Here is a 230,686-nt window from a genome sequence, read left to right as displayed (position 1 = left end):
AGCCTTAACCCCCCTTCGATCGGTTATGCTTGCGCATTGCCCTCCACGAGGTGGGCAGCGCCGGCCGCCTTTGGATTCTCGCGGCTTCGGACACCTTCTCTAACGCCCCCGGCGTTTCTTGCGATACGGTGATTGCATGGCATTCGATGCTTACGACGACTACGAACAGAGCGAACGCGTACAAAAATGGCTGAGGCAGAACGGCCTGTCGATCGCTGTGGGTATCGTCATCGGCCTGATCGCCATTTTCGGTTACCAGCAATGGCGCAATCACCGCGTCTCGCACCAGATGCAGGCGTCGGGTCTGTATCAGGAACTGCAGGGCGTCGTCGACACCGGCAACACCAATGCGGTCGACGTCATCATCCAGCAGTTGATGAAGGACTACGCCGATACGCCTTACGCTCTGTTTGCCATCAGCGACCGTGCACGCAGGCAGGTGCAAGACAAGCAATTTGACAAGGCGCTCGACTCACTCACCTGGGCCGAGCAGCACGCCCCCAGTCCAGAGCTCAAGGCGCTGGTGGAGCTTCGCATCGCTCATGTGCAATTGGCCAAGGGCAACGCCCAGGAAGCGCTGAGCGCGCTGGACCGCATGCCAGCCAATAGCTATGCCATCGAGAGCCAGGAACTACGTGGCGATGCGCTGGTCAAGCTTGGACGGCGCGATGACGCACTCAAGGCCTATCAGGCCGCGGTGAGCGCGATGGGTCCGCACGTATCGCAGGACAACGAAGTGCAAATGAAAATCGACGATCTGGCCACGGCCGGGAAGCAGGGTGCATGAAACGTTTTTGGCTGATCGTAGTGACCGGTTCGCTGGTGGCCCTCGGGGGCTGCCATTCCTTCAAGAAAGAAAATATTCAGCCGCCCACGCCGCTGGCCAAGGATTTCAAGCCGACTGTGCACGTCGCGCAGGTCTGGAAAACGCGTGTTGGCCATGGCGCCGGCATGAGCGGTGTGCGCATGCAGCCCACCATCGTCGACGGCGTGCTCTATGCCGCCAGCACCGATGGTGCCATCGGTGCGTATGATGCCAACACAGGCAAGACATTGTGGGAAAAGAAGACCCGCACACATGGCTGGTTCGGCTTGGGTGACAAGAAGCGTCCTGACGCCTTTTATTCAGGTGGTCCGGCGGTCGCGGGTGATTTGCTCGTGATCGGCACGCTCGACGGCCATGTCTATGGCCTCAGCGCTAAAGACGGTAGCCAGCGCTGGGTCGCCACGTTGCCTTCCGAAGTCATTGACTCGCCGGCCGTTGCTGGCGCACTCGTCATCGTGCGCACGCAGGATGGCCGTGTGTATGGCCTGGACACCGGTACTGGCGATCGCCGCTGGGTCAATGACCAGGGCAATGTGCCGCTGTTGAGCCTGCGTGGTAACGGTCCGCTGCTGGTCACCAACGGTGTCGTGTTCTTCGGTAGCGATGACGGCAAGCTGATCGCGCTGCGTGAAGACAATGGCGACAAGCTTTGGGAACAGCATCTGGCCAGTGGCGAAGGCCGCACCGACATCGAGCGCATGAACGATGCCGATGGTGGCGTTGTGCTCGACGGCAGCACGCTCTATGCGTCGGCCTATCACGGCAATCTCAGCGCTGTGGATGGCCCCAGCGGCCGCCCGCTCTGGTCGCGTCCGTTCTCCACGTACACCTCGTTGGTCGTCAATGGCAACGCCCTGTACGGTGTCAACACCGATTCGCAAGTCTGGGCGTTCGACAAGAGCAGCGGCGCTGACATGTGGAAGAACGACAACCTCAAATACCGCTGGCTGACCGCCCCGGCCGTGCAGGGCGACTATGTCGTCGTGGGTGATATCGAAGGTTACGTACATTGGCTGCAAACCGGGGATGGCGCGCTGGCGGCCCGCGAGCGGCTGTCGAAGAAAGCGATTCGTGCGCAGCCGGTAGTGGCCGGTGACCTGGTGTATGTCGAAGACATCCAGGGTCATCTCGTCGCGTATCGTCTGGGTGCGAAGTAATTTCTGGAATCATGTTCCGTGCTGCCCGTCATCGCCTTGGTCGGTCGTCCAAACGTCGGTAAATCGACCCTGTTCAACGCGTTGACGCGCAGCCGTGACGCCCTGGTAGCCGACATGCCGGGCGTGACGCGCGATCGGCACTATGGCATTTCCCGCACCGGTGTACGGCCATTTGTCGTGGTCGACACCGGTGGTTTGTCCGGTGTCGAAGAAGGTCTTGACGCACTCACCGCGCAACAGGTGCGCGTGGCCATCGACGAAGCGCAGGTGTTGGTGTTCGTGGTCGACGCACGCGATGGCTTGTTGCCGCAAGACCGCAGCATCCTCGATGAATTGCGCCGCAGCGGCAAACCCATCATCGCCGCCGTCAACAAGACCGATGGCCTGGATGAAGAGCACGCGCTGGCGGAGTTCGCCGTATTCGGCATCGCCCAAACCTTGCCACTATCGGCGGCACATAATCGCGGTACCGAGGAGTTGGTTGCCGCGGTGCTGCCGTTGCTGCCGGAAGATGCGCATGAGGAACTCGCCCCCGGGGACGAAGACAGCATCCGGGTTGCGATCGTCGGCCGTCCGAACGCCGGCAAATCCACGCTGATCAATCGCCTGCTCGGCGAAAACCGGCTCATCGTATCGGACGTCGCAGGCACCACGCGTGATCCTATTCGCGTGCCGGTGGAGCGCGACGGCAAACGCTACACACTTATCGATACCGCTGGCGTGCGCCGGAAGGCGCGCGTCGAAGAAGCGGTGGAGAAGTTCAGCGTCATCAAGACGCTGCAGTCAATGGCTGCAGCGCAAGTCGTGGTGGTCATGATCGACGCGCGCGAAAACCTCGCCGACCAGGATCTCACATTGATTGGCCACGTGCTCGACGAGGGCAGGGCGCTAGTCATTGCCGTCAACAAATGGGACGACATGGATACCTATGCGCGCGAGCAGTGTCAACGCGCGCTGGAGCGCCGGCTCGCGTTTGCCGACTGGGCCAAGCGCGTGTTCATCTCGGCATTGCATGGCTCGGGTTTGCGTGAGCTGATGCGCGCGGTCGTGCGTGCGCATACGTCGGCCACGCGTGAGCTGACCTCGTCAGATCTCACGCGCACGCTGGAACGCGCTTACGAAAGCTACCAGCCACCGTTGGTGCGGGGACACGCGCCGAAGCTTCGCTTCGCACATCCGGGTGGCAGCAATCCGCCTACCGTCATCATTCACGGCAGCCGCACCAAGCATATCGCGCCCGCCTACCGCCGCTATTTGGAAAACTTCTTCCGCCAACGTTACAAGCTCGAAGGCACACCCATCCGTATCGACTTTCGCGATGGCGAGAACCCGTTTGCTGGCAAGAAGAACGTGCTTACCGAAGCCCAGCAGCGCAAGCGCCAGCGCATGATCCGCGAGATAAAGCGCCGCAAGCGCTGAGCTCGCGCTTCCTCCTCTTCCAGAAAGGGATGGGATGACGCTGACGCCGTCCAAGGACGAAGGGGACAATCACCCCCAGCGCGCTAGACTATGCGGGATGAACACCCCTCTCGACCGTGATTCCTGGCTGTCCGCGTTGCGCCAGCAGATACCGGAGATAGCCCCCGCTGAGGCGCTGCGCAGGCAGGCCCGCGGCGCATTGCTGATCGATGTGCGCGAGGATATCGAGCGCGCTTCGGGTATGCCGACGGGCGCATTAGGCCTGTCGCGCGGTTTTCTGGAGTTACGGATCGAGGCCCAGGAACCCGACCGCGAGCGTGAGCTGCTTACGCTATGCGGGAGTGGCGTGCGTTCGCTGCTCGCCGCCGAGGCACTTCAGCGAATGGGCTATCGCCACGTGGCATCCATTGCCGGCGGTTTCGAACGCTGGAAAGCCGAAGCGCTTCCGATCAGTACTGCCCAACTCGACACGGATTCCGCCGAACGTTACGCACGCCAGTTGCGACTGCCGCAGGTGGGCGAGGCGGGGCAACTCAAACTTGCTCAGGCCAGTGTCGTGCTGTTGGGTGCAGGCGGACTTGGCGCTCCAGCTGCGCTCTATCTCGCCGCAGCGGGTGTGGGGCGGCTCACGCTGATCGACGATGATCGCGTGGAGCGCTCCAACTTGCACCGCCAAGTCATCCATGCCGATGCGCGCGTTGGCATGGCAAAAACCGAATCGGCGCGTATGACGCTCGGTGCACTCAATCCGCGCGTAAACGTTGCGGTCCATAATGAACGCCTGCGTGCCGACAACGTCGAGCGTCTACTCCACGGACATGATCTGGTCGTCGATGGCGCTGACAATTTCCCTGCGCGTTATCTGCTTGCCGCCGCCACGCGCCGCTTGAACATGCCGATGGTCTACGGCGCCGTCGAACGCTTTACCGGCCAGGTAGGTGTATTTGATCCGCGACGCAGCGAATCCCCCTGTTATCGCTGCCTCTTCCCCGAACCGCCCGATGTCGCCGATGCGCCCAATTGCAGCGAAGCGGGTGTATTGGGCGTCCTGCCGGGCATCGTCGGCTTGTTGCAAGCGACGGAAGCGTTGAAGCTGATCCTTGCCATCGGCGAGCCTTTGGTCGGCCGCCTGCTGTCCTTTGATGCGCTAGGTATGCGCTTTCGCGAAACGCGCTTGCCACGCGATCCGGCTTGTCCGGGATGCGGGCCTGGGGCGACATTTCAGGGGTATGAGGATATCGAGCGTTTCTGCGCTTTGGGGTCGTGAGGCGTGTCGACGACGGGAAATAGGAAGCGACCGTCGTGTGTTATATCGCCATTGGGCGATAATACGTGCCTCGCAAGCCAGGGCCCAATATGAGCGCACGCATACTCGACGGCAAACGCATTGCACAGGAAGTGCTCGACCGCATCGCCAAGCGCGTCAGCGAACGCAAGGCGCAGGGCAAGGGCGAGCCTGGTTTGGCCGTGGTTCTGGTAGGAAGCGATGCCGCCTCGTCAGTGTACGTGCGCAACAAGCGCAAGGCGTGTCATCAGGTGGGGTTCCGCTCCTTCGATTTCGACCTGCCGGCCAGCGCCACGCAAGATGAGCTGTTCGCGCTGATCGACAGACTCAACGCCGACCCGGTCGTACACGGCATCCTGGTCCAATCGCCGCTGCCCGAGCACATCGACGAAGATGCTCTGGTCGACCGCATCGATCCCAGTAAGGATGTCGATGGGTTCCAGGCTATCAACGTAGGGCGTCTGGCGCTGCGCCGTTTCGGCCTGCGCCCCTGCACGCCACGCGGTGTGATGACGCTGCTTGGTCACACCGACCGGCCTGTACGCGGCCAGCATGCCGTGGTCGTGGGCGTTTCCAATCACGTTGGGCGCCCGCTGGCACTGGAGCTGTTGATCGCCGGCTGCACCACTACCTGCTGCCATCGTTTTACCCGGGACCTGGAAAACTATGTGCGACAGGCCGACATCCTGATCGTTGCAGTCGGCAAGCCCGGGCTCGTGAGAGGGGAATGGGTGAAGCCGGGCGCGGTTGTGGTGGACGTAGGCATCAACCGTCTGGACGACGGGCGCCTTGTCGGCGATGTGGAATTCGAACCCGCCGCGCAACGTGCCAGTTGGATCACGCCGGTGCCCGGCGGCGTGGGGCCGATGACCGTGGCTACGCTGATGGAAAACACGCTGGAAGCGGCTGAAGCGCGCGATCCTTGATCAGCATTCCGGCGAAAGCCTCGGCCCTTACTAAGTCGCCAACCCGCGGCCTCCGCCGAGGCCATCGTGAGGTTTTGGCGGACGTTCGACGGCCGTCTAAAGCAAAACTCGCGCCGCGCCCAGCTCCCGCGTATAATCCTCTCTTTGCAGCGGGACTTTTCGCATGCGCATCCTTGCCGAGGCCCTTACATACGACGACGTTTACCTCGTCCCGGCCCACTCCCAGATACTGCCGCGCGATGTGGATACCTCCACGCGGCTCACGCGCAACCTCCGACTGAACATCCCCATCGTGTCCGCTGCCATGGACACGGTTACCGAAGCCCGGCTCGCCATCACCATGGCGCAAAACGGCGGCATCGGCATCATCCATAAGAACATGACCGCCGAACAGCAGGCCGCCGAAGTGCGGCTGGTGAAGAAGTTCGAGGCCGGCGTCATCCGCGCGCCCATCACTGTTACGCCGCACACATCCATCCGTGATGTGCTCAAGCTCACTCGCGCGCACAACATTTCCGGCGTGCCGGTGGTTGAAGGGGAGCAGTTGGTCGGTATCGTCACCAGTCGTGACTTGCGCTTCGAACGCAAGCATGACGATCCGGTGCGCAACATCATGACGCGCCAGGACAAACTGGTCACCGTCAGAGAAGGTGCCAGCCAGGATGATGTGCTGCAACTGTTGCACAAGCATCGCATCGAAAAAGTGCTGGTGGTGAACGACGCGTTTCAGTTGCGCGGGCTCATCACCGTCAAGGACATCCAGAAAGCCCGCGACAACCCCAACGCTGCCAAGGACGCCCATGAGCGCCTGCTGGTAGGCGCCGCCGTCGGCGTGGGTGGTGACACCGAACAGCGTGTGGAAGCCCTGGTCGAAGCCGGTGTGGACGTGATCGTGGTGGATACCGCGCATGGTCATTCGCAAGGCGTGATCGAACGTACTGCATGGGTGAAGAAACAGTACCCGCAGGTGCAGGTGATTGCCGGCAACATCGTCACTGGCGATGCGGCGCTGGCACTGCGCGATGCCGGCGCGGATGCGGTGAAAGTAGGTGTCGGCCCTGGGTCGATCTGCACCACACGTGTCGTTGCCGGCGTGGGCGTGCCGCAGATCACGGCCATCGACATGGTGGCCAGCGCGCTGAAGGATGACATCCCGCTGATCGGCGACGGTGGCATCCGTTACTCGGGCGACATTCCCAAGGCGCTGGCCGCTGGTGCGTCCACCGTGATGCTCGGCTCCATGTTTGCCGGCACGGAAGAATCGCCCGGTGAAGTGGAGCTGTTCCAGGGGCGCTCCTACAAGAGTTATCGCGGCATGGGCTCGCTCGGTGCCATGGCGCTGGGTTCCAAGGACCGCTACTTCCAGGAAGAGGCCGACGCGGACAAGCTTGTGCCCGAGGGCATCGAAGGTCGGGTGCCGTACCGTGGCCCGCTGCGCAACATCATTCATCAGTTGATCGGTGGTTTGCGCGCTTCCATGGGTTATCTGGGTGCCGCTTCGATCGAAGATGTGCGCAACAAAGCACAGTTCGTGAAAGTAACCTCGGCCGGCGTGACCGAAGCGCATCCGCACGACATCCAGATTACGAAAGAAGCGCCCAATTACCGGCTGAATTCGTAATGGCGGCTTGTGATTCCGGCGCATGCCGGCATCCAACCGCGCGCGTACGAAGCGCATACGTTCGGTTTTGAGTGTTTTGCACAACGTACTTTTGCTGGATCCCGGCCTTTGCCGGGATGACGCTGAGTTACTTCCAGCTACTCCTTAGTTTCCTGACTGCGCCGCCATGACCAACATCCATAGCGACAAGATCCTCATCCTCGATTTCGGTGCGCAGTACACGCAGCTCATCGCGCGACGCATCCGCGAGATTGGCGTGTATTGCGAAATCTGGGCATGGGATCACAACCCGGCCGAGATCGCGGCGTTTGGTGCCAAAGGCATCATTCTTTCCGGCGGTCCGGAATCGACCACCGTGCACGGTGCGCCCAAAGCACCGCAGCAGGTATTCGATTCGGGTCTGCCGATTCTCGGTATCTGCTACGGCATGCAGACACTGGCCGCACAACTCGGTGGCGCCACGGAAGCGGCGGACGCGCGCGAATTCGGTCATGCGCGCGTGGACATCGTCGCATCGGACACATTGCTTGGTGGTCTAAGCGATCACGATTCGTGCCAAGCGATGGATGTGTGGATGAGCCACGGCGATCACGTCGCCAAGGCGCCTCCTGGTTTCACCGTCACGGCTGTCACGGATCGCATTCCCGTTGCGGCCATGTCGAACGAAGCCAAGGGTTGGTATGGTGTGCAGTTCCATCCGGAAGTAACACACACCAAACAGGGCACTGCGTTGCTCAAGCGTTTCGTCGCTGACATCTGCGGCTGCCAGACGCTCTGGACGGCCGCGCACATCATCGACGACCAGATTGCGCGCGTGCGCGAACAGGTGGGTAAAGACCACGTGCTGCTGGGGCTCTCCGGTGGCGTGGATTCGTCCGTGGTCGCCGCGCTTCTCCATCGTGCGATCGGCGATCAGCTCACCTGTGTGTTTGTCGACACCGGTCTCCTGCGCTGGCGGGAGGGCGACCAGGTGATGGCCGCCATGGCCGAACACATGGGCGTGAAGGTGATCCGCGTCAATGCCGCGGAGCGTTACTTCAAGGCGCTGGAAGGCGTGGCCGATCCTGAAGCCAAGCGCAAGATCATCGGCCGCCTGTTCGTGGAAATCTTCGACGAAGAATCGGCCAAGGTCACCGCTGCCGGCAACGGTCATGTGAAGTGGCTGGCGCAAGGCACCATTTACCCTGATGTGATCGAGTCGGCCGGCAGCAAGACCGGCAAGGCACACGTGATCAAGAGTCACCACAACGTGGGTGGCCTGCCGGAGCACATGAAGCTCAAGCTGGTCGAGCCGTTGCGTGAGCTGTTCAAGGATGAAGTGCGGCGTATCGGCGTCGAGCTTGGTTTGCCGCGCGAAATGGTCTATCGCCATCCGTTTCCCGGCCCGGGCCTGGGTGTGCGCATCCTGGGCGAGGTCAAGGCCGAGTACGCAGAGTTGCTGGCGCGTGCGGATGCTATCTTTATCGAAGAACTGCGCAAGGCTGATCTGTACGACCAAGTCAGTCAGGCCTTCGCCGTCTTCCTGCCGGTGAAATCAGTGGGCGTGGTGGGTGACGCCCGTGCTTACGAGTGGGTGGTTGCACTACGGGCGGTGGAAACCATCGACTTCATGACTGCTCATTGGGCGGAGCTGCCGTATGCGTTTCTCGGCAGTGTCTCCAATCGAATTATCAATGAAATACGCGGTATTTCTCGTGTCGTTTACGATATAAGCGGTAAGCCGCCCGCCACCATTGAGTGGGAATAATTAAATCAATGGGTTGCGCCTGGCTTCCGATATTACTTCTTCTCAAGAAAGCCATATAACTATTTGAAATGGCTGATGAATTAACCGTCGATAATTTACCACCGGCATTCAGCGTCGAGGACGAAGCCTATATGGGCCGCGCGCTGCAGCTCGCTCGCCATGCCCGCGATGCGGAGGACGAGGTGCCGGTCGGTGCGGTACTGGTGCAGGACGGCCAAATCGTCGGCCTGGGCTGGAACCGCAACATCACCTTGCACGATCCTACCGCTCATGCCGAGATCATGGCCTTGCGCGCGGCCGGCGAGAAACTGGCCAATTACCGGATCGTCGGCGCCACCCTCTACGTAACCCTCGAGCCCTGCGCGATGTGCGCCATGGCGCTAGTGCACGCGCGCGTGGGGCGGGTCGTGTATGGCACCACCGATCCGAAGACGGGGGCAGCCGGCAGCGTGTTCGATACGCTCATATCCGATCGCCATAACCATCGCATCACCGTGCAGGGCGGCCTGCTTGCCGAGGAATCGGCGCTGCTGTTACGCGACTTCTTCCGCGCGCGTCGTTGATGCGCTTGAGTGGAGAAGAAAAGCCAGCGCCTGCGCGCAGGGTTGTTCCACTTTCAGGCTCAGCAGTGAATCGGCGCGTGTACGTCCCAGGTTGACCGCAGCGATCGGCTTGCCCGCTTTGGCGGCGGCATGGGCAAAGCGATAACCCGAAAACACCATCAATGACGATCCCACCACCAGCACGGCGTCGGCCGCATCCAATGCCTGCATGGCCGTGCCAACGCGTTCGCGCGGCACGTTCTCTCCGAAGAACACCACATCCGGCTTCATCAGGGCGCCGCAATGCGGGCAGGGTGGAACGGTAAAACGGTTGAAGTCATGGCCATCCAGATCGGCATCGCCATCGGGCGCATCTGTAGCATCCAGTGCGGCCCATTCGGGATTGAGTGCCAGCAAAGCCTCTTGCCATGCCGCGCGTGGTGAGCGGTGTTCACATCCCATGCAACGGACCGTATCCAGCCGCCCGTGCATGTCCACCACATTCCGGCTTCCTGCCCGTTGGTGCAGACCGTCCACGTTTTGCGTGAGCAGCAATGTCATTTTGCCGAGCTGTTCGAGCTGGACCAAGGCGTGATGCGTGGCGTTCGGCGACGCTTTCCCGAAGCGGCGCCAGCCAACTAGGCTGCGCGCCCAATAGCGCTTGCGGGTCGACTCCTCGCCCATGAATGCCTGATATGTCACGGGCTGAGTGCGTTTCCAGCCGCCGTCGGCGTCGCGGTAATCGGGTATGCCCGAATCGGTACTGCAACCGGCGCCGGTAAGCACGAACAGGCGATCGTGCCTGGCGACGAATGCTTGCAGAGCGTTGTTCGTATCCGTGATTGCCACGTTCGTCATGGTCATCTCAATAATTTGTCGACGGAGTCGTGATGGAGCAGGCTTAACGCGGGTGAAAACGCCTGCGTGCAAGACGATAGCGCTTCCTGCCCAGGTGTAAAATCCTCACCGATCCGAGCAGGAAGGCGATTCGTCGTCGCAACCATGGCGGATACATGAATGAATGCGATGCATTCGGGTGACCACCCAAAGGAGGCATCATGTTCTCGCATATTTTGATTCCGACGGATGGTTCCGACGACACCATGCATGCCGCGCAGATCGGCATCGATCTGGCACAGCGGCTGGGGGCTCGTATTTACGCGTTCCATGTGCTGACGCCGCTTGCTGCCGTCGCGTATTTCGCCGACGCCATTCGACACGCGCAAGATTCTCATACCGAACGCGCGATCGCGCGCGCGCAGCACCGGTTGGCAGAAATTGAGGATTTGGCCAGACATGCCGGCGTCGATTGTCACGGTGGATACGTGTTCGATCATCGGCCTTACGTAGCCATTGTAGGTGCAGCCAAGCAGCAGCATTGCGATCTCATCGTCATGAGCGTGCACGGTTATGCCACGCTCGATCGCATGTTGCTGGGCAGCGAGACAAACAAGGTTCTCGGTTGCTGTTCCATTCCTGTTCTGGTGTGCCACTGATCAGTTCTGCGATGCGTGCGGTTCGGATGCCGACAAGCTTGCGGATTTTGCTTTCAGCGTGCTGCGTGCCGCCAGTACGTCATCGGAATCGGGAAGCCCCTCGATGGCGTGTAGAAATACTTGAAAATCCTGCCGCCATCCGAGTTGGTCGGTGAGCGTCGAAAGGTGCTTGGCTTGATGGTCATAGCGTTTTGTGCGATTTTTTTTCATGCCTGCCAGATGACGCGCCTTGCGAAGCCAATCCAGTTGATAACGAAGCTTGCGTGCCCGACGCCGCCACCGGTGCGAGGTGGCAGGCGTGCGTTGTCGCTGCGCTTTGGCATGCGCTTTCTTCATCTTTTTCTTGGTTCGTTTCAGGGTTTTCTTTGCGGTCTGCGAACGAATATCCCGCCACGGCAATGCCGCCAGGGAGGTGGTCATGCGCCGTGCCTGAGCGCGTCGCCGACGCCAATGAGGATCCTTTCCAACCGCCTGATTGAGTCGTTGCTTACAGCGAATGCGCAATGCGTCGACAACTCCAGGCGCGATCGGTGCTTCATGCACAGAGCCTAATAATCGAGCCGTGCGTGTAGCGATATAAGCATCGCGCTGTGGAGAAAAGCTGTGTATAAGCTGCCGCAGCGTCTCATCGAGCGCATCCACAGTGGCGCTGGGCGGTAAAAAGGCAAGGGCGCTTCGCAGGCGACGGCACGCTTTGCGTGATTCGTGAATGCCCTTGTGAAGCTCCTTGCGTATGGCCAGCGCCCGATGCAGCGAACGGCATTCCCGCAAAACCAGCTTCTCCAGCGCCGATCCCAGGGTCTGCGGGCCGTTTTGTCTGGTCTTGGTGATCATCCCGGACAGCCTCCCGAAGCGGGCGGGCTCGTCGGGCGTACGCCCGGATTGCAACTACACGTTGACGCTGCCGGCCGAGGTGGGCGGCGGCAGGTTGCTGCAACCTGGATGAGTAGGATTAGGCCATACATCCCGATTGGATTTGGTGACGGGTGCATCGCAGGTCAAGCGATGCACAGCAAGAAAATCCTGGTGAACGGATTGGCCTTTACTCCAGCGCTCGATCGCGTAAACGTCCACCTGATACGCAGGTTTGGGGACGTTTTCATACGTAGTCAGGTGCTGGACGACGACCTGATCGCCCACAGCAAGGCCCTTTTGCTTGCTTGGGCGTATGGGCCGGCATGGCCGGTGGTTCGAGGCCATCCTCCAGCGAAGCCTGGGGGATGGCCAGATAAACATGACCCTCCGACAAGTGTTCCCACTTCACGCCTCGGGGTTCGTTTGGAACCCGATTATTTCCCGACCTGAAACAACTGAAATTCGCGAATGCGTGCCGTGCAGACGCTGGAAAGTATGTTCAGCCGCACCTTCGAGGTGGTGGTGGGCGCGAAGTGGTCGATCTTCATATGGCCGATGGCTTGCGCCTTGGCTACGGGCTGCCAGGCCTGATTGACCCACGCTTCGATGGCATATTTCTGGACGCATTGACCATCGTTGAGCCATTCCATCGAAAGCGCATGATCGAACGTGATGGGCGTTGGGAAATCCACTTCGAGCGTGGCATGAGTGGAGCCTTCCGGTGCCGACCAGAACGTATCCGGATTGCCATCCAGCGCTGCTTCAACGTTTGCATCGTCGGAGTGCGCATGTTCGCGCACCAGATTCTTGTCCGCGCCATAACGCGCCTGCAGTGCCTGGCCGAATTCCTTGAGCCGTTGCACGTCGGCAGCGGGCAGCAGGCCATGGCGATTCGGTGCCAGGCCCAGCATCAACTGGCCACCGAGACCGACACTGTTTTCCCAGATATCCATCAGTTCATCGACGCTCTTGAGTGTCGAGTCGCTGTTGGGGTGCCAGAACCATTGCAGTTTGTGCAGCGGCGTATCCACTTCCACCGGACGCCAGCGCAAATCGCCGTGCCGGTCGATCACGTTCCAGTTTTCGCCGTGGATATGTCCGTCTTCTTGGCCTACCCAACGGATGTCGCCGTAACCAAACAATGCGACATCCGCGAACACCATGGTGTTGGGCTGATAGGTGCGCAACTCTTCCATGTATTTCTTGAAATCGTAGACATGGCCTGCGCTACCGGCGCCGTCCAGCCACCATTCCACCAGCGGACCGTAGTTGATAACGAGTTCGTCCATCTGCGCCATGTAATATTTGTCGTAGGCAGCCGGGTCTTTGTAGCGCGGCTCGTGACGATCCCACGGCGAGAGATAGACGCCAAATTCCATGCCTTCTTTGTGTGCGGCTTCTTCGGTCATGCGCACCAGGTCGCCCTTGCCGCCCATCCAGGGGCTGCTTTTCACCGAATAGTTGCTTTGGTCGGTAGGCCACAACGCGAAACCGTCGTGATGCTTGGCCACCAGCAGCATGTAGGTTGCACCAGCGGATTTTGCCGCGCGCGCCCATTGATCCGGATCCACATGATCGGGATTGAACACCTTCGGATCGGCCGTGCCGTCACCCCATTCGCGGTCGAGGAAGGTATTGGTGCCGAAGTGCACGATCACGCCGAATTGAAGATCCTGCCAGTGTGTCTGCTGCGGCGACGGTTTGATATCGGCGAAGTTCTGTGCGGCGACGGAACCTGCAAGGAAGGTGGCAGCGATGGCGGCAGCCATCATGGCGCATCGGCGAATCAGCATCGTTCACTACTCGGTGGGGAAGGGGGAATGCATATCCCGCGGGGGGGGGCGGTATGCGTTTCAGGCATTGCGGTTGGAGCTGCCAAATTGCAGCGCTTCGGAAATGTCGGCGGTGGCCTGGAGCAGGGCGGCGATCACGTCGTCCATCGTCTGCGTGGCCGTCTCCTGCTCGAGGTAGGGGATGGTGAGTGCGCACATGGCATTGCCGTGCAGCAGCACCGGCGCGGAAAGATCGGTCACCGCATCCACCACGTGGCTGCGTTCGCACGCGTAACCGCGCGTGCGCAGCGGCGCCAGCAGCTTCATCAGTTTCTTGCGGTCGAGCGCCGGTTCGTAGCGAACGATGAGATCCATCCAGCGCTCGCGCACTTGTTCCTCCTGGAACGCGAGCAGCACATGGCCGGAGGTGGATTGCGACATGGGCCGGCGATGACCCACGCGAACCACCAGCGCCACTTCACCGGGAGGATCCACCCGTGCCACCACCACGATCTGCTCGCCGGACGGCACCACCAGGTGACAGGCCTGGCCGCAGGCATCGGCCAGCCGATGCATGATCGGCATCGCGGTCTCGATGGTGCTTTTCACCGGTGGCTGTTCCATGCCGAGCCGGAACAAGCGGGGCGTCACCGAATACCCGACGTCCCCTTCGCCGCGCGCGATATAGTCGCGCTCTTCCAGCACCTGCAGCATGCGGAAGATTTCGCCGCGGGAACGGCCGACCCCTTCGGAAATCTCCGCAATGCTCAGCGGTCGGCGCGAGCCGGCCAGCAGCTCAAGAATATCCAGGCCCTTGTCCAGCGCGGGCGCGCGGTATTTGGGTGTCGGATTCGGCATAAGCTTCCCTCTCCCTCGATACATCGCGCCAACGTGTCCAAACTCCCCGACGACATGTTGCGGCGCAACTTGTGTTATCAATGAATAACGGTTTCATATTTGCACAAATGGTTGGCGTCGTCACGTGCCGCCACGGGGTCCAACTACCGGCGCGGCCGTCGAGTTGGCAGGTTGAAGGTGGGAGAAGCGGGTGGACGTACAAACTGTGACGGATGATTCCTCAACGCCGGCGGCCGGCGCCACCTCCGCGGGTCGCTACGCATTGCCGCTGGTCTTGATCGTCAGCCTGTTTTTTCTGTGGGGCACGGCCAACAACCTCAACGACGTGCTGATCGCGCAGTTCAAGAAGGCGTTCGTGCTGAGCGATTTCGGCGCGGGTCTGGTGCAAAGCGCGTTCTATCTCGGGTATTTCCTGATTGCGATGCCTGCCGGCATCTATATGCGCCGTTTCGGTTACAAGAGCGCGGTGATCTTCGGGCTGGTGCTGTATGGCATCGGTGCGTTGCTGTTCTGGCCCGCAGCGCAGAATGCTACTTACGGCATGTTCCTGTTCGCCTTGTTTGTGATCGCCAGCGGCTTGGCCTTTCTGGAAACCTCGGCCAATCCGTTCGTCACTTTGCTCGGGCCGCCGGAAACGGCAACCCGACGGCTCAATCTGGCGCAAGCGTTCAACCCGCTTGGCTCGCTCGCCGGCATACAGATCGGCCAGCATTTCATTTTGTCGAGCATCGATCGGACGCCGGACCAGCTGGCCGCGATGACCGCGTCGGCGAGAACGGCCTATCTGCTCGGTGAAACCCGTGCCGTGCAGTGGCCGTACCTGTTTATCGGTTTGGCCGTGCTTGGCTGGGCCGTGCTGATCTTGATGACGAGCTTTCCGAAGATCGCGGTACCCACGGAGGCTCCCTCCAAGGCGAGCGAGGGTGGAGCGCTGCGTCACCTGCTGGGAGACAAATCGTTTGTCGGGGCACTCTTCGCGCAGTTTTTTTACGTAGGTGCGCAGGTAGGCGTGTGGAGCTACACCATTCGCTACGTGCAGGCGAACATGCATGGCACCTCGGCCAGAGATGCGGCCAATTTTCTTACCGCCGAATTGGTGTGCTTCATGGTCGGCCGCTTCGCCGGCGCCGGCTTGATGAAGTACATCGCACCGGTGCGATTGCTTGCGCTGTTTGCGGTCATCAACGTTGGTTTGACCCTGTATGCGGTGCTGCTGCCCGGGCTCAGCGGCGCCTATGCTTTGGCGGCCTGCAGCTTCTTCATGTCCGTGATGTACCCAACCATATTCGCCCTGGGCGTGCAGGGGCGCAGCGATGACCAGCGCAAGCTCGGTTCAGCCCTGCTGGTGATGACCATCATCGGCGGCGCCGTACTCACCGCGCTGATGGGCGCGGTGTCCGATCACTCCACAATGGCCACGGCAATGCTCGTGCCGATGGGCTGCTTTGCTGTGATCGCCTGCTTCGCCTGGCAGCAACGTCGCCTGAAAGGAAGCGCAGCCTGATGCAACGTCTTTACTACGCGCTGGACCTCAAGGACGACGCCCAGGCCATCGCCGAATACGAACGCTGGCATCGTCCTGGCGTCGTCTGGCCGGAAATCGTCGCCTCCATCCGCGCCTCGGGTATCGAAGACATGGAAATCTTCCGCACCGGCAATCGGCTGGTGATGGTGGTGCAGGTCGGTGATCGGTACGACGCTTCGGTCAAGCGCGAAAGCGACACGCCCGATGAAAAGACACAAGCGTGGGAGCACTTGATGGACCGCTACCAGCAACGCTTGCCGTGGGCCGAAGCAGGGCAGAAGTGGGTGCCGATGACGCGGATCTTTTCGCTGGCAGACGCACTAAAAGCGCGTTGACTTGGTTTACGCGCCACTGCTTCATTCCGTCTACGACATCCCGCTAATCAGCTTTGGGACGAGGGCCGAAACCGCCTGATTTCCTTCCGTCATCTTCGATGATCGGAAGGCTTCGGTCAGCGAAACCGTACAGGTTTCAGAACAAGAAGCCCACAATGCGGCACGCTCGAACCGGCTAAAAATTAAAAAACGTCTCCCTGAATATATCGAGTCGCTCTCGTCCAACTGATTGGGCGAGGCACTACTCCGTTCGTGGGGACATCGTTATGCCGTTTTCACTGCGCGTCCATGCAGGCGCGTTACTGGCCTGTTTTGCTTCCGCAGCAGCTATTGCGCAATCCGCCACGCCGCAAAGCGAACTGCGCGCGTACGTCGGTATGAAAGGCACGGTGCCGCTACCCGATGCTGGCGCCTTTGGCGAGCAGATCAATCCAATCAGTGGCGAACTCGCGCTAGTGCAGACGGACGTATGGCTGAATACCAACGGTTTCCCGCTATCCATGACGCGCAGCTTTACGCCCGGCAACTATTCGTCTGGCGCGGTGCATTCGGGTGCATTCGGCGATTGGCAGCTGGAGCTGCCGCGCATGACCACCTTGACGGTGCGTGGCAAGGATGGTCACGGCTGGCAAGTTGCAGGTACCCATCCCTATGCGCGCTGCAGCGCATTTGCCGCACCACCGACGCAAAGTGCGGCTGAGCTGAAGGAACACATCCAAAGCCTGGGAATGATCGGCATCGACCCTGTTCGCGATCCAGGCGGCAATCCGATTCGCAGTCCAGGTATCACACCTGGCGAAGGCACCGCACTCGATCCTGATGCGGTGGATCCTAATGTCTGGTGGCAGGGCTACCAATTAATCGTACCAGGCCAGGGCGAGCAGGAAATTCTCCGGCGCGATGCGGCCAATGCCTTGGCTGCCGAAGATTCGCCACAGCGCTACCCGCTTCTCACTGCCCAGCAATGGCAAATCGGTTGCCTGGACCAAACCGACAACGATGAACCGGGCGAAGCCTTTATCGCCATGGCGCCCGATGGCACGAAGTACACCTTCAATCACTTGGTGTATGAGTCCGTGCCGTCATTGGATCTGGCCAATCTCGGTACCGTGGCGCGTGAGCGCGCCACACTGTTGGTCACGCGCATTGAAGACCGCTTCGGCAACGCGCAGGAGTTCGTTTACGACGGCGATCGCCTGGTGACCGTAGTCAATCCCACTGAAGTGCAACTCGATCTGCATTATCGCACCGATGTTCCAAGCCTCGTCGATCAGGTCATTCTGAGGCCTTATACGAGTAAACCACGCAAATGGTCATACCAGTACGCCAACCTGGGTACCGGTCGTGAAACGCTCACCGGTGTTACGCGTCCCGATGGCACGGCGTGGGGTTATAAGTTGCAAGACCTGGCTGACGCCACACTTACCTACAACGGAACGACTACCTGTAGCGCACTCGCACCCTTTGATGCTGCCCAAACATTCACCGGTACGCTAAGTGATCCCAATGGCCTGACTGAACAGCTCGTTCTGGCGGGTGTGCGCCATGGCCGCACCCACGTTGCCAATGCTTGTGGTGTTTCCGGGGATTTCCCCTGGAAACCTTCGCAATACGACACGTTGTCGCTCGTTCAACGAAGCGAGAGCGGCGCCAACATGGGCACGCCGACATGGACGTATCGCTATGCAAAATCCTCCGAGTCGTCGCTCTGGATGGAGGTCGTCGATCCAAGTCAGCGCGTTACACGTTTTACCTTCAGTAACGTGGCGGATGAAACCGAAGGCCATCTGCTTGCACTCGATACCGACCGCCATGCAGAGGGTTCCGCGTCGCGCAGCCTGCGCTTCGATTACGCCGCGTCGAATGCTGGGCCGTATCCGAGCCTGCTGGGGAACGCGGTCGGCTCGCGTGTCAACAACGCAGCGTTCAGCAGCGTCATGCCGCTTGCCAAGCAAACGCTCACACAAGATGGTGACAGCTATGTCACCGAGAACCTGTCGTTTAACGCCTTCGGGCAACCCACGCAGGTTCGGCGCAGCAACACCATAGCCGGCCAACCCACGCTCGAGACGCACATCGACTATCTCAATGATCTCCCCCATTGGGTGTTGGGTTTGCCGCAATCGATCACGAATACGGCCGACAATACGGTCATCAGCCAGAACGTCTACGACCTTGCCAAGGTCACGCTGAAAGAACACCACCGCTTCGGTCTCAGGCAAGCGTCCTACACCTATGATGCTCAGGGCCACGTCGCTAGCGTCACCGACGGTAACGGCCTCGCCACCCAGTACAAGACTTATGTGATGGGCAGTCCCGCCACCACCGTCTATCCCGACGGAACAAGCGAAAACAACTGGCCTGATGACTTCGGAAATGTCACCACGCATATTGACCGCGCAGGTGTCACCACTACCGCCGAATACGATGTCATGGGACGCATCACGCACCTGCATGAGCCCCAGGGCGATAGCACCGTCTGGAACGACACCGATTACAGCTACGTTTACGCAGAACAGCCTGGAACAGGCATTTCAGGCGCGCATTGGCGGTATACGGAAAATCGTGGGAGTGCAGGAAGCTATGTTGACTACGATGCCCTGATGCGCCCGATCCTGCGTGCCTCCCGCGCGGGTCCTGCCGGTGCCGCAGCATGGATCACCCAGGCACAGGCCTACGATTGGCGTGGTCGCGCGGTGTTTGCCTCTTATCGTTCACTCAACGTGGCGCGCATCGACCAGCTCACCCAAGGCATCCGCACCGACTACGATGCCTTGGATCGTCCCGTAGCCAGCCATCAAGATTCCGAACAAGGCGTGCTCACCACCGCGCTCGCCTACCTCAGCGGTGCACGCACTCAACAGACCGATCCCAAAGGCGGCGTCACCACCACGCAATACCATGTGCTTGATGCTCCAGGCACCGCTAACGTACTGCGCATTGATGCGCCAGAAGGTATTACGCAAACCGTTACGCGTGATGTGTACGGGGCGCCGCTCACGCTCACCCAATCGGGTCTCTATCAAAACGCCCAGGTCTCGCTGACCCGAGTCAACTACTACGACAGCGCCAAGCGGTTATGCCGTACGTGGAACCCTGAAACCGGCAGCACAGTCTTTGACTACGATGCGGGAAGCCGTGAAACCTGGCGTGCTCAGGTCGACATCGCCAGCAGCGACTGTGGCCGCGAGCTGATCGCCAATGGCACGAAAACTCAGCGTAGCTACGACGCCATGGATCGCGTTACTGCGATTAGCTATCCCGGCGACAGCTCCTCCGCACAATTCACCTACGACCTCATGGGCCGACTCACCAGCGCCGACACCGGCCTGAGTCGCTGGACTTACGCCTACAACCATCTAGGTCTGCCCGTCGGCGAGACGCTTGTTGTCGATGGTTTGCCCTTCAATCTCGCCTACACCTACGACGGCAACGGTGGCCTTGCCAGCGTTACCTATCCCGACGGCCGTCTCATTACCTATGCGCCCGATGCGTGGGGACGCCCTACTCAAGCTGGCATCTATGCCAATAGCGCGCGCTACCTGCCCAACGGTAAATTGGAATACTTCAAATATGGCAACGGCATCGAATACGTCACCGAACAAAACGCACGCCAATTACCAAGCAACTTGAGCTATGCATTGCCCAGCGGCAACTTACTCTTCAGCCAAGACTTCGGCTACGACCAAACTGGCAACCTCACTCAAGCCAATGATCTGCTGCAAGGTGTTGGCAGCCAGCGCACCTTTCAATACGACACACTCAATCGCCTTACTAACACCATCTTGCCTGGCGCGACAAACAGCGAAAGCTACAGCTACGACCCACTCAACAATCTACGTCGCATCGTCAACGGCAATGGTTTGGTACGCGACTACACCTACGATCCGGACAATCGCCTGAGCCGCGCGATGGGTTCCGACGCTCAGATGCATAGCTTCGACTACGACTGGCGGGGCAATATCACGCGGCGCGATGACACGCCATTTACCTTCGACTTCGCCAACCGCCTTATCGAAGTCAGCGGCAAAGAACGTTATGTCTACGATGCCTTCGGGCGGCGTGTGCTCAAAACACGCCTGGGCGTTGGCGGTAACAAAAGCTACTACGTCTACAGCAATCAGAATGGTCAGCTGATGCTCCAGCGCGATAACAATGTTGCCTCCAGCGAAACCGACTACATCTACCTCGGTGGCATGCTGGTGGCGCAAGCCACCACGCGTAAGCATGATTTGCCAGGCGCCATCAGCTTTGTGCCCGCAAGTCCATCCAATGGCAACTACAACATCGCATGGGGTGTCTCGCAAGGTGCAACCCGGTACGAACTACAAGAGCAATACAACGGCGACGCGTGGGACACGATCTACAGCGGCGCGCAATCCAGCCTCGACCTAAATGGCCGTCAAGGCGGCACGTATCTTTATCAAATACGTGCCTGTGCCACTACCTGTGGCGGCTGGGTGGTTTCCAGCCCCATGGGCGTTACGCCCGCACGCGTGCAAACCATTCATGTGCCAGGTAGTGCACAGCGTGGCTCTTATTCCATCAGTTGGGATCCGACTATCGGCGCTACGAGTTACGACGTCGACGAACTCGACAATGGCAGCTTGATGCCGATTCCGCGCCGTGTGGCCAGCGACACCACGAGCACATCATTGCAGCTTCCCGGTAACACTAGTGGCTTCTACAGCTATCGCGTGCTAGCCAAGAGTGGCTACGGCAATCGTGGCTGGAGCGATGCTTCTGCTGCGGTGCAAGTAGAGGTGTCGCCATCCGACCCGCCACCCACACTGCCAGCGAGCCCGACCTTCGTTACACCACCCCCGCCTTTCGATTATCCCGTTGCCAGGTTCCCCGCCAACGTGGTCGTGGAATGGAATCCGGTGGCGCGTGCGAGTCGGTACGAGATAACCATCGTCGAGCCCAACGTGCTCTACACCACTACGGACATTCGCCAATTGGTGGGCATTACTCAAGCTGGCAGCTACTACGTCAGCGTCCGTGCCTGCAACGATGTGGGCTGCTCAGGTTGGAGTCGTTGGGGTCCGTTTTCCATGCATCTGTCTGGCGGTGGACCGGGCGGCGGTCCGGCCAAGCAATCGACAAAAGATAAAGGCGCGCAGGCACATCGAACGCGTGAGCGATGACACCACAACGGATGGGAGCAAAGGTCATGAAGACCTCGCAAACGAAACTGTGCGCATGGGCGCTCGCGCTGTGCACTTGGGTGGCGGCACCGGCTTACGCGCAAACCACCCCAACGATCGGAAATGTGGATGGCGAGATTGGTGATGGCAACGGAGCCGTCACATTGCGAGGCTGGGCCTGTTGGCAAGGCTACGTGCTTCATCGCTACTCACCACAAATAAAGCTTTATGCCGGCGGCGAGGCAAGTAAGGGTGGCGTGCAGTTGGGCGTCTACCAGGTTGATCAACCTAGTGAACAAGCCATTCAAGACAGTTGCCGCAATCAAAATTCGAACAACCGGTTCGCCATTGGCATCAGCATTGCGGTACGCCAGCGATACGGTGGGCAGCCGCTTTATGTTTATGCCGAAACGCTAGACGTTCCTAATGGCGGCTACGTCCTGCTGCCGGGTTCCGGGCAATTCACGATACCCACAGCCCCCGCCGTCACGGATTCGGTGTATTACATTCATACCGATCGCCTGGGTAGCAATGTAATCATGACGGACGCCAACGCCAACGTTGTCGCCAAGACTGACTACAAGGCGTACGGCGGAGTGGCCAATAACCAGCAGAAGAACGAAGCACCCGGTTACACCGGGCAATACGAAGACCCGCTTACGGGTCTGACCTACATGCAGCAGCGATACTACGATTCGGATCTCGGGCGATTTATCTCTGCTGATTTGATCGCAGCGAGAGCGGGCGATGTGTTCAACTTCAATCGGTATGCGTATGCCGCCAACAGTCCGCTGAACTTCATCGATCCGACCGGCATGGATTACTGTGCTGCGTACGTAAATGGAGTGGCCGCAGGCATAGGGTACTGCGGAGACAGCTCGGATTCGTTGGGCCAAGGCGGTTCAAGAAACAGCAATGCGGGAGGAGGATCTGCAGGTGGGCCTGGCGGAGGGGGAGGGAGTATTCCGACGGAGAAGCCGGTGAATGTGACGGCAACTTCTCAGGGAATGTATTGCTTAAAGGAGTGGCAGATACGTGGGATAGCTGGGGCTGTGGTTGGTGCTGGTGCGGGGGCGGTTCTGGGAAGTGAAAGCGGGCCAGGGGCATTTGGCTCGGCGGCTTTAGGAGGGCTAGTTAATGGCGGACTAAGTGTAGCGGATGGGCTGATGAATACGACGCAATGGAATGGTGGTGCGCTAGGTGCGCTGGGAGCCGCTTCTACTGCGGGAAATAAATTTGAACTTGGAGCGAGTGCTTTTGGAGGGCTTTTTGGCGGTGCTGTATCCAGCGAGTTGTCGAATCAAGGTTATTCGCGCCCTGTCGCTAACGGCACGGGGGCGACATTAGGGGCTAGTGTGGGGTCTGTGATTTACACGTGGTTCAAGGGCGGAACGGCAAGCGGTATGTTTAAGGCGGGTTTAAGGGGTGGGGGTATGGGTCTTGCTATCAGTGTCACGCAATCAAGTCTGGAAGCAGCGTTGCGAGCGGAAAATAGGTCCTTCTGCGCGAACTAACGAGAAAATTAATGAGCAATAAAGTAAGAATGTCTTATCGGAAGGCAGGTCTATTTCTGTTTTCCTTTGGTCTTATTAGTATTTTCATCGGGCTGCTCATTCCAATTCATATTCATATGAAGCCCAATGTATTTTGCTTTGGTATATCTGGATTTGGAGTTCCATTCTTTGTATTTGGGATGTCCTATGTAATTTGGGGAGAGCGAGCAGCTAAGAGAATAGGTGAGCCGCAAAATTTTAAAAGCTGGCGTATCTTATACTGGCTGCCTCTTGCTTTTATTGGTCTATTGACGGCTTTTTTCGTCCGCTGGTATATGCCATGAGCTATCACGGATTCGGTGTATTACATTCACACCGATCGCCTGGGTAGCAATGTAATCATGACGGACGCCAACGCCAACGTTGTAGCCAAGACTGACTACAAGGCGTACGGCGGAGTGGCCGATAACCAGCAGAAGAGCGAAGCACCCGGTTACACCGGGCAATACGAAGACCCGCTTACGGGTCTGACCCACATGCAGCAGCGATACTACGATTCGGACCTCGGGCGATTTATCTCTGCTGATTTGATCGCTGCGAGAGCGGGCGATGTGTTCAACTTCAATCGGTATGCGTATGCCGCCAACAGTCCGCTGAACTTCATCGATCCGACCGGCATGGATTACTGTGCTGCGTACGTAAATGGAGTGGCTGCAGGCATAGGGTATTGCGGAGACAGCTCCGATTCGTTGGGCCAAGGCGGTTCAAGAAACAGCAATGCGGGAGGAGGATCTGCAGGTGGGCCTGGCGGAGGGGGAGGGAGTATTCCGACGGAGAAGCCGGTGAATGTAACCGCAAATGTTCCTGCAAAAAGTTGGTATTGCAGCAGAGGCGCGGCTGACGTGGCAGGATCAGTCGCAGGCGGAAGCGTTGGCGGTGCATTAACCGCAATGGTGGATCTGAGAGGAAATCCCTATGGAATTGTCATTGGTGCATTAGCCGGCGGTGTGGCGGCTGGTGCCGTAACAGGTTTCAATAATCAAATAGTTCCCTATGTGGGAGGCCCTGCAGGAGGGATGATCTCGAACATGTTAGCTTCGGCAATAAGCGATCGTAATTCAGCTAGCGTAGCTATAAACGGAATTGCTTCCTATGCTGGATCGGTAATTGGAATTAATCCAAATGTTACAACTCAGATGATTAGTCGCTCTGCTCCATACGCCATGGTGACAACATTGGCAACCGCGCCCACTCTTGGCAAAGGAGCGCTTGTGGCTGGTCCGATGATAGGCTTGGCCAGCGGCATCACGGACTATGCAACAGAAGTGGGCTGGAATAATGCTTGTGGAAATTGAGTCATGAAAAAACTGCCGAGACTGAAAGCAGTCATCATCGCACTAACGAAAGTTCTTTTGATATCGCTCCTAACAGACATAATTTTGTTGTGTGCGTATTTTATTGCTTTTAAAGTGGTGCCGGGTGAAGCGGATGTATCAGTTATTAAAATAATTGGCTTTGGGTCAGGTTTTATTTATTATTTTTGGTTCGAGCAAGGGAGGCTTTTTCCAAAGAGCGGAGTAAGGAAGTGATTTGCTTGCGTGATGTATAACGCGAGGGAATTTCAAACTGCCATAGCTCTGCTGGCTAGCGCCAGATAATGTCGGACGAGATCTTGCGCACATCCGTCTGCCCGGTAAGCGCCATGCTCACACTGAGTTCGCGGCGAATCAGCTCGATGGTTTTGCTTACGCCGGCTTCGCCCAGCGCGCCCAGTCCGTAGAGGAAGGCTTTGCCGATCAATCCGGCGCGTGCGCCGTAGGCGAGTGCCTTGAGCAAGTCCTGGCCGCTTTGGATGCCGCTGTCGAACAACACCTCGGTGCGATCTCCCACGGCTTCTACGACGGACGGCAGCAGATCGATGGTGGCGGGTGCGCCATCCAGCTGGCGACCGCCGTGATTGGAAACGACGATGGCATCGACGCCGTGTTCGGCGGCAATGCGTGCATCACGCGGGTCGGTAATGCCTTTGATGATCAGCTTGCCTGGCCATAGCTCGCGAATCCATTCCAGATCCTTCCATTCCAGCGTGGGATCGAACTGGTTGGCGATCCATTGGGCGAGGGTGGTGAGGCTGCCGGTGTTTTCGATGCGGCCTTGCAGATTGCCGAACGAGCGACTGGGCGCGCGCAGCATGCTCCATGCCCAGCGGGGTTTGCTCGCCATATCCAGGATATTGCGCAGCGTGATTTTGGGTGGCACGGAAAGGCCATTCTTGATCTCGCGATGGCGTTGGCCTTGCACGGTGAGATCGGCGGTGAGCATGAGCGCGGAGCATTCCGCAGCCTTCGCACGGCGGATCAAGTCTCGCGTGAAGCCGCGATCGCGCATCACATAGACCTGGAACCAGAATGGCTTTTCCGTCGCGGCGCGCACCTGCTCGATCGAACAGATCGACATCGTGCTCAAACAAAACGGAATGCCGGCTTTTTCCGCGGCACGCGCGGCGAGAATTTCACCGCCCCCGTGTTGCAGGCCGGTGAGCCCCGTCGGCGCGAGCGCAAGCGGCATCGATACGGGCTGGCCGACGATATCGGTGGCCAGTGAACGGTTGTCGACGTTGCTCATCACCCGTTGGCGCAACGCGATGCGCTCGAACGCGCTGCGGTTGGCGCGCAGCGTGACTTCGTCGTAAGAGCCGCGATCGGCGTATTCGAAGAAGGCGCGTGGCACGCGGCGTTTGGCCAGCGCGCGCAAGTCTGCAACGTTCGTGATGGGCTGCATGGCTTTTGAACCTCAATCGGAGCCTGTCGTCATCCGGCGGAGACCGGGACCCAGTTTACGTATGCGTCCGAGGAACACAGACATGTTTATGTTGAGTGCTTCGCACGACGTATTTGAACTGGATCCCGGCCTTCGCCGGGATGACGGTGAGGCAAAGCGGATGACGGTGAGGCAAGATTTCGCTAGGTCAGAACCCTAACTTAGTGCGCATTGACGATATCGACCGGCTCCATCCACACGGGGCCGTCCGGATAACGATACTGCGTGAGCGTATCGGCGTGCATCTGGGCGGAGAAACCCGGCGTCTGCGGCGCGATGTAGCGGCCGTTGCGGATCACGACCGGCTCCACGAAATGCTGATGCAGATGGTCGACGAACTCGATCGCGCGGTCTTCCTTCTTGCCGGTGATTGCGATGAAATCGGCCATCGCCAAATGCTGCACCAGCTCGCACAAACCCACGCCACCGGCATGCGGATACACGCGCACGCCGTACTTGGCTGCCATCAACAAAATGGCAAGGTTTTCATTGACGCCACCCACGCGCGCCGCATCGATCTGCACCAGATCGACCGCGCCGGCCTGGAACAGCTGCTTGAACATCACGCGGTTATGCGTGTGTTCGCCGGTGGAAATCGGCACCGGCGCCACGGCGCGGCGAATCGCGGCATGGCCGAGGATATCGTCCGGGCTGGTGGGTTCTTCCACCCATTCCAGTTTCACGTCGACCAGATGGCGCAGCCACGCGATCGCATCGGGCACGTTCCAGCGCTGGTTGGCATCCACGGCGATGGCGATATTCGGCCCTACCGTTTCGCGCGCCAGACGGCAGCGGCGGATGTCGTCTTCCACGTTCATGCCGACTTTGAGCTTGATCGTGCGGAAGCCATCGGCGATCGCTTCGCGCGCAAGCCGCTGCATTTTTTCGTCGGAATAACCCAGCCAGCCGGGGGAGGTGGTGTAGGCGGGATAACCTTCGGCGAGCAGCTGCTCGATGCGCTTGGGCTTGCCGGGCGCGGCAGCGTGCAGCATCGTCAGTGCCTCTTCCGGCGTGAGCGCGTCGGTGAGGTAACGGAAATCGATGGTGGCGACCAGTTCTTCCGGCGTCATGTCGGCAATGAAACGCCACAGCGGCTTGCCGGCCAGGCGTGCGGCCAGATCCCACGCGGCGTTGATCACCGCGCCGATCGCCATGTGCATCACGCCTTTTTCAGGGCCGAGCCAGCGCAACTGCGAGTCGTTGATCAAGCGCTTGGAAAAGCCGCCCAGATCGCCGGCCACTTCCCGCAGGTCGAGCCCCAGGATGTGATGGGCGAGCGCATCGATGGCAGCCTTCTGCACATCGTTGCCGCGTCCGATGGTGAAGGCGAGGCTGTAGCCGGCCAGGCCCGGCTGATCCGTGCGCATGATCACGTAGGCGGCCGAGTAATCCGGATCGGGGTTCATGGCATCGGAGCCGTCGAGTTCGCGCGACGTAGGGAAGCGAACGTCGAACGTGTCCAGGGCCGTAATCATCGTCATGTAGCAGCCGTCCTTGAATCCAGGCGGAGAGAAAGAAAAATCATGTTTGGTTGGGATGCGCGCGCAGGAGCTGGCGTTGCGTACCCAGTCCGTCGATACCCAGTTCGACGATGTCGCCGGCGCGCAGGTACACCGGCGGCTTCTGGCCGAGGCCGACGCCGGACGGTGTGCCGGTGCTGATCACATCGCCGGGCAACAGCGTCATGTAGCGGCTGATGTAGCTCACCAGCTGCGCCACGCCGAAAATCATCGTGCGCGTGTTGCCGTTCTGATAACGATGACCGTTCACCGTCAGCCACAAACCCAGCTGCTGCGGATCGGGAACGTCGTCGGCGGTGACCAGCCACGGGCCGATCGGGCCGAAGGTATCGCAGCTCTTGCCCTTCACCCATTGGCCGCCGTGTTCGAGCTGAAACTCGCGCTCGGAAAGATCGTTCACCACCACGTAGCCGGCTACGTACGAAAGCGCATCTTCCACGCTGACACTGCGTGCGGTTTCGCCGATCACTACGCCCAGTTCCACTTCCCAATCGGTTTTCACCGAATCTTTGGGCACGATCACGTCGTCGTTCGGGCCGATGATGGCCGAGGTGGCCTTCATGAAAAGAATGGGTTGCTCGGGCGTGGGCGCGCCGGTTTCCGCGGCATGTTCGCTGTAATTCAAGCCCACGCAAATGAACTTGCCCACGTGCGCCACCGGCGCGCCGTAGCGTGGCTCGCCTGAAACGCGCGGCAAGGTATCGGGATCGATCGCGGCAAGATGCGCCTGACCTTTGCGGCCAAGCGTCTGCGCATCGATGTCCGGTATGACGGAAGAAAGATCGCGCAGTGCGCCGTTCTGATCGATAAGGCCGGGCTTTTCCTTGCCCACTTGGCCGTAGCGTACGAGTTTCATACGTTCTCTCTCGTTTTAATTGGACCAGCCGCCGTCCACCACATGAACGGTGCCGGTGGTGAAAGACGATTCGTCGGAAGCCAGATACACCGCGAGCGCGGCGATTTCTTCCGGGTCGCCCAGGCGACCCATCGGTTGGCGTTCGACGAAGCTGCGCCAGTGCGCTTCTTCATCGCCCCCCAGTGCGCGCACGCGTTCGCCGAGCGAGGGCGTTTTCACGGTGCCGGGGCAGATCGCGTTGCAACGGATGCCGCGCGTGACGAAGTCCGCCGCGATCGAGCGCGTGAGGCCGATGACGGCAGCCTTCGTCGCCGTATAGGCGAAGCGATTGGGCACGCCCTTGATGCTGGATGCCACCGAGGACATGTTGATGATGCTGCCGCGCCCGCGTTCGAGCATGGGCGGCAGCACGGCTTTGCACAGATGGAACATGCTGTCCACGTTGATCGAGAAGGAGCGGCGCCAGCTCACGTCGTCCGTATCCAGAACGGTGCCGGCGTGCACGTAGCCGGCGCAGTTGAACAGCACGTCGAAGGGCCCGCGTTCGCGCACCAGCGCGTGAATCTGCTCAGCGTGGGTGACATCCAGCGGACACGTCGTGATGGCTGGGTCTTCCGCCTTGAGGCTTGCCAGTGCATCGGCGTTGATATCCGTTGCCAGCACCCGGGCGCCTTCCTTCGCAAACCGGATGGCCGTAGCGCGGCCGATGCCGGCACCGGCCGCGGTGATCAGCGCGTATTTTCCCGACAGTCGTCCGCTCATGCCTGCGTCTCCCGATGACAGGGTGCGATGGGTAAGGTCATGACGTACTCCTTAGATTTTGGTGAGGCATGAGGTTCTGATCAGGCAGGTCCACGTCCAGTGCATAGAAGCGCACCGCATTGGCGCCAAACACCTCGGCCAGCGATCCTGCCGCGTAGCGTTCGGTCAGCTTCATGGCGATGCGCAGCCACTGCGCGAAATCGGCGTGGGTGGTGAGTACCGGCCAGTCGCTGCCCCACATCAGGCGCTCAGGTCCGAAGTGCGAAAACAGATCCGCCACGTAAGGTTCGATCGCATCCTCATCCACTTGCTCGCCAAGCAGCGTAAGCAGGCCGGACAGCTTGCAATGAAGTTGTGGATGCTGCGCCAGTTCGTCGATCCAGCTCGTCCATTGATCGAAGCGTCCATCGGCAATGGCGGGTTTGCCGGCGTGATCGAGCACGACGTTCAAGTGCGGATGCCGGTGCAGGCGGCGCAAAAGCGCGGGAAGATGGCGCATGTCTACCAAGGCATCGAAGGCGAGGCCGCAATCGTGGATGCAATCGAATGCGCGGTCGAGCGAGGGGCGTGCCAGCCAATCCGGATCGGCGATGTCCTGCGCCATCGGGCGCAGGCCGCGCAGCAGGCCGTTACCGTCGCGGACCAGCGCCTCGATATGCGCACCTACGTCATCGGTTTCCATGTCCACCCATCCGACCACGCCGACTACGGCAGCATCTTCATGGGCGAGCTCGAACAAATAGCGTGTTTCCGCCTCGGTCGGTGCAGCCTGCACCAGCACGCTGTACTGCACGCCCGCTGCTTGCCGCTGTGCACGGAGATCGTTCGGCAGAAACGCGCGGCGCAATGCTGCCGGCGCTTGTGCAAGCCAACCGTAATCCCCGCGCGAAGGCTCCCAATAATGCTGGTGCGCGTCGACGATGATCATGGCGTGGGAACGCCCTCCTGCAACAATCCGGCCTCGCGCAGGGCGTGCCATGCCTGGGCTGGAATATCGGCATGGATGCGCGCCACGGCCTGATCCACCTCGGTGACCGAGCGCAACCCGCATACCACGCTGGCAACGGCCGGATGCGCCAGCGGAAACTGCAATGCTGCGGCACCGACGTCGGTGCGTGTGCGCGCAAGGACGTCGTAGAACTGCTGCGCACGCGCCACCGCCGCATCGTCGGCAGGTGCGTAGTTGTAGAAACGACCGGGGCCGCTGGCGTCGCCAAGCAGGCCGGAACTGTACGGGCCCGCCGCGAGCACCGCCGTACCGCTGGTGCGTGCCAGCGCCATCACGGCGTGGCTGTGCTGCTGTTCGAACAGCGTGTAGCGACCCGCCAGCATAATCACGTCGAGCGGGAAGCGCGGCATTACATCCAGGCACACCGCCTCTTCGTTCACGCCGATGCCGATCGCCTTGCACGCGCCTTGTGCGCGCAGCTCCGCCATCGCGGGCAGTGCTTCTTCCAATGCCTGGCGCAATATCGTCGGATGATGGTCGCCATGTGTAAGCGCACCGATGTCATGCAGCAGCAGCACGTCGATGTGATCGACGCGCAAGCGTTTAAGGCTGGCTTCGAAGGAGCGCAATACACCCTCGCGGCTGTAGTCGAAGCGCGCGCGATGGCCGTCGACGATGAAGCCGTCGCCGTGACGGGTTTGCCCGGCATCGGCTTCGATCAGGCGCCCGACCTTGGTCGATAACGTGAAGCTTGCGCGCGGCATGTCGGCCAACGCCGTACCCAGGCGCGTTTCGCTCAGGCCGTAGCCGTAGTAGGGGGCGGTATCGAAATGCCGGATGCCGTTTTGCCACGCATGGTTGATGGTGGCGATCGCCGAGACGTCGTCCATCGACGCATAGAGATTGCCGACCGGCGCACCGCCAAAGGACAGTCGCGACGCGAGCCACGCATAGCGCCGAGCGCTGGTGGTTGCTGGATCCGGCGTGGTCGTCAGTAGCGCCATTCGTCCTCGCGATGACTTGTTCGGCTGCTTATGGCAGGGCGATCCCGCGCCCTGTCCTCCCCATGCCCCGCATCATCGCGCAAACTTCGCTCTGTGTATATATGAACATGTTATTTATAGGTGCCGAAAAGCGGCGAGGGCGCCTGATTGGAAAAAAGTTGTTGCATTTCCATTTGGCTCGATCTAAAACATATATGAAATTTCATTTTGCTAATGAACATTGGCGGCCGATCCAAACGGCGGCACCAACCCAGGGGGCGAGCGGGGTATGCGGTTTTCACCGATAAGCGCCGGCAAAAAGGCTATGGCCTTGCGCCTCTTGCGCGTCTGCGAGGGTTGATCGATGGCCACGGGCATGCCGTTGCTGGCTTCACAGTGTCGCGAGCGGGCGGCTCCTATCGGCATGGCCAGCCCCGTGGATGGCGGTGACCGCTTCCTGGCCGCTGACATCGGCGGCACGCATGCGCGCATCGCGCTGATGGAGCGGGGCAGCGCCGGCCAGCCGACGACGACGGTGGCGTATCGCGTCTACCGCTGCGCCGACCATCCCCATCTGGAAGACATCCTTCGCAGCTTCTGCCTCGAGTTCGATGCGCATCCGCGTGCGCTGGTGCTTGCCTGCGCGGGCTATCTGCATGCTGGCGCGGTGATCACCAAGAACCTGGTGTGGCCCGTGCTGCTGCAGCGCCTGAAGGAAACACTGGCGCTTGAAGAGGTGTGGTTTCTCAACGATCTGCAGGCGCTTGCCTACGCCGTTGGGCATGGCGCCACCGATGGCGCGGCGATGCTCAAGCCAGCCATGTCCAACGATGCCGGCGCAGGTCCCGTGGTGGTGATCGGGCCCGGTACCGGGCTGGGCGCTGCGGTGTGGCTGCCGGGACAACCTGCGCGGGTGATGGCCACCGAAGCGGGCCACACGCAGTTGTCTGCGCGCATCGGCATCGAGCAACACGTGCTGGCGCGCCTGGCGCAGCCGGGCAATCACGTTTCTCATGAAACGGTGCTATCGGGTCCTGGCCTGCATCGCATCTACGTGGCGTTGTGCGCCATCCACGATCGCTATCCGTCCTTGCTCGAGCCATCGGCCATCACCGAGCGCGCCCTTGAAGGGCGCGACGAGATGGCCCGTGAAGCGCTGTCGCTGTTCTGCGGCTGGCTTGGCTCGTATGCCGGCGACCTGGCCATGCTGTATGGCGCATCGGGCGGTGTTTGCCTGGCTGGCGGCTTTCTTTTTCAGATGATCGATTTCATGCGCGACAGCACGCTGGTCGAGCGCTTTCTCGACAAGGGCGTGATGCGTCCGTTTTTGCAGAAGGTACCGATCCGCGTGATCGACCATGGCGCGCATGGCGTGGTGGGCGCGGCGAACTGGCACGTCGATATGCACACCGATATCGGTGTGCGTTCGGGTGGCGAGCGCCATCGCTGCATCGATCTCTGAGGTATCGCCGAGCGCTCCACAAACCTGCATAGGCCATCGCAAATACGTATTTTGGAGAGTGTTGACCCAACGTTTTTCCAACCCCGATCGCGGCGCCGCGTCTCTTCCCCTTGCTTTTCGCGATCGGTTTTTTTCTTTGCAGTGCCGTGGAAAAGGATCGAGCCATGAAACGGTTTTTCTTGTTGCTTGGTGCCGCACTGCTGTGCGGCACGTGTGGCGCCGTCGCGGCACAATCCTCCACGGCACCGACCTACAAGACGCTGTCTCCTGAAGCGGCGGACCTTGCCTGGCAGAAGGCGACCGCCAAGTTCGAGCCTCAGCGCAAGGCGATTATTGCCCGCGTCGACCAGCACATGAACGATGGACAGTTCCATCCGGATTGGGCATCGCTGCAGCACTACCGTTCGCCGGCGTGGTACGACGACGCGAAGTTCGGCATCTTCATTCACTGGGGCGTGTATTCGGTACCGGCGTTTGGCAGCGAATGGTATTCGCGCAACATGTATCAGCAGGGTACGCCGGAATTCGCGCATCACGTGGCCACATACGGGCCGCAGTCGAAGTTCGGCTACAAGGATTTCATTCCCATGTTCAAGGCGGAGCATTTCGATCCGCAGGCCTGGGCCGCCTTGTTCAAGGAGGCCGGTGCGCGTTACGTGGTGCCGGTTGCCGAGCACCACGATGGTTTTGCGATGTACGACTCGTCGCTGTCGGATTGGACGGCGGCCAAGATGGGGCCGCATCGCGATGTGATCGGCGAGCTTGAGAAGGCAGTGCGCGGGGAAGGCCTGCATTTTGGCGTTTCATCGCATCGCGCTGAACACGATTGGTTTTTCGCTGGCGGTCGTACGTTCGATTCCGATGTGAACGATCCGCGCTACGCCGGCTTGTACGGTCCGGCCGAAGCGCATCTGACGAAAAACGACGAAGACCTCGCCAACGACTGGACCTACGTTTCGCAGGCCTGGCTGGATGACTGGCTCGCGCGCACGGCCGAGCTGATCGATCGCTACCATCCCGACCTCATCTATTTCGACTGGTGGATCGGCCACCCCACCTTCCGCAATACGTTGCCGAAGATGCTGGCCTACTACTACAACGAAGGTGCGCATCGCGGTGGTGTGGTCGTCAATTACAAGATGCACGATTTCGCGCCAGGCGCGGGTACGCTCGATATCGAGCGTGGACAGCTCGTTGGTATCCAGCAGGATCATTGGCAGACCGATACGTCCATCAGCAATGCATCATGGGGATACATCCAGCACGACACGTACAAGTCGCCGCGGGAGATCATCCATCTGCTGGTGGATGTCGTCAGCAAGAATGGCAACCTGATGCTCAATATCGGCCCGCGTGCGGACGGCACCATCCCCGAGGATGCGCAAACGATCTTGCGTGCCATCGGCGGCTGGCTCAAAACCAATGTCTGTCGGCTTGATCGAATGAATCACGACCTGGCCGTCTTGCGGCCACGCCAGTTCGATGGCGTAAAGCGCGCCATCGCGGGTCGTGAAACGGAAATCCTGTGGCGTATAGGGCTTGGTCTTGGTGTCCTGGAACGAGCCTCCGACCACTTCGGTAGGCCCTTCGCCAAACACGCGCCACGGCTTGGTGGCATAGATCGCGTCACCATTGTGCGTGCCGTAAGCCTGCTGGCCAATGGCCAGCGCGTCGAGTGGAAGCAACAGCCCGACGGCTTGCATCTGTCGCTATCCAAGCAGCCGGTAGGCCATTACGCCTACGTCTATCGCATAGAAATGGGAACGTGAGGAAAGCCCGATGAAAAAGTTCGTATGCTTCCTGCTCGCAGCGCTGGTCTGCGGCGCAGCCTGCGCAAAACAGCCCGACGCGCTGTTCTATTTGATGGGTACGCGCAAATCGATCAACTCGTTCACCGCACATATCGACAAGATCGGCACGCTCGTTCCGACCTGGTATGGGGTGGATAAGCAGGGTTTGGTGAACGGTGCGCCAGACCCTTACGTGCTCGAGCTGTCCAAACAGCATCGCCTGCCGGTCATGCCTATCATTTCCATGACGGACGGGCGCGACGGGTTCCACCAATTTATGCACGACGAGACCGCCAAACAGCACATGATCGAGTCCATGCTGCAGCAGGCGGAGGAATACGGCTACGTCGGTTACCAGTTCGATTTCGAAAGCATCTCCTGGACAGACCGTGACGCCTTTACGTTGCTGGCCAAGCAGACGGCCGAAGCCTTGCATAAGCATGGCCTGAAGCTTTCGATCGCCGTGGTGCCTAACGCACCAGGGCATGCCGGCGGCGGGCAATTCGCCAAATGGATGTGGCAGTACTGGCGCGGTGTCTATGATATTGCCGCACTCAGCAAATACGCCGACCTGATCTGCTTGATGACCTACGACCAGCACACGCGCTGGACCGTGCCGGGGCCGGTGGATGGCATGCCGTGGATGCTCGAGCAATTGAAATACGCGCTGAAGTACGTGCCCAAAGAAAAGCTTTCCCTGGGTATCGCGCTTTACGGTTATCACTGGTTTACGGGCAATCCCGTGCGCGCCGATGGTACGGAGTCATCCAACATCGAAGGCGCCTATATGGATGCGGACGAATCGATACCGCTGGCCCGTGAGCGCCATATAACCGTGCAGTGGGATCCGGTGGAACACGAGTCCTGGTATTACTTCTACCGCGACGATATGCGCGAATGGGTGTTCATGCCCGATGCGCACAGCTTCCGCGATCGCTACGACCTCGTGAAGCAATATGGGCTGGAGGGTTTCTGCTCGTGGGTGCTCGGCTCGGAAGATCCGAAAGTATGGGACGAGCTGCCCGTGGTATCCCGCTAATGCATCGATCGCGCGAGAGGGGCGGCATGACACGGTGGAACCTTATATGAAAACGCGTGCCACCCCTTTGCGTCTGGCGCCGCTGTTCGGCCTGTTGCTCTTTACGATGAGCGCGGCCTGCGCGCAAGACGCCGCACCTGAAGCGAAGGCCGCGGCGCTTGTCGCCAAGATGAGCTTGAGCGAAAAGATCGGGCAATTGCAAAGCGGCGCGCCGGCGATCCCGCACTTAGGTATCGCCGCCTATGACTGGTGGAGCGAAGGCCTGCATGGCAACGCGCGCAACGGCTACGCCACCGTGTTCCCGCAGGCGATCGGCCTGGCGGCGAGTTGGGATACGTCGTTGCTGCAAGACGTCGGCACCACGGTATCCACCGAGGCGCGCGCCAAATTCAATGCCTCCGGCAGCGGGCACGATCATGTGCGTTATCAAGGGCTCACCATCTGGTCGCCCAATATCAATATTTTCCGCGATCCCCGTTGGGGCAGGGGACAGGAGACCTACGGCGAAGATCCGTATCTCACCGGCCAGCTCGCGGTGCATTTCATTCGCGGTATTCAAGGCGACGATCCCGATCATCCGCGCGCGATCGCCACGCCCAAGCATTTTGTCGTGCACAGCGGGCCCGAAGCGGGGCGCCACGGTTTCGATGTGGATGTATCCCCGCACGATCTGGCCGACACCTATCTACCTGCATTTCGCGCCGCCGTGACGCAAGGGCATGCCGGTTCGGTGATGTGTGCTTACAACGCCCTTCACGGCACCCCGGTGTGTGCGCGGGGCGATCTGCTTACCACGCTGCTGCGTCAGGACTGGGGTTTCAAGGGCTATGTCGTTTCCGATTGCGATGCGATCGACGACATGACCAAGTTCCACTACTTCAAGCCTGACAATGCGCAATCGTCCGCCGCGTCGATCCGTGCGGGTACCGATCTGGATTGCGGTACGGCGTATGCAGATCTGCTCAGCGCGGTGCAGAAGGGTTATGTAACCCCATCCATCATCGACGCATCGCTGACGCGATTGTTCGCCGCACGGTATCGCTTGGGTGAGTGGGGTGATGGCAGTTATCCTTATGCCGGCATCGGCATGGATCAGGTCGACAGTGCCGCGCATCAGCGCCTGGCCTTGCAGGCCGCGCTCGAATCGATCGTATTGCTGAAGAACGAGCACAACACACTGCCGTTGCATCCAGGCACACGTATTGCCGTGATCGGCCCCAATGCCGATACGCTCGAAACGCTGGAAGCCAACTATCACGGCACCGCACGCGCACCGGTTACGCCCTTGGAAGGACTGCGCGAGCGCTTTGGTGCGGATCACATCGACTACGCGCAAGGTGCGCCGGTGGCCGACGGTGTCCCCATTCCGATTCCGGAAACGGCGCTGCGCACGGCCGGAGCGGCGGGGCTCAAGGGTGAGTATTTCGACAACACCGATTTCAGCGGCACGCCACGCCTGACACGCACCGATCGCCGCATCGACTTCGATTGGGATCACGTTACGCCGATCGATGGCGCCAAGACACGCCAGTACGCCGTGCGATGGACGGGGCAATGGCTTCCTCCAGGACCGGGCGATTACACGCTGGCCATCCATGTCGATCGTTGCTTCGATTGCAAAGGCCATGATCCCGTGCGGCTGTTCATCGATGACAAGCCAGTGATCGTGGACGACGGCGATGACATGCACATGCAGGCGCACCTGCATATCGACGACGATCGCCCGCATACACTGCGCCTGGATTATGTGCACAGCGGTGAAGACCAGGGCGTGCGCCTGCAATGGCTTGCCCCGGCGCAAGCGCAGCTGGTGCATGTGACAACGACGATCCGCCGTGCCGATGCCGTCGTCGCATTCGTCGGTCTGTCGCCGGACGTGGAAGGTGAAGAGCTGAAGATCGAAGTGCCCGGTTTTGACGGCGGCGATCGCACGGATATCGCATTGCCCTCCGCGCAGCGTGCGTTGCTCGAAGCCGCCGCCGCCAGCGGCAAACCGCTGGTGGTCGTGCTGATGTCAGGCAGTGCCGTGGCGATGAATTGGGCCAAGGCGCATGCCGACGCGATTATCGCGGCCTGGTATCCAGGGCAAGCGGGTGGCGAGGCGGTGGCGAAGGTGCTGGCGGGCGATTACAACCCGGCCGGGCGTCTGCCCGTGACGTTTTATGCATCCACGCGCGATCTACCGCCCTATGTCAGCTATGCGATGAAGGGTCGTACGTACCGCTACTTCACCGGAACGCCGCTTTATCCATTCGGTTATGGATTGAGCTACACGCACTTTGATTACACCGACCCCACGTTGTCGACATCGGAACTCGCTGCGGGTAACCCGCTGACGGTGAGCGCCGTCGTGCGCAATGACGGTGATCGCGACGGCGATGAAGTCGTGCAGCTTTATCTGCAATCGCTGGATGATCCGCATGCGCCGCGTCGTGCATTGGTGGGTTTCCAGCGCGTGCATCTTGTAGCGAAGACGAGCCGCACGGTGCGCTTCGAGCTCGATTCCAGGCAACTGAGCGATGTGGATGCCGCAGGGCTGCGCGCCGTCGAGGCGGGGCATTACCGCGTGTATATCGGCGGCGGCCAGCCGGATTACAGCGAAGGGGTTAGCGAAGAGTTCCGCATCAACGGAAGCGAGGCATTACCGCGATGAAAACACCGCTGCTTCACGGCCTCAATCTGCTCGGCGCGTGCATGATCGGTGCGGCCCTTCTGCTGAGCATGCCCATATATGCCGCGACCCCTGTCACCATCGAAGGCGACCACTTCGTGCGCGGCGGCAAAGTACATCAAATCATCTCCGGTTCGATGGATTTTCAACGCATCCCGCGCGCGTATTGGCAAGACCGCCTGCGCAAGGCGCGCGCCATGGGTCTAAACGCCATTACTACTTATGTGTACTGGAATTTGATCGAGCCCAAGCCCGGTCAATTCGATTTCAGCGGCAACAACGACGTCGCCGCGTTTCTGCGCGAAGCACAGCAGCAGGGGCTCGATGTCATTGTCCGACCGGGTCCGTACGTATGTGCGGAGTGGGAAGCGGGCGGATTTCCGGCCTGGCTATTCGCCGATCCGCATTCGCACGTACGCACGCAAGATCCAACGTATCTGCACGCGGTCGATCATTACTTCCAGCGATTGGGTAAAGAGCTAGCGCCATTCATGGCCGCGCACGGTGGCCCGATCATTGCCGTGCAGGTGGAAAACGAATACGGCTCTTATGGTGATGATCGCACCTACATGGAGGATATCCATCAGTTACTGATCCGCGCGGGCCTCGGGACTGACTTGATGTTTACATCCGATGGTGCCATTGAGCTGCGCAACGACACGCTGCCGGGTGTGCTCGCGGTCGTCAATTTCGGAACAGGCGAAGCAAAGCAGGCGTTCGGCGCATTGAAAGCATTCCGCCCTGGGCAACCGCAGATGGCGGGTGAATACTGGGCCGGCTGGTTCGATCAATGGGGCGGCCCGCATGCGCATACCGATGCCGATGCCCAGACGAAGGAGCTGGCGTGGATGCTCGCCCAGGGTTATTCGTTCAACATTTTCATGTTCGAAGGTGGCACGACCTTCGGATTCATGAATGGCGCGAATTTCCAGAGTGGGCCGGCCGATCATTACGCGCCACAAACCACCAGCTACGACTATGACGCGCCGCTGGACGAAGCCGGACGACCGAGGCCAAAGTTCGCGATGTTTCGTGATGTCATAGCCAAAGCCACTGGCGTGACGCCGCCGCCATTGCCGCCGGCTACGCGCTTTACGAATATTCCGCCTTTCACGCTCAATGAATCGGCATCGTTGTGGGATAACTTGCCTGCGTCCATCGCGGTCGATCAGCCGCAGCCGATGGAGGTCTTCGGCCAGGCTTACGGGTACATCCTTTATCGCACACACGCATCAGGTCCATTGAAAGGCACGCTGTATCTGGGCGATGTGCGTGATTACGCGTCGGTCTATGTTGATCACGCGCTCATCGGTACGGTGGACCGGCGCCTCAAGCAAGTGAGTTTGCCTATCGCGCTCGATAGCGGCTCGCACACCATCGATGTGCTCGTGGAAAACACCGGGCGCATCAATTACGGGCCACACCTGGCAGATGGCCGGGCGGGGCTGGTGGATCCGGTGCTGCTGGACGGCAAGGCGCTGCATGGCTGGCAGGTTTATCCGCTACCGATGCAATCGCCCGATGATATTCACGGCTGGACAACCGGTCCGGTGGCGGGTCCCGCGTTTCACCGTGGCCACTTTCACGCCGGCACACCCTTGGACACGTTTCTTGACGTGCAAGCATTCGGCAAAGGTTTTGCGTGGGTGGATGGGCACAATCTCGGGCGCATCTGGAATATCGGCCCGCAACGTTCGCTCTATCTTCCCGCACCGTGGCAACAACGCGGCGACAACACGGTGGTGGTGTTTGATCTGCAGACGACCGCGCAACCCGTGCTGCGCGGTGTGACGCAACCGATCTGGATCAAGCCAGACAGCCAGACGTCCGAATGACATGACGATGCTCACGGCGTTGCGCCGGCTTTTGTACGGCGGAATCATTCTGGCCCTTACGCCTGTCACCGTCATGGGGCATCCGATCGTGCTGCGGGAGTTCGTCGCCGTTTCGCCGCCCACCCGGCAGAGTCATGCATCCACACTGGTGGAAACGCCGTCAGGACTTGTTGCTGCGTGGTTCGGCGGAAAACAGGAACGCGACCCGAGCGTCGGTATATGGGTGTCGCGCCAGCTGCAGGGGCATTGGAGCGTGCCCGTGGAGGTGGCAAACGGCGAGCAGCCTGATGGACGCCGGGAGCCAACCTGGAATCCCGTGCTGTTTCTTCCGCGCGGTGGCCCGCTGATGCTTTTTTATAAGGTGGGGCCCGATCCGCAACACTGGCGCGGGATGTTCAAGACCTCCACGGACGATGGCGCGCATTGGTCTGCCCCGCAGTCGCTTGCGGCCGGGCTATTGGGGCCGATCAAGGACAAGCCGGTGCAGCTCGCCGACGCCGAGATAGTCAGTCCTTCGAGTAATGAGTTGGGACACTGGACCATTCATTTCGAGCTTTCCGGCGATGGCGGCAAGACCTGGCGGCTCAGTCAGGCGGTGCCCAACCCGGAGGCCATCGAAGCCATTCAACCAAGCCTGCTGCCGTGGCGCGGCGGGAAGCTGCAAGCCATCGGCCGCACCAGGCAGGATCGCCTGTTCAGTACCTGGTCCACCGACGGCGGGCATAGCTGGTCGCCGATGCGGTTACTGGATGTGCCCAATCCCAATTCCGGGATCGATGCGGTCATGCTGGCCGACGGACGTGCCTGCCTGGTCTATAACCCGACCACTCATGGGAAGGATTGGTGGAATGGCCGTGGAACGCTGGCCGTTGCCGTCTCCAGTGATGGTGAGCACTGGAAGCGTGTACTCACCTTGGAACAGCAGCCTGGCGCCGAATTTTCCTACCCGGCCGTCATCCAGGCCGCCGATGGCAGGCTGCACGTGACCTACACGTGGCAGCGGCGCCGGATTGCCCATTTAGTGATCGACCCGCGGCAAATCTGAGGGGGAATGGCCGCCTATGTTTTCCGAGATATGCAAAAAAAGCAGCCGCCTGTTGCGCTGCAACTTGCCTCGATCTAAACCGCCACATAAGCTTGTAATACATAAATATGAAATGGGTTTTCGTATATGAATGGGGCTGGAATGGAATCGGGCTTCGCGACACCGGAGGGGATATGAGGGATTCCATGCAATTGCCTAAACCTCTCATGGCTTGGCCGTGCGCGGAGTTTCATCGTGCGTGACGACGGTGGCTACCATGTTTCCATTCCAGCCGATCCATGCCATGTCGATGCAGCGCAAGAAGGCGCGTCCATGGCAGCTGTAATGTCTCTGCCTGGCGCGCAAGAACTGTTTCTCGCGGCCGATGTTGGCGGTACGCATGCGCGTATCGGCCTGATTAGATCCCAGCCTGCGCATGGTGTACCGACCATGCTGGCGTATCGCGTCTACAAGTGCGCCGATTTTGCCGGCTTCGACGCTATTGTCCGCACGTTTTGTGAAGCCTTTGCGGTAAAGCCACAGCGCCTCGTGCTTGCCTGCGCCGGCTTTCTGCATGAAGGCGCGGTAGTAAACAACAACCTTCGCTGGCCTGTTGCACCGGCAGAGTTGGAAAAGACGTTGGCATTGAGCCGCGTGGAAGTGCTCAACGATTTTCAGGCACTCGCCTACGGCACCGCGTATTTGAACCCTGATAGCGTCACAAGCTTGCACGATCCTCGACGCGCAACCAGCGATGAAGGTCCCGTGGTCGTAGTGGGTCCTGGCACTGGGCTTGGCGTGGCGGTGCGTCTGCCGGGCAATCCGCCAAATGTGCTCGCTACCGAAGCCGGGCATATCCAATTGGCGGCGCGTGTGGGTCGCGAGCAGGCTGTGCTTGGTGAGCTGACCCAAGCGGACACGCACATTCCTTACGATTACGTGCTCTCAGGTCCCGGACTGCTGCGCCTGTATCAGGCAGTGTGTCGGCTCGACAACGTACACGCAGAATTGCACGAGCCTTCCGCCGTAACGGCGGCGGCATGTACGGGCGCAAACACGCAGGCCGTCGAGACTTTGCAATTGTTCTGTGGCTGGCTAGGTTCTTTTGCCGGCGATCTTGCGATGCTTTATGGCGCAACGGGCGGCATCTATGTAGCCGGCGGGTTCCTCTCGCGCATGACCGATTTCATGGCGCGCAGCAGTTTCGTCAGCCGCTTTCTCGATAAAGGCGTGATGCGCCCATTCCAGCAGACCGTGCCCGTGCATGTGGTGGATCACGCGCAGCTTGGCGTGATCGGCGCGGCAAGCTGGTTGATGGATCACGCCCGGCAGGGTGCGCAGGACGTTCGCTCATGAGCACGCCTGCGTTTACGTCGTTATCTATTTGGTCTGCATGCTCGGGAGACACGCAGGCCTCCGGACATTGCATCGGCACGGACGATGATGCTGCGAAAACCTCGACGGAGGGCCGCGCACACCCTCTATGACCCCCACGCTGCCCACAGTTAGAGAACAACACTAAGACTTAGAAAATCGTCATTACACAATCCATGTATGCCGGTTCGGACTTATAGGGGGTCTGGACGGCAAGAAACTCGATTTTTCACCGGGAGGGGAGAAACAATGAAGAGCACTCACTTACGGCGAGGCGTGTTGGCCAGTTCGCTGTCGCTTGCGCTTTTTGCACCATTTGCTTTCGCACAGACATCGACAACGTCTACCAGTAATTCGCAGACGAATCAGCAGAGCACGTCATCCAGCCAGCCGCCAGCCAACCAGAAAAGTGCGCAGCAGCTGCAGACAGTCACCGTCACCGGTTCGATGATCCCGCGCACGGAGATCGAGGGACCCACCCCCGTGGTCTCCATCACTGGCCAGCAGATCAAAGACGAGGGCTTCACCACGCTATGGGAATTCCTCGATTCGTTGCCGCAGGTTGGCCAGCAGACATCGGATCCGTCCTCGTGGGGTTCCAGCTCGGTCAATGCGCGCTCGGTCAACCTGCGTAACGTCGGCCCTGGCTTCAGCCTGTTGTTGATCGACGGCCATCGTGTGGTGGATTACCCGCAGCCGTTGAACAAGCAGAGCAACTTCCAGAACTACAACAACATCCCCACCGGCATGATCGACCATATCGAAGTGCTGGCCTCCGGTGCCTCGTCGATCTACGGCTCGGACGCGGTGGCAGGTGTCATCAACGTGATCCTGAAGAAGAACTACCAGGGTGACGAACTGCAAGTCACTGGCGGCGGTGCCACCCGTGGCGGCCGCGCTTATGGCGACATCAACTTCTTCGGCGGCAAGTCCGGCGACAACTGGCACATCCTCTACAACGCGGAGAAGTCCAACCGTACGGCGTTGTGGGGCATGGATCGTCCGTATCAGGACTCGGTGTCCTCTGCCGGCTACGGCTCCTGGAGCCCGGCTTCGCGCATGTTCGGCTACCAGTACGACGCGCAAGGCGCGATCGCCCTCTCCGCGCAGAACGGCTCGGGCCAGTACATCACGCCGCCGGCGGGTACCTGCGGGAAGTTCACCAACTCGCAGCTGAGCCAATCGCATAGCGTCACCACCAACGGCACCCAGATCGCCAGCGTGACGAATAACGGTTACTACTGTTCGCAGCCCGCCCTGTTCCAGAACTGGGTGCTGACACCCGGCAGTCGCAGCAATAACGCTTACCTGGCCGGCGAGTACGATTTCAAGGGCACCAGCCTGCAGGCGTATGGCTCGGTGGCCTTGTATGACACGGTGGGTATTTCCAACACCCAGTTGCCCGAATTCGCCACCGGTCCGTTCTATGACCAAAGTACGGGCCAGGTCATCAGCCAGGCCGTGCGCCAGTTGACGGCGCAGGAAATGGGCACGTCGGCCAACACCCACGACCGCGAGCAAAACTGGAATATCCAGACCGGCCTGCGAGGTAGCTTCGATGACAGCCAGTTCAACTGGGACTTGAACCTCAACAGCCAGAAGTACACCGTGCGCGAGGACTACACGGGCATCGACATCAATGCGATGACCAACTTCTTCCAAGGCAAGCAGCTGGGCACCACTACCGTCTCGGGCAACAGCGCCATCAATGGCGGCGGCAGCACCACGATCCCCATCTATGCCATGAACTGGCAGCAGTGGTGGAATCCCATCACGCCGCAGCAATACAGCCAGTTCGCGGTCAATGGTGAGAACACTTCCTCGTCGTGGCTGGACCAGGTGCAGTTCCGCATCAACGGTGACCTTTTCAAGCTGCCGTGGGTGAGTGAGGATCCGATCGGCTGGGCGGCGGTGGTGGAAGCGGCGCACAACGGCTTCCTGCTGTCGCCCGATGCGCGCGGCGATAACGACAACTTCCAGAATCCGTTCGGTGCATATCTCACCGGTGGTGGCACTCGCCAGCGCTATTCGGTGGGCAACGAGTTCCGCGTACCGGTGCTGGATTCGGTGACCTGGACCATCTCCGGCCGCCTGGACAAGTACAACGACGCCAGCAGCGCCGACATCGCCCGTACCTGGAATACGGGTCTGGAATGGCGTCCGTATGATGGTCTGTTGATCCGCGGCAGCTACGGCACCAACTTCAAGGCGCCGGACATGCAGGCCATCTACCTGACCGGCTCGACCTCGCCGATCGGTGATTACGTCGATCCCTTGCAATGCATCAACGCCATCAAGGCGGGCCAGGCCAACAGCACATGGTGCAGCCAGGTGCAGCGCCCAACCTCGCAGTACTACAACTTGACCACCGAGGGCAGCCGCTTGTTGCTGCCGCAGACCGGCCACTCCTGGACCTATGGTTTCGTGTGGCAGATTCCGGGTGTGCAGGGCCTGTCGTTCTCCACCGACTACTGGCACATGGGCGTGGACAACTCCATCGAGTACCTCGACCCGATCACCGTGCTGGCTGACGAGGCCGGTTGCCTTACCGGCTTGCAGGTAAACGGTTCATCGGCTTTGTCGCCATATACGGCGCATGTGCAGGGCTCGGCGTATTGCAAGATGGTGACCCAGATGGTTCAGCGCAATGCGGCTGGCCAGATCGTTTCGGAGGAATCGGGCCCGATCAATGAGGCTTCGCTGTACGTGAGCGGCATCGATTCCACGCTGGACTACAAGCTGCACACCGACGATTACGGTGACTTCCGCGCCAGCATCAACTACACCGACAACCTCTCGTACAAGCAGCGCGTGCTGGCTTCTGATGCCTTGCAAAACACCCGCTATAACAACGTGGCGAGCAGGATCACGTGGATTGGCGATTGGCACAAGGGCGCCTGGGACGTGTCGATCTCCGGTCTGCGTGACGGCGGTATGCGTGCCCCGAACTATGGCAGTTGCAATACGCTGCCCAATGGTATCCAGCCGAGCATGATTACGGTGCAAAGTGGCACGGAATCGGTGAGCACTGGTGTTTGCCAGGTGAACGTCAATGGCACCCCGGTAACCGTTGCCGACACCGAGTATCAGGGTCATACGCCGGTGTGGATCACCTGGAACACCGCGGTCGGCTACAACATCAACGACAGGGCCAGCCTGAAGCTCACCGTGTCCAACATCTTCGACAAGGTCGCCGAGATCCCGTATTACGCCGGTGGTTTCGAGTTCGTCACGACGGGCCAGACCGGTAGTGAATACAACGGCCGCGAGATGTTCCTCACGTTCAACTACAAGATTGATTGATCCCCACTTGCGAGCCCGGCGTGATGCCGGGCTCGCTTTTTTTCGGGGTAACGATTTGGTTTTTTTGCAAGGAATTCATCTGATGTTGAAATCCCTCTTGACCTGGTGTCTTGGCGTGTTGGCCGTTCTCGCAAGTACGCAGGCAATGGCGGAAATCAGCATCATTCCCAAGCCGCAGCACATGGAGGTGAGGCAGGGCAGTTATCGACTTGATGCACATACCGGCATCGATGCACCGGAAGGTGCGCGTGCACAGGAAATCGTCGCCTTTCTGCGCGAATCGGTTTATCAGCAGACCGGGATCAGACTGTCGCGCAGCCCGCACGCGCATGGCGTTGTGCTGGCGATCGATCCGACGGTTCAGGGCGAGGAGGCTTATCGCCTTTCGGTTACGCCGCGTGGCGTGATCATTCAGGCGTCGAGCGACAAAGGGCTATTCTGGGGCGTGCAGACGTTACGTCAGTTGCTGCCGATCCAGCACGCATCGTCCACGGTGATACCGGCTCTTCGCATCGAAGATCGGCCCACTTTCGCCTATCGCGGTTTCATGCTCGACGTAGGTCGCCATTTTTATCCAGTTTCCTTCATCAAGAAACAGCTTGACTTGATGAGCTACTACAAGCTCAACACCTTCCACTGGCATCTCACCGAAGACCAGGGTTGGCGTATTCAGATCAGCCGTTACCCTAAGCTCACGTCAGTGGGCGCGTGGCGCACCGAGGCCGACGGCAGTCGTTACGGTGGCTTCTATACGCAGCAGGACGTGCGCGAATTAGTGGATTACGCGCGTACGCGCAACATCACGGTGATCCCCGAGATCGAGATGCCGGGTCACAGCGTGGCGGCGCTGGCGGCGTACCCCGAATACTCCTGCACGCAACAACCCTTGACGGTGCCTACCACCTGGGGCGTGTTCAAGGATATCTACTGCGTGGGTAATCCTGAGACGTTCGTGTTCCTGCAACACGTATTGGACGAAGTCATGGGCTTGTTCCCCTCGCAATACGTGCACATTGGCGGCGATGAAACGCCCAAGGATCGCTGGAAGGATTGCGCCTCCTGTCAGGCGTTGATGCACGAGCAAGGCCTGAAGGATGAAGAAGGGCTGCAGAGCTACTTCATCAAGCACATCCAAAGCTATCTCAACAGCAAGGGCAAAACCCTGATCGGCTGGGATGAAATACTCGAAGGCGGCGCGGACAAGAACGCCATCATCGAAATCTGGCGAGGCGATGACGAGGCGCGCAAAGCGCTGTTGAATGGCAACCGCGTCATCATTGCCGGTCCGTTCTATCTGGATGCTCCGCTGGACCGCCTCACCGTAAAGAATGTCTACAGCACCGACATCACGGGACACACGTCACCCGACACACCGGGCGATGACGCTGTGTTCAAGCAACACCGCGCGCAGATCCTTGGCGCCGAAGCGCCGTTGTGGAGCGAGCGCGCCAATCCGTTCAACGCCGAATCCAAGATGTACCCGCGTTTGATCGCCTTTGCCGAAAATCTGTGGACGGGAACGCATGACGATGCCGCCTATGCGGATTTCGAACAGCGCCTGCATGCGCAGGAAGACTGGCTGAACAGCCAGAACGTGGCTTACGGGCCGGAAGATCAGCCCGTCGTGAGTTACTCCATTGCATTGGACGCACAGCAGCATAGGTGGCAGCTGCATGCCAAACGTGGCTTCAGCGACTTGCAAAATCACTACACCATCAATGGTGCGGACCCGACGGAGCGCTCTCCTTCCTTCAGCGATGAGGTAAACATCGAACGGGCAGGGACGCTGAAAGTGGTGCCCTACAGGCGCGGCTTGCGCTACGACAACGCCACCCTCTTCACCTTGGCGAACAATCTCGCTTCTGGCCACTCCATTTCTTTTGCACAGCCGGCCGACGCGTCGTATGCGCCGGGTGACGCGCTGATTGATGGTGTGAGGGGGAGCGCGGATTTGCATGACGGTCGTTGGGCGGCCTGGCACGACAGCGACATGATCGCCACGATCGATCTGCAAAAGGAAACGGCCGTTCACGCTATCGACGTAGGCTTTCTGTTCTCCACGCAGTCCAGGATTCTGCTGCCGGAACGGGTGGTCTTTTCTGTCTCGACTGACGGCCAGCATTGGACGTCGCTCTATAGCGATACGCCCGCCGATGATCAGTCATCCGCGGGCGGTACGCATCAATTCCGGTTTCATTCGGATAAGGCCATTACCACGCGCTACCTGCGCGTGGAAGCCGATCAGCGCAAGACCATGCCGGCTTCGTTTACGGGCGGAGCCAACGATATTTGGCTGTTCTCTGACGAGATTCTTGTCCAGTAAATAGCGTGATGACACGCTGACATCCCTGCTCGCAAGGAGTGGGGTTTAACGATACGCGTGCGACCAGCTTCAAATGTTGGCCGTTTTGCTTTGCTGCTATGTCCGTTTCCCGAGTCATGTCAGGGAAGGTGCGCTGTTGTCTGAGCAAATTGCTGCAGCGAAACCGTTCTGCTTTGTCATGTCGTCATTTCGGCGTTCGCCCGAATGACTGTAAAGCTGGGATCACCCTTTTTAGCGCCGCCCTTGGCTTGCAGCGAATGCAGCTATTTTTTTTGTTGCATTTTACGTAACGTTACAATAAATTGCGCCAAGTTCAACACAAAAGGAGTGCCGCCATGGTGGATCCTCGCGATCCAGGAACCATTGCCATGCTGCTTTCCCACAAAAAGCGACGAGGACGGCCGCCCACCGGCAACGCCAAAACCGCTGCCGAACGCATGCGGGCCTATCGCGCGCGCCACGTCACGGTGAAAAGCGACGTGCTTCGTTCAGTGATTTCGCAATGCCAGGAAATTCAGCAGTTGCTGGAGAGCAATCAGGCATTGCGCAATGAGCTGGATGCGGCCTACGCCGAAATCGAGCGGCTTCGTTCAGGCCCTGGCAAATAAAAAAAGGCGCCGTTTTACCGGCGCCCATCTGCGGAACCCAAACGACGCCATCGTTATGGTGTCGCGTTGATCTGCTCCTTGGCGAAGGCTGCATTGCCAACCAGGCTGGAAAGCGGCACCAACTGGCTGAGGAAGCGGCCCCATTGCGTGATCGCTGCCGCGCCGACCCACACCACGTCACCGGCCCTCACACGGAAATCGTCAGCCAGCGCAAATGCCGCGGGTGAGCGTGCGTTGAGGTGAAATACCGTGGCGGGTTCGGCGGCCAGATTCTTTACACCGCGAATCACATAAACCGACTTGCCGCTGGACGTCACCGGATCCAATCCGCCGGCGCGCCCTAATGCCTGAGTCAGCGTCAAATCATCGGTTCTGAACGGAATCGCCTGCGGGCGCATCACTTCGCCCATCACATAGATCTCCTTGTCGTCGTTGTATCCGAGAAACAGACGATCACCGGGTTTCAGAAAAATGGACTGCTCGGTGGCCTTGCTGATGGTGTTCAGATCGATATGGTAATCCTGCCCATCGCGCGTCAACACGAGATTGGATAAATCTGCATGCCCAAGATCGATGCTTGCCGTACCAATCGCCTGCGCAAGTGTCAGGGGAACAGTGGTCGCCTGCTGCGGGTCGGTCCTGTTGAAAGCACCTTGCAGCGTAATCAGCTGACTACCGTAGCTCGTAACAGCAACGTCCACCTGGGGGTTGGGTACAAATTTGGTGAGCTTGCTGGTGATCGCATCGCGCAACTCGTCAACGGTCATGCCCTGCGCGTGGATGATGCCGGCGTAGGGATAGAACAGCGTGCCATCTGAACGCACCAGGCGACTGTTGGCGCTTGTCTGTTGCTGCGAGCCGGCCGGTGCCGTCAGTTCAGGGTGGTCCCACACCGTGATGTAAAGCATGTCACCGGGGCCGATCCGATAGGACTCGGGCCGATAGCTCAGCAGTTCCGGTGCAATCGGTGATGGTCGGACTTCCTGTTGGCTCTGGATCCATTCAGGTGTGATCTGCACGAGCTGAACACGACCTTTATCAGGATTGGACAATGCGCTTTCGGACATGTGTTGTCCGGGAACGACGGCGCACCCAGCCAGGACTGATGTTGCTAATAACGCTGCCAAAACAAACGATACTTTCATGTGCACTCCACATGTTTCGATGTTTGTGCCACTCGGCTGAAGCACTGGGCGTCAAGTGCGGAATTATGAATAACAAACCCTCTCATATCGGCTACGTTTGCTTAATTAATTAAGCTCGCGACAGTGTCGCGGTGTCGTAAATGAACTGTGGTCGAGCGCGACTTTTTTTCGTCACGTGTGTGTAGAAAACGTCTTGTGATGCCAAATGTTTTGAAAAATCCATGTGGCCTTGACGAATGCAGGGCTATAACTTCATCTGAACTTTAGACGATGAGACCTGATTGCGCGTGCGTACGCGGCACATGTAAGGGCAGAAAACGTTGAAATATACAGCTAACAATGGGATATGGCTTACGGTGTCTTGTGCCAGCACAAGCGATGGGAGTGTTTCCATACGTGTTCAAACGTATTTTGATCGTCTGCATAGGCAACATCTGCCGCAGCCCTACGGCCGAATTTCTGTTTCGCGAGAGGTTGGCTCATCGCGGCATTCACATCAGCAGTGCGGGTCTTAAGGCATTGGTGGGACGACCTATGGACGACAACGCGATGCAAATATTGAAAGAACATGGCATCGATGCAGCCGAACACCGGGCGCGACAGCTCGATCCCACCATGCTGCGCGACGCTGATCTCATACTGACGATGGAGCGCAATCACTTGACCGCTGTGTCGAGGGTAGCGCCCGAAGCCAGTGGTAAGTTGTTTCTTTTGGATAAGTGGCACACCGCCAGTGATGTACCCGACCCCTTTCGCCAGCCACGACACGTATTCGAGCATGTCCACGCCATGATCGAGAGCGGCGTCGACAGCTGGCTTCGTTATCTCTAACTATGAGTGATCCCTTGAGGAGCGGCTTATGACCACCAAGCAGACCTTCGCAACACGCGATGATGATATCGACTTGCGTGCCTTGCTAGGGACGCTGGCTGATAACAAATGGAAGATCATTACGATCACGATCGTGTTCTTCCTGATCAGCGTGCTCTACGCGATACTTGCCACTCCGATCTATCAAGCCAGTGCATCGGTGCAGGTCGAGCAAAAAGCGCCCACCTTGCCAGGTATGGACGATCTTTCGCAGTCGCTCGGCATTTCAACATCCCAGGCGATTACGGAAATCCAGCTCCTCACGTCGCGCAAGGTGATCGGCCAGGCAGTGGAAAACCTCAAGCTCGATATCGAGGCGACGCCAAAGCGCTTTCCGCTCATCGGCTCTTATATATCGCGCCAGTTCGTAGCCGATCATCCGGGTGAAATAGCCTCGCCCGTATTCGGTCTGAGCCGTTATGACTGGGGTGGTTCGCAACTCGATATTTTCCGGCTCGACGTGCCGGCTGATCTTTTGGACGAAAAGCTGTCCCTGATCGCCGGTGATCATGGCGCCTATACGCTGCAGGACCCGGACGGCAACGTGCTGGTGAACGGCCGCGTGGGCCAAGTGGCCACGGGCAACGGTGTGACGATCCAGGTGCAAAGCCTGCAAGCTAATCCAGGCATGCGTTTCCGCGTGGTTCGGCACTCGCATATGGATACCATTGCGAAGCTGCAGAAGGATGTCGAGGCCGAAGAGCAGGGTAAGGATTCAGGCATCATCGCGCTGACCTACAACAATCGCGATCCGATCGTGGCGACCAATCTGCTTGACCAGGTGACGTCGCTCTACGTGCGGCAGAACATCGATCGAAGCGCGGCGGAAGCGGCTAACAGCCTGCAGTTCGTGCGCGAAGAACTGCCCAAGGTGAAGCAGGAATTGGATCACGCCACCCAGGCGTTGAATGCGTATCAGCTCAAGGAGCATTCGGTCGACCTGACGATGCAGACGCAATCGTTGCTGGATCAGAACGTATCGATCGATACCAGCCTGGATCAGTTGAAGATGCAGATGGCCGAAGTGCAGCGTCATTACACGCCAGAGCATCCTGAATACCGTTCGCTGCAACAGCAGATCAGTCAGTTGCAAGGTGAGAAGGGCGCGCTGCAGCACAAGATCGGCATGCTGCCCAATACTCAGCAGGCATTGCTGAAGCTGACACGTGATGTCACCGTCACCGGCCAGACCTACACCAATCTGCTTAACCAGGCACAGCAACTGGATATCGCGCGCGCCGGCACCGTCGGCAACGTGCGCGTCATCGACCAGTCCGCCGTGAACCTCGCCAAGCCGTGGTGGCCGCGTGCGTTGTGGGTGATCCCAGGCGGCGCAGTGCTCGGCCTGCTGGCGGCACTCGCATATATCTTTCTGCGCCAGTTGCTCTCGCGTGGTGTCGAAGATCCGGTGGCGATCGAGCGCCTTGGTTTGCCGGTTTACGTCTCCATTCCGCTCAGCGACACGCAGCGCAAGAGCGCGTTGCGGATTGGACATCGTTCCAACAGCCATCAGCATCTGTTGTCCTTGAATGCACCGGCTGATATGGCTACGGAAGCCTTGCGAAGCTTGCGCACCAGCTTGCATTTTGCGCGCCTGGAAACACGCAACAACGTGTTGATGATCTCCAGCGCCAGCCCGGGCGCAGGCAAGAGCTTCGTGGCGGCCAATCTTGCAGTGGTAATGGCGCAAGCTGGTCAGCGCGTGCTCCTGATCGATGCAGACATGCGCAAGGGATTGCTGCACAGGATGATCGGTGGCCGGCCTGAAAACGGCCTGTCCGAACTCATCTCCGGACAGGTCGAACCCAGCCAGGCCATTCGCACCGTCAACGGCGTAAGCAATCTCTTGTATATATCGCGCGGCAAGATTCCGCCCAATCCGTCGGAATTGCTGATGCACGCCAATTTCAACACGCTGCTTGAAATGCTTCGCCCGCGCTATGACCTGATCATCGTCGATACGCCGCCGGTGCTGGCGGTGACCGACGCGGCGGTCATCGGTCATCATGCGGGCACAAGCTTGCTAGTGGTGCGTTTTGGCATCAACCAGGTGCGCGAGATCGCCCTGGCCAAACAGCGCCTCGAACAGAACGGCGTACCGATCAAGGGAGCTATCTTCAACCTTGTGGAGAAGCGTGCAGCCGGCTACTACGCCTATGCCTACTACGCCTACGAACCCTCCAAGGTATAAAGGGTTCATCGGCAGATTGCGCCGGTCGGTGGCGATACCTTCGCCACCGGCTGCAGTCATGACGCACGAACGCACGCTTGTGTGGGTGTTTGCGTGAACTCCTCCATCTCCGACATTCCCTGGCTGGGGCGATTGCCGCAGAGTTGGCGACGCGCGCTCGGCGCCATCTCGATGCTGTGGGTTTCCACCGCCTTCGGCGCGGGCCTGACGTTCATCACCCAGGCGCTGCTGGCGCGCGAACTTGGGCCATCCCAGTACGGCCTGCTCGCGTCATCGCTGGCCACCATCACCATGGTGGCGCCGCTGGCTGGCTTCGGATTGCCGCAATATTGGCTGCAGGTCTATGGCGTAGAAGGCTGGGAGGGCAACCGCTGGTTGCGGCCTTCCTTGCGCTTCATCACGGGCAGTACGCTGCTGACGCTTGGTGTGGTGGTGGTGTGGTCATTGACCGGCGCGCCGCTGGATGCGCGGCCGATGCTGTTGCTGCTGTTGCCGGTGGTGCTGGGCATTCTTGCGGTCAGTTTGATCAGCAGTCAGTTGCGCCTGGAAGAACGCCACTTTGCGCTGGCGTGGTGGCAGTTGACCACGCCGGGCAGCCGCTTGCTCGTGGCCGCCATGCTGTTATTGATGGTGGCGCCCGATGGGCGCTTCGTCGCCGCTGGTTTCAGCTTCATTTCACTGTGTGTCGCCGCCATGGCGTTGCCGCGCCTGGTGGCGATGATGCGCGGCGGCATACGTTTGCACGGTCATGGTCCCGCGCCAGCGGCGTCGACCACGGCAGACGCACCGTTACCGACTGTTGCGCGCCTGTGGTCGCAAGCCTGGGCATACGGCTTGGAGGCGACGCTCTATCCCATCTTCTTTCAGATCAGCACCGTGCTGTTGAAGTACCTCAACGGGAATGCACAAGCCGGTATTTTCGGCATCGCGCTAGGCGTGATGACCGCGATCTACCTTATTCCCGCCACGGTCTACCAGAAATTCCTGCTTTCGAAATTTCATCGCTGGGCCGTGCATGACAGGCACAAATTCTGGATGGTCTATCGCCACGCGGCGGTCGCCATGCTGGCGTCCGGCATTGTGCTTGCGGTGGCGCTGATCGGCGTTGCGCCTTGGGTAGTGCCGATTATCTTTGGCGAAAAGTATCGGCCGGTGGTGCATGTATTGACCGTGCTGGCTCTGTGCGTGCCCATCCGTTTTCTTTCCACCGCGATCAGCGCGGCGTTGCTCAACGAGATTCACATGCGCTATCGCGTGGTCGCGATGGGACTGAGCGCCGGGGTCGTGGTGATATTCAATGTACTGCTGATTCCCACGCACCATGAAATGGGCGCAGCCTTCGCTACCGTTGCGGGCGAAACCTCGCTGCTGATTGCCATGTGCTTGGGTGTGCGCTGGTTCCATACGCGCGCACGGCGTACCTGATGGCCATCAAAGCTAAGGAAAGGGTAGGGCAATAAAAAAACCGTACGGATCGTCTCCCGACAATCCGTACGGCCACTTCGTTACTTCTATGCGTTGATTACTTCTCGGGAGAGATAACGTTGTTGGACTGGGAGACACCCTTCGCCGTGCTGGCGATTTCGATGTCGCGCGGCGACCAGCCTTCCGTAAAGATCGACTCACCGTGAGCGTAGAACCACGCATCACCGTTCCATTCGATGGTGTTGCCGGAAATCGTTACGCTGTTGGTGCCAGCGGCGATGTCCACACCGAACAGATAGTTCTCGCTGAGGTTGCTGCCGGTGATGGACACATTGGTCGGACCGCCGGTGTAAACGCCGAAGCCCTTGTTGCCTTCCGAGGTGACCTTGTACAACGTCAGGCCGCTCACATTGGTGTGAACTTCAAGACCGTTGCCGACATTGTTCGACAGCGTGTCGCTTTCCAGGCGAACCTGCGTCACCGTGCCCTGCGTTGCCGGCTCGATGTCGATACCAGCCTGCGGAGCCGTACCGTTCGAATCGGTGAAGGTGCTGTTGACCACATACACCTGGTTGGACGGAGTGATCGTCAAACCCTGGCGACGGTTGTTCTTGGACGTGACACGATTGATCGTGACGCCGGTGGAACGCACCAGGCTGCTGCCAGATCCCGTGGCCCCGACGAGCAGGCCGTCGCCCCAGCAATTGGAGACACCAAGATCATGCACGTAAACGCTGCTTGAGCCCGAGATATTGATGCCGTAACCCCATTCGCCGCCCGAACCCGTGTGCTGGGTACGTTCACCGATAAAGTTGCCGCCCTCGATCTCGACGTTGTTAACGTTCCAGACCTTGATCATGTTGTAGCGCTGTTGGTTGTTGGGAATGGCCTTGATGTAGGCCGAACCCGCCAACGACAGACGCACGTGAGAACGCATACTCACGCCCGTGACAGCATTGATCATGTAAGTGCCATTGGGCACCACGATCGTGCCGCCACTGGCCGGCAGCGCGTTAATAGCGGCCTGGAAGGCCTTGGTATCATCCATTGAACCGTTGCCCGAGGCACCCATGCTCGTCACATTGATGACTGCGGAGCCAATCGACACCGAAGGTGTCTGAGTCCACCAGTTGGTTGCAAACGCCGGTAGAGTCGCCAAAGAAAGAGCTAGAGCCGCTGTAATGGCGGTCAAGCGTTTTTGACGCGACGTGAAGTTAAGATTGCGTAGAACGGATACGCTCGAGTTTTTGTGGGAATTCCCCTGCGCGCCTTTCAGCACTGACTTACTTTTCACCTTTGAAATAGCCTCTTTTTTGTCAACGGCCGGCGTAAGGTGCGTCATGTGCGCGTGAAATTGCAAATGTGAAATTGTGCCTCTGTTCACATTAGACGGAATAACGACATTTGTACGACGCGTCCGTTACGCTGCACGGCCCGCAGAGGTTTTCGTGCATTTTTTGTTAAATACGCAGACGACAATAATCCATATAGACGTCTAGACGTCCATACGGATAATTTCAATCGATTTAAGGATGGATCAGGGCGATGGCCGCAAAGCGGCAGCCGTTCCATCCAGCGGGTGCAGGAGTTCCGTGTAGACGTCTACGGTTCTCTGAATAACCAGCCGCTCGTCGAAATCCTTCAGTGCCCTCTGCCGCGCCCGGTCGCCCAATCGGGACAAGAGCTCACGATTATCGTCAAGCTTTGCTATGCAAGCGGCGAGCGCTTGCGCATTGCGTGGTTCTACCCGCAAACCATCGACACCATCGCGCGTCACGACTTCGCGGCAACCAGGCATGTCGGTGGTGATGAGTGCAAGCCCGCACGCGGCGCCCTCAATCAGCGACTTTGGAACGCCTTCGCGGTAGTAACTCGGAAGTGCCATCACATGAACGGTAGTGAGAAGTCCGGCCATGTCGTCGACATGACCAAGCCAGCGTACGACGCCGTCGTCCGCCCATGCTTGGACCTGTTCGGGCGATATCGAATGCGGATTGCCAGGGTCGGGCGTGCCAGCGAGGAGAAATTCGATATCGCGGCCTTGCTTGCGTAGCAACGCGGCAGCATCGACAAATTCCTGCACGCCTTTTTCGCGCAGGAGGCGCGCCGCAAGCAATACGCGAAGGCGTTCATGGGGGTGGTGGGGCTGCCGTGGCTGGAAGCGCGTCGTGTTTACGCCGGAGCTTCGGATGACGCGTATGTTCTCTTGCGAGATCAATCCGGCAGCGACGAACGCGGTGGCATCGTCGGGATTTTGCAATATCAGCAGCGATCGTTTGCTATCGAGCGTCGCGTGCAGAAGCAACTTCACCAGCGGACGCAGCATGCGTGCCTTGGCCGTTTCGCTGGTAAAGACGAAACCAAGCCCGGCAACGGCGTTGACGATGGCGGCGACACGCGCGACGCGCCCAGCCAATGCACCGTAGATCGCGCACTTCACCGTAAAGTTGTGCAAGAGATCCGGCCGCTCGCGCCGTAGCACGCGGACGACGCGATAAAGCGTCACGACTTCACGCAACGGGTTGAGACTGGCCCGATCCATGGTCAACGGTATCCATCGGCATCCGTGCTCCGCAAAGCGCGCACCGAATGTGCCAGGTGGCGATAGCATGACCACCTCATGCCCGTCGGCCTTCAGGCGCAGGGCGGTCGACAAGCGAAAGTTATACAGATACCAGTCGGTATTGGCGAAGAAGACAAATTTCATTCCGTTGCGTCCGCAAGAGAGTGGGGCGGTTCTTCACTGCGAAAACTTGGTGCCCGATACGGTGATGTCGCTGGTGTTGGGGTCCACGCGCAACTCACGCTTTTGCTCGGGCGCTCCAGGCGATTCGAGCGTCGAGACCAGCCGGCGTGCGTAGCGCGCACTGTTGCCGGCAAGGGTGTTGTCGATGGCTTTCACATGGCTCGACGCGCCGGCGATCACTAATCCGACCAGGCCGTTGCCGGTGATGACGTTATTGATGAAGGTAAGCTGCGAAGGGCTATCCACGGACAGCAGCCCGTAACCGTTGTTACCTTCGAAGGTGCAATTTTTCACCGTCACGTCGAACACGTTGTAGTGAATCTCCATGCCGGTACCGTGATTGCCGCTGATGGTGCAATGGTCGATGGTGATGTTTTGCGCGTAGCCTTGCGCTTGAGGCTCGATGTCGATGCCAGATTCCGGCTTGGTTCCATGACTGCCACTGAAGGTGGAGTTGGTGACCAGCACACCATCGACCGGGCAGATGGAAAGGCCCTGTCTACGATTATTGGTAGAGATGACCCGATCGATGGTGACACCTCTGGACGGCGTGGCATGGCCATCCGGGCCGAGTGCGCCAACAAGGATGCCGTCCCCCCAGCAATCGGAAATGTGCATGTCCGACACATGCACATTGTTGGACGAGGAGATGTTGAGGCCGTAACCCCACTCGCCGCCCGTACCCGTATGCCCGCTGCGCTCGCCGACGATGCGCCCGCCGGTGATGCGTACGTTATTGGCGTTCCACACCTTGATCACATGCGAGCGGGGGGAATCGTTCGCAATGGCCGTAAGCGTGGCCGTGGGCGCCATCTGAAACAGCATGTTCGAGTGTAGATTGATCGCGCGCATCGCGTCGATCACGTAATTGCCCGGCGGCACCATCACCGTGCCGCCACTGGAAGGAAGGCTGTCGACGGCATCCTGGAAGGCTGACGTATCGTCGTGCACGCCATCGCCTTTGGCACCCTTGTCGCGCACGTTGACGGTAGGCCCGTCACTTTTTTGCCAGGCCCATGCTGAATGTGGAAACCCCCAGGCGGACAAGGCGAGGGGTGGCAAGGTCAGCAGTGAGCGGCGAATGAAGTCACGCCGCCTGGCAGAAGCGAGATCAACCGGTATCCCGTCCTTCACGATACCCGTTCCTTGATGGCGGTTACCGGCGGCCGATGCGTATCGTGCATGCGGCTCAATAGCCATGGCAGCGTTATGGCAAGCAGATAGAACTTCGATGCGAAATACTTGTTGTCCAAACGATTGCGATGAGCGAGTAGCCACTGTGGCGCACCAGGCAGCAAGGCGCTTGTCTGTTCGGCAAACGCATAGACCTGGTCGAAGCGTTGCTTTGCGAGGCCGCGAAGATCGAAGCGGAAGCAACCTTTTGCCTTGACATACGGCAATTCGTTGAAGTGCTTGGCAATGTATTGGCGCATCAGCACCTTGTTCACGCCACGTGGGCCGATCAGGTGATCATCGGGAACGTGATTGAAGATCCAATCGCGAAACTGGTCGTCGCAGTAAGGGTAGGCAAGCCGCAGCGACATGGCCTTGGAGGCGTACATGCCTTTGGCAATGTGCGCCGACTCGACCACGATCAGCGAAATACGCCGAACGGCCTCGCTCGAATCGGCGGCATCGAGATCGGCGTGGAAGGTGTCCATACGTTGGCGTGAACACGTGGAAATGTTCCAGCCAAATAGACCATCCACCTCGGAATCGCTAAAGCGCGAGCCAGGAAAATAACGTTCGAAACGATCCATTTGTAGCGTGGACAGCGCAAAGCAAAGCGGAAAGCTGTGGCTGATAAACCGCGAGCTGAACATGGTTTGCGGCAAGCGCAGATCGCGCGCGAGCAGGGCAAGCAAGCGTTCCTTGTTATGGACCGGCGTGCCGAAGTATTGATCAGCGCCAAGCGCATCGATAATGCCGTCGCCATGATGCGCTTTTACTTCGGTCGCAAGATCGACGTAGGAGAGCGCGGCGAAATCGGCCGTCAGCAACGGCATGCGCGGTAGCGCCGCAAGATAACGGTCGTATGCTCTGCCTACATCACAGACGAGTGCCTCGTGGCGCAAGCCCAGCTTTCGGGCAACGAAGCGTGCGGACGCGATCTCGTTCTCTTCCCGGCCGCCAAGATAGGTAATGCAAGTGGTGTCGGGGCGTACCTCGGCGACGGCGATGGCCATCGACGTGGAATCCTTGCCTCCGCTTTGCATAAACCATGGCGAGCGCATATCGCTGGTGGCGCGATCGGCCGCCTCGCATAACAGGCGATGGTAGGTTTGCACGAGTTCTTCGTCATCCGTGGCATCCGCTGCGGGGCGGGGCGATGCCAAGGCCGACTGGAACAGGTAGTGAAACCGCGGATTGTCGTGCATGTCCTGCGCAGGGTCGAAACCCGAGCCGGCAACCTTCACATTCCGATAGATGGAGTGGGGAGGGTAGACAAACGTATTTCGCAGAAGATCGGCGATAGATACGAGGTCGAGCGGTGCGTCGCCGTGTTCGAGACCGTCAAGTGGAGAAAAATCCACTTCGTCCTGATAAGGCGAAAGATTGACCTGAATACGCGATCGAGCGAAGGCGGTATGCTTTTTTTTTGGAAGCATGGCGGATGTCATAAGATCACCGGGTGCGTGGCGCAGAAATAAGTGCCTGCGTAGACGGCCGTGAAGCTTTTTTCGCTTCAACCATGAATGGCGCAAAAGCGCAGAACGGAGCTTTGTAAACGGCAGCGTCCAGGCAGCGTCGGGGCGAACCCCACGGCAGTTGCCTGGTGACGCGTGTACCTGCCGGAGTCTTGCCTTCCCTGTCATCACGCAACCTTCTCGTGGACGGTGGCGTCTTCGTATGCCGTGGTTGGGCGCATGCGGCTCAAAATCCACGGCAAAATCATGGCGAGCAGATAGAACTTCGAGGCGAAGTATTTGTTGCCCATGTGATGGCGATGCGCTTCGAGCCAGCGCGGCGCCCCTGGAAGCAACGATTGCATCTGCTGTGCGAAAGCATAAACCTGATCGAAGCGCTGCTTGGCCAGTCCACGCAAATCGAAACGGAAGCAGCCCTTTGTTTGTACGTACGGCAATTGCTCAAAGCGCTGGGCGATATATTGGCGCATCAGCACTTTATTCACGCCACCGGGACCGATCAGGCGATCGTCGGGAACGTGATGGAAAATCCAGTCGCGGAAGCGGGCATCTGCATACGGATAAGCCAGGTGCAATGACAACGCCTGGCTGGCTAGCATGCCTTTGGCCAGATGCGCCGACTCGCCCACCACCAGTGAAATTCTGCGCACGGCTTCGGCCGACGCTGCGGCATGGATATCGGCGTGAAACGTGTCCATGCGTTGTCGCGACGAGGCCGATATGTTCCAGCCAAACAGCTCGTCCACTTCCTTGTCGCTGAAGCGCGACCCAGGAAAGTAGCGCTCGAACTCGTTCATTTGCAGCGTTGCCAGCGCAAAGCAGAGTTTGAAGCTGCCGCTTACGAAGCGCGACTGGAACAGGCTCTGTGGCACAGGCAGGCCGCGTGCCATCAAAGCCAGTACGCGATCTTGCCGATGCAGCGGAACGCCGAAGTACTGATCCGAACCCAGCGCATCGATAATGCCGTCGCCCTCGTCAAGATGTATTTCGGTCGCCAGGTCGATGTACGAAAGCGCGGCAAAATCCGCTGAAAGCAGCGGCATGCGCGGAAGCAGCGAAAGGTAGCGATCGTAGGCCCTGGAAGGGTTGCACACGAGAGTTTCATGGCGCAGACCGAGTTGTTCGGCGACGAAGCAGGCCGAGGCGACTTCGTTCTCCTCGTTGCCGCCAAGATAGGTCAGGCATGTGGTATCCGGGCGAGCGTCGGCCACCGCGATGGCCATCGAGGTGGAGTCCTTGCCGCCACTTTGCAGGAACCACGGTGAGCGCATGTCGGCTGTGGAGCGTTCGACTGCCTCGCATAGAAGCTGGTGATAGGTCTGCAGAAGCGTGTGGTCGTCCACCGTGTTCGGCAGCGGGCGCGACGGGGCCAGTTCCCCCTGGAACGCAAAGTGGAAACGGGGGTTCGCATGCATGTCCTGTTCCGGGTCAAACCCCGTCGCAGCGATCTTCACGTCACGGTAGATGGTGTGTGGCGGATAGACAAACGCATTGCGGAGAATGTCGGCGAGCGATACAAGGTCGAGCGATGCGATTTCCCGGTTTTTCTCCAGCAATGGCGATAAGTCCACCTCCCCTGAGTTAGGTGAGGTGTTGATTTGAACCCGCCGGATCGCGTCAACGGGAACGTCCCGGTAATCGGTGAGCGACGCACTCATACCATCACCTGATTGGCTACGTAGTAGTAAAAAACTGCGCATGAAACCAATAAGCCGCCACGCAGCAATATGGGATTGCGCAGCACCGAAAGACGGCTATGGAAAAACACCGCGGCGACCATAAAAGACACCGCCATATAGGCCGATAGCAGGTAACGGTTGGAGAAGTTTCCCCAACCAAGAGTGAAGAATGGCAGCAACATCACCAGGTACACCGCCGTACTGTCCTTGAGGCGCGTGGCGTAGGGTTTCCGCACCATGCCTGACAGCACGAACGGTAGCAGATACCAGAAGATGGAGAACACGGCAAAATCGATTCGCACACCGGATTTGTATTGAGAGATAAGACTGTAATCCATCACCTGGTTATAGATATAAGGCACCGCGGCGCGGACGACGGTCATGGTCAACCCGGTGCAATACGCAACGAAACCGACAATGGCAGCGACGCGAAGCAGTTTGATATTGAGCAGGAGCAGCGGTGCGAACGCCATGTAAAGCAGCGCCGAATAGTGGAAGCACGCACCAATCACGCCATAGATGAAGAACGTTCGCCACTGGCGTTGATGAAACGCGAGCAAGGCGATGAATACCGGCAACGATGACAGCCCTTGCCGAACCGCGTTGATCGAGGCGTTCACGAACATCGGCGATAGCAGCAGGAACATAAGCCCAGCTGTGAGGTAGGTCAGATAGCCTTGGGTGCTCCCCAGATACTCAAAAAAATGGCGTGCCGCGATAACGGCAAACACCAGCAGCAGGCCGAACAGAATGCATTGGTAGGCCTGAACGCTGAAGCCGAGCATGCTGACCAGCTTGGTGATAATCAGGAAGCCTGGCTCAAAGCGCGTTTCCACCGGGCCGCCGCGAAACTCATGGAAAACCTCGGCGTACACATAAGTATCGGTGCCCACATCGATGCTGCGTGTGCCGACCAGGATGTCGACGAACAGGCAGACCGCCAACACCAGCATGATGCTAAGGATCACGCGCGCATTGATGGTGATGTTGGACGTCTTGGAATATTCGACGTATGGCGTCATGGTAGAAGACATTGTGATGGCTCAGGCATTCCGGCTGGCGATGGAGAGCTCGTCATAGCGGCGCTTGAAGGTGATCACGCGCCGCCGCGCATATCTGATGAGGCTGAAGGCGTCGGTAATCTGCCACTGCCACCAGCCAAGCAGGCCTTGCTCGTGCAGACTCTTGCGAACATCGAGGGCCGCTTCGTACATGGCCACCATGTCGCCGCTGAGTCCGCCTGCACCAAACGGTGGCTTGTGCCACGACGCCAGCACCTGGTTGATCCTGGCGCAGCGATAGCCGGACAGAAGGATCTGCGCCCACAGCATGAAGTCTTCGGCGCGCCAGCGTGTTTCGTCGAAGCGGAAGGGAAGGTTCCGTCGCACGATGATCGACGCGGTGGGGAAGGGGCTGCGCATCATGAAAAGGTGCCGCGCAAAGATATGCACGTCCACCGGATATGACAGTGCCGGCGACGGCGCGGATCGCGATTGCACATTCATCGCATGGGAGATCAGCGCAATGTTCGGATCCTTCGCGAGCACGTCCATTTGCAGCTTCAGCTTTTGCGGATGCCAGCTGTCATCTGCATCGAGAAAGGCGATCCACGGTTGCGTGGCGTGTTCCCAGCCACGGTTGCGTGCCGCCGAAGGCCCGCCATTGCGCGGCATGGCGATGACCTTGACCCACCCTGCCGGGTACGAACGGGCGACGTCCCGCAGTCGTGCCAGTGTGCCGTCGCCGCTGCCGTCGTCCACCAGCAACACTTCCGCGGGAAGCACCACCTGCGATGCAACCGAGGCCACGGTGTGTTCGATAACGTGCGCGCATCGGAAGCACGGCACCACCACGCTGACGGGTGCGTGACTCTCGCTGCTGAGGGCGGCTGGGCGCACGCTGTCGATCGCCTGCGATGCGTTGAGCTCCTGCGGTGCGTTGAGCTTCGGTCGTTGCGTCACTGTGTTGTCTGTATTACCCATGGCAACCACGTTGGTGTTTTCCTGATGGGTTGTTGGTGTGAGGCTTCGTCCAGCCGTTCATCGTTTTGACGATTCCGCGGCTTTTTGTTCGTTCTCCTCGTCGTGTTCCTCATAGTTGTTCATGGCAGGTGCGAGGAAATGCGCAACGGCAGGCGACTTTCTGGCAATAGGCACCAGCCATTGCGCCGTTGCAAGGGGCGATGTTTTGCGTGCGCGTTGAGCGCGATAAACGCGACCCACCAATGCGACATAGATGACCGACAGAGCGCCGAAGGTGAGCAGGTTGCTGCCAGGTGCCAGATGGCGCGTGAGCATACCCATGAAAACCAGCGCCATGGCCAGCCCGATCAGCGCGACCAGCGTGGTGTGCGCGCTGAGCCCCGCATCCATCATGATGTGATGGATATGGCCGCGATCAGGCTTGAACGGCGATTTGCCTTCGCGCAAACGGCGTACCGTTACTTGCAGCGTGTCCAGCAAAGGGAGTGCAACGCACCACAGCACATCGACTGTCGACAGATAAGGATGCGACTGCTGACTGAGCTGGATCAGCGTCCACGCCAGGAAGTATCCGATCATGATGCTGCCGGCATCGCCAAGGAAAACCTTGCGCCCGATGAGGTCGAGGTTGGCGGCCAGGTCGGGTAGCAACGAGGCGGCCAGAAGCAGCAACAGGATGATGCTATGCCAGTGCGAAAAGCCCTGAAGCATGCTGATGCCGCCGATGCTCACCAAGGTAAGCATGCCGGCCAGCCCATCGATGCCGTCCATCATGTTGAAGGCATTGAGCAGCCCAACCACTGCGACCAACGTCAGCGGGATGCCCAAAGCGCCCAGCTCAAGGTTGTAGCCGAACAGATGGCCCAACGTATGAATGTATATGCCAGTGCAATAGATCATGGTGAGCACGGCTGCGGTCTGTATGAGTAGACGCAGGCGCACGCTCAAGTCGAAACGATCATCCAGCGCGCCGGTGAGTGCCAATACGGCGCCGGTGCCGAGCAGGACATTCGTGAACAGCAGCGATTGCCCTTCGAAACACATGCTGACGATGACGCCGAAAAATGCAGCCAGGCCACCGATCAGCGGAATGTTGCCTACGTGCCGCTTGCGTTCATCAGGTCGATCCACCAGCCCTATCGACTCTGCGTGGTGATAGAGAAGGACCATTGCAGCTGCAGAAGACGATACAGCGATAGCACATGAAATTAGCATCCGGTATTGCATGGATTCTCCCGACTACACGACTGCGTACATGTAGCGATGGCCCCTGAATCCTTCGCGGGCACTGCGTACCAGGTGCAGTGCTTGGGGGCGATCCTATGAGTTGGGTGGTGTATGCGACGTTAAAAAACGTGCGATTTATCGCATATTTTCGTTCAAGATTGTGATAGCAAAAATTAATAGGCACGTGACACGCGTGTGAAAAAATGCAACAGCGCGGTGCACGCGTTGACCGTGCGTGAGGGTGCAAAGAAGAGTGTGTCGCTCGCGTCAATATCGATTGTGCGCATGTTGCGTGCGTTCATGAATGCATACGTTTATCTATATGCATCGAGAGCGAGTGATACGTGCGCGCGACAATGATCAGCATCGAGGTGATCGATGTCATCGGTGCATGCGTTGTACGGTGACGTCGTCATGCGTGGTCGTATCAATGCGCTGATCGCGTGTTATCCATCGAACGCAGAAGGCTTATCGCTCAGGCAGGCGTTTGCATCGCCATGCCTTCGCCTGGTCTTCACATCTCCTAGGCCGAAGGCGGATTAGGTTTGCAGCGGCGCCAGGAGTGGCTTAACGTGTTTGTCCGTGGGGCAATGGGACGTCGGATTTGTCGGCGACTCGCTATTGCTAGGGTGGCAAGGCCTGGCTGGCCTCTGAATCAGGGTTGCGAAAACTAAATGCTTAAGGAAGGTCGCTGTACATTGCTGCGCTCTCAGATGCTTGCGGCTGCCTTACTAATGGTTGTCCTCGTCGGTGGCTGTGCAAAAGTAAACATCAAGCCAACGGGGTCAAACGACCATCCAGGGCAAAAGCCGGAGCCGGTTGCCGCGCCATCTGCGCCCGATGAGGAGCCCGCGCCAAGGCTGTCGATATCGACTATCGTGCACCGGGACCTGCAGAACGGTCGGTATGCCGACGGCGAGACGGCGCTGCGGCGTTATCTGCAAGAGCACCCCAAAGACCGCGCGGCGCAATTCTTTCTTCGCCAGCTGACGGAAAATCCCAAGCACGTACTTGGCGCCACATACAGCCCGCATGTGGTGCAGCCGGGCGAGTCGTACAGCACGTTGGCGGCCAAATACCTCGGCGATCCCAACTTGTTCGTGGTGTTGGCCCGGTACAACGATTCGACCAACCCTTCATTGATCAGGGTGGGCTCTACGCTCCGTATACCGGGTTCCCGCGTCGATAGCGTCGATACTACGGCAACTGCCTCGGCAGCCAACGTCAGGGATGATTCAGCGGCACCGCAGCCGGCGAGCGCTGAGGTAGCGCCGCACGATGATGTACCAGCAGTCTCGCCAGCATCGCCGCAGCGTGCCAGACAGCTCGGAGATGAGAGCCTTGCGCTATATAGGCAAGGCCATCACGAGAAGGCGGTTGCGATGCTCGATCAGGCATTCGCCCTGGATCCGCAACTGAAATCATCGGACCCCGACTTTGTGGCGCTCAGCAGGGAGTGGGTAGCCAACTCGCATCAGCAAGCGATGGTGCTGTATCTGGATCAGCATCTGGATCAGGCGATCGCGCTGTGGAACCGCATCCTGGTGGTCGATCCCAGTTATGAACCGGCAGTGGTCTACAGAACGCGGGCGCTAGAGCTCAAGCAACGGCTACAACAATACTGAGCGGGGTTGTCAGGTGTCCGAGCGCGGTACGGGGATCAGTTCCGTGCGCTCCATCGATGCGTCACGTTCAAGGGGTGCAACGGGATTCTCGGGTGCGCCTTCGCCATGCGCCGTCAGTGCTTCGCCCATCAGGTTGAATGCAGCGAACAAGCGGCCGAGCTCATCATGACGAACCAGACGGATGCGGTGGTAATGATCGCCGCGTGCGATACGCAGTAGTGCGGCCACCAGAAGATCGAGGGCACCGCGCAATCGCCTGAACAGCCAGTAGGCGGTCAAAAGCACGGCTGCCAGTGTGGTGAGCAGCACAAGGCCAAGCACCCACAGGGCGGTATCTTGCGCCGCCTGCAACGGCGCTTCGCTTACGCCAAGGCGCAAGGCGCCTACGGTTTTGGTTTGATAGCGGATCGGCACATCGAAGATGCGCGTGTTTTGCGCGCCATGCATGCTGCCCATGCGAAGGCGGTAGCTGGTAACGTCGTTGGCCAGTACATCCGGCGCGCTGCCTGAGGGTGCGGGCAGCGGTTGATCCTCTTCACCAGGTTGCGTGCTGGCGATGATTTTTCCATCGCGATCGGCAATCGCCAGGTAGTCGATCTGCTGATTGCGCGCCATGTCCTCAACCAACGCGCGCGTGGCCGCGTGATCGCCCATCACTATGTTTTCGGCCGCATCCCTGGCGATGATTTGCCCCAGCGTGCTACCAAAATCCAGCGCCAGGCCTGTCACCGCCACGCGCTGTTTCATGTAGATGGCGAGCATGCCGGACAACAATACGATGACGACGGCGGCCCCCAGCACGCTGGCCCAGCGTATGCCCAGCGATTGCAGGCGAGGGTGGGGAAGTTCTTCACGCGATCGCTCGTAACTGCGGCGAGCCAGGCGCAGGTCTTCGACAATTTCATCACCCGATTGATAACGCGACTCGACCGAGGCCGCCAGCATCGTGCGGATGATGTCGATCAATACCGGCGGCGTGGCAGGGTCGTGCGGCTTGATGGGCGGCTCGGGCAGGCGCTTGCGTTGCCGCATGAGTCGCGCAAGATCACCCGAATAAGTCCATGGCAGGCGTCCGGCCACCAGCCAGAACAACACCACGCCGAGCGAGAACAAATCGCTGCGCGCATCGGCCGGCTGGCCTTGTAGGCGTTCGGGCGACATATAGTTCGGCGTGCCGCCGATCATGTCCTGCGCGGATGAGCGAGAGCGTTTCGCCCCCCGTTCGGCGATGCCGAAATCGGCGATCTTCGCGTGCCGCAAGCCATCGACCAGCATGATGTTGTCGGGCTTGATGTCGTGATGGATCACACCTTGCGCGTGCGCGTAATGCAGCGCACCGGCAAGTTGGCTGGCCAATTCAATCACCGCGGAGGCTGGAGGCGGCCCGTAGGTTGCAACATAAGCGGCGAGGGTTTCGCCGGGCAGCCGCTCCATCGCAATATAGGGACGGCCGTCGTCTGTTTCGCCGGTCTCGAAGATCGTGACGATGTGCGGATGGGTCAGGTGTCCGGCCGCGCGCGCTTCCACCAGAAAGCGTTGGCGATAACCGACGTCGTCGACAACGCTTTCATGCAGGCATTTGATGGCGACCTGCCGCTGTATTTCCGGATCGAACCCGGCATAGATGATCGACATGGCACCCTCACCGAGAATGCCATCGATGCGGTAACGTCCAATCCTCGTCGGCGTTGCCCGGTTCATGTGCGCAACGTCAGTACAGCCACCACGCCAAGCTGGCAAGCACCAGCAGTACCAGCAATGCCGTCACGGCATACGCGTAACGACGCCATGCGGTTCGCTCCGGCTCACGCGTCAGAAACGTGAACTCGGCTTGGCCGAAGCGCACTTTGTCGCCGTGCGCGAGCACGGTTTCATGGATGCGCTTGTCGTTCACGAAGGTCCCGTTGGTCGACAGCGTATTCATCAGCACGTAATGCCCATGCTGATTGATGATCCAGGCGTGAGTGGCCGACACGCTGGGGTCGTCGATCACGATGTGATTGTCGCCGCGACGCCCGATGGTCTGCCGCCCTTGGTGCAGGCGATGACGCTGGCCTTTGTGCATGCCGCGCACGCCCTCCAGCAAGGGTTCGTGCGTGGACGCGCCATGGTCCTGCTCGAGCAGGTTGCCGAGGGCCAGTTTTTGGATTTCCGCAGCAGATAGCACCTGCGTACCCTGCGGCCCCGCGCGAGATGTGGCGGCCTCCTGCGGATGTGGCCGGCCGGTATTCGTGGACATGTCCGATCCCCTGTTACGCATGACTGTCCGGAACCAGCATGTAGCGGGTTCGAGAAGTCCCTTCCCCCGGGCAGCAGTGCCTATAGCGACAAACTATAACGAAATTGCACGCGATTGGAATAACCGGGCAAATCCGTCACATGGCGTTGATATTTGATACTTCGCAGCAGGTGCTATCGAAAGAAATAACCCACGATCACACCCATCGCCATCGGCAGTAGCGCCCGTGAGCCGCAACGCAGTAACGTAGCGGTTCCATGAAAGCTTCTCGCAACGGGAGCGTTTATGCCTATACGCATCAAACCCACCACGACGGTTTATCCGTGCAAGCACCGTTCGCATGCACGGGAATCAGGCACAGATTGTGTATGGGTCACCTGGGAAGCGATCGAGCGGGAGCATTTCAATCCCGATGGGTCGCTGGTTGCCGATTTTTCGCGGCCGCTGGAGGTCGACCCGTCGAGGGTGAAGAATCATCGCTACGAACCCGAACCGTAGGCCGCCCTTTGTGCCGGTGAATGTGCGGGGGCACCTGGCGCTGATACGCGTTCTGCTGGAGCACGCGAAAGCCGGACCAGTCCCACTAGAGGTCGGGTTTCTGGATCAAGCCTTCGTTCGTGGGTTCCATGACCTCGGCAAGATCCATTTGCTTGCCTTGGCTAGTGTCATGCGGGTAGTCCCAGATCAGGCGATCGTTCCGGTGCCGACATCCGCTGATGACGTTCGAGCGGGGTCTACACATATATATGTGTGAGCAGCGTGGTGTCAGGGATGGTTTGATTGGTTTTAAAAAATATAACAACGAATTTCAAATAGTTAACGTATATTTTTAATGTAAAATGCGATGCGATGGGTGGTTGCTTAGAGGAAGGGCAGAATCGTCCAGCCCCTTGACGTAACCCCGTGAAACCGGCCAGCGAAAATAAGGCACACACCACTTGGCGGTTTTGATCGAGAGCCGGCGACGCAACGGCGTCGGCTCCGCGTCTACGCTTCACCCGACTTTTTCCAAAGAGGAATGCAGGCATGAAGAAGTATCTGGCACGGTCGTTGGCAGCCGGCGTGGCCGTCATGGGTTTGTCTCTCGCAGTGCCGGCGCTGGCCGCACTGGCGCCCGGCGCGGTGGCACCGGATTTCACGGCGCAGGCCAGCCTGGCGGGCAAGGCGTTCACCTTTTCCCTCAAGCACGCGCTAAAGAAAGGCCCGGTGGTGGTTTATTTCTATCCGTCGGCCTATACAGGCGGCTGTGATATCGAAGCACATACCTTCGCGACCGAGAAAGCAAAGTTTGATGCCGCCGGCGCCACCATCATCGGCGTATCGGCCGACAGCTTGAAGCGACTCAATGCGTTTTCATCCGATCCGAAGTATTGCGCTGGCAAGTTCCCGGTGGCGTCAGACGCCAGCGGCAAAATCGCCGCGTCGTACGAGTTGAAGGTGCAGGCCGGGCAGCCTGGCCTGACCGACGTGCGTGGCGTTGCGATCGATCACAACTTCATCGAACGCACCACCTTCGTTATCGGTCGCGACGGCAAGATCGTGGCGACGCTGTCCTCCGCTACCGATCATCTGCATCCGCAAGATCACGTGCAGAAGTCGCTGGATATCGTGCAGCACCTGCAAGCAGGCAACGCGCCTTAAGCGATAAGCATGGCAACACGGGTGGCGTTGGATCAGCGCCGCCCGTTCTCATGCTCAGCCCGATTTCTTCGGCGTGCCGGGGGACGTTTTGGAGCGGCCGGCCTGCGCCCTTTTGCCAGTACCGGTCGCAGGTTCGCGTGGCCTGGATGGCGTGGCCCCCAGATACCCGACGAGCTGCTGGCGCAATTGATTGATGTCGCCCACACGGCCCATCACGTCGCCGGTTTCCTGCACGACCGAGGTGGCCAGCAAGCTGAAAAGCGTCATGTAGGCGCTGTAGCTGTGCCAAACCCAACTGGCCTGGATCATCAGCACGTGTGGCGTGAGTTCGCGCGCCCAGTAGCAATCGGTATCGGTGATCAATACCAGTGGAATACCGCGTGCGGCGACTTCTTCGGCCAATGCGCGAAACTGCTTGAAGTAGCGGCGCATGTCGATCAGCACCACGCAGCTGTTGGGCGTGGAGTCCAGCAGCATGTCCACATAGGCGCCGTCGCTGCCACCGTTGAACGACACGCGCGGCCTGAGCCACTCCAGTGTCTTGGCCAGCGCCTGGCCGAGAAACGTGGCGTGCTGAAAGCTGGCTACCGATACGCGGTCTGCTGTTACCAGCAGCTTCACCACTGATTTCCATTCCTTGGTGCCGATCAGCGCATGCACATCGGTCAGCGCGCGGATTTCCGACTGTAAGTGCGCGGCGAAGGCGTCGGTGTCTTTGGGTTGCTCCGGTTCCTTGTAGAGATGGCGCCACGTACCGTCGCCGCGCAATTCTTCTTTCAGCTCGTTGAGGCCGTCGTAACCGAGCGTGCGCAGGAAGCGCCCCACTGTCATGGGGCTTACGCCGACACGCTTGCTTAGCGATGCCGCCGTTTCGAACGGCAGATCGCGGAAGTTGTGCAACAAATGCGTGGCAATCTTTTGCTCGGACGCGGTGAGTTCGTCCCAGTGATCCTTGAGCTTTTGTTGCAGATCCTTGGTCATCATCGTCGGCTTATCTGGAAAGCATGGTGGCCAGGCCCGCATTTTCGCTCTTTTCCACGTGTCCCATGCGCAGGCCCACCACGTATAGCAGCGTAGCGGCCACACCCGCCACCGCGCCAATCAGCATGAAGAACCATCCGTGCGGCAGGGGGCTCCACAGCGTGCCCAGTGCGCCTGCAAGCAGGTTGCCGAAGAACCCGGCGAAAAACCAGATGGCAATGCTGGTGGCGCGCAATCCCTCCGGCGCCATGCGGCCAAACAGGCCCAGCCCAACCGGCAGGATGTACAGCTCGCCGAGCGTCATCAACACGAACCAGCCGGTCAGCCAGCCCCAATGGGCACGTGTGCCATGCGCCTGGGCCCACCCTGCGACGAGCGCCAGCAGTACGTAGGAGATGCCCACGATGGCCGCGCCGAAAGCCATTTTTTTCAGCCATGGTGTTTCGATGCCGCGCTTGGCCAGACGCGACCAGCGCGCCAGCAAGAAAGGCGTGGCGGTAAATACCACCAGCGAATCCAGCGACTGGAACCAGGTCATGGGGATGCTCCAGCTACCGGCGACGTGGCGATCCACGCCCGCGTCCGCCCACAGCGCAATGGTGTTGCCGACCTGTTCGTAGGCGCCGCGAAAAACGACCACGATGGCCGCGATGCCGATCAGAAATGCAAGCCTGCGCCATGTGGATTGATCAAGCGTTACACGTGTACGTACTGTTGCGGCCGTGCGTCGGGTTTCTGGCGGCAGATAGCGACTGCCGCTCAAATAGATCACCAGTGACGTCAGCATGCCGAGGCCGGCTGCGGCGAAGCCCCAATGCCAGCCATACGCCTCGCCAAGACTGCCGCAGATCAGCGGTGCAATGAATGCGCCGATATTCACGCCGACGTAGTAGACGTTGTATGCGCTCTTGCTGCGCGGATCGCCTTCCCGATACAGCCCTTCGATCTGGCTTGCGAGGCTGGGAAGAAACAGGCCGTTACCCAGCGCGATGGTGGCCAGGGCGGGGTAGAACAGCGCTTCGGACGCCATCATGAAATGTCCGAGCGCCATCGTGGCACCACCGATGAGCACCGCGTTGCGCTTACCCAGCCAGCGATCCGCCACGACACCGCCGAACACGGGTGTGAAGTAAACGAAGGCTGCATAAGCGCCGTAGATCAGCGAGGCGAATTGCTGGTGGATGTCCAACTGCTTGGTCATGTAATAGACCAGCAGCGCGCGCATGCCGAAGAACGAGAACATCTCCCACATTTCGGTGAGGAACAGGATGGTGAGGCCGGGTGGATGGCCGAACCAGTTGCGTTCTTGCGGCGAGACGTTGACGTTGGACATCGCTTCCTCTGGGTTATTTAATCTCGCCACAGCCACCTATCTTGCCTCCGCGTCATTCTGGCGAAAGCGGGAATGACGCGGAGGCAAGAAGAAATCGCTGGCGATGAAGCGGCTGCATGCGCTTGATTCAGATCACGCAGCCGCCACGACCGGACCGCCCCACACCGCATCCGGGCACCAGATCCGTCCATCGGCATAACTCACCGCCGGCGTGCGATCACCAAGCATGTAAAGCGGCCCGTCCAGGTCCACGACCGAGCACAGCGAACCCAGCACGAATGCCGGCCCCATCGACCAAGACGTTCCCCCCATGTTTCCCACCATCAGCTGGAAACCAAGCTGACGCGCCTCGCGCGCCATGGCCAATGCTTCCGTAAGTCCACCGCATTTGTCCAGTTTGATGTTGATCACTTGCACGCGCCCGACCAGCTTGTGCAGATCGGTGTGATCCTGGACGCTTTCGTCCGCGGCGATGGGAATGGGCGCATTCAATCCGTCGAGCCAGTTTTCGCATCCGATGGGAAAGGGTTGCTCCACCACCGCTACGCCGGCTTCGACGAAGGCAGGCAGCGCATCCCTCAAGGCTTCGCGCGTGAAACCTTGATTGGCGTCGACCATCAACCACGCACTGGGACGCGCGGCCCGCACTGCGCGCACGCGTTCGGCATTGCGCCCATCATTGGTGAGCTTGAGCTTGATGGCGCGCGCATCCGGCAGTTCGCACGCTTGCGAGGCCATCACCGATGGTTCGTCGGCGCTCAAGGTAAAGGTCGTAAGTAGCGGTTGCGGCGCAGGCATATCGGCCAATTGCCACACCGATTGATCGCGGCGCTTGGCCTCCAGGTCCCAGAGTGCGCAATCGATGGCATTGCGCGCGCCCCCCGCTGGCAACAGGCGTAGCAATTGCTCGCGCGTGACGCCGCGTTCGATCGTTTCGCGCAAGGCTTCAATCTGACCGAGCATGGTTACTGGCGTGTCGTGCTTGTAGTAAACGCCAAGCCCTTCACCGCGGCCTATCCACTGGCCGTCCTCGAGCGTCACCACCACCATTTGCGATTCGGTAAAGGTGTAGCCGGTGATATGGAAGGGTTGAGTCAGCGGCCGCTTTTCGATGTGTGCGCTCAGTTTCAGCGTCATGTTCTTTCCCGATATCAGTAGCGCACGTTGAAGCTGACCAGGCCAAAGGCCAGGATGAACCACGCCAGATAGATGGCGGCAAGCGCGAGCAGCGTTTCGCTTACGCGCACCAGCACGCTGCGTTGCGATGGACGCCAGTTGCGCCAGGTGTGTACGAGGATGGCGATCACGCCGGACAGCGCAATCACACCCAGCACATAGAGCACGTACATCCACGGCGTTGCCGAGCCATGCAACAGCACGTTCTCATCGACCGCCGCCGCGGTCAGCAGCAACAGCCAGCCCACCAGATCGACCAGCAATGCCAGCGCGCCTAGACGTGACCATCGGCGCGTGCGATGCAAGGCCCTGGGCAGTTCGAGCGACGTGCGATAGTGACGGCGCACCCACCCGCCGATCAGCCAGATCAGCAACGTCACCAGTACAACGACGAGGGCGAGGACGAGCCATAGACCCACGCTACCCAGGCTCTTGAAACCCGGTACGCGCTGGAAGACTTCCACGCCTGGCAGGTAATCCGTCGCCCAATAATCGATGCTGCCATCCGCATTCGTAACGAAGGCAAGCTTGTCCGGCCCATTTATCTCGCGATATTGCAGCGGGCCCACCTCGCGCCAACGCAACGGCTGCCCCGCATAATCGGTGAGCATGGAGATTTTCAGGATGCCGTCCGGCTCCGCGGCGATGTTGACCTGTCCGGTGAGATAAAGCATGCGCAAGGCGCTTTCGTTGCGCCGGCTCGCCTGATACCAGCCAACCACGCGCGCGGCATCCGCCTTGGCGGTGGAGGTGGTCGGTTGCTCTGCTTGCGGGTAAGGGAAGTAACGATCGAGGAACGCGTCGAAGATCGCCGTGCGCACCATCAACGTTCCCCATGCCTCCTTGCTGCCTTCGCTATTGAACGACATGAACACACCGATGTTCTTATCCAGCAGCAAATGCAGATCGCTATGGAAATAAACGGTGTCGCCGCCATGCCCGATGATGCGAAGACCATTGCGGTTTTCCTGATAGAACCCGAGATCGAAGCCATTGATGCCAGGCGCCGGTGTGTATTGCGGGCTATGCATCAGCTCAGTGGTCGCCGGTTCCAGGATGTGCGTATCGCCATAACGGCCATCCTGCAGCTGCGCGATCATGAAGTGCGCCATGTCTATGGCAGACGTGCTCATGGCGCCGGCCGGTGCCGGGTCGACCAGTTCGAATGCCTGCGGCGTGCCATCCGACGCGAGCGTGTAGGCTTTGGACATCAGTGGCGCCAGCGAGGCGGGCAATGGCTGCGCAAAGGTGGAGTGCGCCATGTCCAGCGGTTGGAAGATGTGCCTGGCGATATATTCATCGAAACGTTCGCCCGAAATGCGTTGTACGATATAGCCGGCCAAACCGCAGCCATAGTTTGAATAGGCGACAATTTTTCCCGGCGGAAAGATGCGCGCCGGAATGTGCGTTTTCAGATAACGCTCCAGATTAACGTCGGTGTCCGCCGCTGGCAGCAAGTCTCTGGCCGTATCCTCGAAGCCCGGCGTATGCGTCATCAGGTTCCGCAGCGTGATCGGCTTGCCCTGATAAGGCGGAATCTTGAAATCGAGGTAGTCGTTGATGTCTCGATCCAGTTGCAACTTGCCCTGTTCGACCAGTTGCATCACGGCCGTCCAGGTAAAGAGCTTGGACGTCGATCCGGGACGGAACAACGTGTCTTCTGTCGACACCGGCGTGCGATGCGCGATATCCGCGTAGCCGTAGCCTTTGGCGAACAGCACATTGCCATCCTTCACCACCACGATCACGCCGCCGGCAATATCGGTGCGCCGCAATGCAAAAGGCACCAGGCCATCAAAAAAAGCGCCCACGTCCTGCGGGGTTAACGTGGGCGTAGAAACGTTGTGGGTATCGGCTGGCTGAGGCGCCGTCGTTGCCGGCCCCAACGGGGCCGGCGGAAGGCTCTGCTGCGCAACCGCGAAACTGGCGGTGAGGCCGGCAAGCAATGCCAACAGGCGCTGTACATGACGGTTCATGCGGAAACTCCGTGCAGGGGATGCATGCTGAAAAGGACGCTCAGAAATCCAGGCTGGCGGACATGCCGATCGTGCGTGGCGTCTGGTAGGTGGCCTGGAACGGGCTGCCGACTGGGTTGATCGTTTCGGGCCACAAGGCGGTGATGCCGCGCTTGTTGATCAGGTTCTTGGCGTAGAACTCGATCGTCCAGTTGGCGTAGTTGGCGCCGATGTGCAGATCGAAATCGTTGTAGGCCGGTAAATGCACGCGTGGCGCGGGAATGGTGTTGAAGTCCGAATAACGCGCGCCGACGTAGCTGAAATTGCCGCCCACGAAACCGGACCAATCGCCGGTGAGCGGGAAGTTGTAGTCGGCACCCAGATTGGCATTCCACTTCGGCACGTAGGGCAGCACATCGCCCTTCAGGCCGTAGACGCTTCCGGCCGGCGTATTGGCGGCCAATACCGCCCGGGTGTAGGTGGCGTTCGACCAAAGCGTAAGCCCGGAAAGCGGCATGTAGCGCCAGCTCAATTCCGCACCTTTGCTGGTGGCACTGCCGCCGTTGCCGAGGAAGCTGATGCCGTCGACGGTGGTGGTGAGCTGCACCTTGCTCCAGTCGATGTAGAACACGTCCGCTTCCACGCTCATGCGCTTGTCGAGCATCAGCGACTTCAGGCCCGTTTCGTAATTCACCAGCTTGTCGGGATCGAACGTGAGCGGCGCGCCAAGTCCGGGCGGCACGCCGACGTTCGGGCCGCCTGGGCGGAAACCCGAGGCAACACGCACATAAGCCATCAAGTCGTCGCTGAACTTGTAGCTCGGGTTGAACAGATACGTGACCGGATGATCATGCCCTTGGATGGTGAAGTCGGTCGTGCCGATCAACAATCCCGTACTGGTCTGCGTATACGACGTACTGTCATTGCTGTAGCGCGCGCCCACCAGAATGCTCAGCTTGTCGGTGGCATGCCAGGTGAGATCGCCGTAGCCGGCCCATTCGCGGAAAAGCGCCGGTCCCACGGCTATGTTGCCAAGCGTGGGCAAGGCGATGGGTGCACCCGTGCTTGCGTCGAAGCTCAGGATATCTTCGTTGTCGGTGGTGTGCTCATGCGTGAAGAACAAGCCGGCGCGCCATTCCCATGTCTGATCCGCAGGCGATTGCAGACGCAATTCCTGCGTGACTTTATTCAACGCGATCGGTTGCAGTTCCGAATAACCGCCATTGGTCAGCCCAAACAGTGGATTGAGCACAGGTCCGTAGAGATCGGTGATATCCGAATTCTCGTTGAAGCGCAGCGTGCTGTAAGTGGTGGTGGAGATCAGCTTGGCCCAGCCGAAGTCTGCGTTCACCGTCAGATCGTAAAGACGATACGCATCCTTGAACATGCCTGTGCTGGCTGCGCGCGCCTGATTCGGCCAGCCATAAATGGGCTGCAGCGTGACCGGATTGACGTCGATGCCCTGGTTGGCGAGTCCGTCACTCTTGAGATTCTGCGCCAACGCCGAAAAGCGCACTGAAACCTTGTCGCTCGGTGTCCACAGCAACTGCATGCGACCGCCGCTGACCTTGGCCTCGTCGATGTCGGTCTTGCCGGTGGTGATGTTGTTGATGTAACCGGGGTCGTCGCGGTCGTACACGTTCACGCGCAACGCGAGCTTATCGCTCACCAGCGGAATATTGACCGTGGCATGCGTACCGTAGCCGGTGCCGCCACCTTGGACGCTGCTGGTGTCGAAGCCGATGTGCGCGCTGGCCTGTGTCGTATCCGGTGGCGTGGTGACGAACTTGACCAGGCCGCCCAGCGTATTGGATCCGTACAGCGTGCCCTGTGGGCCACGCAGTACTTCAATACGTTGCAAATCGCTGGGGTCGATGTCCGGCGTAAGCACGCCGCCTGCCGAATAAACGGTGCTGGAGCCGTAAGGCGCGTCATCGATGTAGGTGCCGACCGTTGCATTGGGCTGCCGCGCGCCGGACGTAATGCCGCGCAGTACCAGTTGCGTCCAGCCTTCGCCGTAGGAAATCAGGTTGAGCCCCGGCACCTGCGAGGCGTAATCGGTAAAACTCACGGCGTTCTCGCGTTGGAGCTGGGTGTCATCCAGCACGGATACGGCCATCGGTACATCCTGCAAGCGTTCGCTGCGCTTGTTGGCCGTGACGATGATGGTGCCCAGCTGCTGCGGCGCGGCCCGGTTGGACGATGGCGTGTTACGCGATGCGGCCTTGCCAGCATTTTGCTGTGATGTCGCGGATGTGTTGGCAGCGTTCGACGTGGCTTGGCTGCCGTCGTCTTGCGTCTGCGCCATCACGCACAACGGCCCCATCAGCCCCACGGCAACCGCCGCGCAAAGACGACGACGAATGTATGGCGAACAACTCATGTCCACGATCCCCTCCCCGAGATACGGTCAGCCCGTGAACCTATTGGTATCAAGATAACATTTATATGTCAATGATATTTGAATAACATTTTGTATCCGGCCCCTGAGAAGGCACAGGCTCAGGGTCCTGCGTGGCGCCACGGCGCCTTTACGCTTCTTTCCTCATTGACTCGTCACACTGCTCATTCCACCCGTTTCCTGGGAGTGCGCCATGAGCCAGCGATTCGACGCGGTGATCGTAGGTGCGGGGCAGGCCGGCCCACCCCTGGCTGAGCGCCTGGGCAAGACCGGGCGCAAGGTCGCCGTGATCGAACGAAAACTCGTCGGCGGCACTTGTGTGAATACCGGTTGCATTCCCACCAAGTCGATGGTGGCCAGCGCTTACGTGGCGCAAGTTGGGCGTCGCGCTGCCAGCTACGGGGTACGCGCCGGCGAGGAAATTGGTGTGGATATGGAACGTGTCTGGAAACGCACGCAAGGTATATCCGGTCAGTCTCGTGGCAGTGTGGAGAAATGGTTGGCCGGGATGACGAATGTTTCCCTGCTGCGTGGTCACGCGACGTTCGAATCGCCGCATGCGTTGCGCGTGGGTGATGATCTGATCGAGGCTGAAGAGATTTTTCTCGATGTCGGTGGCCGCGCCGACGTGCCTGCGATGCTGGGTGTCGATACGGTGCCATATCTCACGAACACCGGCATTCTCCAGCTGCGCGAACTCCCCAAACACCTGGTGATTGTGGGCGCCAGTTACATCGGCCTGGAATTTGGGCAGATGTTCCGGCGCTTTGGTTCGCAAGTGACGATTGTCGAGCGCAGCGATCGCTTGTTGCCGCATGAAGATCAAGATGTCGCCGCGGCCATCGCCGATATCCTCCAAGGCGAGGGCATCAGCTTGCACTTGGCCGCCGAATGCATCGAACTGCGCGGCCACGCAGGCGATATCCGCGTCGTGGCCAAATGCCCCGGGCCGCCCCGGGAGGTGAGCGGCACGCATCTATTGCTGGCAACAGGGCGTCGTCCCAATACCGATACGCTCGGCCTGGAAAAGACCGGTGTCGCTACGGATAAGAAGGGCTACATCACGGTCGACGACCAATGTCGAACGAATGTACCGGGCATCTGGGCCATGGGCGATTGCAACGGCAAAGGCGCCTTCACGCATACCTCTTATAACGACTACGAGATTGTGGCGGCCAACCTGATCGACAACGAGCCCCGGCGCATCTCTGATCGCATTACGGTCTACGGCTTATTCATCGATCCGCCGCTGGGACGCATCGGGCTCACAGAGCAGGATGCATTGAAGCAAGGCTACAACGTACGCGTCGGCAAGCGACCGATGACGCGCGTTGGGCGCGCGGTCGAGCGCGGCGAAACACTGGGTTTCATGAAAACCATTGTGGATGGCGACAGCGAGCAATTGCTCGGCGCCGCCATCCTCGGCGTCAACGGTGATGAGGTCGTGCACACCTTGCTCGATGTGATGTATGCGAAAGCGACCTATCGCACCGTGACACATGCGGTGCACATTCACCCGACAGTTGCCGAGTTGCTTCCCACAACGCTACAGAGTCTGACGGCTGTAGCACGATCATCAACCTGATGGAGGTCAACGTCATGTCCGATCATGTCTATAAGACGGTGGAACTCACCGGTTCTTCCAAGACCAGCAGTGACGAAGCCATTCGTTGCGCCATCGAGCGCGCATCCAAGACGATCCGCGACATTCGCTGGTTCAATGTCACCGACGTCAGGGGCCATGTGGAGGGAGGGCATGTAGCGTATTGGCAGGTAACCTTGAAGGTTGGTTTTACCCTGGAACCGTGAGCGCATGGAACGCCGCTCTGCGCCGCCCTCACTCAGGCTCTGGCCGGAATGAGGGCTAATCAACGGACGAGGGTTGTTCCGCATCGCCGTGGCTGCCCAGCCGATGGAGCAGCCATGGGAGCGTCACCGCGAGCAGATAGAACTTCGACGCAAAGAACTTGTTGCCGAGACAATGCCGGTGGTCTTCCAGCCACTTCGGCGCTCCCGGCAGCAGCGCCCGTGCCTGCAGCGCGAGTGCATGAACGTGGTCGAAGCGCTGCGTCGCCAGACCCTGCACATCGAAACGGAACGATCCCTTGGAGCTCACATAGGGCAACTGCTGGAAGTGCTGCGCGATATACCGGCGCATCAATACCTTGTTTTCGCCGCCCGGTCCAATGAGGCGGTCATCCGGAACGCTGTTGAAGATCCACTCGCAAAGCTGCCAGTCGCAATAAGGGTAGGCCAGACGCAGGCCCGCTGCTTTGGCGGTATACATGCCCTTGGCGAAGCCGGCCGCCTCCAGCACCACCAGCACCATGCGCAACACTGCCTCGGCCGATTCGGCGGCCTGCACGTCGTCCTTGAACGTCTCCATGCGCTTGCGCGAATGCTCCGATACGCGCAGGCCCAAGAGTTGATCCACTTCATCATCGCTGAAACGAGAGCCAGGGAAATGACGCTCGAACGCGTTCATCTGCAAGGTGCCAAGCGCAAAGCACAGCTTGAAGCTCCGGCGGATAAGCGGATATCGCAAGAGCGCATTCGGTACGCGCGCGCCCACTGCCAAAAGCCCGAGCAAGTGCTGCTTCACATGCAGCGGCACGCCGAAGTAAGGGTCCACCCCCAAGGCATCGATAATGCCATCGCCCTGGTAATGGCCAATTTCCGTTGCCAGGTCTGCGTACGACAGCGTGGCAAAGTCGGCCGTAAGTAGTGGAATGCGCGGCACCATGGCCAGATAACGGTCATACGCCCGTGCCGGGTCGCATACCATGACTTCATGACGCAGGCCGAGTTGCTTTGCGACGAATCGCGCCGATTCGACTTCGTTTTCTTCCTTGCCGCCCAGATAGGTGACGCACGTCGTATCCGGACGCGCATCCGCGATCGCAATGGCCAATGAGGTGGAATCCTTACCACCGCTCTGCAATAGCCAGGGAATCTTGATGTCTATCGTGCTCCGCTGCACGGCTTGCGTAAGAAGCTGATGGTAAGTGCGCAGTAACGCCTCGTCGCTTACTGTATGCGGCTCTGGTCGCGCCGGTGCCGATGACGATTGGTAGGCAAAATGAAACCGCAGTTCGTCGTCCAGGCCGCGTTGCAGCGCAAAGCCCGTCGCAACGTTTTTTACGTCACGATAGATCGTATGCGGTGGATAAACGAATGCATTGCGAAGGAGGTCGGCAAGCGAAATCGGATCGATGGATGCGTTGTTGGCACGCCACGCATCCAGTGCAGAAAAATCGACGGCGCCCCCATAGGGGCTGGTATGAATATGGGTTTTTTCGAACGTACGTGACACCGGCTCTGGCCGATCAAAAGAAATCGATGAACTCATGCAACCACCCGCGGTTGTTTCAAGAGTGCAAGTTAACCCCTGCGGCACGATGCATGCGCATCCGCCCGCCCCTTATGTTCGCAACTGAACGCTGATGCTAGAAAAGGCATCGTGCAGCCCTTGTAAAAAAATACATTTCAAATCGCATATGCGGTATAAAAAATGGAATAACAGTTCGTGATCTACTCGGGATTGGACAGCACTCCAAGGCGGTCAGGTAGTCGGTGGGAGACAGGTTTGTACGTGGGAAACGACGACACCGCATCTGTCGCATGATATGCAGCGAGCTGTGCGCTAAGCGGTGGCAGCGGCGAAAGCGTCGCCTGCAACGCGGTGACGGCAGCATCCAGTGAGAGGTTGTCCGGATCCGGTGCGTCGGCCAGCCATTGATCCAGCCATTGATCCTGCACGCGGCCGCGCTCATACGCATAGGCATAGGGCAGAAGGGTGAACGTGACCATGCGATAACGTGGCATGAAATGCTGTGGCGCCCGTTCCGCCAGTCGCGCGCCAAGTTCATGCTTGGCGATGTAGTGCGGATCGGCGACGGAGTCACGCATCTCGACATAATTTTCCAGCGTCATGGCGGCAATGGCATCGGCATTCGGCTTTCGAATGCGCTGGAATTCTTCAAGCGCCGCGGCGCTATCGCGACTGCCGTCTGTCAGTAGATCGGCCAGCACCACGGTATCTTCAAATCCACAGTTCATGCCCTGGCCGTGGAACGGCGCGATGGCGTGTGCCGCATCGCCGATCAGCACGGCGCGCCCGTCGATATGCCACCGATCCAGATAGAGCGTGGCAATCTTGCCAACCGGGTGCGTGTCGTAGTCGTCGTGAAACCGCGGCATCAACGGTAGAAGGTCGGGGAAATCCTGGTGGAAATACACGCTCGCGGTTGCGGCATCGCGCAGCGTATCGAAGCTCGGATAGGAGCCATGCAAGGGCAGGAACAAGGTAACGTTGAAACTGCCTGCGATATTCGGCGTGGCAATGCACATATGCCGCCCACGCGGCCAGATATGCAGGGCGTTGGGTTCGATGGCGAAGCGGTTGCGGCCCGGGCTGGGTGGGATTTCCAATTCCTTGTAGCCATGGCCGAGTGGTTCGACGCGAATACCGAGTGGCCGGTAGAGGTCCATGGCCGCACGCAACGCCGACCCGGCACCATCGGCGCCGATCAGCAGGCCGGCGTGGTATTTGCGCTGTACATAATGGCTGTCACTGAGCGTGATGGTCTGTGCGTTGATGTCGGCGTCGGTCAAAGCGTGGCCGAAATGAAACGTCGCACCTGCCGCCTCCGCCGCATCGAGCAGGAGCGTATTGAGGCCATTGCGCGAAATGGACCAGATCACCTCGCTGTCGTCGACGCCATAACGTTGCAGGCCGCTGATACCATCGCGTGGATGCACCATGCGGCCACGCATCATCACCGACCGTCGTAATGCAATGTCGGCAAGACCGGCCGCGCGCAGTGCCTGCAACCCGCGTTCGGCAATGGCCAGATTGATGGTACGGCCGCGTTTGACGACGTTTACACGTCGCGGATCGGAGCGCTTTTCAAATACGTTTACCGCAAAACCGCGTCTGGCCAGAAGCTGAGCGAGAAGCGCCCCCACGGGGCCGCCACCGATCAACGTAATCGCTTGCCTAGCCATGCCGACTCCTCGACGCGAACGATTTCGCAATTGCGTGCGGGCTGGAGCATCACAGCGCGGCAATCAAGAAACTATGAAGCGCTCGCAAGAAATATGAGAATGGCATGTGAAAGCTAGTTCAGATTGCCGTTGCACGCGCTCATTGAATTGAGGGGTGCCTGCTACGATCTCTTGCCAAACCTTTGGCGCAGCTTAGTTCGGCGTTAATGAGTCTTGGGTGGTTTTACGCTGCGTCGACAATCGTTTATATTTCTTAAATGCGATGTTTCAGAGCTGGCTTTTGCTCGCACACGCGACCGCGTCATGCGGATGCAGGCTTTCAAGATGTTCCACCTGCACGTTGAAACAGGCGATGGTGTTGTCGGCATCCAGTGCGCGGTAAATGCGCCGCGCAGCATCTTCGCAAAACATCAGGTTGCTGCCGTTGGCTCGCGCAAAGGCCTGTTCGTCTTCACGTTTGACGGCGGTTTGTACGGGCGTACCGAGCGCCGTTTCGACGCGATCGAGGAGCGCGATGATGTTCAAGGGCGCATCCACTGCGTAGCGCACGCGGAGCCTGGCCACGCTGCGTTGCGCGTGGGGCGTGGCGACGATGCCGGTTTCGCTGCCCAACCAGGCGAGCACGGCAGTATGCTCAAGCGGCATGTCGGGATGAAAATCCTTGGCGAATTGTTGCTGGATCAGCTGGCGTGAGAGCGCTGCCGAAGCAGGGCAGGTGGAGGAATACACCACTTCCGTGCCGATCTGGATGTGCAGGCCTTCGGCATCCAGGCAGGCCTGAATCGAAACGGGATAGGCGCGCCACCCGCTGTTGCCGCTACGCAAGGCGGGGCGGCGTATCAGGTGCTCGAAGCGGATGCCGATGCGCGCGCGATCGGCCATGTCGCGATGCGAATCGAGCAACGCATTCAACAGCGATGCGAGCGTGGCCGCATCAAGGGCGCGGCTGCCAAGATGATCGTCGACCAGCAAATACAGGCGCGACATGTGGATGCCACGTTGATCCGGCCTGGTGAGATTTACGAATACATCCACCTTGGCGCTTGAACGGTGCGCGCTTCCGTCGCCGGCATCGAACAGAATGGGCATCTGCATGTTCGCCATGCCGACCCAGTCGAGCGTGGCGTCCAGTTGCGGGTGGAGAACGGTCGCGACATCGGGCATCAGGCCCACGGCAGTGCTGATAGGTTTCACGTCGGCGCTTTGGGTTTGATGGCATCGAGTGATGCCGGGATGGTCAGTGAGTAAGTCGGGGCACGTCGTGCAGGGCCGCTACGGCGGACGCCGCGTTTACCTCGAGCATGCCTTTGGACACTTTGCTGCTGTGAAGCAGAAGATCGTGCACCGTGCGGGCGTCCATATGCGGCGCAAGCGCAAGCAGCAAAGCAACGATGCCGCTGACATGGGCGGCAGCCATGGATGAGCCGGAGGTGAAATCGTAACCACCGCCAGGTTGCGTCGTGAGAATGTCGTTGCCGGGGGCGCTAAGGATGCCGGGCGGCGCGGTCTTGGAATCGCTTACGCGCACGACGATCACCCCGGGCGCGTTATCGGGGAAGCCGCCCAGGTTTCCGTCCGGCGGCAACGCCGCTACCACAATGCGCCCCTGGCTCAGCAGCTGCGCAAGCAGCTTGTCCAACAGGGGATCGGCGGGGCCGCCCAAGCTGAGGTTTATGACGCGTGCGTCGGTGTCGATGATCGCCGCCAGTGCTTTGGCGAGGGTGAAGGAATTGCAGTGCGCGCCGGCCTTGGCCGGTACGTACCAGCATGCTTTGTAAATGCTCAGTTCGGCTTTCGGCGCGATACCCACGATACCCACATGATTGTCCGCATCGGCCGCAATCACGCCGGCGACTTCGGTGCCATGATGATCGTGATCGAACGCTGCATCATCGTCGTCCACCATGTCGTGGGCGTCATGGATACGCCCTTGCAGATCGGGATGCGTCATGTCCGCGCCGGTGTCGATGACGGCGATATGCACGCCTTCGCCCTGAGTCAGTTTTTGCGCCGCCGCCGCGTCGGTCTCGACGAAACCGCGCTGGAGATCCACGTAAGGATCGTTGTAGCGGGAATGGTTGTTATCGGGCGTAACCGTCGCGTAGAGCGAATAGTCCTGCAGCGGTTGCGCAAGCTTGACGCGGTCGTCGTTGGCGAGAGTCTTCAGTAGCGCGTCGCGATCCGCGCCCGCGGGAGGTTCCACGACGACGCAATACACGCCAAGCGCCTTGATCGGCCAGCCAGCGACTTGGTGCAGCCGATAGTGTTGCTTCAGATCGCTCAATGCAGAGGATGCACGCTGACCTGCACCGTAGTAACGCGGCGGCACATAGCCGAGCAAACTGGAGCCCGCATGCATCGCAGGCGGCTCGATGGGATTGTCCACGGCCAGGATGATGTCGCGCTGGCTATCCATTGAAACGACCGGCGCGCCACTGGCGTCGGCTTGCACGCGGGTGGCTGCCGCAGCCGGGGAGAGCATGCTTGCGCACAGCAAGGCTGCAGCGAGAACAAATGCGCCGGATCTCATGGCGTATCGGTCACCGGCTCCGCCAGACGAACGCCGCGTGTGGCGCGCAGTTGTTGCAAGGTGTGTGCGGTGGCCCGCCTGGCACCGACCGGCGCAACCGTATAAGCGCCAACGTCGTTAGGGCCGCCGACAACTTGCAACTGCAAGCCATGCAACAGCGCATTCCAGTCGGCCAGGGTCATATTCGCATCGGGTACGATGCGGATGGCGCCCGATACCACGGGTGCGGGGGGCGCTTCACTGAGCGTGCGATAGGCCGGTGCTTCGCTACTGGACCCTATTTTCAAGCCCAGTGCGCCAATACCGACGGCTTGCACCAGCACCGCGGCGACCAGGGCACGGGTCAGCCAACTCCCCGATCGTGCGCGCAGCGGTTGTTCCTGCACGGTCGGCGCATCGACACGGCCGAGCAGGCGTTGCAGGCCGGCTTCCACATCGACCTCGACGTCTGCGGGCAATGACATCGCCTGATGCAAACGCTGCTGCTGCACAAATTCCGCGCGGCATGCCGAGCAGTGCGCAAGGTGATGCGTCAGCCATTCGCTTTGCTCCTGGGTGGCGCTTTTTTGCAGCACCCACGGCATCATTTCCCACGCGCGTGGGCAATCCTGACTGGAGTAGGTGGGTAACATGGTCATGGCGCTTGCTCTTTGAAGGTGACTGTACCTTCAGCCAAGGCAGGGAGTACGTTGCGCAGTTTCACGCGCGCATGAAACAGGCGGGCCTTTATCGTGCCGACAGGGCACTGCATGATGGTTGCCACATCGTCCAGCGTGTGACCTTCGCCGTACACCAGCTCAATCACGACACGCTGGTCGGTGGATAGGCGTTGCAGACCTTTGCTCAGCCAGTCGCGTAGCTCGCGGTCTTCCTCCGGATCGATAGCGGGTGTGCGCTCTTCCGGAATATGGCTGTCTTCGACCGGTTCGTCGCCATGCTGGCGCAATGCCTTGAGGCCGCAGCGGTAGGCAATGCCCATGATCCAGGTTGAAACGCGCGAATCACCGCGAAAATCGCCCGCCTTCTGCCAAGCGATCCAGAAGCAGTCGTTGATGACTTCTTCGATGACGTCCGCGCGGCGCGTCAGCCGCGAAAGGAAGCGACACAGGCGTCCGTGGTAATTGCGATAGAGGGTCGCCAGCGCAGCGCGATCGCCGGCCGACATGCGTTGCAGCAGCATGCGGTCGGTGGCGTCGGCGGTGATATCGGCGTCGTTCATGGTTGGAGGGTAGCCCGATGGCGTCGGTTGACGACATAAGTGCCAAATGGGCGCCCAAAGGTTGTCTTTGCTTCACAAAGGGCGGCTTCAGAAGGACCACGAAAGCGTGGCGACCCAGGGTGCGGCCGCCACGCCGCTGCGCCGGATATCGGGGTCGGTAACCATGCGATCCAGCTCCACCCGCCACGCTTCATAGGCCCAAACCAAGCCAAAATGGCCATACCCATAGTATGAGCGCACGCGCGCGAGATGGTATGGATAGAGTTGGCCCTCGTATGCCCCTGGGTAGCCATAGGCCCCCCCGACGAGGGTTTGCGAAACCCCCAGGCCGGCGGAAAGGGCCAGGTGCTGCGGCAGCGGCCAGTGGAAATCGACATCGGCCGCGCCCCGTGGCTGATGATCATGGCCTTGGGTGAGCGTGATGGCGGAAAGCCCGAAGGTCAGCACATCCCGGTACAGCCAGCTCACCCCGGTTTCGACCCGCTCGAACGCGTGTGCGCGGGCGTTATCCGGGTAGGTGTAGTAGACCAGCCCCGCCTGCATGCGCCAGTCGTCCGATAGCGACCAGTAGTGCGCCACCTGGGCCAGGGCTTCCGAATCGTTGCCTGGCGAGCGCGTTTGGGTAGCGGCGGACAAGCCCAGCGCCCACCCACTGCTCGATGCCCAGGAAACGGCCCCCTGCACGATGGGGGTTACCGGTGAGATCGCCAGGCCGCGGTCGACCAGTTGCGAACTCAGCGCGACCGTGCCGCTGAGGTTGCTCGATTGCGCGCGGGATGGGCCAGGAAAGCTCGTACCGAGCGCTGTCAACAATAGAGCGACGCACCACGTCCGACCCTGCCGGCAGGGTCGGTTGGGGATGGGGCGGGGCGTATCACGCCGATTTCCCCGCAAGTGGCGACTCCCTTCCAACCTTCCTCCCGGCTCACGTCCGATGCTCATGCATCAGCGCCTTATAGTCGATCCCCGTAGCGAAAGCATCGCATCAGTGAAGCGTGCCCAGATAGGTAAGCAGGTCCTCCAATTGTTTGGGGTCATCCAGGCCGTCGTATTTCATCTTGGTGCCGGGGTTGGCTTTCTTGGCGGGCTGCGACAGATAGTCGTGCAGCTTGTCCGCGGTCCAGGTCCAATGCGCCTGCTTGAGTGCATCTGAATAGTTGTAGTTCGGTGCCGTGCCGGCCGGGCGCCCCACGATGTCGAAAAGGCTGGGGCCCTTTTTGTTTTTTCCTTGCCGTGGGCTATGGCACTCCGCGCATTCGGATTTGAATACGTCTGCTCCCGCCGTGGCATCGCCGGCGCGAAGCATGGGCGATGCAAGCATCCAGCCAATGAAAAGTCCTGCAACTGCCGAACCACGAAAAAACTTCTCCAAAAACGATTGGCTCACTACCGCACTCCTGCTTGTATTTTCTAGAACGCCACGCTGGCGGAAACCAGGAAGGCATTGAGATCGCGCGCATTGGTCATGGGGGCGCCAGGGGGAGCGCCGAAGACATTCATGCTGCTGCCGTTGTAGGTGTCAAAAAGAAACCAGGTGGCCGCAAGTTTCAGGTTGGCGATGGACGTCCACGAGTCGTCCTTGCCGAACGGTGTCCAGAACACCGTGATGGAATTGCTGCGGGTATCCGGTTCGCCGTAGGGCACGAATCGCACGATGTCATGCGTGCCGCTGCTCACCAGATGGGAAACCGTCACGCCATAGCTTTGCTTGAAGGTATAGGTGAACGTGAGCGTCTGGTCGTGCACAACGCCGTTTGGCAAGGCCACCAGTCCAGGCACAGGGCCGAATGGCGTGGTGGCGTAGCGCCGCCGTTCCATGATGTTCACGTAGGCGAGCTGAAAGATATTGTCGCGGTTGCCCAGGTACTGATACGTCGCGTCGTAGCCCACATCCGTGACGTGTTCGCTCGGGCCGATGCGCGGCAATTGGCGCTCGGTGGTAAGTCCAACCAGGCCTGCAGAAAAGAATTGCCGCTTGAGATCTTTCATGTACGCGAAGCGGCCGTAGACCGTATTGCTGAGCTTGCCCGGGTCGCCGCCAAGGGAGTAACCGAGGTTGTATTGCAACGAGGTCGGCAACGCATTGTACGTGCCGAGCTCGCCATACCAGCTGTTGTCGTACACGGCATAGACCGTGGCGCCGATCACGCGGTGCGCCAGCGTGTTGGAGCTGGAGGGATTGAGCAAGGTTCCCGACACCGTTGGCGGCCCGTTTTCCGTCGCAGCGGGTAGCGCATCCACCGGATCGTCGAAGCCGGGGTTGTTGTTGACGCTGACGCCAACCAGCGCGTCCTTGTTGCCGATCTTCAGGTCCTTGGCCACGTAGCGCAAATCCATGTCGCTAAGTTGCGTGGTGAATTTATTCTGTCCGTTGTTGCTCACTTCGACTTTGACGTAACCACCCACTTCGTCCGATACGCGTCCGGCCAGATAGATGTCGGCTTCGCTCAGGTCCGTGGTGCTTTGGCCCTGCGCCGGTACAAGATGCGTACCGACGAGCTGCACGGCCGCCGGAATCTTGGTGCCGTTGCCATCGGTTTCGGTGTAGCCATTCATCTTGAAGCGCATGCCGTAGGGCGTGAGCGCAGGTCCATACGAACCGGCATGACAATCCGCGCAGGCTGCACCGGTCTGGCGCGCATAGGCCGGTACCGCATGCGCCGCCGGGGCGGCCAGCAGTGGCAGCGCACCAAGGCCATACCACAGATGCAGCTTCCTGAGCCGGCACGGCGCGCGTCGGTGCAGTGAAGTGTGCATGACATCTCCTTGTTATGGATCGATTGCGGTGAGCACGTCAACGACGTCGCCGCTGCGGCAACATCGCCCGCAACACGCCATCGCGTAGAAAAAAGTGATGCCAAAGCGCCGCTGCCACATGCAGCGTAATCAATGCGAGCAGCACCCACGCGACCTCGGTGTGCCAGGTCTGCAAGGTATCGGCGCGATCCTCGTCGGCCTGCACCAGTGCGGGAAGCGTCAGCCCGAAGAAATGCACGGGCTTGCCCTGCGCACTGCTGAGTGCCCAGCCAAGCAGGGGCTGGATGAGTAGCAAGGCATATAGGGCCGCGTGCGTCAGCCACGCTGCAGCGCGCATGGCCAGAGAATGGCCTGCGGCCGACCACGTGTTCTTGCGCGCGCGCATGGCCAGACGGATAAAGAACAGCGCAAGCACAAGCAGGCCGAAGTGACGGTGAATTTCCAGCAGCCATTGCCGCGCGGCACGCGCGGATACTTCGTCGCGAATCAGAATGGCCGTCGCGGCGCCAAGCAAGCACAGCACCGTAAGCCAATGTAACGCGACCAGCTTGCGCGGACGCGCTGGGACGGCTTCCTTGGCAGCGATATCGTCATATGTCGCCATGGTTTTCCTGGGGCGTCAAAGGAGGGTCGGCTTCGGTGCGTGCCGAAGGAGACGTTGTGCGGGTGAGTGCGGGAACGAGGTGGAAAGGTTGTGGTGTTTCTCGCCGCCGACAGACCACAAGGCGTGAAGGCAACGGGCAACCTTTTCCATTTGGCCTGGCACTCAACTGCAAGAGTCATCTGGCAGACGAAAGCTGGCCTTGAGCATGCAAATCCAACGAATCCAGCTGCAACAGCATGGCGACGATCGCGGCATGCTCATCGCCTTGGAAAGGGATCGCAACGTGCCGTTCGAAATCCGGCGCGTGTATTACCTTTTCGCCACCAGGAACCAGGTTCATCGCGGTCAGCATGCGCACCGGCATCTCAACCAGCTCGCGGTGACAGTGCGCGGTTCGGTGACCTTTCTACTCGATGACGGAAGCGGCCCGGTGGAAGTGGTACTGGACGATCCTTCGCAAGGTTTGCTGCTGGGAAGCATGGTGTGGCGCGAGATGTACGACTTCAGCGACGACTGCGTACTGATGGTGCTGGCCGATCAGTTGTACGATCCGGCTGACTACATCACCAGCTACGATGATTTCCTGCGTGAAGTGAGCGGTTCGTTGTATGGCGTGGACGTGGCTGCATGCCAAAGCCTTTAGTCCTCATCGGTGCGGGTGAATTCGCGCAGATCGCCTGCGAATACTTCCAATACGACAGCGATTACCAGGTGATGGCCTTCAGTGTCGAACGCGAATACCTCGCGCAATCGACGATCTTGGGGCGGCCGGTGGTGGCACTGGAGGAACTGGAGGCGTATTACTCACCGGGCGAAGCAGATGTGTTCGTCGCCGTGCCCGCCAGTCAGCTCAACCGGCTGCGTACGCGTCTCTACCAGGACGTGAAACGCCGCGGTTACCGCCTCGCCACCTATATAAGTTCGCGCGCCTTTGTATGGCGCAACGCGGAAATTGGCGAAAACAGCTTCATCTTTGAAAACAACGTGATTCAGCCATTCGTTCGCATCGGGGTCAATTGCGTGCTGTGGAGCGGCAACCATGTGGGACATCGCTCGATCGTGCATGACAACGTGTTTGTCGCCTCGCATGCGGTTATTTCCGGCTACTGCGAAATCGGCGAGCACAGCTTTGTCGGCGTCAACACCACCTTCAACGATGGTGTGAAGGTGGCGCACGATTGTGTGATCGGTTCCGGCGCAGTGGTGGTCAGCGATACGGAACCGGGCCTCGTCTATGTCGGTTCGCCGGCGCGCGCCTTGCCCGGCCGCGCAAGTCGCGATGTGAGGCTTTGAATCCCCATGTTCACCTGGGCCAAGCGGGGATTGGTGTTCGAACCTGCGCGACAGGGCGTGGGCGGCTGGATGTGTCATTCGGCGCTTACACCCACGCCTTATCGTATCGACAGCGAACATATTCGCGTGTTTGCGGGTTTTCGCGATGTGCAAGGCGTCAGCCGCATCGGTTATGTGGATGTGCTGGCGGATGATCCGGCGGTGGTGGTGCGTGTGAGCACCGAGCCGGTGCTGGATATCGGTCGCGGCGGCTGCTTCGACGACAATGGGATGATCCTGGGCGATGTCGTCGATACGCCGACGGGGCTGCATATGTTTTACGTCGGATTTCAGCGTGTCGCCAAGGCCAAGTTCCTGGCTTTCACGGGCTTGGCGATATCTACCGACGGTGGCGAGCATTTTCGGCGAATCCAGGAGACGCCGATTCTGGACCGCGCACGCGGACGCAGCACCATCGCCGCCGTGCACTCGGTCATGCATGAAAACGGCCGCTGGCGTCTTTGGTATGCGGTCGGTGATGACTGGGAAGAGATCGACGGACAAGCGTATCCGCGTTATCACATTCGCTACGTGGAAACGAATGATCTTCACGCGATACCGCATGACGATCAGATCTGCCTGTTGCCGCGCGGCACCGAATATCGTATCGGCAGACCGCGTGTTTATCGAGTCGATGACAAGTACATGATGTACTTCACTCGTGGCAACATCACCGGCGAGTACTTTCCCGGGCTCGCCTACAGTGACGACGGTGTGCATTGGGAACGCGATGACGAATCGCTGGGCCTGAGCCTTTCGGCCAATGGATGGGATTCGCGCACGCTGTGCTATCCGGCACTCATTCGTCGGAATGACACATGGCTGATGTTTTACAACGGCAACGACATGGGTGCGGACGGGTTCGGTGTGGCCCAAGCGCCCGTCGTCAATACCAGTGATAGCGCACATGTTCACGCTTAGCGCCTATACGCCATCGGACGCCGCGCGTTGGGATGCCGTGGTGGCGCATTCCAGGAACGGCAATTTTCTGCACCGGCGTGGCTATATGGATTACCACGCGGACAGGTTTGTCGATGTCTCGCTGATCGTTGAGCGTAACGGCGAACCGCTCGCCGTTTTCCCCGCCAGTATTCAGGATCACGCGGTGAGCAGTCACGCTGGGTTGACCTATGCCGGATTGATCACCACGCGTGCGATGCGTACCGAATGGGTGCTGGATGTGTTCGAGCTGCTTGGCAAGCATTATCGTTCGACCGGTGCGACGCGCGTCGTCTACAAAGCGATTCCGCATATCTTCCATACCTATCCGGCGGAGGAAGATCTCTACGCCTTGCACCGCCTGGGTGCACGACTGCAACGCCGCGACGTGTCATCGGTGATTGCACTGCGCGAGCCGTTCGACTTCAACGACGGGCGAAGGCGCGCCGTCGATAAGGCTAGACGCTCGGACATTCAAGTGCAGATCGGCCGCGAGCTGGCCGATTTTCACGCGCTTTTGTCCGGCGTCCTGCGCGATCGATACGATACGGCCCCCACGCACAGTCTGGCCGAATTGACCCTGCTGCGAGACCGTTTTCCACAACAGATCGTAGTGCACGAGGCACGAAGCGACGGGCGCCTGTTGGCGGGCGTGCTGATCTATGACTTCGGCCGTTCAGTGCATACGCAATACCTGGCGGCGTCCGAAGAAGGGCGCGAACGCAATGCGCTCAACCTGTTGCTGGCCGGGTTGATCGAACACACCTACGCCGACCGGCATTACTTTTCATTCGGCATTTCGACCGAGCGGGAAGGTCAGGTTCTCAACAGCGGACTGATCACGCAGAAAGAGCACTTCGGCGCACGCGCCGTGGTGCACGATTTCTATGAGTGGATGTTGTGATGGACGTGCCGTTTCTCAGCCTCAAGGATGTCAACGCCCGTCACGCCGATGAGTTGAAAGCGGCGGCAGCGCGCGTGATCGATTCGGGCTGGTATGTTCTTGGGCAGGAAGTGGCCGCCTTCGAACGGGAATTTGCCGATTATTGCGGTGTTCGCCACGCCATTGGCGTCGGCAATGGATTGGATGCGCTGTCGTTGATTCTGCGTGCTTACAAGGAATTGGACATGTTGCACGATGGCGACGAAGTCATCGTTCCGGGCAACACCTTTATCGCCAGCTTTCTTGCTATCACCGAAAACCGGCTGGTGCCGGTGCCGGTAGAGCCTCATCCGGCGAGCTTCAATATCGATCCCGCACGTGTGGCAGCAGCCATCGGTCCGCGGACGCGCGCCATCATGGCAGTACATTTGTATGGACGGCTTGCGGATATGCCCGCGTTGGTCGAGCTGGCGCAGGAGCATCACCTTCTATTGATCGAGGATGCGGCGCAGGCGCATGGTGCCATGCATGGCGAGCGGAAAGCTGGCGCGTTCGGGCACGCGGCGGGATTCAGCTTCTTCCCCGCCAAGAATCTCGGTGCGCTTGGCGACGGCGGTGCCGTGGTGACCAACGACAGCGTTCTGGCGGCGCGTGTTTCCGCGTTGCGCAATTACGGCTCAGAGATGAAATATCACCACGCGTATCAGGGCATCAATTCGCGGCTGGACGAATTGCAGGCTGCCTTGTTGCGGGTGAAGCTCAAATATCTGGATGAGGATATCGCTCTTCGGCGCGCCGTCGCGTTGCGTTATCGCCAAAGTATTCATCATAAAGACATTCATCTTCCGAGCACCGAGCGGGAAGAGCAGAACACCTGGCATTTGTTTGTGGTGCGCTGCACGCAGCGCGATGCATTGCAACGCCATTTGCGCGCACATGGTATTCAATCCCAGATCCATTACCCCATACCGCCGCATCGCCAATTGGCCTATCCGGCTTTGCATGGCCTGCATTTGCAGTTGACCGAACAGCTGCACGAGGAGGTGTTGAGCCTTCCCATCGGGCCGACATTGCGCGAAGAGGATGTGGACCGCGTCGTCGATGCCTGCCAGACCTTCGAGTGTCCCGCATGAACATCGTGCGTGCTGGTTTCTATTCATCGCTGGCCACTGGCGCACGGCTGCTTGCCGGGCTGGTGGTGATCAAGCTGGTGGCGTGGCTTGCCGGTCCGGAGGGTGTGGGCAGGTTGGGGCAGTTCATGAGCCTGATGTCGCTGCTGGCCGTATTGGCCGGCGGAGGCATCAGCGCTGGGGTGGTGAAGTATGTGGCGGAGTACCGTGACGATCCGCAAAAACTCGCCCGGTTGTTATCGGCGGCCTTGTGGTATGCGCTTTGCGCATCCTGCCTGATGGGATGTGTCGCACTGTTGCTTAGCAGACAGCTCTCCCTGTGGCTGCTCGGCGATATCCGCTACGAAAACGTGATCCGCGTGCTTGCGGTGGCCCAGCTCGGCATTGCGCTGGCCAATTATGTGCTGGCCGTGATCAACGGTTTTATGGATGTGCGACGGTTGGCCCTTATCCAGGTGGTGGGCTCAGCGCTGGGTGTGGTGATGGCCGTGGGCTTGTCGCGCTGGCTGCATCTGTACGGCGTGCTGCTTGCCTTGGTGATGGGGCAGCTGTTCCTGCTGGTGATGGGTTTGCCGGCATGGCGCCGCAGTCCCTATTTCGAGCGCGGCATGCTGCGCATGCGCTTCGACCGCGAGATGAGCCTGCGACTGGCGGCATTTTCGGTGATGACGCTGACTTCCGCCTTGCTTCCACCGCTGATCAATATCGCCGTGCGCGACCATCTCGCGCAGCAGTTTGGCTGGACGCAGGTCGGTTACTGGCAGGCAGTGAGCAAGGTCTCCGATGCCTATTTGTTGTTTCTTACCACCACCATCAACGTGTATTACCTGCCAAAGCTCGCTTCCACCTACGAACGATCTTCGCTGATGAGAGAGTTGCGCAACGCATACCGTCACTTGCTTCCGGCAGTGATCATGCTGGCGGCATTGGCCTACGTTTTTCGCCCATGGATTACACGCGCATTATTCAGCGCCGACTTCGATGGCGCCAATGCGCTGTATGGACCGCAACTGCTGGGCGATGTAATCAAGATCGCCTCCTTCGTGCTTTCCTATCTGATGCTGGCCAAGGCGATGACGCGGCTGTTCGTCATTTCCGAATGCGTGTTTGCGTTGAGCTATCTCGCGCTTGTCTACGTGTTCACCGCCTCGTTTGGCCTGGTCGGTGCCATGTACGCCTTCGTGGTGAATTACCTGGTCTATCTCGCGTTCAACGTGGTGGTAGCGCGACGTTATCTGGGGGCGTCATGACGACCATGCCGCTGGTATCCGTACTGATCCCGGCCTACAACCATGAGCGCTTCGTGCAGCGCTGCCTGGACAGCGTGCTGGAAGATCCGTATCCGGCCAAGGAAATCATCATCATCGATGACGGTTCGACCGATCGCACCAGCGACCGTATCGCCGAATGGATAGATCGGCATGGTCACGCGTTGCGGGTGGAATACGCGCATCACGCCAATCGCGGCATTGCTGCCACCTTAAACGAACTGGCGGCGCGGGCGCACGGCGAGTTCCTGCGCCTGGGCGCCAGTGACGACTATCTTCTGCCAGGTGGCCTGGAGGCGCAGGTGCGCTATCTGGAGTCCCATCCACGCAAGCGCGCAGTGATTGGCGACTCGATCGTGGTCGACCGTGACGGCCGCAAACTTCACGACAGCGGCATGCGCGATCTGCATCACGCCGACAAGCGGCTATACGGCTCCGACGAAGGTATACGCCGTGCGGTCATCAGCCAATGGGCCATTGGCGGTCCCGTCGCGCTGCTCAGAAAAAGCGCACTGGAAACGGCCGATCGGTGGACGGAAGGGTTGCGCATCGACGATTGGGATTTCTTTCTCCGTCTTGCAGCACGCGATGCGCTTGGCTTCATCGACATGCAGGTGTGCGCGTACCGGCTGCATGGCGGCAACCTGAGCAAGACACGGCATCGGGCCACGCGCATCGTGAACCTGACGGAGTCGTGGCGCGTCGCGCGTCGTCACGCGGACTTGTTCGACGAACCTTTTCGCACCCTGCTCAAGGCGCAATCGCATTACATCAGCGCCAAGATCGCTTTCCTGCAAAGGCGCTCATTGATGCTGGGATTTCACCTGCTGGCCTATCTGGCGTTGTCGTTCGCGTCAAAGCTTCGCCTTCCGCAAGGCGGTACGCTGTTGGAGAAGGCATGAACGGTTTGCTGCGCCTGTCATCGACCTATCTGGCGTTGCCTATTCTGCTGGCATGCGCGCTGACGTTGCTGACGTTTGATCTGCCTGGCGATTACATGCAGGGTGTACTGCTGCTGACGTTCACCGCTGTCAGCATTTTTCTGGTCGACCTGACGATCGGTACGCGTTTGCCATCCATGTCGCGATTTCGTTTGCGCAGCTACGCGGGAACCCGTGAAGCATTTGTTGCGCTCGCTTACGCGTCCGCGCTGGTGGTGTTTTGTCTGCTGGACCTGATGCTGTTTCCCGTTCCGCTGCTTACCAATCCTTCGTCCTACGCCTCGATGGAAGGTGGGCATGAGCATATCCGGCATATCTCGGACATGTGCTGGACCCTGCCGCCGATCGGCCTGCTGTGTGCGCGCAATCGGTGGTTGCGCCGCGCGCTGATCCTGGCGGGGGTGGCCTTCCCGATCCTGGTGATCGACCGCAACCGGCTCTTTGCATCGTTGTTTTCGCTCGCCGTGGTCGTGGCATTGCGCAGAGACGAGGCCACGCCGTTACCGTGGAAAACGATGGTGTTTATAGCGCTGCTCGGGGCCAGCGCATTTTCAGTACTCGGCATCCTGCGCTCCGGAACACTGGATACGGTGAGCTTACCATTCAGCGCCACCTACCGTGCAGCGCCTCAGGGCGTCAAATGGTTGCTGCTCTATATCGGCGCAGGTCCCTATAACTTCGGTGCGATGGTCGCCAAGCATTACGTCAACGCGAACTTCCTCTTCAATCAGCTGGTGCCGATGGCCGGTTCCATCGCCACGGCCGGTACGGATATCCCGTTGGATGCACCCAACATCAATGTGGGAACAGAGTTCTTTCCCTTTCTCATGGCGTGGGGGCCGTGGGGCGCGGTCGCCTCGATGGTGGGGCTTTACGCCTTGCTGGCGTGGAGCGTCAGACGCCTGTATCCGAACGTCTCGCTGTTTTCCCTGCTGATCTTCCTGCGTATTTCCTATGTGTGCGTGATGTCACCTTTTGCACCCCAGGCCTATACCTGGACCAACATCGGTTTCATCGGCATCTGCCTGATGTTGCAGGTATTGGCGGCATGGCTTCCAAACAGACATGCCGTCTTTCACCACCTTTTTCATGAGTCGAACAATTATGGAACGAGATGAAATCTATCTGATCGACATGTGGCGGATCGTTGCGCGCGAGTGGCGGTGGTTCGTAGCCGTGCTGGCAATCATCGTGATCGCTACCTTTGTCTTCATGCGTACGACGAAGCCGCAGTGGCAGGCGACGGCATGGATCCAGATCGGCCAGGTCGATACCGCGCCGCCCGGGCAAGATCCAAAAGTCGAACCGCTGCAACGCGTGCTGGAGCGCCTGCAATTGGCGCCGTTCCAGAATGACGTACTGCAAAGCATCCACGTTGCGCCAGCCACGCCCGAGGGCGGGCTTTTCCGCGCGAGCCTGAAGGTGGAGCCATTGCCGTATGCCGGCCCGCTGATAAAGCTGACTATTCGGGCGCATTCGCCGCAACAGGCGCGCGAATTGGCGGAGGCGACAGTTGCCCGGCTGCAGGCCGTTCATGGCGGTTTGGAAGGCGCGCAACTGCGCCTTGCGCGCGCACGTCTGGATGAAGTGCAGACGGCTCTGCACAATGCGATCGCCGAACGGGACCGCCTGCAACAGGCCGCCGCACAGAGCAGGGACGGCGTCGCGGGTTTGCTGCTGGCCAGCAAGGACGAGGGCATCCATACGCTGCAGGAAACCCGCGGCGATTTGCTTGCACGCCTGAGCGCTGCGTACACCTACAGCACATCGCTGATGTGGCCGGTCTACGTGCCTGAAGGCGCGGTATTTCCCAATCCAGCGCTGACGTGGGGCATGGGTATCCTGCTGGGACTGTTCCTGGGGCTGGTTGCGGCCGTGGCCAGGAACGCGGTGAGACGCAGGGGCGCCTCGCGCGCGAAGGTGCGTATCGCGCAGTCGGTTGGCGCGTAGGCGGCCGCGTTCAACCAAACGCCTCCGCCACGGCACTCACGACGTGCCCCATGCTGGTGGCGGAGATCGAAGTGAGCGCTTCTTACAACGTTGAAACGACAAGCCATGCAACCACGGTGAGTGAAGCGCAACTGCTCGACACGCAGCGCGCGTTCGACAGCGTCGCCGCCGACTATGACGGTCCACGTGGCAACAACGAGCTGATTCAGCGTATGCGCCTCACGCTTTGGAACACGGTGCGCAGCGAATTGCCGGCCGGCTCCCGGTTGCTCGATCTGGGCTGCGGTACGGGCATCGATGCCGTCGAATTCGCATCACAGGGGTATCGCGTCGTGGCCAGCGACTGGTCGCCGCGCATGGTGGAACGCACCCATGCACGGGCCGAAGCTGCAGGTATGCAGGCACGAGTCGAGGCGATGCATGTGGGCGTGCATCAGCTCGATCGGCTGGAAGGTGGGTTCGATGGGATCTATTCCAATTTCGGGCCGCTGAATTGTGCGCCGGAGCTTGGCGATGTCGCCACCCAATGCGCGCGCCTGTTGCGACCGGGTGGCAAATTGGTGTTTTCGGTGATCGGACGGATGTGCCCATGGGAACTGGGCTACTACACGGTAAAAAGGCGCATTCGGCGCGCTTTTGTACGTACAGCGCGTGGTGCGACAGCGGTCGGCATGAATCGCCACACGATCTGGACGTATTACTATTCACCGCGCGAATTTTATCGTGCATTTGCGCAGCACTTCGCGCTGGACGGCTACCGTGCCTTAAGCCTGTTCATGCCGCCGCCGTACCTGGTTGAATACTATCGGCGGCATCGCGGAGGCTGCGAATGGCTTGGGCGGTTGGACGATCGCATCGGTGCATGGCCATGGCTGCGCGACATGGGCGATCACTTCTTGATTGTGATGTATCGGCGCTGACCATGTCGCACGCCGGAGCTCACGCAACGTTATGTCATGCGGCGATCGTCACGCCACAACGTGTCGTGCGTGCATCGTTGCCCATCAGGGCAGGGCAGATCGATGCATACGCGGTGCCTTCGGCGTATCGGCTGGAGCTGCGCAATCATGTCGTTTTCCCGGGGCTGATCAACGCACACGATCATCTGCACATCAATGCCGTGCCGCCGTTGCATGCGAAGGAAGCTTTTTCCAACAGCTACGCCTGGATCGAGGCGTTCCAATCGCACTTCAACGATCCTGACGTGGCCGCTGCATTACGGATTCCCAAGCCACTGCGCCTTCGGCATGGCGCACTGAAAAACCTGCTTGCCGGCACGACGTGCGTGGCGCATCACGACCCCTGGCATCCAGCGTTTGAGGCCGAAGACTTCCCGGTCGAGGTGTTGCGCGATTACGGCTGGAGTTACGCGCTCGGCTGGCCTGGGTACGGGCCACCCGTGCAAGAAAGTTTCGCCGCTACGCCCGCCGATTGGCCATGGTTGATCCACCTTGCGGAAGGTACCGACAAAATCGCGCGTGCCGAGCTTGCGCGACTGGACCAGTTCGGATGCCTGGCGGGGAACAGCGTACTGATCCATGGCGTGGGCTTGCACGAAAGGGACATCGACCGGCTGATTGCACAGGGTGCCGCCGTGGTGTGGTGCCCAGGCAGCAATCATGCGCTGCTCGGCCACACGCTCGACCCGCATCGATTGTGCGCGGCTGGCCGGCTTGCATTGGGTACCGATTCGCGGCTCAGCGGCGCGCGCGATCTACTGGAAGAGCTGGCCGGCATCAACGGCCGCTACGAACTCGATCCGTCGCAATTGCTCGCGTTGGTCACCACTGACGCAGCACGGATCCTGCGCATGCCATCGCGCGGCAACCTGCTGCCCGGCGCGCCAGCGGATCTGGTGATTGTCCAAGACCACGGCGGCGATCCCGTAAGCAGCCTGATAGGCATCGAACGCAGCCAGATCCGCGCGGTGGTGCGTGATGGCGTGCCGCGCATTGCCGACAACGACTTCGCCGAATGGTTTGCGGCTGCAGGTGTGGAGACAGTGCCAGTCGTGTTGGATGGAAAGCCGAAATTGCTCGCGGCCGACCTTGCCGACCCGGCGCTGCTGGAGATGGAGCCCGGGCTCGAATTCGAGGCCGACCTCGCTCATCGCAAGCATGAACCGGCGTTCGCCGGCAGGAGTGTGTGATGTCGTGCGCAACCGAGCTTCCCCCGGCCGAGGCCTACGCGTTATGGGCGCACAGTTATCCTGCCCATGCGCACAATCCCGTGATGCAGGCGGAGGAGCGCGCGATGCTCACCCTCATGCCGGCGGATCTGCATGGACAGAACGTGCTTGATGTGGGTTGTGGCTCGGGTCGCTATTTGTTGCGTGCGTTGCGTCGCGGCGCGGCGCGCACCATCGGCGTAGATCTCTCCACGGCCATGCTGCGGCGCGCGTTCGCCGAATTGACAGCATGTCACTTCGATGCGGGGATTGGCCTGGCGCAAGGCAGCATGACGTCGTTGCCGGTGCTCGATGCGTGGGCGGACCTTGCCATCTGCGGCCTGGTGATCGGCCATCTGGATAACCTGCACGGCGCGCTGCGTGAGCTGCATCGCGTCATCAGGCCCGGCGGCATCGCCTTGTGCAGCGACGTGCATCCCATTGGTCCGGCGCTCGGCTGGCAACGCGATTTCAGATATCAGGGTCAGCGCTATGCCGTGCGCCATACACAGCATCTCTACAGTCATTGGCACGCCGCATGTAAGGCGTTGGGATGGGTGATCGAGGACGTGCTGGAGCCGATGCTCGACCCGGCCGATATTCCCGCCGACGCCCATTTCGATCCCACCGCCTTGGACGTGCCAGTCGCCCTGGTCTTTCGTCTGCGCCGAGCGTAACCCACACCCATGCCTTCATCGCCACGCACGCTGCTCATCAACCCCACCGTCACCTCGCGCTCCAGCGCGCGCTTTCCGCTGTCTCTGTTGCACTTGTCCGCCGCGCTGGACAGGCATGGCAGCAGCGAGATCATCGATGGCAACGTCGACCGCGACGTGGTCGATGAAACGCTGCGCGTCATGCAACAAGGTGGTTTCGATGCCGTGGGCATCAGCGTGATGGGGGGGCCGCAACTTGCGCCGGCCATCGATGTATCGAAGGCCCTGCGCGAACGCTTTCCCGCCACGCCGATCATCTGGGGCGGCTACTTTCCCACGCTTTATACCGAAACCGCGCTGACCGCGCCTTACGTCGATTACGCCATCCGCGGGCAGGCCGAGGAAAGTCTGCCGGAACTGGTGGCGGCATTGGGCAAGTCACCGTCCGTCCTGGCGAACATTGGCGGCCTGTCCTGGAAGAATGGCGATGCCATCGTCCACAACGCCAATCGTCGCTTTTCGCTGACCGACGACGGCCTGGTATTGCCGTATGACAAGCTGGGCGATCCGCGCCGCTATCTGGCGAGGACATTTCTTGGACGACGTACCGCCGCACACCAGGCGTCCATCGGCTGCCGTTTTCGCTGCACCTTCTGCGGCGTGGCGGCCATGTTCGGGGGCGCTACCCAGCTTCCCGCCGCCGCGCGGCTAGAACGCGATCTGAGTTATTTGAAGTATGAACTGGGCGTCGATTCCATCCAGTTCTTCGACCACAACTTCTTCGATCGCGAACAGGACATGATCCCTCTGCTCGAAGTGATGGCGAAACTGGAACTGCCCTGGTGGTGTTATGCCCGTGCGGATGCGTTGTTGAACCTGTCGGAAAGCTCATGGAAGCTGGTGCGCAAGAGTCGACTGAAAATGGCGTATATCGGCGCTGAATCGCCGAGCGGGCAGATGCTGAAGGAGATCCGCAAGGGCACGCGGCCGGACCAGACCTTGCAGGTGGCGGAGCTGTGCCGACGCAACGGTGTGATACCCGAACTTTCCTTCATGGTGGCGCCGCCCCAGAACTCGGAAGAGGAAACCGAGCACACTTTCGAATTCATTCGCGAACTCAAGCGCATCAATCCCGGAGCCGAGATCATCGTCTACATCTATACACCGTTGCCCGATAGCAGCCGGCACGAAAAGGATCGTGGCAAGCACCCGGGCATGCCACTGCTCGATCTCGATGGCGCGCCGGTGGTGTTTCCCCAAACGCCCGAAGAGTGGACGCAACCGCAATGGGTGGCGTATGCCTGTCACGCCGATGCGCCATGGTTGACTGACGCGTTGCGTCGGCGCATTCATGATTTTGTGACCGTGCTGCGCTGCCGTTTCCCCACCGTGCAGGACATGCGCTCGCCGCCTTGGGCCAAACGCGGCCTGAGCGCGATGGCAACGTGGCGTTATCGTTATCGCAGGTATGACCGCCCGTGGGAGTTGAATCTCGCCAACCGGTTGGTGCGTCTGCGCATGCCCCAGGTTTCGGGGCTCTGAAGGGTGCGGCGCTTGCACGTCGCACACGCCAACTTTTTTCCCGCGCCGAAGGAGCTGGACGCTGCCGGCGTCCTGGCGCATTGGCCATCGCTGGCCGATATTCCAGAAGCTGTCGCGAGCGCGGGGGTGCGCGTTTCAGTGATCCAGGCCGCGGTAACGCGGGAGCGGTTGATGCGCAACCATGTCGATTATCACTTCATCGATATGGCCCCGGCCAACACCGTGGAAGAGTGCGCGCGCCGCTATGCGCAGGTGCTTGAGGCGATCCACGCGGACGTACTGCATGTGCACGGCCTTGGCTTTGCCAGGCACGCATCGTTCATTGCGCATCTCTTGCCGCAACTGCCGATACTTCTCCAAGATCACGCCGATCGTGCGCCGCGCTGGTGGCGACGACCGCAATGGCGGCGCTGGTATGCATGTGCCCAAGGGGTCGCTTTTACGACCACCGAATTGGCGCGCCCGTTTGTGGGAGCCGGCATGTTCGCGCCGCATACGACGTTGTTTTCCATTCCGGAATCCAGCTGTCGCTTTACCTGTGGCGATCAGGCACGTGCACAGGCGGAAACCGGCCTTTACGGCGATCCTTGCGTGCTCTGGGTAGGGCACTTGAGTGACGGCAAAGACCCGCTGACCGTGCTCGACGGCATTGCACAGGCCGTGGCACGGCTTCCCGGTATACAACTCTGGTGTGCTTTTGGTAGCGCGCCGCTGCTGCAGGATGTGCATGCCCGATTGGCTCAGGATCCGTCGCTCGCCGCGCGCGTGCATCTGCTGGGCAAGCTGCCGCACGCACATGTCGAGCGGTTGATGCAGTCCGCGGATCTGTTCGTCTCAGGCAGTCACGCCGAAAGTTGTGGCTATGCTCTGCTCGAAGCCATGGCGTGCGGTGTAGTGCCAGTGGTTACGGATATTCCTTCGTTCCGTGCGTTGACCGACGATGGGCGCGTGGGCCGATTGTGGCCTTGCGGCGATGCCACGCGACTGGCCGATGCCTTGGTGAGCCTGGCAAGGGCGCGCCCAACACGGGCACACGTGCGCGCGCATTTTGATGCGTCGCTTTCGTTTGCGGCGGTGGGGCGAAAGTGGGCGCAGGCGTATGGGCATGTGTTCGATGACCACAGGCGGGGCGTGTCGTGAAACTTGCCTTGGTGCTTCCAGGCGGCGTGGATCGCAGCGGTGAGTGGCGGGTCATCCCGGCGTTCCTGGCGCTGATCACCCGGTTGGCCCGGGTGCACGATGTGCACGTCTTCGTGTTGCATCAGGAGACCGCGCCGGGTCGGTGGATGCTGGCCGGAGCACAGATCCATAATATCGGCGAAGGATGGACACGCCTGCGCGCGATCGCGGCGATATGCGCCGAACATCGCCGTGCGCCGTTTGCTTTGATCCAGGCGATTTTTTCCGGATCGTGCAGTTTCATCGCGATAACGGCGGCCAAGCTGCTGCGCTTGCCCAGCGCCGTGCATATCGCCGGTGGTGAGCTCGTCGCACTGCGCGAGATTGGTTATGGTGGCCGCCAGAAATGGAAAGGCCGCATGCGCGAGGCCATCATCCTGCGTCGCGCGGACGCGATCACGGCGGCAAGCATGCCCATGCTCGATGCGTTGAATGCCTTGGGGCTGGTCGCCACGCGCGTGCCGCTTGGTGTGGATCTGCAAGCGTGGCCCGCGCTTGCACCGCGCAGACGCTATGGCGGACCTGCGCGGCTGCTGCATGTGGCCAGTCTCAATCGCGTCAAGGATCCATCCACGTTGCTGCGCGCCTTGGCCGAATTGATGCACGATGGCATGGATTTTCACATGGACATCGTCGGCGTCGACACCCTCGACGGCGAGATGGCTGCGCTTGCGCAACGGCTTGGGCTGCAACGGCACGTGCGCTTTCTCGGCTTCAAGACGCAGCGTGAGCTGAGGCCATTGATGGAATCGGCCGATTTGCTGGTGATGTCATCCTTGCACGAGGCCGGCCCGCTGGTACTGCTCGAGGCGGCGGTCGCGGGCGTGCCGACCGTGGGAACAGCAGTTGGCCATATCGCCGAATGGGCGCCATCGGCCGCGCTGGCGGTCCCGACGGGTGACTGGGCGGGTTTGGCCGAAGCCATCGAAGAGGTGCTCGACGATGAGGCGTTGCGACTGCGCTTGGCGCGCGAGGCGCAGCGTCGCGCGCTATTGGAAGACGCGGATGACACGGCGCGACGGTTCAATGCCTTGTATCGACGATTGTGCGTGCACGCCCATGACGAGGCGTGACTGATCGAGCACCACGACTCCGGCGGCGTTGCGGTCAGGCTTGATCTGCGATAATCCCGCCACGCGACGGCCAGAGCACGGGATTGAGCAGTGAGCAAGCGTATCGATACGGTAATTTTCGACCTTGGCAACGTATTGATCGGGTGGGATCCACGGCGGTTGTATCGTCAGCTGATCGACGATGAGGAACGCATGGAATGGTTCCTGCGCGAGGTATGCAATAGCGAATGGAACGAACAGCAGGACGCCGGGCGACCCTGGGTGGAAGCCACGGCGTTGCTGCGTACCCGCTTTCCCGAACATGCCGAGCTGATCGATGCCTACCATCTGCGCTGGCGCGAAACGTTGGTCGGCCCCATCGAGGAAAGCGTCGCTGTGCTGGCAGAACTGAAAGCGCGCGGCGTGCGCCTGCTTGCGCTGACCAATTGGTCCCAGGAAACCTTTCCGATTGCGCGACAGCTTTACCCGTTTCTGCAATGGTTCGAAGGCATCGTGGTGTCCGGTGAGGAACGTCTGGTGAAGCCCGATCCGCGCATCTATCAAAGGCTGTTGGCGCGTTACTCGGTTGAACCTGCCATGGCGCTTTATATCGACGACTCCATGCGTAACGTCGCCGCGGCGCAAGCATTGGGCATGCGTGGGTGGTGGTTTCGCGATGCCATGGGCCTGCGCGAACACTTGGCCGAACTGGGCTTGCTGTAGTGAACGTTTACCGCCGTCTACAAGCACGACGAGGCGGCGCGTCGAGCGGTGGGGGCGGAGGCGTGGGTTTCGTGCGTGGGCACTAGGGCGAATGGGTGTTCGAGCGCTGCGCGCACCACATACAGCGTATCCATCCGCGGTATGGGGCGAATCAGCCAAGTGAGCATGCGCCTGGCGTGCTTCTGGGTGACCCAGCTTTGCCCCTGCAGCCACCATTGCGTGCGGATCATGTCGGCGCGCTCCTTGATGGCTTCTGTCGGCGGCCTGAGGCGATTGAAAACGCACCGGCCAGCCTCGCCAAGCGAGCGCGACCATTCGATGCCGGGCAGCGCCGTCAGCCACAATCCCGAGCACGACACCTGAGTCAGCGTCCGGTGGCGCGATCGCTCGCGCAGCCATAGCGGGCAGTCGCGCCGCAACCGAACGAACACGGCCGCAGGGATTGCGTTGGTGTAATAGCGCGCCACCATGCGCAGTGGCGGCAGCGCCCACCAGGGCGGCTCCGGTCCGCACCAGAGGGCATCCCAGTCGCTGGTCAGCATGCGCGTGGCCAGCAGCGAGATGTCGTTCAGATGCACCAGGCGCAGGCTTCGGCTGCACATATTTCCTGCCGCATGCAACAACAGGTGACTCATCAATGCGGCGTTCGATGGGTAAGCATTGAGGCCGGGCAGTGGCTGTTGCGGAAAAATGCGCTTAGTCAGGTCGATGGTGGAAATCGGCAGGCGTTCGTGGATGCGCGTATGTAGCTCGATAGTGATCGGCGTATCGCGGTGTTCGCCCAGGCCTGGTATCGGCTCGCCGCTCACGGGTTTGAACACGCGATGCTTCCATTGTACGAACGATTCCACGTAACCGAGCGTCTGCAGCAGTTTTGCGGCCTGGTCCGCCTGTTCATCGCATACCAGAAGATCGATATCGGCCATGGGCCGGTCGCCCGGCGTATAGAGCCCGATCGCATGCAGCGCGGAACCTTTCAAGGCGACCATGGCTACGCCGGCTGAGCGTGCTTCGGCGTCGATGCATGTGAGCAAGGCAGCCATACGCGTGTAACGCTGTTCGACATGCGCGCGCTGATGTTCAAGAAACGCGCGCCACGCCGGTTGTTGCCAGGCCGAATAATGGGAAAGCAGCGGCGATACACCGTGCGCAGCGGCTGCCGCCAAGGCAAGCCGCCACTCCAGTTCATTCCATTCGGGCGTCGCGCTGCCGGGGCATGCCAGCTCCGTAGCGATGGCTTCGGTAGCCTTGCGCAGGCCGCGCTTAACGAGTTTGAGCGGTGGCAGCATGGCGCGCGACGGCCGTGGCGAGTGGAAGGGGAGCATGTTCGGTCCGGTGTGCGTGCTCACTGGCAATCAGCGCGGTCCATTGCGCATCCAGCGCGCTACACGCGTCGCGATAACGTTCCGGATCGGTGTTTTGCGTAGGAAGCAAGGCGACTTGTTCGTGCAGCAAATCGCGCACGCGACGATAGAATTCCGAATCGTAGGCACCCCGGAACATCATCGACAGGTCATCGCTTTCCTCCCAATGCGTTTTCCGGCCAAGCTGCGCTTTCACCTGCTCGTAGAACTTGGTGCCGGGCAGGGGGTAGGAAACACTGACGCCGATATCGTCCGGCATCGCTTGCGTGACTAGTTCGCGCGTCGCCAATAGATCGCCGAGCTGTTCGCCCAGATAGCCGAGCTGGATAAAGAAACCCACGCGAATGCCGCGCTCGCCCAGGCGCTTTCGCGCGGCGATCAGCTCTTCCACCTTCGTGCCTTTGTTCATTGCATCCAGCACGCGCTGGCTGCCGCTTTCCGCGCCAATCCACGCTTCCGCGCAGCCCGCACGTTTCAGCGCATCGGCCATGCGTTCGCTGATCAGGTCAGCGCGCGCCTGGATGGTGAAGGGCACGGAGCCATTTGTCTGGTGCAGATGCTCGGCGAATTCGGTCACCCAATCGACGTGGAAACCGAAAATATCGTCGGCCATCCAGATATGGTCCGGCTGGAAGGTTTGTTTCAGATAGGCCATTTCCGCAGCCATATCCTGCGCGCTGCGCTGTTTGTAGTGATTACCCCAGATCGGTTTGGCGCACCAGTTGCAGCGGAACGGGCAACCGCGTGAGGCGGCCATGTTGAGGCTGAAGTAGCCGTGGCGTTCGCGCCACATCTGGCGATAGCGATCGATGTGCAACAGATCCCACGCCGGGCGGAGCGTGAGCCGTGGATCGGGCGGCACCACGCCGATACGCGTCACGTGTGTCCGCTCGCTGACCAGCGTGGCGACGCCCGTGATATCGGCAGCCCAGGTGGTGTCATCGATATGCGGGTTGCGTTCAAGCCGCGCAATCAGTTCCACCAGTGCGGCGATGCCCTCGCCGATCAATACGGCGTTCGCGCCGGCGCAGAGAAAGGCTTCTGGTTGGTCGGACGCATCGGACCCCGCCACGATCACGCGCATGCCCCGGGCGCGTGCTTCGCCAATCATCTGGCAAGCCGCCTCGCGCATTCGCCCAAGACACATCTTGGTGAGAAAGTTGAAGTTGTCTTCGTAGATGACGACAACGTCCGGAACGGCTGCATCCAACGATGGCGCAAAGTCCTCGACACCCTCGCTGAGCATCGCGTCGAACACGCTGATCTGGTGGCCCATTTCCCGCAGCAAGGCCGCAATCTGGATCGTCGCAAGCGGAGGGTAGGGCTTGCCGCGCTCCCACTGCTTTCGGTCGTACCGCAGGAAATAGGAGTGGCCGACCTGAATCTTTAGCATTGCTTTGACGCCTCGATGTGGGCTGGAAAACGCCGCAAGCTGTAACGCTGCGTGATCGTGAGTGCGTCATGACAGGTTTTCGGTTGCGAGAAGGTGCCCCGGCAGCATCGACAACCTTTTTCCGGGCCGATTGCACTCACTTCAAACCGATCGTCAGCAAGGCTTCGACCCGCATGGCCGCAACTCTCGACGACGTCGCACCCGACGTCAGCGCCGATCCTTTTGGGGAGCGCATTCGGACCCACTGGGCCGTGCACAAGCGTCTGCTAGGCGCGCACTTTTTGTTTGAAAGCGACTGCGAAGCATTGATGGATCAGGTCGGGGCCGCTTATGGCGGATTGCCGCCGCATCATTTGCCGCATTCCGAGTACGATTTTCGCGTTGAGCTGAGGTTGGTTCCTGGGCGGTCGTTGCGGGGCGCGATCGAGCCGCCGCCGGTGCAAATGCGATCCGGTGCGGGGTTGCTGTGCGGCGTTGTGGATGCGTGCAACTACGTCATGGTGATGCCGGCGCAGCGGCGCGCGTTGGTCGTGGTCTCGTCGGACATGCTTGGTTTTCCCTATCATCTGCGCTACGAGCTGATCGAATTTGCCGTTTTCGTTCTGGCGACGCGCGGCGTGGGCCTGGTGCCATTGCATGGCGCATGCGTGGGCAGCGAAGGACGATGCGTCTTGTTGCTTGGTGCAAGCGGCGCGGGCAAATCCACGCTGGCCTTGCATAGCGTGCTGAAGGGCCTCGATCTGCTATCCGAAGACGCCGTTTTTGTGGAGCCTGAAACCTTGCTTGCCACCGGCGTTGCCAACTATGTGCACGTGAAAGCCGATGCGCTGCGTTTTATCGACGATGAGCGGGCTCGACACTGGATCGGCATGTCGCCGACGATCCGACGACGCAGTGGCGTTGAGAAGTTCGAGGCGGATGTGCGGACGGGGTTTGGCCGGGTGGCCGCCGCACCGTTGGCCGTGGTTGGCGCAGTGTTCGTTTCTGGCGAGCCTGCCGACGATGTCGACGGCATGTTGACCCCGGTCCCCACCAACGACATCGCTATCCGCTTGCGCGCTGACCAACCGTACGCCGCCGGACAAAGCGGTTGGCGGCGGTTTGAGCAGAAGCTGGTGGCGATGGGGATGTACGAACTGCGTCGAGGGCTGCATCCGAGCGCGTCCGTCGACGCCGTGCGAGAGCTTCTTCAACGGCGTTCCAAGCGATGACCATGGAACACCCGCCGCGCAGCCCGGTATCCATGTTCGCCTTCTTGCAACCGATGCAGGGCGCGGACCTGGCGGAAATGGCTGCTTACGTGGCGATATCGCTGGGCGGTGCGCTGGTGGGCAGTGCCGCAGCGGTGTGGCTGGTACCGTTGGTTCAACCGGGACATGCCGTGGTGTTGGGGGGTAGAACGTTCGACGTGCACGGCAGTATCGATCTGCACGCGGCGATTTTCACGGCGCTAACCGCGGTATTCGCGTTGTTGCGTTGGCAGGCGGCGCGACTGGCCGCACGCCTGGCAAGTCGATATGGCATGAGGCTGCGCCGCGCTGTGCACGCCCGGTTGATCGGCGCATCACTGCCATCCCTGGCGGATGCCACGTCGGCAGAAATTGCGCAGGTACTTACCTACAACATCGAAATCATTACGCAAGGATTCACCGCGCTGTTGCAGTTGCTGGTGGCGGGCATGACCGCTTTCGTCAGTCTTGGGCTGGCGTTCTGGATATCGCCGCCGCTGGCGTTGGGTGCGCCGCTGCTCGCGGTGCTGGCGTTGGCGGCCTCGCGTATCAATGGCCGTGAACAATCCAAGATCAGCCGCGCCTATGTGGCCGATCTGACCCGGCTGTTCTGGCTTAGCGAGGATTTTCCGCGGCGCCTGCGTCACGTCCGCTCGTTCGAGCGGGAAGAGGCGGAAAAGGCGAGTTATAACGATATCTCCGCGAAACTGAGTGAAGGCTATCGTCACCAGCTGCGCCTTATCGCTTCGGGACGATTGGTGCTGGAACTGCTCGCGGCGGCGGGCATGGGGGCGCTGTTCGTGCTTGCTTATCGCTTGCATGGCGTGGATCAGGCATCGCTGATCGCGGTATGCCTGCTACTCGGCCGTTTGTTGCCTTATCTGGCCTCGACGCGGCAGAGTCTGCAGCAGTTGCACTCGGCTGTTCCGGCCTTTGAGCTGTGGCAACGCTATATGCGCTTGCCTGTGGCGCGACAGGCACGCGTGTCGCCGCAGGGGCCGCAGATTGCAGGTACATTGCACATCGATCGCGTGCAGCTTGCGCCGCCACTTGCGGCACTCGATATCTGCAACCTGTCCCTTACGCCGGGCACGCTAACCTTGATATCCGGTGATTCGGGCATCGGCAAAACCAGCCTTGCCGATGTACTGACCGGCTTGATCCGGCCACGCGTCTTCACTGCCCGCGCGGGGCGGCGCACGATCGATTTCGATGATTACCGCCAGCTCGTACGCAACGGCGCCTACGTCAGCCAGACCGTGAGACCTTGGCAGCATTCCGTGCGCGAATGCCTGTTATGGGCTGCGCCGGATGCCAGCGACGAGATGCTCCATCGCGCATTGGCGGACGTCGGGCTGGAGAAGCGGCTGACCGGTTCGCAAAGGGGGCTTGATACGACATTGAGCAGTTCATCGAGTCGGCTCTCAGGCGGCGAGTTACAGCGTTTGTTGTTGGCGCAGGTCATCCTCAGGCAACCCTTGCTGGCGTTGCTGGATGAGGCGACCAACGCGCTCGACGTGGCGTCTGAAATGGCGGTGCTGTCTGCGTTGAAGCGTCGCTTGCCGCACACGATCATGCTGGTCGTTTCGCACCGCAACAGTGTTGCGACCATTGCCGATCAATGCCTGACCATCGGCGCGGATTTCAGGGCGACCGTATATACCGCTGCGCGCGCGCATGCGTAAACCGGCATGTCCGCAACCTTCCACGGTGGCATCGGCACTCACCGTGGACCTTTACGACAGTCGACAGCATGCATATTGGAGAGCAGTACCACTCATTCATTCTGTCTTCGCGGCGGGACCGGCGAGTGCGCGACCGGTTTCAGAAGATGGTGCTGAATCTTTTGGCTGACGGGGACGATGTTCTCGATTTTGGCGCCGGAACCGGCATCGATGCCAAGGCGTACGCCGCCAGCGGTCATAAGACATTCGTGTATGAGCCGGCAGAAGGGATGCGGGATTACCTGGCCCACCATTGCCATGAAGAAATCACGCGAGAAGCGGTCGTCATGGTTGGGTCACCGTTGGCCTGCAAGGTGCACGCGGTCACTGCCAATTTCGCCGTCCTCAACTACTTCGCGGATCATGACGCTCTGTTTGAGGAGCTTTCACGCGTCGTTCGCCGCGACGGTTTCGTCCTGGTGAACATGCTTAATCCTTATTACCTCGGCGATGCGCGCTATGGGTGGTGGCGCAAGAGCCGCATGCGTCTTATGCGCAATGGCCGCTACGCGATCCCGAGTGAAAGCCGCATTCATCATTTTTTGCCGCGTACGGTGGCGCGAGCAGCGGCACCGTATTTTCGTTTGGAGCGCCTGACCCCGCATGGCCTGGGATTGGCGACGGATCTATTCATGTTCCTGCTGTTCCGGCGAGCGTGAGATGTTGAAGCAATGGCTAAGGCCGCTCGTGAGGCCGCTGCCGCAATGGTCGACCGTTGCCATTGCGCCCCCGTCGGACGTGGTTACCGCAACCTTGTGTTGGCACGGCAAAACCGAAGATGTCACGAGGGATCACACCGTGGCCGCGCTCAAGCCACTGGTTATCGCCACAAGCGTCGAGGCAGGCCAGCATCCGGAACTCGAGTACCGCGATCGCGCGACAGGGGTGCTGTTGGGGGTCCTGCAGCTGACGAGGATGGCGTCGTTAGTCGTCGAAGAAAGGTCGATTGCGCTCTATCACGTCACTGCCGGCGAACATTGCTGCCTGAGGTGGCCGCGCCGGTCGTGGAACAGGTGGTTGCAGAACCGGAGCATGCGCAAAGCAAGCTCGTCGCAGTATGCCTTGATGGAGCCTGCGGCGGTACAGCAGCTCATGATCGCCTATCTGTGTCCGCGCCCGGTCGTGCTGGTGTCGGTGGGCGCGCCAGCGCATCAGAATATCTTTCCCATGGACCTGATTGGTCCGTTGGAGCGAAGTGGGTTCTTTTCGCTTGCATTGCGAAGCACCAACGTTTCCCAGTCGGTCATGCGCGAAGCGCGTCACGTTGCTTTGTCGGGCATGCCTGCGCAGATGAAGCCGATTGTTTACAGGCTCAGCGAGCATCATAAGCACCCACTTACGGACTGGAGCGCGCTTCCATTTCCCGTTCGTCCGTCACAGCAATTCGGTATTCCGGCGGTTGCTGCGGCGTTGCGTGTGCAGGAATTGAGCATCCTTCATAGCGAGGAGATCGGCTCGCACACGTTTTTCCTGGGACGGTTCGTTTCGGACGAAAAATATGCAGATGGCGCGCAGCTTCACCATACGGCCGGCTTTCATCAGGCTTACCGCCTTCGATACGGTCCGCCGTTCGTGATGGTTTAGTGCACGGCGTTTCGAATTTGCATTGGCCGGAAGCGCGGGGCGCATATTTTTCATACCCCGTCCATAACTAAGTAGTACTCATCGGCGATCCGCCTTGCGCGGCAATGGCTATTTGTTTCTGCTTTATTGCATTTTTTACTTTTAAATTTAGACGTCTAAATGCGCATTCTGTCGCAATATGCAAACGTCTACACGAAAGTGCGCGTAAAACGTTCCTTTCTGCATTGCGGTAATCGTAGTCAGTGCGGATGATTGGAACCTTCTTACAGGGGTTCAATCGGGGCTAATCCATGGAACACGCGTCCGTCGTGGCTAGGCGTGCATTCGTTTGTTGGAAAAACCGCGAAAACAAGGGTGATGATTCGACAAAAGCGCGCGTATCGCGCAGCTTTTTCACCGTTCTTTTTGCGCTTCTGGTGTTGGCAGCCGCCGGTTGCGCCTATGGTCAACAGGTTGAGTCAACACTGCCCATTTCACAACGGCAAACCATCAATCTTGCCGCTGGCATGCCGCAGTATGTGGGGGATGCAAGCTCCACATCGAATGCGCCGCAGAGCAATTGGTGGTTTGAAAATAGCAATAATTCGACCGCCTATTCGACGACGGGGTTCAGTGAGAGTTCCGATACCAGCGGCAATTGGATGCAGGTCGGTTTGCCTTATGACGCCAACATTCCGCGCACCTTCATCAATCAAACGTCGGGTGGCGGGCAGGGGTCTTTGACGGGCAATTTCAACTGGTACCGTCTGCATTTCAAGGTGGATCCGACCTACGCGGGCCAGAAATTCCTGCTGAAACTCGAAGGTTCGCACACCGGTGTGCAGGTCTTCATAAATGGTACGTTGTTGCCGGGTGTCAGCGCGGTGGCGGCCGATGCGCAGGCGACGCACGTCGTGGGCTTTGTCCCGGTGGTGGTGGACCTGACGCCTTACATCGTCGCCGATGGCAAGACGGACAACGTCATTGCCATCGATGTCTCGCGCGGTGCGCCATGGTATGAACAGCCCAACTTCTCCGGCGCGTTTCGCTTCGGCCAGGCCATGGCCGGATTGTTCCGCAACGTAAAGCTGTACATCACTAATCCGATTCACATTCCGCCGAATGTTTATTCGAACCAGAAGACGTGGGGTACGTACGTCGGCACGGTATCGGAAGTGCCCGCTGCGCAAGGTACGGCGACGGCGGCCTCGGCTGTGGTCGATGTGCAAACCAACGTGGTGAATGAAACCTCCGCCGCGCAGCAGGTAACGTTGACGACGCAGATCGTGGACGCAAAGGGCAATGTGGTCGTCACCGCGGCGCCAGTCACACAGACCGTGCCGGCGATGACGGCGAGCACCTTTCCATCCGGTGCAACGCCCATGTTCGACCAGAAGATTACGGTGCCCAACCCGACGCTGTGGTACCCGAACAATGCGACGTGCGGCACGCCACCGGTATTGTGCGGTTCGCCTTATCTGTACAAGGTCTATCACATCGTCAGCGTGAACGGTGTCGTGGTCGATTCGACCCAGGACACGCTTGGCATTCGCACGATCACCTGGGATGCCAACTTTCCTTACTTCAATGGCCATGCCGTCTATCTTTGGGGCGGCTCCGGTCGCTACGACTATCCGGGGCTGGGGTCGTCGGTACCTGACGAGCAGGTGTGGCGCGACATGGCACAACTGGCGGCACAAGGCGGCAACGTCTATCGACCAGGCCACTCGACCAGCAGCGCGGAGCTGGTGGCCGCCGCGGATGCCTACGGCATCATGATCGACCAACCGAGCGGCGACGGCGAGGGTTACTGGAACGCCAGTTCCGATCCGACCGCCGACGATTTGCAGCTCAAGCAGGAACTGCATCGTGACATGATCATCCGCGATCGCAGCCATCCGTCCATTCTCGATTGGGAGAGGGACAACGGCGGCATGAACGCGACGCTCGCCGACGAACTCGGAACCATCGAGACCACCTGGGACAACATCAATCCACGCGAAAGCGCGGATCGTACGTATAGCCCATCCTTTGGTTTCATGGATGAATGCGATGGCGCCGGCTGCGAGGCCGGCAAGAAACAGCAGAATCCGAATAACCCCGCATTTGGTGCGGAGTATTGGGACAACATGGGCACGGGCCGCGGCTTGGCCTATGACTACGAACTTGCCTTTGCGGCGCCGTATCTGGATGACTGGCGCAAGGGAAGGGCGGCCAACGCCTTTGGTATGGCGCAATGGTATTTCGCCGAATCGCCGGGCGAGGTCAGCCTTTGGGCCGAATATCAGAACCAGCCCAACATGGTGAACTTTGTACGTTCGCTCGGTTATTCCTCGACGGATGCAAACCGCTTTCCGCGCTTGCTGTATTACATCTACCAAGCCAACTGGATCCCCTACACGGTGCAGCCGGTGGTGCATCTGGCGCATCACTGGAATCGCGCGTACGAATACACGACGGGCACGCCGATTCAAGAGAATGCATTCAGCAATTGCCCGAGCGTGCGCCTGCTTATCAATGGCGTTCCCAACGATCCGGTCACTGGCACGTTGCTGCAGGATCAGACACCCAATCCGTGGACCATCAATTCCAGCGCGAATCTCGCGCAGAACACCACGGTCATGCCGGGACAGGTTCACTGGATGGTGAACTGGGCTCCCGGTACGGTCACGGCCGAATGTCTGGATGCCAATGGCAATCCGGTTGCAGGCGTAAGCGATACGCGCACGACGGCGGGTGCGGAAGCGAAGATCGTGCTCAGTGTCGTGCCTGACGTGACCAAGCCTGACGGCGCGAATTTCCAGTGGACGGCCAACGGTTCGGATGCGGCCTTCGTGGTTGCCGAAGTAGAGGATGCCGACGGCAATCTCGTGCCGACGGCCGCCGACAACGTTACGTTCAGCGTGACAGGACCTGCCACCTACATGGGCGGTACGCAGCAATTGGTTGCCGATCCCTCCTGGACCAACTATTACCAGGATGCGTTTTCCGAGGCCAACAGCACTGTGATTCAAGGCGTGCCGTATGCCTTCTTCCATTCGCCTGGCGATCCGGAACTGAATTTCGAAGGCGGCTTGCAGAAGATCGCACTGCGAAGCACGTTCACGCCTGGAACCGTTACGGTGACGGCAACTGCGCCAGGCCTGGAAAGCGGCAGTGTCACCTTGACTTCCGTCGTGCCACCGGCGACGTCGTCATCGCAGGCACCGGCCATCATCGTTGCGCCAGTGAGCGAGGCAACCACCTCCGGCTACACGGCCACCTTCAGTGTGGTGGCGTCCGGTTCGGGCACGCTGCGCTATCAATGGTCTGACGTGAATGGCCCGATCGCGGGTGCAACCAGTGCCACCTACACCACACCGGCGACGACGGCGGCGAACAACGGCGACACCTATACGGTAACGATTGCCAGCAGCTACGGAACCGTGACATCGACGCCGGTTACGCTCAGCGTCGATGCGCCAGCCAATGTCGTCATCACCACACAGCCGGCTACTCAATCGGTGGTGGATGGGCAATCGGCGACCTTGACCGTGGCGGCGACGGGTTCGCCAACCATCACGTATCAGTGGTATCAGGCCGGTTCCGGCGCCATTGCCGGTGCCACGCAAGCTTCGTACACCACGCCCGTTTTCACGGCCGCCGGAAGCACCAGTTTCTATGTCGTGGTCGCCAACGATCTTGGCTCGGTGCAATCCTCGACGGCCGTGGTGACGGTGGATGCGGCAACGCCGGTATCCATCGCTACGCAACCGGCCAGCACCATCGTGCCGGTCAACGAGCCGGTGCAGTTCACGGCTGTCGTCGCCGGCTCGGCGCCGTACACGTATCAATGGCAGTTCACGCCTCCCGGCGGCAGCGCCACCATTCTCAGCAGCGGCACGCAGCTGTCGAGTACGCTCACCTATACCATTCCGGCGGTCAGTGCTGCCAATGTCGGTGCGTACACGGTGACGGTGAATAATGCGGCGAGTGCGCCGGCCACCAGCAACGCGGCCAACATCACGCTCGCACCACCCGGCGTGAACCTGGCCCTGAACGCAGTCGCCACCTCGAGCAGTACGCAAAACGCGTGCAACGATGGCACGACCACGCCGCCATATACCGGTACAGGATGCCTGGGCCCGGAGAACGCCGTCGATGGCAACCTTTCCACGCGCTGGGGCTCGGCGGTGGCCGGTGCACCACCGACACCGGCTGTTCCGGGTGTCGATCCATCGTGGCTGCAGATCGATCTGGGCTCGGTGCAATCGTTCAACACTGTGATCATCAACTGGGAAAACGCCTATGCGACCCAGTATCAGATCCTCTATACCAATCAGGATCCTTCAACCAATCCGACCTGGAACGTGGCGTACACCAACAGTGCGGGTGCGGGTGGAACGGAAACACTCAGCTTCCCGAGTGTGAGCGGTCGCTATATCCGCCTGGAAGGGATCCAGCGCGCGACGCAGTACGGCTACTCCGTTTACGAATTCCAGGTGTACAACGTGCCGCAATGCGGCGGCGCGACGGAGCGGTACACGATCAACGCATCGAACGCCAGTCTGGTGAAAGACAATCTCACCGGTTTGACCTGGACGCGTACCGTGGCGACGGATACGGCGCAGGGCTCGCAGTTCACGGGCGTGAGTGCGCAGAACTATTGCGCGGGCGTCAATATGCGCGTGCCGACGCAATCGGAAGCGCAAAGCATCGGCGGCGTGAATAACGCGACCTGCGCCTTCGCCGGCACGTGGAGCACGTGGACGACGACGGTCGATCCGAATGATTCCAGCAAATCCGCGGTGGTGAGTTTCGACGGCACGTCGGCCTATCAGGTCACCAATAACTATCCGGGCGCCACGTTATGCACCTCGGGCACCGATGCGGGGGCGGCGCCTGCCATCACCACGCAACCGGTCAGCCAATCGGTCACGCTTGGGCAGACGGCAAGCTTTGCCGTGACGGCGACCGGTCTTGGTAGCCTGAACTATCAATGGTCCAAGAACGGAACAGCCATTGCCGGCGCGACCTCCTCCAGTTACACGACACCGGCAACCACCGCGGCGGACAATGGCGATGTCTTCAGCGTAACCATAGGCGATGTGTTTGGCGTCACGGCCAGCAACGCCGCCACGCTCGCCGTGCAACAGAACACCTGCAGCGCCGCTCCGAGCGCACCGGGAACACTGGCAGCAGGCGCCAATGGTTCCGGTCAGGTGAACCTGACCTGGGGTGCGAGTACCGCGGCAAGCGGGTGTGCCATCGGCTATACGATCTATCGCAGCGAGAGCGTCGGTTTCACGCCCTCCGCTGCGAACCAGATCGCCACGACGTCAGGCACCAGCTATTCGGATACGGGCGTGGCGGGTGCGACCACGTATTACTACATCGTCCAGGCCACGGATGTGGCGGGTACTTCGACTGCTTCCAACACCGCTACGGCGACGACGTCCGTCTCCACCTGCACGACCAACTGCAGCAGTCCGGATGCGATTGCCATCAGCGCGGGCGGCCCTGGCGCGGGCTACTTTGCGGCCGATGAAGATTTCAACGGCGGTACGCCATCGGGTACCAATGCGACGATCAATATCAATGGCGTCACCAATCCCGCACCGCAGTCGGTTTACCAGAATCAACGCTTCGGCAACTTCACCTATACGCTTCCGGGCCTGACGCCAGGTGCCAGCTATGCGGTGCGTCTGCATTTCGACGAGTTCTATTGGACTCAGGCAGGGCAGCGCGTGTTCAACGTCAGCATCAACGGTACACAAGTGCTGACCAACTTTGATATCTTCGCAGCCGCGGGCGGTCAGGACATCGCCATCGTCGAGCAGTTTGCCGCGACGGCCAATGCGCAGGGGCAGATCGTGTTGCAGTTCGTCTCGGTGAAGGACAATGCCGCGATCAACGGCATTGAAGTTCAAACCTCGACGGCCACCAACACACCCCCCAATGCGCCATCGAATCTCTCGGCAACGGTGGCTTCTTCAAGCCAGATCAACCTGAGCTGGACGGCTTCGGCGACGTCGGGCGTGATGTATACGGTCCTGCGCAATGGAAAGCCCGTGGCCAATAGCCTGACGGGAAGCACGTACAGCGACACTAGCCTCACATCCTCCACGACGTACTCCTACACGGTCGAAGCGATCGATTCGGCTGGTACGTCGATGGCCTCCAACACCGCCACGGCCACCACGTTCGATGTCGATTGCGTGTCCGGATGCGGTTCGGATGCGCTGGCTATCAGCGCGGGCGGTCCGGCCTCCGGTGACTATGTTGCCGATGAAGACTTCAACGGCGGCAATGCGTCTGGTACCGGTGCAACGATCAATACCTCCGGCGTGACGAATCCTGCGCCGCAGTCCGTCTATCAGCACCAGCGCGTGGGCAATAACTTCAGCTACACGCTCACCGGCCTGACCGCCGGCGCCAGCTACGTAGTACGCCTGCATTTCGCCGAGTTCTATTGGACGCAGGCGGGGCAGCGCGTGTTCAACGTGGGCATCAACGGCACGCAGGTGTTGAGCAATTTCGACATCATCGCGACAGCAGGTGGACAGGACATCGCGATCGTCGAGCCATTCACCGCGACGGCCAACGCGCAAGGGCAGATCGTGCTGCAGTTCACCACGGTCACCGACAATGCCGAGATCAACGGCATCGAAGTGATCGCACCGCCGCCGGGTACGCCCAGCAATCTCAGTGCAACGTCGACGTCGGGCAGCCAAGTCAACCTGAGCTGGGCGGCCTCGTCGACCACTGGGGTGGTGTACGACATCTTCCGCAGCACGACGTCTGGCTTCACGCCTTCCAGTGCCAATCAGATCGCCACGGTCAACGGCACCAGCTATTCCGATACCGGACTCGCGGTGAACACGGCCTACTACTACGTGGTCGAGGCATCCAATGCGACCGGCACATCGGCGCCGAGCGCACAGGCCAGCGCCAGCACGATGGCGGCTCCGCAGGCGCCGACCAACCTGGTCGCAACGGCGGCGTCCTCCAGCGAGATCGACCTGAGCTGGGCTGCTTCGGCAACATCCGGTGTTACGTATACGGTCACGCTCAACGGTGCCGTCGTCGCCAGCGGTCTGACGGGAACGGTCTATAGCGATACCGGTCTCACCGCGGCGACCTCGTACACCTACACCGTGGAAGCCGTCGATGCGGGCGGCACCTCGCCCGCTTCCAACACCGCCATCAGCACGACATCGGCGTCAGGTTCGGGGTCGGGCACAGTGGCAGCGCCTGCCATCGCTACGGCGCCCATCAGTCAAACCGCCACGATCGGACAGACGGCGACCTTCTCGGTAGTCGCCAGCGGCAGCCCGCTGACGTATCAGTGGTACAAGAACGGCGCCGCCATCACCGGTGCAACCAGCGCGAGCTACACCACGCCGGGGACCACGGCCGGCGACAACGCCAGCAGTTTCACGGTGACCGTGAGCAACACTGCAGGCTCGGTGAATTCGTCGGCGGCAACGCTAAGCGTCAATGTGTCGCCGAGTTACACGGTCGTTCCGGGTTACATCGTCACCGACCTCAACAACGACACCGGCGGCGCATGGGCCGACAATCAGATCTACGTAGAGATTCTCGGCAATGATCCAACCACCGGCGTGCTCTCCTGGGTGAATTACGACGGCACGGTCACGCCGGCCAACGTTGCGGACAACACCGCTTCGAATGCGCTGGTTGCGCCGAACGGACAGACGTATCCCAATTACGCATTCACGCTGGCCCAGAGCAATCATCAACTGAAGCTACCGCCACTGACCGCCGGACGCATCTACATCTCCGAAGGCAGTCCGCTTTACATGTCGATCATGGCGAGCGCGAACGGTGGCAACAACGGCTATGCGGGCCCCAATCCGCTCAACAATACCGATCCCAATATCAACGTTCACTACGATTGGTATGAGTTCACCTACGGAACGAACGGTGGCATCTACATCAACACTACGCAGGTCAATCAATTCGGCTTGCCGCTGCTGCTGGATGTATGGGGCTCCAACGAAACCTTCCACATGCAGGTGGGCATCAACGAGTCCATCGCCAACCTCGACCAGGAGTACGTAAGCCAGACGCCAGCGGTATTCCACACGCCCGCACCCAACAACCTGCGCATCCTTTCGCCCGCGGAAACCACCTTCAATGCCGGCGGAACCAACGGTAACTACTTTGACAGTACCATCGCGAGTGCATGGGCGCAGTACAGCACCACGCCGCTGACGCTGACCGTCAGTGGTCGCCAGTTCAGCGGCACGTCGTCAGGATCGACGCTTACCTTCACGGAGGTCAATCCGGTTGCGGCCAACGTTGGCGAAGTGTTTGTCGTCCAACTGCCGTCCACACAGGATGTACTGGAATGCGCCGGCACAATGGCCAGCGGTGTCGCCGGAAGCACGCCGCAGCAGCAGGATGAAAATGCCATCCAGTTGCAGCTTGAAAACCAGATTTGCGCGGCGACCAACCGTGGCGTGCTGCTTACTCCCACCAGCTGGGCGAACGCATCCACCTATTACTCATCCTCACCCGCCAACTTCTACTCGCAGTTCTGGCACCAGCATTCGGTGGGAGGCCTGGCGTACGGCTTCTCGTATGACGACAACAACAACCAGAGCACGACCATTACCACGCAACAGCCAGAGCACATGGCCTTTGGTATTGGTTGGTAGGGTTTTGACTATATGTGCCGCCCTCGCCGCGTCTCCGGCGAGAGAGCCAAGTTGGCACGGCGCAGGCGTACCGAAACATCCAGATGTACAAAAGCAACAAGGGGCGCGCATGACGCGCCCCTTGTTACTGAAGCGGATATCGATCGGAGGCTTGCCATACGAAGTGGCAATAATTCCTTGAATCAGCTCAACGCGGGGGTAATCCGCCCTGCACGAAAGTCCGGCCCGCAATGGGTCTAGAAGTGGTCTTGTGTGGTCGCAATAACACCTAATCCGCTACGTCTAGGAGAGGAGGCTTTTGAGCTTATGCCTCTCTCAAGCGCATGCGATATATGATTGCGCGGAATGCAGCGCAAGTGGTGCCAATCAATGTGTTGCGAGGTGTGCTGAAATGCCAAAAAAGGGGGCGACCGATAGCTGCACGTCCAGGGGTTGTGATGCATCCTGACGAGCGAATAATCAAAGTCAACGTAACGAACCTGATCAGGCCATGCCCGTGCTGCAGTCAAATTATCCAGCCAAAAGTGAAAGATTATTTGCCTCGCCCGGGAACATATAAACAGTATCGGTGCGAGCATTGATCTGAGTGGCTTACTATTGATATACGGTCACGACTTAAGCTTATTGCCTTCGCTTCAATTGGCATCCTTTCAATCGGAGTGGGATCGGCGTGTCTGTTAGTTGCTATGAAAGTTCCAGTTCAAGGACACGAAAGATTGGCGATCCTGCCGTTTGCGCTAGTGTTCGGTATAAGTGGCCAACATGCGTTGGCTAAATACATGCAAAGAATCGCCAAATGGGTTCCCGTCGACGAGTGAGATGAGGTGGAACTCGGGGCCAGAGTGCAGTTCTGAACGAGAGAGTCGTAACTCACCACCTCTGATTTAATGGACACCGATAAGCGAGGGTAATTCTCCTTCCGATCGCTCGATTGCTGCATCGACGTACACGTCTCCGCTACATCAGTGCGCTCCAATAATTTGGTCAGAACACTTTTCAATGAAAATCCTTTCTTTTATTGCGGTGCTTCTCGTTTTTACTTGGTCGGGATTGGCCCAAAGCAAAGATTAGCAAAGCGCTACAGATAACATTGTCTGGGACTTGGGTCTGAATCATTGCAACGTGATTCGTATCGGTACGGAGACGAGCGCGCATGCCTCCGAATATTTGCTTAGTACCGAGGAAAGACCGCAAATAAACATAGCCGTGCTTGAGCCTGCTCCTCAGAGTGAAATTCGTTGGCAATACGTGTTTTATGGTCTGGGGGTTGGAGACGAATTTTCCGCACAGGGCGCGATCTATAAGATCATCTCGATTCACGATTTACCGTCGGATACTTCGGGTCGAGCAGGTAGGGCTGTATTGCTTATCCCCGCGGGTCTTGGTCCATGAGGTAAGATGAGGAGTAGTATCCATTTACCAATCGATATCGCAGCCTTGTAAAATCCAATGCTGCGATTGTGTTTTCGCGAGGCTCACTGTGAAAAAAAGTACTGAATTATATCGGCTAAGACGGAGATTGGCATTACGTGGTCGCTACTATAAAAAGCCGCTTCTATTAGCTAATATTGTGTTCATTTTGCTAAGTTATTCTTCATATGTTTTTTTTGCATTCGCATCTCATATCAATGTGATGCGTCATATATCACATATGGGTGAAAGGTGGATTCCTATTGTGGATTCGGCTGCGAGCTATGCGGTCAATCCAGACTTATGCAAATTCGTAATGTCCATTCAGTGGCTGTCTTTATTTTTTTATGCTTACATATTTTTCGTGATTTACTGTCCAGCCTCCATTTTAACTAGAGTTACAATGCATAAATGGTATGCTAATAACGACGTACCTAACAAAAAATTAGGCGGGACCATTTTCTTTATTTTTTCAATCGGTTACATTCTTGGTGAGCTTAGATTTATAACATTTCCTACGTTTTTTAATGGCGAGCTTTTTTCCGTTGGGGCTCATCTAAATTATTTAAGCGGTATAATAAATTCACCACTTGCCTTTCCTTTTTTTGCCTGGTTTTGCCCTTTTGTTTCTGTCGCAATTTATTGGGCGATTTTCAATTTTGCATGTAACTTTCGTAATATTTTTGATTTGAGAAAAAAATAGGAGCGTGAGGCATTGCATGCTTCACGAAGTAATGCACGTAATTGGATTGCCGTCACACTTCTCCGAAGATCACTCTGAAACAGCGTTCACCATTTCGCCGCTTGAGCCAAAGTTGGCGTGCGTACCCGGCCTCCGTGGCACTGCGGTGACGCGGGAGCCACATTGTCGATTCCGCTTACGGTCGCGCTTTGCGTGGCGCAAAGAACGCACTGACCGCCTTTCAGGTTAAGTCCGCCGCAGATACCATCCACGTGTGCGTACGGTCAGACTGCACTTTGAGCCACCCCTGATTTAACGAACACCTAAAAGCGAGGGCAATCCTCCTTTTCCCACATCGCTCACTTCGACGTGCCAGCCTCCGTCGCATCAACGCGTTCCAGTGCGAAAACCGGGGTCAGGTTCGACTTTCTAATCGGACTTGCGACCCTTGCTATTGCCGGCGCATTTTTAGGTCTTGGATTTGCTGAGCTCGCGCCAGGAGTGGTAACGGGATGGCTGACAGGCGGTACTACTGGGTATATTTCAAACGGCCCAGCCGGCGTCGCCACAGGCTTGTCTGTTGGAGGTTTATTCGGGGGGCTTGCTGGGCCGGTTGCCAACTGGTTGGGTGAGCCTGTAACAAGCATGTTTGGTTCTGCCGCAGGTACTGTAACGACGGGCACAACATTTGTCGGACTGAATGCCTTGGGGGGGCAAGTGCCTTGGCTTCGAACTACGTAACTGGGCAGTGCAATATATGGAACGACGTTGGTTGGAGTGCCGCGATTGGTGCCGTTTCGCCGTTGATTAGCGTGGAAGGTGCTGCGCTCGCCACCGGTACGGTAGGTGAAACAGGCCAGATGGTATTTAGCGGTCTTACTGGTACCGCAAATATTTTAGGAACGGTATTGGACCTCCATTCAACCTATTCACTGAACCCCCAGGCAGCGCAGGGTTGTGTGACGTTACCGAGCACGGTGACGCCATCGCGGTTTTAGAGTCATGTGCCGTTATCTATCTTTTTCGGAGTAATTGATGACATTTCACTTCCGCTCTTTTTGGGGTATGACGTTCTGGTTTACTTGCGTGATGTTGCTTGTCGCCCTCTTTGTTCATGGATTCATTCAAAGGGGGGATTACCACAGTGCTTGGACATTAGGCGCCGGAGGCATGGGTGTTTATGCGTTCTTGTTGTACATAAATATAGTAACCTGCTCGGATTTGGTCATAACCGATGATGGTGTATTTCGAAAGCTTTTTGGTATGTGCTTTCTGAACATCAAGTGGGTAGACGTAAAATTGATCACTCTGAATAAAATGCCAAAAGCTAGATTTTCCGACGAAAGGACCGTCGTTACGATATGTCCGCGCAACCCCTCGTCATCTTATTTTCTTCTACGGGGAAGGATATCGGTTGGAAGTTCTATTGATGGATATGCGGCCTTTAAACGCCTAATGAACGGTTATATTGAAAAATACCAGATAAGCGTTGAAATTGATGACGGTATAAGAATTACAAAAGGGGAATTCTTGGAATGAAACAAAGGGGTTATAAAGCATTGCTGGCATAACTCGACCAAGGGTAGTCACGTACATCCGCAACCATTCGCGCCCGAATCGGATTCGGCTCGATGTAGCGGTAGCAACCCAGTAGATGGGTTTCACTATCGACCAAACATGCCTTGTAGCGTCCCTCCCATAGTGTGCCTGTGCGACGATAGCGATCATTGACATATCGCACGTAACGACGCCCCAAGGCTTGCATAACGCGTGCAATTCGTCCGATGGACGAATGTGTCATCAATAAGTGCACATGATTGGTCATCAAGACATAGGCGTGCACAGCGCAGCCCTCGCGCGACGTAATCTCGCGTAGGTCGTCCAGATATCTAAGATAGTCAATCTCGGAGAAAAGGCAGGGTTGCCGATCATTCCCGCACTGGACGACGTGCTGCGGAATACCGGTAAGATCCAGGCGTGGCTGGCGTGGCATGGTGCTTGGATTCAAGAGATGGAACCCAAGCGTGCGGTGAAAAGGGGTGAATTTCTGTCGGAGATTGCCGATGCCTCGCGAGAGAAGTGTACTCTGACCCTGAGGTTTTGGACTTGGTCATAACCGATGATGGTGTATTTCGAAAGATTTTTGGTATGCGTTTTCTGTACACCAAGTGGGCTGATGTGAAATTTATTGTTCTGAATAAGATGCCGAAATCTAGATTTTCCGAAGAGAGAAAGATTGCTCACATATGCCGAGTACGGGCAACGGGGCCTTTCTTTCTGTCAGGGGGAGAAGGATCGTTGCTGGAGATACGATTGACGGGTATGCGGCCTTTAAGCGGCTCATGAACGGGTACATTGAAAAATACCAGATAGGCGTTGAAATTGATGACGGCATCAGAATTACGAAAGCGAAAATCTTGGAGTGAAAGAATGCGAGGGCACCCTCCTTTTTCTCACGTCGATCGTTGGCGGATCGGATGGAGTGGTGGAGAATTCAATTGATGCAGACCGCCCAATATCCGTAGCGTGATATCCATATCTTGCGGTTAGTAAGGTCAATCACTATACGTCAGCTGTTACTGTCTTCAATCCATATAAGTGATATGGGTAAAGTTATGGTCAAATCGTCGATGCTTGTATTGTGTGGTGTCTTCATGGTGCTCCATTTTACAGATGCGCTATCAATCGACAAGGACGTGGGTTGGAATTTGGCTCCTCAGGGGTGCGGGGTGCTTTCTACGGGGGCGGACGGAATGGTGATTGCGCATATCAGTGCGGGATCGAGTGCAGATGGCCCCGACGTACAGATCGGCGTTATTGAGATGAATGACCAAAAAGTACAGTGGCGTTCGAATTTCATGCGCCTGCGCACCGGGTCCGAGTTTGTCGTAGCGAACGAAATATACGAAGTTTCATCCATCAAGGTGTTACCCCCGCGCCCTGCGCCCGATCCCGGAAATAGCCGCATGCCTGGTGCAGATTGTGCGGAAGGGCAGTCATACTTAACTGTGCGCGATACGAAGCGCCAGGTCTTGAACAATGATCAACAAGCGGTGATTTTGCCTGCGCAACCCGCCATGGGCCTCTGGGTTGGGGAGAGTCAGTGCGCCATGGCGGTAAGGGTTGTTTCATTAAAGGAAGGGCAACAGTTGGTTGATCTGGAATGGCACGAAGAGAGCTTGGTACCCTGGAAGACATGTGGTAAGTGGAAGAGCACGTCGGGATTATTGAAGGTCAATGATGTTCTTGATATGCACGAATATGGACGTTTTCGCATAAAAATGATTCTTCCTAAAACAGAAAATCACCCGACTTGGGTGGTTTTTATGAGGGACTAATGCTGTGACAGGGGGGAGGGGAGCTCGAACTTGCGCTCCTTTGCTCGTCATTCCGGCGAAGGCCGGAATCCAGTCAAGTACGCTGTGCGAAGCACGCAAAACCAGTGCGAAGTGTTTCACACGACGTATCCACACAGGATGATTCGCTTCGCTCACCTCTTCGGGGCCGTCCTCTTGACGTTCTCCGCGCTTCGCGCTACGTCCGGCCTTCACCGGAATGACGAGCAAAACGTGGGGAAGCCGCAGGTTATGACACCTTTGCTTTGGAATTGCCGCGCATCTCGGCCTTTTAAGTCAAGGATTGGATGGCAACGGTCATGCTCATATCAACTGAATCATAAAAATTAGGGAAGGGGATTGAAATGCGGGCTGTCGTTATATTTGGCGTAGCCACAAATTTTTTGTTTTCGGTATGCTTCACATGATATGGCCGGAAAAAGTGAGGCAGTTACAAGGTATAAGTGAAAATAAGAAAGCAAATAGGCGCTATAAAATGATGTCTACAAGGGCATACAGATTGTCATTTAGGATTGGTGGATTTTTCGCAATTATTTTAAGTATTGTGCTCGTTTGGGTTTATTTTCATCCAAATTAAAAACGCCGAACGGATGGGGATCGGGCACCCATGGACCATGAATTAGTTCCTGGTCGATTAGGGTGGCCCCCTGATTTCACGGACACCTAAAAGCGAGGGCAATCCTCCTTTTCCCACATCGCTCACTCCGTCGACGCGCGAACCTCCGCCGCATCCACGCGTTCCAATGCAAACAACGCAACGTTGAGCTGAAAGCTGAGATTGCCGAGCATTTCGCCGAGCAGTGCGCGGCGGATGTAGAGCATGGCGTGGGGGTCGTTCAAGGATGTGCTGCTGCCGGCGAGTTGGGCCATCAGCAAGAGTTTGTCGCGGATGTCGCACAGTTCGAGGTAGTGATCGTGGGACAGCAGATGGTTGCCTTCGTAGAGAAGGTCGCGAGGGGTGTTCATGGGGCCACTCCATATCGTTAAGTCACGCCACGTATTGCACGTGGCGTGAGGGGCATGCAGGAAAAACCCTGCATGTAAAAGCGGAAGGATCCGATTCCGTTTCTACGAAAGCCCAGAGTGGCCCGACGCCTCGCCGTAGGCGGGACGGTGAAGCAGTGCAAAAGTCGGCGTGGCGGGGACACGCGAGTGCGTGTGTGCCGTATGATCGGGAGTAACCATGATCAACTTCCTTACAGTTGGTGGTGGCCAGCGGATCGTTTGGGTGCCAGCCCAGGCGATCCGCGCTGCTTCGCTCATGTCGGGTGTGCCGCGTGTCATCCACGTCAGATGGGCACACCCGACGACAAGACCATCGCACAAAGTGTCCCCCTAATCTGTCAGGGGAGGCGGATTTTGCGTTGCCGATAACGCTGATGCGTGTAGTCACGAAGCAAACGCAAGGTGCCATCAAGGATGCGCCTTGCACGTGGCACCGATGCGACGGCCGTCCGCAAGAACGTAGCGGTTTCCTGCCTTACAATGACGCCCTTATCCCAGGGGGCACTATGGCCGAAGGTAATCTGGCTATTGCATATGACGCACAACGCGCCCATTGGGCGTCGCGCGTGTTCGATTACAGCAGTCGCGCGCTGGCGATAACGACCTGGCTTAGTTGTGCGCTGTTCGGGCTATATATTCTGGTTTTTTACGCCGGTGCGCTTGCATCGAACTCGGCGGCTCGCTGGAACACGGCGTTGCCGGGCCTTTATACCGGCCCGCATGCAGCAGCGACGTTCGCCATGGGTATTCACTTTGCCGCTGGCGGTGTCATTCTCGCGCTCGGGTTTATTCAGCTACTTAATGCAGTGCGTGTGCGTGTGCCGGCCTTGCATCGTTGGCTTGGCCGCATTTACGTCACGGCCGCTGCACTGGCGGGTGCGGGAGGGCTGATCTTTATCGCTACGGTCGGCACGATTGGCGGAACGACGATGAATATGGGTTTTGGCCTCTACGGCATGCTCATGATGTTCTGTGCCTTGCAGACCTACCGCTATGCGCGGCGGCGCGAGGTCGGTATCCATCGTGCATGGGCGATTCGCCTGTTTGCGCTGGCGATTGGCTCCTGGCTCTATCGCATGGAGTATGCATTCTGGTTTTTATTCGCGCACCGAATCGGGCACACCCATGGTTTTCATGGCCCGTTCGATGCCGTGATGGCGTTTTTCTTTTACGTGCCCAATCTTTTGATCGCGGAAGTTTATCTGCGTGGCCGATCCGCCGAGGTTGCGGCTGCCGCCAAGATCGCCATCGCTGTCGTGTTGAGCACGGCCACCTGTTTGTTGGCCGTCGCCACCTATTTTTTTGCGACTCATTATTGGTGGCCGGCGATGATTACCGGGTCGGCTGCCTGACAATGCGTATGCCTTGAGCATTGTGGCTCGGGGTGTTTCAGGCATCGCGAGATGGTGATCGCTCATCGATGCATAACCTGTTTCGCCCTGAAATCTTCGCCTGATAAAGCGCGCGGTCGGCGCGTACGGTTAGTTGATCCAAAGTCTCGCCGGGCAATCGCATCGCCAGGCCTCCGCTGAGGCTATACGTGCAGGTACCGCCATCAATGACCACAGCATGTCGCGTTGCCGCGTTCCGCAGTTGCTCAGCCAGCGATTGCGCGCGATCAAGCGCAATGTCAGGCATCAAGATCGCGAACTCTTCGCCACCGATGCGCGCCAAGGCATCGCTTGTGCGAAGCACGGTGCGCATCAAGGCTACGAATTCGCGCAACACCTGGTCGCCGCCGGTATGCCCGAAGGTATCGTTGATGGATTTGAAATGATCCAGGTCGACGAGCAGGCACGCCAACGGAGCGTCGTTATGATCGGCCTCTGCCAACAGCGTGCGAGCGACCGATGTAAAGCCTTCGCGTGAAAGCGCGCCGGTGAGAAAATCCCTATTTACTGCATCACGTGCTTCAGAAAGAAGCGTGTCATGCACCATCATCATTCCGCACATCAGCAGCACCGGCATGATGGCGGCGCCGACGCACAACAGCACAACGTTTGCTGTGGTGTCGAACGTCAATGCGTTCGATACGTGATTCACCGACAGGAAGTAGCTGCCGCGCAGGATCTGGCAGGCCGCGAATATCAATGCCACCCCGGTGGTGGCGGCATAGAGATAAGGCGCCCGGCCGGCGCTTCGATAGCGCGCGACAACGACGGCGATAGCCACGCACACCGCTGCGGTGAACCCCGTCGACAGCACGACGCGCATGGGGATGCTGTCTACGCCATATCGCCAGTATGTTGCACCAAGCGCCATTATCGCGACGCAGGCGAACAGCCGCGGCCAGCGCGCCGGACGGTGCATGAAGCGCGCAAAACCGGCATACAACGTGACGCCGGCCAGGGCGATCAATACGTTTGCGACAACGATCGAAATGAAGTCGGGAATGCGACCACGCAACAGCAGCAGCGGCATCGCAATAATGAGCAGGACATCCGCATCCAGCCATTGGCGGACACCCGGCACGCCCGAGCGAAGCAGCGAGCCGAGCAAGGGCAGCATCAACAGACCCAAGAGCCATGTTGTGGCGATGGCTACCGATACGGCGGACATCAGGGCAAACGGTGGCTTACGAGCACGACGAGCCCAAACCTGCTGACAGCCCACATGCAATCGAGGGACAAATCCATTCAGACTTCTTTGGGGAGCGGGCGATGTGCGCAAGGATCGGGAAATTAGCTGGGCGCGGCAAGGCCCGGAGGTTGGTGGGTATCGATACCTGTAAATGTTGTCGAGTGCCGAGAGCGTAATTCACGCCCCGACTTTCTAGTAAAATTATTAGTATTCAAATGGTTGAATACTATATTTGAATCCATTTTGAGGGTGGGGAGGGGCGTGGATTGCAATGTTTCCGACCCCCGAGTTCAGTGGCTCTTGCCCGCACAGCTCTATTGGAATCGCCAAAGGCGCGCCACCATAGTGCGAAGGGCTCAACGCGCACCGCTGATGAAAGGCATCATGGCTCCCCCTCACGCTACTCAACGCTTGGTACCCGCAACGTCCTTATCGCGCCACCGGCCTTGTCCATCTGCAGCATTGACCCTGCTGCTGGGATGGGGGCCTTGTGCGCTGGCGTGCGTCATCGGGGCATTAACCGTCGTGAGCGAGCAACCGGGGCTGATGCGTTACGACGCGCTGCTGTTCGTGTTCTATTCGCTCGCTGCATTGCCGATTACCGGGCTTTTGCGTGCGGTGTGGCGAAGAGAGATACCTCTGCGCACGATATCGTGGCTGCTTCTGGTGAGCACCTTCGTTACGGCCTTGGTCGCCACCGCATTATTTGTCAAAGTGGCTTTATCTATCGGCGTGATGACGGGTGGCTTCCACTGGAATGCGATCCTGCTACGCATGCAGACCATCTGGTTTCTGCTGATGGCGTACTGCGCCATGTACATTGGCGTGGGCTACCAGCTCGTCGCGCTGGAAGAAACGCGACGCGCGCTCGCGGCAACCGCGCTGGCCAAAGAGGCGGAGCTCAAGGCGCTTCGCTATCAGGTGCATCCGCATTTTCTTTTCAACACGTTGAATGCGATCTCCACTCTCGTTATCGATGAGCGTCCTGGCGATGCGACGCGCATGCTCGCGCAACTGGCCGATTTTCTGCGGATGACGCTGACCCAGCAGGTATCACACGAAGTGTCTGTTTCCCAGGAACTGGCGTTTACCGAGCACTACCTGGACATCGAGAAGGTTCGCCTTGGCGAGCGGCTGACGGTGGATTTGGCGGTGAGTTCGAACGCATTGGATGCGGCCGTGCCGTATTTGTTGTTGCAGCCGTTGGTCGAGAATGCGATCCGCCACGGCATTGCGCGACGTCCCGAGGGTGGGCAATTGCGCATCGACATCGAGGTGGTAGCCGAGCGACTTCACCTCACGGTCTGGAACCAGGGCGTCGCGGAACAGGGCGAGTCATCTCCCGATGAAGGGGAAGGCAGCGCTATCGGGCTGCAAAACGTACGCGATCGGCTGAGCCATCTCTACGCTACGGATTATCAGTTTGCGATGAGCGTAGCTGAGGACGGCAGTTGCCTGGTCGAGGCACATTTACCCTACCGCGCCATGGCCCACAGTCAGGCGTCGTTGAGCGGCGCCCTACGCTCATGATGCGCGTTCTGGTCGTCGACGATGAACCCTTGGCGCGCCGCGGCGTAACCAAACGTCTATCCCTGTGCGGGGATGTGGAGCTGGTCGGCGAGGCGGCCAACGGTCGCGCCGCGTTGCAAGGCATCCAGGAACTTCGTCCCGACGTGGTCTTCATGGACATTCAGATGCCAGGGACCAATGGACTGGACGTGGTGCGTGCGATGAAACCCGCCGAGCGTCCGCTGATTATTTTTCTCAGCGCCTATGACCGATTTGCGCTCAACGCCTTTGAAGTCTATGCGCTGGATTATTTGCTCAAACCCATTCACGAAGAGCGATTTGCCGAGGCCCTGCAGCGTGCGCGAGACGTACTGGCCTTGCGCCGGGAAAGAGAGCAGGGCGTCCGCCGACCGATCAAGGATGGATCTGGATGGCCTGCGCGTTTCACCGTGCGGACCGGTCGGAAAGACCTGGTCATTGCCGCCGAAGATATCGAATGGGTGGAGGCAACGGGCGATTACGCCGGGCTTCACATCCGGGGCGATGTCTATCTGCTGCGAGAGCGCGTACATCGCTTGATCGAGCAACTCGATCCCCACCAATTTGTACGCATTCATCGCTCTACGGTTGTCCGGATCAATCGCATTGCGGAAATTCAGGCATTGACCAATCGCGATTCGCTGCTCAAGCTTATGGATGGAACGCTTCTTCGCGTGAGTCGTACCTACAGCGAATCGTTACGGCGCACGCTTTTTGAACGCGGTCTTAGTGATGAGGATGCCATGTCGTCCACCGATGGCTAGTTATTTCGCACCGGTTCGTCGCACCCCTCGCACGGTTCAACGAATATAGGCCTTCCTGGCGCCTTGGCGTGCCGGAAAAGCACTTTAATCAGCGCTCCCGTCCACGAGAGCTGCTTGAATGAAACGTGCCTCGATGTATTTGTCCGCCGCGTTAATGGTCGTGCCCTTCGCGGCGATCGCCCAGTCGTCTTCACCGGCACCCGATCGGGTCAGCCAGGATACTGTCGACGTGCAACATCTCATGGCGGCCTATCACGAGGCGGTCGTCACGCATGATGGTGCCCGGCTGGCGAGCCTCTTCATTCCCCAGGGAAGTACGTGGCTCAATGTACTTTCCGATTCGGGTCTGGCACATATGCGCGCCAGCAAGCCGGGCACGGTCAAAATTAGGGTAGGAAACTATCAGGATTTCGCCAAGATCGTTTCGCAATCGAAAGCACACATGGATCCGCAACACCAGAATGTTCGCATCCTAAGCGACGGAACCATTGCATCGGTCTATTTTGATTACGTCTTCATGGTCGACGGTAAGCCCAACAACAGCGGAAGCGAAGCCTGGCAGCTAGTGAAGGGTGAGAACGGATGGCGCATTGCCGCCATTACCTACTCGTCGAATCCGGCGCCGAAATAGCGTCGCGCGACCTAGTGATCGGGAGGGCGTTTTCACGCCCTCCCGGCCGCGCAAACCCGCCAGATAGCCTGTCCTGCAAAAAGTCTATTGCATGGTCATTTAGATCGTGACAAATTGGCCGAGGGACGGTTATTTCCAAAGCCGTCCCGCAGCCGCTAGCGGGAGGGTTTTTAATGGATATTTTGGGTTGGATTCGCGATCAGCTGATGGGCTTTTTTGGCCTGGCACCGTTGCTGAAGGTATTCACCACTGGCGATTACCGGAGCCTGCTAACCGTGGACGGTTTCGGTAGTGCGATCGGGCCGATCATCCCGTTATTGCTGGTATTCGAACTCGTGCGTGGCATCGTGCTGCGTCAAACCAAGCGCGAGGATTATCAGGTTCCACTGCTGACGATGGTGCTGAACCGTTTCATCGGCGCCTTTCTCACCATCGCCATGGTCGGGTTCTGCATCGGCCTGTTCAACCGCTTTGCGCTGTTCCAGGCCGGGCTCACCTGGTATGGGCTGCTTTACGGTTATGTGGTTTGGGAACTGGCGCATTTTGTCTATCACTTTCTGGCGCACAAGGTGCGCCTGCTGTGGTGTTTGCATTCCACGCACCATGCACCTGTCGCGATGAATCTGTCGGTGAACTTTGCCCACATTTTTCTTGAGGGACCCTATGCCGACTTTGTGCGGACCAGCATCTGCATGCTGCTGGGCGTGAGTCCGCCACTGCTCATCCTGATCATGATCATCGATAGCTTCTGGGGCAGTTTGATTCACCTGGGCGAGAACGTGTTACGCGAGGGCAAGCTGGGCATGTTTTACCGTGTCGTGCTGACACCCTCGCATCATCGCGTTCACCATGCACGCAACGTTCTCTATATGGACACCAACTTCTGTAATTTGCTGCCGATCTGGGATCGCATCTTTGGCACGTATATGGAAGTGCATGAGGACACCCGGATCGAATACGGCATTACGCGACCCGTAAAACCTTACAGCGTGATCGATGCCTATCTTGGTGAATTCTGGTTGTTGGGGCGAGACGTATGGCATGCGCCGGGACTGCGCAACAAGCTGCTGTACCTGCTTATGCCACCCGGCTGGAGTCACGACGGTAACCATCACACCGCCAAGGCGGCCAAGGCGGCACTGCAGACGCAACCCGTCTCTGACATGCACGCAGAGGCGGGTGCGTAGTCATTGCATCCGTGCCGTATCAATCAATCGCGGCAACTGAATCCGGTGGCGCCTGGCGATAGCATCGTGCGCTAAGCGCCACCCATGATGCGATGACCAGCATGATCAATCCAAAGCCGATAAAACCGCGCTCATCGTGCTTTGGTGTGCGATCCACCACGGCAAAAAGGTTGAAGGCAAAATTGCTTGCCGTGTGAAAGAGCAACGCCACCAGAATGCTTTTGCGATTGCTTGCATAACCCCAGACAATCACTACGCGCAGCGCGATGGTAAAGATCAGGAATGCCCAGAAGGGCAGGAACGACTGCGTCAGGCCGGTGATGAAAAACAAGGGAATGTGCCAGCAGCCCCAGATCACGCCAAGCACGGCTGCGGCCCGGAGCAGATGCTGTCGCTCCCCCAGGCGATCGATCGCGTAGGCCCAGCCGAATTCCTCATTGACGGAACCGCCGAAAAAGAACAGCTCCACATACAGAAGGGGAAAATGACTTAGCGCGACGCCGAACGCGAACGGCGGCCCACCATGACTGGCAAGCCATACCATCGACAGACCGGCTGCGACCGGTGCCAATAACATGGCTGCGAGAAAATACATCGGCCCCATGCGGTAACGCAGGCTTCGACCCGCGAATTCGCGCACCGCCGGCCCGCCGCCATCGCGATAGACCGCTATGAATGCACTTACGAAAGGTCCAAAGGAACCGGCGAACAGACACGCCAGCTGAGCGGTCTGGCCGAGCTGAAGGATGCCGTGACTGGCCAATATTGGGAAAAGCCAGAAGACCCACGTAATGGCGAATGCGAGTGCAAAATAAAACCACGCCGGTGTACGGAAAGACGAATGCATGAATGCGTCCCCTTTGCGATGCTCACGGTTATGTCTGCGTACGACGATGGCCCTCGGACGTAGCTTGTCCCAGCCCTGATCGCAGCTCGACTGCCGGAAGACACTCTGCCAAAAGACACCCCTGCATGGGTTCTGCGCCGGACTGCTCAAGGATTTCCGAAATCGTTCGGCTCGCGTGCAATAAACCGCTGAACTCAACAGTATTATTTTTTTAATCGATGGAGAACGTGATGGATGTGCTCTTGCATAACCTGAATTATTGAAGATTCCATTCACGCTATGACAACGGACAACTCCGCAAAGTCGGGATCGCAAGGATTCACGCCTTGGCTTTCACTGGTGATGTGTTTGATTTCTCTATCGTTCTGTTTCAATTCACAGCGATCGTACGAAAGCGAAGGCTGGTCTAAGCGAGACCGGCTTGTGTTCGTTCGGTCGCGCGACGACGGATCCTAAAAAACGATCTGAAGCTAAGCAGGCGATAGAAGAGAGTCGATTCGGTGACATGGATCAATACACGGCATGACGATGCTTCAGTGAAGCCGCTGACTTCATCCGTTTCACTGAGGAGGATTCTTTCATGCGCGTCTATCAACGTTTTGCTTATCTGTCACTGACGGCCGTGGCTATCGGCTTGAGCGGATGCCAGGGCTACGTCAAGAAGGCCGATTTCGACGCAGCGATCAACGATCTGCGGGCCAACCAAACGAAGCAGCAGCAGGAAATCGACAGCCTGACGCAGCAGATGCAGCAAAAATTTGCGCAATACGACGCGAAGATTGCTGAAATGAACGGCCGTGTTCGCGTGGATACCGTTTCCCACTTCGCCTTCAATGACGCCACGCTGCGCGATCAAGACAAACCGCTGCTCGACGATTTCGCCAAGATCGTGTCGAAAAACTACCCGCAGGCCGTCGTGACCGTGGAAGGCTTTACCGATCCTTCGGGAAGTGCGGCGTACAACTACCGGTTGGGGCGCAAGCGTGCGGAGGCCGTGCGCGATTACCTGGTGAGTACGGGCGGCATGTCGGCCGACCAGGTGCGCGTCGTCAGCTACGGCAAGGCGGCCAATCGCCAAGTACTGAAGGGGCAATCGGGTGACAGCGGAGAACCCAACCGCCGTGTAAGCCTGGTGGTCGATTTCGCTGGCGCCGAAACGCAGGCGTCTCCGGCGCCTGGGCAGGCATCGGCATCTCCTCAAGGCTGAGGTCATCGCTATCGCGGTGGACTGATGGCCATTGCCTTCGCAATGGCCATCGACGCCGCGCCAACACTTAACCATTTCTTATATGTGCGATCGCAGCAATCGCCGTGCTCAGGGATAGCGGAACGGCCACACGATGGGGTCCTCGCGCTCCGCGCAGACTTCCTTGAAGGTCGCCACAAATTGAGCCTGCAGGCGGGTAGGGTGCCAGTCACCCCGCGTGGTCAACGCGATCCGGCGGCGCACGCTGGGGCCCGCGCTGCCGAGTTCGCACAGCAGGCCGGCGCGGCGCTCGATAAGCAACTGATCGGGCGACATCAGCGTCAGCCAGTCATCCTCCAGCATCAGGCCACGCATCACCATCACCGAACCGCATTCGATGCGTAGCCGCGGGGGCTCCATGCCGCGCTCGAGAAACATCTGTTTCCAGCGTGCGCGCAGGGGGGCGCCGGGGGCGGAAATCACCCATGGATAGTCGAGCAATCGGCTGAAATCCAGCGGCTTGCCGGCGAGCGGGTGGCCGCTGCGCGCGACGATGACCGGTTGGTCGTCGAACAGGGCTTCCTGCACCACGTCGCGTACTGGTACGGGGTTGCGCATGGCGCCGACGATCATGTCCAGGCTGCCTTCGCGCAGATGGCCGAGCAACTCCAGATACTGGCCTTCGATCACGCTGATCGTTGCACCCGGATTGGCGCGGGAGAAGCGTGCCAGTACTCGCGGCAGCAACACCGCGCGCGCCAGTGGCAGCGTGCCTAGCGTAATGCGGCCTGCGCCTTGCGAGCCGAGCGCGGCCAGCTCATCGAGACCGGCCTGCAATTCGCTGCGCGCCAGGCGTGCAAAGCGCAGCATGCGGGTGGCGGCGCCTGTAAGTTGCACGGCTTTCCCGCGGCGCTGCACCAGCGGAACTTCCACCAGCTCGGCCAGCTCGCTCATCGCGCGATACACCGCCGGCTGCGAGATGCCTGAGCGCGCCGCCGCCAGCGAATAACTGCCGCCATCGGCCACTTCCGTGAGCGCACGCAACTGGCTGAGCGTTACGCGTCGCTCCACCCCGGGGAGCGCGGTCAGGCGCACCGAACGCCTCGCCTGCTGCACGCCGCGCGCGATGTAACTGCTTGCACGCCGTACCCGTGGTACTAGCAGGCGAGCGGCTTCGGTGGCGGCCATGCCACCGGGGTGGCGCGAAAACAGCGCGATTTGCAGCTGTTTTTCAAGGCGCCCGAGCGCTTGCGTCAGGGCCGGTTGGGACAGGCTGACCACAGGCGATGCCGCGCTGATGCTGCCCGCTTCCGCCACGGCGGCCACGGCCAGCAAATGGCGCAAATTCAGCTCATGAACCTCAACCATGGTTCAATTATAACCAAACCCAATAGCTATTACGAAAATCCACCTTGGCGCCCGGCGCGGCCAGGAAGAGACTCTGCGCACTCAACGGAGACGCGGATATGGCCGTAGTGGTAACCAAGATCGAGCGGGCGCAGGCACAGCTGGCCGAAGGGCTTGCGCACGCCGGTGTCGCCACGGTGCACGAGGCGCAAGGCCGCACCGGCCTCATGCACGCCGGCCTGCGCCCGATCTATGCGGGTGCACGCATCGCCGGGTCCGCGGTAACGGTGCTGCTGCCGCCGGGCGACAACTGGATGATGCACGTCGCGATTGAACAACTGCGCGATGGCGATGTACTTGTCGCGGCCACCACCAGCCCGTGCGAAGACGGCTACTTCGGTGACTTGCTCGCCACGTCTGCACGCGCACGCGGTTGTCGCGGCCTGATCATCGATGCGGGCGTGCGCGACGTGCGTGATCTGGCCGCGATGCAGTTTCCTGTATGGAGCAAAGCCATCCACGCACAAGGTACGGTGAAGGAGACACTCGGCTCCGTGAACATACCGGTGGTGTGTGCCGGCGCGCTGGTTCATCCGGGTGATGTCGTCATTGCCGACGACGATGGTGTGTGCGTCGTGCCGCGCGCCACGGCCGCTGATGCGCTCGCCAAAGCGCGCGAACGCGAAGCCAAGGAAGAGGCGAAGCGTCAGCGTCTCGCCGCGGGCGAACTCGGCCTGGATATCTACGACATGCGCGAGCGCCTGGCGCAGAAAGGCCTGAAGTATGTCTGAGTCCTATCCGCACGAAGGCATCCGTACCATGTGGATGCGCGGCGGCACGTCCAAGGGAGGATTTTTTCTCGCATCGGAACTGCCGAACGACGTCGCCACGCGCGATGCCTTTCTCTTGCGCGCTTATGGTTCGCCCGATGTGCGGCAGATCGACGGCATGGGCGGCGCCGATCCGCTCACGTCCAAAGTGGCAGTGGTATCGCCTTCCACCCGCGCTGATGCTGACGTCGAGTATCTGTTTCTGCAGGTGTTCGTCGATCAAGCGGTCGTCACCGACGCGCAGAACTGCGGCAACATGCTGGCCGGCGTGGGCCCGTTCGCGATCGAGCGTGGGTTGATCGCGCCCAGCGGCGAGGAGACGGAAGTACGCATCTTCATGCTCAACACTGGCAAGCTCGCCACGGCCATCGTGCAGACGCCGGGCGGCAAAGTCACCTACGCAGGCCGTGCGCGTATCGACGGCGTACCCGGCAGCGCGGCGCCCATCAGCTTGAGCTTTGCCGATATCGCAGGCTCCAGCTGCGGCGCGCTGCTTCCCACCGGTCATGCGATCGATCGCATCGATGATGTCGACGTCACCTTGATCGACAACGGCATGCCATGCGTGGTGCTGCGCGCCGAAGACCTAGCCATCAGCGGCTATGAAGATAGGGCTGCGCTCGATGCCAACGATGTGCTCAAGGCCACGCTGGAATCCATTCGCCTCAAGGCAGGTCCACTGATGAATCTGGGTGACGTCACCGAGCAATCCGTGCCGAAAATGATGCTGGTTGCCGCACCGCGTGCCGGTGGCGCGATCTGCGTGCGTTCGTTCATTCCACACCGCTGCCACGCATCCATTGGCGTGCTGGGTGCGGTCAGTGTCGCCACCGCCTGCCTGATCGAACACAGCGTTGCCGCCGCGCTGGCCCGTTTGCCAGGCGGCCAGCGCCAAACGTTGGAGGTGGAGCACCCCACCGGCACCATGGCTTGCGTGCTGGAGCTCGACGCCCAGGGGCAGGTCAGGCGCGCGGGTACTTTGCGCACGGCCCGCAAACTGTTTGACGGCGCGTTGTTCGGGTGAGCATATGGAAGGCAGCGTGCACTTCAACGAGGTAGCAAGCATGGCGGTGGCGAGTAAACGGCGCGGACGGTTCGGTCTCTGCGGCCAATTGTGGTTCCAGGTTGCGGCGGGCACGGTCATCGGCGTTGTGCTGGGCTGGCAGGCACCTCACGTGGCGACGTCGATGAAGCCGCTGGGCGATGCGTTTATCAACCTCATTCGCATGATGATCGGGCCGGTGATCTTCGTTACGGTAGTGCATGGCATTGCCGGCATGAACGATATGAAGAGCGTCGGCCGCGTCGCGCTCAAATCGTTGCTGTATTTCGAAGCCATCACCATCCTGGCGTTGATCATCGGCCTGATCGGTGTCGAACTATGGCAGCCGGGCACAGGCATGAATGTCGATGTGGCGAGCATCGACACCCGTTCGATCAAGAGTTACATCGCCAGCGCGCACAATCAGTCGGTGGCCGCTTTCCTGATGGCGATCATCCCCAACACCTTCATCAGCGCATTGACCGAAGGCCATGTGCTGCAGGTGCTGTTCGTGTCGGTGTTGTTCGGTGTTGGCCTTGCTGCGGTGGGCGAGGCCGGCAAGCCCGTGCTCAAGGTCATCGATGGCATCGCGAAGGCGGTGTTCAAGGTCATCGGTTTCATCATGTATTTCGCGCCACTGGGTGCGTTTGGGGCGATCGCGTTCACGGTGGGGCAGTTCGGCACGCATTCACTGCTTTCCCTGGGTGAACTGGTGCTGGAGTTCTTTGTGGTCTGCGCGGTGTTTACCGTGGTGGTGCTTGGCGGCGTGGCATGGTGGTGTGGGGTAAGTCTTGCCCGCCTGCTGTATTACATCCGCGATGAAATCGTCCTGGTGGCCGCCACCACATCCACCGAAACGGTGATGCCCCGGCTGATCGAAAAGATGAAGCAGGCCGGCTGCGAGGAAGGCGTCGTGGGTTTCGTGATTCCGGCCGGCTACTCGTTCAACCTCGATGGCACATGCCTGTATCTCACCACCGTGGCGGTGTTTCTCGCGCAGGCCACCCACACGCACCTCACGTTCTGGCATGAGCTCGGCTTGATCGCCGTGCTGCTGCTGACATCCAAAGGCGCTGCCGGTGTCGCGGGCGCAGCCTTCGTGGTGCTGGCGGCGACACTGCAGACCACCGGCACCATTCCGGTCGCGAGCATCGCTTTGATTTTGGGGATTCACCGCATTTTGGCGGAAGGGCTGACCTTCGTGAATTTGGTCGGCAATGCTCTGGCCACCGTGGTCATCGCGCGTTGGGAAGGCAAGCTCGACCAACGCATGGTGGCGGAGACCATCGGCGGACGCGCGTTGCGTCAGCACTACGCGTCCGCGCACGTGGGCAGGTAGCAGAAAAGGCAGGCATAAAAAAAGTCGACGCGCGTCGGCCGAGTATTCATCCAATCAACAACGTTAGAACCTGGCGCACGCGCCGGTGGGGGAGGTCTTTGTGTCCGTTTTACGTAAACATGCTTCACAGCTGGCTTTAACGGCTATCGCTTTGGCGATCGCACCGGCGTTGGCGGCGCAAACGTCGGATGACGCGTCCGCGTCGGTCGCCACCCATAACGATGGTACTTCGCCACCCAAACCCGGAGCGTTGAATGGCATTTCACCCGTGCTCGATTTCGTCGGCAATGGCGCCGCCAATCCGGTGGGTGGTGTGCACAGCGGTTATAAGAAATCGGGATGGATCAAGTTCGGTGCTACGTTCGACTTCGACACCTTGTTCGGCTGGAAAGGCATGAGCATGGATGTCTATGCGGCCTGGTTCGGCGGTGGAAACCTGGCGCGCTCGGATATCGGCAATTCCATCAGCGCGCAACAAACGTGGCGGCCCGTGGCAGGCGGGCGCCTCACCCAGTTCGATATCAATAAAAAATTCGATAACGGCTTCTCCTTCACCGTTGGACGCATTGCGCTCAATACGTATTTCAACCGCTCGCCGCTCGATTGCGATTTCATGAGCAATGCCATGTGCCTGACGCCCTATGGGCCGATCAGCGACATCGGCATCACGGCCTATCCCAATTCGTCGTGGGGTGCGGTGACGCGCTATGACTTTCAGCATTTCTGGTATGTGCAAAGCGGCGCGTTCGACTACGACAACGTAGAGAACCTCGCGCACCGCAACGGTCTGGATTTTGATCTGGGCCACAACAGCATCGGCGTGCTGCAGGCCACCGAAATCGGCAATGAAGTGCCGGACGGCCTGCAGACCATGCCGCATGCCTATCGCTTCGGCATTTACCACAACACCAATGGTGGCACGAGCCCGTACTTCGATGACGAGGGAACATCGGCGGCCTTGGCGCATCGGCCGTTGGAGGCGCTGCCCGGCGGTCGTACCGCGTGGTACGGCATGGTCGATCAAACCGTATGGCGTGGCGAGGATGGTCGCAGGCTGCAATTGCTGGCGCGCGGTTTTGCCAATACGGGCAATCCGCAGGTCGTGAAGCAATTCGGTGCGGTGGGTGCATCGCTCACTGGTACCTTCCCAGGCCGGGATCGCGACACCTTGAACATGTTCATTTCCGATACGCGTTTCGAATCCCAGGAGATCGACTATCTGGCCGATCTTCGCCATCTGGCCGGGGGTGTCGGGGCGCCACATCGCAACGAATACATTTCCGAACTGGACTACGGTATCGCGGCCTTCCGTGGCGTGCGTATCATGCCTGACCTCCAGTACATCGTTAATCCCGATCCCATCTACGCCACCAAGCGCAAGACCGATATCCCCAATGCGCTGGTCGTCGGCTTGCGCGTGGACATCCACGTTGCGCAGATGCTTGGCTGGTAACCGTACACGCATCAAACGAGACACTCGCATGATCATTGATTGCCATGGGCACTACACCACTGCACCGCAACGCCACGATGCCTTTCGCGACGCGCAACTGAAGCACTTCGACGATCCGTCGCTGGCGCCGCCGGTTTATCCGGCTCTCTCCGACGACGACATTCGCGAAACGGTCGAAGCAAATCAGTTGCGCCTGCTGCGTGAACGCGGCGCGGATATGACGATCTTCTCGCCGCGCGCAAGCACCATGGCGCATCACCAGGGCGATGAAGCCGTCAGCCAGGCGTGGACACGCCATTGCAACAATCTGATTGCGCGCGTCGTGCGCCTGTATCCGGAAACCTTTATCGGCGTATGCCAATTGCCGCAGTCCCCCGGCGTCAGCATCACGCGCTCGATCGCTGAGCTGGAGCGCTGCGTCAACGAGCTCGATTTTGTCGGTTGCAACCTCAATCCCGATCCGTCTGGCGGGCATTGGACCGGTCCGCCGTTGACGGATCGCGCGTGGTATCCGTTCTTCGAGAAAATGGTCGAGCTCGATGTGCCGGCGATGATTCACGTATCCGGCAGCTGCAACGCCAACTTCCATGCCACCGGTGCGCACTACATCAACGCCGACACCACCGCGTTCATGCAATTCTTGCAGGGCGACTTGTTCAAGGACTTCCCCACGCTGCGCTTCATCATCCCGCACGGTGGCGGAGCGGTTCCCTATCACTGGGGGCGCTATCGCGGCCTGGCCGATATGCTGAAGCGGCCGCCGCTCGCCGAGCATGTGATGAAGAACGTGTATTTCGACACCTGCGTCTACCACCAGCCGGGCATCGATCTGCTGTTCAAGGTGATCGATGTCGACAATATTCTGTTCGGCTCGGAAATGGTCGGCGCCGTACGCGGCATCGATCCCACCACCGGCCACTACTTCGACGATACTCGCCGCTACATCGATGCATTGGGGATTTCCGACCAGGACAAACACAAAGTGTTCGAAGGCAACGCCCGCCGCGTCTATCCGCGGCTCGATGCCCAGTTGAAGGCACGAGGCAAGTAATGAGCGCATTCACCAAAGACCCCGGCTGGCTGGATTTTCATCCGCATCCCAGCAAGCCACGCTTTCAGCTCCCGCCTGGCGCGGTCGATGCGCATTGTCACGTGTTCGGTCCCGGCGATCAGTTTCCCTATGCGCCGGAACGCAAATACACGCCATGCGATGCGGGCAAGGAGACGTTGTTCGCATTGCGCGATTTGCTCGGTTTTGAGCGCAACGTGATCGTGCAAGCGACCTGTCATGGTGCCGACAACCGTGCCCTGGTCGATGCATTGAACGCATCCAAGGGTTGTGCTCGCGGCATCGGCACCGTGCGCGACACCGTTACGGATGAGGAGATCAAGGCGCTGCACGAAGCAGGTGTCCGCGGTGTGCGCTTCAACTTCGTGCGACGGCTGGCTGATCCCAAGCCCGACGACTACTACCACGCGATCATCGAGCGCATCGCGCCGCTCGGATGGCAGGTGGTGGTGTATTTTGAAGCGGCCGATCTCGCCGAACGCTGGCATTTTTTTGCCTCGCTGCCCACCACGGTCGTGGTCGACCACATGGGCCGCCCGGACGTTACCAAGTCGGTAGAAGGCTCTGAATTTCAGCAGTTCGTACGGCTCATGGCCGAGCACGAAAACATCTGGAGCAAAGTGACCTGCCCGGAACGCTTGTCGGCAACCGGCCCGGATGGCTACGACGACGTCGTGCCGTTCGCGCGCTATCTGGTCGAGCGCTTTCCCGATCGTGTGTTATGGGGTACCGACTGGCCGCATCCGAACATGAAGAGCCATATGCCGGACGACGGCAAGCTGGTCGACTTCATCCCGCGCATTGCCGTTACGGCGGAGTTGCAACGCAAATTGCTGGTGGACAATCCCATGCGACTGTATTGGGCGGATTGACATTCCCGGACGCGGAATCGTGCCTTGCTGAAACGAAAAAGGCCGCGCAAGCGGCCTTTGTTCGTTGTTGCGATGAGAAACCTTAGACGATGGGCACCTGGTTGACGTTGTTCTTCGGATCCAGCCAGAACGCTTCGTTCGCGAAGCGTCCAAAGATGTCGCGGGGCAGGGTGGGTTGGCGTTCGATCGACTGCACCTTCGGCCGGACCGAATGCAGGCCGGGCATGCCGACGCGGGCATCGAATTCGTCGGCGTGGTATTCGATGTGGTCGAAGTCGTGCTCGAACCAGGGTTCTTCCAGGAATTGGTATACCGCGCGCATGGCGGTGGCCGGATCGCGCACCAGGCTTTCGTAAGTCAGCATCAGCAAATGGTTTTGCGCGTACTGGCCGTAAAACGCTTCCTTGGTGGCCTGGTAGGCAAAGCCCACCATGCCGCGTGGATCGGTCAATGCCTCGACGCGCGAGTACACTGTGGTGTTGGTGTCGAAGCGAAATACCTTGCTGACGCTGACCGGCTGCCGTTGCACCAATCGCTCCATGCTGTCCAGCACCCATGCCAATTGGCGTACGCACGCAATGACCTTTACCCCGGGGAACAGCGTGTTGAGCAGTTGCATGCGGCTGCACCACAACCGGCTGGTATCGAACACCACGCCGGCGCCCGCTTGAACCGAATAGAAGTTCTCGACCAAGCCGCGCAACAGCGCAACGCGCTGCTCGTCGGAGACATCGAACGAAAAATCGTTCTTGCTGCTCGCTTCAGCCATCACCACGCCCATGATGTCCGCCAGCGGGCTGGTCATGCCCGCGCGGAAACGCGGATTCTGGTTGAGAATGGCGGCCAGCAGCGTGGTGCCTGAGCGCGGCAGCCCGGAAATGAAATGGAATTTCCGCGGCGGATGGCTGGCGTCTGGCGTGGCAGGCATGTAGGCAGTCTCCTCTGGATCAGTGGTACGGGCTGCGGACGCCCGCTTCAGGGCGCGGGTGCTGTGGATGCGCGCATGCGCATTTCATAGCCGACTTCAACCATGCGGGCGTCCCCCTTGCCCAGCACGTGAAGCAGCAATTCCTCGGTAGCGCGTTTGCCCATTTCGCGCACGGGTTGATGCACGGTGGTCAGCGGCGGCCAGACCTGCGTTGCGATGGTGGTGTCGTCGAAGCCGCAAATGGAAAGCTCGGCGGGAACCGGCACGCCGGCCTCCGCAGCGGCCCAGATCGCGCCGACGGCCATGTCGTCGTCGGCTGCGAAAATGGCGGTTGGCCGCTGCTTCAGCGCGAGCAGCCGGCGCGCAGCGGCCACGCCCGACTCAAACGAAAACCGGCCTTGCACCATGTACGCGGGGTTTTCCTTCAGGCCCGCGCGCTGGAGCCCGTCGCGGTAACCGGCGAGGCGCCAGATGCCTGCGCCGTGCTTGGGGTCGCCAAGGATGTGGGCAATGCGACGATGACCCAGCGACGCAAGGTGTTCCACCATCGCCGCGGCGGCTTCGCGCTCACGCAGCATCACGCCAATGCAGCCCTTGGGCTGGCGTGGGGCGATCGAGGCGAACGGCAGCTCGCTCTTGCGCAGGTGATTGAGCAGTTTCGCATGGTCGGTGATCGGGGGCGTAAGGATCAGTCCATCGGGCCGGTGCCGCGACAGGATGCTCTCGACGCGCTCGACGAAATCCGGTGCGGTCGAAACCAGGGGCTGCACCATCATGCTGTAGTGCTTTGCTTCGCACGCTTCCAGTACACCGGCCTGGACTTCCATGATGTAGCTGGGCGACAAGTTGTCGTACAGCAGGCCGATCATGAAGGAGCGGTTCGTCGCCAGGCTGCGCGCGGAGGTGAGCGGGCGGTAGTTGAGTTCTGCCACAGCCAGCAGCACCCGTTCGCGTACCGAATCGCGCACGTTCGGCTCGTTGTTGAGCACGCGCGACACGGTCTTTTTCGAGGTGTCCGACGCACGGGCGACATCGTTGATGGTCACGCGTGACATGGAAGCCTTTGCGTCTTCAATGATCTGTTCCCTGCGTGGCGGCAGCCGGAACGCTTTGGGTCGGAACGTTCCACCCGCTGACTTCGACGACAGGTGTGGCCGTTCCCTGCGATGCGTATCGCGCCGTCAGCGTGATCGACTCGCCGGGCCAGAGCGTGACGTCATTGTCATTCCACCGTATCGGCAGCGCAAGCTCGCCGCGCGCGCCAAGTTTGATCGATACATGCTGGAACAGCGCCACGGCCTTGGACGATGCGGGCACCGACAGCGTGACGGTGGTGACGTCGTTATTTCTTTCGCGCTGTGTGGTTGCGCGGATCTCGCTCGTTGCGGCGGGCAAGGACTTCAGCGAGGTCAGGTCCGCGTATTGCGTCACGGGCGTGAGGTACCAGTTCGAATGGGGCCAGTCGAGCACATCCGGTCGCGTGGGCAACCAGTAGACGTTGCGGCTGATCGGCTTGCCGTCCGAAGCGGTGAGATCGAGTTCGATGAAGTACACGGGCGAGAGGCCAGCGACGGTTGGCAGTGTCGTCAACAGCCGCGTGTGGTTTCCGGACAGATCGATGCCCTGCAGGTGTTTCTGGTAACGCACGCTGCCGTCCAGATTACGCACGCGGATGGTCGCTTGCAGGCCATGCACATCGCCAAGCGCGTGGTTCACCAGCACGATGTCTTTCGTATCGTAGGAATATTGGATGTGCACCAGCTCATTGGCTTTCTTGGCGCCAAAATACGCGCCAGCGGGATTCATGAAGTAGTCGTACAGATGCCAATGCAGCGAAGGCCACGCGTTGTTGAGCATCCAGTAGATCACACCAGTTGCGGGCTTGGCGGCATCCATGCGCGCGTTGAATGCCTCGAACTGCGCACGGACGTTGTCGTAGTTGTCGAGCTGGGCCTTGGCGACATAATCGGCAAGACTGGTGAGTGCGCCGTAGCGATGAGCGAGCGCCGTGTCGAACGGCGTCAATACGGCGAAGTCCGACCAATCCGCGGAAGCGTGGTATTGCCGCGCCTCCGGATATTTCCACAGTGCCTCCTGCTCTCGCGGTGACAGCATACGCACCAGGTCTTCCATGCGCGGGATGTCGGCGCCGGCACTGACTTCGGAGTCGAAACCGAACGCGCCGCCCAGCTTGTCGGCATACCAATAGGCGGGCGGTATCCAGGCATACGGACCGGCCATTTTCATGCCGGAAGGGCCGGCTTCGGCGGTCGCCTGATCGATGGCCGCCGAGACGATCGGCAACGACCAATCCGCGGCGCGCAGCGCATCGACGTACATCTTTGCGATATGCGGTGGCGGCGCATTGTCGCTGCCGATCAGAAAGCCGATCACGGAGGGATGGTTGCCTAGCAGGTTCGCCTCGCTGGTCATGGAGGCTGCGGCCACTTTTTCGTCAGCGGCCGTCCACGGCGCGCCGCCGGTCTTGGCTGCCGATTCCCATTTGTCGCAGCATTCCCAACCCGGCAAGATCATGATGCCGTTGCGGTCGGCCAGCTCGTAGAAACGCTGGTTTTCCAGCTTGCCTTCACTGCGGATGGCGTTGAGGCCGAGGTTGAGCACATAGCTGAACTCGGCCTCCATGCGCGCGGGGTTGTCGCGCAGGAACATGTCCGGCGCCCACCCGCCGCCGCGGATCAGCACGGGTTTTCCGTTGATGAAAAACTGCGCGTAGCCTTGTTTCGTCAGGCTCGAACTGACACTGCGTATGCCGAAGGTCGCTGTGGTGCGATCGGATGTCGCGCCGTCGACCGCAGCAGTCATCTCAAGCGGGTACAGCGGGTGATCGCCCATGCCCACGGGCCACCAGATCTTCGGATGATCCAGTGCGAGGCCCGGGGTGGTCGTGGGTGAGAACACGACGACTTGCGTCTGTCCCGGTGCGAGGTGGATGGTCTGCTGCAGGCGAACACCGGCCGCCGTGCCGGTGATCACTGCGTCATGCGCCATTGTGTCGAGATTGGCCGCGCTCACCTTCACGGTCAGCGTGGCGTGCGCGAGATCAGGCAGCGACAGCGTCGAACGAACCTCTGGAAAACTCAACTCGACCGGGCCAGTACGCATGATGTCCACGCCGCGCCATGGACCCATGTTGTTATCGGGGGGCGTCGGGTTCCAGTCCACCCAACCCATCGACAGGCTCTTTCTCGGATCGCCCGGATGCACACGCATGGCCAGCACGTTGGCGCCCGCATGTACCCATCGCGTCACGTCGAACGTGTGCACGGGATAGGCACCGGCGACGGCGGCATGATCGGCGACCAGATGTCCATTTATCCACAGGTCGGCGCTCGCGATCATGCCATTCGTGCGCAGCAGCGTATGCATGCCCGTGCGGTCTTTTGGCAACGTGAATGAGGCGCGGTACCACCACGGCGTCACGAACAGGTTGCCGCTTGCATCAGGCACCTGCACCGCACGCAGGTTGTCGCTGTAGAACACGTCGTTCTTGTAGGTGCCGTTCTCCAGCAATCCGGCCATGACGGTGGCTCGACCACTCACCGGATACCAGCCTTCGGTGGAGAAGCTCGTCGTGGAGATGTCGGCGCCACTTTGCTGCGCCTTCGCGCTGTCTTGCATTTGCCAATGATCGATGGCGGTGGTGGCCCCGGCGTCGGCGGTTATCTGAGTGGGCGCATACGTTGTTTGGGCGTGCGCGACCGACAACGACGATACCGCCATCGCGGTCATCATCCAAAACGCGTGCTTGGCAGGAGTTTGCATGGCGTCACTGTTTCCCAAGATAGGTTTCGCTTATTTCAACCGGCCCGAACGGCCACGACTGGTTGAGCTTGGCCCAGGCCGCAAACACCACGAGCCCAACGGCGATCCATAGGCCGGACAGGATCAGCGACAGCGTGGAGGCCGACACGTAGACGTAGATCCACCCCAGCAGAGCGATCACGCAGGGCACGGGATAAAGCCACTGCTTGTACGGACGCTCGAGATTTGGCTGGCGCTTGCGCAGCACGACCAGCGCGGCGATCTGCGCGATGGATTGCACGATGATGGTCGCGGCCAGCAGCATGTTGATGACTTCGGTCAGGTCGAAGAATGTACCGATAGCGGTTACCACGCCCATGGTGAGCAATGCGACGTGCGGGAAGCCGTGCTTGGTGTGCAGTCGTGCGAACACGGACAGAAATACCTTGTCCTGCGCTGCCTGGAACGGCACGCGTGAGCCACCGAGCAGGCCGGTGAACACGGACGCGAACGCAGTCACGATGATGAGCACTGTCATCACCGCGGCGGCCAGATGACCCCAGCTGCGCTCCACCACCAGCGAAGCCACCGATTTGGACTGGGCGATGTCCTGCCATGGCGCCACGCCAAGCACGCTGATGTTGAGGAGCAGGTAGACGACCATCATCGCGATCACCGAAACGATGATGGTGCCGGGCATCGTACGTCCGGGATTGCGCAATTCGTCACCGATGTAGGCGGTGGTGTTGTAGCCGAGATAATCGTAAATACCGATGATCAGTCCCGCGCCAAGCCCCATGAAGAAACGACCACCAAATACCCCAGCCGGATAGGTGAAGGCATAGCCCGCATGGAAGTGTGAGAAGCCCGCAGCCGACACCCCGATGACCGAGACCAGCATGATGATCCATAGCGCGATGGTGATCGCGCGCACCGATTCGATGCGGCGGTACAGCAGCCAGGTAACGATGGCGGTTGCGGCCACGCTGATCAGATGCAGCGGCCACCAGCCCAGATTGGGGACGAAGAACTCCAGATACTCCACCATGCCGATGATGCCGGTGGACATCAGCAACGGAATCGCCAACAGCATCGTCCAGATAAAAAGGAACGGCATCAGCTTGCCGGTACGGTACTGGAACGCTTCGCGCAGATAGACATAGGTTCCACCAGACCCTGGCATCGCCGCACCGAGTTCGGCCCATACCAGTCCATCGGCCATGGCCAGGATGGCGCCGGCGATCCAGCCGATGACTGCCTGCGGACCGCCCATCGCGGCGACCATGATGGGAATGGTGATGAACGGCCCGATGCCGCACATCTGCGTCATGTTGATCGCGGTTCCCGAAAACAGGCCGATGGAACGATGGAAGGCGTTGTCGCGAACGGGCTGTGGCGCGCTGGATTCCTGCATGCTTGCTTTGTCGTGGTGGGGTGCCAATGGCGTGTCGATGTCGCGGCTCCGGCGAGAGTAGGGTGCTTGCGCTTCATCGTCGCCCCGGCATACGCCGGGGCCCAGTGCCGTTAGCAGACGAGTGGAAGCGAGTTATTTGCAGTGCTCAGAAAGCGCTCCGGTTACCACTGGCCGCGTACGCCCAGCATGAACATACGCTCGGAGAACGTCGAGTGCGCAGGCTGGTCGGACCACACCAGATAGTAACGCTGGTATTCATTGGTGAGGTTGGTGCCGTCCAGGAACACTTCGACATATTTGTTGAACTTGTAGGAGATCGACGCGTCGAGATACTTCTGCGGCGCTTCGTACATCTCCATGCCGGTGATGCCGCCCACGCTGTCCATCACTGCTCGCCGCGAACGATAGTTGTACGCCAGACGAGCCTGGAAGTGATCGTCCTGGTACCACAGGATAAAGTTGCCCGATTCGGTAGAGTTGTCCTGGAAGGGAATATTGTTGCCCGCCAGGTCTTTTTCGCCGGAGTTGCTGGGTGCATAGGTGGCGTTTACCTCCATGCCCGTCTTGGACAAAAAGCTCGGCAAGAAGGTGAAGCCCTGGCGGTAATCGAACTCTGCGCCCTGGATGCTGTTGCCGGTGCCTTGCACGGGTTCGGTGATCACGATGCAATGATCGCGAACCACGCCGTCCTCATCGGGCAGGCTGCAGTTGACCACGCTGCCGTCCTTGATGAAGCTTTGCACGTTGATGCGGAACAGCGCGAGGCTGAGCATGCTGGTGGGGTTGATGTAGTACTCCAGCGATGCGCCGTAGTTAGTGGAACGCCAGGGATCGAGGTCCGGGTTGCCGGTCGAGGTGCCGTTGGCCACGCGGAAGATCGGACCCTGGGGCGTCTCCGCCAACGAGTAGTTCAGCTGCAGGCCGCCGCCCCAGGTGCTGAGATCCAGCGGCATCATGTTCTTGGACGCGGCCAATCGGAACTTCAGGCTGTCGGTCAGATCCAGCGAGAAGTTGAACGACGGCAGCACGTCCTGATACGTGCGCTTGGTGACGGCCGTGCCCGCTTCGACCGGCTCATCGCCGTACGCACCCGGCGCACCGCTCAAATACTGCGTGACGTTCAAGTTGGTGTGGATCATGCGCACACCCACGTTGCCGCTATACGGCATGTCGCCGATGGTGCCGTCGAAATCACCCTGCAGATAGCCCGACAACTCCTTCAGCTGCACCCCCCACGTCGTTCCCGGCTCAGCCACTTCGGTGGTGTCGGGGTAGAGCGACTTCCAGTACGAAACGGGATTGACCAGGGCGTTGGGATCCACCGTCCAGAAATTGATGCCCGAATTGAGCAGGTTGGTGTACTCCTTGTAGTTGCCCGACAGCGGTGCAGCGGTATTGGGCATCGATATGGCCGACAGCGGCCCCGCGCGGAAGTAGCCCAGCGCATTGCCCGCGGTGCAGGAGCCGCTATTCAAGACCACGTCGGCACCGACGTAGCGCACCAGACATCCATTCGGGTCGCTGGCGCCCATGCCTGCGTAGACCGGCGTTTCCAGCGTCCAGCCATCGTTGTCGGCGTTGCGGATGCTGTTGCGCAGGCCGAATTCGAGTTTGAAGCCGTCGTCGAAATCGTATTTTCCGTCGAAGCGCAATGCGTTCAGCGCCACCTGGCGATCGTAGTCGCCCTCGGATTCCAGCGTCTTCATGGTCCAGCCGTTGGGGTTGGCGAAATCCGCAGCCAGCGAGCCGGGCATGCCGACCGTGAGATAGCGGCCCGTGAAGTTCGCGATGATCGGTACCGTGTTCTGGGGAATGCCATTGGCGTTGAACACGCGGTTGCCACCCAACTGTGACGGGTAGACGAAGGTTCCGGGTGGCACCGCGCTATCGGGTACGCCGGGCATCAACACGTTGGGCCACAGCGCGCCGTCGGAGTCGGAAATGTTGAGGTCGGTTTCTACGTTCGACTGGAACGCCGTGTCACGGATGCCGCGCACGCTTGCCGTAAACGGTCCGCCGTCGTCGTAATCCAACTGCAGGTTGAAGTTCTTCGCGACGGAACTCTTTTGGGTGATCTGCGAGAACGACTCCACATCGCCCGGCCACTTCTCGTACACCTGGGTGGTGTAGATCTGCGAGCCCTGCCAGCCTGGCTCCGGCGTGCCGTAAGCGCCCAGAGCGGGGCTGCCGGTATCGCGCGACTGCAGCGGCACGTAGGTCGCGCCCTGCCAGTTGGTGGAATTGAATTGAATACCGTAACTGCGATCGTACTCGTGCTGTTGCGAGTAAAAGTAATCGCTGGTCAGGCTCAAGCCGTTGCCAAGATCCATCTGGAATGAGGCGTTGCCGGACTTGCGTTTGCGTTGCGTGGTGACGTCGTACAAGCTGATGTCCTGGCTGCCCATGAAGACGCCATTCGATTTGCCGTCACCATTGACGTCCACGCTGCCATCGGGGTTCTGCACAATCTTCGATGGAATGGGCGCACCGTTCCATGGCGTCAGGAAGCCGTTGTAGCCACCCGCGCTGGCTGCGTTCTCGCCGTTGAGCACCACACCGTACTGGTCGAGACCTTCGGTTGAGTTGAACCGCGTGGTGTTGGAAAAATCGGCGGAGATCAGCAAGCCCCAGCGACCGTGATCGTTGTACGAAACGAGGCCGTTGGCCTCGGGCCCCCATTGGCCCGTGGTGCTGCCGCGCTCGCCATCGGCGGAATAGCTGTAGGTAAAGCCGCTGGGGAGATCCCACGGGCGATAGGTATGCAGGTCCACCGCGCCGCTGATGCCTGCGTCAGTCTCGTTGGCGGTGGCTGACTTAACCACGTCCACGCCGTGGAACAGCGTGGATGGCAACATCGTGAAGTCGGGCTGCTGCGCGTCGATCTGGTCTGCCGTGATGAACACTTCGCCGTTCAACATGGTGCCGACCTCAGGCAGGCCGCGCACGTCCAGCGAGGTACCCACGCCGGCGTCGCGGTTGATCTGCACGCCGGTGACGCGCTGCAGGGAGTCGGTGATCGTGGTGTCAGGCAGCGCGCCGATGTTTTCCGCCGTGATGCTGTCCTGAATGTCCGACGCATCGCGCTTGAGGTCGATGGCGCGCATCTGCGACACGCGCACACCAGAGACGGACACAGTCGACAGTGTGACCGCATTCTTCTGTGCGTCGTTCGCGTTGGTTTTCTTGGTGGCGGGTGACGTCGGTGCCGGTGCGGGCGTTGGTGCAGGTGTGGCTTGCGTCGTGGTGGCCTGCGTTGTCTGGCCATTTGCCTGCGCATCGGCAGAAGTCGACGCTACCGCCGACGTCGAGACGACGGCGAACAACGACACGGTGATGGCGAATGACAATGGGTGCTTGCGAAGTACGGTGGACATAAGCGTTGACCTCGTTGGCGTTGCCTGTCGAATCTCAGGTGCTCCGTGGTATTGCAAAAACGCGTGTAACTCGGCGGCGCGTGCGGGTGCGCACGCCGTCGTGATGCAATCTTTCGTTGTCCCCAACTCTGGCTTCACGAGCCAAAGCCACTTGCTCCGTGTTACTGCGCGGGAGGCAATGCCCCCACGTACCGCTTATTTCGAAAACGTCATTCGTGCCAACGCCCACTGGCCATCACGCGGATCGCCGGTAGCGAAAACGCACAGGTCGCGAACGCCGGCCCCCGCCGGCATGGCAACCTTTGCATCAAGACGACTTTGCCCCTTTGCATGCACTGCACTTTCCAGCGGCAAGCGGGCGAGCAACGGGCCCTGGCAGGAATCGGCATGGATCTCGAACTCGCCACCCGCGTTTGTCTCATGGCGTACGGCGGCGTCCTTGGCCTCATCGCCGAAGCGCCATGCGATGCGCTCGACGGTGATCGCGACATGCGTGATGCCATCCAGTGGCGCCTGTGGCCATGCCCAGCACATGTTGCCGATATCTACCGAATAGACCGGACTCGGCCCTTTGCGCGGACGAGCGCCTTGCAGGCGCGAAGCCGGCTGCTTGGAACACGTCGCCAGCGCGCTGCTATCGCGGCTCAGCAAAGTTGTTTCATCCAGTGTCTGGGTACGTGGCGCGGCAAGTTCGAAGCCGTCCGCGGCAAACGTTGCGGCACGCAGCGTCGTGTTGTGCGGAAGCGTGAGCGGTTGAGCGTACGGCGTGGATTGATTGGTCGGATCGGAACCATCCGTCGTGTAACGAATCGTCCCGAATTCCAGTTGATTGGACAGCTCGACGCGGAGCGAGCCGTTGGCTACTGCGGTGACATGGAAGGCCGGCGCGAACGCACTGTCGGCGTAGCCGATGCCGAGTGCGCGGTAACGCGCCAGTTCTGCCGGCATGCGTCGCAGAAAGCCGTTCCAGTCGTGTGCGCTCGAGGGTGACCATCCAAGTTCCGACAACGCTGCCATGCGTGGGAACACCGCATGCTGGTCGTGCGCAAACGTGCCCATCTGTTCGGTCCACAGACCGCCCTGCACGCCGATGATGTGCTGCGCCTCAAGCGTGCTTGCACCGTTCGGGATGACGATCGTGTCGTAGGCTTGCTGCAGCGTCGCCGCGGGCGGGGGGGCCGGCCATTCATCGGGCAGGTCGGATTGATAATGGTCGAAGTACAGCGATTCCTGCGGCGTCATGACCACGTCGTGGCCTTGCTTGATCGCAGCCAGCGCCACGCGTTCGTTGTCATCGCCATGCCATGACATTATGACTTCCGGTGCCGGAAGCGTCGCGCCGGCAACCAGCTCGTCATCCCAGCCAACCGGTGTGCGTCCATGCGCGATGAGATGTGCGCCGACTTGCTGGGTGAACCAACCTTGCAGCTGATCCATGTTCGCCAGGCCAAGTTTGTGCATCTGTGCGCGCACGTCTGGCGATGCGTTCCATTGCTGCTTGTCGGCCTCGTCGCCGCCGATGGAGATGTAGCGCGATGGAAATATCTGCAGCACTTCGTCGAGTACGTCATCGACAAACTGCAAGGTTTTTTCATTGGGTTTGAGCAGCCACGGGCTGACGCCCCACTCGGTCCACACCGGTGGGCGCTTGCCAGTGACGCCTAGCCAAGGATAGGCGGCGATGGCTGCCTGCGAATGGCCGGGCAGATCGATTTCCGGCACCACATCCACGTAACGCTCGGCGGCGTAACGCACGATGTCGCGCGCCTGGGCCTGGGAGTAAAAACCGCAGTAGGGCCGATCGGCGGAACCGGTCAATTCACTGTCCAGGCCCACCGCCTCGTGGCATGCGCCGGTTTTCGTGAGCGCGGGGTATTTGCGGATTTCGAGGCGCCAGCCCTGGTCTTCGGTCAGGTGCCAGAGCAACACGTTGAGCTTGTTGAGCGACATCCAGTCGATCAACTTTTTGATGTCGGCTACGCTTTGATAGTGCCGCCCGGAGTCGAGCAGCAGTGCGCGCCACGCGAAACGCGGGTGATCGTCGATAACGCCGTAAGCCACCGCGACCGGCGCACCGCGCGTCCATCCGGGCGGCGTCAGCAATTGCCACAACGTGACGCTGCCATAAAACGCGCCGCGTGCTGTGCGCGCCGTGACCAGGATGCCGTCATGACTCACCGTGATGCGATAGCCCGCATCGTCGGTGACATCGGCACGCGGGTTCACAGCGAAGGTGATGGCAGGATGCGCGACGCCCGTAGTCGCCACGCGCAGGTGCAAGCCATTGGTGTCGGCCACACGTTGCACGAATCGCTCCACCACGGACTGGACCTGCTGGCGATCCATGCCCTGCAGCGTGACCACGGCACCCTGTGCGATGTCCAACGCGCCCGCTTTCGCGGGGCTGGCCTTCGCCGGCAATGGCAGCAGCGACCACTGAGGGATGGTCGTCGCTGCCATGCCCACGCCGGTGGTCACCAGCCATACGATGATCACGCAACGGAAAAAGGCCGATGTCGCGCTGCGGTTCATGCGCCCACGCCTCCTGCTGCGGCTTGCCGCAACGCCGCCGGCTGAGACGTGCCGTGCCTGAGATACCACCGGGCCGCACCGTGCACGCCGTGAAGTCCGTGCTCGGTAACCCGCACCGGCACGTGCGATAGCACTGCGCGAGCGCTGCGTCCGTGCAGGAATCGCTCCTCGAAAAGGCTGTGTTGGAGCAGGTCGAACAAGGAAGACAGAAAGCCGCCGGCCAGATACACGCCGCCTGTAGCCATGAAGGCCATTGCGAGGTTGCCGGTAAAGCTTCCCAGCGCGGCACAGAAGATTTCCACAGCCTCGACGGCATACGCATCACCGCGCGCGACCGCAGCCGTCGTGACAGCTTCGGGCGTCGCCAACGTCGGCGTTTCTCCATCCAACGCGCACAAAACCGCGTAGAGAGTCAGCAGGCCGGGGCCTGACACGATGTGTTCAAACGCCACGTAACCACCCTGCGGTGCCAGGTGCGCGAGGATCGCGCGCTCGCGTACCGAATTGGGTGCGAAATCCATCTGGCCGGCCTCCGTCGCCAGCACGAAGCCGCCGGCAGGGCCGGGAACGTGCAGCGCCGCGCCCAGGCCCGTGCCTGGTCCGACGATCAAAGTCGGGCCACTGGCGTGCGTGTTCGGTCCGCACAGGTGGCGGCTACCGTCGGCGAGAGGGCCATCGAGCGCGTATGCCAGTGCTTCGAAGTCGTTGAGGACGGCAACCTCGTCCAGGTCCAGCGCATCACGCAACTGGGCGAGGTGGATGGGCCAGGCGAGGTTGTCGTTCACGACCTCGTTGCCCATGATCTGGCCCGCGCAAGCGAGCACGCAGTGCTTCACCGGGGCTTGCACCTCGGCCTCGACAAAGGCTTGCAGCAGGTCCGACAGGCTTGAGAACTGCGCGCAGACAAAGATGCGGGAGGCGAGCATTTCGACCAGGCGGCCCTCATCGCGCGAGGCGCGCATCAGCGCAACACGCCCATGCGTGCCGCCAATATCGGCCACGAGAAACGGCATCGCAGGGATCCCCGCCAGTCGATCCGAATGGTCCATTGCCACGTCCAGCACGCCCCCGAGCTTCGCAACTGTTATCAGCCTGTAACGCAATTGACACCGGTGTCAAGCGGTGGCGCACCATGCCCGGACGGGGCAGGAGATGGCCGGCCGTAGGTCGGGCGGCGCGTGGCCGGCACGGATCGGTGCGCAAGCAGGTCGTAGGGAGATGTCCGCATGTGTAGCGGTGGAAGGGGCGGCGAGGTATCTGAGCACCTATCCGTGGAACTGCTGCGGCACGTAAAACCGCCTGGTAAACACGAAACTCGACACGGGCGTTGCCGCATGGCGTGTCGTGCGGCAACAAGGGCACATCGAGCGCGCAAGCGAGGTGGGTGAGTTGCTACGTCATGTTGCTCACGCTGGTTATTCAAAAGATCAGCGAGTGATTGTGCTATCTATTCAGGCCATCCGATCATCGATGTCACGGCTAAGACCTCATCTGATAAGAGGGAAGGTACGTTCCTAATGGTGTTTTCCGATGTGCGAAATGGGCCGCGTGAAACGATAGTCGCCGAGCTGCGCGATTATCCACGATGGCATCGTGGACGCTTGCGCTACGGGGGATGGATAGTCCTGATCGACGAACCGTCGTTATTGGAGTACATCGCATCGGTGCAGCGCAGATTGAATGATCTCTTGCACCCTTGTTTGCAACGGCAACCGCATCTGACGGTATTTGTTTGCGGATTTGAGCAGTCCGTTTGTACCGCGGACGATGACTTTTCTCAGCAGCAGTTGTGTGCGCAAACCCACGCATTGGATCGTGCGCGTGGACGATCGTGTTTGTTGCCATTGGCAGCGCCGGACAGTTTCGCCAGTGCTGCCTTTATCCCCGTGGGTGATCCGCAGCACCGGCTGGCAAGCTGGCGTGAAGTGCTGGGCAGCGACGCGCGGGAAGTGCGGCAGGCTGCCTATATTCCACACATCACCTTGGGTTTGTACCGGCAAAAAGTCACAGCGGACATTCTGCGGCACCGCTTGAGCGAGATCGAGCCGCCCTCAATGCCGTTAAGGGTGGAACGTTTGCATTACGCCACTTACGACGCACGCTTGCAGTCGGGTCCATTGGAAAGTCGATGCAGGTTGACACTGGACGCATAAGCTTGCGTTTCGATGATCAACACACGGGCCTTGAAGAAAACCAGAGCGTGTGCGTGCATGGGGTCGCGAAGAAAAGCTATGCTGGGCGCTATCCGGCGGCCTCCGAAGTTGAACCTGAGATCGAAATCCGATCAGGATGTAACGGCGGCAACCGGTATTTACATCGTTGCGGCAGGCAATCGTCACGGGTCGCGGACGCAACCATCATCATGAGGCTTTTGAACATGAAAACTGCTGCATTAAGGTCGGCGCTCGTTTCGCTGGTGTGCCTCCTATCCGCCGCGGCGTTTGCGGCGAGCCAGGATTCGGCGAAGGTCACGCCCGACATGATCCAGACCGGCTCGGACATCCCGGCACACTGGACGCAGCCACAGGGCAACTTCGATTACGTCCAGCGCGAAGTAATGATCCCGATGCGCGACGGCGTGAAACTCCACACCGTGATTCTGATTCCCAAAGGCGCGCACGACCTGCCGATGCTGCTGGAACGCACGCCGTACAACGCTAGCGGTTTCGTAAGAGAAAACAGCCCGCATATGGCCGACGCTGTGTGGTCGGGCGACAAGGATTGGGCCGACGGCAGCTACATCCTGGTCTGGCAGGACATCCGCGGCAAATACGGTTCGGAGGGGCAATACATCATGACGCGCCCGCCGGTGGGGCCGCTCAATCCGACCAAGACCGACGACACCACCGACGCCTGGGACACCATCGACTGGCTGGTGAAGAACATCAAGGAATCGAACGGCAAGGTTGGCATGATCGGTTCTTCTTACGACGGCTGGACGGTCGCCATGGCGCTGCTTCATCCGCACCCCGCGCTGAAAGTCGCGGCGCCGGAGAGCCCGATGATCGACGGCTGGATGGGCGACGACTGGTATCACTACGGCGCCCTGCGCCAGATCAACCTTGACTACTTCACCGAGCAGTCGAGTGTGAAGGGTTCTGGTAAACCCGTTCCGCGCGAAAGCTATGATGACTACACCAATTTCCTCGAAGCCGGTTCGGCCGGGGACTATGCCGATGCTCATGGTTTCAAGCAGATTCCCTGGTGGAACCGCTTCGCCGCGCATCCGGCTTACGACGCCTTCTGGCAGTTGCAGGCGCTGGACAAACTGCTCGCCGCGCATCCTTCCGACGTGCCCACGATGTGGCTGCAAGGTTTGTGGGACCAGGAAGACATCTACGGCGCCGTCCATGCCTGGGAAGCGCTCGACAAGGCCGGCCACAGCGCCAACAACCATCTTGTGATCGGTCCCTGGTGGCATAGCCAGATCAACCGTTCGGCCTGGAATCTTGGGCCGCTCAAGTGGCCCGGCGATACCGCTGCGCAATTTCGCCAGCGCGTGATGATCCCCTGGTTCAACCACTACCTGCGCGACACAGCGCTCGCCACGCCGCTGCCCGAGGCGATGATCTACAACGCCGTCGAGCAGCATTGGGACAACTTCAACAACTGGAAACCGGCTAGCGAACAGCAGCTCACTCCGCTGTACCTGCAGGCGAACATGGGGCTGGGTTTCGAGCAAGCCGGCAGCGGTGATGACAGCTACATCTCCGACCCGGCCAAACCCGTGTCCTACCTGCCGCGTCCGATCCCGGTCGACAACGAGGACCGCTGGCGGACGTGGCTGGTGCAGGACCAGCGCTTCGTGGTGGATCGGCCTGATGTGCTGTCCTACACCACGCCGGTGCTGACCAAGACCGTGTGGGTTCAAGGTGCGCCGATCGCCGATATCCTTGCCAAGACCACCGGCACCGACGGTGACTTCGTGGTCAAGCTGATCGATGTCTACCCCGGCACGGATCCGACCGATCCCACCATGGGCGGCTACGAGTTGCCGGTATCGCTCGACATCTTCCGCGGACGCTATCGCAAGAGCTTCTCCGACCCATCGGCGATCCCGGCCAATGTGGTCCAGGAATACAAGTTCCGCCTGCCGACCGTGAACTACGAGTTCAAGCCGGGTCACCGCATCATGGTGCAGATCCAGTCCACCTTATTCCCGCTCTACGACCGCAACCCGCAGACCTATGTGCCCAACATCCTGTTCGCCAAACCGTCCGACTATCAGAAGGCAACGGTGACCATCGAGCATGGTGCTGAGGGACACAGCGCGGTGCTGTTACCGATGGTGGCGGGTGCAGGCGGCGGCAACTGAGTAGAGATGATGGACTCTCGTTGAACCAAAGCCGGCGATAAACGCAAAGCCCGGTCTGCGCTCCCACGCGGACCGGGCTTTTCGATTTCAAACACACAAAGAAATCTAGAGCGGCAAGTGCAATTCCAAAATGCAACGCGGAAGAGCAGTGAGCATTACCGTTCGACCAATTAAGCCGACGGGTCGATTTAAAAAGTGTCGGATTGGGAGCGCGATTTCCAGCACAGTTCGACATGCAAAGGCTGACCAATCGCGGTTGTGCGCGCCAACGTAGACCTTGCTGCCGCTGCGTTGCGTAACTCGCGCGGAACTGCCAAGCCGCGACAAATTGACACTGCCTGTTCTGGAAATCGTGCGTGGCGGTGCGGCGTTTCATTGCGCACCGGATATGGCAGAGTGGGCATGGCGTAAGCATCGAAACGTTCGTGGCGGGAGCGCAAGAGCTTGCGGTAAATCGGTGCGCGGGGATACGGGTTTCTGCCGAGCGGTGTAGCTCGATAGTCATTGTCCGCGCGCGCGGCGGGCGCACTATCATCGAATGCGGGGCACGGTGGCGATTCTCGTTGGCCTCCATCTATCGGAAGCTTTTGACAATGGGCGGTTCACGTAATAACGGTGGCAGGCGATGATCGCCCGCCGCGCTATGGACCTTGTTTTTACTGCGCGATCCGCGCGGGTTTGCTTCGCATTTGCGGCGCTGTCGATCGCAGGTTGCGCGGTCGGCCCTGATTTCAAGAAGCCCGCGGCGCCGGCCGTCTCCCGCTATACGAGTACGCCTGTCAGCACCACGCAAGCCACGCCTGGAGTGGCCGGTGGCGAGGCGCAGCGTTTCGTGAGGGGTGGCGACGTGAGCCGCGACTGGTGGACGCTGTTCCATTCCCCGGCGCTGAATGCCCTGATCGACGAGTCACTGAAGAACAATGCCGATCTCAAAGCCGCGCAGGCTGCGTTGCTGGTGGCGCATGAGAACGTGCTGGCGCAGCGTGGCGCCTATTACCCGAACCTCTCCGCCGATTTCTCCGCAACGCGACAAAGCCAGTCTGGCACGCTTTCGCCGACACCGAACAACAACGCTTTTCTCTACAACCTGTTTACGCCGCAGCTCAGTGTGTCTTACGTGCCCGATGTGTTCGGCCTGAATCGACGCACGATGGAATCGCTGCGGGCGCAGGAAGAGTCCGTGCGCTTCCAGATGATCGCCACCCACATCACGCTCAGTACCAACGTCGTTGTCGCTGCTGTGCAGGAAGGGTCGTTGCAGGCGCAGATCGATGCAACGCACCAGCTGATCGACATCAACACGAATATGGTGAAGATTCTGCAGCGACAGGCCGACAAGGGTTATGCAAGCGGCCTGGACCTGGCGGCACAGAAATCGCAGCTGGCGCAAACGGTCGCGACGTTGCCGCCACTGCTCAAGCAACTTGCACAACAGCGCGATGCGCTTGCCGTGCTGGTGGGGCGCTTTCCGAGCGATGCACCCGCCGAACATTTCGACCTGGCGCAACTGCAGTTACCGCAGGATTTGCCGGTAAGTCTGCCGTCCGCATTGGTCGAGCAGCGGCCGGACGTGCTCCAGGCGCAGGCGAACATGCATGCGGCGAGCGCGCAAATCGGTGTTGCTACGGCTAATCGTTTGCCAAATATCACGCTGAGCGCGAATGCCGGCAGCACCGCGCTGGCGATGAACCAATTGTTCCATTCCGGTACCGGTTTCTGGGGTATTGGCGCCGATATTGCTGCACCTATCTTTCAGGGCGGCACGTTGTTGCATCAGGAACGCGCGGCAAAAGCCGCTTATGTGGAAGCTGCACAGCAGTACCGAAGTACCGTGCTCACGGCCTTCCAAAGTGTGGCCGATACGTTGACGGCACTCGATCAGGACGCTGCGGCATTGAAAGCCGCGGCATCCGCGAGTGATGCGGCCAAAGTGACACTTGATCTGTCCGAGCGACAGTGGAAAGACGGCTACGCCAGCTACTTGTCTTTACTTGGTGCAGAACAGGCGTACCAACAGGCACGGATCAACCTGATCGTGGCGCAGGCAAATCGATTCGCGGATACCGCAGCGCTGTTTCAGGCACTCGGTGGTGGTTGGTGGCATCGTTCGGAATTGAATCGGGATCAAGATGAACATTAATTCCCTATCCGGCTTGGTAGGCGCGCTGGGGCGCCCGCTGGCGTCTTACCGATATGCGAGCACAGTTATCGCGCTGCTGATCGGCGCGCTTTGCGCGGGTTGCTCATCCAGCAACGAAGGCAACACGCAGGCCGCCTCGACGACCCCGGTCAATGTGACGCTGACGGCGACGCAGCGGCAGCATATCAAGCTGTACACGGTCGCAGTCGCGCAGTTTGATCGCACCGTCGATACGACCGGCGTGGTGGACTTTGACAACGATCAATCCACGAGCGTAATGGCACCGATCTCTGGCCCGGTTTCGCGTCTGGTGGTTTCGCCGGGCGACAAGGTGAAGAAAGGCGATCCGCTCGCTTACGTCGACTCCCCCGATTTCGCCACCGCCGTAAGCACCTATCGCAAGGCGCTGGTCACCGCACATACCGCGCGCCGGCTCGCGGACCTCGATAAGGATCTGCTGCAGCACCAGGGCGTTGCGCAGAAGGAAGCCGATCAGGCCGAAACCGATGCCGCCAGCGCCGAAGCGGACGCCTATGCCGCACGGCAAGGGCTGGTCTCGCTGAATGTCGATCCGCAAACCATCAAGGATATCGAGCAGGGGCGGCCCATCGCCCATATCCAGGGCGTGATCCGTTCACCCATCGCCGGCACCGTGGTCGAGAAGCTGATCTCGCCGGGGCAATTGCTGCAAGCCGGAACCACCGCATGCTTCACCATTGCCGACTTGTCGCGCGTGTGGGTGATGGCCCAGGTGGCAGATTCCGATCTTTCATCCGTGCATGTGGGCGACAGCGCGGACGTGCTGACTAGCGTGGATGCCAAGCCGATCAAAGGCAAGGTCGATAATGTCGCCGAACTGGTAGACCCCGACACGCGCATGGTCGCGGCGCGTGTGGTCGTCACCAATACGTCGGGTCTGTTGCGCAAACAGATGTATGTGAGTGTGCGTATTCATTCATTACATCCCGAGACCGGCATGCTGGTGCCGGTGTCGTCGATACTGCGCGATGACGAGAACCTTCCTTTTGTCTACGTATCGCAGGCCGATGGCAGCTTCGCGCGCCGGAGCGTCACGCAAGGTTATCGCGTGGGCGACACGTTCCAGATTCCCAGCGGCTTGCGCGCGGGCGATCAAGTCGTCGTCGACGGCGGCATCTTTGTACAGTTCATGCAAAGCCAATGAGCGAGACACTGCCCCCTAACGAGACGCCGTCGCGCACCGCGTCGTTCATGAACAGGATCGTCAGCGCTTCGTTGGGACAATCCTTCCTGGTCATCCTGCTGACGCTGGTCTTGGCCGGTTCGGGGGTGCATTCGCTGCAGCGCTTGCCGGTGGACGCCTATCCGGATCTGTCGCCGCCGATCGTCGAGATCATTACGCAATGGCCAGGCCATGCGGCGGAAGAAGTTGAGCGCCTGATCACGGTGCCCGTCGAGCTGGGTATGAACGGCACTCCGAAGACAGCGACGACACGCTCGATTTCGCTGTATGGCTTATCCGACGTCATCATTACGTTCGACACCGGCACGGACGATTACTTCGCGCGGCAGGAAGTATTCAACCGCTTGGGCGACATTACGTTACCCGACGGCGTGACGCCTTCGGTGTCACCCATGTCCGCGCCATCCGGCCTCATCTATCGCTACGTGCTGCAAAGCACCGATCGCTCGCCGATGGACCTGAAGACGCTGGAGGCGTGGACGATCGAGCCGCAATACAAATCCGTGCCTGGTGTCGCCGACGATTCGGGTTTCGGCGGCGGAACCATGCAATATCAGGTGCTGCTGGACCAGGCAAAACTCGCCTCGGTCGGCTTATCCGCGCCACAAGTGGAAGCATCGCTCACTGCTAACAACGCCAACTCGGGTGGAGGTTTCTACTCGCAGGGCGGCCAGTTCTATTATGTGCGTGGCATGGGCCGCATGCAGACGCTGGAAGACATCGGCAACGTGGTGGTGGCCGTACACAACGGCACACCCGTGCTGGTCAAGGATGTTGGCCGCGTGACGATCGGTATTGCACCGCGGCTGGGCGAGTTCGGCTACGAGAAGCAGGATGACGCCGTCGAAGGCGTGATCTTGCTTCGCACAGGCGAGAAGACCCAGGACGTTCTCAAGCGTGTCGAAGCGAAAACCAAAGAGCTCAACGATCAAATACTACCGAAGGACGTCAAAGTCGTACCGTTTTACGATCGCTCCGACTTGATTGCCCTGACCACCAAGACCGTCGAAGACAATCTGCTGCGCGGCATGGTGCTGGTCGTGGTGATTTTGATTTTCTTTCTCTACGATTTTCGCGCGGGCCTGATTGTCGCGGTGACCATTCCACTGGCGCTGCTATTCGCGTTCATTTGCCTGGATGTGCAGAAAGCCTCGGCGAATTTGCTGTCGATCGGTGCCATTGACTTCGGGATATTGGTCGACGGCGCCGTGGTGATGGTCGAAAACATTTTCCGCCAGATCGCCGAGCGCAAGGGCACGCCGCTTAATGTCAAGGCGATCATCCGTGAGGCGGCGGCGGAAGTGGATCGTCCACTGTTCTACGCCGTGGCGGTGATCGTCGTCAGCTTCCTGCCTATCTACGTGCTGTCGGGCGCATCGGGTACGCTGTTCAAGCCGATGGCCGACACCATGATCTTTGCGCTGGTCGGCTCGCTGATCGTGACGCTCACCTTGTTGCCGGTGCTGTGCGCGTGGTTTATGCGCAAGGGCGTGACCGAGCGGCGCAATCGGATATTCGAAGCGATCAAATCGGTTTACATCAAGGGCCTCGATGCATGCCTCAAGCATCCATGGGCGACCACGCTGGCTTCGGCGATACTGCTTGTCGCATCCTTGCTGTTGATACCGCGCATCGGTGCGGAATTCATGCCGCATCTGGACGAAGGGGCGCTTTGGGTCCGCGCCACCATGCCGTATACGATCTCGTTTGATGAATCGGCAAAGATCACACCGAAGATCCGTGACATCCTGCGCTCGTTTCCCGAAGTCACGACGGTGGCTTCCGAACTGGGCCGGCCCGATGACGGCACCGATTCCACGGGCTTTTTCAATGTCGAGTTTTACGTTGGCCTGAAGCCATATTCGGAGTGGACGGGCAAATACCGCACCAAGGCCGCACTGACGGAAGCCATCGACCAGAAGCTGCAGGCCTTTCCCGGCATCATGTTCAACTACACGCAGCCCGCCGAGGATGCGGTGGATGAGGCGGAAACGGGACTGAAAAGTGCGCTGGCGGTAAAGATATTCGGCTCCAACCTCAATACCCTGCAGGAGAAAGGCAAGGAAATCAGGAAGGTGTTGGAACACGTGCGGGGCATTACCGATGTCACGCTGGTACAGGAGCTTGGCCAGCCCAGTCTGACGATCAAGATCAATCGCGCCGCCATCGCGCGTTACGGCGTGAACGTCGCCGACATCAATGCATTGATCCAGACAGCGATTGGCGGTGACGTCGCTACCGAAGTGGTGCAGCAGGAAAAGCAGTTCGATCTTGTAGTGCGTCTGGAACAGCCATACCGCGACAATCCTCAAGAGATAGGCAATATCCTTGTCGCCACACCAGGGGGACAACAAATTCCGCTAAAAGAATTTGCCGATATCAGGGTGACCAACGGTGCTTCGTTCATCTATCGCGAAAATAATTCGCGCTACATCGGCGTACAGTTCTCAGTGGAAGGTCGCGATCTCGCAGGCGCTGTCGGCGATGCCATGACACAGGTCAATAAGAACGTCTCCCTGCCACAGGGCTATCGCCTGGACTGGGGCGGCGAATATACCGAATACACCGCATCGCGCGCGCAGTTGAACGTCATAGTGCCGCTGACGTTGGCGCTGATCTTCCTGCTGCTGTTCACGCTGTACAGCAACTTCAAATTCCCGTTCATTACAGTGATGGGCGTACTGCTATCGGCGCCGGTGGGTGGCATCGTTGCGCTGTGGCTTACCAATACGCCGTTCTCCGTATCTTCCGGCATCGGCTTCCTCGCGCTGTTTGGCGTTTCCGTGCAAACGGCCGTGGTGTACATCTCTTACGTCAATGAATTGCGTCGAGCGGGTGTCGACGTGACGGATGCCATTCGCCAAGGTGCCATTCTGCGTCTGCGTCCGATCATGATGACCGCCCTGGTCGCTGCGCTTGGGTTGCTCCCCGCCGCGCTTGCTACCGGTGTTGGCACAGACACCCAGCGCCCCTTTGCGCTGGTCATCGTCAGCGGCTTGTTTACGCGCCTGCTGATCAGTATTTTCCTGATGCCTGCGTTGTATGCGTTGGTGGCAAGGACGGGCGACAGGTTGGAAGTTTGATCCAGGGAGATGTTTGCTTTCGGCTTGACGCGGGCATTCGTGAAGCCAGGCGATTGGCGCGGGTCAACGTTCTTAAGTGCAGCCCGATGGCACCATCACAGCGGTGGAAACTTAACCGACATTTGTTTTCTCGGTGCTGTTTTCTTTGCGTCGCCTGGCAGCGCTCGTAGATGCGTGGAGCTGTCGAAGGGGAACGTCAAGCCATTACCCATATAGCCGGTGACGCTCAGTTTAGGGAATGACTGTTTGACGGCCTTCGATAGTTCGGGCGCCAGAAATCCGGATGACCGTGCCGCTGTCACGGAGTGCGGGGTAATCTCGTCCATCAAAGGCACGGACTGGCAGGATGTCAGGCGCAGGTCTTCGAAATTCGAGGGTAGCCCTTTGTCGCTGAGGTGTTGGGCGAGAGCGCCTGGACTCAGCGAGGGACCGTGCAGCGTGGGTTTGGCATATAGCCCCGGTGTAGGCAATGCATCCGAGACCGGGGCACCGTGACCGAGCACATACAGCTTGTCTTTATGGCCGATATTTTCCAGCGGCTTGGGGTCAGGATGCAGCGATGGATATAACTTTTCTTTTTTGACGATTCTGGTAGGAAATAATTTAGGCCATTGTGGATGAGCGGGCTCGATATCCACATGAACGGTTGCGTTGGCAATCTCGGTTTGCTTCAAGGATTCGTATTTAGGCGTGTAGAGCGCTTTATCGGCTTTGGCCATGTCGTATTCGTGCGGAATACTCAAGGCATGATCGCCTCTCTGATTATCCAAGGCCTCTTTCCGTTGCTGAGGATTCAAATGGGGGTCGTGCATGATATGGCGCATGCGCATTTTATGCGTATAACCAGCAGCAACCACCGAGTTATGGTGCTGGCGCATGGTACGGTCGGCATTATCGAGTTTGCCTTTCCATTGGGTCAGCGTAACCTGGCGTAAGGTCTCCAACTGGTTGGCGTGCTCATGCGAAGGAGCGATCAGCGCATGCGCCTGCTTCCCCTTGCGTACGCGCACCATGTTTTCGCCGATGGCGGTATCCAATGCTGCCGATCCGCCGAAAGGCGTATACATAAATGCCCGGCTCGCCTTTGGCGATTTAAGCGTATTTCCGATCGGCCCGCTTAGCGATTTATCCTTGTGAGAGCCGCCGCTTCCGCTGTCCATATAGATGCCCCTTCGCGTGATTGGGAGTGTACAAATAAACGTCAGTCCAAGCTAATCCACGCCGTAACCGGCACTATCAAAAGCGTGCGCTCTATTTTTTCGAACCGTTCGAGTTCGGATTTCCGGGCAACGCCGACGAGATCGATGGTGGCGTATGTGTTGACGATGTCGATGATGTCGATGATGTCGATGATGTCGATGATGTCGATGATGTCGATGATGTCGATCCGGGTGATGTCATGGAAGGCGCTGAAAGCAACGAAAGACGCCGCTGATACGTGACGTTCTGCGTTTCCCATCGGCCTCGCGCCAACGGGCGGGCCGCGTGCAAGGTGGAATGGGTGGGTGTGTCCTGTCGAACAATAAAACCGCCAGGATGGGATGTAATAAAGCGTTCCATGCTCGTGTCGGCTACCTGGTTGGCCTGCGTGGGTACATGCACGGTGTGGCCCGGCTGGCCGGTAAACTTGTAAGGGTCCTGGTGGGCCTGCTCGCTACGCAGGCCGGGCATTAGCGAGGTGCCACTTTCTTCCGGTTTCGGACTGCGTGGCCTTGGCGTGTCGCCGGCAGTGCGGGTACCGCTCGTCGGCAAACTGGCGTTTTCCGTATAGGTGAAGTCTTCCCCGCTGCTGAAGCCATCACCCGCATGGCGCGTGCTCATCCATAAGGTTGATTGGCCTTGAGCATGGGCTTGTTGTCGTATCGCGGTGGCGATCGTGGGCAAATTGGACTTCTCCAGGCTGGGAAAGATTTGGCGTGTTCCTTCGATCGTCTGGTTGATGCTGGTGCGCGCTTGTTGCGACGTGTAGGGTCGATTGTCAGCACCTATGTCCAGCGGCATGAACAGCGCAGGCGTGATATCGCTCGCCGAGCTCGATACGGAGGCGCCCGAAGCCTTCGCCCGTTCTTTTAGTGCCGTCACCGCTTTTTCCTTCCTCTGTTGAATGCGTGAAGACCGCTTTAGCGAGGGTGCCGAGGAGGGCATCGGAGCAAGCGCACTCGCCGATTGGGTCGGTAAGGAGGATGAGGACGAAGAGGTGGGTGTACTGAGCGTGGGTGTGCTCAGCAGCGATGACGATGAGAAACTGGGAAAACCAGTACTGGATGCTTGGAGGCTAGGGCTTGCCGTCGTGGCGCGCGGCGACGAAGTGGACATGGGCGACAGGCCGCCAGGCGTACTTGCATGGCCTGGAAGCGAATGCGTACTCGTAGACAAGGACGAAGGCGTAGTCGATGCGGACGAACTTGATGACGAGAAGGGCCTGAACGCCGAACTATGACTTCCGAATCCTGGTGGCATCCGTGCGGGCTGGGACGACGTGCCGCCGGGAGGCAGAAAGGGCGATAGCGAGGAGCTGCTGGCGCCCAGACCCGATGGCGAGCTATGCGATGGGAAGGCGCTGAAGGATGCGGATAAGTGTGAGCCAGGCACGCTCTGGTCTGCGCGCGCCTTCGTTACCGGCGTCGCAGGTTTTTTGTTGGAGCCATCGCTCTTGCGGCCTTCTGGCAGTCGTTTGCGTGAACCGTCATCGCGGCCGCCACCGCCACCGTGATTGGCCATTGTGATGCCCGTTATTCCCCTGAGGCGCCAAGCGCATTTTTACTATAACCCCGGCTGTTCCCGTGTCACCAGTGCTGAATCAGGCCACGCCGCTCGACGGCTGGAGGGGCTCATCTAGGCGCTGGATTGCCCCGATGACATCTACCGGTCATTAAGCGGGCCATATTTAGCTCGATATGAAATAACACCCTCTTTTTATTTGGTCTGCCGCGTATTTATTCACGCCATTTCCACATAAATGCGTGTTAGCTTCGTGCCGCTCTCGGGGAATTCAGGTATCAGGTTTAGTCGGCCAGGATAGGGGCCTGTACGGCGTCAAGCATGGGTCGTTCGAATTTTTTGGCGTCCTTTGCCATTCTTATGGGTCCATTTGATTCGCTGGCTTCGTGCCAGTGTGCTTCATGGCGTCTTTGCGAGTAATCGGACGACAGTTCGATTGCCATTGAATCCTGCGCGCTTTTCTGCACGGCCGTGCATGTTTTCTCGCGAGTAGCGTTGGTCGAGTGCCTTTAGATGTATCTCATTTAAGCATGGAGGAGCCCATATGCGCTTTAAAAGCCGTCGTTTAGGTTATTTTCTGGCATGCAGTGTGTCATCGTTGATCGCCTTCTCTTATGGCGGAGCTGCTTTGGCGGCACCGGTCCAGGGCAAGGCATCAGTCCGACTGACCCATGTCTTTGCGACATTGCAGACAGGTGCGCCCGACAAGAAGCCGGAAGACATCGCCGCCTGCCGCAAACAGGTGTCCTCGCCGGATTCTCGATATCTTGGCGTTACGGTCACCACGCAGTACTCCATCGATGCACAAACGATGATGATGTCCGCATCATCCTCATTGCCGTCTCCTCACGCCACGCAACCGCTTCAACTCACCGTAAAGTTGTCGCCGCTTGGCATTGCCGGCCAGTACGCTTTCGGTGCGTTCCGTCCGCCGGTATTGCCTGATAATTACGTATTGTTCTCGATCGGACTCGACTTCAAGGGGGCCAAATCCTCAGTGCTGGTTCTTAATGAGGGCAAGGATTACAACTGCCTCGTCACCAGCAATCCGACGCCGTTCACCGGTGGCTTGAGCGAGAAACTCGGAGCCGGGCAAAAGTAGCCGCACAGGCTGGGCGCACGCCTCGAAGGCGATGTCGCGACGAGTGATTTAGATAACGCAGGAAGGGCGGGCAGGCCCCTGCAGGGGCCTGCTTAGCTATGTCTATCTCCTTAGCTCTCAACCTGCTCCCGATAAACCCGCCCTTGGGTTTTCTCGAAGGTCGCCCTGGCGACTTCCAGCGATGCGAGCCTGGATACACCATTTCACGACGAACGGCACCACGATGGCACTCTGTCGCGGGAGGGCTAAGATACGCGCGGCGGTTCAACACGGGCTTGCAGGTTGAGCAAGGGCGTGGAGGCTGCTGACCGGATTGCTATGAATAACGCTGGTCGTGCGCTCAAGGCGTACGACGATTTGGTGGGGAGAAGGGAGCATGTGGGAATGCTATCGAGCCGTTCCGGACCGATTGTGGACGTGAACGCGCGAGCATGTGCGGCGGATCCCGGCCGCTGGTTTCGGCGCTTCGGCGCGAGCCCGGGCGCCCGGCGGCGCTTGATCTGTTTCCATCATGCCGGTGGTGGCGCATCGTTGTTCTCCGATTGGCATCGACACCTCACGTTGACGACGGAAGTGTGGGCTGTGGTGTTGCCAGGGCGGGAAACGCGCTTTGCCGAGGCGCCGCTCGATCGGATGGACGCGTTGGCCGCGATGTTGGTAGAAGCCATGCCGCTGGACCTGCCGTTCGCCTTTTTCGGCCATAGCCTTGGCGCGATGGTCGGCTTCGAGGTGGCCGCGCAGTTACGCAGGCGAAGTCTGCCGGAGCCTGCACATCTGTTCGTTTCGGCGTGCTTCGCACCGCAGTTATGCTTGCGCGAACGATCGCGTGCCACGTTGAGTGACGCCGAACTGCTGCACGCGCTGGAAAGTTTCGGCGGCACTCCGAAAGAAATTCTCGAATATCCCGAATACCTTGAAATGGTGCTGGCGGTACTGCGCGCTGACTTCAACCTCATCGACAGTTACGCGGCCCCTGAAGGCGGCGAGCTTCGTTTCCCCATCACTGCTTACGCTGGCATGAGTGATCCGCATGTTCCACCGGCGCAGATGATGAATTGGGAGCAATGGGCGATGCCCGGCTTCACGTGCCGCAGCTTCGTCGGCGATCATTTTTATCTCAACGATCAGCGCGCGGCGCTGATCGGCGATCTGCTGGCGCGCTGGAACGATGACGCCCCACCGGGAATAGTTTAGGCATGCCCATGAACGACCCGGTCGACACATGCGGCGGAATCCAGACCGTGTCCGCACAAGACGTCACTCCGGAATCGGGCATCGCATGCCCGCTCACCATCATCAACGCGACGCCTGCTGCGCTCTGGCGGGAAATACGGGATGCCTGCGACGATGCGCTCGGGCAAGGTCATGCGTTCGTGGCGATCTTGCATAGGATGGAAGCGTTTGCCGATGAGTGTTTTTTGGCGGATGAAGATCGCCAACGCGCCGCGCGCTATCGCCAGGCCGGTGATCGTCACAACTTCGTGCTGGGGCGCAATCTGGTTCATCACGTGGTTCGTCCGCGAGGTATGTCCACACCATGCAGCGTCTCGATTGGCCCCCACGGCAAGCCTTTTTTGCCCAACGCACCTGCCTATAACGTGTCCCACTCCGGGCGCTGGGTCGCTTGTGCGGTGAGTCGCGACGAGCCGGTTGGCATTGACGTCGAAACCTTTGCGCGCATCCAGGACTATCGCGATCTCCTTGCAGTCATCACCCATCCCGCCGAGCGTCGCTATATCGAGCAAGCGCCACCGGACCAGCGCCTGGCGCTATTCAAGCGCTGTTGGACGCGCAAGGAGGCCATCCTGAAAGCGACCGGCGAGGGGCTCAGTGGCCATCTGCATGCCATCGATGTATGTCTGCAGCGGAACGAGCCCGTGCTCAATCACCCGGCGCTATTACGTCTGATGCATCTGACGGCCGATCAAGCGGAGGCGGCGATTGCGTTGGCCTTGAACCCCTCGGTACCCGCTGTGGTGGCGATGTTTGTCGGTGAGCCGTGCTGAAGTGTTCGGGCGGGGAAGGGCACAACGCGCCCTTCGGTTGCTCAAGCCCAGCCGCGCAGCCGATACCACCAGAGGCCTGCATATTCGCGCAAGCAGCGGCCGGTCACGCGTAACGCGGACCGTTTTGGCCACCAGGGGTGCGCCTGCCAGGATGGATAAACGGGGTCGAAAGCTGGCGCAGGGATCACGTCCAGCCCTTGATTGGCGAATGCCGCCGCGGCACGTGGCATGTGAAAGCCAGAGGTCACCAGCAGGATGCGCGACCGCTTCGCACGCTTGAGCAGGACGGCTGAGAACTCCGCATTCTCATGGGTATTCGTGCTCGCACACTCAGTTTGCACTGCGTCGACCGGCACGCCTTGCCGTTGCAGTCTTCGCGCCATTCGCTGAGCCTGGTCACTGCCGGAAACCAGCACCATGTCGGCACGCGCATCGCGGAACAACTGCAAGCCGAAACCGATCCGCGTGGCAAGGCTGTATGCATCGTCCGCATCCGAGCCCACACCGTATCGCGGCAATGCGCCTCCGCCCAAAATCACAATTGCATCGGCCTTGGCATAGGTGGATGCATCGCGCTGCGGATAATGCCGTTCCAGCGATTCGAGCAGGCGTGTAGCCATGGCCGGGGTAGCGCACAGCCATAACCAGCATGCGCCTAACGCCAGTAACACCAGGGCAGCCCGATAGCTTCGGCGGCATAAAAAGCACAGGCTGGCAGCGGCAAGCGTGGCCATTTGATAGATCGGATAGAGCAGGTATTCGACCACGTCCATCGCACTCCTTGGGTCTTCAAAATCGTAAGACATCCATGCGCCGTTCTTGCGTGTCCGGGTGGGCCATAAGCAATGCCTGGAAAGGCCGGCAATGCCCGCCCCACCCAGGGATAGGCATTGGAAACCGGCGCTCAAAAAGCATGCCAAGTCGCAGGTTTTCAGAAAATAAAGGTCGGTTTTTAGCAAAAAGCGCTATTGCTTTGCTCGCTTGTCAAGAGCATATAATGAGACAGGGATCACATTTTTGATCATCGGCCGAGAGTGCTATGAAGAGCCTCAGTCGTTGTTTTGCGTTGTGTATGTCACTGCTGCTAGCCGCCTGCGGGACGATGGGTGGTTCCAGCGAGCCGCCGAAGCTCGATACCGAGGCGCAGGCTGTAACGACATACCACATCGGTGTGGATGACCAGTTACAAATCACCGTTTGGCACAACCCGGACCTCAGCGTGAGCGTCCCGGTACGACCAGACGGCAGAATTACCGTGCCGCTGATCGGCGACGTGGTGGCCGGCGGGAAAACTCCGGACCAGGTCTCCGCCGAAATCAAGGATAGGCTGCAATCGTATATTCGCGACCCGCAGGTTGCGGTCATTCTCATCGCGCTACGCAGCAACGAATACCTGTCGCGCGTGCGCGTCACCGGCGCGGTGCGTACCCCGATTTCCATTCCGTATCGCCAGGGCATGACGGTGCTCGATGCGGTATTGGCCGCCGGCGGCATTACTGAATTTGCCGCGCCCGACCGCACCGAGCTGTATCGCAAGGGCGAAGGCGGAAGCTCCACTTCGTACTCCGTGCATCTGGAAAAAATCCTGCAAAAAGGGGATCTCGCCAACAACTATCCGGTACAGCCAGGGGATGTGATTACGGTGCCGCAACGCGCGTTCTGACCGCGCTCAGTATTTCTGGAACGCTTGGGATTAGGGACAGAGAAAGGGGGTAGGGATGTTATGGGCGGAGAACTTGGACCTTTAAACGGCATGTTGCCTGCGCTGCTGACTGAAGCGCGTCGGCGACGCATGACCTTGGGTATCGCGTTCGCCGTGATTGCGGTCGCGGCCTTGGTCGTTGGCATGTTCTGGCCGAAGAAGTACGAGGCCTCCACCACCATCCTGGCGCAGGAAAGCAGCATCATCACGCCGCTGATGGAGGGCGCGGCCTCGGCGACAGGCAATGCCAATCGTGCGGGCATCGCCAATAACGTCATTTTCAGCCGCAAAGTGCTCAATCAGATCCTGGTGACAGGCGGCTGGATGGCGGCGCATCCGACGCCGATCCAGCAAGATCGCATCATCGAGGGCATTCGCGCCCGCACCAAGGTGCAGACCTCTCACGGTAATTTGATCACGATCAATTATGCCGATTCCGATCCGCAGCGGGCATTCGTGGTGACGCGGGAATTTGCGCGGCTTTTCATTAGCGAAAGCCTCGCCTCGAAACAACGCGAAAGCCGCGACGCCTACGATTTCATCAATAGCCAGGTCGAAGCCTACCGGCAAAAATTGACGGACGCCGAAGACAAGCTCAAAGCCTATCGCGATTCCAATACGGACGCGCGGCCCGGCAGCGATGCCGACACCAATTCGCGCATCAGCCAACTGCGTACGCAAATCGAGAATACGCAATTGGAACTGACCGAAAAGCGCTCACAGGCATCCGCCCTGGAAGCGCAGCTGTCAGGCGAATCGGAAGTCAATGCGGTGCACACCAGGCAGGGTATCTACGACACGCAGCTCGCCGATTTGCAGGGTCAGCTCGACAAACTGTTGCTCACCTATACCGATCAATACCCGGATGTGATCCGTATCCGGCACCAGATACAGGATTTGCGCCAGCAGATTGCCCAGTCCGACCAGCGCAAACAGGCCGCACAAGCTGCGGGCACACCGATACCGTTGGACAACGCGGTGCAGATGAACCCGCTTTATCAGCAGCTGAAGATTCAACTCGCCGCGACCGAGGGCGATGCTGCCGCGGCCCAGGCACGCATCAGCGCCAGCGAGTCGATGCTCGCGACAGAACTGGAACGCAGCAAGCGCATTTCCAACTCGGAAAATGTCACCTCCGAACTGACCCGCGACTACGACGTTAACCGCGATGTTTACCAGGATCTATTGAAACGTCGCGAGAACGCGCGGGTGTCGATGAACCTCGACGCCGAACAACGCGGCCTGACATTTCTCATCCAAAATCCGGCGGCCATGCCGCTGGTGCCGTCCGGCCTGCGCTTCATCCATTTCGGGGCGGCAGGTCTGGCGTTGTCGCTGGGCATACCGTTCGGGCTGTTGTTCGCGCTGGTGCGTTTTGATCCTCGGGTGCGTTCGGTCGAACAGTTGGAGCGTGCGATCGGCCCGAGCGTGCTGGCAACGATCCCCTTCTACCCAACCCCTCGCGACCGCCGACGCGACCGGTTACATAACGCGATGCTGGTATTGACCGTCGCCGGCGTTGCCGCGTTCTACCTGGTTCTTTTCTGGCTTCGGCAGAAGGGTTGAGCATGAGCTCCAAAGACGAAAGCGTCTTTAAAGATCGCCGCGACAAGCTGGTCGAAATCGCCGCGCGCCATGCCGAAGAGACGCCCTCGGCGGGTCATTCGATTGCGCTGATGACCGAAGGCGGTCACGCGCTGGCACCGGCACAGTTGGAACAGCGGCGGTTGATCCATCGCGAAGATTCGGTACGCCGCCAGTCCGATGCGTTTCGCGAGATTCGCACGCGACTGCTTGAACTGGCCGGTAGCCAGAACTTCATCACCCTGGTGGTATCGGTCAGTCCCCATTCGGGCGGCAGTTTTGTCGCGCGCAATCTGGCGGCGGCGTTTGCCTTCGATGAAACGAAGACCAGTTTGCTGATCGATTGCAATTTGCGCTATCCAAACCAGCACAAGGAGCTGGGCGTGGATCCGGCCAAAGGCGGTCTGATCGATTATCTGGAGCATCCCATCCGCGGGCTCAAATCGATCATCTACCAGACGGGCATTCCGCGTCTTCGCCTGGTGCCGGCTGGTACGTCGCGCGAAAACAGCGGCGAATTCTTTTCTTCGTTCCGCATGCGCGCCATGCTCGATTCGCTGCGCTGCCGGTACTCCGACCGCTACCTGTTTCTTGATGGGCCAGCCGTTAACGGCTCCCCGGATGCACGCATTTTGTCGGATCTGGCCGACTTCGTGGTTGTGGTGGTGGGCTACGGGCGCGATACGCCAGCCGCCGTCAATCAGGCTGTGGCCAATTTCGAGACGAGCAAGTTGGCAGGGGTGGTTTTCAACCAGTCGTCCTAGAACCAGGCGCGACTGGCGTCCAGCGAATCAACCTAACGCATTACCGGGGGGGGGACATGCCGGCATCCACCACGCTCGCTCGCGCTGTGACGCTTGCGCTTGTCGTTATGCCGGGTGCGTCATGGGCCTCGCAGTTCGATTACTCGATCTTCGGGAGTGTCGAGCACAGCGACAACATCACGTTGAGCGACAGCAATCCGATCAGCCAGAACGTATTTATTCCGGGCTTCAACTTCAGTTATGCGCAGCAAGGTTCGATCTTGCAGGCGAACGTAAGCGGCACGTTTCAGTATGACGATTATCTCGGTCATGAGTTCGCCAGCCAGACGCAGACCCAGCTGGCTGCCCAGGCTAATTGGACGGTACTTCCGAAGCGATTGGATTTCACCGTCGAGGATTATGCTGGAACCGAGCCGATCGACTCCCTGGCAAGCGACTCGCCGAACAACCGGCAGCAGACCAATGTACTGTCGCTCGGGCCGACCTTGCACTTGCAATTCGGCAACGTCATGCGTGCGCAAGTGGAGCTCCACTATCTCAACAGCTACGCATCGAAGGTCACGGATTTCAATTCAAGCCGTGGCATGGCGGCGTTCCGGCTGTATCGCGACCTCAATCCGACGGATACGCTTTCGTTCAACATCGAATCGCAGCGCGTCAAATTCGACAACAGTGTCTCCAGTGAATCGGTCGATGGCGTCGACGACACCATTGCGACACCTAATTACACGCGGAACGAGGTGTATGGGCGATACACCAGCATCCTCACGCATTTTAACGTCGACGTCTTGGCTGGCTGGTCGAAGATCGACTTCGACCATGCGCCTGGCGATTCCAAACCCCTGGCGAAGGTCGATCTGGATTGGCAATTCACTCCGCGCCAGACATTGTCAGTCGTCGGTTCCTACGAGTTCTCCGATGCTGCGCAAGACATGTTTCTGCAGCCCGGACAAAGCATCGTCAACATTCTGGACGAGAATCCGACCGACTTCCTCTATAACCCCGGTGGTGGTATCAGCACGGGCAATCTGGTGATCGATTCAGAGGTTTACCTGGAAAAAATCTTTGAAGCGACCTACACGTATCACAGTGACCGCCTTCAACTGTCGATTACGCCGTCGTATGACAAGCTTTCGTATCTGAATAATCCCACCTTCGATCAGTCCACTCGCGGTGGGACGATCAGCCTCGATTATCGCCTCAATCCAAAGACCGCGCTTACCGGGTTCGTCAACGTAGAAAGGATGACGTATACCTCGCTGGTGCGAACCGACAAAACGTACCGCTATGGCGTCGATCTTGGACACCAGTGGACCTCGCATTGGAGTTCGCACGTTTCCTATATTCGTCAGATCCGAAATAGCACCGCTCTCGGCCAGAGTTATCACGAGAACGAAGTGTTTTTCAGCGTGGTATTCCGACGATGAGCACGCGTTCCGAAGCGGAGATGCCGTTTTATTTCGGGCCGGAACGGGCGTTGTTCGGCCTGTTTCACGCGTCCGGCACATCGGCGCGAAAAGCCGTTCTGCTATGCCCGCCGCTGGGACAGGATCAGATACGTTGCCATCGCCTGTATCGGCAGTTGGCGCAGGCGCTGGTGGCCGAAGGCGTCGCTGTGCTGCGTTTCGATTATTACGGGACCGGCGACTCGGCCGGCGACAGCGTGGACATGGACTGGCAGCGCTGCGTGGCCGATACCGTGGTCGCGGCCGATGAATTGCGCGCACGCAGTGGTTTCGATCGTGTGTTCGCGTTTGGTGCACGCCTGGGCGCAAGCATTGCATTGGCAACGGTCGCGCAAGCGCGCTTTGCAGGCGTTGTGGCGTGGGATCCTGTACTGGACGGCCGCACGTATGTAGCCAAGCTCGATGCCATGCAATTGGCATTGTGCCGTGATGAGCAACGTTTCATGGTGTCGCGTAAAGCGGCCGACGCCGCGGCCCAATGGCTCGGCTTTGCGATCAGCGCGAGCCTTCGCCAACAGATCTTGGACCTGCACGTCGATCGCCCAACCGTGCCGATGCTTCTGCTCGATTCGCTTTCGCCCGATGCGCCGCGCGCCTTGAGCAACTCTTTAGTCGATGCAGCCAGAACGAGGTCCTTGCAGCCTCCCACACCGTGGGACGACCCACGCCGGCTCGAGGTGGCCATTCTCTCGCATCCGCTGATCCAGGCCGTCACTCAACACGTGCGGGAGGCAGCATGATGCAGGAGCAGGCCTTCCGCTTTGGGCGCGCGCAGCACCTGGTTGGCATCGCGGGATTGCCGTCGCCGGCCGCGCCTGCGGTCGTTGGCGTAATCGTGCTCAACGCGGGGCTGGTACACCGGATAGGGCCATTTCGATTGCATGTGGAGATGACCCGTCGTTTGAACGCGTACGGTTACCCCACCTTGCGCTTCGATCTTTCCACCATTGGCGACAGCGCCTCCAGTGGAGAGTCACAGACCCGCAAGCAGCAAATCTGCGCTGACGTGGGCGATGCCATGAATCTGCTCGGCGAACAGGCCGCATGCAAGCGCTTTGTGTTGATCGGCCTGTGTTCCGGTTCGCAAAGTGCGCACATGGTTGCCTGCAGTGATCCCAAGGTGGCTGGGGCCGTGTTTCTCGACGGCTATGCGTATCGCACGCTGGGTTATCGGCTGCGCTACTACCTCCCACGATTGCTGGATATAAGCCGTTGGCTGCGTGTGCTTCCTGGGCGTCGCCAGGCGTCGTCAAATGCCAGCAATGAGCCTGCCTTTACAGTGGCGCCACTGCCGCAAGCCGTCGTGCGGGCGGATTTCGCCGGCATGCTCGATCGTGGTCTCAAGTTGTGTCTGATCTACAGCGGCGGCATCAGTCGGTATTTCAATCACGCGCGCCAGTTCCAGGAATGTTTCGGCCGGGTCGTCAATCATCCCGGTGTTTCCACCGGTTTTTTGAAAGAAGCCGATCACACCTACATCCTCACCGGTGATCGCAATCGGCTGCTGGACAGCGTCGAGCGCTGGCTTTCCCGGAATTTCCCCGTCACCGCGGATGGGTCCTCATGAACACAGTCCTGGTTACCGGCGGCGCCGGCTACATCGGTAGTCATGTTGTCCAGCAATTGGTGGCGCGGGGCGAGCATGTGGTCGTGATCGACAACCTGAGCACCGGCTTTCGTGAAGCCGTGCGGGGTGCTGAACTGGTGATCGGCAATGTCGGCGATCCGGGCCTAGTGAGTCATGTCATGGCCGTGCACCGGGTGGAATCGGTGCTGCATTTTGCTGCGCATACCGTAGTGCCTGAGTCCGTATGCGACCCGCTCAAGTATTACGGCAACAACACGTGCAACACGCGCAACTTGCTTGCATGTTGCGCGGATGCGGGCATCGAACGATTCATTTTCTCATCCACGGCTGCAGTCTACGGCGTCACGGACAACGGTGTCGCCGATGAAGACACACCAACTCGCCCGATCAACCCGTACGGGACATCCAAGCTGATGTCCGAAACCATGTTGCGCGATCACAGCGCCACCGGCGCGATGCAGCATGTGATCCTTCGTTATTTCAATGTAGCCGGTTGCGACCCGGAGGGACGTATCGGCCATTCCACGCCCAATGCGACGCTGCTGATCAAGGTGTGCTGCGAACACGCGGTGGGCATTCGAGAGAGCTTGTCCATTTTCGGCACCGATTACGACACGCCGGATGGAACCGGCATTCGTGACTACATCCATGTCGATGACCTTGCCGCGGCGCATCTGTGCGCGCTCGACTATCTGCGCGCTGGCGGCCATTCGCTGACGCTGAACTGCGGCTACGGGCATGGCTACAGTGTGCGCGAGGTGATTAACGCCGTCGCAAGGGTAGGGGGAAAACCACTCAACGTGATCGAACTGCCGCGTCGCCCCGGCGACATCCCCATGCTGATTGCCTGCAGCAACCGGCTTAAGCACGTGATGGCGTGGCAGCCGCGCTATGACGACCTGGATTTCATCGTCGCTACCGCGTTGCGCTGGGAACAGCAGCTTCTGTACAGGCGTACGCCGCTTCCATCGGTGGCTTGAATGAATGCAATTCAACCGACATGGATGGCGCCGCGGTTAACCGGGTTTGACGTCGCCCGAATCACCAGGAGAACGAGGAAAGCGACTGTGCGTCGCCGCTTTATCATCGCACTGATGGGCCTGGCGGTCATGCTGATGAGCGTCACGCCTGCCTGCGCGCGTACACGCCATGCAGTGGCGACTGCGCACGGTGCGTCGGCAAGCGAAGCGGTACCCGCGGACACCGTCGCCGATCAGCGCATCGTCGTACATCGTAATGTTGGTGACGACGCGGACGAGCTTGTATCCGTGGGCATTCCGTTTGCACCCGGTGCGTTGCGCGATACGCGCCTGTTGCGCATTCTCGATGAGCATGGCGCGGAAGTCCCCGCAGCAGTCCAGACGACATTGCTGTGGTACGCCAAAGACGGCAGTGTGCGCGCGGTTCGTGCACAATTTCATGCGCATCTTATCGGCGATACCCAGACGTTCTATTTCTCGATCGGCAAGCCGCGCCAGAAGGATCTGCCTGGATGGCCCTACGCCAATGGACTGGTCGCCGGTGAACAGGGTTTGAAAGTGGCTGCTGCCTTGGCGACGCTCAGTCCGGTATGGCTATGCAATTCGCTGATTGCCGGTCCTCAGTTTCCGGCGCCGGCCAACGAGGCATACGCCAATTTCGTGGCGGCGCAGTTTCAATGGGCGCGATCGCTGCCGGTGAACGACCCCACCGCGTGGTTGTTCGACCGGCCCACGACACTGTTCCAGGCGTACATCCGCACCGGGCGCTTCGATTATCTGCAGGCGGCTGACCTCAGTTACCACTTTTATATGAAATACATCCGCCGCGATGGCCTGGCGATGAGCCCCTTTTGCGCCGGCGGATGGACCTACAATCAAAAGCCGTGCGACGTGAAATACGTCTACGTCGAACCGATTCTGCTTTCGCTTGCGCTGACGGGCGATGACAGCGAACACAATCTCGGTGTGGTCGACAAGATGATGACGCTGTGGGAAAACGGTGGCTGGGGCAACCGGCCGGGCCCCTATACGAGTCCCTCGCAGCATTTCACTGAGCGCATGACGGGCCTGGGTTTGCTCGAAACGGTCAGCGCCTACGAATTGACCGGCGACCACCGTTATCTGGAACGCGTCAACGATCGCATCAGGTGGCTATACGAGCATCAACGCAACAATCCCGATGGTCTGGGCAATGACGGTTCCTGGCGCAACAGTTGGAACCTCCACGAAGACGATTCATGGAATCCATTGACGGACGTGCGCGGTACGTCGCCCTGGATGACGCAAAACATCATCGATGGCTTGTGGCACGCGTGGCTGGTGACGAATGATCCCCGAATTCCGGCCATGATCACCGGGTTTGGTCGTTATCTGGAGCGATACGGCTGGATCAAGCCGGATCTGCTGCATTATGAACACGACTGGCGCAATCCATGCTCGGGCCCTGATGGCCAGATCACGTGGTACTGGTCATCGGCGCACGCGGACACGAAAGCGCTTTCGCATATCGAGGATTCGGACGGCTGGTATAGCGATGCGCATACGGTCGAGATTGCATTGCCGGTGGCGGCGGCCTATTACTTTGAACAGGATCCCAAACAAAGCGCAGCCCTGAAGCGTCGGCTCGATGCGCTGGCGTCGTCCTACAACGTCGAGTGCGCAAAATCGGCCGATCCGCTGCGGCGGTTCAATTGGAATAATCGCGGCAGCGGTGTCGTCGCGTGGTTGATCCGCCAACCGGCTGGCAGCGGTGCAACGGCAACTGCAACGTCACTTAGAAGCGTGACGCCATGAAGCACCGATTGGCGGTACTGCGAAGCATCACCCTGGTCTCGGTCTGCACGTATGTCGAGTACGCGCTTGGCCTGCTCGTCAGTATCTGGATTGCGCGCACGCTCGGTCCGGCGGATTTCGGCCGCTACGCGTTCACCGTGTGGCTGTGCAGTTGGTTGATGACCTGCAGCAATCATGCGTTGACTACCTCGTCAACGAAGTTCATTGCCGAAGCGGATGGGGCGGACCGCCCGGACCTTGCGTCGCATATCGCCCATCGATTGAGCCGATACCAGAACCTGAGTTCGCTTATCGTCGTGCTGCTGTTTCTCGCGGCGATCCTGGTTATTCGCCCAGTCGAGTGGCGGCAGTCGCTATGGCCGATCATCGGTCTGGTGATCGTCGCCGTGGTTTCCAAGGCGAACTACGCCATGCTCGTGGGGATCGAAAAAGGCCAGGAGCGGTTCGAGCCGGTGTCGATTGCGACGGTGCTGACCGGTGTCATCAACGTCGGGCTGATTAGCGCGGCGACCATGGCGCACGCGGGCATGGTGACATTCGTCGCGCTGTTCGCGGTGGCGTGCCTGATGCTGAACCTGATCAACCGACTTGCGTTCCATCGGTATTGCCGGCCATTCTCCGCTGGACCGATTCCGGATGACATCGGCAAGCGGCTTTCGCGGCATCTACGCCTGACCGCAGCGCTGGTATTGCTGATTTCGCTTCGGTCGAGCACGATCGAAGTGTTCCTGCTCAATACCTATTCGACGTCGGTCGCAGTCGGCTTCTTTGCCATTGCCTCCACCCTGACGCGTGGTGCCGTCGAACTGCTTTCCGTTGGCCTGACCACCACCCTTTTGCCATACATGGCCAAGTCGTTCGGCAAGAGCGGCACGGGGCAGGCAGCGCGCCTGCTCACCGAGGCGGCACGGTTTTACTGGGCCACCGGGCTGGTGATCGCGGGTGTCGGCCTGATCGCTACGCCCGAAATCGTCACCTTGATGTATGGCACCCGTTATGTCGGCGCGATCCCGGCGATTGAAGCCATGCTCGTGCTGGCCGGGCTGCTCCTGGTCAGCAATAGCATCGGGGCATTTCAGATCGTGGTCGATCGCCAGGACGATCGCGTGCGCATTTCGATCCTCGTCCTGATCGCCAACGCCGTACTCGGCGCCGCGCTGGTGCCGTTCTTCGGTCTGACCGGGGCCATGATCACCTACGCGGGCACCCGTTTCGCGGAGCTCGGCCTGGCCATTTTCTACTTGCGCAAGGCGACCCGAGGCAGCTTGCCGCTCGTTCCCATGGCGCGCCTGTTCGCTGCCGCGGTGGTGGCGACGGTGGTGGCATGGCTGATCATCGCTGTAATCCCCAGTCGCTTCGGCTTTATCGTCGGCGGCCTGGTCTTCGTGGGAATTTTTGTGCCCGCCAGTTTCGTGGTGCGGTATTGGAGTGCGGAAGACTATCAATTGATGACGATGATCACCGATCGTCTCGGGCCACCGGGGCGGACGCTGATGCGTGGCTTGAGCAGCCTGCATGGAGCGACGGCCAAGGCGCCGTTGTAATTGCACGGGGAGTCATGGGATGCGTTGGAAAACCAAGGCAACGTTGCAGAACGCGGTATCCCGCCTGCCGTCGGAGTCATCGTATGCAACGTATTATTGGCTTCAACGCCATTTTGGCGGATTGCGCCATATCAATCCGGTAGCGCGGTTGAGAGCCGGGATCGAAACATGGCGGCAAATCGAACGGCTTGGCCGCGATCCCCTCAATAAAATATTTTTCGAAGTGGGCACAGGGCGTGTGCCCATGACGCCGTTAGCCTATTGGCTGATGGGCGCCAAGCGCGTCATCACCATCGATCTGAATCCCTATCTCAAAGCAGAACTGACGAGAGAGTGTTTGCAGTACATCGCCGATCATGCTGAAGAAATACGGACCTTGTTCGGCCGGCTATTGAATCGAAATCGATTCGAAGCATTGCTGTATCTGCAGCGCCAGCATGATTTCGATCTGCACAATGCTCTCGATCTTTGCCATATCGTCTACATGGCGCCCGGTGATGCGGCGCGGACTGGCCTGGATCCTTCCACGATCGATTTCCATACCTCTTTCAACGTCTTCGAGCACATCCCGCGCGAGGTGTTGCTGGCGATTCTTGCCGAAGGCAACCGCATCATCAGCGACACGGGCCTGTTTGTTCATCGCGTGGACTACTCCGATCATTTTTCACACTCCGATACACGCATATCGCCAATCAATTTCCTGCAATATTCCGACGCTCAGTGGAACCGCTACGCGGGAAACCGCTACATGTATATGAACCGGTTGCGCCATGATGATTTCCTGGCGTTATTTGCATCGGTTCGCCACACCATCCTCGCGACCGAGCCGACGATCGACACGCCATCACTGCGATTGCTGCGCGACGGCCAGCTGAGCGTGGATGTACGGTTCGGCGTCAAGACGAATGAAGTTTTGGCGACAACCGAATCGTGGATCGTTTCGGCCAAGGCTGAGCCGGTTGTGGCGTAACGGTATTAACCTAAATCGAGGAGCCTGCTGCCTGCCCCGATCGGCTCCCTCCCTGCGCTAGTAGGGGAAGGCAGGGGTGGGGTAGCCCGGGTCTTAGCGCCAACTGGATATCGCCGTGATTGTTGCTGGCAGAAAGACGTCGTGATGCACCTACCTTGCGACGGTGTCTGGTTCGCGCAGTTCGCTACGCTCGCACCCCACCCTGGCCCTGCCCTGCAAGCAGGGGAGGGAACGTGTTCTCGTGAGCGTCGAGATCGCGCACCGCGAAGAGACGACGAACCCTGTCAAATACGCGCACCCCTGCGCTTGAGCACCGCATGCTGCACATACCGCGCCATGTAGAACGCTGACTGCATCATCCCCAGCTTTGCGATGCTGCGATAAATGTCCCACTGCCAGGATGCCGCACGCAGTTTGTTGCCCGATAGCGATCGTTCGCGTACCAGATACCAGGCCAGCGGTTCGGGGGATTCCACGCGCACGGCTTTGCCGGCGCGCCGCACCTGTTCCAGCCAGAACACATAGTCTTCATGACCGATGCGCTGGAAGGGTACGTCGCCGAGTTGTCGCGCGTACATGCCGGTGAGGTTGCCGATGAAGTTGCTGGCAAGCATGTCCCGCCAATCGACCTGCGGCGGTGGCATCACTTTGCTCAGTACGCCGCCATCTTCGGTGACACGCCAATACGAGGTGTAGCTGATCAAGGAGCCGGTGTTGCGCATGCTGGTCAATTGACGTTCGAGCTTGGCGGGGTGCCACCAATCGTCGGCGTCGAGAAACGCAATGTAATCACCGCGCGCGGCAGCGATGCCGGCATTGCGCGCGGCGGCGACGCCTTGATTGGACGGTTGCCGCACGACACGTACTCGTGGATCGTCTGCCGCATAAGCATCGAGCATGCATGGTGAACGATCGCTCGAGCCATCATCGACGGCGATCAATTCCAGGTCGGTATGGCTCTGCGAAAGCACTGAATCGATAGCGCGCTGCAGCCATGGCTCCGCGTTATAGACCGGCATGATGACACTGACGAGATCGTTGCTCATGCTGTCACCTCACGCGGTCTGCGCCTCGGTAGTGGCCGACACCCGGGGGCGCGGCAGCTCGTAGTCGCGGTAATCGTGCGGATTGCCGGTCAATCCCGCTTCCGCGGCCCTGATGATGTTGTAAACCTCGCGCGCAGTGACATAGTGCAGGACATAGCGCTTGCCGTCGTTATAGGTGTTCTCCAGATAGCGGTGCATGCGATCGGTGGGATCGCCGAGCAGCGTATTCATATCGCGCTCCTGCGTGCCGTGCGTATGTATCTTCACGAATACCCACTCGGGGCGGCCTTCAACATGTACACCGGTGTTGACCCATGCGTCGACCCGATCCGGCGTCGGCGGACAGGCGTGGCGTACGTCCGCATTCTCGATGCGCGGCACGATGCCCAGGCGCCGGCTGCGCCAGTTCAGACCCAGAGGCCCTTGCACGATCATGAGATCGCCGCTTGGTTTGCCGCCGACGCGTACACGCTCGCCGGTGTCGTGTGACTTGGGCTGCGCGGGGTCATCCGTCGCGTAATAAATCGCGTTGATCATGCGCGTTTGCGTTTCGCTCGGCGCGGAAGGCAGGGTGAAATCGGCGTAGCAGCCCAGCTCGCGCAGCAGGATCAGCTCGTTGTTGATGCCGCACCAGCGCCCATCCGCGCGCGAGTTGTCCAGACACCAGTTGCCGTGGATAAAGCCGAAGCGCAATTGACCGGTTTTGGGGTCGCGCGGCAACGCGTTGTGCCGTTCATGCAATACCTTATTGAAACGCTCGATGGTGGCCCGGAAATTAGCGGGCGTGTCATTGTCGTGATGAAGGTGGACTTCGATTTCGCCATAGCCTTCCGCACACAGCGACGCCAGCTTTTGCAAGTGTTCCTCGAGGTATTCCTCCTCGGGGTAAAAGAAGGTGTGCTGGGGTGGCCGACCGTCGGCGTCGCGATGAGCGCCGGCAAGCTTGCGGTAATCGCGGCACCATCGATCGACGCGTGCACGCTGGGTTGCCAGGTCGACCTTGCCCCAGGCGGGTTCGAAATGATCGACAAAGCAGAACATGAGGTGGACCGGCTTATCGGCCACGCGTGGTGGTCGCCGCCGGAGGTAGCTACCCAGCCAGATTTGCATGTGGCGCGCGCGTATCGCCAACGTGACGGCAACCGCCAGCATCAACAGCATGGCAAGTGCGGTCAGTAGCGCGATCGTCCACATCAGTGCGCACCTTCGGCAGGTAAAAGGGTAAGCAATTGCTCCGCGTTATTGCGCCATTGGCGCTCGCGCTCGATATAGCGACGCGCGGCGTCACCCACCCTACGGTGCTCGTCCCGTTGCGTCGCCAGGTCCAGCACGCGCTGTACGCATGCAGCTATTTCGCCGCGCGGGAACAGCCAACCGGTGTCGCCATCGCCGATTACCTCGGCAACGGGTGCGTAATCGGGCGCGACCACGGCGACACCCATGCCCATCAGTTCGAACAGTTTCATCGGTGAACCGTACTGATTGGAATTGGGCAGTACGGCGTAATCCATGCAGGCGATCCAGCTTGCAATATCCTCATGCGCGACCCGGCCGGGTAGCAGCACGCGGTCGGATAATCCACGTTCCGCAACGAGCGCCCGCACCGCCGGCAACGTCCGTCCGTCTCCGACAAAAACCAGCGCGAGCTGCGGCACTTCGGCCAGGCGCGTGGCAATGGCTTCGACAAACGCATCGACGCCATGCCAATGCGCGAAGACTCCGATATGGCCGCATACGATGCGACCGGCAAGCCCGCGGTCGGCACGCAATCGGGCCGCATCGAAACGCGAGGGGTCGAATCTGGAAAGATCGACGGCATTGGGCGTGACCACGGACGGCGCGATCTGCCCATAGGCGGCTTGCGCCTGATCGCGGAAATAGCTGGAGATGAACACGAGCCCGGTGCAATGGCGCAGGCACCATGCCTCGATGCGCCGCGCCAGCCCCTTCAAACGCAGGGGGCGCACGCGTTCGACCAACGCCGAATCATTGATTTCAAGCACCAGCGGAATGCCGTGCCGCCGCGCCAGCCATACCGTGGCAAACAGAAACAGCGAATAGCGTTCGTAGATCAGCTGCGGCCGCTGCCGGCGAATCGCAGCGCCGACGCGGAAAAGAGTGACGACGTTGTAGCCAAGCTCAAGGCATTCAAATAACACACCCGGCAGCCGTGTGATGGCTGAGGCGATCCGGCCACGTTTCGAATGGCCCTGGATGGTCGACTCATGTTCGGGGTCGGCACCGGGGAACGACATGATCGACACCTCGTGCCCCAAAAGACGTAAGGCATGCACGATCCCGCGGATATGCACGCCTTCGACGTGGCGGCCTCGTGTTCGATGGTGGTACATGATTTTCATGGCGCATCCTGCGGCAGCGCGCGAAAGCGATATCCGTCGGACAGCCATTCCGGCAGCATCACGGCGAGCGCATCGCGGGCGCGGTCGCTGTCGTCGTGCATCAATACGATATCGCCGGGTAGCGGCGGGTCCGCGCGTAGCCGTCCGACCATTTCGCGGGTGGGCTTATCTTGATAATCGAGGCTGTCGTAAGACCAGTAGACAAAACTGCGCCGATGCACGGCGAAATAGCACAGAAGGTCTGCGCCCACGTATCCGTGCGGTGGTCGCATACGATGGTGGAGACGTCCGTCGAAGGCGCTCAGCAATGCATCGGTGCTGTGGATTTCGCCGAGCTTTTTGCGTGTCGTCATGCGTTTGAACGACCAGTGGCTATAGGAATGATTACCCAGCATGTGGCCTTCGGCCACGATGCGTTCCACCAGCTCGGGGTGACGCTCGATTTTTTGCCCCACCAGGAAAAAACTCGCTTTCACGCCGTGTTTTGCCAGCAGATCCAGTAACGGTGGCGTATAGACCGGGTCGGGACCGTCGTCGAAAGTGAGGTAGCAGACATTGCTATGACGCGAACCTTTGGTCTGCACCAACGCATCCGGGAACAGGCTCAGCCAATGCTGTTTTTTGGGTCTCATATTCATGCGGATGCGCCTGCGGGTGCGGACGATTCCACGGCGGCGTGCAGGATGGCGTCCAGTTGACGAATGTTGTCCTCCCAGCGAAAGCCGCGTGCGTGCGCAGCGATGCGCTTGTGGTTCCAATGCCGTGTACTCGCTTCGATAAGTGCGTCCGATAGCGCTTCCCGTTGATGGGGCAGCACCAGGATACCCGCGTAGTGCGGCACCACCTCCGGAATGCCGCCTACGCGGCTGGCCACCACCGGCGTGCCGCAGGCCATCGCCTCGAGCACTACATTCGGTACGCCCTCGTTATGGCTGGGCAGGCATAGCACATCGGCGGCACGAAACCAGTTGCCCAGCTCCGCATGGGCGACTGCACCGGCTATTTCAACCCGATCCAGGCAACCCAGTGCTTTGGCGCGCTCAAGCAGCGTGGCGCGGGCAGCGCCCGTGCCGACGTAGATCAAGCGCGCCAAGGGCTGTGCGGCGAGCAGCGCCGGAAATGCTTCGAGCAGATCCAGGCAACCCTTGGAAGCCTTCAAGTTGCCCACGAACAACAGCAGCGGCGTATACGTCGAAAAACCCAGCCGCGCACGCGACTCGGCACGCATGTCGGGAGAAAAGATCGACGTGTCGACGCCGTTGTAAAGCACGTGTACGTTGGATGGCCGAGTGCCCAATCCGATGGCTTTGGTCGCCAGCGCGCGGCTGACCGCAACGACACCGGCGGCACCTGTCAGCGCCGAGCGAATTTGCGGGCGCTGCAGTCGATAATTGGCCTGCACATTGAGGTCGCTGCCGTGCACTTTGACTACATAAGGAATGCCCAGCCAGCGCGCCAGCCAGCCCACGGCCGCGCCATCGGGATAGGCCCAGCTGACGAGCATGCAGTCGTAGTGGGCGTTTCGTATCTGGCGGCCGCGCTGCCATAGCAGCGATAAGAGCCAGCAGATTGCATGCAGCGAACGCCCGATGCGCGGCGGAAAGAAGAAAACGAAATAATCGGTATGAACATGGCCGGCATTCACTTCGCCGCGGCGTTCACCCAACCGTTCCCGGAAATCGACGGCCGTGATGACATCCACGTCGTGCAGTTGTCCCAGGCGTTCGAATTGCTGACGATTGAACGCGCCGCGCAATGGGTCCCAGGGTGTTGGAAACAAGTTGGTCAGGATCAATACTTTCATTGCGTCTGGCATTCCTTTGAGCCGTCGTAAAGTTGGGCGTAGCGCATCGCCATCGTTTCCAGTGATCCGTACTGTTCTACCCATGCGCGGGCCGCGCGACCTGAGGCCACGGCATGCTGCGGGTTGCGCAAAAACGCAAGCATGGCCTCGGCGAGTGCAACCGGGTTACCCGCCGGTACCAGGCTGCCGGTGGTGCCGTTGCGCACGATCTCGCCATTGCCGCCGACATCGGTGGCGACGATAGGAAGTGCGGCGGCGCTCGCCTCCAGCAAGGCCATCGAATAACCCTCGCTCAGCGACGAAAGCACGAACATATCCAAGCCTTGCAACCATTCGCGCACGTCGCTGCGATCACCCAGGAAATGCACGCAATCGGCGACACCCTCGTCGAGGGCGCTTTGTTGCAGGGCGGTGCGAAGTTCACCGTCGCCAATCAATATCAGGGCGGTATCGGCAGCGTGTTCGTGCACCGTCTTGAAAGCGCGGATGAGGCCACGCTGGTCCTTGGTCCAGTTCAAGCGTCCGACCGTGCCGATGACCCGGGTTTGCTCAGGCAAATCGAGCAGGCGTGCGATCCGGCTGCGCGCCAGCGAAGAGGTAGTCGCAAACGCTTCCACCTGGATGCCGTTAGGTACGACGCAGGCCTTCGAAGGCGGAATAATGCCGCGCCGGATCGCGTCGCTGCGTGCCGCTTCGCAGACAGTGACCACGGTATCGGTGCGTGCCAACGCACGCCGATACAGCCATTCCCTCCGGCGCGCGCGACGATTGACGCCCATGCCATGGCGCGTATTGATCACCTGCCGCATGGGAAGGCCACAGGTGGCCAGCACGGCCTGATAATGCGCGACCGCATTATGGGTATGCAGCACTTCCGTGGCATGGCTGCTTACCATCCGGCGCGCTCGCGCCAGCGCCGCCAGATCAAGCCCCTGGCGTTTTCCGCACACCTTCACCGCAATGCCCTCTTCGTCCAGCTCATGCGCCAGCGAACCGGGCGAATACAGACACACGACCTGGCAGCGATGTCCTTGCCGATGCTGATACTTCACCAGCTCCAGCACCATGCGCTCGAGGCCGCCGCGGTCCAGGCTTTCGACAAAGTGGGTGATGTTCACGGCGTCAGCTCCGATACCGTGACACGACGTTTTCCGCTGCGCGTAAGAGGGATATCGTCGACGAAGTGGCAATGCAGTTGCACGCTACCGCCAAGCACCTTGTCGACCTCGCGATGGATGTACGCCAACGAGGCTTCATCGAAGCCGGCGCCGCGCACGATGGAGAGGTCGAGGTGGTCGAGGCTGCGCTGCACCAATTGGAAGCGCTGCAAGCCGGGGACATCCTTGAGCATATGTGGAAAGAATTCGCCAGGCAGTACGTGTCCGTTCGACGTACGAATCGCATCGAGGATGCGGCCATCGACGCGCGTCAGCAACGGCAAGCCACGCCCACAGGCGCAACGCTCCGCGGATGCCGTCGCCATGTCGCCATTGGCATAGCGTACGAACGGCATGCCGTAATTGAACAGGTCGGTGATGACGACATCACCGGTCTGACCATCGCCCGCGGCGCCGTGCGACGTACGCAGCTCCACCAGCAGATGATCGCTATTTACGTGCAAGCCATGGCGCTGTTCGCACTCGGCGGCGATCAACATGAACTCGCGGCAGCCATAAGTATTGAACGCAGGCGCCATGAAGGCTTGCTGGATCGCATCGCGCTGGAATGCGTGCATCGCTTCAGCGCCGCCGATGATGGCCTGCGGCCGCCAGATCTTGCGGCCACTGGCGTTCAGCCATTGGGCCAGCTGCAGCAGTGGTCCGACATAGGCGACGATGATGTCCGGCCGATAGCGGTCGATCGCATCGGCGTATTCGGCCATGTTTGCTTCGGTCATCCTGAAGCTGTTGAGGACTCGGCGCGAAAAGACTGTGTTGTAGATGCGATCCTTGAGTTGATGCGTGCGCGTGGGATCGCCGACCGCCCCGCCCCAAAGGAAGAGGGTGCGGCGTCCCATGCGCGACCCGGCCCATTCGTAACCGCGCCACATCACGGCCGTTCGGCGATCGTTGCTTTCACGCGTGTAGCCGAAGCGCATCGGTTCACCGGTCGAACCGCCGGTGGCTTTGTATAACAGGCGATCGCGCCAGGAGTCGGCTTTCAGCTCGTCCGAATGCGCGCGGATATCGGCTTTGGTCAGTACCGGAAGGTTCGCATAATCATCGAGATTGCGGATGTCCTTGGGCGCAATGCCCAGTTCGCGCCAACGCGTGCGGTAATAGGGCACCTCCCGATAACAGTGCTCAAGCAAGTGCTGCAAGCGCTCCCATTGCAACGCTGTGATCTGGTCGCGGGACAGCCACTGATTGCGCCGGTAATCGTCGAGATAGGCGAGTGTGCGGCGACGTCTCAGGCCCGTCTCATAGGCCGGAAACAGCACGCGCCGAAAGGCCGCTTCATATAAGCCGCTCATGCCGTGCGCTCCCTGCGCCGCGATCGACATGCGGCGACTGGGTGATGGAGGAGGGGCCGGTGAGTGTTCATGCGGAGACGTGCAGCAGAAGCGCGACGAGAACAAAAAAAACGGCGATGCTGCCCAGGGACGCGGTAAACCAGCGCCAGGCGCTGTCCGCCAGCCGGAACATGCGCAGGCCAGGAAAGCGTTGGCGCGCGTTGACGTAGTAGCCCACCACCGTGGCGGCGAGCAGATACATCACCACCGTGTAGCTGCGACTCAGGAAAAACGCCGCCGCATACAGGCCGCATAGCGACAATAGCAATGTCAGCGCCATGCGCTGTTCGCCCTGCCACGCTTTGGCGCGCACGGAATCGTCGAGGCCATCGGGCTTGTAGCGCAGCACGGTCAGCATCATCCAGAAGCCGTACCCGACAAAAGCCAGCCACAGCATGTAGCCGATAAAGCCCGTCTCGGCCAGCACCAGCACAAAGGAGTTGTGCGCGGTGAGATCGTTGTACTCGGTGAAATTGCCGGCACCGACACCGAATACCGGATGGGACAGAAACATGTGCAAACCTTCGTACCACGCGTCCACGCGGCCAAATGCCGATTCTTCGTCCGGATCCAGATCCTGCATGCGGGACGACATCAGCTTCATGCATGCCAGACCGACGACACCCAGCGTGCCGGCGGTGATGAAGCCGCGCCGATACCATATGTACACGCCCGCCACGACCAGCACGGCGAGCAGCGCACCGCGCGAGTTGGTGAGATAGGTGCCGTAGAACAGCAGCGCCGCGCACGCCAGCCAGAACAGGCGTAGCAACAGTCCACGCAGCGTACTTAGAAAGACCGCCATGGGAATGGTGGTGGCGAACAACAGGCCCAGATCGTTTGGATCATTGAAAATGCCGACGTACTGGATGCGTCCGTCCTCGGAAATCGGCACGCCCGTCCAGCCCATGCCGGTTCTAGCCTGTCCAATGCCGTGCGCGACCAATACCACCGAACACAGCACGAATACGGCCATCGTAATGATGACGCGCTGCTGCGTATTGCACGCGGTGGCGAGCACGAAAAAGGCGATCATGATCGGGCCGAATTTCTCCAGTTGATCCAGCGCGCCGCCGAACCAGCCATTGACGACCACGGAGATCATCAGCACCACCAGGAAGATCGGCAGAATGACAAACTGCGGTGCGGCGAAGGTTTTGGCGCTCGAGATCAGCCAGCACAGAAAGGCCGCGATCAGCACGATCGGTAGAATCGGTATGCCGGTAAAAGCCGCCATGTATTCCTGCGGGCGGATGATGGTCAGGACCAAATAGAGAATGATCAGCGGAAACATCAGACGTGGACCTGTTCGCGCGTCGACTCGTGGTGAGCGGTCGGATAACTGACCAGGCTCGGCAAGGTCAGCATGGCGGCGAACCATCCCGGGCTCATCATGCGCTCGACCGGAAGACGGCGAAGGGCATAGCGGTTCGACGCCGGTTGCGGATTGGTGCCGCAGATGTAGCAGACGGCCAATTGAAAGCCGGCATTGCGCGTGGCATCCATGACCGCATCATCGAAAGCGCGATCGCCGCCGACCGGGTAGGACATCAGGGTGGAAAACGCGCCGAGCTCCAGATCCAGGGTCGCTTTGGATCGGCGCACTTCCTCCTCCATGCGCTCGCGCGGCAACTTCGCCAGCATGCGGTGGTACACACCGTGCGAACCGATCTCAAAGCCCGCGGCGTGCATGTCGCGCACCTGGTCCCAGGTCATCGGGCGGCAATCTTGAGGCCGCACGTTGCTCGGCATCTGCCATTCGTTTTCCAGCCGCGCAATCATCGCCTCCTGCTTCATGGCGTCGATGCTTTTCATGTTCTTCAAGATGGCGCCGGCGAGCGAACGTCGCAGATCGCGCTCGTGCGGCATGGGCACATCCATGTCAATTTCCGGAAGTACCAGGCGCGGTGCAGTGGTAAGCAGGATCATGTGCACCAGCCAGTCGTACCCGAACGGCTTGCCGGTATCGATGTGACCGGTCGAGACGAAGAACGTCGCGGGAATGTTCAGTTCGCGCAGGATGGGGTAGGCGATGTGGTAATTGTCGTCGTAGCCGTCGTCGAAGGTAATCACCACGGCATCGGGCGGCAGCGCGGCACCGCTGTTCAATGCGGCGGCGACGTCGGTCAGGCGAAGTGGTACGAAGTGCTGCTTCACGTGCAGCATCTGCGCGCGGAAGCGTTCCGGGGTCGTGCTGATCAATTCAAGATCGAAATCGAACGTGGCCGCATCGGGCAGCGGCATGACCCGGTGATAGGCCAGAATCCGCAGATCTTTTTGCCACCATGCGCGTACGCGCTGCAGTGGCAGCAGCGCGCCGGTGCTGTAGCAAAGCTCTGCCATCCGCCCGCGGATGCCGGACGCCCTGCCATGACCTTCTTCCTGAGCCAACATGGATAGAGTCCTCAGCAATGCGCGCGGCGGTCGGATGCGCGCGCGACGACGGTGAAAAAGACATCCCGGACACAACAGCAGAACGGCACGCACGCGATCGATCGCGATGCACGCGGTGGCTCGCCGGCAATGGCCAGGTTTCTCATATCGGTTCCCCCCGGACCGACGCGCTCATGTCAGCCGCGCCCGAACAAATGACGTAGCCGTGCGCCGATCTTCGGGCGTGGCGGCTCCTTGACGACGCTTTCGGATAACCCCGCCGCCAGCGTGCCCAACGTGCCGTTGGCGATGTCCAGCAGGTTCAACGCCATGCCGGTCTGGCGTTGTACGCGTGCGGCCATGTCGACCGCCATCAACGAATGACCGCCGATGTCAAAGAAGTTGTCGCTGGTGCGCACGCGTGCGACCCCAAGAAGTTCTTTCCATAATGTGGCGAGCAGTTGTTCGTTGGCGGTCTTCGGTTGCGTGGCGCTGTCGTCGATGCCGTCGTCACCTGACGACTCGGCCGGCAAGGGCAGCGCGGCCATATCCACCTCGCCGTTTGCCATCAAGGGCAATGCGTCGACGAACATCAGGCGCTGTGGCACTTCGTGCGCAGGCAGGGCTGCGGCCAGGGCGGCGATCAGCCGGTTGGCGTCGAGCCCATGCCCGGGGGCGGCCACGACATAAGCGTCCATGCGCGCGCTGCCGGCCTGGTTCATGCGCGCGACAGCGACAGCGCGCGCGACGCCGGGCTGGCTAAGCAGTTCGGATTCGATGGTCGCCGGATCGACCTCGCGGCCGTGGATGCACTCACGGCGATCGGTGCGACCCATTTCCTGGATGTTGCCACTCAGCAGCCAGCGCCCGCGACGGTGCGTGCGTTGCAGACGCCTGTCGGTCGAAACGACGGAGGCCGTCACGGCGCCACGGTCGTGCGCGGTGGCACGTGTGCCGAACGGTTGGCTTAGCGATACACCGCCGACATGGATTTCGCCGATGGCGCCGATCGGGCAGGGATGCTGCTGCCCGTCGAGAATCCACACCGCGGTATTGCCGAGCGGCCGACCACTGTGCAGGCTTTCGGCAGGCCGTTCGATGCGGCCGCAGGACACCGTCAGCGAACTATCGGCAGAGCCCGATACATTCCAGAGGCCGGCGCTGCGTTCGGCCAGTTTTTGCGCCAGATCGGGCGTAGGCAGGTTGCCGGTACAAACCACCTTCATCTGTGCGCGACCCGTCCAGTCCGCGGTCACCATGGATTGCCACGCCTCAGGTGCAGCGAACATCGCGCTCGCCTGATGGTTCTGCGTCAATTTGATCAGCGCTTCGCCGTCGTGCGCTTCCCGCTGGCTGGCAAGAATCAGCTCGGCACCGAACGCCATCGGCAGCAGGGTTTCGATGATGGCCTCGCTGGTTGCCGGCGGGGCGGTCGCAAGGATGCGATCGTCTGGCGACAAGGCGAGCGAATCGTGTAATCCCTGGCATGCATTGGCAATGGCGCGATGCGTAAATGCCGCACCGCTGGGGCGGCCGTCGGCATCGGGCACGTAGACGACGATCGCTACGTTGTCATCGACACCCTCTAGCGCAAACGCGTCGCGATCACTCGCCGCGCCAATGATTTCTACCGTGTCCGCGTCGAACCAGACGGCTTGCGCGCGGGGCCATTGAAGGGGGTTCTCCAGCGCGCTCTCGCCAACCAGAAGACTGATGCCCGCATCGGCAATGATCTCTTTCAGGCGCGCGACCGGATCGGTTGGATCGAGCAGCACGCATACGCTGCCGGTCTTCAGGATTCCCAGCATGCCGGCGAAGCGGTTTATCCCCGGTTCCGCGCTCAGCCCGATGACCGTGCCGACGCTTGCGCCACGTGTACGCAGGCAGCAGGCGATACGGTTGGCGCGTTGCTCGATCTCGATGTAGCGCGTGCCCCAGCTGCCGAATGTCAGCACCGTCTTTTCCGGCACCCGATCGGCTTGCCGTTCGAACATGGCAGCTACGCTGCTTGGCAGCTCCACGGTCATGGACGTTGCATTCCAGGCTTGCTCCTGCGCCAGTTCGCCATCGCCGATGGCGGTGAGCGAACCGACGCGTTGCTGTGGGTCCACGCTGACGCGCGCCATCATGGTCAGGTAGCGATCGCGCAACAGGCGTGCTGTTTCGGCGTGCAGGATGTCGGCGTTATAGGTGACGCCGCCGACCATGCCCTTGTTGCTCTCGAGGAACCACAGGCCAAGGTCTTCCGTCGCGCCGCTCTGGAACAGCAGGATCTGCTCGTGCGCCAAGCCGCCCCAGTCCACGATACGTTGACGCGCATCCTGGAACGAAAACAGTGCCTGATAAAGCACCGCGCCGCTGCCTGCGCCGACACGCAATTCCCGCTGAAGGTATTCAAGCGGTACGTCGGGATGGCCGAAGCTTTCGATCGCCGCACGTTTGACGTAACGAACGAAATCGATGAACGGAAGCGTCGTGTCGACGGTGATATGTAACGGCAATAGATTATTGAAATAGCCCATGACCGATTCGACTTCGGTCTGATTGCGCGCGCGTACCGGCGTGCCGACGACCAAGTCGTTCTCGCCAGCCATGCCGCTGAGCAATACGTAGTACAGCGCAAGCAAGGTCATGTTGAGTGTGGCATCGGCGGCCCGCGCGACGTCGTGCATCGCATCGGTCGCCTCCTTGGGCACCCGGATCCATTCGGTACGGCCGATGCCGGACATGCCCGGCCGCCGCGGCTGATCGGTGGGCAATGCGCGGATGTCCGCCATCTGCGCGAGGCGTTCGCGCCAGTACGCAAGCTGCGTCTGAAACTGCGGGCCTTCCAGCCATTGCGTGTGCCAGGCGGCGAAATCGCCATAACTGACTGGTAACGGCGCCAACGGCGAGGGCGCTCCCTCGACGAACGCCCGGTACAGCGACGACAGTTCGGCATACAGAATGTCGAACGACCAGCCATCCCAGATGATGTGATGGGGCATGAAGAAAAACACGTGATCGTCATCGCCCAGGCGGAACATGCGCGCACTGAACAGCGGCGCCTGGGTAAGATCGAACGGCGTATCGGTGATGGCCTGCAGGCGCCGCATCAGCGCGGCTTCCCGCTCGGTTTCCGGCACGCCGGAAAGGTCCTCGGCAGGGAACAGCGGCACGTCGATATCGGATGCGACGATCTGTTCGACGGCCTGCCCATCGCGGCGGAACGCCGTGCGCAGGATCGGTTGACGCTGGATCAAGGCGCGCAACGCAAGCTGGAAGGCAGCCTCATCGAGATGGCCGCGCAGTCGATGCGCGGATGGTGCGTTGTACGTGACACGCCCGGGCTGCAATTCTTCCAGTGACCACAAGCGGCTCTGCATGAGCGACAGCGGTGCGCGGCTTTGATCCGCGCGTCGCGTGATGGGCTGTGCGGCAGGCGTTGCGCCGCTGACCACTTGCGCATGGATCGCTGCCGCAAGCTCGGCGATCGTCGGCGCATCGAACAGGGTGCGGAACGACAACGTGATACCGAACTCGCGATTCAGGCGCGCGGTGAGCTGCGCCGCCAGCAAGGAGTGGCCACCCAGGGCGAAGAAATCGTCGCGTACATCCAGATCAGGTAGCGACAAGACACTTTCCATCGCCGCCGCCACACGGCGTTCATCGTCGGTGCGCGGTGCGATGCGTGCTGTTTCCGACGCGACAGAGTGAACGTGTGGCGCGGGCAGTGCCTTGCGATCGGTCTTGCCGTTGGGCAGCAACGGAATCGCGCTGAGCTCGATGACATGCTGCGGCACCATGTAATCCGGCAGCCGACGCTTGAGCTGTTCGCGCAGGCCCGTTTCGTCGAAGCCGGCGTGATCGCGCATCACCACGTAGGCGACGAGCCGGACGTCGCCCGGGCGGTCTTCGCGTGCGATCACGACGGCGCGATCGACCTCGGGCACATCGGCGAGCACGGATTCGATTTCGCCCAGCTCGATGCGATAACCGCGCACTTTCACTTGGAAATCCAGCCGCCCCAGGTGTTCAACCATGCCATTGGCCAGCCAGCGACCACGATCGCCGGTGCGATACATGCGCGCGCCGCTGCGCTCCACGAAGGGATCGGGCAGGAAGCGTTCGGCATCGAGCTCCGGGCGATTCAAATAACCCAGCGTGACGCCGGCGCCGCCAATATAGATTTCGCCCGGCACGCCCAGCGGACACGGCGCGCGCTGTTCGTCCAGGACATGGATCTGGGTGTTGGCGACTGGACGTCCGATGAAAATGCCGGCGCGTGGATGGGTGACCCGCCAATAGGTCGAATAGACGGTCGTTTCGGTGGGGCCGTATCCATTCCACACCTCGTTGCAGCGCTGTAGCAGCGCTTCGGCAAGATCGACCGCCAGTGGTTCGCCGCCGGAGATGGCGCGAAAACGTTCGCGTCCATGCCAGCCTGCTTCGATCAGGATGCGCCAGCCCGAAGGGGTGGCCTGCATCATGGTCGCATCGCTTTGCTCCACTAAGCGGCGCAGTGCAGCACCGTCGCGCACATCGTCTCGGTCGGCAATGATGACTTCGGCGCCGGCGCTCAACGGCAGCATCAATTCCATGAAGGCGATGTCGAACGATAGCGTCGTCACGGCAACCAGTCGATCGTCTTCGGCGATGCCCGGAACGCGTTGCATGCCGGTCAGGAAATTCGACGTCGTGCGATGGGGAACGCGCACGCCCTTGGGTCGGCCGGTTGAACCGGACGTGAAAATCACGTAGGCCACCGAATCGGGCGTCGCCGCCGCGTCGTCGCGCGGCAAGCGCGCGGTGGAAGCCGATTCGATCGCATCGGCGTCGTGCTTCAGCGACAGCACGCGCGATGGAGGAAATTGGAACGCTTGCGGCGTGACATCGTCGACGATGAGCGATGCCAGGGCGGCATCGTCGGCCATGAATGCCAGGCGGTCGGCGGGAAATTGCGGATCGAGCGGTACATAGCCCGCGCCGGCCTTGAGCACGGCGAGCACGGCCACCACCATATCCGCGCTGCGCGCCAAGGCAATGCCTACCAGGTCGCCGCGAGCGACACCGCGCTCGCGCAGGACACGCGCGAGTCGATTGGCGCGGGCCTCTAATTGGGCATAGCTGAGCTGCCTTGCGCTGTCGCGTACTGCAGCATGATGGGGGACTCGATCTGCCTGCTGTTCAAAATATTCGTGTGCGAGTTTTTGCTCGGGATACGGGGTACTTGCAGGCTGCAGTGTCGCGATGCTGCGCTGTGCGGCTTCTGAGAGGAGGCTGAGTTCCTGCACGGCGATGTCCGGTGTCGCTACCGCGCTGCGCAGCAAGGTCTCGTACGCATCGAGCCAGCACCGAATCGTTTCACCGCGGAACAGGTCGCTATTGTATTGACACTCCAGTCGCAGGCCGTCGCCTACTTGTACTGCATTGACGAATAGTTCGAAGTTCTCGTAGGCCCGCGCGTTCCCGGCGAATTCAAAGCGCAGGCCGGGGAAGGAGACGGTACGTTCGTCCAGCGCCTGATCCAGGTTGAACAGCACGCTGACCAGTGGAAGCCGGCCAGGGTCGCGCGGCATGGCCAATCGCCCGAGCAGGCTGCCGAGCGTATATTGCCGATGCTCAAACGCATCGAGCAGATCGCCACGCAGATGATCGAGCACCGTGGCAAACGGAGCGTGCGAGTCGATCGCGGTACGCAACGGCAATACGTTCACGCAATGACCGACGAGATTATTTTTCCCGTCGGCCGCTTGTCCGGCGCTGGGAATGCCCACCACCACATCGTCCTGGGCGCTCAACCGATGCAGCAGCGCGCTGAAAGCGGCCAGCAGGGTTGCATAAAAGCTCGCACCGCGCCGCGCGCCCATGCGTTTGATGTCCGCGATCAGGGCGGCATCCAGCGTGCGATCTTCGCGTTGTGAAGCGAAGCTGCGATGACGGCGGCGCGCACCGTCGGTGGGAAGGTCCAGCGACGGCAATGCGCCGCCGAACCGGCTCAGCCAATACTGTTCGTCATCGCGGCCACTATCGGTTTGCGCGCGCATCGTTTCGGCGATGGCGTAGTCAGTGAATGCGTCCGCAGGGGCGGCGCCGCCGCCCTGACCCAGCCGTTGTGCGTACAGCGCGGCGAGATCGCGCACGATCACGCCGAACGACCAGCCGTCGCAGATGATGTGGTGCGCGGTAAAGATGAGCAGGTGCTCGTGTTCGGCAAGCCTCAGCAGATGGGCGCGCACGAGTGGTCCATGTTCCAGGTCGAACGGCGTGCCGACGGCCATGCCGAGCGCCGCAGAAATTTTTTCGTTGCGCTCGGTTTCGTTCAGTCCGGACAGATCGTGGGCGACGACATCCAACGCCACGTGAGTGGCGATGCAAAGCTCATTGCCGTCCGCACTCAGGGTGGCGCGCAGTGCTTCATGCCGATCGATCACACCTTGCAGCGCCGCCTGCAAGGCAGCCACGTCGAGTTCACCACACAGCCGTATCGACACCGATTCGTTATAGGCGAGCGAGGCTTCCTGCTCAAGTTTCGCGGCCAGCCATATCTCGCGCTGCGATGCCGTCGCGGGTACGACACGTGCGAGTGCGGCATCGGCAAACGGGTCGTAGTCGACCGCCGTGGAGACCATGCTCACATCACTGGCATTCATGGCGTGCTCCTCATGCGCTCAATTTCATGAACTTGCCCGGTGCATCGGGGTTGGGCACAAACCAGGTCGGCTTGCCTTCCTCATCCTTGCCCAGGCGCGCACCGGCGATCGGTGGCTTGCTTGCATCCAGCGGAAGCACTTCGATCTTTTTGCGGCGGGGCAGGAACTCCGCTTCCTGCAACTCAAGCACGGAATCCTTGAACGCCTTGGCGATCGTAACGAAGTCCTCTTCGGCGTGTGCAGTGGTAAAGAAGCAGGGGAAATTGTCGAGAATATGGATGCCGCGGCTGCGCATCATCGCAAACAGCAAATCCTGCAGCGGGTGATCTTCCAGGAAATTGGTCTTCCACACCGACGCAAAGTGCGTCACCTTGATCGGCGCGCCCACGTCTGCGCAGAACATGTTCAGCTCGCAGGCCAGCGACGTGGTACGCGCATTGAGTCGCTCCTGCAGCGCAGCGCCCGATGTCTTCAGGTGATCGAGCACCGCATGCGCGGCCGCGAGGGCCAGCGGATGACGCACAAAGGTGCCAGCGAAATAGGTGACGCCGACCGTCGGAATCGACGCATCGCCGAACTGCCAGCCGCCACCGTCGAGCGCATCCATGAATTGGCGCTTGCCCGCGATGACGCCGATGGGGAAGCCGCCACCAACGACTTTCCCATAGGAAGCCAAATCCGCCTCGATTCCGAGCACTGCCTGTGCGCCGCGCGGGTGCGAACGAAAGCCGGTGACCACTTCATCGAAGATCAACAAGGCGCCGGTATCGGCGGTGATTGCGCGCAGTTCCTGCAGGAATTCGCGTGGCTGGAAGTCGGGACGCCGGCTCTGCACCGGCTCGACGAGCACAGCGGCAATCGAAGCCGCGCGCTCGCGGATGATGGCGAGCGATTCGGGCGTGCCGTAGTCGAGTACAAGTACATGTTCGGACGTGTTGCGCAGAATGCCCGGTGCGGCCGGTACCGAGCGCAGTTTCTTCGTGCCGCGCACGATCACCTCATCAAAGATGCCGTGATACGAGCCGGCGAAGATCACCAGCGTGTCGCGGCCGGTGATGGTACGCGCCACCCGGACGGTGCCCATCACGGCTTCCGATCCGGTGTTGCACAGCGCGGCGCGGTCGAATCCGGTGAGCTCGCAGATCTGTTTGGCGACCGCGCCGGCCAGGGGATGCTGTGGACCGATTTCGTAGCCGCTGTCGAGCTGTTTGCGAACCGCATCGAGTACAAAGTCAGGCTGCCAACCGAACAGATTCATGCCGAAGCCGTTGAGCGCATCGACGTATTGGTTGCCGTCCAGGTCCCATACCTTGGAACCTTTGGAGCGTTCGACCACGATCTGATAAATGATTTCCTTCAGCAGCGGCCGGAACCCGTTGACCACGCGCGGATCGGCCAGGTGCGGACGATGTTCTTGCGTGTAAGCCTTCGATCGCCGCGTGCGCTCGATGTAGCGGCGCATGAATGCATCCAGGCGGACACGCTGACGGCCGGTCAACTCGGTAGAACCGGAATGGATGCGCGCGATCGCGCCGAATGCCTTTTTGACGTCGTAGGTGGTATGCGCCAGCGCCGCTTCTTCGTCTGGCGGCGTGTCGGCTCCTGTCGCGACCGGTCGCGCCTCGACAGGCGGCGGCGGTGCAACGGTCGCCGCCAACGGCGCCGATGCCGATGCCGCTGCTGTCGCTGTTGGCGAGTTGCCTGCTTGTGCGAGCAAGGCCAGTTGCTGCTGCATGATCAGCATTTGCTGCTGGATCACATCCTGTATCAATCCGCCATTCGCTGGTAGGGACATTACGGATACCTGACTGGTCGTCGCGGCAGGGGTGGCCGGTGTCGTGGCAACTGCTGCACCGGGCGTGGTGGCGACTGCCTCGGCTTCAGGTGGCAGCAGCCGATCGATATGTTGGGCGAGGCTCCCGAAGGAAGAATGCGACTCCATCAGTTCGCGGAAGGTAATCTTCAAGGCGAAGGTCTTCTGCAGCTGCAATGCCACCTGGGTCAGCGACAGTGAATCGAGACCGAGTTCGACGAAATGCGTCGCCGGGTCCACGTCATCGAATTCTGTGCCGGCAACGTCTTCAAAGAGCGCGCTGAGTTGTGCGACCAGACGCGTAGCGCGCGCGGACGTAGAGGACAGGGCAGGGGCCATGGTGGCCTCCGGAATGAGGTTGAGTGGTGGTGTAGCTATCGCGACGGGGTCGGATCGCACCGGAAGCGTGAAAACGTTGGATGCCGCTGTCGCTGGCAATGTATTGGCAGCCGGTGGGGTGTCGATCCAGTGACGCTTGCGCTCGAACGGATAGGTCGGCAGGCGCACACGATACTTGCGCTGCCGGCGATCCAATTGACTGACCGACACGTCGACACCGCATGACCACAGTTGCCCGACTGCATCGAGCCATGTGGCGCGTTCGTTCGATGGGCTATCGGCCAGTGTGGCCAGCACCACTCTGCCGCGGCTTTGCGAGTGCTGGCGTGCCAGGAGGCTGAGCGTGGTACGCGGCCCCACTTCGAGCAACGCGTGTTGCGGTTCGCTCAGCAGGCTTTGCAGCGCCGTCGAAAAACGTACGGTGCCGCGCAGATGTCGCGTCCAATAATCCGCCGAGATGGCTTCGTCATCGCGCAGCATGCCGCCGGTCAACGTCGAAGCCATCGGTATACGGGGTGCCGACAGCGAAATACGTTCGACTTCTTGCTGGAATGACACCAACGCCGGGTCCATCATGGACGAATGGAACGCGTGGGATGTGTGCAGCAACCGGCAAGCGATGCAGGCTTGTTCGAGTTCCGCCTGAAACGCCTGGACGAGTGGTGTTTCGCCCGAGACGACGCACGCATTCGGAGCGTTTTCGGCAGCGAGCGACAACGCGGTCGGCATGCGCGCCGCCAGTTGCGCCGCATCCATGCGCACGGACAGCATCGAGCCGGCCGGCAGCGCCTGCATCAAGCGTCCACGTCGAGCGATCAGGCGTGCACTATCGGCAAGGTTCATTACGCCGGCGATCACCGCCGCGACAAACTCGCCCACGCTGTGGCCGATCATGGCCACGGGCGTCACGCCGTAACTCATCCACAGGCGTGCGAGCGCATATTCCATCGCAAAGATCGCCGGCTGGGTGAGGCAGGTCGCGCGCAGTGCATCGGCATCGTCGGCGAACAGCCGCTCGCGCAGGTCGAACCCGAGTTCATCGCGAAGGATGTGTGCGCATTCGTCGATCGCCGCGCCGAATGCGGGTTCGGTTTCGTATAACGCGTGTCCCATGCCGGCATATTGCGAACCCTGGCCGGGGAACATGAATACGATGCCTGGCGCAGGGTTGAGCGCAGTCTTGGTGGATGACGATGCTGCCGGTTCCAGCAATCGTTTGGCAGCGTCTCCGGCGCGGTCGGCAACGAGGTGCATGCGATGCGCAAAGATCTTCCGTCCCTTGCACAGGGTCCAGGCGATATCGGCGAGCTGAGCATCCGTCTGGTTTGCGAGATGGGCGCCCAGTTGTTCCGCCGCGTGACTGAGCGCCGCATCGCTGCGCGCGGAAAGCAGCAACAATTGCGGGCCCTCGGCTGCATCGGAAGCCTCGCGCTGCGGTGGCTCTTCGAGCACGACGTGTGCGTTGGTGCCGCCAACGCCAAAAGAGCTCACGCCCGCGCGCAGCGGACCGCCGTCGAATGTCCAGGTACGCAAGCTGTCATTGACGAAGAACGGTGAGTTGGCCAGATCGAGCTTGGGATTGCTGGCACGAAAATGCAGCGATGGCGGCAGTCGCCGCTCGGCCAGGGCCATCGCCGTCTTGATCACGCCAGCCGCGCCCGCGGCCATCACCAGATGGCCCACATTGCTCTTGACCGATCCGATCGCGCAGACTCCGCGCGCGCTGGTGCTCTGGCGAAATACCTGGGTCAGTCCCTCGATCTCGATGGGATCGCCCAGCGGCGTGGCCGTGCCGTGGGTTTCCACGTAGGAAATCGTATTTGCCTGCACGCCGGCGTTATCCAACGCCATCGTTATCACAGCGGCTTGCCCCGAACTGCTGGGTGCGGTGAAACTCGCTTTGGTGCCGCCATCATTGTTGACGGCGGCGCCGCGAATGACGGCATAGATCGGGTCGCCGTCCTGCAGCGCGTCGGAGAGCCGCTTCAACAGCACGACGGCGGCGCCGTCGCTGAACACCGTACCGCGCGCATCGGCGTCGAAACTGCGCGTGTGCCCATCGGGCGATAACATCGAACCTTCCTGCGAGACGTAGCCGCTGCGGGGCGGGCACGCGATCGACGAGCCACCGGCAAGCGCCATGTCGCAGTGACCGGCGCGCAAGGCATCGAAGGCCTGGCAAAGCGCGACCAGCGACGTCGAGCAGGCCGTATTCATGCTGATCGCCGGGCCGGTCAAGTTGAGTTTGTGCGCCACGCGCGTGGCGAGATAATCCTTTTCATTGGCCAGCATCACCTGAAACGCGCCGAGCTTGTCGACCAGGTCTGGGCGAGTGCTGATATGGCGCTGGAAATAGGTGGCGTTATGCATGCCGCCGAAGACGCCCACGGGCACGTCATGCTCGTCCGGCACATAGCCGCCGCGCTCCAGGCATTCCCAGCACAGTTCCAGGAAGATCCGCTGCTGCGGGTCCATCAGCTCCGCTTCGCGCGGCGAGATGCCGAAAAACGCCGCGTCAAAGTTTTCCACGCCGTCGATGACGCCGCGTGCCGCCACATAAGCGGGGTCTTTGCGCTGTTCCTCCGGAATACTCGCATCGAGTTCGTCCGCAGCGAAAAAGGTGATCGATTCGCGGCCGGCGCAGAGATTGTCCCAGAACATCTCGACATTGTTCGCGCCGGGGAAGCGGCCAGCCATCGCGATGATGGCCACGGGTTCGGCGGTGGCGTGGGGGCGATGGTGTGAAAGACGCGCGGCGAGTGCGGCACGTGCGTCCCGACGGTCGATCATTGCGCCGAGTGCGGCGGGCGTGGGCGCACCGAAGAACGCCGCTATCGTGGGTACGCTCGATGCCAGTTCGGCATGGATGCGTGCCACTGTGCGCACGGCCAGCAGCGAGTTCCCGCCGAGGTCGAAGAAATGATCGTTGCGGCCGACCCGGTCCAACCCAAGCATCTCGGCGAACAGTTCGCACAGCCGTTGTTCGGTGTTTCCGATCGCGGGCACATAGACATCGGCCAGTTCGGGGCGGCGGTTGTCCGGTGCGGGCAGGGCGCGGCGATCAAGCTTTCCATTCGCGGTGACCGGCAGTGCATCCATTGCTATGTAGATGGATGGCACCATGAATTCCGGCAGCGCGTGTGCAAGCTGATCGCGCAAGCTGCGGGCGCTGACCGATGCATCATCGGCAACGTAATACGCAACCAGTCGCTTGTGTCCCGGGCGATCTTCACGGGCCAGCACAGCGCACGCACGCAGGCCGGGCTGACGTTGCAGCGCGGCTTCGATTTCCCCGACCTCGATACGGTAGCCGCGAATCTTGATCTGGCCATCGGCCCTGCCGACGAACTCGATCACACCCGTGGGTAACCAGCGCACGAGATCGCCGGTTCGATAAAGGCGCTCGCCATCGGCACCAAACGGATGGGCAACGAACCGCTCGGCGGTCAGCTCGGCGCGCGCGAGGTAACCACGCGCCAGGCCGGCGCCGCCGATGTACAGCTCGCCGATCACACCAAGCGGCACTGGCTCGCTGCGGCTGTTAAGCACATACAGCGTGGTGTCTGCGATGGGTCGGCCAATTGGAATCGAGCGGTCATGCTCGCCGATGTCGCGCGGGATGCGATACGTCGCGGCGAAGGTCGTGCATTCGGTCGGGCCGTAACCGTTGATGATGATGATGGTGGGTAACGCGGCATACGCCTTGCGCACGTGCGCGACCGACAACGCCTCACCACCGATCAGGAGTTGTTGGAGGCCACGCAATTTTTGCGCGTCTTCATCGACGATCGCATTGAACAGCGCCGCCGTCAGCCATGCGATGCGCGCGTCGTGGCGTTCGATCGTTGTTTCCAGTCCGCCGGCGGTGGGGATGCGCTCATCGTGCACGATGCAGGAGCCGCCGTTGAGCAGGGCTCCCCATATTTCCAGCGTCGACGCATCGAACCCGAGCGGCGCGGCATGCAGGATGCGCGGGTTGGCGCTGAGGTCGACATACGCGACATCGCGCACCAGGCGAATGATGGACCGATGGGTGACCTCCACGCCCTTGGGCGTGCCGGTGGAACCGGAGGTGTACATGACATAGGCGAGCGCGCTTCCATCGACGGAAGGGCGCCGGTACGTCGACGCATCACCTTGCAATTGCGCCAGTTGCACGATCGGTAGCTGGACGCCGGGTATGGCCGGTGGCTGGACGTCGGCAATAACCAGTGCGGCGCGCGCATCGTTGATGACAAAGGCGAGGCGTTCTGGCGGGTAGCTTGGATCGAGCGGCAGGTACGCGGCACCCGCTTTGAGAATGCCCAGGATGGCGATCAGTGCTTCCGGCGAGCGTTCGAGCAAGAGCGCGACCGGCGCGCCAACGCCGACACCTGCGGCGATCAGGCCCGCGGCGACGCGATCGGCACGCGCGTCGAGTTCGGCGTAGGAAAGAGTGAGACCCCGCGATTCGATCGCAGGCAAATGGGAATGCTGCAGAACTTGCGCTGTGAACAGATCATGCACGGTATCGGTCGCGCAGCGCGGTATGGCCGTGGCGTTCCATTTGGCCAGCATGCAATCGCGTTCTTCCGGGTCGCAAATCTCGAACGATGACATGTCAGCATTGGTGGATGCGCACAGCCATGTCAGTGCGCGCATGACGCCGGTATAGAGCAAGTCGATCGCGTCGGCAGTGAGTGGCGCGCGGAACGCCACCTCGATGCGCGCAGCGGATGTGTGCACATTCCAATGACTGTCGGTGGTGTCGGTCCGCGCATCGTGGTGCGATTCCGCGCCGGGCCGATCAGGATCGCTACCTACGCTCCACGCGGTGCGGCCATCGGCTGGCGCCGACGTGCCGAGCGAGGCACAGAACGCTTGCAGCCATGTGTCACGCCCTCCAGCGCGCGGCGCGTCAATCGACAACTGCCTTGATTCATCCCCATCGACGTGATTGGCCACAACGCCTTGCGCGCCAGTGAGCCGCGATTCGGTCAGCGCCAAGGCCGCGCACAGAATTGCGGTTTCCTTGACGTGGTACCGCCGCGCTGTATCGCTGAGTGCCGTTATGACCGATCCATCCAGCGCGTAGTCACGGCGCGTCCAGCCGCTTGCGCAAATGCCGGTTTGGCATGGCAGTACGTCCAAAAGCGTGCTGCCTTCAGCCATACCGTCCCGGGGCTTGGCGACGCATGTGTTCATGAGGCTTTCGCGATCTCCATGCGGGTGATGGCAGGTGCCAGGTTCCGTGGGTGACAACTCGTTCAATCGGCCACTGCATAGGCGCTCGGACGCGCCAGCGACGGGCAGGCTGGTGGGCGGCTGCCGACTCCATGTGCCGCGACCATGACGGACGCGGTGGCATAGGTCAGCGTGTCGACCAGAGGGCGCTTGCCCACTGGCACCGGTCGGATGCCTTTGCGATAGAGCAGATCGTTCAGGACATGGCGCATGGCGTTCCGTCGCGTTGCTGCAGTGCTGTACGTAAAGCTGATAGTGATGGATGGCTCGTCGCCCGTTTCGACCATGTGCGGGCTGGTGATGGGCATGTAGACACCCATGCCGGGGCCGACGGTGTAGACGTGCGCGCGCTCGCGAAAAGCTTCGTCCCACTTCACCAACCCAAGATCGTGCCGGGCATGAAACACGTCGCGTGCATGCTCGCTGCAGACCTGGGTGTCATCGGCATCCCACACGTAAACCTTTTTGGTGCCGCGAATCTGCAGCAAGATGCCGTGGTTACGGTCGATGTGAAACGGCGTGGTGGTGTGCGGCGAGGCCACGAAAATCCACCCCGCGCGGTAATGCATGCCTGGATCGACGCGCTCGATCGATGGCTGGATCGGGCTCATCGCCAGGTCCACCAAGCTGCGGTACGTCGGATCGTCCTGCACGTGGCGCAGCAGCATCCACGCCTTGGCATCGTTGATGCCCTGCACCGTATCGGCAGCCGACTTCCGATTGGGGTAGAGACGGCCGACGTCGTCGAAGTTTGCATCGGCACCGGCTTCGTTGTTGAACGTAAACAGCCGCGTGCTGCCCTGGAAGCGCTTGCCTAATGCCACCAGTTGATCGGGCTGCAACAGCGGGTGATCGGACAAGCGGTGACGCACGGCCTGGATACGCCATGGATCGAAGCTGTCCCAATCAAGATCGATAAGTGTCGCCGCATGGGTGTTCATGATGTGAGCCCTCTCGTCATACGAAAGCGTTGGCGCAGGGCGTGGATGGTCGTTGCGCCGACGCTTGCGTATGCCGTCCGCCGCGGCGTCTTTTATTGGCCGTAACGGTGATGGATGCGAATGCTGACGTTGATACGTCAGTCCCCAACGATTTGCGCGTTGTGTTTCCCTAGGTCGATCAATCTGCCGGTGCGCCGAACATGCAAGGCGCATCGCCCCAACCGCGATTTATTTGGACTGAAACGCCAACAACCACAAAATGGCGCCCTGAGCAGGCGCACCTGTCCAACTGACGCTATAGGTGCCTGCGGTATCGACCTGCCTGTACGCCACCGCACATTGCACGCCGCTGTTATCGGGAAGCTTCAGGTAGCTGTCGATGACAGAGAAACCGTTATTCGGTACGGCGGTCATCCGCTTGATTCCGCCATCGCCCCACCACACGGCGATCAGGGTGGCCGGCCCGGTGGTAGTGACCTTGCCGCTGGCCATGACCAGGCCGGTAGGTGCGTAGTTCTGGCTGACGTCCTTGAGCACGCCGGCGTGTTTGACTTCGATAAACGGCACGGAGATTTCGCCTTCCGCGTTGCCGTTTTTTTCGAAGCTGACCGTGTGGTCGGGGCCGCCTTTGGCCTCCAGCACCACATACGCTTTGACATTGAAGCGATCGCCGTAGCCGTTGCCGAACGGGACGTCTTCGCCCAGCTGCTTCCAATGATTGCCGTAGTTGTCCTCAGGACCCGATGCATTGCTCAGGTAGCCGCCGTTGAAAACGATCAACGAACTGCCACGAGCCTGTGTCGTGACCGGGAGCGTGGCGACCGGGCTCGTTCCAAGTCCTTCGGACTGGGCTTCGAGCGTATGGGCGCCCAACGAAGGGGGCTGGCCGCTGCCGGGTATTCCCTGGGCTAGCACGGCACTGGTTGTGGCCGCGGCCAAAAGCAGGGTGGCCGGCATACAGCGGCAACAAGCGGCAACATAGTCGCGACAGCCCTGCATGGGACACCCCCAACCTTGAGTTCAATTTTGAGAACTAGGTCACACCAAGTCAAGCGAAAAATGTGCTTGCGCTAGCCCCGTTCCTGCGCGAGGCTAACGGCGTGCCATCGCAGCCGCCAGAGCGGTCAGGCGAGCAGAATCGCCACCATGCAATAGGGGAAAATCGGTATGGGTAACGAGGTCGACTTTCTCGACTTGTACCGACAGCTCAGAGTGAGCCCCGAATGCGATTTGCAGGAATTCAAGCAGGCCTACCGCCGCTGCGTATCCACCTTGCATCCCGACCGCAGACCTGCGGGCTATCGGGGATATACGAACTCTCGCGCCGCGCAGCGTCTGCAGCAGCTCAATGTTCAATACGAGGCGGCGATGACGTTCCAGCGGCTTCATGGGCGTCTGCCTGGCGCATTGCCGACCCCGGCCGCGACGCCGCAAAGAGTCGGGCCGCCGCCACGTCCACCGTCCCAGAAATCCTCCGGTACGCCACGGCGTCCGAATGTGAAATGGTTGATTCCGATCGCACTGGTCGCGCTCGGATTCCTGTTTTGGGGTGCGTCCGCCGTGACACCCCCATCGGATGGCACTAACGACAGCACGACCCACGATAGCGAGGCCAACCTTGGCGATGCGCCAGCGGCGCCGGTGTTGACGTTGGGCATGTCGCCGGAAAACGTACGCGCCATCGAAGGCAGTCCTGTGGAGATTCGTGACGATCTGTGGGAGTACGGACCGTCGTGGGTGCGGTTCGATCACGATTCGGTGATCGATTGGTACAGCTCGCCCTTGCACTCGCTGAAAACGGCCCAGACACGGCCGCCTGCCGCGCGCAACTGAATCGATCTGGTTCGTTGCGCCGTGTGCAAGTGAGCGAGGCCTCAACGTGCGCCGCGATTGAACAAGACGACCTCCACGGTTTCGATGAGAATCAGCATGTCGAACAGCAAGTTGTGATTCTTCACGTAGAAAAGGTCGTATTTGAGTTTTTCGGCCGCATCCTCTTCCGATGCGCCGTACGGATAGCTCAATTGGGCCCATCCGGCGAGACCGGGTTTTAAGCAGTGGCGCAGGCTGTAGAACGGGATCTTCGTCGCCAGATCGGCAACGAACTGCGGCCGTTCGGGGCGCGGACCGACAATGCTCATGTCGCTCTTGAACACGTTCCATAGCTGCGGCAATTCATCGAATCGCAACTTGCGGCAAATGCGGCCGACGCGAGTCACGCGATCGTCATGCTTGTTGGCCCAGCGCGCCACGCCGTCGCGTTCGGCATCGGTGCGCATACTGCGAAATTTGAGCAGCCAAAAGGTATTGCCGTTCTCGCCGACGCGTTCTTGCCGATACAGTATGGGCTGGCCGGGGCCCGATTCCAGCCTGATGGCCAAGGCCACGGCCAGCATCAATGGCCAGCACAGCATCAGTAACACCGCTGCGGCCGCTATGTCGAAACAGCGCTTGCTCAGCCGATGCAGCGGCGTGGCATGGAAACCACCTGAAAAAACCAGCCAGGACGGCTCGAGCCACGACAATTGCACGCGACCGGATTCACGCTCGAAGAAGGTAGTGAGGTCGGTGATCATGACGCCGGCCTGCCGGCACTGCAGCAAACCATCCATCGGTAGCCTGCCGCGGCGATCGTCGACACCGACGACGATCTCATCGATCTGCTCGCGCTTGACCAGGATGGGCAACGGAACATCGAACCTAAGCAACTTCTCTGCCGGAATGGCGAGTTCTTCGCCAGCGCAGGGCACATAGCCGACGATGGTAAAACCGCGACGGTCCGAGCGTCGACGCATGCGATTATGGATCTGGGCGGCACGCTGCCCCGTGCCGAGGATCAATACGCGCGGCTTCAGCGATTCGATCTCCACCATCCGCATAAAAAGCAGGCGAAACACCATGACCGCGGTGAAACCCATCACCAGCGCGATACTCAGCACGCCGCGACCGACATACGCCTGCGGCACAACGTAATAGCCGATGATCAGCAACAGCCCACCGATGACGAAGGCGACGGCCTGGCGCGCTACAGCACCTTGCCAGCTCGTGCGCAGGTGCGTTCGGTATTCACCCAGCGCAGCCATGCCAAGCATGATGACCAACGCAAAAATGAAAGATCGCAACAGCAAGTGATGCGAGAAATCGACAAGCTCGTCGGCATTGCGGAAATAGCGAAGGTGCATCGCCAGGTAAAGGGAGGATGCAAGCAGCAGCAATTCGGCGCTGCCAAATAGCAATAGCCAGCGCACCGTTTGACGTCGCAGAAAGCGAAGCATCTGGGCTCCCCCTAACACTATGTCCCCATGAGAGGAGCCCGAAGCTACGCTATTTTTTTATCGGTGTCGATGCCAATTACGCGGTTTTTTTGCAACTTCGATTGCACGCATCCGGGTTGTTACACGCGTGATACATCGATGGCGTTACATGCCTGATACACAGGTACGAAACCGCGTGAAGTGCGCATGCGCGGGATCATTATCACTATGCGGTAGCCGGGTCCGAACCATGGCCTATATCGCTTCGGAGAGCGCGGTGGCGCGCATCAGTGCACGCAGTTGGTCGGCGAGTCGCAAGGCGAGGGCGACGACTGTAAAGGTCGGAAACGCCCAGCCGCCCGTTGGGAATACCGAACTTCCTGCGACGTGCAGATTCTCGACGCCATGCACGCGGCATCGAGGATCGACAACACCGTGTCGCGGATCGTCGGCCATGCGCGTGGCGCCCAAGTGATGCGCGGTGGTGTGGACCTGGGCGGTTACGTTGTCGCCCTCGCTCAGCCACGCAGCAGGGTGGTAGATGCCGCCACATGCCTGGGCAAGCTCGGTGCCGAAAAGCGCCGCCGCGGTCCGATAGGTGTGGCGATCCAGGGCGGTAAGCCGCCAGTCGATGCAAACCTTGGGCAAGCCCAGTATGTCGCGCTCGTTGGCGAGCGTGATGCGACTATCGGGGTTGGGCGCCTGTTCGAAATACCCCATCAGTTCGACGCGGTTACTGCGTACGGTCGGCCTGTGGCGCAGTTTCTGCAGTAACGCCTTGGCGATATCCATGGAACCAAGCCCGACGCGTAGCGCCAGCATGGCAACGTTGGCGCTATGTTCGCGCGAGTCTTCGCCGTTGGCAGGGGCGTTTTTCAGCGCAGCGCAAAGGCGTGCTTCCAGCATCGCATTTTCATCGTGTACGCATGGCCGCAATGCGGCGCGGAAATCGCGCAAGGACTGAATACCTTTAGGCACGGTATCTTCGACGGCAAACGGATGTACGCGTCCGTTCAAGATGCGATGCGCCGCCTGAAATGCGTGTGACAGGCCGATCTCGGGGAACGCTGTTGCAAGGCCTTTGCCGGCATTTCGATCGTAAGGGCGCGTAAGCCGCTCCGGCGAGTTGGTAATAACCGTGCCCACGCTGCCGCAAGGATGGTCCATGAAATAGCGGCCGACGAGATCGTTTTCGTTGCCCAGGCCATGCGGCAAAACGGAATTGGACAGCAGCAGCATTCGCGCATTTTCGATGCCGCCGCAGGCAAGTACATAGTGCTGCGCCCGGGCCACGCCTTTGCGTCCATTGACAGCGCCGATACGCGCGTGGCGGACCGAAGCACCGCTCGCCGACGCATGCAGCTCAAGCAGGTTGGCGTGCAATAAAACCGTGATATTCGGCGCCTTTTCAAGCTCGGCCCGGTAAGCCTTGCCAAACAGGATCGGGCTGCGCGCAAAGATCTGGTTGACCAGTTTGTCGGCGTCGAAAGAGATCGGAGCACGCGCGAGCGAAGTCAGAAACGACCCGTCGGTGAAATGGTACGGCTCGATCTGGCAGTACGCTCGCGCGCGTTCGTAATAGGGCTGCAATTCGTCGTAGGCGATGGGCCAGCCACTGTGCGCGACCCAATGGCGTTCGGCCAAGTCGTGCGGCCCCAGGGGAATGCAGCCGCCGCCCCACAAATTGCAGCTGCCGCCGAATACGCGCATGCGCGATGTACCGGCATCGAAAGGCACGGTGCCGACGGAGATGCCTTCGTACAACGCCTGACTTTGTTCTTCCCCCGTGGCGCCCCCGCCTTCGATCAGGCAAACGGTGATCGATGTGCCGATGAAATGCCGTGCGATGGCAATGCCGGCGGCGCCTGCACCGATGATGCACAGATCGGCGTCAATGTCGGATGCGGCCGAACTATCCAGGTAGTCAATGATCACTTCGCCCCCAGACGCTCACATTTTTTTTTGCGCGCATGTCACAACGAGGTGCATAAACTACTCGCAGTAGTAGCTCCGATACCAGCTTACGAAGTTGTCGATGCCTGTGGCTACGGAAATTTTTGGCGCATAGCCAACGGACTGTATCAGTTCTGTTACATCCGCTTCGGTGTCGGGTACGTCGCCCGCCTGCAATGGAAGCATCTCCATCTTCGCCTTGCGGCCCAGGCAGTGTTCCAGGACCTCGATATAGCGAAGCAATTCCACGGGCTTCTCGTTACCGATGTTGTACAGCCGGTATGGCGCTACGCCGCTACTGGCCGGATCGGGGGCGGAGCCACTCCAGTTGGCGTTTTTGCCCGGAACCTTATCCAAGGTGCGCACGACGCCTTCGACGATATCGTCCACGTAGGTAAAACTGCGTTTGTGCTTTCCATGGTTGAAAACCTTGATGGGCTCGCCGGCGAGAATGGCCTTGGTAAACAGAAATAGCGCCATGTCGGGACGGCCCCATGGTCCGTAAACCGTAAAGAAGCGCAGGCCAGTGCTGGGAATGCCATACAAGTGCGCATAGCTATGCGCCATCTGCTCGTTGGCTTTTTTGGTCGCTGCGTAGAGTGTGAGTGGGTGTTCGGTGGGCTGGTGTTCGGAGAAGGGCATGGCGGTGTTGGCGCCGTAGACCGAACTTGTCGACGCGAACACCAGGTGCTCGACCGGGTGCTGCCGGCAGCCCTCCAGAATATGCAAAAAGCCGATGACATTGCTGGAGGCATAGACGTGCGGATTTTCGGCGGCGTAACGCACGCCTGCTTGCGCAGCGAGGTTGATCACGCGTTGCGGCTTATGCGATGCGAAGGTTTTTTCCACTGCGCCACGATCGGCAAGATCGGCATGAACGTGCGTGTAGCGCGGATGGTCGATGAAGCGCGCCAGGCGTGCTTTTTTCAAACGGACATCATAATAATCGTTGAGGTTGTCGAAACCGATGACCTCCTCGCCGCGTTCAAGCAACTTGAGCGCGACGTTTGAACCGATAAAGCCGGCCGTGCCGGTAACGAGCACTTTCATCACATGCCATCCTGTTAAAGGCGCCCATCCACCGCCTCGCGCGGCAGTACGTATTTCACGTCATAAATCACCGACGAGGGCTTGCCAAAGGCACGTATGCCTGCCGCGCCCAAGGCGACAAATTCCCGATGGCCAACAGCAACGATCACGGCGTCATAGTCGCCATCGCGCGGTTTTTTCACCGGCGTGATCGCGTATTCGTGTTCGGCCTCGGCCGCGCTGACCCACGGATCATGCACATCGACCTGTGCGTTGTAACCGCACAGCGCCTTAAGAATGTCCACCACGCGTGTATTGCGCAAATCCGGACAGTTTTCCTTGAACGCCAGGCCCAACACCAGAATGCGGGCGTTCACCGGATTGATGCCTTTGCGCACCATCAAGCGGATCACCTCGCTGGCGACATAGGGGCCCATGCTGTCGTTGGTTCGCCGTCCGGCAAGAATGACATCCGGGTGATGCCCGACTTCCTGCGCCTTGTGCGTGAGGTAATACGGATCGACGCTGATGCAATGGCCGCCGACAAGGCCGGGCCGAAAGGGCAGGAAGTTCCACTTCGTGCCGGCCGCTTGCAATACTTCAAGCGTGTCGATGCCCAGCTTGTTGAACAGGATCGCCAGGTCGTTGACCAGCGCAATATTGAGATCGCGCTGAGTGTTCTCGATGACCTTTGCCGCCTCGGCCACTTTCAGCGAGCTCACCTTATGCGTGCCGGCGGTGATCACCGAACCGTACAGGCTGTCGACAAAATCCGCGGTTTCCGGCGTTGAGCCGGAGGTGACCTTGAGGATGCTGGTGACGCGATGCTGTTTGTCGCCCGGATTGATGCGTTCGGGACTGTAGCCGGCGAAGAAGTCGCGGTTGTAAACCAGTCCCGATACTTTTTCGAGGAGGGGAATGCAAATCTCCTCGGTGCAGCCCGGATAAACGGTTGATTCGTAGACCACCACGTCGCCCGCCGACAGCACCTTGCCCAAGGCCTCGCTCGCCTTGATCAATGGCGTCAGGTCCGGGCGCTTGGCCGTATCGATGGGCGTGGGCACCGTAACAATATACGTATTGCGATCGGCCAGATCGGCCAGATCCGCGCTGAATCGCAGTCCAGTGGTATCGGCCAGTTCAGCGGCGCTCACCTCCAGCGTGCTGTCGTGACCGGCACGCAGTTCGTCGATGCGCCCTTTTTTTATATCGAAGCCGATCGTGTCGTAGTGCTTGCCAAATTCCACCGCCAAGGGAAGACCCACATAACCGAGTCCGATGATGGCGAGCTTGGTGTTCTCCAGCTTTCGCATACGAGTCCCTTGTTCGTTGTTGTTTTCGGTAGAAATGGAGCGACGTGCTGACCCGCGCAGTTGACACTAGCAACGGATCGCCCGCAACTGTTTCTGGTGTTTTGTGGAATCTGGAAACGTATGGAGCGCACTGGAAGGGAGTGTCCATCACGAGCAACGGCGTTGGTGGAAGCATGGTGTTCGTTTTTGTTACAGCACATCGCGCGTAGACCAATCATCTGCGTTTTCGTTGACGTTTGCGTTGACCTGAAGCGGGTTCAGTAAGCCAGGTCCACCAATTTTTCCGTGACTGATGTCGAGCGTATTGGGGTGATCTAGACGGCGTGAAATCCTGCTGGTGACGCTGCATTTTTTTGCGCCGCAGCGTGACAACCTGCATTTCAGGCGTATTAATTTGCCCCAGGGGACTTAGATCGATCCAAATCAACGGTTGCTCAGGCCATGTCGCTGCTGCGAACGGTCTGAATGATCTGGACTGGGGCGGAGAGGGCTATGAGGCGTGAGTAAGGCGCTTCCCGGCATGTTGGTGCTTCTCTCCCGATCGGTTGAGGGAATGGGAAGCCGCCACATGAAATCAGAAGTCGTCAGTATTTCTGCCATGACAGGCCCGAGCGCCGTTTGCGTGTCCGCGCTCGTTGATGGTGTTGACCGTCGTCCTCTTCGCCGTGGGGAAGCAGGGGACCTTACGTTTTGTCGAAGCGCTCAATCCTTCAACCCGCCATCGCAACGCTGGCCATTCGTGTTCTGGTGTAGGTCGCCGTGGCATCTGAAAAGCGCTGAAGGGCTCGCCCGTGCCGCTTCATCGGACGGCTGCTGGCATCCCAGCGCGCGTGTTTGCGGCGTGGTCGGCCGCACCGGGGTAAGCCGCGCCGCGCCGCTTTGGCGACGCCAGACTCGCGCCTTCGCAGTGGTGCATCCAGAAACCTGAAACACCCATCGCTGAGGAGTCCAGGGCTCGTTGTTGTCAAAAATTTGGATCGATCCAAATCAAGAGGAGGGAGGGCACCTGCATCCATAAATCGCGCTTCCGCAACACGTGATCAAACAGGGGGATCACCGCGCCGACTCCCGCAGGGCGCACACATGTAAGGGAATCAGAAAAAATGACCCACTTGCCACACGTTGCTACACGCAAGCCGTTGTACGTCGCGCTCGCTTTGGCGACCTTGTCATTTGGCGGTTGTATGGGGATACCCGCGATTGCCTTTGCCGCGCAGACATCCCAGCCCTCCGCAAGCCCAGCGACAACACCGCCCACGGCACCGTCGTCCGACAGCAAAAAGGCCAAGAAGGCCGATGATAAAAAAGCCGGTGACACAACCAAGCCCACACTCCTGCAGACAGTTGTGGTCACCAGCTTTCGTCAGTCAATCGACGAGAACATGCAGGAGAAGCGCGACTCCAATGCGATCGTCGAGGTCATCAACGCGCAGAACATCTCCCAGTTTCCCGCCAAGAACATTGCCGACGCCCTTGCGCACGTTCCGGGCGTGGTGATCAGTCGCGATGCCGGCGAGGGGAAAACCGTCAGCATCCGCGGCCTGGCGCCCGAGCTTACGCTGACCGAATTGAACGGCAATTACGTGGCTTCGGCCGATACCTCCGACTCGTTGTCGCGCTCGTTCAACTACACATTGATGCCGGCCAACATGTTCTCGGACATCAAACTGTACAAGAGCCAGGAAGCACGCCTCGACGAAGGCGGTATCGGTGGCGTGGTGGATCTGCAGACGCGTCGTCCGCTGGAAATGAAGCCCAACGACGGGTTTATTTCGGTCGACGCTGCGGGCGCGGACAACAACGCCAAGACCAAGCCGCAGGTGTCGGCCTTGTGGTCATGGCGCAACAAGGCCCAGACCTTTGGCGTATTGATCGCCGGCTCGTATCAGGATCGACAGGACACCGATGACACCGCCAATGCGTCCAATTGGCACTGGTGGTCCAACAACTGCACGTCCTTTGCAACGTGCACGCAGCCACCGGTGAACGTGCATGGCCAACAATTCGGCAGTGCCGTGGAGCCCAACATCGACCTGTGGCCCGGCGGCGGCGTCACCGACCAGGCCGGCAACAGCTACTCGGGCTACTGGATGCCGCAACAGTTCAGCACCAGCGAATCACAGCTGGATCTGAAGACCAAGGGCGCGCAGGTCACCATGCAGTTCAAGCCGAGCAGCAGCTTTCTGCTTACAGGTAATTACTTCCGCTTCGAGCGTGATCAGACGCAGATCACCAACACCGTCGAAATTCCCGAATGGGGTTTGCCTACCGACACCTATGCCAACCAGCAAGGCAATCTGCTCGCTCCCAACGGTCTGACGTTCGATCCTTCACACACGATCGTCACCGGCGCCACGTATGTGCTTCCGCCGTCGGGCCAAGGTTGTAACTCGCTGACCAATCCGGTCACCGGCACCGCGCGACAGGCGGTCGACGTGTGCTCCTCGCAGACGCCTTGGTTGACCGGCAACTATTCGGTGGAAAAAGCGCTCTCGCAAAGCGTCAATCTGCAAGGAGAGTGGGACGGCGGTGGCAACCTCAGTGCCTCGTTCAATGTGGGCCGCACCTGGGCCACGGGTGGTCCTTCGGTGGAGTTCGGCATGGCGGCCAAGCCGCGCAACTTCGTCAATGGACAATGGGTGGACGGCAGCCAGTTGAGCGCATGGACGCTGAGCGGCACGCCCACGCTCACCGCTTCGCCGAACACACTGCAGAACATGCTGGCCGGCGAAGGCCAGGTGGATCTGGGTTCGACCGGTTCCAATTACATCGATACCAATACCTCGCAAAACTTCGCGCAGATCGATTTCACGTACGCTTTCGATTCCAGTTGGATGCAGTCGCTGCAGTTTGGCCTCAAGTATCGCGACAATCGTGCAGAGCAGGAGAACTACGAGATCCGTTGGTATTGCCCCGGCACCACCGAACAGTTCCAGACCTGCGATCCGAACGCCGGCAATCTCCCATCCGGCTTCCTGGAGCCGTATCTGCTTGACGGCCACAACCTGGCGTTCAACGACAACATCTTCCCGGCGATCAATTTCCCGGCCTATTACAACTACCTCAACCAGACCTACGACAGGACGGTTTATCCGCACCCGGAAGATAAATCCTTCATCGGCGAACAGATCTCGGCCGCCTATGTGCAAGCTAACTTCGACACCGGCACGATCCGCGGCAATGTCGGCCTGCGCTTTGTCAGCACGGAACAGAACATCACGGTTGCCGATGAGATCACCACCAATAACGCGGTGTATTACCACTCGCCGCAGGGCGCCATCCTGATCTGCCCTGGCACTGGCGTAAACATCGCGGGCGGCCCATGCGCACCGGGCGATTTCGAATACCTCCCGCAGGAACAGGCGGTGGTGGAGTCATTTACCAACAGCTCCATGAACAAGCGGTACAACAAGCTGCTTCCCAGCTTCAATCTCGCATGGAGCCTTCCCGATGACCTGATGCTGCGCGTCGCCGGCTCGCAGGCGCTGGCCCGTGCGAACTACACCGATCTGGCCCAATTGGGCAGCCTCACCGATGACACCCAGGCTTACTACGACGACCGCAAGCAATTCGGCGCGCCGCTGCCGGGCTGGTACGGCAGTGGCGCCAACATTGATCTGAAGCCTTTCACGGCCACGCAGTTCGATGTGGCCGGCGAGTGGTATTACGCGCCCGAATCGGTGGTTGGCGTGGATGTATTCCAAAAGACGGTGAAGAACTTCGTCGTGCCGGTTACCGTCAACAACACGATCGTGGACGTCAACGGCACCCCGACGCCGTTCATGTCGTATAGCACCAACGCCAACGGCCGCTCGGGTACGTCCCGGGGCGTGGAGATCTACACGCAGCACACCTTCCCGATCGGTATTGGCTACATTGCCAACTACACGCTCAACAAAACCAACGAAACCGCCGTTTCGCTGGGCGATACGCAGGTCGGAAAGTCGGAACTGATCGGCAGCGCCAAATATGCGGCGAACATTTCCTTGTTCTACGAGAAAAATGGGCTTCTCCTGCGTGCCACCAGCAACTGGACGGGCCGCACCATGGAGGGGCTTTCATCCGGTCTCCCCATGTATATGCAGCCGTACAACCAGATCGATCTGAATGGCGACTACGAATTCACCAAGCACTTGATGGTGAACGCATCGGTCATCAATCTGACGCGCTCCACGTCGCGCGAGTATCTTGGCAGCGATACCGCGGACCGGCTCTACCAGCTCGAATATGCCGGGCGTCAGTATTACGTGGGCGTCACGTACAAGTTCGGCGATGGCGGTTGAAAAACGGCGCGCGGGGTCAGTTTTTTACCTGACCCCGTAGCGATCGGGCTTTTATTTTGCATCGGAGAAAAACAATGAATTCATCTCGCGCGCGCCTTCGACGTTGTGCTTCATCGATCCGCAAGCGGCACACGTTTGTGGCCGTCGCACTGGCGATCGTTGCGCTTGCAGGCATCGGTGGAAGTCGCGCCCAAAACGACAACGCAGCGCCGTCCGCGGCGCCAGCCGCCGTAGATCTGGCCAACCCGCTGGTCGGCACCGCACCGCTGGATCAACAGGCGCTGATCGGCAACGCGCCGCCTCCAGGCGAGCCACTGTATTCGGGCATGACATCGCCGGGCGCGAGCTTGCCGCAAAGCTCGACCGAAGCGGCGCCCGTCAACGTCAACGCCGATCTCAGCTATCCCACGGGCGTCGCCATGTCATACGCCTATGGTCGTCCGACGATGATTGGTTTCACTGGCGGTGGCTCGACCTACGGCGCTCGCGCCGCACCGATGATCATGCCGGTGGTAGGCGACTGGACCGTGCCGCCGGACTACGCACCGTCGTATTACGACAAAGCCAGTGAGAAGGCGTCGCCTGGCTACTACGCTGTCGACCTCGCCACGTTCCACACCCGTGTCGAGCTCACGGCAACGCAGTGGACCAGCCTGATGCGCTTCACCTTTCCGGCGAGTCATCGCGCGAACGTCGTCGTCAATTTGCGCCGCGCCGGAGGTAATGTGGAGGTGGTGGGCGATCGCACCATTCGCGGTGTTGCCGAGGGTACGCGCGGGGAGCGCGATTCGGATGGTCCCTGGTTCGTCGCGGAATTCTCGCGACCGTTCGCCAGCTTCGGCACCTTCCGCGCGAACCACAACGACAAGGGCGGCTTTGGCGACGAAGACGTGCAGGCCGGACGGCGCACGGTGTCCGGCAGCTACGCAGGCGCTTACGTCACCTTCGACACGCAAGCAGGCGAGCAGGTGCTGGTGAGGGTCGCCCACGGCTACAGCGCCGACGAAGCCGAACAGCGCTTGCGCGCCCAGGACGCAAGCTGGGATTTCGATCGCGTGCGCGCGCAGGCGCGCGCGGCGTGGGCGAAGCTGTTCGATCGCGTCGAAGTGACCGGCGGCACGCCGAAGCAGCGCATGCTGTTCTACTCGACGCTGTACCACTCCTTCGCCAGTCCACGCCTGATCGCGCGCAAAGGCACACGCTTCACCGACGCAGACGGCCGCGTCCAGGTCGCTACCTACGATCACTACGGACCGGTGCCGTTCTGGGATACCGGCCGCAACCAGATCGTGCTGCTGATGTTGCTCGAGCCGAAGATTGTGCAGGACATCATGCAATCCGAGCTGGACCGGGCCCGCGTGCGCGGCTACATGGACACCTCGTTCCACGGCGATCACGCCGTGTTCCTTTACGACGGTGCGTGGCAGCGGGGTATCCCGTTCAACTATGCAGCCGTCTATACGTATTTGCGCAAAAACGCTACCGACCCCAACGGGCCGCGTGGCTATCTGGCCGAATATATGAAGAACGGCTGGATTTCCGATATCGTTCCTCCGGGAAACCCCAGTCCGCCGTATGCGGGTGGCAAGGCGGGCGTCGCCACCACGCTCGAATATGCGTGGGATGATCACGCGCTTGCTGATGTCGCACGCCGACTCGGCGAGACGCAAGACGCCCAGATGTTTCTGCATCGCGCCGAGAACTACCACAACGTGTTCGATCCATCGGTGGGTTTCTTCCGTGGTCGCACTGCGGACGGCAAATGGATTTCCCCGTTCGATCCGGGTGAGCCGTACTACAACTTCATGATGAAGGAAGCGTCGGGTTGGTCCACGCTGTGGCTGGTGCCGCACGACGTGCAAGGTTTGATCGACCTGCTCGGCGGGCGCGCTGCGTTCAACGACAAGCTCGACGCGTTCTTCTCCACGCCTTATCGGGCCAAGGGCATCTGCCGCGATTGCACCGGCATGATCGGGGAATATGTGCAGGGCAACCAACCGGATCAGCAGGCAGCGTATCTCTACGCATGGAGCGGCCAGCCCTGGAAAACGCAGGCGCTGACGCGACGCATCCTCGCCCAGCTCTACGGCAGCGACACCAGCGGTTACGCCTTTCCCGGCATGGACGACCAAGGTTCGACCTCGTCCTGGTACGTGCTCAGCGCGATGGGTTTCTATCCGGTCGATCCTTCCAGTTCTGACTACATCCTCGGCAGCCCGATCTTCGACCAGGTTCGCCTGCATCTTGGCAACGGCAAGATCTTCGAGATCGTCGCGCGCAACAATTCGGCGCAAAACAAGTACATCCAGTCCGCAACGCTCAACGGCAAGCCGTGGACCAAGCCGTGGTTCAGCCACGCTGACATCGCCAACGGTGGCAGCTTGGTGCTCACGATGGGACCAGAGCCGAATAAAGCGTGGGGAGCCGATGTACGGGATGCGCCGCCTTCGATGTCGGCGGCCCATCAGTAATCGATGCGCCTCCGTTCCATCGCCATGCCCGCTTTCGAGCATGGCGACCGGGTTTTTGGACATTTGTCGGACAATTGGTCATGCTTCGGAACACGGTGCACGACACCGCTTCGAGCGAGGCCGATGAGGAAAGGGCGGATGATGAGCAAAATCAACGTACGCGGCGCGAGCGCCTGGATGAGCATGGCCCTGGCCATGGGCTTTGCCTCAATGACGATGGCGGCTTCCGATCAGACGACTACCTGGAACGGCAAGGTGCCGCCATTGGCAACCCCGTGGACGGCCGACGTGTCGCCCCGTAATGCGTTACCCGACTATCCGCGCCCGCAGTTGGCACGTCCGTCGTTGGAGCACCCACAATGGATAAGCTTGAATGGACTGTGGCAATACGCGCCGAGTGACGGGCAGGGCGTGCCACCGTTCGGCCAGACGCTGAAGGACCAGGTGCTGGTGCCGTATCCGATCGAGTCCGTGCTCTCGGGCGTGCAAAAGCATTCGGACTATATGTTCTACCGTCGACAGGTGGACATTCCGGCTGCCTTCACCGCGCATGGCCAACGTGTACGACTCAACTTCGGCGCGGTGGACGACGACGCCACGGTGTACATCAACGGTACGCAAGTGGCGCACCATACAGGCGGCTATACGTCTTTCAGTGCGGATATCACGCAGGCGCTTCGGCCGCATGGTCCACAGGAGATCATCGTGGCTGTGCACGCGCCGGTGGACGGCGCCAATGTGATGGTCGGCAAGCAGCGACTGAAGCCCGAAGGCATCTTCTACACTGCGGCCTCGGGGATCTGGCAATCGGTGTGGCTGGAGCCGGTGCCGTGCACCAGTCTGGCTCAGCTGAATTTCACCCCGGTACGCACTCTGGACGCTTTCACCGTCACCGCGACGCTACACGGCCGCAGCGAGGGTGCCACGTTGCACGTCACGGCTTATGCGGATGGCAAGACCGTGGGTGAGGCGAGCGGACCTGCGGGCCACGCGCTGCATCTGGCCATCGCGCATCCGCATCTTTGGAGCCCGAACGATCCCTTCCTATACACCTTCAAAGCCACGCTTACACGGGGCGATCAACGTGACGAGGTGACCAGCTATGCAGGCCTGCGCACGATTGCCATCGGGAAAGTGAATGGACGCAACCGCATCGTATTGAATGGCAAGCCGACCTTTTTGCTGGCCACGCTGGACCAGGGCTACTGGCCGGATGGCATCTACACTGCACCCACCGATGCGGCGCTCAAGTTCGACATCCAAAAAACCAAGGACCTCGGCTTCAACACCATCCGCAAGCACATCAAGGTGGAGCCGGCGCGCTGGTATTACTGGGCCGACCGCATCGGCCTGATGGTGTGGCAGGACATGCCGGCGTTGCCGACCGGGAGCAACGACAAGCTCAGCGACGCCGACAAGGCCGCCTTCCGCGCCAACGTTTCGGCCATTGTCGATCAGCTCAAGGGCGAGACCTCGATCATCGGCTGGATCCCCTTCAACGAGGGCTGGGGCCAGTGGAGCATTCCGGCCGCTGCTGAACTGGCTGCGCAGATCAAGCAACGGGATCCTTCACGGCTGGTCGATGCACGCAGCGGCGCCAACTGTTGCGACACCAAAGGTGATCCGCACGCCGGCGACGTCTACGACGTGCATGACTACCAAGGTCCCGGCCTGCCCAGCCCCGACGCAACGCGCGCCGCCATCGACGGCGAGCACGGCGGCCTGACCTTGGGTATACCCGGCCATGTCTGGCCCAACACGCCGATCAACCCTTATGGCGCAGTAAAGGATCGTGCCGCGCTTACCGATGGTTACGTCGCCAACACCGCCGTACTGCGCGACAAAGGCGTGCCCAAGGGCATGTCGGGCAGCGTGTACACCCAGATCACCGATGTCGAGGGTGAACACAATGGTCTGTTCACCTACGACCGCAAGATCGAAAAGGTGGACGAGGCCAAGGTGCGTGCGATCAATGAGGCGACGATACGCGCAGGTGGTCAGCCCTGATGCCTGCGCAACGCGGCACGCGTGGTGATTTTGCTGCTGCAATCGGTCATCGAAAATGACCGATCGGGCATTCTATTAACCGTGTCGTTTTGAATGTCGTGCCCGATCGAAGCAACTAACCAGGCGCGCGGCCGCTCCATCGCCGCGCCAGAACCCGCGTGGCAAAGTGCAGGCCCGGTTTCGGGTCGTCCAGACGGAACGAGTGGAAATGCGCGCTAACCCACTGCAGCAGAATGTTCGGCAACGGTCCGCGCGTTTGCGCGCTCTGCGCGCGAACGGTGGTGAAGTCTCGATAGAAATCGACGCAGCCGGCGCCCACCTTGTAATCGAGCGTCGCCTGATGCACCGGTAAGCCGAGCGCATCCTGATAGGCCATTTCGCAAACGTTGACGCCGCAACGCGCGGCAAACTCCACGTATGTCCAGGCGCGCGTATTGACCTCAAGAATGCGGTAAACGCCATCGCGCTTATCGCGTTTGAATTCCGCGCTGAAAATACCGCGGTAGTTCAATTTCGCTAACAGCTGGGTCACATCGTCGACCGGCGTTTGCAGTTGGTCGAGCGGAATGCTTTGGCAGTAGGAACTGTTGCCGAAATCCGGTGGTGAAATACGAATGCGCTGGCGTGCGAACAAGCCGGTCATTTCGCCGTTTCCAGCACGAAAGCCGTCAACAAAATAATGATCCGACGCCGCGCCGGGGACGTATTCCTGCGCCATCAGGCGAAAGCCCTGATCGTGCAGGGGGCGCCATGCATCGTGCAGTTCGTCCTTGCGCGTGACCCAAATCCCTTTCACGCCAGTGACGTCACTGAATTTTTGCGAGTTCACCGGTTTGATGAAAACACGGTCGAGCTCGTCGAAGGGTATCGCCTCGATATCGGCATCGCATCCGATGCTGAAAGTGCGGGGGTGCGGAATATGCACGCTTTCCAGAAACGCCGAAAAACGCGACTTGTCCTGAAGAATTTCCTGCGTCTCACGCGAGCTTGTGCTGAGAACATAGCGTGCCGCCAGGTCGGTATTGGGGAGGTCCGAAAGCCACAGCGCGGCATCGTCGGCGCCGGCAATCAACACGGCTTTTTGCAGCGGCATATCGCGCAGCAGTTCATAGGCATGTGGCCCGAGTGAGCCATCCCATGCATTTCGTCCGGGTGTAGGGCGATACCAGCGCGAGTGGGTGACGTGATCGGAAGCAGGGCAGGCGACATGGGCCGGTATGCGAGCCATCGTCAGACAACGCAAAATGCCCAGCGCAGTCGGGCCGCGGCCCAACACGATCGCCGGCACGCGGTGCTCATCCGTTTTCCCCATGGCACGCTCCGGTATACGGTGTTACCAGATAGCCGTCACAACTGTGATCGACGAGGCATGCTAGCACCGCGTAAGGAGGGGTCTGCAACGAGTAAGAATTTGCGCGTGGCGCCGCAAAATAAGGTGTTTTTTCATCGCCGCTAATGAATCAAAAGCTGTCGTCACGCTGACGTATTTGCTGCATGGCAATCGCAGACAAGCGCCTGTGGATGTTGAGCGGTGCACTTATACGAGTCGAAGCCACTTCAAAGTGCCTCAGCCTTTATGAGCGTTTTTTACCTAGGTGATCTCCATGCGCGCCCACCTGTTCGTCCACTCACGACAGCAACCCGCAAGGCAACATCAGGCTTGGTGGTGCATCATCGACGGCACAGCGCAGCAGGAAATACCCGGTGCCAGCAAGCCCAAGCATCAACCCCAGTGCATGGCCGTCGGTGACGCCCAGTCCGCTGCGCCAGGATCCGGATTGTTGCTCCACACCCTGCCGGGCGATATCTCTGGCAAGCTTCTTCCATGAGGGGTGCTGCAGGTATCTGGCGGCATCGAGCAGCATGTCGGCATTGCCAGCCGGACCATGGCAGAGCGTATAGCTGTCGCCTGCGCTGCCATGTGCACTTTGCAGATCGCTCGCTACCGTGTCGAAGGCGGCGAGCGCAGCTTGGCTGTAGATTTCTTCGCTGCTTAGTTGCCATAGTGCAAGCCGGGACAAGGCAATGCCCGGTGCACCATGGCACCAGGCCATGCCGCAGCTATCGGGTCGGTCATCGAAGCTGCTGGCGTCTTCCGGAAACAGATAAGGCCAATTTGCCTGTTGCGGCAGATACCAGAAAGCCTCGTAGTCGAGTGCACTGCGTATGGCTTGCTGCCAGGTTGATGCGGGCGCCGCGCGGTGGAGCGCAGCGAAAGCCAGCGCGATACCTGCATTGCCGTGCGATAACCCACACAAGCCCAAGGCATGGCCGTCGGAGGGCCAATGCCAGCCGTGCGGTGTTCGTTGTGCAAGTGCAATCAACTGTTCGCCGTATTGATCCGCGCGGGCGATGCAGCGTTTGCTCAATGATGGCGCTTCGTGTGCCATGCCGAGCAAGCCGAGCACCGCACCGGCCAGTCCGTGCATCAGATCCGTGTCGGTTTCGCCATCGGGTAGCTGATCCAGCAGTGCATCGGCGGCTTGCAGATAAGCATCCTGCAAGGGCGCTTCGTCCAGTTGGCGGGCGAGCCCCAAGCCCTGGGTCACAATGCCGAGCCGTCCCTCATACAAGCTGATGGAAACAGGCGTCGACTGCAGAAGTGCGTGCCACAAGGCGCCGATGGCTGTATCGCGGTGCACGGGATCACCGCTATAGCGCGCCAACTGCGCAAGGTAGGCCGCCACACCGAGGGTGCCGTCGTAAAGACTGCCATTCATGGTGCGCGCAAAAGCGGCTAGCTGACCGCTCTCGTCATCCGCATCGTCGGTGATCCAGTTACATGCCTTTCCATGCCAAAACGCATCGGCGCACAGCCGGTTGCCGATGGCCAGCGTCTCCTCCCAAAGTCGTGCATCCGCAATGGAAGGCGCGGCCGTCGTCACGGGCCGCTTCGCTTGGGCGAAGTGCAGTTGGCGCAGGCCAAAACGGTCCTCGTCGTCCTGTTCCAGATGGGGTGCCTGCCAGTCGATGCCCACTGCCTCGAAACTGGCCTTCACGTGCGAGAGAACGTCGCCATCGCTTGCATGGGCCGCATCGAGCATACCTTGCGCTAAAGCATGGCAACGGCTTTCTCCGAAACTGAGATCGCCTTCCGGATCTTGGGCGAAGCTCAGTCCAGGCAGGAGAGGTTGGGTCCACAGTGCGTGCACCGGCCGCAACCAACGGGCGAATTCGGGCGCAAGCAGGGCCAGCCTCGCGTGTGATGAGTACGCGTGACGCGCGCCGACGTAGAGAACGACGGCATCGCGACGCGATAGGGCCTGTGGCTCAAGCGGATACTTGAGGCTGAACGGTATACGGGCCTGATCCAGCGTCTGCTGCAAGGTGGTGATCAGTGGCCCGAGTTGTTCGGCACGTGGCGCAAAGTAATAGCGCACCATGGTTTCATCGGTGCAGACGTCCGATTCCGTCTCACCGAAAAGGTATTGGAACGCCGGATCCAACTGCGTACTCCAGCGAGGGCGCTGCCGGGTTACCCGGCTACGGCGGCCGGCGCGCGCGGGAACGCCATCGAATAAGTATTCGCCTGGCTCGAGCCGACGCACCAACGTGCCGCGCTGGGCCATCAGGGCGCCGTCCTGCAACTGCTCCAACACGTGCCATGGTCCGGACACGAGTGGGGCGGTTGAATCGGGTTGCCACACCGCAGGCGCGTCAAGGGTCGAGGGATCGAAGGCGGCGTAGTAGTGTTGATAGAGGTGCTGCCGCAACGTGACTACGCGCGGATCGTCGTGCGCCGATGTCGCTTCGAACACCTGTGCATCTGCGTGCGGTGCAAAGCGCTGGCCA

At 59.9% G+C, this 230,686-nt stretch carries 164 protein-coding genes and 2 pseudogenes (1 of these 166 cut by a window edge); 93 read left to right on the top strand and 73 right to left on the bottom strand.

The window, feature by feature from the left end:
- Positions 1-136: 136 nt before the first annotated feature.
- The 8 genes from DWU98_RS05550 to tadA all read left to right on the top strand — a co-directional run bounded on the left by DWU98_RS05550 (position 137) and on the right by tadA (position 9,544).
- Positions 137-787 carry a YfgM family protein gene (locus DWU98_RS05550; protein ID WP_115494486.1) on the top strand — a complete coding sequence of 217 codons (651 nt, stop codon included), beginning with the start codon at positions 137-139 and terminating at the stop codon, positions 785-787.
- Entirely contained in the window at positions 784-1,983 is a 1,200-nt protein-coding gene (bamB, locus tag DWU98_RS05545) for an outer membrane protein assembly factor BamB (protein ID WP_115494485.1), read from the top strand. Before DWU98_RS05550 ends, bamB begins: the two co-directional genes overlap by 4 nt.
- An 18-nt stretch (positions 1,984-2,001) precedes the next feature.
- Complete coding sequence (gene der / locus DWU98_RS05540; protein ID WP_115494484.1) at positions 2,002-3,402, top strand: ribosome biogenesis GTPase Der; 1,401 nt, start codon at positions 2,002-2,004, stop codon at positions 3,400-3,402.
- Positions 3,403-3,499: 97 nt separating this feature from the next.
- Positions 3,500-4,669 carry a molybdopterin-synthase adenylyltransferase MoeB gene (gene moeB, locus DWU98_RS05535; protein WP_115494483.1) on the top strand — a complete coding sequence of 390 codons (1,170 nt, stop codon included), beginning with the start codon at positions 3,500-3,502 and terminating at the stop codon, positions 4,667-4,669.
- Positions 4,670-4,758: 89 nt separating this feature from the next.
- The gene (gene folD, locus DWU98_RS05530; protein WP_115494482.1) at positions 4,759-5,613 is read left to right on the top strand and encodes a bifunctional methylenetetrahydrofolate dehydrogenase/methenyltetrahydrofolate cyclohydrolase FolD; all 855 of its coding nucleotides are present in this window, start codon (positions 4,759-4,761) and stop codon (positions 5,611-5,613) included.
- Positions 5,614-5,776: 163 nt separating this feature from the next.
- Complete coding sequence (guaB, locus tag DWU98_RS05525) at positions 5,777-7,234, top strand: IMP dehydrogenase (RefSeq protein ID WP_115494481.1); 1,458 nt, start codon at positions 5,777-5,779, stop codon at positions 7,232-7,234.
- Positions 7,235-7,400: 166 nt separating this feature from the next.
- The gene (gene guaA / locus DWU98_RS05520) at positions 7,401-8,981 is read left to right on the top strand and encodes a glutamine-hydrolyzing GMP synthase (RefSeq protein ID WP_115494480.1); all 1,581 of its coding nucleotides are present in this window, start codon (positions 7,401-7,403) and stop codon (positions 8,979-8,981) included.
- A 68-nt stretch (positions 8,982-9,049) separates the two neighbouring features.
- Positions 9,050-9,544 carry a tRNA adenosine(34) deaminase TadA gene (tadA, locus tag DWU98_RS05515; RefSeq protein WP_115494479.1) on the top strand — a complete coding sequence of 165 codons (495 nt, stop codon included), beginning with the start codon at positions 9,050-9,052 and terminating at the stop codon, positions 9,542-9,544.
- Here tadA and DWU98_RS05510 read toward each other — a convergent pair.
- On the bottom strand, positions 9,515-10,381 hold the full coding sequence (locus tag DWU98_RS05510; RefSeq protein WP_115494630.1) for an NAD-dependent protein deacetylase: 867 nt from the start codon (positions 10,379-10,381) through the stop codon (positions 9,515-9,517). The two genes, tadA and DWU98_RS05510, sit on opposite strands and share 30 nt — an antisense overlap.
- A gap of 200 nt (positions 10,382-10,581) precedes the next feature.
- Here DWU98_RS05510 and DWU98_RS05505 point away from each other — a divergent pair, with 200 nt between their 5' ends.
- Positions 10,582-11,019 carry a universal stress protein gene (locus tag DWU98_RS05505; protein ID WP_115494478.1) on the top strand — a complete coding sequence of 146 codons (438 nt, stop codon included), beginning with the start codon at positions 10,582-10,584 and terminating at the stop codon, positions 11,017-11,019.
- Here the strand turns inward: DWU98_RS05505 and DWU98_RS05500 are convergent, their stop codons facing one another.
- The 4 genes from DWU98_RS05500 to DWU98_RS05485 form a co-directional block, all read right to left on the bottom strand.
- Positions 11,020-11,853: a CHAD domain-containing protein gene (locus DWU98_RS05500; protein ID WP_115494477.1), complete on the bottom strand. Its 834-nt coding sequence runs from the start codon at positions 11,851-11,853 to the stop codon at positions 11,020-11,022.
- Positions 11,854-11,907: 54 nt separating this feature from the next.
- Positions 11,908-12,159, bottom strand: a complete 252-nt coding sequence (locus DWU98_RS05495) for a hypothetical protein (RefSeq protein WP_115494476.1) — start codon at positions 12,157-12,159, stop codon at positions 11,908-11,910.
- 149 nt (positions 12,160-12,308) lie between these two features.
- The gene (locus tag DWU98_RS05490; protein ID WP_115494475.1) at positions 12,309-13,667 is read right to left on the bottom strand and encodes an alpha-L-fucosidase; all 1,359 of its coding nucleotides are present in this window, start codon (positions 13,665-13,667) and stop codon (positions 12,309-12,311) included.
- A gap of 60 nt (positions 13,668-13,727) precedes the next feature.
- Positions 13,728-14,504: an IclR family transcriptional regulator gene (locus DWU98_RS05485; protein ID WP_115494474.1), complete on the bottom strand. Its 777-nt coding sequence runs from the start codon at positions 14,502-14,504 to the stop codon at positions 13,728-13,730.
- A gap of 205 nt (positions 14,505-14,709) precedes the next feature.
- Here DWU98_RS05485 and fucP point away from each other — a divergent pair, with 205 nt between their 5' ends.
- The 7 genes from fucP (at position 14,710) to DWU98_RS05455 (ending at position 24,593) form a co-directional block, all read left to right on the top strand.
- A complete protein-coding gene (gene fucP / locus DWU98_RS05480; protein WP_115494473.1) occupies positions 14,710-16,008 on the top strand; it encodes an L-fucose:H+ symporter permease in 1,299 nt (432 codons plus the stop codon).
- Positions 16,008-16,364, top strand: a complete 357-nt coding sequence (locus DWU98_RS05475) for an L-rhamnose mutarotase (RefSeq protein WP_115494472.1) — start codon at positions 16,008-16,010, stop codon at positions 16,362-16,364. Before fucP ends, DWU98_RS05475 begins: the two co-directional genes overlap by 1 nt.
- A gap of 266 nt (positions 16,365-16,630) precedes the next feature.
- Positions 16,631-21,511: an RHS repeat protein gene (locus DWU98_RS05470; protein WP_115494471.1), complete on the top strand. Its 4,881-nt coding sequence runs from the start codon at positions 16,631-16,633 to the stop codon at positions 21,509-21,511.
- Positions 21,512-21,537: 26 nt separating this feature from the next.
- Positions 21,538-23,025 (top strand): RHS repeat-associated core domain-containing protein, encoded by a 1,488-nt coding sequence (locus DWU98_RS05465; protein ID WP_158544983.1) that lies wholly within the window; start codon positions 21,538-21,540, stop codon positions 23,023-23,025.
- Positions 23,026-23,036: 11 nt separating this feature from the next.
- Positions 23,037-23,348 carry a hypothetical protein gene (locus DWU98_RS21635; protein WP_147293226.1) on the top strand — a complete coding sequence of 104 codons (312 nt, stop codon included), beginning with the start codon at positions 23,037-23,039 and terminating at the stop codon, positions 23,346-23,348.
- A gap of 15 nt (positions 23,349-23,363) precedes the next feature.
- On the top strand, positions 23,364-24,359 hold the full coding sequence (locus DWU98_RS05460; protein WP_115494469.1) for an RHS repeat-associated core domain-containing protein: 996 nt from the start codon (positions 23,364-23,366) through the stop codon (positions 24,357-24,359).
- 3 nt (positions 24,360-24,362) lie between these two features.
- A complete protein-coding gene (locus DWU98_RS05455; protein ID WP_115494468.1) occupies positions 24,363-24,593 on the top strand; it encodes a hypothetical protein in 231 nt (76 codons plus the stop codon).
- A gap of 55 nt (positions 24,594-24,648) precedes the next feature.
- On the opposite strand, the gene DWU98_RS05450 is transcribed toward DWU98_RS05455, so the two are convergent.
- From DWU98_RS05450 to DWU98_RS05425, 6 genes are all read right to left on the bottom strand, one after another.
- On the bottom strand, positions 24,649-25,785 hold the full coding sequence (locus tag DWU98_RS05450) for an alpha-hydroxy acid oxidase (protein ID WP_115494467.1): 1,137 nt from the start codon (positions 25,783-25,785) through the stop codon (positions 24,649-24,651).
- Positions 25,786-25,985: 200 nt separating this feature from the next.
- Positions 25,986-27,305: an L-fuconate dehydratase gene (locus DWU98_RS05445; protein ID WP_115494466.1), complete on the bottom strand. Its 1,320-nt coding sequence runs from the start codon at positions 27,303-27,305 to the stop codon at positions 25,986-25,988.
- Between the two features lie 40 nt (positions 27,306-27,345).
- Positions 27,346-28,200 (bottom strand): fumarylacetoacetate hydrolase family protein, encoded by an 855-nt coding sequence (locus DWU98_RS05440; protein WP_115494465.1) that lies wholly within the window; start codon positions 28,198-28,200, stop codon positions 27,346-27,348.
- Between the two features lie 15 nt (positions 28,201-28,215).
- Positions 28,216-28,962 (bottom strand): SDR family oxidoreductase, encoded by a 747-nt coding sequence (locus tag DWU98_RS05435; protein ID WP_115494464.1) that lies wholly within the window; start codon positions 28,960-28,962, stop codon positions 28,216-28,218.
- 37 nt (positions 28,963-28,999) lie between these two features.
- Positions 29,000-29,890, bottom strand: a complete 891-nt coding sequence (locus DWU98_RS05430; RefSeq protein ID WP_115494463.1) for an amidohydrolase family protein — start codon at positions 29,888-29,890, stop codon at positions 29,000-29,002.
- Positions 29,887-30,915 (bottom strand): aldo/keto reductase, encoded by a 1,029-nt coding sequence (locus DWU98_RS05425; RefSeq protein WP_115494462.1) that lies wholly within the window; start codon positions 30,913-30,915, stop codon positions 29,887-29,889. The genes DWU98_RS05430 and DWU98_RS05425 overlap by 4 nt, the downstream gene beginning before the upstream one ends.
- A gap of 403 nt (positions 30,916-31,318) precedes the next feature.
- On the opposite strand from DWU98_RS05425, the gene DWU98_RS05420 reads away from it, so the two are divergent.
- From DWU98_RS05420 to DWU98_RS05375, 10 genes are all read left to right on the top strand, one after another.
- Complete coding sequence (locus DWU98_RS05420) at positions 31,319-32,356, top strand: glucokinase (protein WP_158544982.1); 1,038 nt, start codon at positions 31,319-31,321, stop codon at positions 32,354-32,356.
- A 164-nt stretch (positions 32,357-32,520) separates the two neighbouring features.
- On the top strand, positions 32,521-34,125 hold the full coding sequence (locus DWU98_RS05415) for an alpha-L-fucosidase (RefSeq protein ID WP_115494629.1): 1,605 nt from the start codon (positions 32,521-32,523) through the stop codon (positions 34,123-34,125).
- A 10-nt stretch (positions 34,126-34,135) separates the two neighbouring features.
- Positions 34,136-35,185: a glycosyl hydrolase family 18 protein gene (locus tag DWU98_RS05410; protein ID WP_115494460.1), complete on the top strand. Its 1,050-nt coding sequence runs from the start codon at positions 34,136-34,138 to the stop codon at positions 35,183-35,185.
- A 46-nt stretch (positions 35,186-35,231) separates the two neighbouring features.
- On the top strand, positions 35,232-37,838 hold the full coding sequence (locus tag DWU98_RS05405; RefSeq protein ID WP_115494459.1) for a glycoside hydrolase family 3 protein: 2,607 nt from the start codon (positions 35,232-35,234) through the stop codon (positions 37,836-37,838).
- Between the two features lie 41 nt (positions 37,839-37,879).
- Positions 37,880-39,691 (top strand): glycoside hydrolase family 35 protein, encoded by a 1,812-nt coding sequence (locus tag DWU98_RS05400; RefSeq protein ID WP_115494628.1) that lies wholly within the window; start codon positions 37,880-37,882, stop codon positions 39,689-39,691.
- 1 nt (position 39,692) lies between these two features.
- Positions 39,693-40,736, top strand: a complete 1,044-nt coding sequence (locus DWU98_RS05395; RefSeq protein WP_115494458.1) for a sialidase family protein — start codon at positions 39,693-39,695, stop codon at positions 40,734-40,736.
- Between the two features lie 312 nt (positions 40,737-41,048).
- Complete coding sequence (locus tag DWU98_RS05390) at positions 41,049-42,071, top strand: glucokinase (protein ID WP_147293224.1); 1,023 nt, start codon at positions 41,049-41,051, stop codon at positions 42,069-42,071.
- Between the two features lie 267 nt (positions 42,072-42,338).
- Positions 42,339-45,392, top strand: a complete 3,054-nt coding sequence (locus DWU98_RS05385; protein WP_115494456.1) for a TonB-dependent receptor — start codon at positions 42,339-42,341, stop codon at positions 45,390-45,392.
- A gap of 82 nt (positions 45,393-45,474) precedes the next feature.
- Positions 45,475-47,715 (top strand): family 20 glycosylhydrolase, encoded by a 2,241-nt coding sequence (locus tag DWU98_RS05380; RefSeq protein WP_115494455.1) that lies wholly within the window; start codon positions 45,475-45,477, stop codon positions 47,713-47,715.
- 335 nt (positions 47,716-48,050) lie between these two features.
- Positions 48,051-48,323 (top strand): hypothetical protein, encoded by a 273-nt coding sequence (locus DWU98_RS05375; protein ID WP_115494454.1) that lies wholly within the window; start codon positions 48,051-48,053, stop codon positions 48,321-48,323.
- Between the two features lie 53 nt (positions 48,324-48,376).
- On the opposite strand, the gene DWU98_RS05370 is transcribed toward DWU98_RS05375, so the two are convergent.
- Positions 48,377-49,390, bottom strand: coding sequence for a polysaccharide biosynthesis/export family protein (locus DWU98_RS05370; RefSeq protein WP_230474705.1), 1,014 nt, complete (start codon positions 49,388-49,390; stop codon positions 48,377-48,379).
- Positions 49,391-49,807: 417 nt separating this feature from the next.
- Between DWU98_RS05370 and DWU98_RS05365 the strand changes: the two genes are divergently transcribed.
- The 3 genes from DWU98_RS05365 to DWU98_RS05355 all read left to right on the top strand — a co-directional run bounded on the left by DWU98_RS05365 (position 49,808) and on the right by DWU98_RS05355 (position 53,954).
- Complete coding sequence (locus DWU98_RS05365) at positions 49,808-50,299, top strand: low molecular weight protein-tyrosine-phosphatase (protein WP_329955398.1); 492 nt, start codon at positions 49,808-49,810, stop codon at positions 50,297-50,299.
- A 28-nt stretch (positions 50,300-50,327) separates the two neighbouring features.
- On the top strand, positions 50,328-52,529 hold the full coding sequence (locus tag DWU98_RS05360) for a polysaccharide biosynthesis tyrosine autokinase (protein ID WP_115494452.1): 2,202 nt from the start codon (positions 50,328-50,330) through the stop codon (positions 52,527-52,529).
- Positions 52,530-52,622: 93 nt separating this feature from the next.
- Positions 52,623-53,954 (top strand): lipopolysaccharide biosynthesis protein, encoded by a 1,332-nt coding sequence (locus tag DWU98_RS05355; RefSeq protein ID WP_115494451.1) that lies wholly within the window; start codon positions 52,623-52,625, stop codon positions 53,952-53,954.
- A 97-nt stretch (positions 53,955-54,051) separates the two neighbouring features.
- Here the strand turns inward: DWU98_RS05355 and DWU98_RS05350 are convergent, their stop codons facing one another.
- The 8 genes from DWU98_RS05350 to DWU98_RS05315 form a co-directional block, all read right to left on the bottom strand.
- Positions 54,052-55,296: a right-handed parallel beta-helix repeat-containing protein gene (locus DWU98_RS05350; protein WP_115494450.1), complete on the bottom strand. Its 1,245-nt coding sequence runs from the start codon at positions 55,294-55,296 to the stop codon at positions 54,052-54,054.
- A gap of 195 nt (positions 55,297-55,491) precedes the next feature.
- Positions 55,492-56,661 (bottom strand): glycosyltransferase family 4 protein, encoded by a 1,170-nt coding sequence (locus tag DWU98_RS05345; protein ID WP_115494449.1) that lies wholly within the window; start codon positions 56,659-56,661, stop codon positions 55,492-55,494.
- A 33-nt stretch (positions 56,662-56,694) separates the two neighbouring features.
- The gene (locus DWU98_RS05340; RefSeq protein ID WP_158544980.1) at positions 56,695-57,834 is read right to left on the bottom strand and encodes a right-handed parallel beta-helix repeat-containing protein; all 1,140 of its coding nucleotides are present in this window, start codon (positions 57,832-57,834) and stop codon (positions 56,695-56,697) included.
- Positions 57,831-59,309, bottom strand: coding sequence for an asparagine synthase-related protein (locus DWU98_RS05335; RefSeq protein WP_158544979.1), 1,479 nt, complete (start codon positions 59,307-59,309; stop codon positions 57,831-57,833). Before DWU98_RS05335 ends, DWU98_RS05340 begins: the two co-directional genes overlap by 4 nt.
- A gap of 206 nt (positions 59,310-59,515) precedes the next feature.
- A complete protein-coding gene (locus DWU98_RS05330; RefSeq protein WP_158544978.1) occupies positions 59,516-61,006 on the bottom strand; it encodes an asparagine synthase-related protein in 1,491 nt (496 codons plus the stop codon).
- A complete protein-coding gene (locus tag DWU98_RS05325) occupies positions 61,003-62,049 on the bottom strand; it encodes an EpsG family protein (protein WP_158544977.1) in 1,047 nt (348 codons plus the stop codon). The genes DWU98_RS05330 and DWU98_RS05325 overlap by 4 nt, the downstream gene beginning before the upstream one ends.
- Positions 62,050-62,070: 21 nt before the next feature.
- Positions 62,071-63,009: a glycosyltransferase family 2 protein gene (locus DWU98_RS05320; RefSeq protein ID WP_115494445.1), complete on the bottom strand. Its 939-nt coding sequence runs from the start codon at positions 63,007-63,009 to the stop codon at positions 62,071-62,073.
- A 57-nt stretch (positions 63,010-63,066) separates the two neighbouring features.
- Positions 63,067-64,179 carry an undecaprenyl/decaprenyl-phosphate alpha-N-acetylglucosaminyl 1-phosphate transferase gene (locus DWU98_RS05315; RefSeq protein WP_158544976.1) on the bottom strand — a complete coding sequence of 371 codons (1,113 nt, stop codon included), beginning with the start codon at positions 64,177-64,179 and terminating at the stop codon, positions 63,067-63,069.
- Positions 64,180-65,114: 935 nt separating this feature from the next.
- Between DWU98_RS05315 and DWU98_RS05310 the strand changes: the two genes are divergently transcribed.
- Entirely contained in the window at positions 65,115-65,861 is a 747-nt protein-coding gene (locus tag DWU98_RS05310; RefSeq protein WP_230474704.1) for a LysM peptidoglycan-binding domain-containing protein, read from the top strand.
- A gap of 9 nt (positions 65,862-65,870) precedes the next feature.
- Here the strand turns inward: DWU98_RS05310 and DWU98_RS05305 are convergent, their stop codons facing one another.
- Together DWU98_RS05305 and DWU98_RS05300 are read right to left on the bottom strand one after the other, a co-directional pair.
- On the bottom strand, positions 65,871-67,562 hold the full coding sequence (locus DWU98_RS05305; RefSeq protein WP_115494443.1) for a serine/threonine-protein kinase: 1,692 nt from the start codon (positions 67,560-67,562) through the stop codon (positions 65,871-65,873).
- 10 nt (positions 67,563-67,572) lie between these two features.
- Positions 67,573-68,100 (bottom strand): FHA domain-containing protein, encoded by a 528-nt coding sequence (locus tag DWU98_RS05300; RefSeq protein ID WP_115494442.1) that lies wholly within the window; start codon positions 68,098-68,100, stop codon positions 67,573-67,575.
- A 285-nt stretch (positions 68,101-68,385) separates the two neighbouring features.
- Between DWU98_RS05300 and DWU98_RS05295 the strand changes: the two genes are divergently transcribed.
- Together DWU98_RS05295 and DWU98_RS05290 are read left to right on the top strand one after the other, a co-directional pair.
- Positions 68,386-68,598 (top strand): hypothetical protein, encoded by a 213-nt coding sequence (locus tag DWU98_RS05295; RefSeq protein ID WP_115494441.1) that lies wholly within the window; start codon positions 68,386-68,388, stop codon positions 68,596-68,598.
- Between the two features lie 528 nt (positions 68,599-69,126).
- Entirely contained in the window at positions 69,127-69,741 is a 615-nt protein-coding gene (locus DWU98_RS05290; RefSeq protein WP_196239473.1) for a peroxiredoxin, read from the top strand.
- Between the two features lie 54 nt (positions 69,742-69,795).
- Here DWU98_RS05290 and DWU98_RS05285 read toward each other — a convergent pair whose 3' ends face one another.
- From DWU98_RS05285 to DWU98_RS05265, 5 genes are all read right to left on the bottom strand, one after another.
- On the bottom strand, positions 69,796-70,725 hold the full coding sequence (locus tag DWU98_RS05285) for a MurR/RpiR family transcriptional regulator (protein ID WP_230474703.1): 930 nt from the start codon (positions 70,723-70,725) through the stop codon (positions 69,796-69,798).
- 7 nt (positions 70,726-70,732) lie between these two features.
- Positions 70,733-72,055, bottom strand: a complete 1,323-nt coding sequence (locus tag DWU98_RS05280) for a peptide MFS transporter (RefSeq protein ID WP_115494440.1) — start codon at positions 72,053-72,055, stop codon at positions 70,733-70,735.
- A 132-nt stretch (positions 72,056-72,187) separates the two neighbouring features.
- Positions 72,188-73,192: a dipeptide epimerase gene (locus DWU98_RS05275; RefSeq protein ID WP_115494439.1), complete on the bottom strand. Its 1,005-nt coding sequence runs from the start codon at positions 73,190-73,192 to the stop codon at positions 72,188-72,190.
- A gap of 14 nt (positions 73,193-73,206) precedes the next feature.
- Positions 73,207-75,207, bottom strand: coding sequence for a serine hydrolase domain-containing protein (locus DWU98_RS05270; RefSeq protein ID WP_115494438.1), 2,001 nt, complete (start codon positions 75,205-75,207; stop codon positions 73,207-73,209).
- Positions 75,208-75,247: 40 nt separating this feature from the next.
- Positions 75,248-77,569 (bottom strand): TonB-dependent receptor, encoded by a 2,322-nt coding sequence (locus DWU98_RS05265; protein WP_115494437.1) that lies wholly within the window; start codon positions 77,567-77,569, stop codon positions 75,248-75,250.
- 211 nt (positions 77,570-77,780) lie between these two features.
- Here DWU98_RS05265 and DWU98_RS05260 point away from each other — a divergent pair, with 211 nt between their 5' ends.
- Both DWU98_RS05260 and DWU98_RS05255 read left to right on the top strand, forming a co-directional pair.
- Entirely contained in the window at positions 77,781-79,172 is a 1,392-nt protein-coding gene (locus tag DWU98_RS05260; protein ID WP_115494436.1) for an FAD-containing oxidoreductase, read from the top strand.
- A 14-nt stretch (positions 79,173-79,186) separates the two neighbouring features.
- Positions 79,187-79,396, top strand: a complete 210-nt coding sequence (locus DWU98_RS05255) for a dodecin (protein WP_115494622.1) — start codon at positions 79,187-79,189, stop codon at positions 79,394-79,396.
- Positions 79,397-79,451: 55 nt separating this feature from the next.
- On the opposite strand, the gene DWU98_RS05250 is transcribed toward DWU98_RS05255, so the two are convergent.
- The 10 genes and pseudogenes from DWU98_RS05250 to DWU98_RS05205 form a co-directional block, all read right to left on the bottom strand.
- A complete protein-coding gene (locus DWU98_RS05250; RefSeq protein ID WP_115494435.1) occupies positions 79,452-80,936 on the bottom strand; it encodes an asparagine synthase-related protein in 1,485 nt (494 codons plus the stop codon).
- Between the two features lie 305 nt (positions 80,937-81,241).
- Positions 81,242-82,594: pseudogene (locus tag DWU98_RS05245) on the bottom strand (FAD-dependent oxidoreductase); the annotation flags it as partial.
- A gap of 267 nt (positions 82,595-82,861) precedes the next feature.
- A complete protein-coding gene (gene folE2 / locus DWU98_RS05240) occupies positions 82,862-83,758 on the bottom strand; it encodes a GTP cyclohydrolase FolE2 (RefSeq protein ID WP_115494621.1) in 897 nt (298 codons plus the stop codon).
- Between the two features lie 73 nt (positions 83,759-83,831).
- Positions 83,832-85,124 carry a S8 family serine peptidase gene (locus DWU98_RS05235; protein WP_115494433.1) on the bottom strand — a complete coding sequence of 431 codons (1,293 nt, stop codon included), beginning with the start codon at positions 85,122-85,124 and terminating at the stop codon, positions 83,832-83,834.
- On the bottom strand, positions 85,121-85,762 hold the full coding sequence (locus tag DWU98_RS05230) for an anti-sigma factor (RefSeq protein WP_115494432.1): 642 nt from the start codon (positions 85,760-85,762) through the stop codon (positions 85,121-85,123). The genes DWU98_RS05235 and DWU98_RS05230 overlap by 4 nt, the downstream gene beginning before the upstream one ends.
- Positions 85,759-86,343: an RNA polymerase sigma factor gene (locus DWU98_RS05225; RefSeq protein WP_115494431.1), complete on the bottom strand. Its 585-nt coding sequence runs from the start codon at positions 86,341-86,343 to the stop codon at positions 85,759-85,761. Before DWU98_RS05225 ends, DWU98_RS05230 begins: the two co-directional genes overlap by 4 nt.
- Positions 86,344-86,430: 87 nt before the next feature.
- Complete coding sequence (locus tag DWU98_RS05220; protein ID WP_230474702.1) at positions 86,431-87,156, bottom strand: TorF family putative porin; 726 nt, start codon at positions 87,154-87,156, stop codon at positions 86,431-86,433.
- A gap of 172 nt (positions 87,157-87,328) precedes the next feature.
- Positions 87,329-87,664, bottom strand: coding sequence for a c-type cytochrome (locus DWU98_RS05215; RefSeq protein ID WP_115494620.1), 336 nt, complete (start codon positions 87,662-87,664; stop codon positions 87,329-87,331).
- Positions 87,665-87,753: 89 nt separating this feature from the next.
- Positions 87,754-89,100: a cytochrome C gene (locus tag DWU98_RS05210; RefSeq protein WP_115494429.1), complete on the bottom strand. Its 1,347-nt coding sequence runs from the start codon at positions 89,098-89,100 to the stop codon at positions 87,754-87,756.
- Positions 89,101-89,137: 37 nt separating this feature from the next.
- Positions 89,138-89,704, bottom strand: coding sequence for a cytochrome b (locus tag DWU98_RS05205; protein ID WP_196239472.1), 567 nt, complete (start codon positions 89,702-89,704; stop codon positions 89,138-89,140).
- 205 nt (positions 89,705-89,909) lie between these two features.
- Between DWU98_RS05205 and DWU98_RS05200 the strand changes: the two genes are divergently transcribed.
- From DWU98_RS05200 to DWU98_RS05125, 16 genes are all read left to right on the top strand, one after another.
- Positions 89,910-90,347: a sugar 3,4-ketoisomerase gene (locus tag DWU98_RS05200; RefSeq protein WP_115494428.1), complete on the top strand. Its 438-nt coding sequence runs from the start codon at positions 89,910-89,912 to the stop codon at positions 90,345-90,347.
- On the top strand, positions 90,332-90,997 hold the full coding sequence (locus DWU98_RS05195; protein ID WP_115494427.1) for an acetyltransferase: 666 nt from the start codon (positions 90,332-90,334) through the stop codon (positions 90,995-90,997). The genes DWU98_RS05200 and DWU98_RS05195 overlap by 16 nt, the downstream gene beginning before the upstream one ends.
- Before the next feature lie 6 nt (positions 90,998-91,003).
- Positions 91,004-91,957, top strand: coding sequence for a glycoside hydrolase family protein (locus DWU98_RS05190; RefSeq protein WP_115494426.1), 954 nt, complete (start codon positions 91,004-91,006; stop codon positions 91,955-91,957).
- Complete coding sequence (locus tag DWU98_RS05185; RefSeq protein ID WP_115494425.1) at positions 91,944-92,879, top strand: GNAT family N-acetyltransferase; 936 nt, start codon at positions 91,944-91,946, stop codon at positions 92,877-92,879. Before DWU98_RS05190 ends, DWU98_RS05185 begins: the two co-directional genes overlap by 14 nt.
- Positions 92,879-93,991, top strand: a complete 1,113-nt coding sequence (locus DWU98_RS05180) for a DegT/DnrJ/EryC1/StrS family aminotransferase (protein ID WP_115494424.1) — start codon at positions 92,879-92,881, stop codon at positions 93,989-93,991. The genes DWU98_RS05185 and DWU98_RS05180 overlap by 1 nt, the downstream gene beginning before the upstream one ends.
- Complete coding sequence (locus DWU98_RS05175) at positions 93,988-95,238, top strand: O-antigen translocase (RefSeq protein WP_115494423.1); 1,251 nt, start codon at positions 93,988-93,990, stop codon at positions 95,236-95,238. The genes DWU98_RS05180 and DWU98_RS05175 overlap by 4 nt, the downstream gene beginning before the upstream one ends.
- The gene (locus DWU98_RS05170) at positions 95,235-96,158 is read left to right on the top strand and encodes a glycosyltransferase family 2 protein (protein WP_230474701.1); all 924 of its coding nucleotides are present in this window, start codon (positions 95,235-95,237) and stop codon (positions 96,156-96,158) included. Before DWU98_RS05175 ends, DWU98_RS05170 begins: the two co-directional genes overlap by 4 nt.
- Entirely contained in the window at positions 96,155-97,315 is a 1,161-nt protein-coding gene (locus DWU98_RS05165) for a hypothetical protein (protein WP_115494422.1), read from the top strand. Before DWU98_RS05170 ends, DWU98_RS05165 begins: the two co-directional genes overlap by 4 nt.
- On the top strand, positions 97,302-98,147 hold the full coding sequence (locus DWU98_RS05160) for a Wzz/FepE/Etk N-terminal domain-containing protein (protein WP_115494421.1): 846 nt from the start codon (positions 97,302-97,304) through the stop codon (positions 98,145-98,147). The genes DWU98_RS05165 and DWU98_RS05160 overlap by 14 nt, the downstream gene beginning before the upstream one ends.
- 116 nt (positions 98,148-98,263) lie before the next feature.
- A complete protein-coding gene (locus tag DWU98_RS05155) occupies positions 98,264-99,067 on the top strand; it encodes a class I SAM-dependent methyltransferase (protein ID WP_230474721.1) in 804 nt (267 codons plus the stop codon).
- Positions 99,068-99,069: 2 nt separating this feature from the next.
- On the top strand, positions 99,070-100,296 hold the full coding sequence (locus tag DWU98_RS05150) for an amidohydrolase family protein (protein ID WP_115494419.1): 1,227 nt from the start codon (positions 99,070-99,072) through the stop codon (positions 100,294-100,296).
- Positions 100,296-100,991: a class I SAM-dependent methyltransferase gene (locus DWU98_RS05145; RefSeq protein WP_115494418.1), complete on the top strand. Its 696-nt coding sequence runs from the start codon at positions 100,296-100,298 to the stop codon at positions 100,989-100,991. Before DWU98_RS05150 ends, DWU98_RS05145 begins: the two co-directional genes overlap by 1 nt.
- Positions 100,992-101,000: 9 nt before the next feature.
- The gene (locus tag DWU98_RS05140) at positions 101,001-102,512 is read left to right on the top strand and encodes a B12-binding domain-containing radical SAM protein (RefSeq protein WP_115494417.1); all 1,512 of its coding nucleotides are present in this window, start codon (positions 101,001-101,003) and stop codon (positions 102,510-102,512) included.
- Positions 102,513-102,524: 12 nt separating this feature from the next.
- Positions 102,525-103,652 (top strand): glycosyltransferase family 4 protein, encoded by a 1,128-nt coding sequence (locus DWU98_RS05135; protein WP_115494617.1) that lies wholly within the window; start codon positions 102,525-102,527, stop codon positions 103,650-103,652.
- On the top strand, positions 103,649-104,764 hold the full coding sequence (locus tag DWU98_RS05130; RefSeq protein ID WP_115494416.1) for a glycosyltransferase family 4 protein: 1,116 nt from the start codon (positions 103,649-103,651) through the stop codon (positions 104,762-104,764). The genes DWU98_RS05135 and DWU98_RS05130 overlap by 4 nt, the downstream gene beginning before the upstream one ends.
- 90 nt (positions 104,765-104,854) lie before the next feature.
- Entirely contained in the window at positions 104,855-105,466 is a 612-nt protein-coding gene (locus tag DWU98_RS05125) for an HAD family hydrolase (RefSeq protein ID WP_230474700.1), read from the top strand.
- Between the two features lie 17 nt (positions 105,467-105,483).
- Here the strand turns inward: DWU98_RS05125 and DWU98_RS05120 are convergent, their stop codons facing one another.
- Positions 105,484-106,755, bottom strand: a complete 1,272-nt coding sequence (locus tag DWU98_RS05120) for a nucleotidyltransferase family protein (protein WP_115494415.1) — start codon at positions 106,753-106,755, stop codon at positions 105,484-105,486.
- Positions 106,730-108,223, bottom strand: a complete 1,494-nt coding sequence (locus tag DWU98_RS05115) for a B12-binding domain-containing radical SAM protein (protein WP_115494414.1) — start codon at positions 108,221-108,223, stop codon at positions 106,730-106,732. Before DWU98_RS05115 ends, DWU98_RS05120 begins: the two co-directional genes overlap by 26 nt.
- Positions 108,224-108,396: 173 nt before the next feature.
- Here DWU98_RS05115 and DWU98_RS05110 point away from each other — a divergent pair, with 173 nt between their 5' ends.
- The 7 genes from DWU98_RS05110 (at position 108,397) to DWU98_RS05085 (ending at position 125,033) form a co-directional block, all read left to right on the top strand.
- The gene (locus DWU98_RS05110) at positions 108,397-109,434 is read left to right on the top strand and encodes a phosphoenolpyruvate carboxykinase (ATP) (protein ID WP_115494413.1); all 1,038 of its coding nucleotides are present in this window, start codon (positions 108,397-108,399) and stop codon (positions 109,432-109,434) included.
- A 2-nt stretch (positions 109,435-109,436) separates the two neighbouring features.
- Positions 109,437-111,137, top strand: coding sequence for an ATP-binding cassette domain-containing protein (locus tag DWU98_RS05105; protein WP_425480215.1), 1,701 nt, complete (start codon positions 109,437-109,439; stop codon positions 111,135-111,137).
- Between the two features lie 68 nt (positions 111,138-111,205).
- Positions 111,206-111,835 (top strand): class I SAM-dependent methyltransferase, encoded by a 630-nt coding sequence (locus DWU98_RS05100; protein ID WP_115494411.1) that lies wholly within the window; start codon positions 111,206-111,208, stop codon positions 111,833-111,835.
- A 139-nt stretch (positions 111,836-111,974) separates the two neighbouring features.
- Entirely contained in the window at positions 111,975-112,760 is a 786-nt protein-coding gene (locus DWU98_RS05095) for a flavin reductase family protein (RefSeq protein WP_230474699.1), read from the top strand.
- Between the two features lie 290 nt (positions 112,761-113,050).
- The gene (locus DWU98_RS05090) at positions 113,051-121,402 is read left to right on the top strand and encodes a beta-1,3-glucanase family protein (RefSeq protein ID WP_115494409.1); all 8,352 of its coding nucleotides are present in this window, start codon (positions 113,051-113,053) and stop codon (positions 121,400-121,402) included.
- A 1,480-nt stretch (positions 121,403-122,882) separates the two neighbouring features.
- Positions 122,883-123,515 (top strand): hypothetical protein, encoded by a 633-nt coding sequence (locus tag DWU98_RS21630; RefSeq protein ID WP_147293223.1) that lies wholly within the window; start codon positions 122,883-122,885, stop codon positions 123,513-123,515.
- Positions 123,516-124,529: 1,014 nt separating this feature from the next.
- Positions 124,530-125,033, top strand: coding sequence for a hypothetical protein (locus DWU98_RS05085; RefSeq protein ID WP_115494408.1), 504 nt, complete (start codon positions 124,530-124,532; stop codon positions 125,031-125,033).
- Positions 125,034-125,049: 16 nt separating this feature from the next.
- Here DWU98_RS05085 and DWU98_RS05080 read toward each other — a convergent pair.
- Positions 125,050-125,487: pseudogene (locus DWU98_RS05080) on the bottom strand (transposase); the annotation flags it as partial.
- A 622-nt stretch (positions 125,488-126,109) separates the two neighbouring features.
- Here DWU98_RS05080 and DWU98_RS05070 point away from each other — a divergent pair.
- Positions 126,110-126,832 carry a hypothetical protein gene (locus tag DWU98_RS05070; RefSeq protein ID WP_147293222.1) on the top strand — a complete coding sequence of 241 codons (723 nt, stop codon included), beginning with the start codon at positions 126,110-126,112 and terminating at the stop codon, positions 126,830-126,832.
- A gap of 717 nt (positions 126,833-127,549) precedes the next feature.
- Here the strand turns inward: DWU98_RS05070 and DWU98_RS05065 are convergent.
- Positions 127,550-127,816 (bottom strand): XAC0095 family protein, encoded by a 267-nt coding sequence (locus DWU98_RS05065; protein WP_115494405.1) that lies wholly within the window; start codon positions 127,814-127,816, stop codon positions 127,550-127,552.
- Positions 127,817-128,361: 545 nt separating this feature from the next.
- Here DWU98_RS05065 and DWU98_RS05060 point away from each other — a divergent pair.
- Positions 128,362-129,207, top strand: coding sequence for a DUF2306 domain-containing protein (locus DWU98_RS05060; RefSeq protein ID WP_115494615.1), 846 nt, complete (start codon positions 128,362-128,364; stop codon positions 129,205-129,207).
- Positions 129,208-129,244: 37 nt separating this feature from the next.
- Here DWU98_RS05060 and DWU98_RS05055 read toward each other — a convergent pair whose 3' ends face one another.
- A complete protein-coding gene (locus DWU98_RS05055) occupies positions 129,245-130,414 on the bottom strand; it encodes a GGDEF domain-containing protein (RefSeq protein ID WP_115494404.1) in 1,170 nt (389 codons plus the stop codon).
- A gap of 546 nt (positions 130,415-130,960) precedes the next feature.
- Between DWU98_RS05055 and DWU98_RS05050 the strand changes: the two genes are divergently transcribed.
- The 4 genes from DWU98_RS05050 to DWU98_RS05035 all read left to right on the top strand — a co-directional run bounded on the left by DWU98_RS05050 (position 130,961) and on the right by DWU98_RS05035 (position 134,565).
- Positions 130,961-131,965, top strand: a complete 1,005-nt coding sequence (locus DWU98_RS05050) for a sensor histidine kinase (protein WP_158544975.1) — start codon at positions 130,961-130,963, stop codon at positions 131,963-131,965.
- On the top strand, positions 131,962-132,747 hold the full coding sequence (locus DWU98_RS05045) for a LytR/AlgR family response regulator transcription factor (RefSeq protein ID WP_115494402.1): 786 nt from the start codon (positions 131,962-131,964) through the stop codon (positions 132,745-132,747). Before DWU98_RS05050 ends, DWU98_RS05045 begins: the two co-directional genes overlap by 4 nt.
- A gap of 118 nt (positions 132,748-132,865) precedes the next feature.
- Positions 132,866-133,378: a nuclear transport factor 2 family protein gene (locus tag DWU98_RS05040; protein ID WP_230474698.1), complete on the top strand. Its 513-nt coding sequence runs from the start codon at positions 132,866-132,868 to the stop codon at positions 133,376-133,378.
- Positions 133,379-133,551: 173 nt separating this feature from the next.
- Positions 133,552-134,565, top strand: a complete 1,014-nt coding sequence (locus DWU98_RS05035; protein ID WP_115494401.1) for a sterol desaturase family protein — start codon at positions 133,552-133,554, stop codon at positions 134,563-134,565.
- 19 nt (positions 134,566-134,584) lie between these two features.
- Here DWU98_RS05035 and DWU98_RS05030 read toward each other — a convergent pair whose 3' ends face one another.
- Positions 134,585-135,412, bottom strand: a complete 828-nt coding sequence (locus tag DWU98_RS05030; protein WP_115494400.1) for a type II CAAX prenyl endopeptidase Rce1 family protein — start codon at positions 135,410-135,412, stop codon at positions 134,585-134,587.
- Positions 135,413-135,992: 580 nt separating this feature from the next.
- On the opposite strand from DWU98_RS05030, the gene DWU98_RS05025 reads away from it, so the two are divergent.
- The gene (locus DWU98_RS05025) at positions 135,993-136,619 is read left to right on the top strand and encodes an OmpA family protein (protein ID WP_115494399.1); all 627 of its coding nucleotides are present in this window, start codon (positions 135,993-135,995) and stop codon (positions 136,617-136,619) included.
- A 108-nt stretch (positions 136,620-136,727) separates the two neighbouring features.
- On the opposite strand, the gene DWU98_RS05020 is transcribed toward DWU98_RS05025, so the two are convergent.
- Complete coding sequence (locus tag DWU98_RS05020; RefSeq protein ID WP_115494398.1) at positions 136,728-137,966, bottom strand: LysR family transcriptional regulator; 1,239 nt, start codon at positions 137,964-137,966, stop codon at positions 136,728-136,730.
- Positions 137,967-138,064: 98 nt separating this feature from the next.
- Between DWU98_RS05020 and DWU98_RS05015 the strand changes: the two genes are divergently transcribed.
- From DWU98_RS05015 to DWU98_RS04990, 6 genes are all read left to right on the top strand, one after another.
- Positions 138,065-138,736 carry a 4-carboxy-4-hydroxy-2-oxoadipate aldolase/oxaloacetate decarboxylase gene (locus tag DWU98_RS05015; protein WP_115494397.1) on the top strand — a complete coding sequence of 224 codons (672 nt, stop codon included), beginning with the start codon at positions 138,065-138,067 and terminating at the stop codon, positions 138,734-138,736.
- Positions 138,729-139,799 (top strand): 4-oxalomesaconate tautomerase, encoded by a 1,071-nt coding sequence (locus tag DWU98_RS05010; protein WP_196239471.1) that lies wholly within the window; start codon positions 138,729-138,731, stop codon positions 139,797-139,799. Before DWU98_RS05015 ends, DWU98_RS05010 begins: the two co-directional genes overlap by 8 nt.
- 16 nt (positions 139,800-139,815) lie before the next feature.
- Positions 139,816-141,156 (top strand): C4-dicarboxylate transporter DctA, encoded by a 1,341-nt coding sequence (gene dctA / locus DWU98_RS05005; protein ID WP_230474697.1) that lies wholly within the window; start codon positions 139,816-139,818, stop codon positions 141,154-141,156.
- A gap of 100 nt (positions 141,157-141,256) precedes the next feature.
- The gene (locus DWU98_RS05000) at positions 141,257-142,609 is read left to right on the top strand and encodes a carbohydrate porin (RefSeq protein WP_158544974.1); all 1,353 of its coding nucleotides are present in this window, start codon (positions 141,257-141,259) and stop codon (positions 142,607-142,609) included.
- Between the two features lie 28 nt (positions 142,610-142,637).
- A complete protein-coding gene (locus DWU98_RS04995) occupies positions 142,638-143,660 on the top strand; it encodes an amidohydrolase family protein (protein WP_115494395.1) in 1,023 nt (340 codons plus the stop codon).
- Positions 143,660-144,550 carry an amidohydrolase family protein gene (locus DWU98_RS04990; RefSeq protein WP_115494394.1) on the top strand — a complete coding sequence of 297 codons (891 nt, stop codon included), beginning with the start codon at positions 143,660-143,662 and terminating at the stop codon, positions 144,548-144,550. Before DWU98_RS04995 ends, DWU98_RS04990 begins: the two co-directional genes overlap by 1 nt.
- A gap of 82 nt (positions 144,551-144,632) precedes the next feature.
- On the opposite strand, the gene DWU98_RS04985 is transcribed toward DWU98_RS04990, so the two are convergent.
- The 7 genes from DWU98_RS04985 to DWU98_RS04955 form a co-directional block, all read right to left on the bottom strand.
- Complete coding sequence (locus DWU98_RS04985) at positions 144,633-145,478, bottom strand: sulfotransferase family protein (protein ID WP_115494393.1); 846 nt, start codon at positions 145,476-145,478, stop codon at positions 144,633-144,635.
- Between the two features lie 47 nt (positions 145,479-145,525).
- Positions 145,526-146,533, bottom strand: coding sequence for a LacI family DNA-binding transcriptional regulator (locus DWU98_RS04980; protein ID WP_115494392.1), 1,008 nt, complete (start codon positions 146,531-146,533; stop codon positions 145,526-145,528).
- 16 nt (positions 146,534-146,549) lie between these two features.
- Positions 146,550-149,261, bottom strand: a complete 2,712-nt coding sequence (locus tag DWU98_RS04975) for a glycoside hydrolase family 2 protein (protein WP_230474696.1) — start codon at positions 149,259-149,261, stop codon at positions 146,550-146,552.
- A gap of 4 nt (positions 149,262-149,265) precedes the next feature.
- A complete protein-coding gene (locus tag DWU98_RS04970; protein ID WP_115494391.1) occupies positions 149,266-150,654 on the bottom strand; it encodes an APC family permease in 1,389 nt (462 codons plus the stop codon).
- 161 nt (positions 150,655-150,815) lie between these two features.
- A complete protein-coding gene (locus DWU98_RS04965; RefSeq protein WP_115494390.1) occupies positions 150,816-154,028 on the bottom strand; it encodes a TonB-dependent receptor in 3,213 nt (1,070 codons plus the stop codon).
- 195 nt (positions 154,029-154,223) lie between these two features.
- Positions 154,224-156,560: a beta-N-acetylhexosaminidase gene (locus DWU98_RS04960; protein WP_115494389.1), complete on the bottom strand. Its 2,337-nt coding sequence runs from the start codon at positions 156,558-156,560 to the stop codon at positions 154,224-154,226.
- Positions 156,557-157,573, bottom strand: a complete 1,017-nt coding sequence (locus DWU98_RS04955; protein WP_230474695.1) for a glucokinase — start codon at positions 157,571-157,573, stop codon at positions 156,557-156,559. The genes DWU98_RS04960 and DWU98_RS04955 overlap by 4 nt, the downstream gene beginning before the upstream one ends.
- 822 nt (positions 157,574-158,395) lie before the next feature.
- Between DWU98_RS04955 and DWU98_RS21900 the strand changes: the two genes are divergently transcribed.
- The 5 genes from DWU98_RS21900 (at position 158,396) to DWU98_RS04930 (ending at position 167,320) form a co-directional block, all read left to right on the top strand.
- The gene (locus tag DWU98_RS21900) at positions 158,396-158,713 is read left to right on the top strand and encodes a hypothetical protein (protein WP_158544973.1); all 318 of its coding nucleotides are present in this window, start codon (positions 158,396-158,398) and stop codon (positions 158,711-158,713) included.
- Between the two features lie 224 nt (positions 158,714-158,937).
- Positions 158,938-160,875, top strand: a complete 1,938-nt coding sequence (locus DWU98_RS04945; protein WP_115494386.1) for a CocE/NonD family hydrolase — start codon at positions 158,938-158,940, stop codon at positions 160,873-160,875.
- A gap of 625 nt (positions 160,876-161,500) precedes the next feature.
- Positions 161,501-163,015, top strand: a complete 1,515-nt coding sequence (locus tag DWU98_RS04940) for an efflux transporter outer membrane subunit (RefSeq protein WP_230474694.1) — start codon at positions 161,501-161,503, stop codon at positions 163,013-163,015.
- Positions 163,005-164,198, top strand: a complete 1,194-nt coding sequence (locus tag DWU98_RS04935) for an efflux RND transporter periplasmic adaptor subunit (RefSeq protein WP_115494384.1) — start codon at positions 163,005-163,007, stop codon at positions 164,196-164,198. Before DWU98_RS04940 ends, DWU98_RS04935 begins: the two co-directional genes overlap by 11 nt.
- 47 nt (positions 164,199-164,245) lie before the next feature.
- Positions 164,246-167,320: an efflux RND transporter permease subunit gene (locus DWU98_RS04930; protein WP_147293221.1), complete on the top strand. Its 3,075-nt coding sequence runs from the start codon at positions 164,246-164,248 to the stop codon at positions 167,318-167,320.
- A 95-nt stretch (positions 167,321-167,415) separates the two neighbouring features.
- Here the strand turns inward: DWU98_RS04930 and DWU98_RS04925 are convergent, their stop codons facing one another.
- Both DWU98_RS04925 and DWU98_RS21895 read right to left on the bottom strand, forming a co-directional pair.
- Positions 167,416-168,480, bottom strand: a complete 1,065-nt coding sequence (locus DWU98_RS04925) for a hypothetical protein (RefSeq protein WP_147293220.1) — start codon at positions 168,478-168,480, stop codon at positions 167,416-167,418.
- A 41-nt stretch (positions 168,481-168,521) separates the two neighbouring features.
- Complete coding sequence (locus DWU98_RS21895) at positions 168,522-168,779, bottom strand: hypothetical protein (protein WP_158544972.1); 258 nt, start codon at positions 168,777-168,779, stop codon at positions 168,522-168,524.
- A 645-nt stretch (positions 168,780-169,424) separates the two neighbouring features.
- On the opposite strand from DWU98_RS21895, the gene DWU98_RS04915 reads away from it, so the two are divergent.
- The 4 genes from DWU98_RS04915 to DWU98_RS04900 all read left to right on the top strand — a co-directional run bounded on the left by DWU98_RS04915 (position 169,425) and on the right by DWU98_RS04900 (position 173,149).
- Entirely contained in the window at positions 169,425-169,760 is a 336-nt protein-coding gene (locus DWU98_RS04915; RefSeq protein ID WP_115494381.1) for a hypothetical protein, read from the top strand.
- A gap of 825 nt (positions 169,761-170,585) precedes the next feature.
- Positions 170,586-171,143 carry a hypothetical protein gene (locus DWU98_RS04910; RefSeq protein ID WP_230474693.1) on the top strand — a complete coding sequence of 186 codons (558 nt, stop codon included), beginning with the start codon at positions 170,586-170,588 and terminating at the stop codon, positions 171,141-171,143.
- A gap of 417 nt (positions 171,144-171,560) precedes the next feature.
- Positions 171,561-172,337 carry a thioesterase II family protein gene (locus DWU98_RS04905; protein ID WP_158544971.1) on the top strand — a complete coding sequence of 259 codons (777 nt, stop codon included), beginning with the start codon at positions 171,561-171,563 and terminating at the stop codon, positions 172,335-172,337.
- An 8-nt stretch (positions 172,338-172,345) separates the two neighbouring features.
- Positions 172,346-173,149, top strand: a complete 804-nt coding sequence (locus DWU98_RS04900; RefSeq protein WP_230474692.1) for a 4'-phosphopantetheinyl transferase family protein — start codon at positions 172,346-172,348, stop codon at positions 173,147-173,149.
- A 41-nt stretch (positions 173,150-173,190) separates the two neighbouring features.
- On the opposite strand, the gene DWU98_RS04895 is transcribed toward DWU98_RS04900, so the two are convergent.
- Positions 173,191-173,955, bottom strand: a complete 765-nt coding sequence (locus DWU98_RS04895; protein WP_115494378.1) for a YdcF family protein — start codon at positions 173,953-173,955, stop codon at positions 173,191-173,193.
- Between the two features lie 296 nt (positions 173,956-174,251).
- On the opposite strand from DWU98_RS04895, the gene DWU98_RS04890 reads away from it, so the two are divergent.
- The 10 genes from DWU98_RS04890 (at position 174,252) to DWU98_RS04845 (ending at position 185,541) form a co-directional block, all read left to right on the top strand.
- Positions 174,252-174,812 carry an XrtA/PEP-CTERM system exopolysaccharide export protein gene (locus DWU98_RS04890; protein WP_230474691.1) on the top strand — a complete coding sequence of 187 codons (561 nt, stop codon included), beginning with the start codon at positions 174,252-174,254 and terminating at the stop codon, positions 174,810-174,812.
- Between the two features lie 90 nt (positions 174,813-174,902).
- A complete protein-coding gene (locus tag DWU98_RS04885; RefSeq protein ID WP_230474690.1) occupies positions 174,903-176,417 on the top strand; it encodes an XrtA system polysaccharide chain length determinant in 1,515 nt (504 codons plus the stop codon).
- A gap of 2 nt (positions 176,418-176,419) precedes the next feature.
- Positions 176,420-177,199, top strand: coding sequence for a P-loop NTPase family protein (locus DWU98_RS04880; protein ID WP_115494375.1), 780 nt, complete (start codon positions 176,420-176,422; stop codon positions 177,197-177,199).
- A 56-nt stretch (positions 177,200-177,255) separates the two neighbouring features.
- Positions 177,256-178,626, top strand: coding sequence for a porin family protein (locus DWU98_RS04875; protein ID WP_115494374.1), 1,371 nt, complete (start codon positions 177,256-177,258; stop codon positions 178,624-178,626).
- On the top strand, positions 178,623-179,405 hold the full coding sequence (locus DWU98_RS04870) for an alpha/beta fold hydrolase (RefSeq protein WP_115494373.1): 783 nt from the start codon (positions 178,623-178,625) through the stop codon (positions 179,403-179,405). Before DWU98_RS04875 ends, DWU98_RS04870 begins: the two co-directional genes overlap by 4 nt.
- Positions 179,402-180,232, top strand: a complete 831-nt coding sequence (locus DWU98_RS04865) for an alpha/beta hydrolase family protein (protein ID WP_230474689.1) — start codon at positions 179,402-179,404, stop codon at positions 180,230-180,232. Before DWU98_RS04870 ends, DWU98_RS04865 begins: the two co-directional genes overlap by 4 nt.
- Positions 180,229-181,233 carry a UDP-glucose 4-epimerase GalE gene (gene galE, locus DWU98_RS04860; RefSeq protein ID WP_115494371.1) on the top strand — a complete coding sequence of 335 codons (1,005 nt, stop codon included), beginning with the start codon at positions 180,229-180,231 and terminating at the stop codon, positions 181,231-181,233. Before DWU98_RS04865 ends, galE begins: the two co-directional genes overlap by 4 nt.
- A gap of 87 nt (positions 181,234-181,320) precedes the next feature.
- Positions 181,321-183,027, top strand: a complete 1,707-nt coding sequence (locus DWU98_RS04855; RefSeq protein WP_147293219.1) for a hypothetical protein — start codon at positions 181,321-181,323, stop codon at positions 183,025-183,027.
- Positions 183,024-184,571 carry an oligosaccharide flippase family protein gene (locus DWU98_RS04850; protein WP_115494369.1) on the top strand — a complete coding sequence of 516 codons (1,548 nt, stop codon included), beginning with the start codon at positions 183,024-183,026 and terminating at the stop codon, positions 184,569-184,571. Before DWU98_RS04855 ends, DWU98_RS04850 begins: the two co-directional genes overlap by 4 nt.
- 244 nt (positions 184,572-184,815) lie before the next feature.
- Entirely contained in the window at positions 184,816-185,541 is a 726-nt protein-coding gene (locus DWU98_RS04845) for a hypothetical protein (protein ID WP_147293218.1), read from the top strand.
- A 284-nt stretch (positions 185,542-185,825) separates the two neighbouring features.
- On the opposite strand, the gene DWU98_RS04840 is transcribed toward DWU98_RS04845, so the two are convergent.
- The 13 genes from DWU98_RS04840 to DWU98_RS04780 all read right to left on the bottom strand — a co-directional run bounded on the left by DWU98_RS04840 (position 185,826) and on the right by DWU98_RS04780 (position 211,541).
- Positions 185,826-186,587 carry a glycosyltransferase family 2 protein gene (locus tag DWU98_RS04840; RefSeq protein WP_115494367.1) on the bottom strand — a complete coding sequence of 254 codons (762 nt, stop codon included), beginning with the start codon at positions 186,585-186,587 and terminating at the stop codon, positions 185,826-185,828.
- 9 nt (positions 186,588-186,596) lie between these two features.
- A complete protein-coding gene (locus DWU98_RS04835) occupies positions 186,597-187,781 on the bottom strand; it encodes a hypothetical protein (protein ID WP_115494366.1) in 1,185 nt (394 codons plus the stop codon).
- A complete protein-coding gene (locus tag DWU98_RS04830) occupies positions 187,781-188,947 on the bottom strand; it encodes a glycosyltransferase family 4 protein (RefSeq protein WP_115494365.1) in 1,167 nt (388 codons plus the stop codon). Before DWU98_RS04830 ends, DWU98_RS04835 begins: the two co-directional genes overlap by 1 nt.
- The gene (locus DWU98_RS04825; protein WP_115494364.1) at positions 188,944-189,585 is read right to left on the bottom strand and encodes a polysaccharide deacetylase family protein; all 642 of its coding nucleotides are present in this window, start codon (positions 189,583-189,585) and stop codon (positions 188,944-188,946) included. The genes DWU98_RS04830 and DWU98_RS04825 overlap by 4 nt, the downstream gene beginning before the upstream one ends.
- The gene (locus DWU98_RS04820; protein ID WP_115494363.1) at positions 189,582-190,751 is read right to left on the bottom strand and encodes a glycosyltransferase family 4 protein; all 1,170 of its coding nucleotides are present in this window, start codon (positions 190,749-190,751) and stop codon (positions 189,582-189,584) included. The genes DWU98_RS04825 and DWU98_RS04820 overlap by 4 nt, the downstream gene beginning before the upstream one ends.
- Positions 190,748-191,869 (bottom strand): glycosyltransferase, encoded by a 1,122-nt coding sequence (locus DWU98_RS04815; RefSeq protein WP_115494362.1) that lies wholly within the window; start codon positions 191,867-191,869, stop codon positions 190,748-190,750. The genes DWU98_RS04820 and DWU98_RS04815 overlap by 4 nt, the downstream gene beginning before the upstream one ends.
- Positions 191,866-193,224: a phenylacetate--CoA ligase family protein gene (locus tag DWU98_RS04810; protein WP_115494609.1), complete on the bottom strand. Its 1,359-nt coding sequence runs from the start codon at positions 193,222-193,224 to the stop codon at positions 191,866-191,868. Before DWU98_RS04810 ends, DWU98_RS04815 begins: the two co-directional genes overlap by 4 nt.
- A 67-nt stretch (positions 193,225-193,291) precedes the next feature.
- Positions 193,292-194,557 carry an O-antigen ligase family protein gene (locus DWU98_RS04805; RefSeq protein ID WP_115494361.1) on the bottom strand — a complete coding sequence of 422 codons (1,266 nt, stop codon included), beginning with the start codon at positions 194,555-194,557 and terminating at the stop codon, positions 193,292-193,294.
- The gene (locus DWU98_RS04800) at positions 194,557-195,657 is read right to left on the bottom strand and encodes a polysaccharide deacetylase family protein (RefSeq protein WP_115494360.1); all 1,101 of its coding nucleotides are present in this window, start codon (positions 195,655-195,657) and stop codon (positions 194,557-194,559) included. Before DWU98_RS04800 ends, DWU98_RS04805 begins: the two co-directional genes overlap by 1 nt.
- Positions 195,658-195,833: 176 nt before the next feature.
- A complete protein-coding gene (locus DWU98_RS04795) occupies positions 195,834-202,268 on the bottom strand; it encodes a non-ribosomal peptide synthetase (protein WP_115494359.1) in 6,435 nt (2,144 codons plus the stop codon).
- A gap of 10 nt (positions 202,269-202,278) precedes the next feature.
- Positions 202,279-209,604 (bottom strand): hybrid non-ribosomal peptide synthetase/type I polyketide synthase, encoded by a 7,326-nt coding sequence (locus DWU98_RS04790; RefSeq protein WP_230474688.1) that lies wholly within the window; start codon positions 209,602-209,604, stop codon positions 202,279-202,281.
- 62 nt (positions 209,605-209,666) lie between these two features.
- Positions 209,667-210,584, bottom strand: coding sequence for a cupin-like domain-containing protein (locus DWU98_RS04785; RefSeq protein ID WP_115494357.1), 918 nt, complete (start codon positions 210,582-210,584; stop codon positions 209,667-209,669).
- 228 nt (positions 210,585-210,812) lie between these two features.
- Positions 210,813-211,541: a hypothetical protein gene (locus DWU98_RS04780; RefSeq protein WP_115494356.1), complete on the bottom strand. Its 729-nt coding sequence runs from the start codon at positions 211,539-211,541 to the stop codon at positions 210,813-210,815.
- Positions 211,542-211,751: 210 nt separating this feature from the next.
- On the opposite strand from DWU98_RS04780, the gene DWU98_RS04775 reads away from it, so the two are divergent.
- A complete protein-coding gene (locus DWU98_RS04775) occupies positions 211,752-212,417 on the top strand; it encodes a J domain-containing protein (RefSeq protein ID WP_115494355.1) in 666 nt (221 codons plus the stop codon).
- A 41-nt stretch (positions 212,418-212,458) separates the two neighbouring features.
- On the opposite strand, the gene DWU98_RS04770 is transcribed toward DWU98_RS04775, so the two are convergent.
- From DWU98_RS04770 to tviB, 4 genes are all read right to left on the bottom strand, one after another.
- Positions 212,459-213,859 carry a TIGR03013 family XrtA/PEP-CTERM system glycosyltransferase gene (locus tag DWU98_RS04770; RefSeq protein WP_115494354.1) on the bottom strand — a complete coding sequence of 467 codons (1,401 nt, stop codon included), beginning with the start codon at positions 213,857-213,859 and terminating at the stop codon, positions 212,459-212,461.
- Positions 213,860-214,093: 234 nt separating this feature from the next.
- Complete coding sequence (locus tag DWU98_RS04765) at positions 214,094-215,773, bottom strand: GMC oxidoreductase (RefSeq protein ID WP_115494353.1); 1,680 nt, start codon at positions 215,771-215,773, stop codon at positions 214,094-214,096.
- A 57-nt stretch (positions 215,774-215,830) separates the two neighbouring features.
- Positions 215,831-216,841 (bottom strand): NAD-dependent epimerase, encoded by a 1,011-nt coding sequence (locus tag DWU98_RS04760; protein ID WP_115494352.1) that lies wholly within the window; start codon positions 216,839-216,841, stop codon positions 215,831-215,833.
- 14 nt (positions 216,842-216,855) lie between these two features.
- Entirely contained in the window at positions 216,856-218,133 is a 1,278-nt protein-coding gene (gene tviB / locus DWU98_RS04755; protein WP_115494351.1) for a Vi polysaccharide biosynthesis UDP-N-acetylglucosamine C-6 dehydrogenase TviB, read from the bottom strand.
- A gap of 1,103 nt (positions 218,134-219,236) precedes the next feature.
- On the opposite strand from tviB, the gene DWU98_RS04750 reads away from it, so the two are divergent.
- From DWU98_RS04750 to DWU98_RS04740, 3 genes are all read left to right on the top strand, one after another.
- The gene (locus DWU98_RS04750) at positions 219,237-222,416 is read left to right on the top strand and encodes a TonB-dependent receptor (protein ID WP_115494350.1); all 3,180 of its coding nucleotides are present in this window, start codon (positions 219,237-219,239) and stop codon (positions 222,414-222,416) included.
- A gap of 74 nt (positions 222,417-222,490) precedes the next feature.
- Positions 222,491-224,887 carry a GH92 family glycosyl hydrolase gene (locus DWU98_RS04745; protein ID WP_115494349.1) on the top strand — a complete coding sequence of 799 codons (2,397 nt, stop codon included), beginning with the start codon at positions 222,491-222,493 and terminating at the stop codon, positions 224,885-224,887.
- Positions 224,888-225,025: 138 nt separating this feature from the next.
- Positions 225,026-226,894, top strand: coding sequence for a glycoside hydrolase family 2 protein (locus tag DWU98_RS04740; RefSeq protein WP_158544970.1), 1,869 nt, complete (start codon positions 225,026-225,028; stop codon positions 226,892-226,894).
- 115 nt (positions 226,895-227,009) lie between these two features.
- On the opposite strand, the gene DWU98_RS04735 is transcribed toward DWU98_RS04740, so the two are convergent.
- Both DWU98_RS04735 and DWU98_RS04730 read right to left on the bottom strand, forming a co-directional pair.
- Positions 227,010-228,206: a carboxylate--amine ligase gene (locus tag DWU98_RS04735; protein WP_115494347.1), complete on the bottom strand. Its 1,197-nt coding sequence runs from the start codon at positions 228,204-228,206 to the stop codon at positions 227,010-227,012.
- A 316-nt stretch (positions 228,207-228,522) separates the two neighbouring features.
- Positions 228,523-230,686: the 3' portion of a lanthionine synthetase LanC family protein gene (locus DWU98_RS04730; RefSeq protein ID WP_115494346.1), read on the bottom strand. The gene runs 98 nt beyond the window's last position; the window shows 2,164 of its 2,262 coding nt (coding positions 99-2,262); its start codon lies off the right edge, out of view; its stop codon occupies positions 228,523-228,525.

Source organism: Dyella monticola, assembly GCF_003363155.1.
Classification (GTDB): Bacteria; Pseudomonadota; Gammaproteobacteria; order Xanthomonadales; family Rhodanobacteraceae; genus Dyella_B; species Dyella_B monticola.
Note: the sequence above shows the minus strand (reverse complement) of the source record. Positions and strands in the feature narration are given on the sequence as shown.

Excerpts from the sequence above, each read along its gene's own strand:
- DWU98_RS05235 (WP_115494433.1), bottom strand. The coding sequence starts at position 85,124 with ATGAGATCCGGCGCATTTGTTCTCGCTGCAGCCTTGCTGTGCGCAAGC.
- tadA (WP_115494479.1), top strand. The coding sequence starts at position 9,050 with ATGGCTGATGAATTAACCGTCGATAATTTACCACCGGCATTCAGCGTC.
- DWU98_RS05420 (WP_158544982.1), top strand. The coding sequence starts at position 31,319 with ATGGCCAGCCCCGTGGATGGCGGTGACCGCTTCCTGGCCGCTGACATC.
- DWU98_RS04970 (WP_115494391.1), bottom strand. The coding sequence starts at position 150,654 with ATGCAGGAATCCAGCGCGCCACAGCCCGTTCGCGACAACGCCTTCCAT.
- DWU98_RS05090 (WP_115494409.1), top strand. The coding sequence starts at position 113,051 with ATGGAACACGCGTCCGTCGTGGCTAGGCGTGCATTCGTTTGTTGGAAA.
- DWU98_RS05290 (WP_196239473.1), top strand. The coding sequence starts at position 69,127 with ATGAAGAAGTATCTGGCACGGTCGTTGGCAGCCGGCGTGGCCGTCATG.
- DWU98_RS05375 (WP_115494454.1), top strand. The coding sequence starts at position 48,051 with ATGGTGGATCCTCGCGATCCAGGAACCATTGCCATGCTGCTTTCCCAC.
- DWU98_RS05280 (WP_115494440.1), bottom strand. The coding sequence starts at position 72,055 with ATGTCCAACGTCAACGTCTCGCCGCAAGAACGCAACTGGTTCGGCCAT.
- DWU98_RS05255 (WP_115494622.1), top strand. The coding sequence starts at position 79,187 with ATGTCCGATCATGTCTATAAGACGGTGGAACTCACCGGTTCTTCCAAG.
- DWU98_RS04740 (WP_158544970.1), top strand. The coding sequence starts at position 225,026 with ATGATGAGCAAAATCAACGTACGCGGCGCGAGCGCCTGGATGAGCATG.
- DWU98_RS05145 (WP_115494418.1), top strand. The coding sequence starts at position 100,296 with ATGTCGTGCGCAACCGAGCTTCCCCCGGCCGAGGCCTACGCGTTATGG.
- DWU98_RS05380 (WP_115494455.1), top strand. The coding sequence starts at position 45,475 with ATGTTGAAATCCCTCTTGACCTGGTGTCTTGGCGTGTTGGCCGTTCTC.
- guaA (WP_115494480.1), top strand. The coding sequence starts at position 7,401 with ATGACCAACATCCATAGCGACAAGATCCTCATCCTCGATTTCGGTGCG.
- DWU98_RS04835 (WP_115494366.1), bottom strand. The coding sequence starts at position 187,781 with ATGTGGACGATCGCGCTACTGACCGCACTTGCCATGCTGTTGATGCTG.
- DWU98_RS05345 (WP_115494449.1), bottom strand. The coding sequence starts at position 56,661 with ATGAAATTTGTCTTCTTCGCCAATACCGACTGGTATCTGTATAACTTT.
- DWU98_RS04995 (WP_115494395.1), top strand. The coding sequence starts at position 142,638 with ATGATCATTGATTGCCATGGGCACTACACCACTGCACCGCAACGCCAC.
- DWU98_RS05365 (WP_329955398.1), top strand. The coding sequence starts at position 49,808 with ATGGGATATGGCTTACGGTGTCTTGTGCCAGCACAAGCGATGGGAGTG.
- DWU98_RS05465 (WP_158544983.1), top strand. The coding sequence starts at position 21,538 with ATGAAGACCTCGCAAACGAAACTGTGCGCATGGGCGCTCGCGCTGTGC.
- DWU98_RS05260 (WP_115494436.1), top strand. The coding sequence starts at position 77,781 with ATGAGCCAGCGATTCGACGCGGTGATCGTAGGTGCGGGGCAGGCCGGC.
- moeB (WP_115494483.1), top strand. The coding sequence starts at position 3,500 with ATGAACACCCCTCTCGACCGTGATTCCTGGCTGTCCGCGTTGCGCCAG.
- DWU98_RS21895 (WP_158544972.1), bottom strand. The coding sequence starts at position 168,779 with ATGGGAAACGCAGAACGTCACGTATCAGCGGCGTCTTTCGTTGCTTTC.
- DWU98_RS04900 (WP_230474692.1), top strand. The coding sequence starts at position 172,346 with ATGAACGACCCGGTCGACACATGCGGCGGAATCCAGACCGTGTCCGCA.
- DWU98_RS04780 (WP_115494356.1), bottom strand. The coding sequence starts at position 211,541 with ATGCCGGCCACCCTGCTTTTGGCCGCGGCCACAACCAGTGCCGTGCTA.
- DWU98_RS04790 (WP_230474688.1), bottom strand. The coding sequence starts at position 209,604 with ATGAACACATGCGTCGCCAAGCCCCGGGACGGTATGGCTGAAGGCAGC.
- DWU98_RS04930 (WP_147293221.1), top strand. The coding sequence starts at position 164,246 with ATGAACAGGATCGTCAGCGCTTCGTTGGGACAATCCTTCCTGGTCATC.
- DWU98_RS04985 (WP_115494393.1), bottom strand. The coding sequence starts at position 145,478 with ATGCCTGCCACGCCAGACGCCAGCCATCCGCCGCGGAAATTCCATTTC.
- DWU98_RS05415 (WP_115494629.1), top strand. The coding sequence starts at position 32,521 with ATGAAACGGTTTTTCTTGTTGCTTGGTGCCGCACTGCTGTGCGGCACG.
- DWU98_RS04870 (WP_115494373.1), top strand. The coding sequence starts at position 178,623 with ATGAGCACGCGTTCCGAAGCGGAGATGCCGTTTTATTTCGGGCCGGAA.
- DWU98_RS04795 (WP_115494359.1), bottom strand. The coding sequence starts at position 202,268 with ATGAATGCCAGTGATGTGAGCATGGTCTCCACGGCGGTCGACTACGAC.
- DWU98_RS05195 (WP_115494427.1), top strand. The coding sequence starts at position 90,332 with ATGCCAAAGCCTTTAGTCCTCATCGGTGCGGGTGAATTCGCGCAGATC.
- DWU98_RS04925 (WP_147293220.1), bottom strand. The coding sequence starts at position 168,480 with ATGGACAGCGGAAGCGGCGGCTCTCACAAGGATAAATCGCTAAGCGGG.
- DWU98_RS04890 (WP_230474691.1), top strand. The coding sequence starts at position 174,252 with ATGGGTGGTTCCAGCGAGCCGCCGAAGCTCGATACCGAGGCGCAGGCT.
- DWU98_RS05100 (WP_115494411.1), top strand. The coding sequence starts at position 111,206 with ATGCATATTGGAGAGCAGTACCACTCATTCATTCTGTCTTCGCGGCGG.
- DWU98_RS05190 (WP_115494426.1), top strand. The coding sequence starts at position 91,004 with ATGTTCACCTGGGCCAAGCGGGGATTGGTGTTCGAACCTGCGCGACAG.
- DWU98_RS05230 (WP_115494432.1), bottom strand. The coding sequence starts at position 85,762 with ATGACCATGTTACCCACCTACTCCAGTCAGGATTGCCCACGCGCGTGG.
- galE (WP_115494371.1), top strand. The coding sequence starts at position 180,229 with ATGAACACAGTCCTGGTTACCGGCGGCGCCGGCTACATCGGTAGTCAT.
- folE2 (WP_115494621.1), bottom strand. The coding sequence starts at position 83,758 with ATGCCCGATGTCGCGACCGTTCTCCACCCGCAACTGGACGCCACGCTC.
- DWU98_RS05010 (WP_196239471.1), top strand. The coding sequence starts at position 138,729 with ATGTCTGAGTCCTATCCGCACGAAGGCATCCGTACCATGTGGATGCGC.
- DWU98_RS04935 (WP_115494384.1), top strand. The coding sequence starts at position 163,005 with ATGAACATTAATTCCCTATCCGGCTTGGTAGGCGCGCTGGGGCGCCCG.
- DWU98_RS05060 (WP_115494615.1), top strand. The coding sequence starts at position 128,362 with ATGGCCGAAGGTAATCTGGCTATTGCATATGACGCACAACGCGCCCAT.
- DWU98_RS05225 (WP_115494431.1), bottom strand. The coding sequence starts at position 86,343 with ATGAACGACGCCGATATCACCGCCGACGCCACCGACCGCATGCTGCTG.
- DWU98_RS05450 (WP_115494467.1), bottom strand. The coding sequence starts at position 25,785 with ATGCAGCCCATCACGAACGTTGCAGACTTGCGCGCGCTGGCCAAACGC.
- DWU98_RS05025 (WP_115494399.1), top strand. The coding sequence starts at position 135,993 with ATGCGCGTCTATCAACGTTTTGCTTATCTGTCACTGACGGCCGTGGCT.
- DWU98_RS04990 (WP_115494394.1), top strand. The coding sequence starts at position 143,660 with ATGAGCGCATTCACCAAAGACCCCGGCTGGCTGGATTTTCATCCGCAT.
- DWU98_RS04735 (WP_115494347.1), bottom strand. The coding sequence starts at position 228,206 with ATGGGGAAAACGGATGAGCACCGCGTGCCGGCGATCGTGTTGGGCCGC.
- DWU98_RS05015 (WP_115494397.1), top strand. The coding sequence starts at position 138,065 with ATGGCCGTAGTGGTAACCAAGATCGAGCGGGCGCAGGCACAGCTGGCC.
- DWU98_RS05070 (WP_147293222.1), top strand. The coding sequence starts at position 126,110 with ATGGTCAAATCGTCGATGCTTGTATTGTGTGGTGTCTTCATGGTGCTC.
- DWU98_RS05470 (WP_115494471.1), top strand. The coding sequence starts at position 16,631 with ATGCCGTTTTCACTGCGCGTCCATGCAGGCGCGTTACTGGCCTGTTTT.
- DWU98_RS21635 (WP_147293226.1), top strand. The coding sequence starts at position 23,037 with ATGAGCAATAAAGTAAGAATGTCTTATCGGAAGGCAGGTCTATTTCTG.
- DWU98_RS05105 (WP_425480215.1), top strand. The coding sequence starts at position 109,437 with ATGGAACACCCGCCGCGCAGCCCGGTATCCATGTTCGCCTTCTTGCAA.
- DWU98_RS04895 (WP_115494378.1), bottom strand. The coding sequence starts at position 173,955 with ATGTCTTACGATTTTGAAGACCCAAGGAGTGCGATGGACGTGGTCGAA.
- DWU98_RS04875 (WP_115494374.1), top strand. The coding sequence starts at position 177,256 with ATGCCGGCATCCACCACGCTCGCTCGCGCTGTGACGCTTGCGCTTGTC.
- DWU98_RS05265 (WP_115494437.1), bottom strand. The coding sequence starts at position 77,569 with ATGAGTTGTTCGCCATACATTCGTCGTCGTCTTTGCGCGGCGGTTGCC.
- DWU98_RS05055 (WP_115494404.1), bottom strand. The coding sequence starts at position 130,414 with ATGTCCGCCGTATCGGTAGCCATCGCCACAACATGGCTCTTGGGTCTG.
- DWU98_RS05510 (WP_115494630.1), bottom strand. The coding sequence starts at position 10,381 with ATGACGAACGTGGCAATCACGGATACGAACAACGCTCTGCAAGCATTC.
- DWU98_RS04750 (WP_115494350.1), top strand. The coding sequence starts at position 219,237 with ATGACCCACTTGCCACACGTTGCTACACGCAAGCCGTTGTACGTCGCG.
- DWU98_RS05140 (WP_115494417.1), top strand. The coding sequence starts at position 101,001 with ATGCCTTCATCGCCACGCACGCTGCTCATCAACCCCACCGTCACCTCG.
- DWU98_RS05400 (WP_115494628.1), top strand. The coding sequence starts at position 37,880 with ATGATCGGTGCGGCCCTTCTGCTGAGCATGCCCATATATGCCGCGACC.
- DWU98_RS05045 (WP_115494402.1), top strand. The coding sequence starts at position 131,962 with ATGATGCGCGTTCTGGTCGTCGACGATGAACCCTTGGCGCGCCGCGGC.
- DWU98_RS05300 (WP_115494442.1), bottom strand. The coding sequence starts at position 68,100 with ATGTCCACGAATACCGGCCGGCCACATCCGCAGGAGGCCGCCACATCT.
- DWU98_RS05085 (WP_115494408.1), top strand. The coding sequence starts at position 124,530 with ATGACATTTCACTTCCGCTCTTTTTGGGGTATGACGTTCTGGTTTACT.
- DWU98_RS05185 (WP_115494425.1), top strand. The coding sequence starts at position 91,944 with ATGTTCACGCTTAGCGCCTATACGCCATCGGACGCCGCGCGTTGGGAT.
- DWU98_RS05040 (WP_230474698.1), top strand. The coding sequence starts at position 132,866 with ATGAAACGTGCCTCGATGTATTTGTCCGCCGCGTTAATGGTCGTGCCC.
- DWU98_RS05200 (WP_115494428.1), top strand. The coding sequence starts at position 89,910 with ATGCAAATCCAACGAATCCAGCTGCAACAGCATGGCGACGATCGCGGC.
- DWU98_RS05170 (WP_230474701.1), top strand. The coding sequence starts at position 95,235 with ATGACGACCATGCCGCTGGTATCCGTACTGATCCCGGCCTACAACCAT.
- DWU98_RS05315 (WP_158544976.1), bottom strand. The coding sequence starts at position 64,179 with ATGGTCCTTCTCTATCACCACGCAGAGTCGATAGGGCTGGTGGATCGA.
- DWU98_RS04775 (WP_115494355.1), top strand. The coding sequence starts at position 211,752 with ATGGGTAACGAGGTCGACTTTCTCGACTTGTACCGACAGCTCAGAGTG.
- DWU98_RS05285 (WP_230474703.1), bottom strand. The coding sequence starts at position 70,725 with ATGATGACCAAGGATCTGCAACAAAAGCTCAAGGATCACTGGGACGAA.
- DWU98_RS05320 (WP_115494445.1), bottom strand. The coding sequence starts at position 63,009 with ATGGGTAATACAGACAACACAGTGACGCAACGACCGAAGCTCAACGCA.
- DWU98_RS04965 (WP_115494390.1), bottom strand. The coding sequence starts at position 154,028 with ATGTCCACCGTACTTCGCAAGCACCCATTGTCATTCGCCATCACCGTG.
- DWU98_RS04955 (WP_230474695.1), bottom strand. The coding sequence starts at position 157,573 with ATGCCGTTTCTCGTGGCCGATATTGGCGGCACGCATGGGCGTGTTGCG.
- DWU98_RS05325 (WP_158544977.1), bottom strand. The coding sequence starts at position 62,049 with ATGACGCCATACGTCGAATATTCCAAGACGTCCAACATCACCATCAAT.
- DWU98_RS05115 (WP_115494414.1), bottom strand. The coding sequence starts at position 108,223 with ATGCTAAAGATTCAGGTCGGCCACTCCTATTTCCTGCGGTACGACCGA.
- DWU98_RS05500 (WP_115494477.1), bottom strand. The coding sequence starts at position 11,853 with ATGATCACCAAGACCAGACAAAACGGCCCGCAGACCCTGGGATCGGCG.
- DWU98_RS05065 (WP_115494405.1), bottom strand. The coding sequence starts at position 127,816 with ATGAACACCCCTCGCGACCTTCTCTACGAAGGCAACCATCTGCTGTCC.
- DWU98_RS05405 (WP_115494459.1), top strand. The coding sequence starts at position 35,232 with ATGAAAACGCGTGCCACCCCTTTGCGTCTGGCGCCGCTGTTCGGCCTG.
- DWU98_RS05295 (WP_115494441.1), top strand. The coding sequence starts at position 68,386 with ATGCCTATACGCATCAAACCCACCACGACGGTTTATCCGTGCAAGCAC.
- DWU98_RS05210 (WP_115494429.1), bottom strand. The coding sequence starts at position 89,100 with ATGCACACTTCACTGCACCGACGCGCGCCGTGCCGGCTCAGGAAGCTG.
- DWU98_RS05350 (WP_115494450.1), bottom strand. The coding sequence starts at position 55,296 with ATGACGCACCTTACGCCGGCCGTTGACAAAAAAGAGGCTATTTCAAAG.
- DWU98_RS05370 (WP_230474705.1), bottom strand. The coding sequence starts at position 49,390 with ATGTCCGAAAGCGCATTGTCCAATCCTGATAAAGGTCGTGTTCAGCTC.
- DWU98_RS05250 (WP_115494435.1), bottom strand. The coding sequence starts at position 80,936 with ATGAGTTCATCGATTTCTTTTGATCGGCCAGAGCCGGTGTCACGTACG.
- DWU98_RS05490 (WP_115494475.1), bottom strand. The coding sequence starts at position 13,667 with ATGCTGATTCGCCGATGCGCCATGATGGCTGCCGCCATCGCTGCCACC.
- DWU98_RS05485 (WP_115494474.1), bottom strand. The coding sequence starts at position 14,504 with ATGCCGAATCCGACACCCAAATACCGCGCGCCCGCGCTGGACAAGGGC.
- DWU98_RS05160 (WP_115494421.1), top strand. The coding sequence starts at position 97,302 with ATGGAACGAGATGAAATCTATCTGATCGACATGTGGCGGATCGTTGCG.
- DWU98_RS05440 (WP_115494465.1), bottom strand. The coding sequence starts at position 28,200 with ATGAAACTCGTACGCTACGGCCAAGTGGGCAAGGAAAAGCCCGGCCTT.
- folD (WP_115494482.1), top strand. The coding sequence starts at position 4,759 with ATGAGCGCACGCATACTCGACGGCAAACGCATTGCACAGGAAGTGCTC.
- DWU98_RS05505 (WP_115494478.1), top strand. The coding sequence starts at position 10,582 with ATGTTCTCGCATATTTTGATTCCGACGGATGGTTCCGACGACACCATG.
- DWU98_RS05035 (WP_115494401.1), top strand. The coding sequence starts at position 133,552 with ATGGATATTTTGGGTTGGATTCGCGATCAGCTGATGGGCTTTTTTGGC.
- DWU98_RS05395 (WP_115494458.1), top strand. The coding sequence starts at position 39,693 with ATGACGATGCTCACGGCGTTGCGCCGGCTTTTGTACGGCGGAATCATT.
- DWU98_RS04825 (WP_115494364.1), bottom strand. The coding sequence starts at position 189,585 with ATGAATATGAGACCCAAAAAACAGCATTGGCTGAGCCTGTTCCCGGAT.
- DWU98_RS05410 (WP_115494460.1), top strand. The coding sequence starts at position 34,136 with ATGAAAAAGTTCGTATGCTTCCTGCTCGCAGCGCTGGTCTGCGGCGCA.
- DWU98_RS04810 (WP_115494609.1), bottom strand. The coding sequence starts at position 193,224 with ATGAGCGGCTTATATGAAGCGGCCTTTCGGCGCGTGCTGTTTCCGGCC.
- DWU98_RS04980 (WP_115494392.1), bottom strand. The coding sequence starts at position 146,533 with ATGTCACGCGTGACCATCAACGATGTCGCCCGTGCGTCGGACACCTCG.
- DWU98_RS04940 (WP_230474694.1), top strand. The coding sequence starts at position 161,501 with ATGATCGCCCGCCGCGCTATGGACCTTGTTTTTACTGCGCGATCCGCG.
- DWU98_RS05550 (WP_115494486.1), top strand. The coding sequence starts at position 137 with ATGGCATTCGATGCTTACGACGACTACGAACAGAGCGAACGCGTACAA.
- DWU98_RS05330 (WP_158544978.1), bottom strand. The coding sequence starts at position 61,006 with ATGAGTGCGTCGCTCACCGATTACCGGGACGTTCCCGTTGACGCGATC.
- DWU98_RS05030 (WP_115494400.1), bottom strand. The coding sequence starts at position 135,412 with ATGCATTCGTCTTTCCGTACACCGGCGTGGTTTTATTTTGCACTCGCA.
- DWU98_RS04840 (WP_115494367.1), bottom strand. The coding sequence starts at position 186,587 with ATGAGCAACGATCTCGTCAGTGTCATCATGCCGGTCTATAACGCGGAG.
- DWU98_RS05215 (WP_115494620.1), bottom strand. The coding sequence starts at position 87,664 with ATGCTTGCATCGCCCATGCTTCGCGCCGGCGATGCCACGGCGGGAGCA.
- DWU98_RS05475 (WP_115494472.1), top strand. The coding sequence starts at position 16,008 with ATGCAACGTCTTTACTACGCGCTGGACCTCAAGGACGACGCCCAGGCC.
- DWU98_RS05120 (WP_115494415.1), bottom strand. The coding sequence starts at position 106,755 with ATGCTGCCACCGCTCAAACTCGTTAAGCGCGGCCTGCGCAAGGCTACC.
- DWU98_RS05335 (WP_158544979.1), bottom strand. The coding sequence starts at position 59,309 with ATGCTTCCAAAAAAAAAGCATACCGCCTTCGCTCGATCGCGTATTCAG.
- DWU98_RS04785 (WP_115494357.1), bottom strand. The coding sequence starts at position 210,584 with ATGAACACCCATGCGGCGACACTTATCGATCTTGATTGGGACAGCTTC.
- guaB (WP_115494481.1), top strand. The coding sequence starts at position 5,777 with ATGCGCATCCTTGCCGAGGCCCTTACATACGACGACGTTTACCTCGTC.
- DWU98_RS05435 (WP_115494464.1), bottom strand. The coding sequence starts at position 28,962 with ATGAGCGGACGACTGTCGGGAAAATACGCGCTGATCACCGCGGCCGGT.
- DWU98_RS05305 (WP_115494443.1), bottom strand. The coding sequence starts at position 67,562 with ATGAACCGGGCAACGCCGACGAGGATTGGACGTTACCGCATCGATGGC.
- DWU98_RS05150 (WP_115494419.1), top strand. The coding sequence starts at position 99,070 with ATGTCGCACGCCGGAGCTCACGCAACGTTATGTCATGCGGCGATCGTC.
- DWU98_RS04760 (WP_115494352.1), bottom strand. The coding sequence starts at position 216,841 with ATGAAAGTGCTCGTTACCGGCACGGCCGGCTTTATCGGTTCAAACGTC.
- DWU98_RS05445 (WP_115494466.1), bottom strand. The coding sequence starts at position 27,305 with ATGACGATGATTACGGCCCTGGACACGTTCGACGTTCGCTTCCCTACG.
- DWU98_RS04885 (WP_230474690.1), top strand. The coding sequence starts at position 174,903 with ATGTTGCCTGCGCTGCTGACTGAAGCGCGTCGGCGACGCATGACCTTG.
- DWU98_RS04865 (WP_230474689.1), top strand. The coding sequence starts at position 179,402 with ATGATGCAGGAGCAGGCCTTCCGCTTTGGGCGCGCGCAGCACCTGGTT.
- DWU98_RS04820 (WP_115494363.1), bottom strand. The coding sequence starts at position 190,751 with ATGAAAGTATTGATCCTGACCAACTTGTTTCCAACACCCTGGGACCCA.
- DWU98_RS05165 (WP_115494422.1), top strand. The coding sequence starts at position 96,155 with ATGAACGGTTTGCTGCGCCTGTCATCGACCTATCTGGCGTTGCCTATT.
- DWU98_RS04880 (WP_115494375.1), top strand. The coding sequence starts at position 176,420 with ATGAGCTCCAAAGACGAAAGCGTCTTTAAAGATCGCCGCGACAAGCTG.
- DWU98_RS04945 (WP_115494386.1), top strand. The coding sequence starts at position 158,938 with ATGAAAACTGCTGCATTAAGGTCGGCGCTCGTTTCGCTGGTGTGCCTC.
- DWU98_RS04845 (WP_147293218.1), top strand. The coding sequence starts at position 184,816 with ATGACGCCGTTAGCCTATTGGCTGATGGGCGCCAAGCGCGTCATCACC.
- DWU98_RS05205 (WP_196239472.1), bottom strand. The coding sequence starts at position 89,704 with ATGGCGACATATGACGATATCGCTGCCAAGGAAGCCGTCCCAGCGCGT.
- DWU98_RS05430 (WP_115494463.1), bottom strand. The coding sequence starts at position 29,890 with ATGATCATCGTCGACGCGCACCAGCATTATTGGGAGCCTTCGCGCGGG.
- DWU98_RS04915 (WP_115494381.1), top strand. The coding sequence starts at position 169,425 with ATGCGTGAAGACCGCTTTAGCGAGGGTGCCGAGGAGGGCATCGGAGCA.
- DWU98_RS04830 (WP_115494365.1), bottom strand. The coding sequence starts at position 188,947 with ATGAAAATCATGTACCACCATCGAACACGAGGCCGCCACGTCGAAGGC.
- DWU98_RS04975 (WP_230474696.1), bottom strand. The coding sequence starts at position 149,261 with ATGCAAACTCCTGCCAAGCACGCGTTTTGGATGATGACCGCGATGGCG.
- DWU98_RS04770 (WP_115494354.1), bottom strand. The coding sequence starts at position 213,859 with ATGCTTCGCTTTCTGCGACGTCAAACGGTGCGCTGGCTATTGCTATTT.
- DWU98_RS05275 (WP_115494439.1), bottom strand. The coding sequence starts at position 73,192 with ATGACGCTGAAACTGAGCGCACACATCGAAAAGCGGCCGCTGACTCAA.
- DWU98_RS04805 (WP_115494361.1), bottom strand. The coding sequence starts at position 194,557 with ATGTTTCCGCTGATCATTCTCTATTTGGTCCTGACCATCATCCGCCCG.
- DWU98_RS05385 (WP_115494456.1), top strand. The coding sequence starts at position 42,339 with ATGAAGAGCACTCACTTACGGCGAGGCGTGTTGGCCAGTTCGCTGTCG.
- tviB (WP_115494351.1), bottom strand. The coding sequence starts at position 218,133 with ATGCGAAAGCTGGAGAACACCAAGCTCGCCATCATCGGACTCGGTTAT.
- DWU98_RS05390 (WP_147293224.1), top strand. The coding sequence starts at position 41,049 with ATGGCAGCTGTAATGTCTCTGCCTGGCGCGCAAGAACTGTTTCTCGCG.
- DWU98_RS04800 (WP_115494360.1), bottom strand. The coding sequence starts at position 195,657 with ATGTTGGCTCAGGAAGAAGGTCATGGCAGGGCGTCCGGCATCCGCGGG.
- DWU98_RS04745 (WP_115494349.1), top strand. The coding sequence starts at position 222,491 with ATGAATTCATCTCGCGCGCGCCTTCGACGTTGTGCTTCATCGATCCGC.
- DWU98_RS05270 (WP_115494438.1), bottom strand. The coding sequence starts at position 75,207 with ATGAACCGTCATGTACAGCGCCTGTTGGCATTGCTTGCCGGCCTCACC.
- DWU98_RS04850 (WP_115494369.1), top strand. The coding sequence starts at position 183,024 with ATGAAGCACCGATTGGCGGTACTGCGAAGCATCACCCTGGTCTCGGTC.
- DWU98_RS05455 (WP_115494468.1), top strand. The coding sequence starts at position 24,363 with ATGAAAAAACTGCCGAGACTGAAAGCAGTCATCATCGCACTAACGAAA.
- DWU98_RS04960 (WP_115494389.1), bottom strand. The coding sequence starts at position 156,560 with ATGAACCGCAGCGCGACATCGGCCTTTTTCCGTTGCGTGATCATCGTA.
- DWU98_RS05425 (WP_115494462.1), bottom strand. The coding sequence starts at position 30,915 with ATGGCGCTACTGACGACCACGCCGGATCCAGCAACCACCAGCGCTCGG.
- DWU98_RS05360 (WP_115494452.1), top strand. The coding sequence starts at position 50,328 with ATGACCACCAAGCAGACCTTCGCAACACGCGATGATGATATCGACTTG.
- bamB (WP_115494485.1), top strand. The coding sequence starts at position 784 with ATGAAACGTTTTTGGCTGATCGTAGTGACCGGTTCGCTGGTGGCCCTC.
- DWU98_RS05020 (WP_115494398.1), bottom strand. The coding sequence starts at position 137,966 with ATGGTTGAGGTTCATGAGCTGAATTTGCGCCATTTGCTGGCCGTGGCC.
- DWU98_RS05110 (WP_115494413.1), top strand. The coding sequence starts at position 108,397 with ATGGCCGCAACTCTCGACGACGTCGCACCCGACGTCAGCGCCGATCCT.
- DWU98_RS04910 (WP_230474693.1), top strand. The coding sequence starts at position 170,586 with ATGCGCTTTAAAAGCCGTCGTTTAGGTTATTTTCTGGCATGCAGTGTG.
- DWU98_RS05175 (WP_115494423.1), top strand. The coding sequence starts at position 93,988 with ATGAACATCGTGCGTGCTGGTTTCTATTCATCGCTGGCCACTGGCGCA.
- DWU98_RS05180 (WP_115494424.1), top strand. The coding sequence starts at position 92,879 with ATGGACGTGCCGTTTCTCAGCCTCAAGGATGTCAACGCCCGTCACGCC.